Genomic DNA, 176,814 nt, shown 5'->3' on the forward strand with positions numbered 1-176,814 from the left:
CGACAAGCAGACCCGCTCGGCCGATTACCGCGCCGGTGGCCAGTTGCGCCAGCAGCTCAGTGATCGCGTGTGGCGCATGATCGAAGCCATCGACCTGGACACCGAACTGCGCAAGGACCTGTTCGAAATGGCCAGCTCACCCACCACATGCGCCGATGCGGGAGCCCAGGTGTTCAACCATATGGGCATCAAGGTGCTCGCCACCGAAGCCTATGCCCAGTCGACCTCCAACGCCGTCCTGGAAAGCAAACTGGTGAGCCTGGCCAAAGGCGCCGCGCGCCTGGGGCGGGTGGATGATATAGCCCGTGCGGATTTCGCCAGCCGTGAGGGTAATCCGGATGAGGTGGAAGTCTACCTCGCTTACGAAACCGGCCTGGCCCGGCGCCTCGAGCTCCCCTGGCAGTCGGAGTCGATGATACATCGCGAGATCGCCGGTGTGAGTACGCAGACTCTCGATACCGCCTTCGACACGGTGACCTCGATGGAGGCCGGCGATGGCTTGATTAATGACATGCTCGAGCAGCCGTTCTGGCAGAAGTACCTGCGCGACACCCATCCGGACGAGTTCCTGCGCAATACCCGCCTGCTCGAAGCCAAAAGCGACTTGCTGGATGAGTTGCGCGAAGCTCAACACGTTTGGGCCACCTCCAAAAGTCAGCCAGTGGCGCAACGACAGGCACTGAAACAGCGCCTGCAGGACATCGCCCGGCGCCTGGAGGTAGATGACAGTGTGGTACTCACCGAGGAGGACATGACCGATGAGGTCTACAACCGCCTGTTTCTCGACATGGGCTACGAAGAGAAAGAGCTGAGTAGAAAACTGACCCGCACGGCATTGCAAAGAGACACCGAGCAGTAACTGGTAATCCCTGATGCATCGGGCGATGCATCAGGCCCCCGGCAGCAAGGCATTAAAAATCAGATTGACGCTGCCAAAGTAACTGCCCGGTTTATAGACGCCGTCAGCCGGTGGTATTGGCAGCACTTCCAGTAATACCCGCTTGCCTTGCGCGGCTTCGCTCAGTGAAACCACCTCGGTGTTTTCCCGCTCACTCAGGGATTGGCCGTTGAACAGCACACGTAAACCTATGTCGTCGACATCCTTGCCATTGGACAGGTAAGGCCGACCTTCGAGCCTGGCTTCGATGGAGCCGGCCTCATTCTTCACATCGAAGTATTTGCGCAAACCGCCCAGGGTCGAGGTCACCAGATTCCACGGCAACTGCTGCTCGCGGTGAATCCAGTCGGGGTCGGCGGGAATGACGTAGAACGCCTGGCTCGGAATCGTCACGAACACGTCGAACTGATGCACCTCTCGGGCAGCAAAAGCTGAATGGCATGCCATTGCAGACACCATCAGAACCGTCAGTTTTCTGAACATAGTCATCAACCCTTCACATCGAGCTTCTTGCTGCTCTCGCCTTCAACCAATGTGAAGCGATACTCGCGACCCGCCTGCTTTTCAAACTCGAAACTGCGACCCGCCAGAATGTGATGCTTGGTGGTCGGCATACAGTCCTGCTCGTTCTTGACCGAGCAATCCTTGAACTCATCGATTACCACCACGGTGTTGCCGTTGTTGCGAATGCGATAGGTGGCCTTGTCGTTTTCGATCACGCTGGCGAAACGCGCGTCCTTGGGCCGCACGAAAAATACCGCGCCGTAACCGGCCAGTACCGTGACCCCGGCGGACAGGGTTTTCCTGTATTCCTCACGCTCTTCACCGGAGACCGCGAACTCGTCTTCCTTCTCGGGCACCACCGGGACAAAGCGCACGCGAAAATAACGCTCGCGGTCACGTTCGCCCATGTACAGCAGGCGCGTGCCCTGCATGCCGTTGGCGGGCACGATCAAACGCGCCGGGCTGGCCATCAGGCCATCCCGGGCGGCGCCGTCGGTGCTGGCTTTGAGCGGCACCTCCGTGGATTTCCCATCGGCGTCGTAGAGGATCTCCAGGATGTTGACCTTGACGAAGGCGGTGCTGTCGCCGCCATTGAAGACCCGTTTCAGGTAGGTGCTTTTATCGCCGTCCATGTAGTCGTAAACGGTGCCGATATTGATGCTCGGGCCGGCATGAGTGATTTGGGTCATCAAACAAAAACCAAATAATGCCAACAGGCGTTTCATATTCCAGTACCTCGTTGATTGTATGCAGCAGTGCTGCGAAGACCTGTTTCAAGAACTGGCTAAATTGCCGAATCCCAGATAACCGTCACATTGCCGGAGTATTGCCGGGACGCGCCTGGACGGATCATTTCGGCCACTTCGCCCGAAGGAATTTCGAAGTGCAGCGTTCCCGGTTTACTTTCCACATAAAAACCCGGCTGGAACAATTCGGTACCACTGCCATCACGCAGTAACTGCCGACGATTGACTGATTGCCCGCCAGCGTCGGTCAAGCCATGGGGAAGACTCACACTGACTTTCAGCGGCACCACATGACCGGAAACCGGCTCTCGTAAAGAGCAGGTATTACCATCCTGGGTGTACTCACACTCCATGCGCATCTTGAATTGGGTGGAGGTCGAGATATTGAAGGTTTGATCGCGAAATAACCGTGTTGGTCTTCGACCTTGATTCAGCCAGGCCTGCCAACCACCTTGTGGCTCAAGCTGCACCCGGTTACCGCCCGGCGGTACATCGACTTTAAGAAGGTGTTCTACCCTCAAGCTGAAATTCAATTCGATAGTGTTGTCGTCCGGTACCATGATATCGCCCATATCAATATCTGCGCCGGGCCCCAAGGACACTATCAGGCTGCCGGTGTAAGTCCCGGTCGCCATTTCCAGCGGGTTCGGAGTGCGCAGTTCGTAGGCAAAATCGAAGGCGTAGTATTGAAATTCGGGAATATCGAAGTTGGCGTTTTTCGCGCACAGCCCATCAACAGGGATCAACCAGAAAAACAAAAACTGACTGGGCCAGGGAACAGCCTGGGCCCCCGTTGTTAAACAAGGTCGTGGGGCCGCATCCCAGTTGCCTTGATTGCCTCCGGTCCAGAGCAGACGATGTGCCTTGGGAGTATCGTTGGGAGCTACACCCACCAACTCGGTAACCGGTGTGGTGGTCTTATAGGTACTGGAAATCCCGGATATCCGAAAGCTCAACCTTTCCGATTTCCCGCCCCCGACCGGGACTACCTCCAGATCCCGCCATCCTGACCTGGCCTGTATCATCGCCCCCATGCGCGGGTTGGTATGCTTGGCACTAATAGGCCCTGTCGAGTTAAACAAGATGGGTGTATTGATGCTGAACAAGTTTCTTGATCGACAAAAAGCACTGTATTGACTGTGAGCGCAAATTCCCGTTATCGACGTTGTGTTCTTAAAATAATTAGCGCTGGGGTTGGTGCGATCTGGTTTGAACTCGGCGGTAATGGGCACCGTTACAGCGAAAGCAGGCACTGTGAAAAACAACGCCATGGCGGTAGCCAGGAGTTTCTCGGCCATGCGCTCAGCCAATTCTTTTGGGATAGTCATATCAAATCCAAATATCAAATGTATTGCTCAACCGGTCGTTTCAGCGGCATAAGTCGCTTCCGCCAGAGAGTCCGGCGTGCACCGCAAGTCACCGATCATCAGTACTTCGCTCTCGCGGCTGGCCTGACTTGGGTCGAGGCGGAACTGGCACAGCAACTGATCGCCGTAACGTACTTCCAGGGTCGGTGAGCCGGCCTTCATTTCCATCGAGAAGAACCCGTCCACTTCACTGACCCCACGGCTGGCGTGGTTGATGATGTGATGCCCCTTGAGCGGTTTGCCCTGAGGGTCGATCAAACGGCCGAGCACGGTCAGGGTTTTGCTGATGGTGATCTTGCGGTAATCCACACCGCCCTTGTTCAGGTGATAGCTCGACCGCGCCGGCTGGATGGTCGCTGCGGGTACGTGATTACCTTCGAAATCGAAGCTGATCGAGCTGCTTCTGTAAGCAGTGATCGGCACAAAATTGCGCCCGGGCTTGAGCAGCACGCTGCCGCCGCTCAAGTCGTCGGCACGCAGGGCGATGCCGTCGATGTCCGACTCCACATCGATGATCATGCCGGCACCGTTGCGGTGGTACTGGCTGGTCATGATCATTTTTTTGTCACCGACGGCCACGGTACTGTCCAGATTGAGGCCACCGGTGAGGTCATTGTTGTAAGACGAACGCTGGATGAAACCATCGCCGTGGACCAGGTCCGTTTGCATGGTTGCCATTGCGTTCAAGCCGACGCCGTAGGTGTCGGTGATGGCCGTGGCCGAGACGCTTTGCAGCAGGTGATCCTGCAGGTCTTTGCGGTAGGTGACCGAGGCGTTGTTATCCCGACCGCCGTCTCGGGCAGTGCGAGTGCCAATGCTGCCGGAGATCTGCTCACCCGGGCCGCCCAAGGCAATGTTCACGCTCAAGTCGACGCCACGATTGCGGTCGTCACCCGAACTGAAGCTGCCGGGTCGGTCGAACAATGACAGCCGCCAGTTGGCGTCACTGCCAAACAGTCGGGTGCGCTGGGTCCAGCCCAGATCCACGCCCGTGCCTTCGGTGTTGCCTTCGCTGTGGGAGACCCTGGCATTGACCGAGCTTTTGCTGGTGATTCGATGATTCACCGAGAGCGACGAGTTACTGGTCTGACCGACAAACACATTGCGCTGGCGCACCCGCGTGCCGTCGGGCAGGGTGTCGTAGAGCCGGGTGGTGTCGAGCCAGCTGCGGTTATGGCTGGCGACGATGCTGCCGCTGCCGTAGGAATACAGCCCCTGCACATCCAGGCCAGTGCCGTAGTCTTCAGTCTGGTAGACGTTGGCAAAGAGACTGGCATTGTTGACGATCGCCCAATCGACCGAAGTGCCGTACTGCAACGCATCGCGCACCTGTCGCCCGCTCAACCCCAGAATGACCCGTGGGTGCAGCAGGAAGTTGAACGCCGCGCCCGCGGTCATGTCGCCATCGTCCTGCTCGTCCCAGTTGCTGAGCACTTTGGACTCACGACCGGCAAACAGGTTGTAGCGCCAGCGTTCTTCGTGATTGCGCCAGTTACTCGGCTTGTAGACCAGCTCCTGGGTGCTGGAGGTGATCTGACCGTCCTCGATCAGGCGTACTTCCACTTCATAGATGCCACCCGGTAGCGGGCGGGTATCGAGGGTTTGCAACCCGGCGGGCATCGCCTGGGTATTGATCAACAAACCGTCGCGGTAGATTTCCACCGAGCCCTGGCGATTGGCGGTGACGTAGATCGGATAGACCGCCGGTTTCGGGTTATTGATGGCCAGGCTGTCGGAACTGCCATACATCACGCCCAGCGCAGTGTCGGGGCTGGTGCCAAAAGTACGCGGTTGTCGGGTCAGCCCTTCGGACGAGGGCGTGAACAAACCCAAACGTAGAAAACTACCCTCCAGTTCGCGTTGGGTGTAGAGCTCGTTCACCGAGTGATAAAGCTGGTTATCCAGGCCACCCAGTCGTGACAGTTGAATGTTGACCGCCTGAGTCCAGTTGCCCAGGCTGCTGCTGGCCTCAAGGCCATAGCGCCCACCCAGGTCCTGATTCTGACCGCCGTTGAGGTTCAGCTGGTTGCGCACGATCAAGCCGGTACTGCCGCCTTCGGGCAGGCTGTAGTAACGCTGCTGCTGGTCGTCGCGCTCAGCGTTTTGCGTGAGGATCGACACCAGTGAGTTTTCCAGGCTGTAGTGCACCGCCATCAGTTGCTCCGGGCAGTTGGCCTGGCAGCCGCCCAGCGCTACACCTTGCTTCAAATAGCCCGACCAGGTGTCGCGCTCACCGGGTTTGATCGTACTGTCGCTGACATCAGCGAAGTCAACGAGGGTGAGGCGATCGTCGCGTGATAACACCACCATCGCCTCACCGAGAAATTGTTGGTCAAGCTCCACGCGCACTGCCAAGGGCACATCAAAAAAATGCTCTTCGAACTCGCTGGGCAGACCCTTGGCCTGCGCCAGCAAACTTCGAGGCGTATTAGCGTTATCCGCTGGCGCGGCCAAGGCCGTTGCGCAGAAAAAAAGGGCAAGCGCCGTCGCGATGGAAGTCATCGGGAACATGAACGAAATACTCTGAGGATAAGTGCGTTAAAACCCGATCGACAGGCAGTGACTACCCATCGACCGGTAAGTGTTAACGAATAAGGCCGAGCCTTAAGTCAGGGCTTGTCTTAAATGCGCGGGATGGCATCGAAGATTACGACTGGAGTGGCCGTGAACTGTCCCGTTTGTGTGGCAGTGGGTTTGGCCGCGGCAATCACCAGATCAGCCCGCATACCCCCGTTGGACTCGGTATCGCCAACCACTTCCTGAGAAGCACCGGTCAAGGTGACACCGTTGAAGGTATAGGTCAGATCGATGTTGCTGCTGCCGTTGTACAGGGGTTGCGGCCCGCCTTCCACATAAGCACCGACCGAACCGTTGGTGTGTCGAATATCGTAAGCAGCACGCAGCGGGCTCAGGGTGCCGGCCGCCAGGTTGTAGGCCATCACTTCATCCCTGCCGAATTCAGGATTGACCGGTTGGGCATGGAAGACCTGGGTAGGAATGGTGGCGCTGATGTTGATGGACGTGCGCGCTTCTTCCGCAGCGAACGCCATCGAAGAGCTGAGGGCCAGGATGGTCATCGGGACGGCGATTGCAAACTTCTTGAACATGGTCGAGTACCTGTTTTTTTTCAAAGGATTGGTCTGTGGAAAGTTTCAATGGTACGTGCCAACACGCTGAATGATGGCATTTCGCTTCAACTTTCGACGGGAAGAATGATCGACCAAATTCCTAAGAAAGTAAGTACGAAACCTCTACAAAACATGTAGTAAAAGAGACCCACACACCTGTAGAAAAAGTAAGTAATTCAGCAAACTACGACATTTATCCATCAGCTGTATCCTACACACAGTTTTATCTGAAAAAGCATACAGACAAAAACACAAACAACTTCTGTAAGAACCATACTACTTATCCAACAACCAACTTCCAACAACAAGTATCAGCCTGATAATTAGTTTAATTACTCTAAAAAAGCCAGCTCTCCCTTTACCTATCGGACCGGTGGGAAGCTGACATCCCGACCGTCGGTCAATAAAGCTTGCATACGCCATAAGATATATCTTACGTTGTATCTAGACACGACAGGAGAAGGAAAAAATGAGAGACCATCATTCCCCGCACCGCGAACACGGCGACGGTCGCGACGGCTTCGAAAAACGCCCAGGCCGCGAACGTGGCGGTCGCGGACCACGGGTATTCGCCCCCGGTGACCTGAAATTGCTGCTGCTGGCGCTGATCGCCGAACAGCCCTGCCACGGCTACGACCTGATCCGCCAGATCGAAGGCATGTTCGACGGCGCCTACAGCCCCAGCCCCGGCGTGATCTACCCCACCCTGACCTTTCTGGAAGAAAGCGAAATGATCCAGGGTGATGCCGAAGGCGGGAAGAAACGCTACAGCGTGACCGACGCCGGCCGCCTGTCCCTGAGCGAACAAGCCATTGCCCTGGAAGGCGTGCGGGTACGCATCGATGTCAGCAAACGCTCGCTGCGCGGTCATGATCGCCCGCCGGAAATCCACGAGGCGGTGCATAACCTGCGCCATGCCTTGCAACTGCACCACGGCCGCTGGAGTCCGGAAGAAATCCAGCGCGTCGCCACCCTGCTCAACAACACCGCCAAAGCCGTTGTCGACGGCCCTGCCGTTCAATCTGCCCAGGAGCCAGCTGAATGACTGACGTTATTGCGCCTTCCCAAACCATTCACCGCGTCATGCATGAAATAAAACGTCGTCGCCTAGAGGTGCTGCGAGTGGTCGACCTGACCCCGCGCATGCGCCGCATTACCCTGGGTGGCCCGGAGCTGGCCGGCTTCATCAGTCTCGGCACAGACGACCACGTCAAACTGCTGTTCCCGCAGAACGCGGCGGAACAGGCGGCGCTGGAAACCCTGGTGCTCGGCGCCGGCAAAGACAACGGCCCGATGCCGGCCATGCGCGACTACACCCCGCGCCGCTACGACCTGGAAACCCTGGAGCTGGATATCGATTTCGTGCTGCACGGCGACGGCCCTGCCTCGACCTGGGCCGAACAAGCCCAACCCGGGCAGTTCCTGCACATCGGCGGGCCTCGGGGATCGATGATCGTGCCGGATATCTTCGACAGCTACCTGCTGATCGGCGACGAGACCGCCCTGCCCGCCATCGCCCGACGCCTCGAGGGCTTGGCCGCCAATCGCAAGGCGCTGGTGGTGATCGAGGTCGAAAACGGCGCCGAACAACAGGTGCTGGAAAGCGCCGCGCAGGTCAACGTGATCTGGGTGTTACGAGAGGGCGGCAAGGCCAACCTGTTGACCACCGTTAAACAACTGCAGGTGCCCAAGGGCAATCTGTACGCATGGGTGGCCACGGAGAGCAAAGTATCGCGACAGATTCGCCGGGTCTTGCTCGACGAACATGGCTTGAACGAGCAGTTGGTCAAAGCCGTTGGCTACTGGCGGCTGGACGATAGCGACGAGGAATAAACGCTGTTGGCGGTGCTACACGCGCCGCCCTTGCCAGCGGTCCAGGCCGATCAGCGCCAATGCAACCAGCACGAACCCCGCCAGAATCCCTCCTGCATTGACCAACACCCGGGGATAACCCAGCGTGGCCACATCAATGAACGGATAGGCGTATGCGCCTAGTGAATGCCCGCGCAACAACGCGTAAGCGAAGTACAGCAAGGGATAGCCCAGCCACAATGGCAGGTGCCGGACACGCAAGGTGCCCTTGGGCACGCAGCACCACCAATAAACCAGAAACAGCATCGGCATCACGTCATGCAGCAGCTCATCGGCAATAAACTGCCAGCCTTCGGGGTGCCATAGATGTCGCAGCAACAGATTGTAGGCGAGGCCGACCACGACAATGCTCACGGCGATTGCGCTGCTCACCCAGGGTTGTAAAAACCAACGGCGCGCGGCCGATTCGCGACGGGTCACGGCACAAGTCAGTACCACCGCCACCAACGTGTTGGTCACTACCGTGAAATAGCTGAAGAAACTCACCAGGCCGCCCAGCAGACTGGCGCCGATACTCCAGCGCGCGAAAAAAATCAGATACAGCTGAATACTCAGTCCGGCCCATCCAAGCAAGGCCGCCAGCGTAATCAAGCGTCGCTGCATACCCTCCTCGGGCGGCATGTCAAACCGGACGCTTGGTGCGCATCAGTTTCACGTACAGGCGCTCGACTTTCTCCCGCGCCCATGGGGTCTTGCGCAGGAACGTCAGGCTCGACTTGATGCTCGGATCGCTCTTGAAGCAACGGATATCGATGCGCTCTGCCAACCCCGACCATTGGTAATGGGTCACCAGCGCATTGAGGATCTGTTCCAGGGTCACGCCGTGCAGCGGATCGGGGGTTTGTTCGTTCATGCCAGGCCTTTGGGCGAAGTGAAAATGCAGAAGGCGCGCACCTTAGCCGAGGGCTTCGCCGGGGGGAAGCGATCTGTGTGCTCTGGATTAAATGTAGGTGAAACCCAAAAGATCGTCCGAACGCGGCCTGGACCTTCGGCAGCTCCTCAGGGGAAGCTGCATACTGTTACCAAATCCGAAAGGATGCATGTCAGTAAAAGCCCTTTCTCTATTTGTAACAGAACATTATCCTTACGCCCGCCCTGGCTGAAACGCTTCCGCCATCCGCTTTGCGTCTGCTGTTCACGTTCATTCCCCAGAAAAAGATCAAGAATTTCTTCCCTATGCCTGATTTACAATTCTCGAAAGACAGCGCTGTCTTTACGCCTGTTGCTCGTCTAAAAGCCCTGAGCCTGTTCGCAGGGCTTAGCGCTTTCAGCCTCGTCACTTGCACCCAGGCGGCGCCGGCCTTCGATAGCGACTCCCCGTGGATGCTCGGTGACTGGAACGGCAATCGCAGTGATCTGTCGGCGAAGGGCTACGATTTCAAAATCGACTACACCGGCGAAATGGGCAGCAATCTGCATGGCGGCTACGACCACGATCGCACCGCTCGCTACAGCGATCAGTTCGGTTTCGGCACTCACCTGGACCTGCAGAAAATCCTCGGCTGGAACGACGCCGAGTTTCAGCTCACCATCACCGAACGCAGCGGCAACAACATCAGCAACGACCGGATCAACGATCCACGCGTCGGCGGTTTCACCTCGGCCCAGGAAGTCTGGGGCCGCGGGCAAACCTGGCGCCTGACGCAGATGTGGTACCAGCAGAAATTCTTCGACCAGGAACTCGACATCAAGGTCGGCCGCTTCGGTGAAGGCGAAGATTTCAACAGTTTTCCTTGCGACTTCCAGAACCTGGCGTTCTGCGGCTCCCAGGTCGGCAACTGGGTGGGCGACATCTGGTACAACTGGCCAGTCAGCCAGTGGGCGATGCGGGTCAAGTATCACCTGACACCCGAGTTGTACGCGCAGGTCGGTGCGTATGAGCAAAACCCCTCGAACCTCGATCGCGACAACGGTTTCAAGCTCAGCGGCAGCGGCACGCAAGGGGCAATCCTGCCGGTGGAACTGGTGTGGACGCCAAAACTCAACGGTCTGCCGGGTGAATACCGGGCTGGCTATTACTACAGCAACGCCGACGCCACCGATGTCTACAAGGACAGCAACGGCCAGCCTGCCGCCCTGAGTGGCGAGGCCTACCGCAGCGCATCGAGCAAGCACGGCGTGTGGCTCGGTATTCAGCAGCAAGTCACCAGCATTGCCAGCGACCATTCCCGCGGCCTGAGCCTGTTCGCCAACGGCACGATGCACGACAAGAAAACCAACGCCATCGACAATTACGTCCAGGCCGGCATCGTCTACAAAGGCCTGTTCGATGCCCGCGCGAGGGATGACATCGGCTTTGCCATGGCCCGCGTGCACGTCAACCCGGCGTATCGCAAGAATGCCGAGGCGAGCAATCAGGCCAAGGCTGTCTTTGACTACGACAACCCGGCCTTCCTGCCGCCGCAGGACACCGAATACAGCGCCGAGCTCTATTACGGCGTGCACGTCACGAACTGGCTGACCGTGCGCCCGAACCTGCAATACATCCGCCACCCCGGTGGCGTGAACGAAGTCGATGACGCGCTGATTGGCGGCATCAAGATCCAGTCGTCCTTCTAACCAACACCACAAAACCCCTGTGGGAGCGAGCTTACTCGCGATGAGGCCGTCACAGCCAACATTGATGTTGCGTGAACTACCGCTATCGCGAGCAAGCTCGCTCCCACAAGGGATTGCGTGAACCCGATAGATATACCTGAACCCTGCCCACGCGGGATCGTCATCTACAGTGAACCTGCGCGGGACCACTTGAAACGTCACGGAGAACCACACTATGAGCACTGAGGGTGCTTTGAGTCGAAGCCGTCTATTGCCGACCCTGCTCGGCATACTGCTTCTGCTAATGGGCCTGGCCATGCTGGCCGGCGGGATCAAGCTGAGCATGCTCGGCGGCTCGCTGTACTACTTGCTGGCCGGTATCGGCCTGGCGCTGACCGGCATCCTGCTGATCGCCGCGCGCCGTGCCGCGTTGGGCCTGTACGCACTGGTGCTGTTCGCCAGCACCGTTTGGGCACTGTGGGAAGTCGGCCTCGACTGGTGGCAGCTGGTGCCGCGTCTGGCGATGCTGTTCGCGCTGGGCCTGGTCATGTTGCTGCCGTGGTTCCGCCGTCCGTTGTTACGCACAGGCGCGACGCCGATGGGCACTGGCGCACTGAGCGTGGCCGTGGTGATCGCGGGCGCAACGGCCCTGGCCAGCCAGTTCACCAACCCGGGTGAAATCAAGGGTCAACTGGACCGCGACAGCGTGCCGGGCATGACCAACACCGCACCGGCCATGCCCGACGGTGACTGGAACTCCTACGGCCGCAGCGCCCATGGTGACCGTTACTCGCCGCTGGCGCAGATCACCCCGCAGAACGTCAACAAACTGGTACCGGCCTGGACCTACCGCACCGGTGACCTGCCAGGGCCGAACGACCCAGGCGAAACCACCGCCGAAAACACCCCGCTGAAAGTCAACGGCATGCTCTACGTGTGCACGCCGCACAGCCAGGTGATCGCGCTGGACCCGGACACCGGCAAGGAAATCTGGCGTTTCGATCCGAAGCTGTCGACGCAGAATGCGGCGAACTTCAAGGGTTGGGCGCACATGACCTGCCGTGGCGTGACCTATCACGATGACGCCGTCTATGCCTCCGAACAGAGCCCGACCGGTTCGGCCAGCCCGGCCCCGGCAAGCGCTTGCCCGCGCAAGATCTTCCTGCCCACCGCCGACACGCGCCTGATCGCGCTGAACGCCGACACCGGCAAGATGTGCGAAGACTTCGGCGACAAGGGCCAGGTCGACCTGCGCGCCAACATCGGCGGCTTCACAGCCGGCGGCTACTACTCCACCTCGCCACCCGCGGTCACCAAGGACCTGGTGGTGATTGGCGGCCATGTCACCGACAACGTCTCCACCGACGAGCCAAGCGGCGTGATCCGCGCGTTCGACGTGCACACCGGCAAACTGGTGTGGAACTGGGACAGCGGCAACCCGGACGATACGACGCCGATTGCCGAGGGCAAGACCTACACCCGCAACTCGCCGAACATGTGGTCCATGTTCGCGGTCGATGAAAAACTCGGCATGCTGTACCTGCCGATGGGCAACCAGACCCCGGACCAGTTCGGCGGCGCGCGTACCCCCGAGTCGGAACTGCACGCGGCCGGCCTGACCGCTCTGGACATCGCTACCGGCAAAGTGCGCTGGCACTTCCAGTTCACTCACCATGACCTGTGGGACATGGACGTTGGCGGCCAACCAACCCTGATCGACCTGAAAACCGCCGGCGGCGTGAAACAGGCCGTCCTGGCGTCGACCAAGCAAGGTAGCATCTACGTGCTCGACCGCAGCACCGGCCAGGCCATCGTGCCGATCAACGAAGTGCCGGTGCCGCAAGGCGCGGTGGAAGGCGACCACACCTCGCCGACGCAACCGAAATCCGACCTGAACCTGATGCCGCCGCCGCTGCAAGAGCGCGATATGTGGGGCGTCACGCCGTTCGACCAGCTGATCTGCCGGATCGACTTCAAATCCATGCGCTACGACGGCCCGTTCACCCCGCCATCGCTGCAGGGTTCGATCGTTTATCCAGGCAACTTCGGTGTGTTCGACTGGGGCGGTATCGCGGTTGATCCGGTGCGTCAGATCGCGTTCGTGAACCCGAGCTACATGGCGTTCAAATCGAAAATGATCCCGGCCGCCGAAATCGCCGCCCAGGGCCCGCGCAAAAGCGAAACCGAAGGCGTGCAGCCAAACAAGGGCGCGCCGTACGGCGTGGTGCTCGAAGCCTTGCTGTCGCCAATGGGCCTGCCGTGCCAGGCACCAGCGTGGGGATACGTGGCCGCAATCGACCTGACCACCCATGAAACAATCTGGATGCACAAGAACGGTACCGTGCGCGACAGCTCGCCGGTTCCGATCCCGCTGAGCATGGGCGTCCCGAGCCTGGGCGGCACCTTCACCACCGCCGGTGGCGTCGGTTTCCTCAGCGGCACCCTCGACCAGTACCTGCGTGCCTACGACGTGAAAAACGGCAAGCAACTGTGGGAAGGTCGCCTGCCGGCAGGCGCGCAAACCACGCCGATGACCTACACCGGCAAGGATGGCAAGCAATACGTGCTGGTCGTGGCTGGTGGTCACGGTTCGCTGGGCACCAAACAGGGTGACTATGTGATTGCCTACAAACTGTCGGAATAAGCGGCAACTGTAGTTAAAGCCAAGGCGACTCTCGCAAGGGGGTCGCCTTTTTTGTGGGCGAACGACCCATCCGGCACCTTGCCTCAACGCCACAGCCGTCTAACATCAAACAAAAGGAAATTTTGTCCCAATCCCCCTCAAGTTGAAGGACTCGACTACCGACACAGTACTGATCGGGCAATTGCCCCAGACACAGCAAATCGGCCAAGCTGCAGGCAAAATTCCGCAGGATGGATTGTCCCTTTGACTGCCATCACGGGATTGCCAATACTCATGGCAACTTGATGCTACCCGCACGGAACAAGGAATTACCCTTTGAAGCTGGAACTCAAGAACAGCTTGTCGGTGAAGTTGCTCCGGGTCGTGCTCCTGTCGGCATTGATCGTCGGCGTAGTCTTGAGCTGCGCGCAGATCGTTTTCGATGCCTATAAAACACGCCAGGCCGTTGCTGGCGATGCCGAACGCATCCTCGACATGTTCCGCGACCCCTCGACCCAGGCCGTCTACAGCCTTGACCGGGAAATGGGCATGCAGGTGATCGAAGGCCTGTTTCAGGATGATGCCGTGCGTCAGGCGTCCATAGGCCATCCCAACGAAGCCATGCTGGCGCAGAAATCTCGTGAGTTGCAGCACTCAAGCAGTCGCTGGCTGACCGACCTGATCCTCGGCAAGGAACGCACCTTCACCACCCAGTTGGTGGGACGTGGCCCTTACAGCGAGTATTACGGCGACCTGAGCATCACCCTCGACACCGCCACCTACGGCAAGGGCTTTATCGTCAGTTCGGTGATCATCTTCATTTCCGGGGTATTGCGTGCCATGGCGATGGGACTGGTGTTGTACCTGGTCTATCACTGGCTGTTGACCAAACCCTTGTCGCGAATCATCGAGCACCTGACCGAAATCAATCCCGACCGCCCCAGCGAGCACAAGATTCCATTGCTCAAGGGCCACGAGAAGAACGAACTGGGGCTCTGGATCAACACCGCCAACCAGTTGCTCGAATCCATCGAGCGCAACACCCACCTGCGCCACGAAGCGGAAAACAGCCTGTTGCGCATGGCCCAGTACGATTTCCTTACCGGCCTGCCGAACCGCCAGCAATTGCAAACGCAGCTGGACAGGATCCTCGTCGATGCCGGCAAGTTGCAACGCCGGGTCGCGGTGCTGTGTGTCGGGCTCGATGACTTCAAGGGCATCAACGAACAGTTCAGCTACCAGACCGGCGACCAGTTGCTGCTGGCCCTGGCCGATCGCCTGCGCGCGCACAGCGGACGCCTTGGCGCCCTCGCCCGCCTGGGTGGCGACCAGTTCGCCCTGGTCCAGGCCGATATCGAACAACCCTACGAAGCCGCCGAGCTGGCCCAAAGCATTCTCGATGACCTGGAAGCGGCGTTTGCCCTGGATCATCAGCAGATCCGCCTGCGCGCCACCATCGGCATTACCCTGTTCCCCGAGGATGGCAACAGTACCGAGAAGCTGCTGCAAAAAGCCGAGCAGACCATGACCCTGGCCAAGACCCGCTCGCGCAACCGCTATCAGTTCTATATCGCCAGCGTCGACACCGAAATGCGTCGCCGTCGCGAGCTGGAAAAAGACCTGCGCGATGCCCTGACCCGCGACCAGTTCTACCTGGTCTACCAGCCGCAGATCAGCTATCGCGATCACCGGGTAGTCGGCGTCGAAGCGTTGATCCGCTGGCAGCATCCCGAACACGGCCTGGTGCCGCCGGACCTGTTCATTCCCCTGGCCGAGAAGAACGGCACCATCATCGCCATCGGTGAATGGGTGCTGGACCAGGCCTGCAAACAGTTGCGCGACTGGCACGACCAGGGCTTCAGCGACCTGCGCATGGCAGTGAATCTTTCCACCGTGCAGTTGCACCACGCCGAGTTGCCACGGGTGGTCAACAACCTGTTGCAGATGTATCGCCTGCCCCCGCGCAGCCTGGAGCTGGAAGTCACCGAAACCGGCCTGATGGAAGACATCAGTACCGCCGCCCAGCATTTGCTCAGCCTGCGCCGCTCCGGTGCGCTGATCGCCATCGACGACTTCGGTACGGGTTATTCGTCACTGAGTTATCTGAAAAGCCTGCCGCTGGACAAGATCAAGATCGACAAGAGTTTCGTACAGGACCTGCTCGATGACGATGACGACGCAACCATCGTTCGCGCCATCATTCAATTGGGCAAGAGCCTGGGCATGCAGGTGATTGCCGAAGGCGTGGAAACCTTGGAGCAGGAGGCCTATATCATCTCCGAAGGCTGCCACGAGGGTCAGGGCTACTTCTACAGCAAACCCTTGCCGGCGCGGGAATTGGGCGCTTATCTGAAGCAGGCCCAGCGCAGCAACGCGGCTATTTTGTAAACGATCAAACGATCGCAGCCTGCGGCAGCTCCTACAGGGATCAATGCGTCCGTAGGAGCTGTGTAGGAGCTGTCGAGTGAAACGAGGCTGCGATCTTTTGTTCAGTCCCCCCCGCGAATAAGAAATATTTCCAACCACAACCCTTTACACATAATGCGAAAGATTTGCATTATGTGGCAGTTTTGCGCGCTGGACGCGTTATACCACCCCCTCTCGAAGCAGGATGTTCGCCATGATTCGTATGCCTCTGGCTACCGCCAGTCTGTTGGCCATCGCAATTTCCCTCGCCGGTTGCGGTGAAGGCAAAGACCAAGGAAAAGCTGCCGCTCCTGCGCCGGCGGCCAGCACTGCCGCAGCCCCGGTCGCTCCAGCCGCTGCACCTGCCGCTGCCAGCAAGGTCGACGAAGCTGCTGCCAAAGCCGTTGTCGCGCATTATGCCGATATGGTTTTCGCTGTTTACAGCGATGCCGAATCTACCGCGAAAAACCTGCAATCCACCGTCGACGCCTTCCTCGCCAAGCCGAACGCCGACACCTTGAAAGCCGCCAAGGCTGCCTGGATCGCCGCCCGCGTTCCTTACCTGCAGAGCGAAGTGTTCCGCTTTGGCAACACCATCATCGACGACTGGGAAGGTCAGGTGAACGCCTGGCCACTGGACGAAGGCCTGATCGACTACGTCGACAAATCCTACGAGCACGCACTGGGTAACCCTGGCGCCACGGCCAACATCATCGCCAATACTGAAATCCAGGTCGGCGAAGACAAGGTCGACGTGAAGGACATCACTCCGGAAAAACTCGCCAGCCTGAACGAGCTGGGCGGTTCCGAGGCCAACGTCGCCACTGGCTACCACGCCATCGAATTCCTGCTCTGGGGCCAAGACCTGAACGGCACCGGCCCTGGCGCCGGCAACCGTCCAGCTACCGACTACCTGGAAGGCAAAGGCGCCACCGGCGGTCACAACGATCGTCGCCGCGCCTACCTGAAATCCGTGACTCAACTGCTGGTCAACGACCTGGAAGAAATGGTCGGTAACTGGAAGCCGAACGTGGCCGACAACTACCGCGCCACCCTGGAAGCGGAACCGGCTGAAAGCGGCCTGCGTAAAATGCTGTTCGGCATGGGCAGCCTGTCCCTGGGCGAACTGGCGGGCGAGCGCATGAAGGTTTCCCTGGAAGCCAACTCCCCGGAAGACGAACACGACTGCTTCAGCGACAACACCCACAACTCGCAGTTCTACGATGCCAAAGGCGTGCGTAACGTGTACCTGGGCGAATACACCCGCGTCGATGGCAGCAAAATGACCGGCGCCAGCCTGTCGTCCCTGGTGGCCAAGGCCGACCCGGCTGCCGACACCGCGCTCAAGGCCGACCTGGCCGCCACCGAAGCCAAGATGCAGATCATCGTTGACCACGCCAACAAGGGTGAGCACTACGACCAGCTGATCGCTGCCGGCAACACCGCCGGCAACCAGATCGTCCGTGACGCCATCGCTTCGCTGGTCAAGCAGACCGGTTCGATCGAAGCCGCCGCTGGCAAACTGGGTATCAGCGACCTGAACCCGGACAACGCTGATCACGAGTTCTGATCAACGCTGGCTGAATGAAAAAGGCGACCTTCGGGTCGCCTTTTTCATGGGGCAGGATGCGGTCCATTGTGGGAGCGAGCCTGCTCGCGAAGAGGCCATTACAGGCAACATCTTCAGTGCGGCCAATACCGCATTCGCGAGCAGGCTCGCTCCCACAGAGGTTTGTAGTGTGTTCATGGCGTGTGCCCACATCAAGCAAACGATAATTCCTCTTATTCAAATTCCCCTGCCCTGTTAGACTTTGCGCCCTTGTTTTGCTCGTCTTGCAGGATGTCTGATGCCCTCGCTGCCTCTTCGCTTGTCCGCACTGTTGCTGGCCCTGGGCCTGAGTGCCTGCGATGACGCCCCGAAGTTCACCCAGGCTGAACCCGGTGAAGCCCGCTCCGGCGGCAGCACGACCGTGCGCAAGACCGATCAGAACGCCTTTTCGCTGCCCTCCGCCAACCTGCCGCCGTCGCGGCGCGTGGACTTCAGCGTCGGCAACAGTTTCTTTCGCAGTCCCTGGGTGATCGCTCCGTCGACCACCACCGCCCGCGACGGCCTCGGCCCACTGTTCAATACCAATGCCTGTCAGGGCTGCCATATCAAGGACGGCCGCGGTCACCCGCCGGCGCCCGATGCGCGCAATGCCGTGTCGATGCTGGTACGCCTGTCGATTCCCGACGCCGCGGCCTACGCCAAAGTCATCGAGCAACAGGGTGTCGTTCCGGAGCCCGTCTATGGTGGGCAGTTCCAGGACATGGCCGTGCCCGGTGCCACGCCGGAAGGCAAGGTGCGGATCGACTACACGCCGGTGTCGATTCGCTTCAAGGACGGCACCGAAGTCGAGCTGCGCAAACCGAGCTTGAACATCACCCAATTGAACTACGGCCCGATGCACCCCGACACGCGATTCTCGGCACGTGTGGCGCCGCCGATGATCGGCCTGGGCTTGCTGGAGGCCATCCCGGAAGAGGCGATCCTGGCCAACGCCCAAGCCCAGGCGAAAGATAACAACGGCATCGCCGGCCGCCCGAACCGGGTCTGGGATGACGTGCAGCAGAAAACCGTGCTCGGGCGATTTGGCTGGAAAGCCGGGCAGCCGAACCTCAATCAACAAAATGTCCACGCGTTTTCCGGTGATATGGGCCTCACGACCCGCCTGAGACCCTTTGACGACTGCAGCGACGCGCAAACGGCCTGCAAGCAGGCGCCGAGTGGCAACGGCCCCGATGGCGAGCCGGAAGTCAGCGACAATATTCTGCGTCTGGTGTTGTTCTACACCCGCAACCTCGCCGTACCGGCGCGCCGCGATGTCGGCGCGCCTGAAGTGCTGGCCGGCAAGAACCTGTTCTACCAGGCCGGCTGCCAATCTTGTCACACACCCAAGTACACCACCGCCGCCAACGCCGCCGAACCTGAACTGGCCAATCAAGTGATTCGCCCATACAGCGATCTGCTGCTGCATGACATGGGCGACGGCCTGGCCGACAACCGCACTGAATTCCAGGCCGGTGGCCGCGACTGGCGTACCCCGCCGTTGTGGGGCATCGGCTTGACGCAGGCGGTCAGTGGCCACACCCAGTTCCTGCATGACGGCCGCGCCCGCAATCTGCTTGAAGCCGTGCTCTGGCATGGCGGCGAGGCAAAATCGGCGCAGCAACAGGTTTTGTCTTTCAATGCCGAGCAGCGCGCTGCGTTGCTGGCGTTTTTGAATTCCCTTTAATACGTATCTTCCCGCGGGAGCCCGACATGTTCCGTCCCAAATTATTGTTCACCAGCCTTGCCGCGCTAGCCCTGGGCGCCTGCTCGCCGCAGGACCCACAAGCCGTCACCTCGGCAGCGATCGCCAAGTCGGTGATTCTGCCGACCTACACCCGCTGGGTTGAAGCTGACCGCCAGTTGGCCGTCAGCGCCCTCGCCTACTGCGAAGGCAAGGAAAACCTCGACACCGCCCGCGCCGATTTCCTGCACGCGCAAAAAGCCTGGGCCCAGCTGCAACCGCTGCTGATTGGTCCACTGGCCGAGGGCAACCGTGCCTGGCAGGTGCAATTCTGGCCCGACAAGAAGAACCTGGTCGGTCGTCAGGTCGAACAACTGGTCACCGCGCAACCGCAAATCGATGCCGCTGCACTGGCCAAATCCAGCGTGGTGGTTCAAGGCCTGTCGGCCTACGAATACATCCTGTTCGACAGCAAGCCTGATGTGGCCAACGCCGAGCAGAAGGCCAAGTACTGCCCGCTGCTGATCGCCATTGGCGAGCGTCAGAAACAGCTGGCCGAAGAGATTCTCAAAAGCTGGAACAACACCGACGGCATGCTCGCGCAGATGAGCAAGTTCCCGAACCAGCGTTACGCCGACTCCCACGAAGCGATCGCCGATCTGCTGCGCGTGCAGGTGACCGCCCTCGATACCTTGAAGAAGAAGCTCGGCACGCCGATGGGCCGCCAGAGCAAAGGCGTGCCGCAGCCGTTCCAGGCCGATGCCTGGCGCAGCCAGTCATCCCTGACCAGTCTCGAAGCCAGCCTCGCCGCCGCCAAAACCGTGTGGGAAGGTGTCGACAACAAAGGCCTTCGAGGCCTGTTGCCGAGCGAGCAGAAGCCATTGGCCGACAAGATCGACGCGGCCTATGCCGCCTCGTTGAAACTGTTCGCCAGCAGCCAGCGCTCGTTGACCGAAATGCTCAACGACGACGCCGGTCGCCAGCAACTCAATGACCTCTACGACAGCCTCAACGTTGTCCACCGCCTGCACGAAGGCGAGCTGGCCAAGGCGCTGGGCATCCAACTGGGCTTCAATGCCAACGACGGTGACTGATGAGGGCGAGTTCCATGCTGCGACGCCAGGCTCTGAAGTTAGGGAGTTTGCTGCTGGGTGCGGTGACACTAAGCGGCTGGACGCTGTTCAGGCACAAGGATAAAAGCCCGCTGCTGCTCTCGGCGCGGGACGATACCGACGGCAAGCACTACGCCGTCGGTTACCGGCTGGACGGCACCCGGGTGTTTGCCACCCAGGTCGGCCAGCGCTGCCACGACATCATCAACCACCCTGCGCTGCCGATCGCGCTGTTCGTTGCCCGGCGTCCGGGCACCGAGAGCTACATGATCGACCTGCGTGACGGCACGCTCCTGCAAACCGTGACGTCGCAGCCGAACCGGCACTTCTACGGTCACGCGGTGATTCACCACAGCGGTGACTGGCTGTACGCCACCGAAAACGACACCACCGATCCGGGTCGCGGCCTGCTCGGCGTGTACAAGTTCGAAGGCGAACGGTTGGTACACAGTGGCGAGATTTCCACCCACGGCATCGGCCCGCATCAAGTGTCGTGGATGCCCGACGGCGAAACCCTGGTGGTGGCTAACGGCGGCATCCGCACTGAAGCCGAAAGCCGGGTCGAGATGAACCTCAATGCCATGGAGCCGAGCCTGGTCCTGATGCAGCGCGACGGCACCCTGCTGAGCAAGGAAACCCTCGGCCAGCAGATGAACAGCGTGCGTCACCTGGGCATTGCCAGTGACGGCACCATCGTCGCCGGCCAGCAATTCATGGGGGCGGCTCATGAACACTCGGAGCTGCTGGCGATCAAGCGTCCTGGCAAGCCGTTCGTGGCGTTCCCGGTACCCGAGCATCAATTGCAGGCCATGGGGCATTACACCGCCAGCGTTGCGGTGCACAGCGACTTGCGCCTGGTCGCGTTGACCGCGCCTCGGGGCAATCGCTTTTTCATCTGGGACCTGGACAGCGGCGAAGTGCGGCTCGACGCGCCACTGCCCGATTGCGCCGGGGTGGGCGCGGTGGCCGACGGATTCGTCGTGACCTCGGGCCAGGGGCGCTGCCGGTACTACGATTGCCGCCTGACGAGTTTGCTCGCCAAACCGCTGGAACTGCCTGCGGGGCTCTGGGACAACCATCTTCACTTGATGGCGTGAGTCAAGCCCAAAAGATCGCAGCCTTCGGCAGCTCCTACAGGTGTACACCCTATCCCTGTAGGAGCTGCCGAAGGCTGCGATCTTTTCCGGATCCAACAAAAATCCCCCATTGGATTCCCCTTCCCACTCGCGGTAATGTGCCCCACTGTCTCACCTGATTTCTCCAAGGAACTGGAAATATGCTGCGTCGCCGCATGCTGATCATGTTGGGTGTAGTTCTGTTGATCGTGCTGGTCCTGGCCGGTTACAAAGCCTTCTCCATCTACACGATGGTTCAAGGCTTCTCCGCGCCCAAACCGCCGATCAGCGTCGCCGTGGCCACGGCCACCGAGCGGCCATGGCAAGCTCGCCTGCCTACCGTAGGCACCCTCAAGGCGCTGCAAGGCGTAGACCTGAGCCTGGAGACCGACGGCACGGTCGTCGATTTGCAGTTCGAGTCCGGGCAGAAAGTCAAAGCCGGTCAACCACTGTTGCGCCTGGACAGCGCCGTGGAAAGCGCCTTGCTCGAAACCGCCCTGGCCGACCTCGGGCTGGCCCAACTCGATTACGGTCGCGGTAGCCAGCTGGTGGGCAGCCAGGCCATCTCCAAAGGCGAGTTCGATCGACTGTCGGCGGTACAGAAAAAGAGCAGGGCCACGGTCAATCAACTCAAGGCTGCGCTCGGCAAAAAAAGCATCGTCGCCCCCTTCAGCGGGACCATCGGCATTCGGCAGGTGGACGTTGGCGACTACCTGGCCAGTGGCACCATGATCGCCACCCTGCAAGACCTCAGCAGCCTCTACGTCGACTTTTTTGTGCCCGAGCAGTCGGTGCCGAAGATTGCACTCGGCCAGCCGGTTGAAATCATCGTCGCGGCCTATCCGACCCAGACCTTCCCCGGCACCATCAGTGCGATCAACCCGAAACTGGAAAACAGCACGCGCAACATGCAGGTCCGCGCGACCCTGGCCAACCCCGATGGCAAGCTGCTGCCAGGCATGTTCGCCAGCCTGCAGGTCATGTTGCCCGACCCTAAGCCGAGCATCGTCGTGCCGGAAAGCGCGATCACCTACACACTCTATGGCAACTCCCTTTATGTAGTCGCAGAGAAAAAGGCCGAAGACGGCAGCCTCGAAAAAGACGACAAGGGCCAACCGATCCTGATCGCTGAACGGCGCTTCATTGAAACCGGTGAACGCCGCGACGGGCAGGTGGTGATCACCAAAGGCGTGCAGAACGGCGTAAAAGTGGTCACGGCCGGCCAGATCAAACTGGACAACGGTGCGCACATCGCCATCAGCGACGACAAGACCCTGGCCGAGAAGAACAGTCCGCCACGCGCGGACTGATCAAGGAACCCCCAATGGCTTTTACCGACCCGTTCATCCGTCGCCCGGTGCTCGCCACCGTGGTCAGCCTGTTGATTGTGCTGCTGGGCTTCCAGGCCTGGAGCAAGTTGCCGCTGCGCCAATACCCGCAAATGGAAAATGCCCTGATCACGGTCACCACGGCGTACCCCGGGGCCAACGCCGAAACCATCCAGGGCTACATCACCCAACCGTTGCAACAGAGCCTGGCCAGCGCCGAGGGTATCGACTACATGACCTCGGTCAGTCGCCAGAATTTCTCGGTGATATCGATCTACGCGCGCATCGGCGCCAACAGCGACCGCTTGTTCACCGAGCTGCTGGCCAAGGCCAACGAGGTCAAGAACCAGCTGCCCCAGGATGCCGAAGACCCGGTGCTGAGCAAGGAAGCCGCCGATGCCTCGGCGCTGATGTACATCAGTTTCTTCAGCAAGGAACTGAGCAACCCGCAGATTACCGACTACCTGTCGCGCGTCATCCAGCCGAAACTGGCGACCCTGCCGGGCATGGCCGAAGCCGAGATTCTCGGTAACCAGGTATTCGCCATGCGCCTGTGGCTGGACCCGGTGAAGCTGGCCGGTTTCGGCCTGAGCGCCAGCGACGTGACCAACGCGGTGCGCCAGTACAACTTCCTTTCCGCCGCTGGCGAAGTGAAAGGCGAGTACGTGGTCACCAGCATCAACGCCAACACCGAGCTCAAATCAGCCGAAGCCTTCGCCTCGATCCCGCTCAAGGTCGACGGTGACAGTCGCGTGCTGCTGCGCGATGTCGCGCGGGTCGAGATGGGGGCGGAGAACTACGACACCATCAGCTCGTTCGGCGGTACGCCCTCGGTGTACATCGGCATCAAGGCCACGCCCGCGGCCAACCCGCTGGACGTGATCAAGGAAGTGCGCAAGATCATGCCGGAGCTGGAGGCCCAGTTGCCGCCCAACCTCGAGGCAGAAATTGCCTACGACGCCACGCTGTTCATCCAGGCCTCGATCAACGAAGTGATCAAGACCCTGTTCGAAGCGGTGCTGATCGTGATCGTGGTGGTGTTCCTGTTCCTCGGTGCGTTGCGCTCGGTGGTGATCCCGGTGGTCACCATTCCGCTGTCGATGATCGGCGTGATGTTCTTCATGCAGATGATGGGTTATTCCTTGAACCTGCTGACCCTGCTGGCGATGGTATTGGCCATCGGCCTGGTGGTGGACGATGCCATCGTGGTGGTGGAAAACATCCACCGCCACATCGAGGAAGGCAAGACACCGCTGGACGCCGCCATCGAGGGCGCCCGGGAGATCGCCATGCCGGTGGTCTCGATGACCATCACCCTGGCGGCGGTGTATGCGCCGATCGGCTTCCTGACGGGTCTTACGGGGGCCTTGTTCAAGGAGTTCGCCCTGACGCTGGCCGGTGCGGTGGTGATCTCCGGCATCGTCGCCCTGACCCTGTCGCCGATGATGTGCGCCCTGCTGCTGCGTCACGATGAAAACCCCACGGGCCTGGCCCATCGCCTGGACATGATTTTCGAAAGCCTCAAGCGCCGTTACCAGACAATGCTCCACGGCACCCTCAACACCCGGCCGGTGGTGCTGGTGTTCGCGGTGATCGTGCTGTGCCTGATTCCTGTGCTGCTCAAGTTCACCAAGTCGGAACTGGCACCGGATGAGGACCAGGGCATCATTTTTATGCTGGCCAACGCTCCGCAACCGACCAACCTCAACTACTTGAACACCTACACCGACGAGTTCATCACGATCTTCAAGGCGTTTCCCGAGTACTACTCGTCGTTCCAGATCAACGGCTTCAACGGTGTGCAATCGGGTATCGGCGGTTTCCTGCTCAAGCCCTGGGACGACCGCAGCCGGACGCAGATGGCGATCCTGCCCGAGGTCCAGGCCAAGCTGGAGAGCATTTCCGGGTTGCAGGTTTTCGGCTTCAACCTGCCTTCCCTGCCGGGCACCGGCGAGGGTCTGCCGTTCCAGTTCGTCATCAACACCGCCAACGATTACGAGTTGCTGCTGCAAGTGGTCGACCGGGTGAAAAAACGCGCGATGGAGTCGGGCAAATTCGCCTTCGTCGACGTCGACCTCGCCTTCGACAAGCCTGAAGTGGTGGTGGATATCGATCGCGCCAAGGCGGCTCAGATGGGTGTGTCGATGCAGGATCTGGGCGGGACACTGGCGACGTTGCTGGGTGAAGCGGAAATCAACCGTTTCACCGTCGAGGGACGCAGCTACAAAGTCATTGCCCAGGTCGAACGGCCCTTCCGGGATAACCCTGACTGGCTGAACAATTACTACGTCAAGAACACCCAGGGCGAACTGCTCGCCCTCTCGACCCTGATTACCGTGACCGACCGGGCGCGCCCGCGGCAACTGAACCAGTTCCAGCAACTCAACTCGGCGATCCTGTCCGGGGTGCCGCTGGTCAGCATGGGTGAAGCCATCGACGCCGTGCGTCAGATCGCCCGGGAAGAAGCGCCGGCAGGCTTTGCCTTCGATTATGCCGGCGCATCGCGGCAATACGTTCAGGAAGGCAGTGCGCTATGGGTGACCTTCGCCCTGGCATTGGCGATCATCTTCCTGGTGCTGGCTGCCCAGTTCGAAAGCTTCCGCGACCCGCTGGTGATCCTGGTGACCGTACCGCTGTCGATCTGCGGCGCATTGCTGCCACTGTTCCTCGGCTGGTCGAGCATGAACATCTATACCCAGGTCGGGCTGGTGACGTTGATCGGCCTGATCAGCAAGCACGGGATCCTGATCGTCGAATTCGCCAACCAGCTGCGCAAGGACAAGGGCCTGACGCCCCGCGAGGCGGTGGAGGAAGCCGCGGCCATTCGTCTGCGTCCGGTGTTGATGACAACGGCGGCAATGGTGTTCGGTATGGTGCCATTGATCATCGCCACGGGGGCGGGGGCGGTGAGCCGGTTTGACATCGGTATGGTGATCGCGACGGGGATGTCGATTGGTACGTTGTTTACCCTGTTCGTGCTGCCGTGCGTTTACACCTTGCTGGCAAAACCCGACAAGCCAAAAGAACAACCATAACCCTGTGGGAGCGAGCCTGCTCGCGAAGGCGGTGTGACATTTACATCAATGCTGACTGACACACCGCATTCGCGAGCAGGCTCGCTCCCACAACGATTCGTGCAAGGCTTGAAATTCGGGCACAAAAAAGGCCTCGCATCAGCGAGGCCTTTTATTTGGGCTTCAATCTGTTCAACTTTGCGGCCTCAGTCCTTGAGAAAGTCCGAACATGAACAGCAACAAATCATGATCGGGTTGAGTTGCGACGGATGCCTTGGCAACCCGTGGCAACGGACAGTGCGCGTCACTGTGTACTGAACTGAGGACTTGCGTGCGGGGCTGCTCCCATGCCGCCACCGCGAGTGAAGCAACTGCCAAGGCTCCTACCAGAAACAAACCTCGCGCAACTTCAAGTTTCATTGCTATAAACCTTTGATAGCGCTGCCAAACGCCGTCTCATAAAAATAGACGAGTTTCTTCCAGTCCGTCGTGCTGAATGACGAGTGGCGGCGCAGCTGCTTCATGTCATGGGCAGCAGCCTGCCGAGCGCTCAATCGCTGCCGGCACTTCTCCAGATCGATCAAGGCAACCTCGACTTTGGCAGCCTCGCCCTCACCGGTGACGCGAACGAATACGTGCTTGATATAGATGCAGCTGTGTTGCCAGCGACCCTTGTGCATCCGCGCCAGATTCTCGGCCAAGTCCTTGAGCACGCGATCGTGCACAGCCTCACCATGGCGCTCGCGTCCGCCACCGGCGTACCAATGTTCGATTTCCTCGAAGCCGTCCAAGGACTTGGTCACCAGCAATGCGCGCCATTTGTGCACCGGATCGCGTTGCGCAGCGCAGAAAACGATTTCCGGAACTCGCACACCGAGCAGGTGCAGGCCGGTGAGTGCATCACGCTCGCGCAACACCGTCGGCCGTCCAAAAGGGTGCAAAAGATCACGATGGATATGGCCGGTCTGGCGTTTTACGTAGAGCAGTTGTCCATCACTGCCCATGAGGCGCTGCACGCCACTCTCACCACCGCGCCGGACGTTAGGCTCTTCCACCCATTCTCCGCGCTGATTCCAGAAATAATCGAATCGGTCCTGGGAACCTGCTGCGTACTGCTCTGCCATCTGTTACCTCTTGCGTAATACATAAACTCGCCACATGGCATAGAGCGGTAAAAAGTCGAGTCGTTCCTGAATTCGGAAACCTGCCTGCTCAAATTCTTTTTCTACCATCGCTGCCGGTAACACAAATCGGTTTTGGTAACCTTCCTGCCCACGGGTTCGCTCGGCGCGCTTGCGTTTCCAGGCTTTGAAGTTGCCGTCGACCCACAGTGAGAGGATGACGCTGTCTCGGCTGACACGCTCGAATTCGCGCAAGATCGCCAGTCGATGCTCGGCTTCACCGATGTGGTGGAGCAAACGCATGCAGAAAATACTGTCGACGGCGTTATCCGGCAAGGCGATGTCGAACGCGGACGTCTGCAAGGGTTGTACCCGTTTCACCACTTCAGCCGGTTGCGACTGTGTAGCGATCTTGATCATGGACTCGGAGTTGTCGGCGCCGATGATCACGCGGTTGGGTTTTTCCGCCAGCATCGGCCAGAAACGCCCCGCGCCACAGGGCAGATCGAGGACCAGGCCCGGCTCGCCGACCAACGCCAGCGCCTTGCGCGCCATTTGTACGTCACGCCAGTGGGACAGGCGGCGGCCCACGCCATCCTTATGTTTTTGCAGGTAACGTTGGGCGTGTTGATCGTCGTACTTGTTGGAAAAATCCAGTTTGATCGGGCCATCCACCATCTTCAATGTCTCCTGAGCTTCTGATACCGACCACCTTAGGTAGCGATGTGTCAGTGTCAGGTCATGTGATTGTGAAAAATTTGTAATGGGAAACCTCGAATCGTTTCGAGATTTTACAAGGCGACGACCTCGATCAACCCTCTTCCGGCCGATCACCTCACATTCGAGGAATTGAACTGAACCTGAAAGCGACAGCCATTGGGATCCATGGTCGTCAGGCTGACGCTCCAGCCCTGGTTTTCACAGATCCGTTGTACTAACGATAGCCCAAGCCCGAGGCCCTCTCCGCGTTTCTCGTTACCGCGCACGAAAGGTTCGAACATCGCTTCGCGTTTTTCTTCGGGAATGCCCACGCCACTGTCCTCGACCATGAACCCCAAAGGCGTCAGGCTCAGTCGGATAAACCCCTGCTCGGTGTAATGCAGCGCGTTACGCAACAGGTTGCCCATGACCGCATGCAGAAGCGTCGCGTTGTAACGAGTATTCTGTGGGTTTCCCCAGTCGACAATCAGCTTGAGGCCTTTGGCCTCGATCGGCCCGCGCCACAGGCTGATCAAGCCATCGGCCACTTCGCCCAGCGTCTGCTGCGCAGACATGCAGGTGTCTTCGCGCTGAGCGCGGGCCAGCATCAGGAAGGTTTGTACCAGCTCGCGCATCTCTTCACTGGCACGGGCAATTCGCTCGACCTGAGCGCGGCCGCGCTGATCGATGCCTGGGTTTTCCAACAGCAACTCGCAGGAACTGGCCAGCACCATCAAGGGTGTACGCAGTTCATGGCTGACGTCACTGGTGAACATGCGCTCGCGGGTCAGCGCCTGACGCAAACGGCCGAGGGTAGCGTCGAAGGCCACGGCCAGCTCGCCCACTTCATCGGCCGCATAATCCGGCGCCAGAGGCGGTGCCAGCCCCAGCAACTGATCGCGATGACGTACCTGGCGCGCCAGCCTTACCACCGGTGCCATCACCTTGCGTGCCAGCACCCAGCCGAGGAACACCGCCAGCGCCAGACTCAGCACGAAACCCACCAGCACCACGGCAAACAGCACCCGCTCGCGTTCTTCGAAGTCACTCTGGTCCTGCAACAGCACATATCGCCGGCCATCGACGATCTCGACCATCGCGTGGTACGACAGCTGCTCGCGAAAGACCTCGTGAAACCCCGAATCCAGGTGCCGCAAATCCTTGGGCAACTCGAAATCGCCCGGCCCGCCGCTGAAATAGAACAACTGGTCCGGTTCCGGGCGATGGCTCCAGTCCGAGACTTTGTCCATCAGCAACAGGCGCTGCAAATCGCCGCCCAGGCCCGCCGAGATCAGTTTTTCTTCCACCAGGTGCACAGTGGCGACGATGCCCATGGCAAAGGCGCCCGCCACCAGTGCGCTCATCAGCGCAAAGGCAATGATGATCCGTTGAGCAAGGCTCTGTCTAAACTCCATCACGCCCCTCGGCCAAGCGGTAACCCACACCGTGCACGGTTTGCAGCAGCGGTTTGGCGAACGGCTTGTCGATCACCTGGCGCAATTGATGGACGTGGCTGCGCAGGCTGTCGCTGTCCGGGCAGTCATCGCCCCACAGGGCCTCTTCGAGAATTTCACGGCGCAGCACATGCGGGCTTTTCTGCATCAGGACCGCCAGCAACTTCAGGCCTACCGGGTTGAGTTTGAGCAATCGGCCTTCGCGGGTGACTTCCAGCGTGTCGAGGTCATAACTCAGGTCGCCGACTTGCAAGGTTCGGCGACCGCCCCCCTGGGTGCGACGCATCACTGCTTCGACCCGCGCCGCCAGTTCAGACAAGGCGAAGGGTTTGATCAGATAATCGTCGGCACCGGACTTGAAGCCCTGCAGCCGGTCGTCCAGTTGATCGCGCGCGGTGAGCATGATCACCGGCGTGTCGCGCCGGGCATCTTCGCGCAGGCGTTTGCACAGGGTGTAACCGTCGATGCCGGGCAGCATGATATCGAGCACGATCAAGTCGTAATGCTCGGTGGCCGCCAGATGCAGGCCCGACAAACCGTCCTGTGCGCAATCCACGGTATAGCCTTTGAGTCCCAGATAATCGGCCAGATTGGCCAGGATATCGCGGTTGTCTTCAACCAATAAAATTCGCATGGGCACCTCCTCCGTACACAGTAACGGCCGTCTTGGCCCGCGCAGCTTAAGGCCAAGTGTGACTCAGGGCCAGGGTTGTGTGCAGTCGTCAGTTTGGCGAAATGGCCGGCTCAGGCCGCAACGTTTTTTTCACTGTCGGTTCACAGGTTGACGACAGGATAGAGCGCAGACTCCATGCGGCTGCGTATCCAAGAACATTTCACTGACCAAGGATTTGCCATGGTTTCGATCTTTGCACGCCCCGCTTCCCGGCCGCTCAACTTCTGGGTGTGCCTGGGAGTTCCCGCCGTTGCAGCAATCATTCTGGTATTGCTCGAACTGACGACCCTGGACATGGACCTGGCCAGGCTGTTCTACGACCCGGTCGCCGGGGAATTCATCGGGCGGCACAGTTATTTCCTGGAAACCGTCCTGCATGACCGCGCCAAGCAAGTGGTCATCGCCTTCTCGGTGCTGGCTATCCTCGGTTTTGTCGGTTCGTTCTTCATGACCTGGCTCAAGCCGTTCAAGCGGGAATTGGGCTGCCTGGTGCTGTCCTTGGGTCTGGCGACTTCCTTCGTTACCCCGATGAAAGCGGTAACGGCGGTGCAATGCCCGTGGAGCCTTGAGCAATTCGGCGGTCACGAGACCTACAGCGAATTGTTAAGCCCGCGTCCGGCCACGGAAAAACCGGGTCGTTGCTGGCCTGGCGGTCACGCCGCGACCGGTTTCACCCTGTTTGCGCTGTTCTTCGTATTGCGTGATCGCCGTCCACGCATGGCTCGGGGGGCGTTTGTTTTCGCCTTCGCCCTGGGCACGGTGTTTTCCATCGGACGGATGCTGCAGGGGGCGCATTTTTTCTCGCACAACGTGTGGACGGCGGTGTTCTGCTGGCTGATTTGCCTGGGGGCGTATTACTGGATTCTTTATCGGCCAGCATTGAAAGCTGAGCGGGTAGTCGAGAGGGAACCTGTAAGCGTCTGAACTGACGCCATCGCGGGCAAGCCTTGCTCCTACAGGAACTGAGTCGGACACAATGCCTGCGTAACACCACATACCTGTAGGAGCAAGGCTTGCCCGCGATGGCCGCGCTGCGGTCTGGCGTCAAAGCCATGCCGAAGGTAATAAAAAACCCCGCCTGCTTACGCGGGCGGGGTTTTTAGTACAGGGGGTAAGGCTGGCTTACATCATGCCGCCCATGCCGCCCATACCGCCCATGTCTGGCATGCCGCCGCCAGCACCGCTGTCTTTCTTCGGTGCATCAGCTACCGCAGCTTCGGTGGTCAGGATCAGACCGCCGATCGACGATGCAGCTTGCAGCGCGGAACGGGTGACCTTGGTCGGATCCAGGATGCCCATTTCGATCATGTCGCCGTATTCGCCAGTCGCAGCGTTGTAACCGAAGTTACCTTTGCCGTTCTTGACTTCGTTGACCACAACGCTTGGCTCGTCACCGCTGTTGGCAGCGATTTGACGCAGCGGTGCTTCAACGGCACGGCGCAGAACAGCGATACCTACGTCCTGATCAGCGTTGTCGCCTTTCAGATCGTTCAGGGTTTGCAGAGCGCGGATCAGCGCAACGCCACCGCCAGGTACCACGCCTTCTTCAACGGCTGCACGGGTAGCGTGCAGGGCGTCTTCAACGCGGGCTTTCTTCTCTTTCATTTCGACTTCGGAGCCAGCGCCAACCTTGATCACTGCAACGCCGCCGGACAGCTTGGCCAGACGCTCTTGCAGTTTTTCACGGTCGTAGTCCGAGGAAGTCTCGGCAACCTGGGCACGGATCTGAGCAATGCGGGACTCGATGTCGCCTGCTACGCCAGCACCGTCAACGATGATGGTGTTTTCCTTGGAGATGGTCACGCGCTTGGCGCTGCCCAGGTTTTCCAGGGTGGCTGCTTCCAGGCTCAGGCCGATCTCTTCGGAGATAACGGTACCGCCGGTCAGAACGGCGATGTCCTGCAGCATGGCCTTGCGACGGTCGCCGAAGCCTGGCGCCTTGACGGCTGCGACTTTAACGATGCCACGCATGTTGTTCACGACCAGAGTCGCCAGGGCTTCGCCTTCAACGTCTTCGGAAACGATCAGCAGTGGACGGCCGGCTTTGGCAACGGCTTCCAGCACTGGCAGCATTTCGCGGATGTTCGAGATCTTTTTGTCGACCAGCAGAACCAGCGGGTTGTCCAGCTCGGCAACCATGGTTTCCGGCTTGTTGACGAAGTACGGGGACAGGTAGCCACGGTCGAACTGCATGCCTTCTACAACCGACAGTTCGTTTTCCAGGCCAGTGCCTTCTTCAACGGTGATCACGCCTTCTTTACCGACTTTTTCCATGGCTTCGGCAATGATGTCGCCGATGGAGTTGTCGGAGTTGGCCGAGATGGTGCCAACCTGAGCGATTGCCTTGGTGTCAGCGCATGGCTTGGACAGGTTTTTCAGCTCTTTGACAATGGCGATGGTCGCCTTGTCGATGCCGCGCTTCAGATCCATCGGGTTCATGCCGGCAGCGACGGCTTTCAGGCCTTCGTTGACGATCGACTGAGCCAGAACGGTAGCAGTGGTGGTGCCGTCGCCTGCGTCATCGTTGGCACGGGAGGCAACGTCTTTGACCAGCTGCGCGCCCATGTTTTCGAAACGGTCTTCCAGTTCGATTTCTTTGGCTACGGAAACGCCGTCCTTGGTGATGGTCGGAGCGCCGAAGCTCTTCTCGATGATCACGTTACGGCCTTTCGGGCCCAGGGTCGCTTTTACCGCGTCAGCCAGGACGTTGACGCCTTTGAGCATTTTCTTGCGGGCGGAATCGCCAAACAGAACTTCTTTAGCAGCCATGATCGATATTCCTTAAATACTTTGTAGTAACGGGAAAATGAGCGGGTAATCAGCCTTCGACAACAGCGAGGATTTCGTTCTCGCTCATTACCAGCAGGTCTTCGCCGTCGACTTTCACTGTGTTGCTGCCGGAGTAAGGACCGAACACAACCTTGTCGCCCACTTTCACGGACAGTGCACGCACTTCACCGTTTTCCAGTACGCGGCCGGTGCCGACAGCGAGGATTTCGCCGCTGTTGGCTTTTTCAGCAGCCGAACCTGGCAGGACGATACCGCCAGCGGTTTTCTTTTCTTCTTCGCTGCGACGGATGACGACGCGGTCATGCAGAGGACGAAGCTTCATTGTCGATCTCTCCTAATTGTGGTTTTCATCGGCCGGTGTAGTCCCGGCGGGTTTAACAAAGTCCGGCGGTGCCGGGTGCGGTTCGTCGAGCGAACCGCGGAAGTCTGTCTGGCGTGATCACCAGAAACCTTGCGGTGACCGTTACATAAGGGCGCATAAGCTTATTACAAGGGCGGGGATCGAAAAATTTTTACGGCGATCTCCCGAAAACGAACACGGCACCCGAAGGTGCCGTGTCGATAGGGGCGTTACTTGGTATCGCGATGTTCGAACTCGCCTTCGATCACGTTCGGCTCGCGGCCCAGTGGCTCGCGTGGCACAGGGCCGCCACGGGACTGGAGGTCATCGGCGAACGCACGCTGGCGGATCGCTTGCTCCTCGGCACGCTGGCGCATTTTATTGGCCAGCAGGCGACGGCTGATCGGTAGCAGCATGATCAGGCCGATCACGTCGCTGATGAACCCCGGAAGGATCAACAGGCCACCGGCCAATGCCAGCATCAGGCCTTCAAGCATGGTCTGGGCCGGCAGCTCGCCACGGTTCAGGCTTTCACGGGCACGCAGCGCTGTGGCCAGCCCGGCGACGCGCAACACAAATACCCCGAACATCGAGCCGAGAATGATCAGCAGCAGGGCCGGGAAAAACCCGATAGCCCCTGCCACCTTGACGAATACGAACAGCTCCAACACCGGGAACAGCAGAAAGAGCAACAAAAAAGGGCGCATCAAATGGTTCCTCAACGCAAGAATGCCTTGCCAGTAATCCTTAGATGACGTCGCCGTTTCGTGAATTCAAGCGTCAGCCACTGCATTTTTCGGCCAATGCTCGGCGTGAGCCAGGAAAACCAAGGCTTCGCGCACTTGTGTCGGCGTATTACAAGGTGCTTGAAACGGCAACCAGTGCAGCCCTTGGCCAATGAGCAGGTGCATGCCTTCGCTGTCGATGCCCACCATTGTCGCTGGCGAGGTTTTCGGCAGGCCGGCCAGCTCGACGTAATGTGCAATGGCCTTGGCGTGATCGGCGTTCATGTGCTCGATCATGCTCACCTCGGCATTGCCGGCAAACGGATTGGCCAGGGTCAGCTCGTTGACCCAGTGGATCGCGCCAAACCCGCCAATGTAGCGATGGCGCACCGGCTTGAGCACCCAGAAATCGAAATCATGGGCCTGGTGATAGCTCTGCGAATCCGGGAAGTAGCGGTAGTAACGTTCGGCAGCCGCCTCGATGGCAGCTTCGTCTTCGATCTGTTGCGCCTCGGCCAGGTAGGTCAGGCGACCAACGGCTTGCACGTCTTCAGCCCCACGCTCGCCGACAAAAAGTGAGCATTTCGCGTCTTTTTGCAGATTATGGGTGTGTTGGGCGATGCGGCTGATCAAAATCAGCGGTCGACCCTCGTCGTCCAGGCAATAAGGCACCACAGAACCAAACGGGAAACCTGGCATAGACTTGGAATGCGTCGAGAGCACTCCACGGTATTCCTTGAGAAGCAATTCTCGGGCATTCTTGGCCGCTTCAACGCTCAATTTATGACTCCTTATAGAGATTCCGTCGAAAAAACGGACGGGCGAACCGGGAAAGTCCCGGTACGCGATGGGGCAGTTCTCATGTGCAGCCAGGCCATATCAGGCGCAGATCGAGAGACTCTCTAAAAGGAAATCACTCAGATCTGCTACCGGGGGCATACGAATGCAACTCACTGACAAAGTAATCATTATCACGGGCGGTTGCCAAGGTTTAGGCCGCTCGATGGCCGAGTATTTCGCCGACAAAGGCGCAAAGCTGGCGCTGGTGGACCTGAACCAGGAAAAGCTCGACGACGCCGTTGCCGCCTGCACGGCCAAGGGTGTCGAGGCCCGCGCCTACCTGTGCAACGTCGCCAATGAAGAGCAAGTGACACACATGGTCGCGCAGGTCGCTGAGGACTTCGGAGCGATCCATGGCCTGATCAACAACGCCGGGATCCTGCGTGACGGCCTGCTACTCAAGGTCAAGGATGGCGAAATGACCAAGATGAGCCTGGCCCAGTGGCAGGCGGTCATCGACGTCAACCTGACCGGTGTATTCCTGTGCACCCGTGAAGTCGCGGCGAAAATGGTCGAGCTCGAGAACAGCGGCGCGATCATCAATATCTCGTCGATATCCCGCGCCGGCAACGTCGGCCAGACCAACTACTCCGCCGCCAAGGCCGGTGTCGCGGCGGCGACCGTGACCTGGGCCAAGGAGCTGGCGCGCTACGGCATTCGCGTGGCCGCCATTGCACCGGGCTTCATCGAAACCGAAATGACGCTGAGCATGAAACCTGAAGCGCTGGAGAAGATAACGTCGGGGATTCCGCTCAAGTGTATGGGCAAACCGGAAGAGATCGCCCACTCGGCGGCTTACATTTTCGAAAATGACTACTACACCGGTCGGATTCTGGAATTGGATGGCGGGTTGCGTATCTAGAGCCACCAAAAAAAACAAATGTGGGAGCGAGCCTGCTCGCGAAAGCGTTAGATCAGTCAACTTATCTGTTGAATGACACTCCGCATTCGCGAGCAGGCTCGCTCCCACAGGGGACAGCATTTCAGATCATCAATCGTCGCTGATGGTGATATTCGGCATCGCTGGCGTAGCGGCTTCCTGCAACACAATCCGCGCGCCGACATGGCGAGCCAGTTCCTGGTAAACCAGTGCAATCGGGCTGTCCGGCTCGGCGATCACTGTCGGCTTGCCGCCATCGGCCTGTTCGCGGATAGCCATCGCCAGCGGCAACGAAGCCAACAGTTCGACGCCATACTGATTGGCCAGTTTCACACCGCCACCCTCACCGAACAGATGCTCGGCATGCCCACAGTTCGAGCAGATGTGCACGGCCATGTTTTCCACCACGCCCAGCACCGGGATGTTGACCTTGCGGAACATCTCCACGCCCTTGCGTGCGTCCAGCAATGCCAGGTCCTGTGGCGTGGTCACGATCACCGCGCCGGCCACCGGGACTTTCTGCGCCAGGGTCAGCTGGATATCACCGGTGCCTGGCGGCATGTCGATGACCAGGTAATCCAGGTCGCCCCACGCGGTTTGCGTCACCAGTTGCAGCAATGCGCCGGAGACCATCGGCCCGCGCCAGACCATCGGCGTGTTGTCGTCGGTGAGGAACGCCATGGACATCACTTCGACGCCATGGGACTGGATCGGTACGAACCATTTCTGATCCTTGATCTGCGGGCGGGTACCTTCGGCGATGCCAAACATGATGCCCTGGCTCGGACCGTAGATGTCCGCATCGAGAATCCCGACCTTGGCACCTTCGCGGGCCAACGCCAGCGCGAGGTTGGCGGCGGTGGTGGACTTGCCCACGCCGCCCTTGCCGGATGCCACGGCCACGACGTTCTTGACGTTGGCCAGGCCCGGGATCTGTGCCTGGGCCTTGTGCGCGGCGATCACACTGGTGATGTCGACGCGGGCAGCGCTGACACCGTCAAGGCCTTCAATGGCCATTTGCAGCATCTGCGCCCAACCACTCTTGAACAAACCGGCGGCATAACCCAGTTCCAGCTGCACGCTGACGCGCTCGCCCTGGATCTCGATGTTGCGCACGCAACCGGCGCTGACCGGATCCTGGTTCAGATAGGGGTCGGTGTATTGGCGAAGGACGGCTTCCACCGCTGCGCGATTGACGGCGCTCATGGGCAACTCCGAAACAAGACTGGGAAAAGATGGCGGTATCCTACCCCTTCTGTCTTCCGGACGGCATGCCCGGCAACGATTTGCAGGGGTGAAATATCTTTGCCGGCGCTTTATAGTGGCCGACCTCCGTTTCATCAAGTAGCCGAGCCCCATGTCCGAGCCACGCAAGATCCTCGTCACCAGCGCCCTGCCCTATGCCAATGGTTCGATCCATCTTGGCCACATGCTGGAATACATCCAGACCGATATGTGGGTGCGATTCCAGAAGCACCGCGGCAACCAATGCATTTATGTCTGCGCCGACGACGCCCACGGTTCGGCGATCATGCTGCGCGCGGAAAAGGAAGGCATCACCCCGGAACAACTGATCGCCAACGTCCAGGCTGAACACAGCGCCGACTTTGCCGAGTTCCTGGTGGACTTCGACAATTTCCACTCCACTCACGCCGAAGAAAACCGTGAGCTGTCGAGCCAGATCTACCTCAAGCTGCGTGACGCCGGGCACATCGCCACGCGTTCGATCACGCAGTACTTCGACCCGGAAAAGAAAATGTTCCTGGCCGACCGCTTCATCAAGGGCACCTGCCCGAAATGCGGCACCGAAGACCAGTACGGCGACAACTGCGAAAAATGCGGCGCGACCTACGCACCGACCGACCTGAAGGATCCAAAGTCGGCGATTTCCGGCGCCACCCCGGTGCTCAAGGATTCCCAGCACTTCTTCTTCAAGCTGCCGGACTTCCAGGAAATGCTGCAAGCCTGGACCCGCAGCGGCACCCTGCAAGACGCCGTCGCCAACAAAATCGCCGAGTGGCTGGATGCCGGCCTGCAACAGTGGGACATCTCCCGCGATGCGCCGTACTTCGGCTTCGAGATTCCCGACGAGCCGGGCAAATACTTCTACGTGTGGCTGGACGCGCCGATCGGCTACATGGCGAGCTTCAAGAACCTCTGCGACCGCACGCCGGAGCTGGACTTCGACGCGTTCTGGGGCAAGGATTCCACCGCCGAGCTGTACCATTTCATTGGCAAGGACATCGTCAACTTCCACGCCCTGTTCTGGCCAGCAATGCTTGAAGGCGCGGGCTACCGCAAACCGACCGGCATCAACGTGCACGGCTACCTGACCGTCAACGGTCAGAAAATGTCCAAGTCCCGTGGCACCTTCATCAAGGCCCGGACCTACCTGGACCACCTGTCGCCGGAATACCTGCGCTACTACTACGCGGCCAAACTGGGCCGTGGCGTCGACGACCTGGACCTGAACCTCGAAGACTTCGTGCAGAAGGTCAACTCCGACCTGGTCGGCAAAGTCGTCAACATCGCCAGCCGTTGCGCCGGGTTCATCAACAAGGGCAATGCCGGCGTGATGGTCGAGACCAACGCCGCGCCGGAGCTGACCGAAGCGTTCCTCGCCGCCGCGCCAAGCATCGCCGACGCCTATGAAGCCCGCGACTTTGCCCGCGCCATGCGCGAGATCATGGGCCTGGCCGACCGTGCCAACGCCTGGATCGCCGACAAGGCGCCGTGGTCGCTGAACAAACAGGAAGGCAAGCAGGATGAAGTCCAGGCCATCTGCGCCACCGGCGTCAACCTGTTCCGTCAACTGGTGATCTTCCTCAAACCGGTGTTGCCGCTGCTGGCCGCCGATGCCGAGGCGTTCCTCAACGTCGCGCCGCTGACCTGGAACGACCACGCGACCTTGCTCGCCAACCATCAGCTGAACGAGTTCAAGCCGCTGATGACCCGTATCGACCCGGTAAAAGTGCAGGCCATGACCGACGCCTCGAAAGAAGACCTGACCGCCAGCCAGACCGACACCGGCGAAGCTGCACCAGCGGGTAATGGCGAGCTGGCCAAGGATCCGCTGTCGCCGGAAATCGAGTTCGACACCTTTGCCGCGGTTGACCTGCGCGTCGCCCTGATCGTCAAGGCCGAGCACGTGGAGGGCGCCGACAAGCTGTTGCGCCTGACCCTGGATATCGGTGACGAGCAACGCAACGTGTTCTCGGGTATCAAGAGTGCTTACCCGGACCCGTCCAAGCTCGATGGTCGCCTGACGATGATGATCGCCAACCTCAAGCCGCGCAAAATGAAATTCGGGATTTCCGAAGGCATGGTGATGGCGGCCGGCCCTGGCGGTGAAGAAATCTACCTGCTCAGCCCTGACAGCGGCGCCAAGCCTGGTCAGCGGATCAAGTAAGGCACTGCGGTAAACCGATCCCACAGTCGTGCCTGGCGCGACTGTGGGATTTTCATGTCTGGCCCATACTGTCTCACAGGTCTGGCTTCATCTTGTAGGAGCTGCCGCAGGCTGCGATCTTTTGATCTTGGCTTCAAGATCAAAAGATCGCAGCCTGCGGCAGCTCCTACAGGGTTATCCAGCAGCGGATACGGACGATCATGACCGAAACCCTGCTTACGCTTATCAGCACTGCCCTGCTCAACAACCTCGTGTTGCACTGGCCGCTGGGTGTCGATCCGCTGTTGGCCAGCGAACGTCGCCAGGTCCATGCCCTGGGCATCGCGACGACCTGCCTGATGCTGATCACGGGGGTGCTCGGCTATGCGTTCTATCAATGGCTGCTGGTACCGCTGGAGTTGACGGCGCTGCACCTGTTCGTGTTTCTACCATTGAGTGCGCTGCTGATCGGCCCGTTATTGAAGCTGCTTGCACGGGTGTTTTCGACGCTGTCCTTCGAAGGCCTCTGGCCGTTGCTGCTGTGCAATGCCGGGGTGCTTGGCGTGGCATTGCTCAACGCTCGGGAGGACAACGGCTTTTTCCACGCCACAGCTTTGAGCCTCGGTGCCGGGCTGGGCTTCTGGCTGGTACTGAGTCTGTTCCAGGACCTGCGCCAGCGCACACTCGACAACGATGTGCCCCTGCCCTTTCGCGGCCTGCCGATCGACCTGATCGGCGCCGGTTTGATTGCAGTGGCCTTTCTCGGATTCAGCGGACTGATCAAAACATGAGTCTGATTCAACGCATCGACGCTCTCTTGCCGCAGACCCAATGCGGCAAATGTGGCCATCCCGGATGCAAGCCGTACGCCGCCGGTATCGCCAGCGGCGAGCCGATCAACAAGTGCCCGCCTGGCGGCAGTGAAACCATCAACGCCCTGGCCGAACTGTTGCACGTGCCGGTGCTGGAACTGGACGTCAGTCGCGGCTCCGCCCCGGCGCAGATCGCCTATATTCGTGAAGCGGAGTGCATTGGTTGCACGAAATGCATTCAGGCCTGCCCGGTGGATGCGATCGTCGGCGCGGCCAAGTTGATGCACACGGTCATCATCGACGAATGCACCGGTTGCGACCTTTGCGTGGCGCCATGCCCGGTGGACTGCATCGAAATGCATCCGCTGCCCTTGAGCAGCGTGCTGCCGATTGTCGGTGGCCTGGCCTTCAGCCTGGAAGAGCAACGGGCCCGCGCCGCCAAACGCAATCATGCACGGCACCGTTTCGAGCAACGCAACGCCCGTTTGCAGCGTGAAGAACAACAAAAAACTGCCGAGCGAGAGGCCCGTGCGCAACGGGTTGCCCAACCCAGCGAAGTGAGACTCGACCCGGTACAGGCAGCCCTTGAACGCGTCCGCGCGCAGAAGGCCGCGAATGCCGATGCGGCCCTGAAAAAAGCCAAGGTCGACCTGGCGATGAGCCGGGCGCAATTGAACAAGTCGCTCAAGGCCTTCGGTCACCCGCCGACCTTCGAACAGCAATCGCAGTTGATTGTCCTGCAACAGCAGTTCGAAGCCGCCGAGCAAGCCTTGTCCCAACTGGAACGCGCTGCGCCGCCGGCTCCCGTGGCACCCGTCGCGGCTGTGGCGAAAGACGCCGAGCTGAAACGGGCGAAAATCCAGCTGGCCATGCGTCGCGCCGAACTGAAGAAGGCCCAGGCCAGCGCAGCACCCGCCGAGCAGATCGAAGCCCTGGAGCGAGCCTTGGGCGAAGCCGAACGCCAGGTGGATGCCCATGCCGCCCCTTGAATCAGTCGATTTACGCCTGCAGCAGGCGATGAAACTGGTTCTGCTGGCGACGCTGCCAGGGATGTTGGCGTTGTTCTGGTTCTACGGCTGGGGGGTAGTGATCAACCTGATGCTGGCAAGCGCCAGTGCGTTGGCCGCTGAAGCAGCGGTGCTGCGATTGCGCAAGCGCGCGCTCATGCCGACCTTGAGCGACGGCAGCGCCCTGGTCAGTGCCACGCTCCTGGCCCTGGCCTTGCCGCCCTATTGTCCCTGGTGGCTGACGGTCAGTGCCGCCGCGCTTGCCATGTTGTTCGGCAAGCACCTGTATGGCGGGGTCGGCAGCAACCCGTTCAACCCGGCGATGCTCGGTTTCGCCCTGGTGATGGTGACCTTTCCACAGCAGATGACCCATTGGCCCGCCTCCCAAGGCATGGACCTGTGGGGTGGTGTGCAGCAAGTGTTCGGCTTCGGCCATAGCCCGGACGCCTGGGTCCGGGCCACGGCACTGGACAGCCTGCGGATCAACAAAAGCCTGACCATGGACGAACTGTTCTCGGCGAACCTGGCCTTTGGTCAGTTCGGCGGCCGCGGCGTGGAATGGGTCAACCTGGCCTTTCTCGCCGGTGGCGCGTTTTTGCTGCAACGCCGCGTGTTCAGCTGGCATGCGCCGGTCGGCATGCTCGCCAGCCTGTTCGTCATCAGCCTGGTGTGCTGGAACGGTTCGGGCTCAGACTCCCATGGGTCGCCGCTGTTTCATCTGCTCACCGGCGCCAGCATGCTGGGAGCATTCTTCATCGTCACTGAACCGGTGTCCGGCGCCAAAAGCCCCGGTGCGCGATTGCTGTTTGGTGCCGGCGTGGGGTTGCTGACCTATCTTATTCGCACTTGGGGAGGCTACCCGGACGGCGTGGCCTTTGCCGTGCTGTTGATGAACCTCTGTGTACCGGTGCTGGAGCGGTTGGTCGCGACCAGGCAGGAGCGGAGCGCACCATGAGCCGAGTGTGGAGCGCCGCCATCCTTGCATTACTGGCCACCTTCGGGGCTGGCCTGACCTATCTCGCGCAGCACGGCAGCGCGCCACGGATTGCGGCTGAGCAGCGCCTGATCGACAGTCGCAACCTGCTGGACCTGCTACCGCCCGACAGCTACGACAACCAACCGCTGGAACAACCGCTCACGCTCGAAAACACCGCGCTGGGCAACAGCACGCTGCTGGCGGGTTACCGCGCGACCAAGGCCGGCCGAACCTGTGCCGTGCTGCTGCGCAGCCAGGCCCTGGGCTACGCGGGCGCGATCGATTTGCTGATCGCCATCGATCCCGACGGCAGACTGCTGGGGGTCAAAACCCTCAAGCAAACGGAAACCCCGGGGCTAGGCGCACGCATCGCCGACTGGCCCAATGCCTGGCTAGCAGCATTTTCCGGCAGGTCGCGAACCGATCCGGGTGACAACGGTTGGGCCTTGAAAAAGGACCAGGGACAGTTCGACCAGATTGCGGGAGCGACCATCACCTCAAGAGCGGTGATCCACGCCACCCATGACGCATTGCGCTACTTCGATGAGCACCGGCACTCACTGCTCGGGAGCCCTCCAGATGAATAATTCGTTGCGGTTGCAGAACACCTTGATGCTCGCGCCGCTGATTGGCGCCACCGGCTCACTGGTGAATGCCTTGGGCCTGTGGTTGATGTTCATGGTGGTAACCAGTGCGTTCGGCCTCTGCATGAACGCCTTGCGCTCGCGCCTGCTCCCGGCGACCCATTTGCCGGCCAGCGTGCTGCTTGCCGCAACGTTGACCAGTTGCGCAGAACTCGGCACGCAGGTCTGGTCGCTGCAATGGCATCAGCATGCCGGGATCTATGCCGGCTTGATCGCCTTGCAATGCGTCATGCTGGACCGCAGTGATTTCTTCCAGAGCCCCTGGCGGGAGCGCTGGCGCCTCTGTGGCCTGTTCGGCGCATTGATGGTGGCCTTGGCCCTGCTGCGCGAACTCATTGGCTACGGGACACTCGGCAATCATCTACCGTGGCTGGCGGCTGCGACACACGCCGACTGGCAGGGCTGGGTGCTGACAGCTGACGGTGGCTTGCGCCTGGCCACGCTGGCCCCTGGCGGTTTCATATTGCTGGGATTGCTGATCGCCGCCTGGCAAGCCTGGCACCGCACGCCACCCTCACACTGACCGCCTTCGAGGAAACGCATCGCACATGAATGCCGCAAAACGTCTGGAAATTTTCCGCAGGCTGCATGAAGACAATCCGGAGCCGAAGACCGAACTGACCTATTCCTCACCCTTTGAATTGCTGATTGCGGTGATTCTTTCGGCGCAATCGACCGATGTCGGCGTCAACAAGGCAACGGCAAAACTGTTTCCGGTTGCCAACACCCCGGCGGCGATTCATGCCTTGGGCGTCGAGGGATTGTCGGAATACATCAAGACCATCGGCCTGTACAACAGCAAGGCAAAAAACGTGATCGAGACCTGCCGACTGCTGGTTGAGCGTCATGCCGGTGAAGTGCCGCAGACCCGTGAGGAACTGGAGGCCTTGCCCGGCGTAGGCCGCAAGACCGCCAACGTGGTGCTCAATACTGCATTTCGCCAATTGACGATGGCCGTGGACACCCACATTTTTCGGGTCAGCAACCGCACCGGCATCGCGCCCGGCAAAAATGTGGTCGAAGTCGAGAATAAATTGATGAAGTTCGTGCCCAGGCAGTACCTGCTCGACTCCCATCACTGGCTGATCCTTCACGGACGTTATGTTTGCCTGGCCCGCAAGCCTCGCTGCGGCAGTTGCCGGATCGAAGACTTGTGCGAATACAAGCACAAGACCTCGGACGATTGAGCCGCTATTGGGTTTTTCGATTTATCGATTGAAAAAATCTTTTTTACCCGTCGCGAGATTGTCGATATAAGGAGCCCCAAAGGCCTTCTTCGCCTGGAGTACTAAATGAGCACTGCCAAAGAGCAATTGGACGTAGATGACGACTTCACCCCCGTAGAGGCTGATGATGCCGAGCCGGTGGCTGAAGTGGCGAAAACCAACCTGAGCAAACGCCGGACCATCGACAACCTGCTGGAGGAGCGCCGACTGCAAAAGCAATTGGCCGATTACGATTTTGACTTGTAAAACCTAAAAGCCTCCTGAAACGGAGGCTTTTTACTAAGTGCCAAGTCGGTAAATACTCGCCTGTCGCACTTCGTCAAACCCAGGTCCATCATGCCAGGCCGTTACGCTGGGCCAGTTCGATCAGATCGACCAGGGACCGCGCATTGAGTTTCAACAGCAGTCGGGTCTTGTAGGTACTGACGGTCTTGTTGCTGAGAAACATCCCATCGGCAATCTCTTTATTGGTCTTGCCCCGGGCCAACTGCTGCAACACCATCATTTCCCGCCCTGACAGACGATCCACCATATCGGCTTCACTGGCGTTGCCAAGACTGGCTCGCACAGTATGCAAGGCCTGATTGGGAAAGTAACTGTAGCCTGACAAGACAGCCTTTATTGCACTGAGCAACTCCGTGAGGTCCTGTTGTTTGCACACATATCCGGCGGCTCCCGACTGCATGCAGCGCATGGAAAAATGCCCAGGGGACTGAGAAGTCAATATCAGCACTTTCATCGGCATCGCAGCCGATGTCAGTCGCGCAATAACTTCCAGCCCATCAAGTTTCGGTATTCCAATATCCAGAATGACAATGTCCGGCATGTATTCTCGGGCTAGTTGTAATGCATCCACACCATTATCTGTTTCTGCAATGACTTCGTAGCCATGACGCTCCATCAGCATTCGTACCGCAAGACGAATGACGGGGTGATCATCCACAATCAGCACTTTATTCATGGGCAAGTCCAATTTCACTATTCGAATTTTTAGAGCCCGCACAATAGCCTAGTCGTTTCGTCCCTGGCATGTCGCCCCCCCCGGCCACTCGCACCAAGAGACATTCCCTACAAACATCAAAGATTTTTCTTACAAAAAATCCAAGAAATCCCCGGGCAGAAAACTTTTGTTGAGGACTTGACTTTCCAATTGTAATTATTTTTTTGTATCGACCTGCAACAAAAAAATCAGGGGAAATTGATTTTTAGACAGCAGCCAGACATGTATCTATCCCACCCAAAAACTAGAGGCAACCGGGGTTACCCAATATCAACCCTCACTCCAGAAATATCACACACAACTTATCCACTCGTTCTTACAGCAAAAAACAACACGTCAACCATCATAAGAAAATCACAATCAGGAAAAGCGCCCGCCAGACATTAAATCAATTGATAAATAGAAACCCGAGGATGCCCAAGATCAGTTAGATGCATTAAATTCAAAACAAACAAGCATTACCCAACCAACACTCACAACGAGAATGAAAATGGATAAGCTCAAAAAAAGAATAAGCAACCCCATGACAGTGATTGCAATATTCGCCACACTGTCTGAAACATCGGCAGCCGTTTCATTACCCTTCCTCGATGACGATGATAGAGACGTCTACATCTGGTTTCTGATCAGCTTTCCCTTTTATCTGCTGTTACTATTCTTCGCCACGCTCAACTTCAACTATCGATCGCTTTACGCCCCCTCCGACTTTGAAAAGGGAAAACATTTCATAAAAGTCATGGACGGTGCAGAGCAACCCGAGAACAAGAAGAATAGAAAGTCTGCTGGCAGGACGTCAGACAGTGGCGGCCGATCCACTCGCCGTCCCTCCAAAGCACAAGACCCACCTTCAGAATCGGTCCCTGGCGTCGCTCTTTCGGCGCTACATCGCGTACGTCTGCCTGAACGGCTGAGAAACCTGTATGTCGTTGATGCACGCGCGATGACAGGAAACGCCGAGTTCAGCCACGTGATGGAGAGCATTCACAACGAACCGGGAAAAGCTGCACGTGCAGTGGTATTCCTCACTTGTACCGAGTCAGATTCGATACTGAAGGAAAGCGCAGCCACCCCTTCAAAACACGTGAAGAAACACTGCCGCACAACGTTCTGTGCTGCCTACAATTTGAATTCACAGGGTTTGACGGTCATTGATCAACACTTGCCAATCGACGCACGGCAGCCCGTAGCGTTTGACGATCAATCAGAAGGGAAGGATGAGAGAGACAGTAGCAAAAACCAGGAAGAATGCTGAATCAGGCAGGATCCCCCTTTTCAAATGTGTGGCCCCGTCGATGACCGGGCCACACATTCCATTACATCAAAGGTCTCAGAAAAGCTTGCGACCTTTGTTCGCCGCGATGCGCATGCGCAAGGCGTTGAGCTTGATGAAGCCCGCTGCGTCGGCCTGGTTGTACGCGCCGCCATCTTCTTCGAAAGTGGCAATGTTGGCGTCGAACAGCGACTCGTCGGACTTACGACCGGTGACGATCACGTTGCCCTTGTACAGCTTCAGGCGAACAACGCCGTTCACGTGGGCCTGGGAGGCATCGATCATCTGTTGCAGCATCAGACGCTCAGGGCTCCACCAGTAACCGGTGTAGATCAGGCTGGCATACTTGGGCATCAGCTCGTCTTTGAGGTGAGCCACTTCGCGGTCCAGGGTGATCGATTCGATCGCACGGTGGGCGCGCAGCATGATGGTGCCGCCAGGGGTTTCGTAGCAGCCACGGGACTTCATGCCCACGTAACGGTTCTCGACGATATCCAGGCGGCCGATACCGTGTTCGCCACCGATGCGGTTCAGGGTCGCCAGCACTGTGGCCGGGGTCATTTCGACGCCGTCCAGCGCAACGATGTCGCCGTTGCGGTAGGTCAGTTCCAGGTATTGCGCTTTATCTGGAGCCTTCTCCGGGGAGACGGTCCATTTCCACATGTCTTCTTCGTGCTCGGTCCAGGTGTCTTCCAGCACGCCGCCTTCATAGGAGATGTGCAGCAGGTTGGCATCCATCGAGTACGGGGATTTTTTCTTGCCGTGACGCTCGATCGGGATCGCGTGCTTTTCGGCGTAATCCATCAGCTTCTCACGGGACAGCAGGTCCCATTCGCGCCACGGAGCGATCACTTTCACACCTGGTTTCAAGGCGTAGGCGCCCAGTTCGAAACGAACCTGGTCGTTACCCTTGCCGGTGGCGCCGTGAGAAATGGCGTCAGCGCCGGTTTCGTTGGCGATTTCGATCAGGCGTTTGGCGATCAACGGACGAGCGATGGAAGTACCCAGCAGGTACTCGCCTTCGTAAACGGTGTTGGCGCGGAACATCGGGAAAACGAAATCGCGCACGAACTCTTCGCGCAAGTCGTCGATGTAGATCTCTTTCACGCCCATGGCTTGAGCCTTGGCACGTGCAGGTTCGACCTCTTCGCCCTGACCCAGGTCAGCGGTGAAGGTCACCACTTCACAGTTATAAGTATCCTGCAGCCACTTGAGGATCACCGAAGTGTCCAGGCCGCCGGAATACGCCAGAACGACCTTGTTTACGTCCGCCATGCCATCACTCCACGGGGTTCTACGGAAAGCCGTCAAGTCTACCGCCCATGCAAGATAATTTACAGTGGCGCGACAGCTTATGACGACGAAGCGACAGATTATGTCGAGAGCGCGACGATGACCAAAGGGTCAGGAAGTTGCCGAAGTGCCGGGCTTCGTCGCTTGAGGGGCCACCTGCTCCGCGGGGGCTCCGCGCTCAAGGCGTATCGCTACCCGACGGTTTTTCGCGCGATTGACGTTGCTGGTATTGGGTGCCAGGGGATACCGCTCGCCATGGAAACGCAGGGTGATTTGCGATTCCTGGATGCCGTTGGCCTTGAAGAATTCCATCACCGCCAGCGCCCGTCGCCGCGACAGGTCACGGTTGGTCAGGCGATTGCCGCTGTTATCGGAGTGGCCATCCAGTTCGATGTGATTGACCGTCGGATCGGCTTTCATGTACTCCAGCATGACTTGCAGCCTGGCCTTGGCGGCCGCATCCAGATCAATACCGCCACCGGGGAAGCCGACCTGGGATTGCTTGACCTGATCGAAGTTCTGCGGCAGCAACTTGGCCACACAACCCTGATAGTCGGCAAATGCCTTGTTGAACCTGACCGGCAACAAACGCACCTCCGATACCCGGCCATCGCCCGAGGAGTGCCGGACCACGGGACTGCGTCCGTCCATCAGGCCGCTGATCAAGCGTCCGGCCTGGGCCTGCGAGCTGTTGAACAGGACATTGCCGCTGCCGATCCTCACCGTGCCCAGATTGATATCACCGCGCCCCGGTTGCCAAGGCGCGGCGGCGGCCAGCAAGGTGGCAGAACCGCCGCCCATCATTGCGTTGTAGGCATTCAAACGAAACGTCGCCTGTTCGCCAGCGCGCCGCACGAATTCGCCCGAGCCGAAATCGGTGATCGGCTGAGTCAGCCGGCACTCGAATTTGTCGCCTTCGACCGTCCACTCAATGCTCTCCAGGCGAGTCTGGAAAGTCAGCGCCATTGCGGGAAGGCTGGCAAACACACTGAGCAAGGCTAAATAACGCTGGCGCACGGGAGGCTCCACTGGCTTCTACGACAAAAAGACCGACACACAGATGTTTACGGCATACCTGTTGGATATCGGAAGCTTCCCGTAAAACTTGATAGCGAGTGCCTGCAAGAGTCTTTTCCGGTAGCATTCCCTTCAGTTTGACCCGCCTGGAATCCCCTCATGTCCGACCGCCTGACCCTGCTGCGTCCCGACGACTGGCATATTCATCTTCGCGATGGTGCCGTGTTGACCAATACCGTCGCGGATGTCGCGCGCACCTTTGGCCGCGCCATCATCATGCCCAACCTGGTACCACCGGTGCGCAATGCGGCTGAAGCCGATGGCTATCGCCAGCGGATTCTCGCTGCCCGCCCGGCCGGCAGCCAGTTCGAACCGCTGATGGTCCTGTACCTGACCGACCGCACCCAGCCTGAAGAAATTCGCGAGGCCAAGGCCAGCGGTTTCGTTCACGCCGCCAAGCTGTATCCGGCCGGCGCGACCACCAACTCGGACTCTGGCGTCACCAGCATCGATAAGATCTTCCCTGCACTCGAGGCCATGGCCGAAGTGGGGATGCCTTTGTTGATCCACGGTGAAGTCACCCGCGGCGATGTCGACGTGTTCGACCGCGAAAAAATCTTCATCGATGAGCACATGCGTCGTGTGGTCGAGCGTTTCCCGACCCTCAAGGTGGTGTTCGAACACATCACCACCGCTGACGCCGTGCAATTCGTCAACTCGGCTTCGGCCAACGTTGGCGCGACCATCACCGCGCATCACCTGCTGTACAACCGCAACCACATGCTGGTGGGCGGGATTCGGCCGCACTTCTACTGTTTGCCGATCCTCAAGCGCAATACGCACCAGGAAGCCCTGCTCGACGCCGCCACCAGCGGCAGCGAAAAGTTCTTCCTCGGCACCGACTCGGCACCCCACGCCCAGCACGCCAAGGAAGCCGCCTGCGGCTGCGCCGGTTGCTACACCGCTTATGCTGCGATCGAGATGTACGCCGAAGCCTTCGAGCAGCGCAACGCGCTGGACAAGCTCGAAGCCTTCGCCAGCCTAAACGGCCCGCGTTTCTATGGCCTGCCGGCCAACACCGATCGCATTACCCTGGTCCGCGAAGAATGGACCGCCCCGACCAGCCTGCCGTTTGGCGAGCTGACCGTTATCCCGCTGCGCGCCGGTGAAAAACTGCGCTGGCGCCTGCTGGAGGAACACGCGTGAGTGAAGACCATTTCGACGACGAACAGGAAGGTCAAGGCGGTGGCGGCGGTTCCCGTCATCCAATGGCCGCCAGGTTTCGTGGCTACCTGCCAGTTGTCGTCGACGTAGAAACCGGTGGTTTCAACTCGGCCACCGACGCCCTGCTGGAAATCGCTGCAACTACCATCGCCATGGATGAAAAGGGTTTTGTATACCCCGATCACACCTACTTCTTCCGGGTCGAGCCTTTTGAAGGTGCGAACGTCGAAGCGGCAGCCCTGGAGTTTACCGGGATCAAGCTCGATCACCCGCTGCGCATGGCAGTGAGCGAAGAAGCGGCGCTGAACGATATCTTCCGCGGCGTGCGCAAGGCGCTCAAGGCCAACGGTTGCAAACGGGCGATTCTGGTTGGGCACAACAGCAGCTTCGACCTGGGCTTCCTCAATGCCGCGGTCGCGCGCCTGGACATGAAGCGCAACCCGTTCCATCCATTCTCCAGTTTCGATACCGCAACGCTCGCGGGCCTGGCTTATGGTCAGACCGTGCTGGCCAAGGCCTGTCAGGCTGCGGACATCGACTTCGACGGTCGCGAGGCGCACTCGGCGCGTTACGACACCGAGAAGACTGCCGAGTTGTTCTGCGGCATCGTCAATCGCTGGAAACAAATGGGTGGTTGGGAAGATTTCGGCGATTGATATGTTCGCGGATTAATCCCGCCCATAAAAAAACCGGCCTCAAGGGCCGGTTTTTTTGTACCTGGAGCGTGCCTTACAGCGCAGCAGCGTGCTCGGTCAGGTAAGCCGCAACGCCTTCTGGCGAAGCGTTCATGCCTTTGTCGCCTTTTTTCCAGTTGGCAGGGCAAACTTCACCGTGCTCTTCGTGGAATTGCAGAGCGTCGACCAGACGCAGCAGCTCTTCCATGTTACGGCCCAACGGCAGGTCGTTGATGATCTGCGAGCGGACAACGCCTTTGTCGTCGATCAGGAATGCGCCACGGAACGCCACGCCGTCAGCGGACTGAACGTCGTAGGCCTTCATGATTTCCTGCTTGATGTCGGCAGCCATGGTGTAACGAACCGCGCCGATACCGCCATCGTTTACCGGGGTGTTACGCCATGCGTTGTGGGTGAAGTGCGAGTCGATCGACACAGCGACCACTTCAACGTTGCGCGCCTTGAACTCGGACATGCGGTTGTCCAGAGCGATCAGCTCCGACGGGCAAACGAAGGTGAAGTCCAGCGGGTAGAAGAACACCAGGCCGTATTTGCCTTTGATGGCCGACGACAGGGTGAAGCTGTCTACGATTTCGCCATTGCCGAGTACGGCCGGTACGGTGAAGTCTGGGGCTTGTTTGCCTACGAGTACGCTCATTGGATATCTCCTGGTGTAGAAGCGTTAAGAACAAGGTTTGCATCAGCCTGCCACCCTCAGGCGACAGCCCTGTGACACGAACCCGTTTCGAAAAGACCGGCCATCATACACTGCGTTTTTGGCCTGTCCGTAACGGTTTCTCCCCTGGGCGTAAAAAAGGACGAAGGGTATTTCAGTTTACAGCGCAGGGTTGGCCAACCGTTCGTCAGACCTGTCAAAAAGCCTCCCCAAAGCACTTTGACAATCATTCTCGTTAACATTAAGATCCATCGCATTCGAGACATAAACAGCGACGGTTTTCACTTATGTATGTTTGCCTCTGCACTGGCGTCACCGACGGCCAAATCCGCGATGCGATCTATGAAGGATGCTGCAGCTACAAGGAAGTGCGCCAGGCCACCGGCGTTGCCAGTCAATGCGGCAAATGTGCCTGCCTCGCCAAGGAAGTGGTCCGCGAGACCCTGACCAAATTGCAAACGGCCCAGGCTGCGATCCCTTTTCCAGTTGAATTTACTGCTGCATAAATACCGTATTCCAAAGAACCGGACTCATGTCCGGTTTTTTTATGCCTGAAAATCAATTGCTTAGGCTCTAGACGCGGAACACAAACATTCTTATTCCGATTAATTTTCATATATTATTCAATAACTTAGGTTTGACACTCTTAGTTGTGCGGCTCAAACTCTGCCTTATAGACAGCTAATACAGGGCAGGACCCCATCATGAAAGGCGACGTTACAGTCATCCAGCATCTCAACAAGATCCTTGCCAATGAGCTGGTCGCGATCAATCAATATTTCCTGCATGCACGCATGTACGAAGATTGGGGTCTGAACAAGCTCGGCAAGCACGAGTACCACGAATCCATCGACGAGATGAAGCACGCGGACAAGCTGATCAAGCGCATCCTGTTCCTTGAAGGCCTGCCGAACGTCCAGGATCTGGGCAAGCTGCAGATCGGCGAGCACACCAAGGAAATGATCGAGTGTGACCTGCGCATCGAGAAGACCGGCCATGCCGATCTGAAAGTGGCGATCGCGCATTGCGAAACAGTGGGCGACTTCGGCAGCCGTGAACTGCTTGAAGATATCCTTGAGTCCGAAGAAGAACATATCGACTGGCTGGAAACCCAACTGGGCCTTATCGACAAGATCGGGATCGAGAACTACCTGCAATCGCAGATGGGCGACGACGAGTAAGTTCTACTCCGCCCGCCTCGATGTAACACTAGAGCCCCGCTCTCTTTTGAAGAGGCGGGGCTTTTTTGTTTCAATTTGCATGTGTCTGGACCGGCTCAGGGGTTTTTTCCTAAAGCCTGCCCCCTACAAGTCGATAACCTGGCATCGATAGCTGTGGGCGATCCACTGATCGCCTGACCACCTTTTTTCCACAGAAGGTTTTTATGTCCTCCACCAAAGCCCGCGCAGATTCACTTTCGCTTCTGCTGTTTACCTTGCGCAGTGGCAAGCTGATGGCGATCAACCTGCTCAAAGTCAGTGAAATCATCCCTTGCCCGCCACTGACCAAACTTCCCGAATCGCATCCCCACGTCAAAGGTATCGCCACCCTGCGCGGCGCCTCGTTGTCGGTGATCGACCTCAGCCGCGCCATCGGTGAGCGCCCGCTGGCAGACCCGGACGGTGGGTGCCTGATCGTCACTGACGTCAGCCGCTCCAAACAAGGCCTGCATGTCCAGGCGGTGAGCAAGATCGTGCACTGCCTGACCACCGACATCCGTCCGCCACCCTTCGGCTCTGGCGGTTCGCGCTCGTACATCACCGGCGTCACCTCCGTCGACGGCACCCTGGTGCAGGTGCTGGACATCGAGAAGGTCATCCATGGCATCGCCCCAGTACCCATCGACATGGCGCCGACCGAGCTCAGCATGGAAGATGCCGAAATACTGGGTAGCGCTCGTATCCTGGTGGTCGATGACAGTCAAGTCGCGCTGCAGCAATCGGTGCACACCTTGCGCAACCTGGGCCTGCAATGCCACACGGCCCGCAGCGCCAAGGAAGCCATCGACTGCCTGCTAGATCTGCAAGGCACCGCCCAACAGATCAACCTGATCGTCTCCGATATCGAGATGTCCGAGATGGACGGCTACGCCTTCACCCGTACCCTGCGTGAAACCCCTGATTTCGCCCACCTCTACGTGCTGCTGCATACGTCCCTGGACAGTGCGATGAACAGCGAAAAGGCACGGCTTGCGGGTGCGAATGCGGTGCTGACCAAGTTCTCCTCGCCGGAGCTGACCAAGTGCCTGATCGACGCGGCCAAGGCTGTGGCCGAACAAGGTCATTGAGTCTTGAACGAGCAATTCTGCTTTCTCATGCGGCGCAGTCTCGCTGAAGCTGTGCCCGCCATCACCTGGCCCCAGGGGATCATCCTGACCGGGTATCGTCCCGAACAGGCAGGAGAGGTTCATCGCTTGCTGCAACTGGGTCACTCGCAAGGCGGTGGCCGCGTCCCGGCTCTGGACGTATGGCAACAACGATTTGAAACCGATCCTGAATATGATCCGACACTGTGTTTCATCGCTCTGGATGCCCAGGGTATCGTGGGTGTATGTCAGTGCTGGACCAGCGCCTACGTCAAGAATCTGGTGGTGCATCCGCGAGCTCAAGGCCGTGGCTTGGGGCGAGCGTTGCTGCTCAATGCCTTCAAGGTGTTTCAACTGCGGCGCGAAGGGTATGTCGATTTGAAAGTGCTGGAAGGCAATTTTCGCGCACAGCGGTTGTATGAAAGCGCCGATATGTATGTGGTCCGCCGGGAACCGGTTCCGACCTGATCCAGACCTTCAGGCATACTCAGGCCTTGGCCAACACCCGCCCAAGGACCCCTGAACCATGAAAGCTGTCACCCTGACCTTCGTTTGCCTCACGACCCTCGCTACCCAGGTACACGCCTCCAGCCCCGAGGCCTGGGCCGCCTTCGACAAAGCCGTACTCGCCAGTTGCACCAAGGCCAGCGGTCTTGCGAATGCCAAACCGGTCGGCAATGCCGCGCAGTTCGATGATCGGGTCGGCTATACCGCCCTGCTGCTGCAAGGCAAGTACCCGCAAAAGCACATGAAAGGCCAGCAAGGTACCGAACTGTGCCTCTACAACAAGAAAAGCAAAACAGCCTACGTGACCGAGTGGGACTCCATACGACCAAACTGACACGGCTGTCAGTTAACAGTCACCTTCCTGACCGGGTCACAGGGATATAACGTAGGTAGACAAAGCTGCGCACACTTCCATTTTCCGACCCGGCGCCACTCTCGCATGCGAACTCAGAAAAAAACCGTTGTTCTTGCAGCCGTTCTGATCGTGCTGGTCGCGCTGGGTGCGTGGTACCTGGTCAAACCCTCCGCGGCCAAAGTGGCTGCACCGACCGCCATCCCGGTGCGCGTGGTCAACGTGGTCGAACAAGACGTGCCCCGCTACGTCAGCGGCATCGGCTCGGTGTTATCGCTGCATAGCGTGGTGGTCCGACCGCAAATCGACGGCATCCTCACCAAAATACTGGTCAAGGAAGGCCAACTGGTAAACAAAGGCGACCTGCTGGCCACTATCGACGACCGGTCGATCCGCGCCAGCCTGGATCAGGCCAGGGCGCAACTGGGCGAAAGCCAGGCGCAACTGCAAGTGGCCCAGGTCAACCTCAAACGCTACAAACTGTTGAGCGTCGACGACGGTGTTTCCAAACAGACCTACGACCAGCAACAAGCATTGGTCAACCAGCTCAAGGCCACTGCCCAGGGCAATCAGGCCTCGATTGACGCGGCCCAGGTGCAGTTGTCGTACACGCAGATTCGCTCCCCGGTCAGTGGCCGCGTCGGAATTCGTACGGTGGATGAAGGTAACTTCCTGCGCATGACTGACGCCCAAGGACTGTTCACGGTGACCCAGATCGACCCGATCGCCGTGGAGTTCTCCCTGCCGCAGCAAATGCTGCCGACCCTGCAAGGCCTGATCAGCGATCCACAACACGCCAAGGTCAAGGCCTACATCGGTGCCGACACCGATGGCGAAACCGGCAACCTGCTGGGCGAAGGTCACCTGACCCTGATCGACAACCAGATCAACGCCAACACCGGTACCATCCGCGCCAAGGCCGAATTCAATAATCCCGGGCAAAAACTCTGGCCCGGCCTGCTGGTGACGGTAAAGATTCAGACAGCGCTGGATAAAGATGCGCTGGTCGTACCGCCCACCGTCGTACAGCGTGGCCTCGATCAGCACTTCGTCTATCGGGTAAACGGCAACAAGGTTGAAACCGTGCCGGTGCAGATGGTTCACCAAGGCAGCGGCCAGAGCATCATAAAGGGTGTGAATCCCGGTGACGTGCTGGTCAGCGACGGTCAGTCGCGGCTCAAGCCCGGCGCCACCGTGCAGGTGCTCACCGAACCGCCGCAGGTCGTACAATCGGAGTCGACGCCATGAAAGGCCACGGTTCGATATCCGCCTGGTGCATCGACCACCCTGTGGCAACGATTCTGCTGACGTTCGCCTTGGTGCTGCTGGGGGCGATCGCCTTCCCGCGCCTGCCCATCGCGCCGCTCCCGGAGGCAGAATTTCCGACGATACAGGTGGCCGCCCAACTGCCGGGTGCCAGCCCGGAAACCATGGCGTCATCGGTGGCCACACCCCTTGAAGTGCAATTCAGCGCCATTCCCGGCGTGACGCAAATGACCTCGAGCAGCGCCCTTGGCTCAACCAACCTGACCCTGCAATTCACCCTCGACAAAAGCATCGATACCGCCGCCCAGGAAGTCCAGGCCGCCATCAACACCGCCGCAGGCAAACTGCCCAAGGACATGCCGAACCTGCCCACCTGGCGCAAGGTCAATCCGGCCGACAGCCCGGTGCTGATCCTCAGCGTCAACTCGTCCTTGATGCCAGGTCCCGAACTCAGCGATCTGGTGGAAACCCTGTTGTCCCGCCAGATCAGTCAGATCGACGGTGTAGGCCAGGTCGCGATTACCGGCCAGCAACGTCCGGCGATTCGTGTCCAGGTCTCGGCGGACAAACTCGCCGCCATCGGCCTGACCCTGGCCGATATTCGCCTGGCGATCCAGCAGACCAGCCTCAACCTGGCCAAAGGTGCGCTGTATGGGGAATCGAGCATCTCGACCCTGTCCACCAACGACCAGTTGTTCCATCCCGAGGAATACAACCAACTGATCGTTTCCTACAAGGACGGCGCACCGGTTCATCTAAGGGATGTCGCCAAAGTCGTCAACGGCTCGGAAGATGCCTACGTCCAGGCTTGGGCGGGCACACAACCGGGCGTCAACCTGGTGATTTTCCGCCAGCCGGGAGCCAACATCGTCGAGACCGTTGACCGGATTCAGGCGGCGCTACCGGGCCTGAAAGCGATGCTGCCGGCTTCGGTGCAGGTCAAGACGCTGATCGACCGCACGCAGACTATCCGCGCATCGCTGCATGAAGTGGAAATCACCCTGCTGATCGCGATCATGCTGGTGGTGGCGGTGATGGCGTTGTTCCTGCGCCAGCTGTCGGCAACCCTGATCGTGTCGGCAGTACTGGGGGTTTCACTGATCGCCAGTTTTGCATTGATGTATGTGATGGGCTTCAGCCTGAACAACCTGACGCTGGTGGCGATCGTGGTGGCCGTGGGGTTTGTGGTCGACGATGCGATTGTGGTGGTGGAGAACATTCACCGCCACCTGGAGGCGGGCGACGGCATGCGCGAGGCCGCGATCAAGGGCGCCGGAGAAATCGGCTTCACGGTGGTATCGATCAGTTTCTCGCTGGTCGCGGCGTTCATTCCGTTGCTGTTCATGGGGGGCGTGGTCGGACGCCTGTTCAAGGAGTTCGCCCTGACCGCTACTTCCACCATCATGATTTCGGTGGTGGTGTCGCTGACGTTGGCGCCAACCCTGGCAGCGCTGTTCATGCGCGCGCCAGTGCATCACGCCCACGATAAGCCGGGCTTCGGCGAACGCCTGCTGGCGCTGTACGAAAAAGGCCTGCGCCGCGCGCTCGCGCACCAGAAGTTGATGATCGGCGTATTCGGTCTGTCGCTGGCCCTGGCCGTTGCCGGTTACATTTTTATTCCCAAGGGTTTCTTCCCGATTCAGGACACCGGGTTCGTCCTCGGTACAACTGAAGCTGCTGCCGATATTTCCTACGGCGACATGGTGAAAAAACACCTGGCAATGGCTGAAATCGTCGCCGCCGATCCCGCCGTCGAGACCTTCTCGCACTCGGTCGGGGTATCGGGCAGCAACCAGACCATCGCCAACGGCCGCTTCTGGATCGCCCTGAAAAAACGCGGCGACCGCGATGTTTCAGCCAGCGAGTTCATCGACCGTATTCGCCCGCAATTGATGAAAGTACCGGGCATCGTCCTGTACCTGCGCGCCGGGCAGGACATCAACCTCAGCTCCGGGCCGAGCCGGGCCCAGTACCAATACGTGCTCAAGAGCAACGACGGTGCAGTCCTGAGCACCTGGACCCAGCGCCTGACGGAAAAACTGCGCGGCAACCCGGCCTTCCGCGACATTTCCAACGACCTGCAACTGGGCGGCAGCATCACCCATATCAGCATCGACCGCAGTGCCGCGGCACGCTTTGGCCTGACTGCCAGCGATGTCGACGAAGCGCTGTACGACGCCTTCGGCCAGCGCCAGATCAACGAATTCCAGACCCAGATCAACCAGTACAACGTGATCCTGGAACTGGACACCCGGCAACGCGGCAAGGCCGAAAGCCTCAACTACTTCTACCTGCGCTCGCCCCTGAGCGGAGAAATGGTGCCGCTGTCGGCCCTGGCGAAATTCGATGCGCCAACGGTGGGGCCGCTGTCCATCGCCCATGACGGCATGTTCCCGGCCGCCAACCTGTCGTTCAACCTGGCACCCGGTGTGGCGCTGGGCGATGCGGTGATCATGCTCAACCAGGCCAAGGTCGACATCGGCATGCCAACGGCCATCAGCGGTAATTTCCAGGGCGCGGCCCAGGCGTTCCAGAGTTCGCTGGCCAGCCAGCCATGGTTGATCCTGGCGGCGCTGGTGGCGGTGTACATCATTCTCGGCGTGCTCTACGAGAGCTTCGTCCACCCGCTGACGATCATCTCGACACTGCCCTCGGCCGGGCTGGGCGCGGTGATCATGCTGTGGATCTGCGGCCAGGACTTTTCGATCATGGCGCTGATCGGGCTGGTGCTGCTGATCGGCATCGTCAAGAAAAACGGCATCCTGATGATCGACTTCGCCCTCGACGCACAGCGCAAGGGTGGCATGGCGCCGGAAGAAGCGATCTACCAGGCGTGTCTCACGCGGTTCCGGCCGATCATCATGACCACCCTCGCCGCCCTGCTCGGCGCCCTGCCGCTGATGCTCGGGTACGGCACCGGTGCCGAGCTGCGCCAACCCCTGGGGATTGCCGTAGTCGGCGGTTTGCTGGTGAGCCAGGCACTGACGCTGTTCACCACGCCGGTCATATACTTGTGGTTGGAGCGGCTATTCCATCGACACTCTCTCCCACCAGCAGCCGCGCCCGTACCGGCGCTGGCGAACACAGACTGAGGCGGGGTCATGCGCGTTCTGATTATCGAAGACGAAGAAAAAACCGCGGACTATCTGCACCGCGGCCTGACGGAACAGGGTTACACCGTGGACCTGGCCCGCGATGGCGTGGAAGGCCTGCACCTGGCGCTGGAAAGCGACTACGCAGTGATCGTCCTCGACGTCATGCTGCCGGGCCTGGACGGCTTCGGCGTATTGCGCGCCTTGCGTGCGCGCAAGCAAACCCCGGTGATCATGCTCACTGCCCGCGAACGGGTCGAAGACCGCATCAAGGGCCTGCGCGACGGTGCCGATGATTACCTGGGCAAACCGTTTTCCTTCCTCGAACTGGTGGCACGCCTGCAGGCGCTGACCCGGCGCAGCGGTGGCCACGAACCGGTGCAAGTGAGCATCGCCGACCTGTGGATAGATTTGATCAGCCGCAAGGCCACCCGCGCAGGCTTACGCCTGGACCTGACAGCCAAGGAGTTCTCGCTGCTCAGCGTGCTGGCCCGGCGCCAGGGTGAAATCCTCTCGAAAACGGCGATTGCCGAGATGGTCTGGGACATCAATTTCGACAGCGACGCCAACGTGGTCGAAGTCGCGATCAAACGCCTGCGGGCCAAGCTCGACGGGCCGTTCGAAGAAAAGTTGCTGCACACCATCCGCGGCATGGGTTATGTGCTGGAGAGCCGTGGTGTCCAGTAACTCTATCGCCCTGCGCCTGAGCGGCATGTTCACGCTGGTGGCGCTGTTGGTGTTCCTGTTGATCGGCTGGGCGCTGTACCAGCAGGTCGACAAAGGCCTGGGCCTGCTGCCCGAAGCGGAACTCGATGCACGTTACAGCGTGCTCGAATCCACCGTCGGCCGCTACGGCACGCCCGAGCACTGGGTGAAGATCAATAACAAGCTCAAGCTGCTTGGCGAAGAAGACAAGCGCATCAGTTTCTGGATCGTCAGCGGCGATCCGCGCTACGAATACGGCAACCCGACACCAAGTATCCGTGCCTTCGCCGAAGGACCGTTGGGCATGCGCGACATGCAACTGGCGGATCACCCCTATCCGCTGAAAGTGCTGGTCAGCCAATTCCCGGCCAAGGATCAGCGCCCGCCCCTGCGCTTCATGATCGGTATCGATACCGAAACGTTTTTCCATACCCAGCACCAGTTGCTGATCGCCCTGATCAGCCTCGCGGTTATCGGCGTGCTGATGGCCTCGGCGCTGGGCTACTGGGTGGCGCGGATCGGGCTCAAGCCGTTGATCAAGCTGTCTCAGGAAGCCCAGCGCCTGGCCCCTCCGTTGCGTTCAGGCCGCTTGCGGCTGTCATCGCTGCCCCCCGAGCTAAATCAGTTCGTCGACTCGTTCAACTCGACACTGGAGCGGGTCGAACAGGCCTACTCACGCCTGGAATCGTTCAACGCCGATGTCGCCCATGAACTGCGCTCGCCGCTGACCAACCTGATCGGCCAGACCCAGGTCGCCCTGACACGCGGGCGTTCGGCAGAGCATTATTTCGAGGTGCTGCAATCGAACCTTGAAGAGCTTGAGCGACTGCGCTCGATCATCAATGACATGCTGTTCCTGGCCAGTGCCGACCAAGGCAGCAAGGCCACCAAACTGACGTCCACCTCGCTGGCGGAGGAAGTGGCCACGACCCTGGAATACCTGGATTTCATTCTCGAGGATGCCCAGGTACAGGTTCAGGTCAGCGGCGATGCCCTGGTACGAATCGAAATCGCCCACCTGCGCCGGGCCTTGATCAACCTGCTGAACAACGCCGTGCAGCACACCGGCCCCGGACAAGTCATCGAAGTGCGCATCGAAGCAGGCGAGCACCAGGTCAGCATCGGCGTCGCAAACCCGGGCGTACCGATTCCCAGCGAGCATTTGTCGCGTCTGTTCGAGCGCTTCTACCGGGTCGATGCCTCGCGCAGCAACAGTGGTAACAACCACGGGTTGGGACTGGCCATCGTCAAGGCGATTGCACTGATGCATGGCGGAGATGTGTTCGTACGCAGCGACCATGGCATGAACACCTTCGGCATGCATTTGCCCGTCTGAGGCCCCACGCCCCCCCCGAAAACAGGCCGGTACATATCCATTGCTGCGGTAACGGCCACTTATGGTTTCGCCCTTACGGCGACTCACTTTTCCAAACGCCGAAAAGTAAGCAAAAGGCTCTGCCCCACCACTCGGTGCCTCGCTTAGGCTCGGCATGCCCTCACTCCGGCATTACTCCGTGGGTCGCCGCGATGGGCCATCCATGGCCCAGCGCGGCTAAACCGGCGTCCTGCCGGTTTACCCACTACGCAATGCCTGCGTTCGGCCATCGTGGTTTAACGGGGCGCCAAAATCTAAAGCCAAAGCGAGGCGGCCTGACAGCCGACCTGGCTTTACGGCTGTACCTGATCCCCTGTGGGAGCGAGCCTGCTCGCGATGGACGTCCAGACCACGCGTTCATCCAGACAGGGCGCGTTATCGTTGACGTCCATCGCGAGCAGGCTCGCTCCCACAATGGGATCGCTGACAAGCCTGCAATCAGGTCGGCTTTAAGGCCGCCTCGCCCTGCTTTGGCTCTTGATCTTCTTGTCCCATCGAGAGGCCGAGTGAAGGTTCTGCGCTGTGGGCAAAGGATGGCCCATCGCGGCGGGCTCTGTAGGAGCGAGCATGCTCGCGATGGTCGTCAACGATGACGCTGGGCACCTGACTCCCCTCGGTGCTCTGAGGTTCATCGCGAGCATGCACGCTCCTACAGGCCGGGCGGCGTTCCGTGCTTCCAAGTGACCCGCTGTAAGAGCGGAACCATAAGTGGCCGTTACCACAGGAATGGATATGTACACCTGAAAGATTAGCTTCAGCTGTCAGAACGTCTTCGCCGGCAAGCCTGGCTCCTACAGGGCAAAGCGTTCACGCGCGTTGTGTCGGGCACCCGATCTTTGCTCTTTACGTAACAGTCCTTTCATGAATCCGCTCTTTTTCCTTTCCCCCAAGCCCCTTATCTTTGCCCGCACCAAACAGCACTTGCCAAGCAAGAAGGTTTAAAAGATGTCCAACAGTATGGGTATTGCCAGCGCTTTCGTTCTGTCTTCTCTGTTCCTGTCTCCGTTCGCCATGGCCGAAGAGTCGCAGGCTTTCGTCGCGCAAAATGCCGCCCGGGCCGCCGCGTACGAAGAGCCTCAGATCGAGATGACCGCCAAAGCCCAGGAGGCCACCCAAGCCCCACAAGCGTCGAGCGCTCAGGCCAAGCAGGCCGAGAAAGACAGCTGATCTACACGCATTGCTCCAGTTTCCCTCGACACTTTTCATCGGCTCTTCCCATTGAAAAGCTGTCTTCAAAGCCGCTGCCATCAGCGGCTTTTTTTTGTTGTGGTTTTACCATCCGCTGCGCCCGACAAAAAACCGCTGCGACTGCAAGAAAGTGATGTATCCAGCTGACCCAGGAGCTTTACCCCCCGTGCGTTTCCCACTCAGTTCACCTGCGCTGTTCGTTGCATTAGTTGCAACGATGGCCGCCAATGCTCACGCCGCCGACGACTCACCTGCCCAAGGTTTCACCGAAGACGCCAGCCTCACGCTCAACGCACGCAACTACTACATGAACCGCAATCGCCAGCAACACGCAGACGACAATATTGAATGGGGTCAAGGTTTCCTGGGCATCTTCGAGTCGGGTTTCACCGAAGGCAGCGTCGGGTTCGGCTTCGATGCCCATGCCATGCTCGGGCTCAAGCTCGACGGTGGCGGCGGCACGGACAATTCGAGCATCCTGCCGGTCAGCGATGGCAACGGCAAAGCACCGGGCTCGTTCTCCACGGCTGGCGGCACCCTGAAAATGCGCGCCTTCGATACCGAATTGAAGGCTGGCGACCTGTTTCTCGCCAACCCGGTAATTGCTGGCGGTGAAACCCGCATGCTGCCCCAGACCTTTCGCGGTGTCAGCCTGACCAACCACAGTTTCGACGGCTGGCTGATCGAAGGGGGTCAAGCGAGCTTCACCAAACCCTATAACCAGAGCGGCCATACCCGCATCGGTACGTCCTACGGCACCCTGGCCGAGGGTGACGAGAGCCAGCATCTCAACTGGGCCGGCGTGGCCTGGAGCGGTCTGCCAGGCTTGACCAGCAGCCTGTATGCCGCCGAGCTCAAGGACATCTGGAACCAGTACTACTACGACCTGGATTACACCTATGCGCTCAACGAGGTGGTCAGCCTCAACCCGGGCCTGCACTTCTATCACACGCAAGACACGGGTGATGCGCTGCTCGGCCACATCGACAACAACACCTACAGCCTGCATTTCACTGTCGGCATCGGCAATCACAGCGTCACCACCGCTTACCAGCGGGTCAACGGCAACACCCCGTTCGACTACATCAGCCAGGGCGACAGCGTCTTCCTCGACAACTCCCAGCAATATTCGGACTTCAACGGCCCGAACGAACGCTCGTGGAAACTCAAGTACGCCTATGACTTTGTCGGGCTCGGCCTGCCGGGACTGACCTCGTCGCTGTCCTACTCCCGAGGCAAACTGGACCTGACCAAGGTCGATCCAGACAGCCCCGGGTATAGCGCGTGGTACAGCGCCGACGGCAAAAACGCCAGGCACTGGGAGCGCGACATCGAACTCAAGTACGTGGTCCAGGCCGGCCAGGCCAAAAACCTGGCCCTGCGCCTGCAATGGGCAACCAACCGAGGCGGCGACGGCTATGATGCACTGGATCAGGACACCGACGAGTACCGGGTGATTTTCGACTACCCGCTCAATGTCTTCTAAGCTTGAATAAACAAAAGGCCGGCACATTTTGCTGGCTTTTTTTTATCTGGAGTGAGAATGGATGCTGTGGATATAGCGGGTGTCCGGGACGCTGCCCGATTCTTGTAAAAGAATGTTCCCGACGCCTAGACAGCAGAAGCCAGAACCATGAGCGAGCGCAGCGCGACATCTCACCCAACCACCCATTTCACGCGATCCGAACGACTGGTGATTCTCGGCAGCGTATTACTGGTGATTGCCATCCTCAGCATCGTGGCGTTTCTGCTGGTGCGTGAACGCGCCAATGCCGAACTGTCAGCCAGCCGCTCCGCCGCCAACATCGTGCAATTGATCGAAGCCGACGTCCTGCGTAACGTCGAGCTCTACGACGTGTCCTTGTTGGGCTTGATCGCGGCCTCACGACGTGAAGACCTCATGCACGTTTCTCCGCAGATCCGTCATCTGGCCTTGTTCGATCGCGCCACCGCGGCACCGTACAAGGGTGACATCCTGTTGCTGGACCAGCACGGCAACGCGCTCGCCGACTCGGCTTCGCGAGAACCCAGGACAGGCAACTTTGCCGACCGCGAATACTTCCTGCCCCACGTGAACAATAGCGACCCGAGCATGTTCATCAGCCGTCCTTTTCGCTCCCGGCTGGCAAACAACGAATGGCGCATCAGCTTCAGTCGCCGGATCAGTGGCGTCCAAGGCGAGTTCCTTGGGGTCGCCGAAGCGGCCATGCGCCTGAGTTACTTCGAACAGCTGTTCAACAGCCTGAACATCGGTCCCGACAGCTCGGTCAGCCTGATCAACAAGGATGGAATCCTGCTGGCCCAGGTCCCTCGCCAGGGTGAAGACCTGACCGGTTCGGACTTCAGCAACCGCCCCAATTTCCAGCGCATCGTCAAGGAAGGCAACGGCAGCTTCAGCAGTGTCTCGGCTCGCTACCAGGATCAGCGGCTCTACACCTTTTCCCAGGTTGGCAATCTGCCGCTGATTGTCATCGTGGCGCTGTCGGGCGCTGAAGTGTTTGCTTCGTGGCAACGCACGGCGGTGGTGGTCAGCGTGGCCACGATTGCCCTGTGTGCGTGCCTGCTGTGGCTGACCTGGTTGCTCTGCCGCGAACTGCGCCTGCGTCACCATGCCGAACTGGAACTGGCGCAATTGGCCGCCACCGACGCGTTGACCGGCCTGGCAAACCGCCGCACGCTCGACCAGACGCTGCGTCATGAATGGTTTCGCGCCCAGCGTTCCGGCAAGCCATTGTCGTTACTGATGATTGACGCCGATCACTTCAAGGCCTTCAACGACCGCCATGGCCATCAAGCCGGTGATGAGGCCTTGCGTGCGGTGGCCGAGGTGTTGCGCAACCACGTACGGCGGCCTGCCGACCTGGTCGCGCGCTACGGTGGCGAGGAGTTTTCGGTGATCCTGGCGGAAACCGACATGGCGGGCGCACAACAGATCGCCGAGAACATTCGGCAGGCTGTCGAGCAGCTACCGTTGATCGACGGCGCCGACTCGCCGATTACCGTGAGCATTGGCATCAGTACCTGGAACGCCTGCACCGACATCAATCTGGAGGTGCTGATGTTTGCCGCGGACAAGGCGTTGTATCAAGCCAAGGAAACTGGACGTAATCGGGTGGTGGCGCTGTAGCGACTGGCGAAGAACCGCCATAAAAGGGTTCTTCACGCAATCCCCGGGAAACACAGAAACAAGAACGCCCCACCTTTGTAGGAGCCGGCTTGCTGGCGATAGCAGTCGGATATTCAACATTAGCGCCGACTGTTACACCGTTATCGCCAGCAAGCCGGCTCCTACAGGGATTGGTGGTGAGCCATGAATTCGGGGCATAAAAAAAGGCCGCCCGAAGGCAGCCTTTAAAAAACTAGAGAGGTTTTTTACTTACACGGCCGCGACAGGGCGCATGTAAGAGATCGGTGCAGTGCTGGCGTCTTCGAAGGTCACGACTTCCCAGGCATCTGTCTGCTCAATCAACTTGCGCAGCAGCTGGTTGTTCAGCGCGTGGCCGGACTTGAAGCCCTTGAACTCACCAATCAGGCTGTTGCCCAGCAGGTAGAGGTCACCAATTGCATCGAGGATCTTGTGCTTCACGAATTCGTCTTCGTAGCGAAGGCCGTCTTCGTTCAGTACACCATCGGCGTCGACCACAATGGCGTTTTCAACGCTGCCGCCGAGTGCGAGGTTGTGCTTGCGCAGGTACTCGATGTCACTCATGAAACCAAAGGTACGGGCGCGGCTGACTTCTTTTACGAACGAAGTGCTGGAAAAATCCACGCTTGCACTTTGTGTGCGGTCACGGAAAACCGGGTGATCGAAGTCGATCTCGAAGCTCACCTTGAAACCTTCGAAAGGGACGAAAGTGGCGCGTTTGTCGCCGTCTTCCACAGTCACTTCCCGCAGGATGCGGATGAACTTCTTGGCGGCGTCCTGTTCTTCCAGGCCAGCCGACTGAATCAGGAATACGAAAGGTCCAGCGCTGCCATCCATGATCGGCACTTCGGACGCGGAGAGCTCGACGTAGGCGTTATCGATGCCCAGGCCAGCCATGGCCGAGAGCAAGTGCTCCACCGTGTCCACTTTGACGTCACCGTTGACCAGAGTGGTCGACATGGTGGTTTCGCCAACGTTTTCCGCGCGTGCAGGGATCTGCACCACAGGATCGAGGTCGGCACGACAAAACACAATGCCGGTGTCGATCGGCGCAGGCTTGAGGGTCAGGTATACCTTCTCCCCGGAGTGCAGACCTACACCTGTGGCACGGATAATATTTTTCAGTGTGCGTTGTTTAATCATGGCTTGGGCCGCTTCAGCGCAAATTGCGAACTGGTATCAACAAAGGCTGGCGATGATAGCAGACCACGCCTTTGCTGAACACCAATCAACTTCATAGCCCTGATACATTTCATCAATCGGCCTGACGACGCAGGAAGGCCGGGATGTCCAGGTAGTCCAGATCATCTTGCGGATTCATCTTCGCGGCAGCCGCAGCACCGGCCTGAGCCTGGTTGCGCATGACGGTCGGACGGTCCAGGTCACGGTAGTTCACCGCTGGAGCTTCCTGACGAACAGGGGCCTGTTGTTGCGGCTGGGAAGCCATCGACGTGTGAACGGTATTGTCGATGATCTTCACCGGCTTCTCGATTTTAGCGCCTAAACCGGTAGCAACGACAGTCACGTGCAGCTCGTCGCGCATGTCCGGATCGATAACGGTACCAACCTTGACCATGGCGTGCTCGGAAGCGAAGGCTTCGATGATGCTACCCACGTCGGAGTACTCACCCAGGGACAGGTCAGGACCGGCGGTGATGTTCACCAGGATGCCGCGTGCACCTTGCAGGTTCACGTCTTCGAGCAACGGGTTGCGAATGGCCGCTTCGGTGGCCTCGCGTGCACGGTTCGGACCGCTGGCGCAGCCAGTGCCCATCATCGCCATGCCCATTTCGCTCATCACGGTACGTACGTCGGCAAAGTCGACGTTGATCATGCCCGGGCGCTTGATGATGTCGGAGATACCGCGAACGGCACCGGCCAGTACATCGTCAGCCTTGGCAAAAGCCGACAGCAGGCTGGCGTCTTTACCGAGGATGGTCAGCAGCTTCTCGTTGGGAATGGTGATCAGCGAGTCGACGCTTTCCGACAGCAGGCGGATGCCTTCATCGGCGATCTGCATGCGCTTGCGGCCTTCGAACGGGAACGGACGGGTCACCACCGCAACGGTGAGAATCCCCATTTCCTTGGCCACTTCGGCAATGATCGGCGCAGCACCGGTACCGGTACCACCGCCCATGCCTGTGGTGATGAACACCATGTTGGTGCCCTGCAGGACTTCGGCAATGCGCTCACGATCTTCGAGAGCGGCCTGACGACCTACTTCAGGGTTGGCGCCGGCGCCCAGACCTTTGGTCACGCCGGTACCCAGTTGCAGGATGGTCCGCGCGCCAATGCTCTTGAGCGCCTGGGCATCAGTGTTGGCGCAGATGAATTCAACGCCTTCAATGTTGCTCTTGACCATGTGATTCACGGCGTTGCCGCCGCCACCGCCTACACCGATAACTTTAATTACCGGGCTTGCGGGGATGTTGTCTACGAGTTCGAACATTTTCCCTCTCCTTTACGTTCTCTAGTTTTTTCGCCTACTGCCTGTATCTACAACGGTGTTGCGGTGTTGCGGTAAATCTTAGAAATTTCCCTGGACCCAGCTCTTGATACGATCGAGCAAGGCGCCTTTGGGTTCTTCGTTGCTGTAGCTGTCGCGGCTGCCGATACCCGAGAACGAGATGCCGTCGGATTGCTTCTGCAGGCCGTACATCAACAGGCCAACGCCAGTGGAATAAATCGGGTTGCGCACCACGTCATCCAGACCTTTCACGCCGTGAGGCACGCCCAGGCGCACTGGCATGTGGAAGATTTCCTCGGCCAGTTCGGTAGCGCCTTCCATCTTCGCCGTACCGCCGGTCAGCACGATGCCGGCCGGGATCAGGTCTTCGTAGCCACTGCGACGCAGCTCGGCCTGGATCAGCGTGAACAGCTCGTCGTAACGCGGCTCGACCACTTCGGCCAGGGCCTGACGGGACAGCTCGCGCGGCGGACGGTCGCCGACGCTCGGGACCTTGATGGTTTCACCGGCGCCCGCCAGTTTGGCCAGGGCACAGGCGTAGCGGATCTTGATTTCTTCGGCGTACTGGGTCGGGGTGCGCAACGCCATGGCGATGTCGTTGGTCACCTGGTCGCCCGCGATCGGGATCACCGCGGTGTGGCGGATCGCGCCTTCGGTGAAGATCGCGATGTCGGTGGTACCGCCACCGATGTCCACCAGGCACACACCCAGTTCTTTCTCGTCGTCGGTCAGGACCGAATAAGCCGAAGCCAGTTGCTCGAGAATGATGTCATCGATTTCCAGGCCGCAGCGACGCACGCATTTTTCAATGTTCTGTGCGGCGTTGACGGCGCAGGTGACCACATGGACCTTGGCTTCCAGGCGCACACCGGACATGCCCAGGGGCTCGCGGACGCCTTCCTGGTTATCGATCACGTAATCCTGCGGCAAGGTGTGCAGCACCCGCTGGTCAGCCGGGATCGCCACGGCCTGGGCAGCGTCGAGCACTCGCTCAAGGTCGGCGGAGCTGACTTCGCGATCACGAATCGCCACGATGCCGTGGGAGTTCAGGCTGCGGATATGATTGCCAGCCACACCGACAAACGCCGAGTGGATGCGGCAACCGGCCATCAGCTGCGCTTCTTCGATGGCGCGCTGGATCGACTGCACGGTGGACTCGATGTTCACCACCACGCCCTTCTTCAGGCCGCGGGATGGATGGGTGCCGATCCCGACGATTTCCAGCGTGCCGTCGTCCGCGACCTCGCCGACCAGCGCGACCACCTTGGAGGTGCCGATATCGAGACCGACGATCATTTTGCCGCTTTGCACGTTTGCCATGGGGTCCTGCCTCTCTTAATTCTTCGCGACAGCCGGTTGGGCTATCGTCGGCGCTACTGGTTCCCGCCAGCCAACAGCGAGGCCGTTGGCGTAGCGCAGATCGATGCGCGCAATGTTCGTAATCTGCTCTTTGAGCGTCTTGTCATAGATGGCAATGAAACGGCGCATCTTTTCCACCAGGTTGCCGCGTCCCAGCAGCAGCTCGATCCCGGGCCCGGCACTGCCAGGTCCGGTCGTCAGGAACCAGCTGCCTCGCTCACGCAACTCCAGGCGCGCAATCGAGAAGCCCAAAGGCCTGAGCAACTGGCTCAGTACCTGGTATTGCTGCATCACTTGCTGTTGGGCCCGCTGTGGACCGAACAACTGCGGCAAGTGTTCGTAATTGGCCAGCTCGCGCGGGGTAAAGGCCTGCCCCTGGTTGTTCAGCAGCGATTCTTCGCCCCAACGGGCCACCGGCAGTTGTTCCTCCAGGCGAATCACCACCTGATCCGGCCACACCCTGCGCACTTCGGCATGAGCAATCCATGGCATCGTTTCAAGCTCGGTGCGCATGCTCGCCAGGTCGATGGTGAAGAAGCTCGACGCCACGTATGGGGCGATTCGCTGCTGCACTGCCTGCTGGCTGATGTAGCTCAGGTCGCCCTGCACGTTGATCTTGGTGATCGGCCGGTCCGCATACGGCAGCAGCCGCTGCGCACCTTCGTAAGTACCGAACCCCAACGCGACCAGCAGCACTGGCCAGAACAGGGCTTTGAGAAAACCGAAGTTGGCTTTCGGCAGGCGCGCGGACATCGGCTCTTTGGCCACCATTCGGCTGGCACCCCGCGGCACCGGCTTGCGGCCGGTCGGTGCGGTAGGCTGATGACGAAGCTGTGCGCCTTGCATGGTCTTAACCTCGCGGCTCTTGCTTGCCGAAGCTCTCGGCCAGAATGGCCAGAACCAATTGCTGGAAATCCAGACCGGCAGCACGGGCCGCCATCGGCACCAGGCTGTGATCGGTCATGCCCGGTGTTGTGTTGACTTCCAGGAACCAGAACTGCCCTTCGGCGTCCTGCATCACGTCCGCCCTGCCCCAACCGGCGATACCCAACGCTTCACAGGCTTTCGCCGTGAGGTCCATGAGTTCCTTTTCCTTGGCGCTGTCCAGGCCGCACGGAATGCGGTACTGGGTATCGTTGGCGATGTACTTGGCGTCGTAGTCGTAGAAACTGTGCGTCGTGCCCAGGGCGATTGGAGGCAACACCTGGTCACGCAGGGTGGCGATGGTGAACTCCGGACCTTGAATCCATTGCTCGACCAACACTTGCGAATCGTAGGTACTGGCCGCTTTCCAGGCGTCGATCAATTCAGACGCGGAACTCACTTTGGCCATCCCGATACTTGAACCTTCATGGGCCGGTTTGACGATCAAAGGGAAGCCCAGTTCCGTCGCCGCCGAAATACAATCGGCTTCGCTGCTCAGCACCGCATGACGTGGCGTAGGAATGCCCAGGCTGTGCCAGACCTGCTTGGTGCGCAGCTTGTCCATGGCCAGCGCCGAGGCGAGGATGCCGCTGCCGGTGTAGGGAATCCCCAGGCACTCGAGCAGGCCCTGCATGCTGCCGTCTTCACCGCCACGACCGTGGAGGATGATGAAGGCGCGGTCGATCTTTTCGTCCAGCAGACGCTGCAGCAGGTCATCGCCGACGTCGAGGCCGAACGCGTCCACGCCTGCGCTTTGCAGCGCATCGAGAACGGCGTTGCCGGACTTCAGGGACACTTCGCGCTCGGCACTCTTGCCGCCGAACAGCACGGCGACGCGGCCGAAGTCTTTCGGCGCGACGGTGCTGACGAGGTTGGCGTACGCAGCAGTCATTTCAACTTCCCCTTGACCGGTGCGACAACGGCACCGGCGAACAACTCACTCTTCAACAGTTTCGGTGCGAGACCGCCGATATCACCGGCGCCCTGGCACAGCAGGATGTCGCCGGCACGCAACAGCGGCTTGACCAGCGGCGCGAGGTCGACACCGCGCTCGATGTAGATCGGGTCGAGCTGGCCGCGCTGGCGGATGCTGTTGCACAGCTTGCGGCTGTCGGCGCCGGGGATCGGTTCTTCACCGGCCGGATAGACTTCCATCAGCAGCAGGACGTTGGCGTCGGCCAGTACATTGACGAAGTCGTCGTACAGGTCGCGGGTACGGCTGTAACGGTGCGGCTGGTAGACCATCACCAGGCGACGCTCCGGCCAGCCACCGCGCACGGCCTTGATCACCGCGGCGACTTCGGTCGGGTGGTGACCGTAGTCGTCCACCAGCATCACCTGGCCACCGTCCACCGGCAGTTCGCCGTAGACCTGGAAGCGTCGGCCCACACCCTGGAACCCGGACAGGCCCTGGACGATGGCCTCATCGCTGACGCCCTCGTCGGTGGCAATGCAGATAGTTGCCAGGGCGTTCAATACGTTGTGGTTGCCCGGCATGTTCACCGACACGTCCAGTGGCTCGCGGTCGGGGCGCAGCACGGTAAAGAACGTCTGCATGCCTTGCTGGCGCACATTGATGGCACGCACGTCGCAGTCTTCGCCGAAGCCGTAGGTGACGGTCGGACGCTTGACCTGCGGGAGGATTTCACGCACCACCGGATCGTCCAGGCACACCACCGCCAGGCCATAGAACGGCAGGTTGTGGAGGAACTCGACGAAGGTTTTCTTCAGTTTGTTGAAGTCACCGCCGTAGGTCGCCATGTGGTCGGCGTCGATGTTGGTGACCACGGCCACCAGCGGCTGCAAGTGCAGGAAGCTGGCGTCGCTTTCGTCGGCTTCGGCGATCAGGTAGCGGCTGGTGCCGAGCTGGGCATTGGTGCCCGCGGCATTCAGGCGGCCACCGATGACGAACGTCGGGTCCAGGCCACCGGCGGCGAACACCGAGGCGATCAGGCTGGTGGTGGTGGTTTTGCCGTGGGTACCGGCAACGGCGATGCCGTGGCGATAACGCATCAGCTCAGCCAACATTTCTGCCCGTGGCACGACCGGAATACGACGTTCCAGCGCGGTGGCGACTTCCGGGTTGGAAGTGTTCACGGCACTGGACACCACCAGCACGTCGGCAGCGGCAGCGTTCTCGGCGCGGTGACCGATGAAAATCTGCGCGCCGAAAGATTCCAGGCGCTCGGTGACCGGAGAAGCCTTGAGGTCGGAACCGGACACTTCGTAGCCCAGGTTCAACAGCACCTCGGCAATCCCGCACATGCCCACGCCGCCGATACCGACGAAGTGGATGCGACGGATGCGGCGCATTTCCGGTTGCGGCATGGCTTTCTGATTCTCAACCATGGGCCACCTCCAGGCAGGTATCGACCACGTTACGGGTGGCATCGGGTTTGGCCAGGCGGCGGGCCGCAGTGGCCATCTCGTTGAGTCGTTGTGGTTGCATCAGGACCTCTGTCAGGCGCGCGGCAAGATCCGCTGCACCGGTCGTTCTTTGCGGCATCAGGAAGGCTGCGCCTTCACGGGCCAAATAATCGGCGTTGCGGGTCTGGTGATCGTCGATCGCGTGGGGCAACGGCACCAGCATCGAGGGCAGACCGGCGGCAGCCAGTTCACTGATGGTCAGCGCACCTGCGCGACATACCACCAGGTCGGCCCAGCCATAGGCTTGGGCCATGTCTTTGATGAAAGGCTGCACCTGCGCCTCTACGCCAGCCGCGCGATAGCGCTCTGCAGTCACTTCATCGTGGTTTTTGCCGGCCTGATGGAACACTTCCGGACGCAAGTCGACGGCGACTTGCGACAGGGCTTCAGGCAGCAACTTGTTCAACGGCTCTGCGCCCAGGCTACCGCCCAGGATCAGCAAACGCGCCTTGCGACCCGCCAGGGCGGTCCGCGGTGTTTCGAGGAACAGCTCGGTGCGCACCGGGTTACCGGTGGTCCGTCGGCTGCTCGACAGGGTAAAGGTGTCGGGGAACGCTTCACAGACTCGGGCGGCCAACGGCACCAGCAACCGATTGGCGGTACCGGCCACGGCGTTCTGTTCGTGAACGATCACCGGCACTCCGGCCAGTTTGGCTGCGACACCGCCTGGACCGGTCACATAACCACCAAAGCCCACCACGCAAGCCGGCTGCAAACGACGAATGATCGCCCGCGCCTGCCAGACCGATTTGAGCAACATGAACGGCGCCTTGAGCAGGGACAACTTGCCCTTGCCACGCAAACCGCTGGCGTTGATCCGATGCAGTTCGATACCGGCCGCCGGAACCAGCTCGTTCTCGATACCCCGCGGCGTGCCGAGCCAGTGCACGGTGTAACCGCGGGACTGGAATTCGCGGGCACAGGCCAGCGCCGGGAACACATGCCCCCCCGTGCCGCCAGCCATGATCAACACATTAGCGCCCATGGTTCGGCTCCTCGGCGAAGTCGCTCTCATGGAACTCCATCTCTTCGCTGCCCAGGTGGGTTCGACTCTCCCACTCGATGCGCAGCAACAAGCCGAGACAGGCACAGCAGATCACCAACGAACTGCCGCCATAGCTGAGGAACGGAAGCGTCAGGCCCTTGGTCGGCAGCAGGCCGACGTTCACGCCGATGTTGATCAGGAACTGACCGATCCACAGGAATGACAAACCGTAGGCGACATAGGCGGCGAAGAACTGCTTGGCTTTCTCGGCCCACAAGCCGATGTACATGCCGCGAATACAGACGAAGACGAACAGCGCCACCGTACACAGCGAACCCACGGCACCCAGCTCTTCGGCCAGGACCGAGAACACGAAGTCCGTGTGGGCTTCCGGCAGGTAGAACTGTTTCTGCACACTGTTACCCAGGCCAACGCCCAGCCATTCGCCGCGACCGAAAGCGATCAATGCCTGAGACAATTGATAGCCGGCGCCGAACTGGTCAGCCCACGGGTCGGCAAAGTTGGTCAGACGCGCCATTCGATAGGGCTGCATCTGGATCAACAACACCACCGCGCCGACAGCCAGCACAACCATCAAGGAAAAGCGGAACAGCCCGACCCCGCCGAGGAACAGCATCGCCGCCGCAGCACCCATCATCACGACGGTGGCACCGAAGTCCGGCTCCATCAGCAACAGGCCCGCCATCGGCAGCAGCACGATGAATGGCTTGAAGAAACCCATCCAGCTTTCACGCACTTCTTTCTGGCGACGCACCAGATAACCGGCGAGGTAGATCACCACGAACACCTTGGCGATCTCGGAAGGCTGGACGTTGAAAAAACTGAAGCCGATCCAGCGCATCGAACCGTTCACCTCGCGGCCGATCCCCGGAATGATCACCATCACCAGCAAACCGAAGGCACCCAGCAGCATCAACCAGCCCAGGCGTTGCCAGGTGGCGATCGGAATCATCATGGTGACGATGCAGGCACCCAGGCCCAACACCGCGTAGATAAGGTGGCGAATCATGTAATACAGGGCGCTGCCCGACTGGACCGCCGCCACTTCGGTGGAGGCCGATGCAATCATGACCAGCCCCAGGCCGAGCAGCGTCAGGCAACCGGCGAGCATCGGGAAGTCGAGGTCGATACCGCGCCCGGTGATGAGCGGCGATGGGTACGGCTTGATGATGCCTCGAAGACTCATGCCAGTTCCTCCACTGCTTGGACGAACTGGTGACCACGGTCTTCGTAGTTCTTGAACATGTCGAAACTGGCGCACGCCGGCGACAGCAGCACCACGTCGCCTGGCTGCGCAGCGGCGCGGCATTGCTCGACAGCCTCGACCAGGGAGCCTGCACGAATCAGTGGAACGGCATCGCCAATGGCCTGGCCGATCTTGTCGGAGTCGCGACCCATGAGGATCACGGCGCGGCAGTTGGCCGCCACCGGATCGCGCAGGTCCTTGAATTCGGCGCCCTTGCCGTCGCCGCCGGCGATCAGCACGACCTTGCCGTCGATGTCCGCACCCAGGCCTTCGATGGCCGCCAGTGCGGCGCCCACGTTGGTGGCTTTGGAGTCGTTGTAATAACCCACGCCATCCAGCTCACGCACCCATTGGCAACGATGCTCGAGCCCGGCGAAGGTGCGCAGGGCCGACAGCATGGCGTCGAACGGCAAGCCGACGGCGTGACCGAGTGCCAATGCCGCCAAGGCGTTGGATTGGTTATGGGCGCCGCGAACTTTCAGTTCGCGCACTGGCATCAGGTTCTGGAATTCGAAGGCCAGGTACTTCTCACCGTCTTCTTCGCGGATACCGAATGCCTTGAAGTCAGGCTTGTTCAGGCCGAAGGTCCAGCACGGCTGGCCCTCACCCATCAGCGGCCGGCTCAGGGCATCCTGGCGGTTGACCACGAACTGCCGTGCACCACGGAAAATCCGGTGCTTGGCCAGGTGATAGGCCGGCAGGCCGCTGTAGCGGTCCATGTGGTCTTCGCTGATGTTGAGCACGGTCGCCACTTCGGCGTTGAGTTGATCGGTGGTTTCAAGCTGGAAACTCGACAACTCCATCACGTACAGCTCGACGTCGTCGCTGAGCAAGTCCAGTGCTGGCGTACCCAGGTTGCCGCCGACGGCCACTCGCTTGCCCGCCGCAGCCGCCATCTCGCCGACCAGGGTGGTCACGGTGCTTTTCGCGTTGGAACCGCTGATGGCCACGATCGGCGCCTTCGCGTTACGCGCGAACAGCTCGATGTCACCGGACAATTTCACGCCACGGGCAGCGGCGGCCTGCAGGGCCGGGGTCGCCAGTGCCAGGCCGGGGCTCACATAGAGCTCGTCGGCACGGCACAGGAACTCGACGTCCAGCTCGCCACAACGCACTTCCACCTGCGGGTAGTCACGCTTGAGCGTGGCCAGTTCCGGTGGGTTTTCCCGCGTATCGGCCACCGCAAACGCCACGCCCCGGTTCGCCAGGAAGCGAACCAGGGACATGCCGCTCTTGCCGAGGCCGACAATGATGCGGAAGTGGTCAGACGCGATCAGGGACACGAGTTATTACCTCAGTTTCAGGGTGGCAAGACCGATCAGCACGAGAATCACGGTGATGATCCAGAAGCGGACAATCACGCGTGGCTCGGGCCAGCCCTTGAGTTCAAAGTGGTGGTGAATCGGTGCCATGCGGAACACACGGCGACCGGTCAGCTTAAAGGAAGCAACCTGAATGACGACTGACAGGGTTTCCATCACGAACACGCCGCCCATGATGAACAGGACGATTTCCTGACGGACGATCACCGCGATGGTGCCCAGGGCCGCGCCCAGCGCCAGCGCGCCGACGTCACCCATGAAAACCTGCGCAGGGTAAGTGTTGAACCACAGGAACCCGAGGCCCGCACCAATCAATGCGCCGCAGAACACGATCAGCTCGCCCGCGCCCGGCACGTAAGGGATGAGCAGGTATTCGGCGAATTTCACGTTACCCGACAGGTAGCAGAAGATCCCCAGGCCACCACCAACCATCACGGTCGGCATGATCGCCAGGCCGTCGAGGCCATCGGTCAGGTTGACCGCGTTGCTCGAACCGACAATCACGAAATAGGTCAGGACGACGAAACCTGCACCCAGGGCAATGCTGTGATCCTTGAGCATCGGCAGGATCAGCGTGGTTTCAACCGGCGTCGCCGCGGTCATGTAAAGAAAGATCGCCGCGCCCAGGCCGAACACCGACTGCCAGAAATATTTCCAGCGACTCGGCAAGCCACGGGAGTTTTTCTCGATCACTTTGCGGTAGTCGTCGACCCAGCCAATGGCCCCGAACAACAGGGTCACCAACAGAACGACCCAGACATAACGGTTGGTCAGGTCAGCCCACAGCAGGGTGCTGACACCGATCGACGACAGAATCAGCGCGCCGCCCATGGTCGGGGTGCCGGACTTGGACAGGTGCGATTGTGGACCGTCGTTGCGAACGGACTGGCCGATCTGACGGTTCTGCAGGGTGCGGATCATCCACGGGCCATAACACAGCGACAAGACCAGCGCGGTCAGTACACCGAGAATCCCGCGCAGGGTCAGGTACTGGAAGACCGCGAAGCCTTTGTAGAACTGTTGCAGATACTCCGCTAGCAGCAGCAGCATTAATGTTTCTCCGGACTGGTCCCACACAAAGCGGCAACGATGTTTTCCATCGCAGCGCTGCGCGAGCCCTTGATCAAAATGGTGGTGTTTGTGTCTTGCTCGGCCCCAAGGGCCTTGATCAGTTCAGCCTGCGTGCTGAAGTGAAAGGCTTGTGGTCCGAAGGCGTTGACGGCGTGAACCATCATCGGCCCGACGGCGTACAGCGCAGAAACCTTGCCACGGGCGTACTCGCCCACGTCGCGGTGCCCCTGCTGTGCCCAGTCGCCCAACTCGCCGATATCCCCGAGCACCAGAACGGTGCGACCGGAAAAGCCGGCCAGTATATCAACGGCAGCGCACATGGAGGTGGGGTTCGCGTTATAAGTGTCATCGATCACGCGCATGCCATTGCTGGCCAATTGCGCGACAGTGCGACCCTTGACCGGTTGCACCGCACCGAGGCCGGTGGCGATGCCGAACAGCGACACACCCAGGGCATGGGCGGCAGCCGCAGCGGCCATGGCGTTGGCGACGTTATGGGTGCCGAGCAGGTTCAGTTGAACGCGCTCCACACCTTCCGGCGTGTGCAGGTTGAACGCCGGGCAACCGCGAGCGTCGCGGTCCAGATCGCTGGCATAAAAATCAGCGCTGACATTGCTCAGGGCGAATGTCAGAACCTTGCGCTCGCCGGCACGGGTCTTCCAGATGTCAAAAGCCTTGTCGTCCAGGTTGAGAACGGCGACACCATCGGCGCCCAGCCCTTCAATGATCTCGCCCTTGGCTTCGACGATTTTTTCCGGCCCGCCAAACTCGCCAACGTGGGCGGTCCCGGCATTGTTGAGAATGGCCACATGGGGTTTGGTCATGCCCACGGTGTAGGCAATTTCACCCAGGCGCGAAGCGCCGAGTTCGATCACGGCGGCGGTGTGTTCCGGCGCCAGTTCGAGCAGGGTCAGCGGCACGCCGAGGTCGTTGTTCAGGTTGCCACGGGTGGCCAGCACCGGACCGCGGGTACGCAGGATGCTCGCGAGCATTTCCTTGACCGTGGTCTTGCCGCTGGAGCCGGTGATGGCGGCGACCGGATGGGTGAACGCCGCACGATTCAGCGCGCCCAGTTGCCCCAAGGCCTGGCGGGTATCGGCCACCAGCAATTGCGGCAGCGTGCTGTCGGCCACTTCGCGCTCGACCAGGGCTGCCACGGCACCTTTGGCCGCGACTTCATTGAGGTAGTCATGGCCATCGAAGCGTGGACCGGCCAAGGCAATGAACAGCTGGCCCGGCTTGATCGCGCGACTGTCGATGCTGACACCGTCGAAGCTCGCATCAGCGGCGATCAACCGTGCATTCAGCGCGCCGGTCAGTTCGCTCAGTTTCAAGGCTTTAAGCATGGGCCACCTCCCACGCAGTCAAGGCATGATCGGCCTCGACCAGATCGGAAAAGGCATGGCGCTCGCCGTTGATTTCCTGATAGTCCTCATGACCTTTACCGGCCAGGACAATCACGTCATCCGCCGACGCACCGGCGATCAACTGGGCAATCGCCTGGCCACGGCCGGCAACGAAAGTCACTTTATCCACAGCGGTGAAGCCGGCACGGATGTCGTCGAAAATCACTGACGGGTCTTCAGTGCGCGGGTTGTCGTCGGTGACCAGCACGCCATCGGCCAGACGCTCGACCACTTCGGCCATCAGCGGACGCTTGCCCCGATCGCGGTCGCCGCCACAGCCGAACAGGCACAGCAGCCGACCTTTGACGTGAGGGCGCAGGGCTGTCAGGACTTTTTCCAGTGCATCCGGGGTGTGGGCGTAATCGACCACCACCAACGGTTGGGTGCCTCCACCCAGGCGCTGCATGCGCCCGGCCGGGCCTTCGAGTTTCGGCAGCACCTTGAGAATTTCATCCAGTGCGTAATCCAGACCGAGCAAGGCGCCAACCGCCGCCAACACGTTGCTCAGGTTGAAACGACCTAGCAACGTGCTGCGCAGATGGTGTTCGCCCTGGGGCGTGACCAGCGTGGCACGCACGCCTTCGTCGTCGAACTGCGCCTGGCGGCAATAGAGGTAAGCGCTGCTGTCGAGCAGGCTATATGTGATCAGCCGAGATTCGCGTTTGTCAGCGGCCAGTTGCCGGCCGAACTCGTCGTCGAGGTTGACCACCCGGCATTTCAGATCGTCCCAGGCAAACAGCCGCGCCTTGGTTTCGCCATAGGCCTGCATGGTGCCGTGGTAATCCAGGTGGTCGCGGGACAGGTTGGTCATCACGGCCACATCGAATGCCAGCGCGGTGACCCGGCCCTGATCCAGACCATGGGACGAGACTTCCATGGCAACCGCCTTGGCCCCGGCCTTTTTCAGGTCGCCCAAGGTCGCTTGCACCGCAATCGGGTTCGGCGTGGTGTGCAGGCCGCTTTCCAGCGCGCCATGGAAACCGCAGCCGAGGGTGCCGACAATGCCGCAGTGCTGGCCAAGCAGATCCAGCGCCTGGGCCACCAGTTGGGTCACGCTGGTCTTGCCGTTGGTGCCGGTCACGCCCACCAGTTTCAGGTGATGGCTCGGCTCGCCATAAAAGCGCCCGGCGATGTCCGACAATTGCGCTGCCAGCCCCTTGACCGGAATCAGCGGCACTTCAGTGATCGGCAGCACTGTGGCGCCTTCTACTTCATAAGCCACGGCCGCAGCGCCGCGCGCAAGCGCATCGGCAATGTGCGCACGGCCATCGAATTTGCCGCCCGGCACCGCGAGGAACAAGTCACCCGCGCGTACGTTGCGACTGTCCAGCGCCAATTCACGGATCAACAGATCGTGACCGGCGTGGGGGAAAATCTTGTTCAGGCTCAAAGACATCAGCCGCGCCCTCCATTGGCTTTCAGTGGAACGACCGGCGTTGCGTTCGCTTGTTGGGTAGGTGGCAGGTTGTCCGGGGTGACGTTCATCAGACGCAGGGTGCCGGACATCACGCGGCTGAACACCGGCGCAGACACCAGGCCCCCGAAGTAACCGGCCTTGGTCGGTTCGTCGATAACCACCACGATGGCGTAACGCGGATCGCTCATCGGGCCGAAACCGGCGAACAGCGAGCGGTAGGAATTCTCGGCATAACCTTTGGTGCCGACCGACGTTTTACGCGCAGTACCCGACTTGCCGCCCACGTGATAGGCCGGCACCTGCGCACGGAATACACCGCGCGGCGCTTCGATCACTTGCTGCAGCATGCCTTGCATGGTTTTCGCGACTGCTTCCGGCAGCACCTGGGTGGTCTGCGGCGCCTTGTCGGTTTTGATCAGCGTCAGTGGCGCGAGGCGACCGTTGTTGGCCAGCGCCGAGAACGCGTGGACCAACTGGATCGCCGTCACCGAAACACCGTAGCCGTAAGACAGGGTGGCGGTTTCAGCCTTGCGCCATTCGCGGTAGTTCGGCAGGTTGCCGACACGCTCGCCCGGGAAGCCGAGGCCGGTATCCTGGCCGAGACCGACTTTCTGTGCGAGACGGTAAATCGTCTCGCCACCGATATCGAACGCGATCTTGCTCATGCCGACGTTACTGGAGTTGATCAGGATGCCGGCCAGGTCGAGCACCGGACCTTCGGACTTGGATACGTCCTTGATGGTGTATTTACCAATCTGCAAGGAGCCCGGATACACCTCGACAGTGTCGCTCGGTTTCCAGCGCCCGGTTTCGATGGCGGCGCTCATGGAGATCGCCTTCATGGTCGAGCCCGGTTCGAACACGTCGATCATCGCGCGGTTACGCATCATCGCCGGTTGCAGGTTGCGGCGGTTGTTCGGGTTGTAGGTCGGCTGGTTGACCATGGCGAGGATTTCGCCGGTCTTCACGTCCATGATCACCAGGCTGCCGGCCTTGGCGCCGTTCTCGATGATCGCGTTGCGCAACTCGCGGTTGGCCAGATATTGCAGGCGCAGGTCAATGGACAACGCCAAGGGCTTTCCGGCCTTGGCGTTTTTGGTGACTTGGACATCCTTGATCAACCGGCCGCGCCGGTCCTTGATCACCTGCCGTTTGCCGGGGACCCCGGCCAGCCATTCATCGTAGGCAAGCTCGACGCCTTCGCGTCCGTGGTCATCGATGTCGGTAAAGCCGACCATATGGGCGGTGACCTCACCAGCCGGGTAGAAACGGCGGAACTCTTCGATCCCGTAGACACCCGGCACTTTCAGGTCGAGTACGGCCTGGCCTTGCTCAGGCGTCAGCCCACGCACCAGATAAATGAATTCCTTGCTGGCTTGCGCCTCAAGGCGCTCGGCCAGGGCTTTGGGGTCTTGCCCCAGCGCAGCAGCCAGTGCTGGCCACTTTTCCTTGGCCAGTTGCATTTCCTTGGCATTGGCCCACAGGGTGGTGACCGGGGTACTGACGGCCAAAGGTTCGCCATTACGGTCGGTGATCAGGCCACGGTGAGCCGGAATCGGAATATGCCGAACGCTGCGCGCATCGCCCTGGCCTTTGAGGAAGGCACGGTCGACCACTTGCAGGTCAATGATGCGCCAGGCGATCGCCGCCACCATGACACCGAGCAGACCCAGCACCAGGCGGAAGCGCCATGGAAAAAGAGCGCCTTCGAGTTTCATCATGGCGCCACCATCTGCACTTCGGCGGCGCCGGGAATGCGCATTTTCAGCTGTTCGGTGGCCAGCACTTCGATACGGCTATGGGCGGTCCAGGTGCTTTGTTCAAGAATCAAGCGACCCCATTCGGCCTGCGCCTTGTCGCGCACGCTCAACTCGCCGTACAGCGCGTTCAGCAACTGGCGGTTCCAGTGTGCGCTGTAGGACACGCCAATAGCCGACACGAGCACGCCAACGAACAACAGCAGCATGAAAAAGCTTCCGCCGGGCAGTGGCTTGGCGAAAAGCTTGCTCACCGCAGCTTCTCCGCCACACGCATGACAGCACTACGGGAACGTGGGTTGGCCTTCAGCTCGGCGTCGGAGGCCGTCTGTGCTTTGCCATGGATTTTGATTTTCGGTTCGAATGCGACGTGTCGAACCGGCAGGTTGCGTGGCAGGTTGTCGGCTTCGCCTTTGACCAGCTTGCGCATGAACAGCTTGACGATGCGATCTTCCAGCGAATGGAAGCTGATGACCACCAGGCGACCGCCCACTTCCAGGCTCTCCAGCGCCGCTTCGAGGCCGGCTTCCAAATCGCCCAGTTCGTTGTTGACGTGAATGCGCAGGCCCTGGAAGGCACGGGTTGCCGGGTTCTTGCCCTTTTCCCAGGCCGGATTCGCAACTTTCAGGACTTCAGCCAGATCGGCGGTGCGTTCGAACGGTTTGATATCGCGACGTTCGGCCACGGCACGGGCCATGCGCCCGGAAAAACGCTCTTCGCCGTATTCCTTGAACACCCGGGCGATTTCTTCCACGGGCGCGGTATTGACGAATTCGGCAGCGCTGATCCCGCGGGATGGATCCATGCGCATGTCCAGCGGACCATCGTTGAGGAAGCTGAAACCGCGCTCAGGATCATCCAGCTGTGGCGAAGAAACGCCAAGGTCCAGCAACACACCGCTGACCTTGCCGTTCATGTCGCGCGCGGCAACTTCCGCACCCAGCTCGGCAAAGCTACGCTGTACAACGACAAAGCGGCCGTCTTCGGCCGCTAGCGTCTGCCCGGTGGCAATCGCTTGAGGGTCTTTGTCGAACCCGAGCAACCGACCATCGGGACCGAGCTGGCTGAGGATCAACCTGCTGTGTCCGCCGCGTCCGAACGTGCCGTCCAGATAGCAGCCATCAGGACGTACGGCGAGAGCCTCCACGGCTTCGTCAAGCAGTACGGTGATGTGGTTAAAGCCGCTATCTATAGTCACAGGATCAATTCACGCAGTTCGTCAGGCATCGCGCCCGGTTCTTGAATAGCAGCCAGGTCAGCGGCAGCAACCGCATCCCAGGCATCCTCGTCCCACAATTGGAACTTGTTGAGTTGGCCTACCAACATCGCGCGCTTATCCAACTTGGCATATTCACGAAGACGCGGTGGAACCAGAAAACGACCACTGCCATCGAGCTCGAGGTCGACGGCATTACCAATCAGTAAACGTTGCAGACGGCGGTTCGCTTCGTGAAGCGAAGGCAGTGCGCGCAGTTTGGTTTCAATAATTTCCCACTCATCGAGGGGGTAAACACACAAACACGGATCAACGGCATCGATTGTGACGATTAACTGCCCGGAACTACGCGAAACCAGCTCGTCGCGGTACCGGCTCGGCATGGCGAGACGGCCCTTTGCATCAAGACTGATAGCGTTGGCTCCGCGAAACACGTCAGCGTTTCTCCAAATTCTAGCGTTTTTAGCTCAAAAAACCCACTTCATGCCACTTTCCGCCACTTGCGCACACTATAGGAATGCGCCCACCGCACCGTCAAGGCGCGGATTACAGGAAAACCCTTACAGAACTGAGATTTACGAGCATATAGAGGGGAGCAAGCAGGATCAGGCGGCTGAAACCGCCCAATAACTTGAATCAGCACAAGGGGCTGCGTTCAGAAGTTAAAGTGATTTATTAAGAGTAAGATTTTTTTGATATTACGAAAGTGATAATGAGGACGATTGAGAAAGGAGGGAAATTGCCATCATCGAAACCCCTGCTCAATGATTTAAGCAGAGGGGAGAAAAAAGGTGGAGAGTCGATCTGTAAGCCGGGTTCTGTCTTGAACAGTCATTCGTCTACGATGGCCATCACTGGACATCTTTAGCAACCTACCCGGTCCCAGCGCGGGCCACGCCTTGGGACCCTATTTGGTCTTGCTCCAAGTGGGGTTTACCTAGCCACGAACTGTTGCCAGACGTGCGGTGCGCTCTTACCGCACCTTTTCACCCTTACCGGCGCCGAAGCGCTTAGGCGGTTATTTTCTGTGGCACTTTCCGTAGGCTCACGCCTCCCAGGCATTACCTGGCACTTCGCCCTATGGAGCCCGGACTTTCCTCCCCCCCCTAATTTTCATAGAGGGCAGCGACTGTCCGATCGACTCTCCGCCGCGAAGGTTAACGGCAGAGCGGCCGAAGAACAAGTGATAAACGCCTCCAGCCACGCCAGCGCGTCGGGTTTTTACTCGGCTTTCTGTTTATCCAGCGCAACCTGATAGAGAACATTCTTGCGTTCGCCGGTAATTTGCGCGGCCAACGCTGCGGCACGCTTGAGCGGCATCTCTTCGAGCAACAGGTCGAGGATCCGCATCGCTTCACTGCTGACAGTGCCTTCCTCCTCGGGAGCCGTCCATCCCGCCACCAACACCACACACTCGCCACGCTGCTGGTTACTGTCCGACTCGACGAACTCGCGCAACTCGGCGAGCGGCAAGCCCTTGAGCGTTTCGAACGTCTTGGTCAGTTCCCGCGCCAGCAATGCAGGGCGCTCGGCGCCGAACACCTGCTCCATGTCCTGCAGGCATTCGAGGATACGGTGCGGCGCCTCGTAGAAAATCAGCGTGCGCGGTTCCTCTTTGATGAGCTCCAGACGCGCACGCCGCCCCACCGCCTTGGCCGGCAGGAAGCCTTCGAAGATGAAACGGTCCGACGGCAAACCCGCCGCCGACAGGGCCGCAATCAACGCACAAGCCCCCGGCACCGGCACCACATTGATGCCCGCCGCACGCGCCTGACGGACCAGGTGATAGCCCGGATCAGAAATCAGCGGCGTGCCGGCATCGGAAATCAACGCGACATCGTCACCCGCAAGCAAGCGGGTAATAAAGCGGCTACCTTCATCGCGCTCGTTGTGTTCATGACAGGCAGCCAGGGGCGTAGGAATGCCGAAATGCTGCATCAGGCGCTGGGAATGACGGGTGTCCTCGGCGGCAATCAAGGCGACCTCACGCAGAATCTTCAGCGCCCGGGCACTGATATCGTCCAGGTTGCCGATGGGCGTCGCCACCACATATAGCGAGCCAGCAGCGGAATTCAAAGCACCTGGAGCAGTCAAAGCGCACACCTCATGATCGATAAAACGGCCATTGTAGCGCGTAGCGACGCTCGCGATACGGGCAAGCAGCACACGCTTTTGCAGCCTTTTGTGCCGCACAGCAACATTTACACCAGCTAAATTGGCTGATTCACACCAGCAACATCGCGCCCCGGCCAGTGCTTGGGTACAATTCCACGCTAATTTGATCGAGTATCAGGAACACTACATGATCGCTTGCCTGCGGCTGTTCTCTGCCCTATGCCTCGCTGCCTTGCTGGCGGCTTGCGCCAGCTCGCCCTCCTCCAGCCTTGGCGAACTTCCACGGACCCCGGATGCCAGCATCGAGCAACTGCTCGAAAAGGCCGCCCAAAGCAAAACGCCTGAAGACGCGGCGCTGCTGCGCCTGAGCGCAGCCGACCTGGCCTATCGCCAGGGCAATGCCGGCCAGTCCGCGCAGATCCTGCAACAGGTTCCCGTGGAAACACTCAAGCCGGGCCAGCAGATCTTCGCCAACACCCTGGCGGCCGAGCTGGCCATGACACGCAATCAACCGAAAGCCGCGCTGACTGCCTTGAGCCATCCAAGCCTGCAGCGCCTCGGTGAAATGCCGGAAGAGCAACAAGTCCGCACCGGCACCGTTCACGCCCGCGCCCTTGAAGCCGATGGCCAGACCCTCGCCGCTGCGCGGGAACGCATCTTCATCGCCCCCATGCTCAGCGGTGAAGCGGCCAGCAAGAACCACGAGGCGATCTGGGTCCTGATCGCTTCGCTGCCGACCGATCAATTGCAGCCGACCACCACCGACGATCTTGGCGGCTGGATGGCCCTGGCGCTGGCGGTGAAATCTGCCGGCACCCTCGAACAGCAGCAGGCGGCGATCGACAACTGGCGCGCCCAGAACCCGAAACACCCGGCCGCCATCCAGCTGCCGCTGCCACTGACCAACCTCAAGGACCTGGCCAGCCAGCCCCTGAGCAAAATTGCCCTGCTCCTGCCGCAGGACGGCCCGCTGGCGTCGGTCGGCAAGGCATTGCGCGAAGGCTTCATGGCCGCCCACTACCAGGCGCAACAAGCCGGGCAGAAACCTCCAGCCATCGAGTTCTACGACAGCTCGCGCCTGACCTCGCTCGACGAGTTCTATAGCAAGGCCCAGGCCGATGGCGTGCAACTGGTCGTAGGCCCGCTGGAAAAACCACTGGTCAAACAGCTCAGCGCCCGCCCACAACTGCCGATCACCACACTGGCACTGAACTACAGCGAAGGCGCACAAGGTCCAGCCCAGCTGTTCCAGTTCGGCCTGGCCGCTGAAGACGAAGCTCGCGAAGTCTCCCGCCGCGCTCGCGCCGACGGCCTGCATCGCGCCGCCATCATGGTGCCCAAAGGCGAATGGGGCGACCGCGTACTCAAGGCGTTCAGCCAGGACTGGCAAGCCAATGGCGGCAGCATCGTCGCCACCGAGCGTGTTGACCAGCCGGTACAACTGGCCCAGCAGATTGCCGACATGTTCCAGCTACGCCAAAGTGAAGGTCGCGCCAAGAGCCTGCAAACCACAGTTGGCTCGCAGGTAGCCGCCCAGCCGTCGCGCCGCCAGGACATCGAGTTCATTTTCCTCGCCGCAACGCCACAACAGGCGCAGCAGATCAAGCCGACCCTGAACTTCCAGTACGCCGGTGACGTTCCGGTCTACGCCACGTCCCACGTCTTCAGCGCCAGCGGCGACGTCAACCAGTACAACGACATGAATGGCGTGCGCTTCTGTGAAACCCCATGGTTGCTGGACGCCAATGACCCGCTGCGTCGCCAGGTAACCGCGCAATGGCCGCAAGCGGCCGGCAGCCTGGGTCGCCTGTACGCCATGGGCGTGGATGCCTATCGCCTGGCACCACGCCTGGGCCAGCTCAAGGCCCTGCCGGATAGCCGTATCGAAGGCCAATCGGGCAGCCTGAGCATGACCCAGAACCAGCGAGTGGTGCGTGAGTTGCCATGGGCGGAGTTCGTCAATGGCCAGGTTCAACGCCTGCCGAACACCCCACGCTAATGCCTGAAAGGTCACGCCAGCAATGCGGTAAAGATGCCGAGCGCCATGCGCTCGAGCATCTTCAGCAACACGGCCTGCAGCTACTGGCGCAGAACTGGTTGTGCAAACGCGGCGAGCTTGATCTGGTCATGCTAGATAGCGATACAGTAGTATTCGTTGAAGTTCGCTACAGAAAAAACACTCAATGGGGTGGCGCGCTCGATAGCATCGATGAGCGCAAACGGCAAAAACTGATTTTTGCCGCACAGTATTTTCTTCAGCGAGAGTCGCGCTGGGCCAATTCCCCTTGCCGCTTCGACGTAGTCGCGATCGACAGCGACCTCGATCAGTTGAACTGGTTGCAAAATGCCTTCGACAGCTGATTGCCTGCGCCCCGAACCGGGCACTACCACTCAACACTTTTGCTCTTTGCTTTGCGGGCTGCACATTCACGTGCCGGACAGCCGCGCTCATTAAGGTCACACAGATGGACATGCAATCCCGAATTCGCCAGCTTTTCCAGGCCAGTATCGACACCAAGCAACAGGCGATGGAAGTACTTGCACCGCACATCGAGCAAGCCAGCCAGGTGATGGTCAACGCCTTGCTCAACGAAGGAAAGATGCTTTCCTGCGGCAACGGTGGTTCTGCTGGCGACGCTCAGCACTTTTCGTCCGAACTGCTCAACCGCTTCGAGCGCGAACGCCCGAGCCTGCCCGCCATTGCGCTGACCACGGACAGCTCGACGATCACCTCGATCGCCAACGACTACAGCTACAACGAAATCTTCTCCAAACAGATCCGCGCACTCGGCCAGCCGGGCGATGTACTGCTGGCAATTTCCACCAGCGGCAACTCGGCAAACATAATTCAAGCGATCCAGGCCGCACATGATCGCGAAATGATTGTCGTAGCATTGACCGGTCGCGATGGCGGCGGCATGGCGTCGCTGCTTTTGCCCGAGGACGTCGAGATTCGCGTACCGGCCAACGTCACCGCACGTATCCAGGAAGTCCACCTGCTGGCGATCCACTGCCTTTGCGACTTGATCGACAGCCAACTGTTCGGGAGTGAAGAATGACCCCTAATCGCCTCGGCCTACTGGCCCTGACCCTGTGCCTCGGCATCAGCGGCTGCACCTCGGTGGTTAATGCCAGCCGTGAAGCACCGATTGAAGATGACCGCGGCACCCGCACTTTCGGCAGCAAGATCGACGATTCATTGATCGACACCAAGGTCGGAGTCAACATCGCCAAGGCCGATCCGGCCCTGGACAACGACTCGCACATTGTCGTCACCAGCTTCAACGGCGTCGTGCTGCTCGCCGGGCAAACCCCGCGCGCCGACCTCAAGGCCAAGGCCGAACAAGCCGCTGCTGCCGTTCAGCGGGTGAAGACGGTCCACAACGAACTTCAGGTCCTGCCACCCTCCGGTTTCCTTGCCCGCCAGAACGACACCTGGCTGACCTCCAAGATCAAGACCCAGATGCTCACCGACCCGAACATCCCCGGCTCGCGCATCAAGGTTGTCACCGAGAATGGCATCGTTTACCTGCTGGGCTTGCTGACCAAGCAGGAAGCCGCTCAGGCGACGAGCCTGGTGCAAGGGGTTTCCGGGGTGCAGAAGATTGTGAAGCTGTTTGAGTACATCGACTGATCCTCCTCGGCGATCGCGATTCTGAAATCGCCACCGCCTTGTAGGAGCCAGGCTTGCCGGCGAAGGCGCCCTTAAGATCGCCATCGCTCTGTAGGAGCCAGGCTTGCCGGCGAAGGTGGCCGAAAGACTGGCGCAATGTTCAAAGACGCCTTCGCCGGCAAGCCTGGCTCCTACAGAAATAAAAAAGGGCGATCCTTGCGGATCGCCCTTTTTTATTTCACCACCTTCAAGCTCGGCCGGCCGCTTGGCCGCGGTGGCTCGCTGTCCGGAGGCGGAATATCATCATCCGGCTCGATCTCTTCCTCGTCCTCCATGGGCGACTCCAGATCGAACACCATGCCCTGGCCATTCTCCCGGGCGTAGATGCCCAGGATCGATGCGATAGGCACGTACAGGGTATGCGGCACCCCACCAAAGCGGCCTTCGAAGCTCACTGCCTCGTTGTCCATGTGCAAATGACGCACGGCCTGTGGCGATACGTTCAGGACGATTTGGCCATCACTGGCAAAACCTTGCGGCACCTGCACCGAGGGATACTCGGAATTGACCAGCATGTGCGGGGTGCAATCGTTATCAACAATCCACTCGTAGAGCGCACGGACCAGATAAGGTCGACTGGAGTTCATAGCGGCTCCTTAAGCCTTAGCGCATGTCGCGTTCGACACCAGACAGACTCGCCTGGAAAGCCTCACGCGCAAACTGGCGCTCCATGTAATCAAGCAGCGGCTTGGCTGGCCGCGGCAGTTCTATACCCAGAATCGGCAATCGCCAGAGTATTGGCAATAGGCAGCAATCCACCAGGCTTTGTTCCTCACTGAGGAAAAACGGCTTGTCGGCAAACAGCGGCGACACGCCTGTCAGGCTCTCGCGCAGCTCTTTACGCGCCACGGCACGCGCCGCTTCCTTGGTCCGCGAATCCAGGATCAGATCCACCAGACCACACCAGTCACGCTGAATACGATGAATCAGCAAACGACTGTTGGCACGCGCCACCGGATAGACCGGCAACAGCGGCGGATGTGGGTAACGCTCATCCAGATATTCCATCACCACCGTAGACTCCCACAACGCCAGGTCACGATCGACCAGCGTCGGCAAGCTGCCGTAAGGGTTCACTTCGATCAGTTTAGGCGGCTGGCGACCAGCCTCCACGTAAATGATCTCGGCGCTGACACCCTTCTCTGCCAGTACGATTCGCACTCGGTGGGAATAGTGGTCGGCGGGGTCGGAGTAACAGGCCAACCGATTGGTCACGCCCATGGCGATCCTCCTCGCTTGTTGAAATTATCGGAAGCGGAAAAACGAGCGCGCCCAGAGGGCGCCTCCCGTAACGCCTGGCTCACCAGGCTCGTTACCCCTTCAGAGGCGCCCTTGGGCGCGCGCGATTAACAGCAATTGCTTGAAGCTTTATCAGTGCACATCTTTCCAGTATTCGCGCTTGAGCAAGTAAGCGAATACGAAGAAGAACGCCAGGTACAGCAATACGTACGTACCGATGCGCTGATGTTGCAGCTTAACCGGGTTAGCCGAGTAAGCCAGGAAGGTTACCAGATTCTTGACCTTCTCATCGAACTGCTCTTCGGTCAGGGCACCACTCTTCGGCACGATGGTCAGCTGATCGCACGCTTCATGAGTCAGCGCCGTACCGGTCAGCGGATCATATTGCTTCTTGCCGTCCTCGACGATTTGAACCTGCTTGCAACCGACGACCTGACGACCTTGCAGGCCGACCAGCACGTTGGGCATGCCCACGTTCGGGAAGACCTTGTTGTTCACACCCCATGGGCGCGACGGATCTTCATAGAACGACTTCAGGTAACCGTAGAGCCAATCGGTGCCACGTACACGAGCGACCAAGGTCAGGTCAGGCGGCGCCGCACCGAACCAGGTCTTGGCGTCAGCTGGCTGCATGCCGATGTTCATGTGATCGCCGATCTTGGCACCGGTGAACACCAGCTTGTCGAGCATCAACTCATGTGGAATACCGAGGTCATCGGCAACACGCTCATAACGCTGGAACTTGGCGCTGTGGCAGCCCATGCAATAGTTGGCGAACGTACGCGCGCCATCCTGCATCGCAGCCTTGTCGGAAACGTCGATGTCGACTTTTTCCAGCTCGGGACCACCGTGTTCAGCCGCAAAGGACAACACCGGCAGGGCAGCAAGAATCAGTACCGCAAATAGTTTTTTCATCAGCCAGTCACCCTTTCCGGAACCGGTTTGGTCTTCTCGAGCCTGGTGTAGAACGGCATCAGAATGAAGTAGGCGAAGTACAGGAAGGTACATACCTGCGACAGCAACGTACGGCCTGGAGTCGGAGCCAGAACACCCAACACGCCCAGGATCACGAACGAAATGCAGAACACCCAGAGCCAGATCTTGCTCATCCAACCCTTGTAGCGCATCGACTTGACCGGGCTACGGTCCAGCCATGGCAGGACGAACAGCACGGCAATGGCCGCACCCATGGCGATCACACCCAGGAGCTTGTCCGGAACCGCGCGCAAGATCGCGTAGAAAGGCGTGAAGTACCAGACCGGAGCGATGTGCTCTGGGGTCTTGAAGGCGTTCGCCACTTCAAAGTTCGGCTTCTCGAGGAAGTAGCCACCCATTTCCGGGAAGAAGAACACGATCGAACAGAAGATGAACAGGAACACCACCACGCCGACGATATCTTTCACGGTGTAGTACGGGTGGAAGGCAATGCCGTCCAGCGGTACGCCGTTTTCGTCTTTGTATTTCTTGATGTCCACACCGTCCGGGTTGTTCGAACCGACTTCGTGCAGCGCCAGGACGTGCAGCACCACCAGGCCGAGAATCACGATGGGCAGCGCCACCACATGCAAGGCAAAGAAGCGGTTCAGGGTGATGCCGGAGATCAGGTAGTCACCACGAATCCACTGGGTCAGGTCGTTTCCGATGACCGGGATCGCACCGAACAACGAGATGATCACCTGGGCGCCCCAGTAGGACATCTGACCCCACGGCAGCAGGTAACCCATGAAGGCTTCAGCCATCAGCGCCAGATAGATCAGCATGCCGAAGACCCACACCAGCTCACGCGGCTTCTGGTACGAACCGTAGAGCAAACCACGGAACATGTGCAGATAGACCACGACGAAGAACGCCGAAGCGCCGGTGGAGTGCAGCAGGCGCAGGATCGAGCCGTACTCGACGTCGCGCATGATGTACTCGACGGAAGCGAAGGCTTCTTCCGCCGACGGGGTGTAGCTCATGGTCAGCCAGACACCGGTGACGATCTGGTTGACCAGAACGAGCAGCGCCAGGGAGCCAAAGAAATAGAAGAAGTTGAAGTTCTTCGGGGCGTAGTACTTGCTGAGATGGTCTTCCCACATTTTGGTCGCGGGAAAGCGCGCATCAACCCAATCCATGAACTTGCTCATCACGCTTTCTCCGTATCGACGCCAACGACGATGATGTCATCGGTCTCATAGGAATGCGGGGGAACTGGCAGGTTCAAAGGCGCAGGTTGCGACTTGTAGACGCGGCCAGCCAGGTCGTAGTGGGAGCCGTGGCAAGGGCAGAAATAGCCACCTACCCAGTCCTTGCCCAAGTCTGCGGGCGCGACTTCGGGACGGAAGGTCGGCGAGCAACCCAGGTGCGTGCAGATGCCGATCAGCAGCAAAACTTCAGGCTTGATCGACCGCGTTTCGGGGTCGACATAGGTCGGTTGTGTCGAGTTCTTGGAGGTCGGGTCAGAGAGCTGGCCCTCGATCTTTTTCAGATTCCCCAGGATTTCCTCGGTACGGCGGACGATGAACACCGGCTGGCCGCGCCACTCAGCAATCATCTGCTGGCCTGGCTCGATCTTGCTGACATTCACTTTCACCGGTGCACCTGCGGCTTTCGCCTTGGCACTGGGAAACCATGACCCCACGAACGGGACCGCAGCCCCCACCGCTCCTGCAGCACCCACCACGGATGTGGCTGCTACCAAGAAGCGACGCCGGCCTGCATTCACGCCGTCATTGCTCATTCAGTCCTCTCCCATCAGCTTTGTGGCCTGTTAAATCAGGCATCTACTAAGTAAAACTCTGTACTTATAAAAATTTTGCCGAATGGTAATGAAAAGCCCCAATTCTGACAAGGTAATTACCCCAGGGCACCATTGCCAAGCCTTGTAGTATAGGGGCTCTGCTGATGTGGCAAGTTGTCACAGCGCAATTCTTTGAGAAATCGCACGCACAAAAAAACGCCCAGATCCGTGAGGAAACTGGGCGTTCTTTTTTGAACGTGGAAGCGAATTAACGCTTCGAGTACTGCGGACGCTTACGCGCTTTACGCAGACCAACTTTCTTACGTTCAACTTCACGTGCATCGCGGGTTACGAAGCCGGCTTTACGCAGAGCGCTGCGCAGAGTTTCGTCGTAGTCCATCAGAGCGCGGGTGATGCCGTGGCGGATTGCGCCAGCTTGACCACTCACACCACCGCCGATCACGGTGACGTAGATGTCGAACTTCTCGACAGTCTCAGTCAATTCCAGCGGCTGACGAACTACCATGCGGGCAGTTTCGCGGCCGAAGAAATTATCCAGCGAACGGTTGTTGATGGAGATGTTACCAGTACCCGGACGCAGGAAAACGCGTGCGGTTGCGGTCTTGCGACGGCCAGTGCCGTAATTTTGAGTCGCCGACATAATGTACTATTCCGTTAAAACTTCAGTTCTTGGGGCTGCTGAGCAGTATGTGGGTGTGCAGCGCCCGCATAGACTTTCAGCTTACGGTACATGTCGCGACCCAGCGGGTTCTTAGGCAGCATGCCTTTGACCGCGGTCTCGATCACGCGCTCAGGGGCCTTGGCGATCAGCTTTTCAAAGTTGATCGACTTGATGCCGCCCGGGAAACCGGAGTGGGAGTAGTACATTTTGTCAGTGGTTTTAGCACCGGTAACACGGATCTGCTCGGCGTTGATTACGACGATGTAGTCGCCGGTGTCAACGTGAGGAGTGTACTCAGGCTTGTGCTTGCCACGCAGACGGCTCGCGATTTCGGTGGCCAGACGACCCAGGGTCTGACCAGCAGCGTCGACGACAAACCAGTCGCGCTTTACTGTTTCCGGTTTAGCAGTAAAAGTTTTCATTCTTTATAGCCTCAGGGGCCGCCCTGTAAATTAGACGGCGGATCTTACTGAATAGTGCGTACTTTGACAAGTCAAAGGCAGCCGGATACAGACGCTTTCGGGGGCTCGGGTCGGCGCGTCCGTTCAACGGCAAGATTCTTCGGCGGCGGCGCATCACTTCCACTGCAGAAAGAGGTGCGCAATTATGCAGATTGCGAAAAATAATTCAACCTGCTTTTATGATTGTTTTGCCCAGGGAGCACCCGATGGACTATCGCCAGCTAGGCCGAACCAACCTGAACGTCAGTGCAATCTGCCTCGGAACCATGACCTGGGGCGAGCAAAATAGCGAGGCAGACGCCTTCGCCCAGATCGAGCGAGCCAAGGGCGCCGGGATCAACTTCATCGACACCGCTGAAATGTACCCGGTACCGCCCAAGGCCGAAACCTACGCCACCACCGAACGCTACATCGGCAATTACTTCAAAAGCCGCGGCGACCGCAGCGACTGGATCCTCGCCAGCAAGATCGCCGGCCCCGGCAACACCATCGACTACATCCGCGACAAAAACCTGCGGCACAATCGCCAGCACATCACTGAGGCCGTGGATGCCAGCCTCCAGCGCCTACAGACCGACTACATCGACCTGTACCAGTTGCACTGGCCGGAGCGCAGCACCAATTTCTTCGGCCAACTGGGCTACAAGCACCAGACCGAAGCCAACCTGACGCCACTGGAGGACACCCTCGAAGCGCTGGACGAACAGGTCAGGGCCGGCAAGATCCGCCACATCGGCCTGTCCAACGAAACGCCTTGGGGCACCATGCGCTTCCTGGCCCTGGCTGAGGCCCGCGGCTGGCCGCGCGCGGCGTCGATCCAGAACCCGTACAACCTGCTCAACCGCAGCTTCGAGGTCGGCCTGGCGGAAATCGCCATTCGCGAACAGTGCGGCCTGCTCGCCTATTCGCCGCTGGCGTTCGGTTTCCTGTCAGGCAAGTACGAAGGTGGGGCGCGTCCGCCAAAAGGTCGCCTGAGCCTCTACAGCCGCTTCAGCCGCTATTTCAACCCGCAGTCGGAAGCGGCATGCAGCCGTTACGTCGCACTGGCCCGCGAGCACGGCCTGGACCCGGCGCAAATGGCCCTGGCATTCGTCACGCAACAGCCGTTCGTGACCAGCAACATCATTGGCGCCACGACCCTGGAGCAACTGGATAGCAACATTGCCAGTTTTGATCTGAAACTCTCGGATGAAGTCCTGGAAGGGATCGAGGCGATTCACAAGGATCATCCGAATCCTGCCCCGTAGTTTGTGCCGATCGTTCCCACGCTCTGCGTGGGAATGCAGCCCGGGACGCTCCGCGTCCCTTTCTGAAGCTGGAACGCGGAGCGTCCCTTGAGGCATTCCCACGCAGAGCGTGGGAACGATCAACACTGCATTACAGTGACCGTGCAATGATCTCCTTCATGATCTCGTTCGTCCCCGCATAGATCCGCTGCACCCGCGCATCCGCCCACGCCCGGGCAATCGGGTATTCCCACATGAAACCGTAGCCGCCATGCAACTGCACGCACTCGTCGAGCACCTTGCATTGCAGGTCCGTGCCCCAATACTTCGACATCGCCGCCGTCGGCACGTCGAGCTTGCCTTGCAGGTGCAACTCCAGGCAGCGGTCGACAAAGACCCGGCCAATCTGGATCTCGGTCGCCATCTCGGCGAGTTTGAAACGGGTGTTCTGGAAGTCAGCAATCGCCTTGCCGAAGGCCTTGCGCTCGCGGGTGTATTCCAGGGTCCATTGCAACGCCGCTTCGGCTGAAGCCAGACCGCCGATGGCCACCGTGAGGCGCTCCTGCGGCAATTCTTGCATCAGATACGCGAACCCCATCCCTGCCTGGCCCAGCAGGTTTTCCTTGGGTACTCGAACGTCCTGAAAGAACAGCTCCGAAGTGTCTTGGGCTTTCATACCGACCTTTTCCAGACGCTTGCCCTTGTCGAAGCCCGGCGTATTGGCCTCGACCAAAAACAGACTGGTGCCCTTCGCGCCCGCCTTCGGATCGGTCTTGGCGACGACGATCACCAGGTCTGCGAGAAAACCGTTGGTGATGAAGGTCTTCGAGCCGTTGATCACATACTCGTCGCCATCGAGCACTGCGGTGGTCTTCACCCCTTGCAGGTCGGAACCGGCACCGGGCTCGGTCATGGCAATGGCACTGACCATCTCGCCAGACACCAGTTTCGGCAGGTATTTGTGTTTCAGCATTTCACTGCCGTAATGCAGGATGTAGGGCGCAACGATGTCCGAATGCAGGGAAAAACCAATACCGGTCAGCCCCAGGCGTCCCACCTCTTCGATGACCACCGCGCTGTACAGAAAGTCCGCCCCCAACCCGCCGTACTGTTCCGGCAGATGCGAGCACAACATCCCCGCCTCCCCTGCCTTGTTCCAGAGCTGTCGATCGATATAGCCCTGTTTTTCCCATTGCCCATGGAACGGCACCGCCTCTTTTTCGAGGAACGTTCGCACGCTGTCGCGAAAAAGTTCGTGCTCGGAACTGAACAAGGTTCTGGGAATCATGCGGCACCTTATCTTTGTTTTTAGAAGGAATAGACCTTCAGAGACTATGCCTCGCGTCCGATACAGGACACTGGACACATCCGACAAAAAATAAGACGATCCAGCCGTCTGGTGACCACTTTCCCCTATAAGAATAAAGTTGAATTATGTCTAACCAAGCCTCCACGCCCTTGCGGCGCGTCAGCATCCTGGCCATTGACCGGGTTTTCGCTTCCACCCTCATGCAGGCCAAGGATTTCTTCCACCTCGCCAGCCTGCGCTACGGAAAACAACTGGGCCAAGGCCTGACTCCAGCGTTCGAAACCCGACTGGTCAGTCCCGACGGCAAGCCGGTGAACACCTTCAGCGACGTGATGATCCCGGTGGATGGCGGCCTGGAAAATGCCGACATCATCGTCATTCCCGCGTTCTGGGACGATTTCGAAACTTTGAGCAAACGTTATCCACAGGTCCTGACCTGGCTGCGCCAGCAACATGCGCGCGGCGCCGTACTTTGTGGAGAGGCCACCGGCGTGTTCTGGCTCGCCGAAGCCGGCCTGCTCGATGGCAAGGAGGCGACCACCTACTGGCGCTTCTTCAATGCCTTTGCGGAACGCTTCCCCAAGGTCCAACTCAATCAGGACAAGCACCTGACCGACGCCGACAACCTGTATTGCGCGGGCGGCACCACTTCGGCATGCGATCTGTACATCTACCTGATCGAGCGCTTCTGCGGCGCCAACATCTCCCAGGCCGTGGCGCGAGACATCCTCTATGAAGTGCAACGCAGCTATTCGCCAGGAAGAATCGGCTTCGGCGGACAAAAGCTGCACCAGGACGTGATCATCCTGCAGATCCAGCACTGGCTCGAAGAACACTTCGCCGACAAATTCCGCTTCGAAGACGTCGCCCGCGGACACGGCATGAGCATCCGCAACTTCATGCGCCGCTTCCAGACCGCTACCGGTGACAAGCCACTGCACTACCTGCAGAGACTGCGCATCGAAACCGCCAAAGGCCTGCTTTCCGGCAGCCGCAAGAGCATCAAGACCATCAGTTACGAAGTCGGCTACGACGATGCGAGCTTCTTTGCACGATTGTTCCGCCAGCATACGGAGTTGTCGCCGAACCAGTATCGGCAGCAGTTTCAGCAGGCTGCGTAATTTCTGAAAACACCCCACTCCAAGGTGGGAGCGAGCCTGCTCGCGAATTTGGTTTTACATTCAACAATACTGTTGGCTGATACACCGCTTTCGCGAGCAGGCTCGCTCCCACAGGGGATTGTGGTGAATTCTGGACATAAAAAAGGGCCAGCAATTGCAGGCCCTTTTTTGTATGCCGAATCTGTTAAGGCTTGTGCGCCCGGGACAAGAATTCGTGTGACTGCATTTCCAGCAGGCGGCTGAGGGTTCGCTGGAACTCGAAGTTCAGGCGACCGCCGGTGTAGAGATCCTTGAGTTCGACTTCGGCAGAAATGATCAGTTTTACGTTGCGATCGTAGAACTCGTCGACCATGTTGATGAAGCGTCGGGCGATGTCGTCGGTGGTGACGCTCATCTGCTCGACACCGCTGAGCAACACGGCGTGGAAGATCTTGCCCAGTTCGATGTAGTCGTTCTGGCTGCGCGGGCCGTCGCAGAGTTCGCGGAAGTCAAACCAGGCCACGTCGTCGCACGTACGCACGGAACGAATTTCGCGGTTCTCGATCATCAGCACGTCGTTCTCGATCGCTGCTGTGCATTCCGGCGTCAGCGCGCGGAAGCTTTTGCGCAGGCTTTCGTGGGAAGCTTCGTCGAGCGGGAAGTGGAACAGTTCCGCTTGTTCGAGGTGACGCAGGCGATAGTCGACGCCGCTGTCGACGTTGACGATCTCGGTGTTCTGCTTGATCAGCGCGATGGCCGGCAGGAAGCGCGCGCGTTGCAGGCCGTCCTTGTACAGGCCGTCCGGCACGATGTTCGACGTTGCAACCAGGGTCACTCCGTTCTTGAACAGCTCTTCCATCAAGGTGCCGAGGATCATGGCGTCGGTGATGTCGGAGACGAAGAATTCATCGAAGCAGATCACCCGGGCTTCGGTGGCGAAGCGCTTGGCGATGATGGTCAGCGGGTTTTTCTCGCCGCCCAGGGTCTTCATCTCTTCGTGCACGCGCTTCATGAAGCGGTGGAAGTGAGTACGGGTCTTTTCCTTGAACGGCAGCGCTTCGAAGAAGGTGTCGACCAGGTAAGTCTTGCCGCGACCCACGCCGCCCCAGAAGTACAGGCCCTTGACCGGTGCCTGTTCCTTCTTGCCAAACAGTTTGCCCAGCAGGCCCGGCTTGTTCTGCTCGGCCGCGACCAGATCGTCGTACAGGCGTTGCAGATGACGCACGGCAGTTTCCTGCGCGGCATCATGGAAGAATTCAGGGCGCTTCAGATCAGCTTGATATCGTTCTAGGGGCGTCATAATTCGTTAGCAAGGCAACAAAAACGGGCCGTCACTGTAGCGATGGCCCGTGGGAATGGCAATCAGCCCTTGGTCGGGCCGAGCCGTTTATTCCTGAACTGGCGTCAGGGCGATCCGCAATGCTTTGATCGCAGCATCGCGCGCAGCACTGTCAGCGAACGCCGGGCTGTCGCCCACGCACTGTCCTTCAAGCCAGACGCTGAAGCTCAGGTCTTCGTTGCGCACGTCCAATGGCTGGCCCGATTGCAGTTGCTTGGTCACCTGACCTGCGGTTTTACCGTCGGCGAAGTTGCGCGACAGGAGCAATTGCTCGCCATCGGCCGCCAGCAAACGGAAGCGGAAACTGCCGTCGTCTTCACGAAAGCTGACAAAACGCGCAGCCTTCGCGGCTTTCTTCTTGGTGGTCGCTGCCACTTGAGTCTGGGCAACGAACGAACGCAAACCTACCGCTTCGCGCAACTCGTTGAGGAAAGGGGTCGCGACTGTCCGCGCCTTTTTCGCACCGTGCTGCAGAATGTCTTCAAGATCCGCCGGGCGCTCGATCAGTTGGTTGTAACGCTCGCGGGACTCGCCCAATTCGCTGTCCAGCAGCTGGAACAGGCGGTTCTTCGCCTCGCCCCAACCCAGGCCCTGCAGCAGATCGCTGCGGAATTCGTCAGCTTGCGCCGGGGTGGCGAACGCCTGGAACAGGGTGAACAGGTGCGAATTGTCCGGATCTTTTGCCTCACCCGGTGCACGGGAGTCGGTGACGATTCGAGAAATCGCGTCCTTCATTTCTTTGGCGCTGCTGAACAACGGAATGGTGTTGTCGTAGCTCTTCGACATCTTCCGACCGTCGAGGCCTGGCAGCGTGGCCACGCTTTCCTCGATCAACGCCTCGGGCATGGTGAAGAATTCCTTGCCCTGGCCGAACAGGTGGTTGAAGCGCTGGCCGATGTCCCGGGCCATTTCCACGTGCTGGATCTGGTCGCGGCCGACCGGCACCTTGTGCGCGTTGAACATCAGGATGTCCGCGGCCATCAGCACCGGGTAGCTGTACAGGCCCATGGTGATGCCGGCGTCCGGGTCTTCACCGGTCTCGACGTTCTTGTCCACCGAGGCCTTGTAGGCATGGGCGCGATTGAGCAGGCCCTTGGCGGCGACGCAGGTCAGCAGCCAGGTCAGCTCGGGGATTTCCGGGATGTCGGACTGACGGTAGAAGGTCACGCGGTCCACATCCAGGCCACCGGCCAGCCAGGTCGCGGCGATTTCCAGGCGCGAGCGCTGGATGCGCAGCGGGTCATCGCACTTGATCAGGGCGTGGTAGTCGGCCAGGAAATAGAACGAATCGGCATTGCTGTCACGGCTGGCAAGGATCGCCGGGCGGATGGCGCCGGCGTAGTTGCCCAGGTGCGGCGTGCCGGTGGTGGTGATGCCGGTGAGGATACGGGTACGAGTCGTCATGGGTAATCGCTTGTCAGACTGCAATCAATTCGAGAGACGCGGCAGAATCAGATCCTTGAGATCGGTCAGCTTGCCATGAAAAAAGTGTCCGCATTCTGCCACTTTCAGCAGCTCATGGGGACGTTCGAGCTTGTCGGACCATTGGTAAACCAGCTGCGGATCGATCACTTCGTCGGTTTCCGGCTGGATCAGGGTCAATTCGCCATGTTGTGGCAGTTGATCCTGAGCACCCAGGCGCATGACCGCCGGTGCGACCATGAACAGATGCTTGATCTGTTCACCCTGCGCTTCCAGGCGTCCGCCGAGACTTGCTGCAACAAAACCGCCGAAGGAAAAACCGAACAGGGTCAGCGGCAATTCCGGGTGTTTGGCGCGAAACCATTCGGCCACGGCTTGGGCATCGTCGACTTCGCCGGTGCCCATGTCGTGGGTGCCTTCGCTGGCACCGACGCCCCGGTAATTGAAGCGCAGGGTGATCAAACCGGCATCGCGCGCGGTGCGCTGCAAGGTCGAGACCACTTTGTTGAGCATGGTGCCGCCCTGTACAGGATTCGGATGACAGATCAGCGCCAGACCGCGCGGCTGCTCGTTGTCCAGGCTCTTGTTTTCCAGAAGCAGGGCTTCCAATTGGCCGACCGGGCCATCAATGACTACAGGGGTTTCACGCATAAGCAAGGAAGGAACTCCGTGACCTCGAATCGGGTCGACTCGTCTAGCAAATTGTCTGTAGCTGTCTATTGCGAGTGAATCGCGGTATACAGCGCAGGTTCGAGCCGTTAACGTAAAGCAAAGCCGTTTATAGAGGAAGGACTCGTGGAACACTCGCTCTTAGTTTGGTTGTTGCCGACTCTTGCCCTGGTTGTGGGTGTCGCCATTGGATTCCTGATCGCTCGCCTTGCGCCGAATGCCGCGCCTAGCAGCACGCAACGTCAGCTGGACGATATTCAGGAACGTTTCGACAGTTATCAGAACGAGGTGGTGACCCACTTCAACAGCACTGCGACACTGGTCAAGAAACTGACTGCGAGCTATCAGGAAGTGCAGGATCATCTCGCCGAGGGTGCCAACCGCCTGGCCCTGGACGAGCAGACCCGCCAACGCCTGCTGGCCTCCCTGCACGCCGATGCGACGCAGACCCCACGGGAACGCCTGACGCCGCCGCGCAATCAGGAACCGCCGCGCGACTACGCACCAAAAGCCCCGAACGCACCGGGCATGCTCGATGAGCATTACGGCCTGAAGAAGTAATCAGGTTTCAGGTGTGAAAAAGCCCTCGGACACGTGAATGTTCGGGGGCTTTTTTGTTTCTGAATGCCTCTTTGCCTGTGCCGGCCCCTTCGCGAGCAGGCTCGCTCCCACAGGGGAATGCGTTTCAAAGGTGGGAGGAACCGCCGCGCGACTACGCACCGAAAGCCCCGAACGCGCCGGGCATGCTCGATGAGCATTACGGCCTGAAGAAGTAATCAGGTTTCAGGTGTAAAAAAGCCCTCGGACACGTGAATGTTCGAGGGCTTTTTTGTTTCTGAATGCCTCGCTGCCTGTAATGACCCCTACGCGAGCAGGCTCGCTCCCACAGGGGAATGCGTTTCAAAGGTGGGAGCGAGCCTGCTCGCGAAGGGGCCGGAACTGGCAACACAAAAAAACCGCCCGGTCTGTTGAGGATCGGGCGGTTTTTTTATGCCTGGGGTTCAGTCAGGCGATCAAGGGTACTGCTGAACGTTGCCTTATTGCTGACCACCATACTGCTGGCCTGGAATCGCTTTCAGGTTCACCTCTACCCGGCGGTTCTGCGCGCGACCATTGGTGTCGGCGTTGCTGGCGACCGGGTTATCCGGGCCGGCGCCACGGGCGCTCAGGTTGGTACCGCTTACGCCTTGCGAGGTCAGGTAAGTCGCCACGCTCTGGGCGCGACGCTGGGACAGGTCCATGTTGTGCTGGCGGGCGCCGGTGCTGTCGGTGTAGCCGACGATTTCGATCTGGTTCTGGTTGAACTCTTTCAGCGAGCCAGCCAGGTTGTTCAGCGGCTGGTAGAAGCTCGAAGCGATGTTCGCCGAATCGGTAGCGAACGTGATGTTGCCCGGCATGATCAGCTTGATCTGATCGCCTTCACGCTGCACTTCGACACCGGTGTTGGCCATGCTGGCACGCAGCTTTTTCTCCTGCTGGTCGGCGTAGTAGCCGTAACCGGCGGCGGAAGCACCCACTACGGCAGCACCGATCAGCGCGCCCTTGCCACGGTTGTCATGGTTGATGGCAGCACCGGCTACTGCTCCGGCCAGAGCCCCGAGACCACCGTATTTCGCGGTCTTGCTCATGCCCGTGGAGCCGCTATCGGCCTGGCCCTGGTTGTCGTAAGCGTTGGGCGATGCGCAACCGGCCAACAATGCCACGGCAGTAGCGACAATAATCAAACGAGGCGTGGTGAACATGAAGAGCTCCTACTTTTTTGCATTCTGAGGTGCAACGGACTTAAGCATCGGACCTTTGCGGGCGTTGGATCATTTCCGGCGGTAAAAATTCCGCGCGTTACAATTCACGCGCGAACAAAAGGGTTCTCGCGCATTTCATCACCCAAGCGGGTGTCCGGACCATGCCCGGCCACGACCGTCGCCTCTTCGTCGAGGGTATACAAACGCTGCTTGATCGAACGCACGATGGTCGCCTGGTCGCCGCCCCACAAATCCGTGCGCCCTACCCCGCGCCGGAACAAGGTGTCCCCGGCAATCAACAGCTTCGCCTCGGAAAACCAGAAGCTCATGGAGCCTGGTGTATGACCCGGTGTGTGCAACGCCACGCCACAGCCACACGCCAGCTCTTCATCGTCGGCCAACCAGCGGTCCGGCGACGGTACCGGCGTGTAGGGCACACCGAACATCTGGCATTGCATCTCGAGGTTGTCCCAAAGAAATTGATCTTCCTTGTGCAAATGCAGGGTGGCGCCGGTTTTTTCCTTCAACTGGCCGGAGGCCAGGAAGTGATCGAGGTGCGCGTGGGTGTGAATGATGCTGACCACCTTCAGGCCCAGGGCATCGAGCCGCGCGAGGATCAGTTCGTGATTGCCGCCCGGGTCGACCACGATGGCTTTTTTCGTGATCGGATCGCCGATGATCGTGCAGTTGCATTGCAAAGGGCCGACGGGGAAGGTTTCGCGGATCAGCGCAGGTTTGGCAGCGTCCATGGATGTTCCTGGAAAAAAATGGATGGCCTATTCTGGCACAGGCGTGCCCGATTGCGGGACGTGAGGGGCGCCTGACGCTACACCAACACCCCCAACTCCTTCGCCCGCGCCACCGCCTGTGTACGCCGCTCTACCCCCAGCTTGCTGTTGATATGGCTGGCGTGGGTCTTGACCGTGTGCAGGGAAATGAACAGCTGGTCGCTGATTTCCTGATTCGAGCAGCCTTGGGCAATCAGCCGCAGGACGGCCATTTCCCGGGTGCTGAGTTGTTCCGACGCGGGGATGGGCTCCAGCACCGGGCGAGAGGTCACGGCTGGAAGTTTTTCTGCAAGGTCCTGGGACACCGGGGTCGGCGTACAGAGTTGAAGTTGTCCACGCAGCCAGTCCGGATGCTCGGCCAACAGCCCGTCGAACGGTTGCAACACGCCCCCGGCTGCGGCGTCCAATGCCTGAACCAGCGCCTTGCGGGCCTCGGGTTCGCGTCCGCTGCCCAGCAACAGCGAAACCTTTTGCGTCAGCGCCATTGCACTGAGCATCTGTCGACCGGTTTGCTGACCATGTTCGAGCAGCGTATTCAAACGCCCTTCGGCCAGCATTGGCTGGTTCTGAATGACCTCCAGCAGCGCTTGCTGCAGTTCGATATGCAGCGGCAGTTGCGGATGGAATTCCGGTGGTGCGGCCGGCTGCTCGCCGTTGTAGGTCTGCCCCAATCGCGTCAACCAGGCTTGCGCCAGATCGGTGCGCCCCTGGGCCAGCCAGAGCTCGCATTTGACCAGGGTAATCATTGCCAGGTAGTAGATCGGCGGCACGTCCCAGATGTGCATCAGCCGTTCGGCTTCGGCGAGTTCGGCAAAGGCCTTGGCGAATTCACCGCTGCTGCCTTCAAGCCGGGCGATCACGCAATGGCCGATCAGGACGCTGATGTCGCGACAGGCGCGGGCCTCGCTCAAGCCGGCCTGCAAGCGCAGCCGCGCCGCTTGTGGTTGCAGGCGTACGGCCAACAGAAAGCCCTCGTACAACGTCAGTCGGGCGCGTACGGCATAGAGCCGCTGCGCCGACAGCCCCTGCAAGCGTTGCAGCCCTTGTCGGACTTCATCCAGCGAGCGCAGAACTTCGCCCCGTGCCTGCAATACTCGAGCGCGGTCGTAGTGGGCCAATGCCTCGAACAGCGGGTTGCCAACCCGTTGCGCCAGCTCCAGGGAGTCGCGATTCAATTCCCTGGCGCGCCACATGTCGCCATCGGCAATCGCCAGGTTGGACAGGGTCGAGAGGCACATCAATCGCTGGCCATAGCGCTTGCATGGAAGGCTCTCCAGCGCTTCGGTGCAATAACGTATCGTCAGTTCGCGGTTACCGCGCCCGCGCGCGATGATCCCGCTCAGTGCCAGCCATTGCGCCAGCATCGACTTTTGCGCGGTGGCCGACGGCGCCGGCAGAAAGCGGCTCAGGTGGCTGGCCAGTTCCTCGGCGGCGTCCAGCTGGCAGGCCAGCCCCAACGCCCAGCTATAGAGCACAATCAGGCGAGGCGTGCTGATCAGCAGGCTATCGGGCAAGTCCATTTTCCAGCGCAGCAACATGCCGACGTTCTGTTCGGCCAGCAGTTGTTCTTCGGAAAGGTTTTGTACCAGGTTTGCCGCAACGTCCAGGTGCCCGGCCCGCAACGCCTGCTCTACCGCCTCATCGAGCAGGCCCTGGGCATTGAACCAGCGACAGGCGCGCAGGTGCAGGCTGGCGGCCGGCACCATCGATTGCGCGCCAGGCCGGGTGCGCAGCAGATCGGAAAACAGATGGTGATAGCGATACCAGTGGCCGTGCTCGTCCAGCGGCACCAGGAACACCTGATGGGCAGCCAGAAAGCGCAGGATTTCGGCGCTGTCATGGGCGTCGCGAACGGCGTCGCAAAGTTCGCTGCAAAAGCGTTCCTGGTGGGCGGTGTCATAGAGAAAGGCTTGTACCTCGGCGGGCAGGCAATCAATCACCTCTTCGAGCAGGTAATCGCGGATCAGCCCTTCCCCGCCGTGAAGCGCCTGGGGCAATGCCCCCTGGGTGCCTGCCTCGGAGGCGGCCAGCAACCAGAAGCGCAACCCGGCAACCCAGCCTTCGCTGCGCTGGATCAGATTTTCCAGCGCCTCGCCACGCAAGGAACTGCTGTGCCGATCGAGCAGGCTCAAGGCTTCATCGTGGGTCAGGCGCAAATCCTGCTCATGCAACTCCAGCAGCTGGCGCGACAGGCGCAACCGCGCCAGGTGCCAGTCTGGACGCTGTCGACTGGTGACCATCACCAGCAAGCCATCGGGAAGGTGATTGAGGAAAAACTGCAGGCAGCGATCGAGCACCGGCCCCTGGGCCAGATGATAGTCATCGAGCACCAGCAATAGGGGGGTCGCTGTCGACAGGTGCACGGCCAGTTCGTCGAGTAGCCCGTCCAGCCATTCTTCGAAGGCAAACGGCTGATGCCGCTGGCGCATCTTCAACAACCCGAGGGACTGCCTGCCCAGTTGCGGAAAAAAATCCTGCAGGCCTTCGAGCAATCGCTCGAGGAATCGACCAGGGTCACTGTCTCGCGGGCTCAACCCCAGCCAGAGACTGCGCCAGTGGGCCGGCAGTGCCTGACAGAACTCCACCGCCAACGAACTCTTGCCGAACCCGGCCGGTGCGCTGACCAGCAACAGCCTGCCACCGAGACCGGCGCTCAAGCGCTCGCACAGGCGTGGGCGCAACACATGGCCGTCGGGCAATGGCGGTCGGAAAAAGCGCCCGTCCAGCGCGGCGACAGCGACGCTTGCAGGACCGGGTGGTGGGGACAGATCAGTCATGGCCGGCTCTTGTTTGTGTTGCGGGTGGCGGCGTTGCAGATGTCCGCAGACTAGCGGTAAACGAGGAGGGAATGAAGGTTATTGCTACAAATGGCTACAAAAAGTCTATGAATCAAGGTAGCAGCAGAAATGGATCGTGGAAGATTGCGTTCTATTGTAGGAGCGAGCCTGCTCGCGAAAAACCCGAGAGCGCCGCGGGGTGCCTGGTTTCACGCGTTATCGTTGACGACCATCGCGAGCATGCTCGCTCCTACAGTAAAAAAACGCCCCGAACCAGTCGGGGCGTTTGCAGAGGTTGCGGCCTCTATTGAGTGCCGGTCAGCGAACACCCTCCTGGCGCAGTGCCGCCGGGGTGAAGTCACTGGTGGTGGCGGTGAAGCCGAAGTCATACGCCGACTTTTCTTCGTTCTTCATGCCCAGCGCCAGGTAACGGCCCGATTGCAGGTCGTACAGGGTTTCCAGGGCGTACCACGGTACTTGCTTGTCGTAGTAGTTCTCGGCATGCGCCTCTGCAACGCGCCACAGTTGGTTGCGACCGTCGTAATGGTCGATCACTGCCGCCTGCCAGGTGTCTTCGTCGATGTAGAAGTCACGCTTGGCGTAGATGTGACGCTGGCCTTCCTTCAGGGTCGCCACCACATGCCAGACCCGGCGCAGCTCGTAGCGAGCCAGGTCCTGGTTGATGTGGCCGGCCTTGATGATGTCGGTGTACTTGAGCTTCGGATCGTCAAGCTTGTAGGCGTCGGAGGCGATGTACATCTCTTTCTTGCCTTCGAGCTTCCAGTCGTAACGATCCGGCGCACCGTTGTACATGTCCAGGTTGTCGGAGGTACGCAGGCCGTCGGCAGCGGTACCCGGACCGTCATAGGACACTTGTGGCGCACGGCGTACGCGGCGCTGACCGGCGTTGTAGACCCACGCCGAACGCGGCTCCTTGACCTGGTCGAGGGTTTCGTGGACCAGCAGTACACCACCGGCCAGACGCGCAGGCGCGGTCACTTTCTGCTTGAAGTAAAACAGGATGTTGCCCGGGTTCGCCGGATCGTAGTCTTTCATCTTGTCGCGGAACACGAACTGATCCTGGAAGTACACCAGGCTGAACGAGCCGTTCGGCTGTGGCGTGGCCTGCGTCACCAGACGGGTCACGCTGCCGCCACGATAGCGGGTGATGTGGTTCCAGATCACTTCAACACCGCTTTTCGGAATCGGGAACGGAATGGCGGTTTCAAAGTTCTCCAGGCCGTTGCCACCGGACACCAGCTTGGTGTTGGTGGCGTTCTTCTTGATGGCGGCGAACACGTCATCCGGCACGGTGGCACCGCGGTGTGACGGGTACACCGGCATCTTGAAGGTTTCCGGGTAGCGCTTGAACATCGCGTACTGACCCGGGGCGAGCTTTTCCTTGTACTGGTCGACGTTCTGCGCCGTGATGGTGAACAGCGGTTTTTCACCTGGATACGGATCGGACAAGAAGCCCTTGCTGTCGACGCTGCCGGCATTTTTCGGCAGAGGTTTCCAGGCCGGAATCGAACCGTCGGCATTGCCCGCCATTTCGGCGCCCATCGGGGTCAGGCTCTTGCCCAGCTTGTCCGCTTCGGCCGCCGGGACCGCTGCCATTACGCCGGTCGCCAGCAGCGAAAGCCCTAGGACACCGACGTGGAACAGACTCTTGGTTATTTTCATATGTGTGCTCGTCCTGAAAATACAGTGCTTAGAAGTTCACGCCGAAGCTGAGCGCAACGAAGTCGCGGTCATCCACGGTGGTGTACTTGCCGTCGAAGAAGTTGGTGTACGCCAGGCTTGCGGTGTAGGTGTTCTGGTACTCGGCATCGACACCCAGGCTGACCGCTTTGCGACCTTCCTCGAAGTTGCCGCCAGGGCCAGGGGAGTAACCTTCCACGTCGTGGGACCAGGCCACGTTCGGCTTGAGGTTCACACCGGCGAATACGTCGTTGTATTCCCAGATGGCGCGACCGCGATAGCCCCAGGAGTTGGCAGTGGTGAAGCCGTCGTTTTCGCAGTAGCGACTGACGTTATTTTGCGGCCCGCCTGCCAGCGTTCCGCTGTTCAATGCTACGCACTGGTTGTTTGGCAATGGACCAGGGCCATAGCTCGGGTCACGGCCGTAACGCGCCTCGGAATTGCTTTCCAGGCCGCCGACGTGGGTCCAGCCGACCTCACCCACCAGGGTCAGGCGCTCGGCGCCCATCACCTGGTCGAAGAAGTGGGTCAAGGTCGTTTGCAGCTGGGTCACTTCCTTGCGGCGATAACCTTGCTGGTCCTGCCCTGGCGAGCCCTGGAGCACGGAAACGTTAGGGTTCAGCGGCGTCAGGCCGGAGAACAGGATGTCGGTGGTGTTGAGCTGGACTGGCGCATTCGGCCGGTAGCTCAGTTCACCACTCCACGCGGTGCCTGTCGGCAAGGTGGTGGAGAAGCTCAAGCCATACAGGCGGATATCTTCAGGGTACTCGACGTAGTAGTTGGAATTACCCGCCACTACCAACGGCAACAAGGTCGGTGCCAGGCCTGCCGCAACACCCAGTGGCACACCGGCGCCCACCAGCCCGCCCACCAGACCTGCTCCACTGTAGGCGCTCGCCGGTGCCCCTTGACCACTGAAAATCGGCGCACGGCTGTGGTAGTTCATGAAGTAGGCACCGAATTCGGTATCCAGCGGATCGAACATGTACTTGAAGGACACACCGAACTGGCCGCTGTCACGGGCGTCGCGATCCGGGCCACGACGAACGATCACGCCTTCGTCCGGGTTACCCCAGGTCACGCCCCTGGCGCCGAGGGTGTTGATCGCGGCATTACGCAGTCCGGCCGGCAGCCCCGCCGCCGCCAATGCATTGTTGAGCCCGTTCTGGGTGCGCAATACAGCCAGGTTTTGGTCGCAACCATCGGCGATCACGTCCGGTTGCGAGAAGAAGGTGCCGCAGTTGTCGGCAACCGTCTGGTCCCATTCGATCTGGTAGAAGGCTTCGGTCGAGAGATTCTCGGTCAGGCTTTGGGACACGTAGAACATGTTGACCGGGATCAGGCCTTCCTTGATCTCGGCACCGGGACGACGGAATGCGGACACATCGATCGGGTTGATCGAGTTGATACCGCCGCCGATGAAGGTACTTTCACCCCAGCTCACCACTTGCTTGCCCAGACGTACGGAACCCGGCTGATCGGCAATGGCGTAGTTGTGATAGACGAAGGCGTCGAGGATCTGACCGCCAGAAGACTTGGCGCCTTCCTTGCGATTGTCGTCGCTGATGTCCTTGAACGGACGGCTCTCGTCCTTGAGCTCAAAGTCGTACCAGTATTTGCCACGGACGAAAATGCCGGTGTCGCCATACTTCAACTCAAGGTCATGGATACCCTTGAAGATTTTCGAGAAGGTTTCACCGCTTTTGAAGTTCAGGTGACCGTCATCGGAAGTCTGGGACAGGCCGCGACCGCCGTTGTTGACGCCGATGAGGTTTTTGTTGGCGCTTTCAGTAGACCAACTCGCACCGACCGACAGGGAAGAGTCGAATTGACCTTCGATTTCCCCGATGTTGAAACTGACGCCGAATGCAGGCCCGGCGAGCGTAGAGGCAAGGCTGACGGCCAGAGGCAGTTTAGCCCGGCGCCAGAACTGGTTTACTGATGTCATCGACGCTACTCCATGTGCATTTTATTGTTATGGCAAATAGCACTTCTAAAAACGCTTGGATAACAGGGAGCCATGGCTTCCCAAAGTCATTCCAAAGTTGCATCGCCCCGGTTTGTGCGTTTGCTCCGTTCTTAAAAATCCTTGAGCGGACTATAGCCAGCAGGTAGTAGTGCTTGATCCCTCTAAAGTGTGATTTGCGCCTGCCAGCCACTCTGGAACAGTCCTTTGCCATGCCGACACCCGTCGGCACGGCAAGAATGGCTGAAAATTCGGATTTGACAAGCCAAGCGCTTGCTTGGTGGGGCTGGCGTGCCCTTTTGAGCACGCCGAGAGACGCTTAAAGCGTCGAGAGGAAGGCGCTGTTGTTGGCCTGCCATTCGGTGATGTCGACGCGAATTCGCTTCTTGTCGAGCTTACCGACACTGGTCTTGGGAATTTCAGTAACAATGGCGATCTGGCTCGGAATGGCCCACTTGCTCAGGTGCCCCAGTTCCACGAACGGCTTGAGATGCTCCTTGAGTTCCCGGGCTTCGATGGCCTGGCCCTCGCGCAGCACCAGCAAGGCAAACGGCCGCTCTCCCCACTGCGGATCGGCAATCCCCACCACTGCTACTTCGCGTACCGCCACGTGGCGACTGATCAGGTCTTCGAGGTCCAGGGAGGAGATCCACTCGCCCCCGGTCTTGATCACGTCCTTGATCCGGTCGCGAATGTCGATCACACCCATGCTGTCCAGGGTTGCCACGTCCCCGGTGTGCAGCCAGCCACCGGCCCAGAGCTCGGCGCCCTTCTGCGGTTCGTTGAAATAGCCCTCGGTAAGCCACGGCGCGCGCAACACCAGTTCGCCCTGGGTTTCGCCATCGGCGGGCAGGAAGTTGCCTTCGGTGTCGACGATCGCCGCTTCCACCAACGGCCCTGGCACACCGGCCTTGATCCGGTAGGTGGTGCGTTCGTCCTCAGTTCCGGCCATCAGTTCATCATTGAGGTGCGCGCAGGACACCAACGGCCCGGTCTCCGACATGCCGTAGGCGGCGGTCAGCTGAATGCCCTTGGCCTTCGCGGCTTCGTACAGCGCACGGTTGAGCGCGCTGCCACCGATGACGATTTTCCAGCCACCGAAGTCGGTGTCCTGGGCAGCCTTGGCGTTGAGGACCATTTGCAGGATGGTCGGCACGCAGTGCGAGAAGGAGACCTTTTCCTTGCGCCACAACTCCACCAGGTACTCCGGATCGTAGCGTCCCGGATACACCTGCTTGAGCCCGAGCATGGTCGCCACATAGGGCAGGCCCCAGGCATGCACGTGGAACATCGGCGTGATGGGCATGTACACGTCGTTGGTGCCCAACAGACGCACGCTGTCGATCGCCCCCATGATCGTCGACACCCCCATGGTGTGCAGCACCAACTGCCGATGGGTGAAGTACACGCCCTTGGGGTTGCCGGTGGTGCCCGTGGTGTAGAACGTGGTCGCCACCGAGTTTTCGTCGAAGTCCTGGAAGTCGTACTGCGGGCTTGCCGCTGCCAGCAATTGCTCGTACTCACCGACGAGGTTTGGCAGGTCGGCGGTCTTCTCCGGCAGGTCGGTCAGGAGCAGGGTTTTCTCGACCGAGGTCAGGTTCCCGGCAATCGCGTTGTACAGTCCGACGAATTCGCTGTTGACCAGGACATAGCGGTCCACGGCGTGATTCATGGTGTAGAGGATCTGCTCCGGCGACAGGCGCACGTTGATGGTGTGGATCACCGCGCCGATCATCGGAATGGCGAACATGCATTCCAGGTATCGGTGGCTGTCCCAATCCATCACCGCCACGGTATCCCCGGGCTTGACCCCGGCAGCCGTCAGCACATTGGCCAGCCGTGCGACCCGTTCGATCAGGGTCGGATAGCTATAGCGCAACTGGTCGCGGTAAACGATCTCGCGGGTTTTCTCATAACGCGCGCCGGACATCAGCAGCCGTTTGATCAGCAGCGGATACTGGTAAGCGCCTTCGGCTGGGGGGATAACGCGAGTCTGCAACATAAGAATCCCTTTTCTGACTGCTCGGTCGTGACTGTAGAGTAAGCACTGTAGTGCCCCTTATCGCCAGCCAAATCAGCCAAAGGGATGATTTGCAGAACCGCGCGAATGCCGGCATTGCGCCAGCATTCGCGAGTAATCGTGGACCGTTACGCTCAGTGCATCTCGGTAAACGCGAGTTTCACACCAATGGCGATCAACACCGCGCCCATGGTCCGGTCGAACCAATGACCCATGCGGGCGAAACCGGCGCGCACGCGCTGCTGGCTGAACAGCATGGCCACCAGGCAGAACCAGATCGCTGTCGCCACCGCCAGGTAAACCCCGTAACCGGCCTGCACCGCCAGCGGCGTATGCGGATTGATCACCACGGTGAACAGCGACAGGAAAAACAGCGTGGCTTTCGGGTTCAGACCGTTGGTCACGAACCCCGAAGTGAAGGCGCCCCGCGCGGTGCGCTCGCCGGCTTCCTTGTGCAGATCGTCGGTCACGGCCTTGGCCGGTTGCGCCCGCAGCGCCTTGAAGCCGATGTACAGCAGATAAGCGGCGGCGGCCCACTTCAACGCGTTGAACAGAACGATCGACTGGGACACGATCAGGCCGATGCCCAGCAGCGAGTAGCCAACGTGGAGGAAAATCGCCGTACCGACGCCCAGCGCCGTCCAGGTACCGGCGCGACGACCGTGGGTCACGCTTTCACGAACCACCACGGCAAAGTCGGGCCCGGGGCTGGCCACGGCCAGCAGGTGAATCAGCGCAACGGTCAAGAACTCGGTCCAGTACATGGGGGCTCCTTTAGGCCAAGCGTAACTATTTATTTCATCTGGTAGGCTCGGCAGATTACGCCTTCAGTTCATTGCACAAAAGGTACAGTTGATGACGAACATTCACCGCGCTGTTTTCCTCGACCACCCGTCCCTGGACTTGGGCGATCTCGACCTCAGCCCTCTGCGCGAAGCTTTCAGCGAACTGCAGTTGTTCGCCCAGACCCTACCCGATCAGGTGATCGATCATCTCAAGGGCGCCAGCGTCGCCATCACCAACAAAATCCGGATCGACGCGGCCGCCATCGCTGCCAGTCCCGATCTGAAACTGATCCTGATCACCGCCACCGGCACCAACAACGTCGACCTCGCGGCCGCCCGTGCCCATGGAATAACCGTGTGCAACTGCCAGGGTTACGGCACGCCATCCGTGGCGCAACACACGATCATGCTGCTGCTCAACCTGGCAACGCGCCTGGCCGACTATCAGAAAGCCGTCGGTGAAGGGCGCTGGCAACAGGCCAAACAGTTCTGCCTGCTGGATTACCCGATCGTCGAGCTGCAAGGCAAGACCCTCGGCCTGCTCGGTCATGGCGAATTGGGCGGCGCGGTCGCGCGACTGGCCGAAGCCTTTGGCATGCGCGTGCTGCTGGGCCAGATTCCGGGGCGCCCCGCCCGGCCAGACCGCTTGCCGCTGGAACAACTGCTGCCGCAAATCGACGCGCTGACCCTGCACTGCCCGCTCAACGAACACACCTGCCACTTCATCGGGGCCCCTGAATTGGCGTCGATGAAACCCGGCGCGTTCGTGGTCAACACCGCCCGTGGCGGCTTGATCGACGAGCAGGCGCTGGCCGATGCCTTGCGCAACGGTCACCTGGGCGGTGCCGCCACCGACGTGCTGAGCGTGGAGCCGCCGATCAATGGCAATCCACTGCTGACCCAGGACATTCCACGTCTGATCGTCACCCCGCACAACGCCTGGGGCAGTCGCGAAGCGCGGCAACGAATCGTTGGCCAATTGACCGAAAACGCCCAGGGATACTTCAACGGTAAGGCGCTGCGGGTCGTCAGTTGATAAACTGCGGCACTTTTTTTCACAGGAGCAGTTATGGATCCGCGCAGTGAAGTACTGCTTCGTCAGGCTGAGTTATTCCAGGGCCCGGTGCTGTTGGCCGGTCTGCCCGCCGACGACTTGTTGGGCCGCCTGCCCGACGCCCATGGCTGGAGCTGGCACGCCGGCGATCAGGCCGCGCTGGATGCGCGCTTCGCCGAGCGCAGCCATTTCGGTGTTAACGCGCCTGAGCGCGCATTCGATAGCGCCGTGGTGTTTCTGCCCAAGTCCAAGGACCTGACCGATTACATCCTCAACGCTCTCGCATCTCGGCTGGCCGGCCGCGAGTTGTACCTGGTCGGAGAGAAAAAAAGCGGCATCGAAGGTGCAGCCAAACAGCTGAACCCGTTTGGTAAACCACGCAAGCTCGACAGTGCGCGGCATTGCCAGCTCTGGCTGGTCACCGTGGCCAACGCACCAGACGCCAAACCGCTGGAAAGCCTGGCCCAGACCTATGAATTGCCGCTGGCCGAAGGCCCGTTGAAAGTCATCAGCCTGCCAGGCGTGTTCAGCCACGGTCGACTGGATCGCGGCAGTGCGCTGTTGCTGGAACATCTGGATAAACTGCCAAGCGGCCACTTGCTGGACTTCGGTTGCGGCGCAGGGGTGTTGGGCGCAGCGGTGAAACGCCGTTATCCCCACAACCAGGTCACGCTGCTGGACGTCGATGCCTTTGCCGCTGCCAGCAGTCGCCTGACCCTGGCGGCCAACGGTCTGGAAGCAGATGTCATTACCGGTGACGGCATCGACGCGGCACCGATGGGATTGAGCGCCATCCTGAGCAACCCGCCCTTCCATGTCGGCGTGCACACCGATTACTACGCAACAGAAAATCTGCTGCGAAAAGCAGCCAAACATCTAAAAAATGGCGGCGAACTTCGGCTTGTCGCCAATAGCTTCCTGAAGTATCAACCGCTGATCGAAGAGCATCTCGGGGTGTGCGCCATTAAGGCCGAGGGCCAGGGCTTTCGCATCTACCGTGCAAAACGCGGATAGAAATTTGTACTTGCCGAATGGGTTTTGCAAGGGCAGAATCCGCTCCGTCCTAGGGGAGTAGTCTCCCACGAGCACCATGCTCGTCCGGCATGCGTCAACATACTTGGTCAACAGACCATGGCGCATGCGACCCAAGCGTCCGCATCAGACGGATCGCAGGGTTTGACAAGACCTATGACACGAACACCTTACCCGGGGCGGGAAGGCTGTACGTGTCATAGCCGTGTCGACCCGCCCCTTAGGAAAACCCCTGATGCTGGATTCACTCCTGGTACCCACCGCAATCGTTGCCTTGGCCGAAATCGGCGACAAGACGCAATTGCTCGCGCTCATTCTCGCCGCCCGTTTTCGCAAACCCTGGCCGATCATCGCCGGCATCGTCGCCGCGACCCTGGCCAACCATGCGGCAGCCGGCGCTGTGGGCGCTTGGGTTGGCAGTTTCTTCTCCGACACGATGCTGCACTGGATTCTCGCCGCGAGCTTTGCCGCGACGGCGCTGTGGACCCTGGTGCCGGACAAAATGGACGATGACGAAGCCAGTACCGCCCGCAAGTTCGGACCGTTCCTGACCACGTTGATTGCGTTTTTCCTCGCGGAGATCGGCGACAAGACCCAGATCGCGACCGTGATGCTCGCCGCGCAATATCCTGAACTGTGGCTGGTGATCATCGGCACCACCCTGGGCATGTTGATTGCCAACGTGCCGGTGGTTCTGGCGGGTAATTTTGCAGCGGACAAACTGCCATTAACGTTGATCCGTCGACTGGCGGCGTCGGCGTTTTTCATCCTGGCGATTGTTGCGGTGTACAAGGCGATGCAGAGCAGCGGGTGGGTTTGACGGTGTAGGTCGGTAGACCGCGTTATCGTTCTTCGCGAGCAGGCTCGCTCCCACAGGGATCACTGTCGATCACAAAACCAATGTGGGAGCGAGCCTGCTCGCGAAGGCGCCAGCGGCCTCACCGCATCTTTATCAGTGCTTCCTGGTCTGCTCGTAAAGCGGCATGACCTTCGGGATCGCCGCCTGCAACGCAGCAATACGACTCGACGACGCCGGGTGAGTACTCATGAACTCCGGCGGCGAACCTTCCGACGCCTTGGCCATCTTGTTCCACAAGGTGATCGCGGCGTTCGGGTCGTAGCCGGCGCGGGCAGCCAGTTCCAGACCAATCAGGTCCGCCTCGTTCTCATTGGACCGGCTGTTGGGCAAGGTCATGCCGTAGTTGGCCACGGCATCGGCGAGAGCCAGGCTGCCCTGGCCCAGGCCGAACAAGGCACCGGCGCCCTGCTTGGCCATTTCCATGCCATAGGCCTTGGACATCGCCTCACGACCGTGCTCGCGCAGGGCGTGGGCGATTTCGTGGCCGAGAATGGCGGCGATTTCATCATCGGTCAGCTTCAGGCTGTCCATCAGGCCGGTATAGAAAATGATCTTGCCACCAGGCCCGCAGTTGGCGTTGAGCTCATCACTCTTGATCAGATTGACTTCCCACTTCCACTGGGCCGAATCCGGACGAAAAATCGGAGCCTGGGCAATCAGCCGATCGGAAATCACCTGGATGCGCTTGGCATCGCTGCTGGTCTTGTCCAGCACTCCCTGGCTGCTCGCCTCGCCCACCGTCTTTTGATAAGACTGGGCGTACATCTGATTGACCTCATCAGTGGACAGCATGCTGAACATGTATTGCTTGCGTTCAACACCCACGGCGCCACCGCTGGTGGTGTTGACCGACTGGCAGCCGGCGAGCAGCAGCGCTGCGCCCAGTGCACCTACAACCAGAATCTTGTTCATCGAAAACTCCATGAAAACTACCGCCTATCCTAGGCGTGGAAATGTATCGACGCCAGATACACTGAAGATAAGACGCCTGTTTCGAGCAAAGCACTCATCAACGCAGGAAAAAATTCACGCCCTGTAGGAGCGAGGCTTGCCCGCGAAGATTTTGGTCCAAACACCGCACCTTAACCGGGCGTCAAACACTCCGGCCCATTGAGCTTCGGATCATTGACCATGTTGGCCAGCACCCGCTCACGCAACGCAGCGGGTTCGCTGGCGAGCAAGGCTTGCAAGGCATGCAGAGGCGTCTCGGGATCGAGCCAGATTTCCTGCCCCACCTCATCGAGAATCAACGGTCGACGCTGACTCGCCGCCGCTTGCGTGATCACCGCCGTGCTCAGCCACACCTGCTCCTGGACAGGGTAGGCCTCCCAGATGGCGGCAAAAAACAGCGACGAGCCCTCACCCGGTGTCAGCCAGTAAGGCCGCTTGCGAGTGGTGCCGCGCCATTCGTAGAAACCGTTGGCCGGCAGCAGGCAACGACGCTCGCGCAGGGCCTGGCGGAACATCGGCTGTTCGGCAACGGTTTCGGCCCGGGCATGGGCCGGGGTGCGGGACAAGTCGGTCAGCCACGGCGGTGTCAGGCCCCAGCGGGCACGGGCCAGTTCACGTTGACCGTCCTGGCCTGCGCGCAGCATCAGCACCGAATCATTGGGGGAAATGTTCCACTGGGCCTGTTGATCGGCCGGAAAACCTGGAAGGGTCGCAAAGTCGCGATTCCAGCGAAACAGGGCATAACGTCCACACATGGGGCAGCACGACTCTTGATCAAACGAACGCCAGCCTAACAGACCAGCGTGCCGGGAAAGCTGTCCGGTTCATCGCCGGACAGCGGCAGTGCAGCATTGTACGCGGCGATCAGCTCGCGGGCGTATTCAGCCTGGTCATTATCCACCGCCAGCCCCAGCAGACCGAAGATCGGCAATTCACCAGAGCCGCCGACCAGATCTCGCCCCACCAGATGCGCTTCGATGCCTTCGCTGGCGAGCATGCCCTGCAGCAACTCGCCTTCCATCAGGTTTTCCGGTTCGTAGACTCGCTGCATACACACCCCTCATTCGTTTTCACTGAAAACTTCGAGATGCCATTCATCACCGTGAACTTGCAGAACAAAGGTTATCGGCCGGCAACAGACCTGACAGTCCTCGATATAGGTTTGATCACCTCCGGATAAATCCAGCGAAGTCTCAACCGCCTCACCACAATACGGACATTCATACTTCGCAGTTTCCAGCATCGCGGTCTCCCAGGTGACTTGTGCGTATAATCGCCGGTCTATTTGCAGGGCTATTTTTGTCTGACTACTTTTTCAGACCGTGCCCCGCTGGTTTTCTATCAAAACCTTTACTTACCCTAGCCGTTTCTAACAAGAGAGCATGATGGGCGAATTCGATGCCATCCGACCTTACGACGATAGCGAAGTCCCAGCGGTGCTGGCACGACTGCTCGGCGACAAGGCGTTTCTAGATATCCTCACCCACTTCCGCTTCCCGCGTTTTGCCGGCGCCTTGGGCTGGGCGCTCAAACCTCTTATAGCTCATCGGCTGCGCCGCGAGTTCGCTGGCATCACCTCGGTGGCCACCTTGCAGGACAAAGTCGAGTACTACGTCGACCACACCATCGAGCGCGCCACGGACGGTGTGACGTACACCGGTGTGGAACAGTTCAAGTCCGGCAGTGCCTATCTGTTTATCGCCAACCACCGTGACATCGTGATGGACCCCGCCTTTGTCAATTACGCCGTGTACCACGCCGGCCTGCCGACCCCGCGCATCGCCATCGGTGACAATCTGCTGCAAAAGCCCTTTGTCAGCGACCTCATGCGCCTGAACAAAAGCTTCATCGTGCACCGCTCGATCACCGGTCGCCGCGAGAAAATGGCGGCGTACCAACTGCTGTCGGCGTACATCAACCATTCGATCCGCAACGATTGCGCCTCGATCTGGATCGCCCAGGCCGAAGGCCGGGCCAAGGACGGCGACGACCGCACCGAGTCGGCGATCCTCAAGATGTTCCACATGAGCCGCAAGGACGAGCCGTTCGGTGAGGTCATCCGCTCGCTGAACCTGACCCCCGTGTCGATCAGCTACGAGTACGATCCGTGCGACCAGGCCAAGGCCCGCGAACTCTACATCCGCGCCACCACCGGCACCTACACCAAGGCCCCGGGCGAGGATGACGTGAGCATCGCCAAGGGCATCACCGGCTACAAGGGCCGGGTGCACGTGAACTTTGCGGCGCCCATCACCGAGCTGTTCGAAGACACCAAGCAATTGGCGGTCGAGATGGACAGGCAGATCCTCGGCGGCTACCGCTTGTTCCCGGTGCACTACCTGGCCTACGCCCAATGGCAGGATGCCGATCCGCAACTGCAGGTGCCAAGCGCCAGCAAGATGTTCCCGGCCGACGAACTGGCCAAGGCTCAGGAACAATGGCAGCAACGCCTGGATGCCTGTCCCGAGGAACATCGCCCGTTCCTGGTGCTGCAATATGCGACCCCGGTGCGCAATCAGTATCGGGTGAAGGCTGGGTTGCCGCTTTAACCGCTTGTGGTGAGGGGATTTAGCGAATCGTCGCACCGCCCCGTTCGGCTGCGAAGCAGCCGCAAATCTTGAAAATACGGTGCATCTAAAACACCGTCGTCAGGTTTTGGGACTGCTACGCAGTCCAACGGGGATAAATCCCCTCGCCACAAAATCCCCTCACCACAAAAATCCCCTCCCCACTGAAGCCCCTCACCACAGTGTTCAGACGCGCGTGCTGATCCAGGATACGAGCAGCGCCAAGCCGAGGCAGGCAAAACCGAAGCGGTAGAAAAACCGGTTCATGCGCAGGGTTGCCCAATCCAGCGTTGGCTCCTGAGTAGGACTGCTCTGGCGCTGCGCCTGCAGACTGGCCATCGCGCGCTGTTCACGGCGACGCGTGGCGTGCAGCAGCCAGCTGCCCGGAAAGGCAAGGAGCAAGGCAAGTAGATTGATCAATTTGGCGGGATGGGCGGTTAACAGCGTCATCAAATGCAGCGACATCACAAACCTCAAACAAAACCGTGGGCTGCAGGCACCTCACCTGCGACAGCGGGCGAATTCTACCGAAAGCCTGCGCACCTGCCCCTGCTTTTGCGACAATTAACGAATCAAATGATCAATGGCCATGAAAAAAGCCCGAGGCCATTGCTGGCATCGGGCTTTGGGCATCTGGCGAACAGTTTATTCGCCGAGAACCTGACCCACGGTTGGATCCTTGAACAAGCGGGTCAACGCATCGCTTAACACGTCGCTGACCAGCTTGGTGTTGGTTTCCTGGTTCGGCGCCATGCCGAAACGCTGGTCCAGGGACGCGCCATAACGACCGCTGTAACGACGGTTGGCATTCTGCACATCGGAACGGAAGGTCGCACCAATGGTTGCCTCGGTCACGTACATGCCTTCTTTAGGCGACTGGTACTTCAATTCGGCCAGGGTCACGGTGATCTGTGGCGCGTTCAGCGCATTGGTCGTCGGGGTGAAGCCCAGCAACCGCACGGCCGCTTCGGCCTGCGCCTGCAGTTTCGGCAGGATCTGCGCGCCCTGCACGGTAATCGCGCTGGTTTCAGGGTACAGACCACCACGGGTGCCCAGGGTTGGCGACGGACGCCCGTCGACCACTCGCACCACCACCGGCTGGCCGTGGCCGACCGGCGCCAGTTGAGCCGTCAGCTTGGGTTCCGGGTTCAGTTGTTGCGGGCTGTGGGCGCAGCCGACCAACGTCAAACTGGTCACAGTGATCAAACCGAACAACAGGCGTTGCAACATACTCTTCTCTCCAGAATCAGGCACAAACAGGTCCGCAGTATAGCGGTGCGCCACTGCAGCGAACCAGCGCAACAATTGCAGAAAATTCTGACAAATCTTTCAGAAACGGCCTCCTGTCACACATCTGTCACCCCCCATACACTTGCACGTAACGGCTCGCTGCCATTCTCCCCAGCAGTCACCCACAAGGTACTTCGCCATGCGCTTTCTCGTTTCGCTGTTCGCCCCACGCCCACGGCACCGCAGCTTTGCCCTGCTCGACAGCAGCGGCAATTGCCAGGCATTCAAGCAGTGCTGCCTCCAGCCCATGGGCGATGGCTGGGTCGAAATCGAAGAAATTCGCCTCAACTGGCTGCAGCAACCCCTGCCTGCCAGCGCCCGCGTCAGCCAGCATCCACCGCGCTCACGGGCACAGCACCTGATGGCGACCTGACCAGACGCCTAATAAAAGTCATTAAACACGACCAATTCCCTGCGTTTCTTCGCTACAATCTCCCCCCGATTATAAGGACGTCTCCTGATCGGGCCTCGCAGCATCGTCAATGCTTCGGTTTTGGCACCCCGCACCGCCCACAGAGAGCCGCCCACACAGATCGAGTGAAGCTGGCGCGCTTGCTGTTCCTTTGGCAAAACCTCCACTTTTCGCGAATCTGCAGAGCTGTCATAACGCTCGGTCACTGAGCTGTTTGCCCGTTTTGCCTGTCATGTATTTCATGGCGGCAATTCATTCGGGCACGGTGCCAGGCTGGGACAGCCCTTTTTTGAGGTTCACGTCTCCAAAAGAGCGTGAAAAAAACGGGTTTTCACAACTTCACAAGAGTGTGGCGAGCAAATGAATAGTTTTGCGTCTGAATATGCACCATTAGCGTCCAGTACAGCCCAACGACACAGGACCGAGTACACCTCGAATACCGGAGCCTGAAGCCTGTCCGCTACGGATTTGGTTGCACAAGCGGATGTATCGACCATAAGTCGAATTGCCAGTCGCACGTTGAAATGAGTTCATATGACTCTTATTAGACCCGGCAGGTAGCGTCCGTCGAAGTTGCGAAAAATTGCGAAGATTCGGACATGGCGATACTGCCATGAGTTCGAGGGGCATCACTGACTCGCCCCGGAACGCCTGGCAGCCATGCCGACAATTTGGTGCTGCAGATTTTGGAGACGCGTTAAATGGCGCATAACGAAGCAGTCGACGTAGTACTGGTTGGGGCCGGCATCATGAGTGCCACCCTCGCGGTACTGCTCAAAGAGCTCGACCCCGCGATCAAGCTGGAAGTCGTCGAGCTGATGGATTCCGGTGCCGCGGAGAGTTCCAACCCGTGGAACAACGCCGGTACCGGTCACGCCGGCCTGTGCGAGCTGAACTACACGCCGCAGGCAGCCGATGGCACCGTCGACATCAAGAAAGCCGTGCACATCAACACCCAGTTCGAGGTGTCGAAGCAGTTCTGGTCGTACCTGACCAAGAAAGGCACGTTCGGCTCGTGCAAATCGTTTATCAGCCCGGTGCCACACCTGAGTTTCGTTCAGGGCGAGAGCGGCGTGTCCTTCCTCAAGGAACGCTTCAACGTGCTGAGCAAGCACCACGCCTTCGACGACATGGAATACACCGAAGACAAGGCCAAGATGGCCGAGTGGATGCCGCTGATGATGCCGGGGCGCGATCCTGGCGAAACGCTCGCGGCCACTCGCGTGATCAACGGTACCGACGTCAACTTCGGCGCCCTGACCAACCAGTTGCTCAAGCACCTGACCAGCGCCCCCGATGCCCAGGTCAAGTACTGCAAGCGCGTGACCGGCCTCAAGCGCAACAACGGCGGCTGGACTGTCAGCATCAAGGACGTCAACAGCGGCAACAGCCGTGAAGTCGACGCCAAGTTCGTCTTCCTCGGTGCCGGTGGCGCGGCATTGCCGCTGTTGCAGGCTTCGGGCATCGAAGAGAGTAAAGGCTTCGGCGGTTTCCCGATCAGTGGCCAATGGCTGCGTTGCGACAACCCGGAAGTGGTCAAGCACCACCAGGCCAAGGTCTACAGCCAGGCTGCCGTGGGCTCGCCACCGATGTCCGTGCCGCACCTGGACACCCGTGTCGTCGACGGCAAGAAATCCCTGCTGTTCGGACCTTACGCCGGTTTCACCACCAAGTTCCTCAAGCACGGCTCCTTCATGGACCTGCCGATGTCGGTTCGCGCCGGCAACATCGGCCCGATGCTGGCGGTGGCGAAAAACAACATGGACCTGACCAAGTACCTGGTCAGCGAAGTGATGCAGTCGATGGAGCAGCGCCTGGAGTCCCTGCGTCGCTTCTACCCTGAAGCGAAAGCCGAAGACTGGCGCCTGGAAGTGGCCGGCCAACGGGTGCAGATCATCAAGAAAGACCCGAAAAAAGGCGGCGTCCTGCAATTCGGTACCGAACTGGTCGCGGCCAAGGACGGCTCCCTTGCTGCCCTGCTCGGCGCCTCGCCAGGTGCCTCTGTGACCGTTTCGATCATGCTGGAACTGATCGAAAAATGCTTCCCGGGCAAAGCCAAGGGTGAATGGGCTGCCAAACTGGCAGAGATCTTCCCGGCCCGGGAGAAAGTCCTGGAAACCGACGCGGCGCTGTATCGCAAGATCAACACGCAGAACAACATCGCCCTGGAACTGGTTGAAGCCAGCAGCGAGACTGAAAGCTACGCTTGATCCGGCTCCATGAAAAACGCCCCGTCCATCATTGATGGCGGGGCGTTTTTTTATGCATTTAAAAGATCGCAGCCTCGCTTCGCGAGACAGCTCCTACAGGTGCAGGCGATCCATGTGTAGGAGCTGTCGAGTGAAACGAGGCTGCGATCTCTTGATTTTTAACCGCGAGCCTTTCTGATCAGCTCGATGTAATCCGGCGCATTGCGCTGATCCTGGATCAGGGCAACGAAGTCTTTGCCGTGCTCATCCTTGCCGTCCAAATCCAGGCCTGCCTCGACGAAGAATGTCAGGAAACGCTCGAAATCGTCGATCCGCAGACCACGGTAAGCCTTGATCAGCTTGTGCAGGGACGGAGAAGTCGCGTCGACCGGTTCGAAATCGAGGAACAACTTGATCTGCTCATCGCCGATCTCGTCACCAATCACTTGTTTCTTATCTTTACGCATTGCCGACTCCAGCTCGCAGACATTTCACGGGGCGGGCAGTTTACCCCTGCGCGGGCGCCGGGCTCAACGCGGACGAACAGCCCCGGTGTGCAGATCGGCCCAGATGTGGCCGTTGGCGTAGCTGAGAAACTGGCAATAGACCGTATCGTTACGCAACAAGTCGATGACCACCCGGTATTGAGCCAGCGGGTAATAAAGCGTCAGCGTTTTGCTCTTGTCGTCGTAGAGCGGTTTTTTCAGGCTTTTGCTTTCGCCATCGAAATTGACAAGTACCTGACTGATGGTCGCGCCCTTGTTCAAGGATTTGCCCTTGAGGCGAATCATCAGCGGCGAGGTGACGGGGATCGGCTGCTGGCTGGACTGGCGCTGACTGCCGACCACCACCGAATACTCGGTGACTTGCAGCAGTTGTTGCTGCTCCGGTTCCGCGTCACGCAGGGTCAGGTCATCCGGCGGCAGGAACTGCCCGTGCATAGGTGTCGGAGCGGCCGCCAGGGGTAGGCTGAGGGTCAGCAACAGGGCGGCACAGCAGCGGATAAACAGACTCATGACAGGCTCCAAGGATGAACGCGTCCCTGTAGGAGCGAGCATGCTCCGGGCGGCGTTCCGACGATGGTCGTCAACGATAACGCGGGAAACCAGATGCCCCGCGGTGACCTTGGGTTCATCGCGAGCATGCTCGCTCCTACGGGGGGGGTAGTGATCAATCGAACTGCGCGCGCATCCAGGCCTGATACTCGGCAACACCGGGTTCGCCTTCACGTGGCGCCCAATGCGCCAGCTCACCTTCGCCGACCGGACGATAGGGACCCGCCTTGCACTCGAACATCAGGCTATCGGCTTCGAGCACCACCAGGCCGTGGAACACTCCCGTAGGCAAGTCCACGCCGACACAGTCGCCACCGGCCTGCAGGACCGTCTTGCTCAGGACAGCGCCGGACTCATCGAAGATCAAAACGCCCAGCCGCCCCTTGAGCACCAACAAGGTTTCGGCCTTGTTGTCGCCCAGGTGACGATGAGGCGGGATATACGTCGAAGGTTGCAGCCCCACGGCCATGCGATGGCAGGCGTCTTCCATCTGGTGGAAGTTGTGATGCTGGCGCCCGCGAGGGTTGGCCGCGGCTTTCTCGGCCAACTCGGCGAACAGGGTCTGATCAAGAAAGCGAGGCGTGGTCATGTCTTACATTCCTTTAACGGCAAAAATCCCGTTGGCGTTACGCCAGTAGCCTTTGTAGTCCATGCCGTAGCCAAAGATGTAACGGTCGATGCACGGCAACCCGACGAAATCGGCCTTCAGGTCCGGGCGAGCCTTGCGGTCGTGGTCCTTGTCGATCAGCACGGCAGTGTGCACTTTACGTGCGCCGGCGTGTTTGCAGAAGTCGATGATCGCGCCGAGGGTGTGACCTTCGTCGAGGATGTCGTCGATGATCAGCACGTCACGGTCGATGAACGACACTTCCGGCTTGGCTTTCCAGAACAGCTCGCCGCCGCTGGTTTCGTTGCGATAGCGGGTGGCGTGCAGGTAGGACGCTTCCAGCGGGAATTGCAGGTGCGTGAGCAGCTTGCCGGCGAAAATCAGGCCGCCGTTCATCACGCAGAACACCACCGGGTTGCTGTCCGCCAATTGTTCGTTGATGTGTGCACCGACGCGGGCGATGGCCGCCTCGACTTCAGCTTCGGTGTACAGGCAGTCAGCCTCTCGCATGATTTGACGGATATGCTCGAGATCAGCGGACATGGCGCTCTCCAAGGGGGTGACGGATTCAGGAAAAGCGGGCAAAGGTACGCATCCAGCGAGGCCAGATCAAGCATTTGTGGACTAACGTACTCTATGTCTATAGGACAACACCCTCGGATAGATTAATCTAGGCCGGTTTTTTTGCCCGCCGCCGGAGCCTTTCCCATGCCCATCCTCGAGATCCGCCACCCGCTGATCCGTCACAAACTTGGCCTAATGCGCCGCGCAGACATCAGCACGAAGAATTTCCGCGAGCTCGCTCAGGAAGTCGGTGCACTGCTGACCTATGAAGCCACCAAAGACCTGCCGCTGGAATCCTACGACATCGAAGGCTGGTGCGGCACCGTGTCGGTCGAGAAAATCGCCGGCAAGAAAATCACCGTGGTGCCGATCCTGCGCGCCGGTATCGGCATGCTCGAAGGCGTGCTCAGCCTGATCCCGGGTGCCAAAGTCAGCGCCGTGGGCGTAGCCCGCAACGAAGAAACGCTGCAGGCCCACACCTACCTGGAAAAACTGGTTCCGGAAATCAACGAACGCCTGGCGATGATCATCGACCCGATGCTCGCCACCGGCAGTTCGATGGTCGCTACCATCGACCTGCTGAAAAAAGCCGGTTGCCGTGACATCCGCGCCATGGTGCTGGTCGCCGCGCCGGAAGGCATCGCCGCTGTGGAGAAGGCTCACCCGGACGTGACCATCTACACCGCTTCCATTGACGAGAAACTGAACGAGCACGGTTATATCATCCCAGGCCTGGGCGATGCCGGTGACAAGATCTTCGGCACCAAGCAGAAGGACGCGTGAGCATGCAGCAAGAGTTCAACGATCCGCTCTGGCGCACGGTGCTGTCCGGCGCCCAGATGCTGTTCGTGGCCTTCGGCGCCCTGGTGTTGATGCCGCTGATTACCGGCCTCGACCCGAACGTGGCGCTGTTCACGGCGGGCCTGGGGACGATTCTGTTCCAGATCGTCACCGGGCGTCAGGTGCCGGTGTTCCTGGCGTCGAGCTTTGCCTTCATCACCCCGATCATTCTCGCCAAGGGTCAGTTCGGCCTCGCCGCGACCATGGGCGGCGTGATGGCGGCCGGTTTTGTCTATACGTTCCTCGGCCTGGCAGTGAAGATCAAAGGCACCGGCTTCATCGACCGCCTGCTGCCGCCGGTGGTGATTGGCCCGGTGATCATCTCCATCGGCCTGGCCATGGCGCCGATCGCCGCCAACATGGCGATGGGCAAGGCTGGCGACGGTAGCGAACTGATTCATTACCAGACGGCGATGCTGATCTCGATGCCGGCATTGCTGACCACCCTGATCGTCGCAGTGTTCGGCAAAGGCATTTTCCGCCTGGTGCCAATCATCTCCGGTGTATTGGTGGGTTTCGCCATGGCGTTCTACTTTGGCGTGGTCGATACGGCAAAAATTGCTGCCGCTCCATGGTTCGCGATCCCGCATTTCACTGCCCCGGAATTCAACTGGCAGGCGATTCTGTTCATCGTTCCGGTGGCCCTGGCCCCGGCCATCGAGCACATCGGTGGCGTGATCGCCGTGGGTAGCGTGACCGGTCGCGATTACCTGAAGAAGCCTGGCCTGCATCGCACCCTGCTGGGCGATGGCATTGCCACCACCGCCGCCGGCCTGTTCGGTGGCCCACCCAACACCACGTACGCTGAAGTCACTGGCGCGGTGATGCTGACCAAGAACTACAACCCGAAAATCATGACCTGGGCGGCGATCTTCGCCATCAGCCTGGCATTCATCGGCAAATTCGGTGCGCTGCTGCAAAGTATTCCGGTGCCGGTGATGGGCGGAATTCTCTGCCTGTTGTTCGGCTCGATTGCGGCCGTGGGGATGAACACGCTGATTCGCCACAAGATCGACCTGGGCGAAGCGCGCAACCTGGTGATCGTTTCGGTGACCCTGGTGTTCGGCATTGGCGGCGTGCTGGTCGGTACCGGCACCGGCCCGGACGACTTCGGCCTCAAAGGCATCGCGCTGTGCGCGGTGGTGGCGATTGCGCTGAACCTGATCCTGCCGGGCAATGACAGCTGGAAGCACAAGAAGGCAGAAGAGCCGCTGATTTAACAGCTTGATTCCATCGGTGCCTGAGCGATAGTTATCGCGAGCAAGCTCGCTCCCACAATTTGGAATGCATTTCCCTGTGGGAGCGAGCTTGCTCGCGATGCTTTTAAAGCACCAACGGTGCCCTTTCGCACAACGCATTCAACGCCTTCGCCCAATGCGGGTCGTCGTTGAGGCACGGCACCAGCACCAACTCCTCCCCCCCCGCTTCGCGGAATTGCTCCAGCCCGCGATCGCCGATTTCTTCCAGCGTCTCGATGCAATCGGCCACGAAGGCCGGGCACATCACCAGCACTTTCTTGACCCCGCTTTTGCCTAGTTCATCAAGGCGAGCCTCGGTATAGGGCTCGATCCACTTGGCTCGCCCCAGGCGCGACTGGAACGACACCGACCATTTGCCGTCCGGCAATCCCATGCGCCTGGCGAACGCTGCGGCGGTGCGCAGGCATTGACCGCGATAACAGGTCGCGACCACTTGCGGTGGTGCACCGGCGCAGCAATCGCCCCCGCCTTCGAAGCTGTGGCCCGGGTTGAGCTTCGTCAGGTGCCGCTCCGGTAAACCGTGGAAGCTCAACAGCAGGTGATCGAAGTCCTGTTCCAGATAAGGCCGGGTCGTGGCCACCAGCGCATCGAGGTATTCCGGCTGATCGTAAAATGGCTGGAGCACCGATAGCTGCACATCGAGCTTCTTCTCGCGCAGTACACGCTTGGCTTCTTCGATCACCGTCGTGGTGGTGCTGTCGGCAAACTGTGGATAAAGCGGCGCCAGCGTGATCCGTTTGTGACCCTGAGCTACCAGGCGCACCAGTGCCGACTCGATCGACGGCTCACCGTAACGCATCGCCAGCTCCACCGGGCCGTGATGCCACTGCGCAGTCACGGCCTGTTGCAGGCGCCGGCTGAGCACCACCAGCGGCGAACCCTCATCCCACCAGATCGACGCGTAGGCATGCGCCGACTGCTCGGGGCGCTTGATCAGGATCAGCGACACCAGCAAGCGCCGCAGCGGCCAAGGCAGGTCGATCACATACGGGTCCATCAGAAATTGATTGAGGTAACTGCGCACATCCGCCACCGAGGTGGAGGCCGGTGAGCCCAGATTGACCAGAAGCAATGCGTGATCGGTCATGCAACGTCCTATTTCATAGGCGGCTGGACAAGTCGTCCAGAGCCGCGCGCAAATCAGTGAACTGGAAAGTGAAACCCGCTTCCAGCAAGCGAGCCGGTACTGCCTTCTGGCCGCCCAGCAACAGCAATGACAACTCGCCCAGGCACACCTTTAAAGCCAGGGCTGGCATGGGCATGAACGTCGGACGGTGCAGCACGCTGCCCAACGTCTGGGCGAACTCTCGGTTGCGCACCGGTTTGGGCGCGCAGGCATTATAAGGACCACTGGCGCCTTCCTGATGCAGAAGAAAATCAATCAAGGCGATTTGATCGTTGATGTGAATCCACGGCATCCACTGCCGGCCACTGCCGACAGGCCCGCCCAGCCCCAGTTTGAATGGCAGCAACAGGCGCGACAAAAAGCCGCCCTCTGCCGACAACACCAGTCCGGTGCGAATGAAGATCACGCGAATACCCAAACCTTCGGCGCGCTGGGCAGTTTCCTCCCAGGCTATGCATAACTGACTGGCGAAATCATCGATGACCGGTGGGGAATCCTCGGTCAGTTCCCGCTCACCACCATCGCCGTACCAACCGACCGCGGACCCCGAGATCAGCACCTGCGGTTTCTGTTCACGGCTTTCGAGCCAAGCCAGCAGGGTTTCCGTCAGGGTGATACGGCTACTCCACAACAGAGCTTTGCGCTTGTGGGTCCATGGACGATCGGCAATCGGCGCACCGGCCAGATTGACGATGGCGTCCACCGGGTCTTGCCCGACCTCTTCAAGTCGTGCAATACCACGGACCTGGGCACCGCAGGTTTTGGCGACTTTTGCCGGCGTCCGGCTCCAGACTGTAAGGCGATGCCCTTGACTCAACCAGTGTCGGCAGAGCTGACTTCCTATCAAACCAGTACCGCCGGTCAGCAATATGTGCATGACTACTTCCTCGCGTGGCGTTTTACCCTGATCACTAGTCTATTTTTATAAGTAAGGGATCTTTTGGTATCGGGCAGGCTCTGTGTTTAACAATAGGCCAAGCTGTCAGAACGAGAACGCTGAAAGTTATACCAAAAAACAATATTGTACAGGTTTCAACCCCGGCGTAGTCTGTACAGACAGGTAAACGAGGCCCTTATGACTGTACCTATCGCAATCATCGGCACCGGCATTGCCGGACTCTCAGCCGCACAAGCCCTGACCGACCTGGGGCATGTCGTGCAACTTTTCGATAAAAGCCGCGGCAGTGGCGGACGCATGTCGAGCAAGCGCAGCGATGCGGGTGCCCTGGACATGGGCGCGCAGTATTTCACCGCCCGCGACCGTCGCTTTGTCACCGAAGTCCAGCGTTGGCAGGCCCATGGCTGGGTCGCCGAATGGACACCGCAGCTGTATACCTTCCATGGCGGCCGGCTTGATTTATCGCCGGACGAACAGACGCGCTGGGTCGGCACCCCGCGCATGAGCGCCATCACCCGTGCCCTGCTGGGCGACCTGGAAGTTCATTTCGCCTGCCGGATCACCGAGGTGTATCGCGGCGAAGAACACTGGCATCTGCAGGATGCCGAAGGCTTCACCCACGGTCCGTTCAGTCATGTGATCATCGCCACCCCGGCACCTCAGGCAACTGCGCTACTGGCCTCCGCGCCGAAGCTCGCTGGCGCCGCCGCCGGGGTAAAAATGGACCCCACCTGGGCCGTTGCACTGGCCTTCGAGACGCCCCTGGAAACGCCGATGGAGGGCTGCTTCGTGCAAGACAGTCCGCTCGACTGGCTGGCTCGCAATCGCAGCAAACCGGGACGCGACAACACCCTCGACACCTGGGTGCTGCACGCCACCAGTGCCTGGAGTCGCCAGCATATCGACTTGCCGAAAGAAGCAGTGATCGAGCAATTGCACGGAGCGTTCGCCGAGCTGTTGCACGATGCCATGCCCGCGCCCAGCTTCAGCCTGGCCCACCGCTGGCTTTACGCCCGCCCCGCCAGCAGCCATGAATGGGGCACCCTGGCCGACGCGGACCTGGGCCTGTATGCGTGCGGCGACTGGTGCCTGTCCGGACGCGTCGAAGGTGCGTGGCTCAGCGGCCAGGAAGCTGCGCGCCGGCTGCACGCACACTTGCAGTGAACGCAACCCCGACACGGGCTTGCCAGCGATGAATGACAACGCGGTGCAGCTGAACACTGCAGCACCTGAATCGCTGGCAAAATAGCTACGGCCAGGCCCCCTTTGCTCAAAAATACTTATACAAAAAATTTGACTTGTACATCTTCGAATCTATGATGAACCTATGTTGTACAAACTTTCAGTTCTGTATAGGTTTAGATTTCGAGGTGCTCGATGCCCCTAATCCCCGCCAAACCGAAAATAGGCATCAGCGCCTGCCTGATGGGTTTTGACGTGCGCTATAACGGCGGGCACAAAGCATCGCGGCTGTGTAGCCAGGTCCTCGGCGACTACTTCGATTTCGTCCCGGTCTGCCCGGAAGTCGCCATTGGCCTGGGCATTCCGCGCCAGCCAATCCGGCTGGTGGGGGATGCGGATGCACCGCAGGCCGTCGGCACGGTCGACCGCGAGATCAATGTCACCCAGCCGCTGGCCAACTATGGTCGGCAGATGGCGGCGGAACTTGGCGATATCTGCGGTTACATCTTCATGCAGCAATCCCCGTCCTGCGGCCTGGAGCGGGTCAAGGTCTACCACGTCAATGGCACACCGGTGAATGGTGGTGGCCGGGGCATCTACGCTCGGGCGTTCTGTGCTCAGCAAGCGGACATACCGGTGGAGGAAGACGGCCGGCTCAACGACCCGGTGCTGCGAGAAAACTTTCTCACCCGCGTATTCGCCTACAGCGCCTGGCAACAGTTGTTGCACGAAGGCCTGAACCGCCGCGGCCTGACAACATTTCACTCGCGCTACAAATACCTGCTGATGGCCCACAACCCGGTGCAATATAAAATACTCGGCAATTTGCTGGGCACTATGGGCCAGACCGACCCGAAAGAACTCGGACCACGCTACTTCAGCCTGTTGATGGCCGCCCTGAAGAAATGCGCAACCCGCCGCACTCACACCAATGTATTGCAGCACCTCTGCGGCTACCTGAAAAAGGCCATCAGCGCCGAGGACAAGCAGGAAGTGCAACACCTCATCGGTCAATACCGCCAAGGCATCGTGCCGCTGGTGGTGCCGCTGACGTTGCTCAAGCATCACTTTCGTCAACATCCGGACCCGTACATCGATCAGCAGGTGTACCTGCAACCCCATCCGGAAAATCTCAGCCTGCGAAACGCAATCTAATGAAACCCCTACTCGACAGCAGCGCCCGCGAAGACCTCGGTGCCGACTTCAAGAAAGCCCTGGACGAAGGTTGGCTGCCAATCCGCGAAGTCGCCCGGCAGACCGGGGTGAATGCCGTGACCCTGCGAGCCTGGGAACGTCGCTACGGCCTGATCGTGCCGCAACGCACCCCCAAGGGACACCGGCTGTTCTCGGCTGAACATGTACAACGCATTTTGGCGATCCTCACCTGGATCAACCGCGGCGTGGCTGTCAGCCAGGTCAAGCAATTGCTCGACACCCCGCAGGCCTTCAGCGAGTTCGTTGAAAACGATTGGCAGGTGTTGCGCCATACATTGCTGCACGCCGTCACGCAGCTGAGCGAACGTACCCTGGACGACACCGTCAACCAGGCGATGGCGTTATACCCGCCGCGCACCCTGTGCGAGCAGTTGCTCATGCCCCTGCTGGCGGAGCTGGAACAACGCTGGCAAGGCCAGTTTGGCACGCAGCTGGAACAGGTATTTTTTTACTCTTGGCTACGAAGCAAGTTCGGCGCACGCATCTACCATAACAACCGTCAGTTACACTCTGCGCCACTGCTGTTGATCAATCACTCGGACCTGCCACTTGAACCTCACTTGTGGCTCACTGCCTGGTTGATCAGCAGCGCCGATTGCCCGGTGCAAGTGTTTGACTGGCCATTACCCGCCGGTGAACTTGCGCTGGCTGTCGATCTTCTGCAAGCACGCGGCGTACTGCTGTATTCCAGCAAAGCCATAAAACTTTCAAAATTGCCGAAACTTTTGGACAGCGTCAGTTGCCCAAAAATGATCGTCGGACCAACGGTGTGTATCCACCACGCCGAGTTGTCCGATAAAACTTCAGAAATCAGTGATTTGTACCTGGCCGAAACCCCATTGGCGGCGCACCAGGCACTCGTTCAACGCGGGCTCATTTAATGGCGCTTGTTCAATGAATCGGGCGAACACAAAAATGCAATTGATCTGGCTGCGCAGCGACCTGCGCCGACATGACAACACCGCCCTCTCGGCCGCGGCAGCGCGTGGCCCGACGGTGGCGGTGTATCTGCTGAGCCCGGAGCAATGGCGCGAACATGACGACGCCCCCTGCAAAGTGGACTTCTGGCTGCGCAACCTGCAGGTGCTGAGTCGTGCGTTGGGCCAATTGAACATTCCCCTGCTGATCCGCCATGCCCCACGCTGGGATGACGCACCGGCCGTGCTGCTCGAATTGTGCCAACAATTGCAGATCGACGCGGTGCATCTCAACGAAGAATACGGCATCCACGAAACCCGTCGCGATGCAGCGGTGGCCCAGACCCTGAAGGCCGAAGGCATTGAGGTAAACCGCTACCTCGATCAACTGCTGTTCAAGCCCGGCAGCGTGCTGACCAAAACCGGTAGTTACTTTCAGGTCTTCAGTCAGTTCCGCAAAGTCTGTCATGAACGGCTGCATCATTCGCTGCCCGGCCTGGTGCGCACACCGGTGGCGCAAGCTGCACTGAATATTGCCAGCGATGCCATCGCGACGCAGGTCGAAGGCTTCGACGTGCCCTCTGACAGCCTGCGTGACCTGTGGCCGGCCGGTGAAGACGAAGCCCGGCGCCGCCTCGACAGCTTTACCGAGATACAGATCGACTACTACCAGAGCGAGCGCGACTTCCCGGCAAAACCCGGCACCAGCCAACTTTCGGCCTATCTGGCCGCCGGGGTGATTTCTCCCCGCCAGTGCCTGCATGCCGCGCTGCAAAGCAATCAGGGCGAGTTCGAAAGCGGCAAGGTCGGCGCCGTCACCTGGATCAATGAACTGTTGTGGCGCGAGTTCTACAAACACATTCTGGTGGGCTACCCGCGGGTTTCCCGTCACCGTGCCTTTCGCCCGGAAACCGAAGCCCTGGCGTGGCGCAACGCCCCCGAAGAACTCGCCGCCTGGCAGCAGGGTCGTACCGGCTTGCCGATCATCGACGCGGCCATGCGCCAACTGCTGGAAACCGGCTGGATGCACAATCGCCTGCGCATGGTAGTGGCGATGTTCCTGACCAAGAACCTGTTGATCGACTGGCGCGAGGGCGAACGTTTTTTCATGCGCCACCTGATCGATGGTGACCTGGCAGCGAACAACGGCGGTTGGCAATGGAGTTCGTCCACCGGCACCGACTCGGCGCCTTACTTCCGCATCTTCAACCCGCTGAGCCAGTCGGAAAAATTCGATGCCGAAGGCCTGTTCATCAAGCACTGGCTTCCACAACTGTCGGGGCTCGATAAAAAGGCTGTGCATAACCCGGCGCATCTTGGCGGTTTGTTCGGTGTGGCAGGTTACCCGGCACCGATCGTCGACTTGACCACCTCCCGCGCCCGCGCCTTGGCCGCGTTCAAGAACCTGCCGTCGCGACAAACTGCCGGGAGCCTGCATGAATAGCCTCCCGCCGTGCCATTATGAACATTTACCGATATTGGGCCGGGTGAACGCCCTGCTGCAAAGGAGAATGGGATGAGCCTTGTGCCTCCACGACGATATTGGTTGACCGGTGCAAGCAGCGGCATTGGCGCCGCGCTGGCCGAAGAAATACTGAAGACCGGTGCCCACCTGGCCGTTAGCGCCCGCTCGCTGGCCCCACTGAAAGTCTTGTCCCGGCGCTATCCCGGGCAAGTATTGGTGGCGGCTGGCGACTTGACCAACAGCCAGACGGTACGTGAAATCGGCGAACAGCTTGCCCGGGACTGGGGCTCTCTGGACACCGTGATCCTCAACGCCGGTACCTGCGAATACGTGGATGCCAAGCAGTTCGACGCTTCGATCATCGAGCATGTGGTGCGCACCAACCTGCTCGCCAGCAGCTACTGCATCGAAGCGGCGTTGCCACTGCTGCGCTTTGGCACCGCGCCGCACCTGGTGGGCCTGGCCAGCTCGGTGACCTACTTGCCACTGCCCCGCGCCGAAGCCTATGGCGGCTCGAAAGCCGGGATGCGTTACCTGTTCGAATCCCTGCGCATTGACCTGGCACCGGAGGGGATCGAAGTCACAGTGGTCAGCCCTGGGCACGTCGAGACGCCACTGAACGCGAAAAACGATTTCCCCATGCCACTCACCTGGTCAGCGGGTAAAGCTGCGCAGCACATCTTCCACGAACTCAGGAACCGGCCACTGGAAATCCCGTTGCCGGGGACGTTCATGGCCACCCTGTGGCCGCTGTCGAAAACGCCCAACCGGACGAAGTTGGCGATCGGCAAGCGTATGGTTCGCAGCAGCCCGCCGATCATGGATCAGTTTGTGATCGATAGACTTGTATCGGATGCCCTCGAGTGAGCGTCCGTCAGAGCTTTCACACTGTACCGGCTGACTGCCTTACACTGCGCGCCATGAAAACCATCCCTCACACGCAAATCGCCACGCCGGCGGTGACCTGCTCGACCTGTGCAGCCTGCTGCTGTCAACTCGAAGTCATGCTGATCACCGATACAGGCGTGCCCGAGCGATTCATCGACACCGATGACTGGGGTGGGGAGGTCATGCTGCGCCTGGATGACGGCTGGTGCGCCGCGCTGGATCGCAACACGATGATGTGCACCATCTACGAAAAACGCCCGCTGATCTGCCGGGAATTCGAGATGGGGGCACCGGAATGCATTGAGGAGCGTCAGGGAATTTCGACGGTGTATCGCTGAGACTCAAATCACCGGAGTACAAATGTGGGAGCAAGCCCCCACATTGACCGAGCCTTACAACGGCATCGTGTAATGCAATGCGTAACTTTCTACGCCTTGGTTGGGACTGGTGATCCCGGCATTGGAATAGTGCGTCGCGCGAATTCCGACTTCGTGCCCGCCGGCAAAACGAAGGCCGACACCGAGGCGGTCTTCGAACTGAAACGCGGTGCCCAAGTCGTTGTTCTCGACTTCGGTACTGGCGAACACCGCCACGCCAACCCCGAGTTCGACGTAGGGTTTAACACTCTGACCGGCGAATTCATAAACAAACACTGGCGAGAACGAAAGACTGTGATTGCTGGATTTCTCGTCGCCATCCCAATAGGTGTAGGCGCCGCTCCAGTAACCGGTCAAACGACCCACGTCGCTCTGCCACCAGCTCTTGTCCCAATCGAATTGCATGCCCAGGCGATAGGTCATGGTCGACTCGGGGGTTTGGCCGACCCCGAACTCCACGCCTGCCGCCTGTGCAGTGAAACTGTGCCCCATCAGTGCAGCCGCAATCGCGGCCAAGCAAAATAGTCGCTTCATAGAAACATCCTTTTCCGCACGATTACGTTTGGTTTTTTTGTTGCTCTACGTACACAGCTATAGAAGTCGACAGTTATTCAGAAGTTCACCCCAAATTCTCCCCTGCCCCAGAATTTAGTTACCCTTCAAAGCTTCGCACAACGCCAGCGTTATTCCACAGGATCGGCAATATATTTGTGAAATGAACAGGATCGGCGCTCGTCCAGAATTGCGCAGCTCGAGCAGGCCCGGTGGCGAGCAATTCGCGCTCGGCCAGCAGGCGCTGAAGCTGGCGCGCGACCGCCGCACCGGTGTCGATCAGGCTGATGTCGTCGGGGATCATCTGCTTGAGTAGCGGCTTGAGGAACGGGTAATGGGTGCAGCCCAGAATGATGGTGTCGGCGCCCTCGCCAAGCAGCGGCTGGACGTAACCCTCCAGCAACTGACGCAGGGCGGGACTGTGCAGATCGCCTTTTTCGATCAGCTCAACCAACCCTGGGCAGGGTTGGGTGATCACCCGAACGTCGGTGGCGAAACGGTCGAGCAACGCGGCGAACTTGGCGCTTTGCAGGGTGCCCGTGGTAGCCAGTACGCCGACCACGCCACTGCGGGTAGCGGCGGCGGCCGGCTTGACGGCGGGCTCCATGCCGACGATGGGCCACTGCGGGTAATCGCGACGCAAGTCGGCAACACCGGCGACAGTGGCGGTGTTGCAGGCCAGGACCAGAGCCTTGGCGCCCTGGCGTTGAAAAAACCCGGCCATGACGCTGCAACGCTGTTTGATAAATTCCGGGGTTTTCTCGCCGTAGGGAATATTCCCGCAATCGGCGACATACAACAGAGATTCGCCAGGCAACAACCGCTGGATCTCGGCCAGCACCGAAAGTCCACCGACACCGGAGTCGAACACGCCAATTGGCGCTTCACGCATGCTTGGGCCCACAGACGTTGCAACCCGGATCACGCTTGACCCGCAACTCACGGAAACGCGTACCCAAGGCGTCGATCAGCAACAGGCGCCCCACCAGCGGCTCGCCGAAACCCGCCAGCAACTTCAGCGCTTCGAGGGCTTGCAGACTGCCGACCAGCCCCACCAGGGGGCCGACCACACCGGCCTCGCTGCAGGTCAATTCGGCTTCGCTGCCGTGCCCATACAAACAGTGGTAGCACGGACTTTCTGCTCGACGCGGGTCGAACACCGACAATTGCCCTTCAAGGCGAATCGCCGCGCCGCTGACCAGCGGTTTGCTGGCACTCACGCAAGCCGCGTTGACCGCTTCACGGGTGGAGAAATTGTCGGAGCAGTCGAGGACCAGATCGACCCCGGCCACGACAGCAGCCAGTGAGTCTTCATCGAGCGCCTTGCGATGGGCGATCAGCCCGATCTCTGGGTTGATTGCCGTCAGGCGCTTGATGGCCGAGTCGACCTTGCTCATGCCGACGCTGTCGGTGTCGTGAATGATCTGGCGTTGCAGGTTGGTCAGGTCGACAGTATCGAAGTCCGCCAGATGCAACTCACCCACGCCGGCTGCAGCCAGGTACAGCGCCACCGGCGCGCCAAGCCCGCCGAGGCCGACAATCAGCACGCGGCTTTCTTTGAGCCGCAACTGACCGTCGATATCAATGTGCTGTAACAAAATCTGCCGGCTGTAACGCAGCAATTCCTGATCATTCAGCATGGCAGGCACCCCAGGCTGATGCGTTGATGACCGCCCAGGTCGATGCGGCTGTGGACCTGTTCAAAACCACTACTCAACAGCAAGTCACGCACCGCCTCGGCCTGATCGTAACCGTGCTCGAGCATCAGCCAGCCGCCCGCGTCCAGATGGTCCGGGGCCTGGGCAATAATCAAGCGCAAATCGTCGAGCCCGTCGACACCGGCTACCAGGGCGCTGGCCGGCTCGAAGCGCACGTCGCCTTCCACCAGGTGCGGGTCGGCGGACGCTATATAGGGCGGATTGCTGATGATCAGTTGAAAACGCTGCCCTTCGAGGGCGCCAAACCAATGACTGAGCAGCACCGTGGCGTTGTCTAGGTGCAGACGCTGGCGATTGCGTTCGGCCAGGGCCACGGCTTCCAGCACACGATCCACGGCAGTAACTTTCCATGCCGGACGTTCGCTGGCCAGGGCCAGGGCAATCGCACCACTGCCAGTGCCCAGGTCGAGTACTTTGGCGGGAGTGGCCGGCAACAGTTCCAGCGCGGCCTCCACCAGCAACTCGGTGTCCGGGCGCGGGATCAGCGTGTGCGGCGCGACTTCCAGGTCGAGCTTCCAGAAACCTTGCTGGCCAAGAATGTACGCCACCGGTTCACCGCTGCGGCGGCGCTGCAAATATTCGGCGAAGGTCAGCGCCGCTTCGCTCGGCACGATGCGTTCCGGCCAGGTGTGCAAGAAGCTGCGGGACTTGCCTAACGCGGCCGCCAGCAACAATTCGGCATCCAGGCGCGCCGTGGGCGAGTCGGGCAGATCGGCCGCGCGCAACAGACTGGCAATGATCGTCATTTACTCACCTATCGCTGCCAGTTGATCGGCCTGGTACTCGGCCAGCAACGGCTCGATCACTGCGTCGACGCCCCCGGCGAGGATTTCGTCGAGCGAATACAGCGTCAGGTTGACCCGGTGGTCGGTCACCCGGCCCTGGGCAAAGTTGTAGGTGCGGATACGTTCGGAGCGATCCCCCGAACCCACCAGCAATTTACGCTCACTGGCAATGGCATTGGCGGCGGCACTGGTTTGCTGGTCGTTGAGCTTGGCCGACAGCCAGGACATCGCCCGGGCACGGTTCTTGTGTTGCGAACGCTCTTCCTGGCATTCCACTACGATACCGGACGGCAAGTGGGTGATGCGGATCGCCGAATCGGTCTTGTTCACGTGCTGACCACCCGCACCGGAGGAACGATAGGTGTCGATGCGCAAGTCTGCCGGGTTGATCTCGATCGCTTCCTGTTCGTCCGGCTCGGGCAATACCGCCACGGTGCAGGCCGACGTGTGGATGCGCCCCTGGGACTCGGTCGCCGGCACGCGTTGCACGCGGTGGGCGCCGGACTCGAACTTCAACTTGCCATAGACGTTGTCGCCTTCGACCCGCGCGATGACTTCCTTATAGCCGCCGTGCTCACCCTCGTTTTCCGAGAGGATCTCCACCCGCCAGCCGCGACGCTCGGCGTAACGCGAATACATGCGGAACAGATCGCCGGAAAAAATCGCCGCTTCGTCACCGCCGGTACCGGCGCGGATTTCGAGGAACACGTTGCGCCCGTCGTTCGGGTCCTTGGGCAGCAACATGCGTTGCAGATCGGCTTCGAGCTCGACCAGGCGTTCCTTGGCTTCGCGGACTTCTTCCACGGCCATTTCGCGCATGTCCGGGTCGCTGTCCTTGAGCAGGGCCTGGGCGCCTTCGAGGTCGCCCTGCACTTTTAGCAGCTGTTTATAGGTTTCGACGATCGGCTCGACTTCCGCGTATTCCTTGGAATAGGCGCGGAACTTGTTCTGATCGGAAATGACCTCGCCATCGCCAAGCAAGGCGGTCAATTCCTCGAAACGGTCCTGGAGGATGTCCAGCTTATTGAGCAGTGACGCTTTCATTGCGGTTTCTTATCCGAAAAGCTATCCGATGAGCCCTCACCGAGGGCAAAGAGTTCCTGGGCCATCGCCAGCGCATCGAGGCGACCTTCGGCAGAGAGCTTTTTCAACTGCACGCTCGGTGCATGCAAGAGTTTATTGGTCAGGCCGCGTGCCAGTTGCACCAGCACCTCTTCGGCACTGCTGCCGTTGGCCAGCAGGCGCTGGGCCTTGTGCAGTTCTTCGTCGCGCAAGCGTTCACTCTGTTGACGATAGGCCTTGAGCACATCCACCGCCGCCAGTTCGCGCAGGCGCACCATGAAATCTTCAGCGCCGACCGAGACCATCTCTTCCGCGGCCTGGGCTGCACCCTGGCGACTCTTGAGGTTCTCGGCAACCACTTCGTGTAGATCGTCGACGCTGTACAGGTAGACGTCGTCCAACTCGCCGACTTCTGGCTCGATATCACGCGGAACGGCGATATCGACCATGAAGATCGGTTTGTGCTTGCGCAACTTCAGGGCGCTTTCAACAGCGCCCTTGCCAAGGATCGGCAACTGGCTGGCCGTGGAGCTGATGACGATGTCGCTGCGCACCAGCTCCGCCGGAATGTCCGACAGCAGCACCGCATGGGCGCCGAACTGCTCGGCCAGCGTGCTCGCGCGCTCCAGTGTACGGTTGGCGACCACGATACGCTTCACGCCCAGGTCGTGCAGATGGCGGGCGACCAGGGTGATGGTCTCGCCGGCGCCGATCAGCAAGGCCTGGCTGCGTTGCAGGTCACTGAAAATCTGTTTTGCCAGGCTGACCGCGGCAAACGCCACGGACACCGGGTTCTCACCAATGGCGGTGTCGGTGCGCACTTGCTTGGCCGCATTGAACGTGGCCTGGAACAAGCGCCCGAGCAACGGCCCGATGGTGCCGGCCTCCCGAGCCACGGCGTAGGCCGATTTCATCTGGCCGAGGATCTGCGGTTCGCCCAGCACCAGCGAATCGAGCCCGGAGGCGACCCGCATCATGTGACGAACTGCCGCATCGTCTTCGTGCACATAAGCACTCGCGCGCAGCTCATCAAGGCTCAAATGATGATATTCGGCCAGCCAGCGCAGCACGGTATCCGCCGACAGGTGATCCTGTTCTATATAGAGTTCACTGCGATTGCAGGTGGAGAGGATCGCAGCTTCGCGGCTGTCGGTGAGTCGGCAGAGCTGCTGCAAGGCCTCAACCAGCTGCTCAGGGGTAAAGGCCACGCGCTCGCGGACGTCTACTGAAGCAGTCTTGTGGTTAATACCGAGTGCAAGGAAGGCCATTCAAGGTCGCTGGTGGTGACGTGAAGCCGGCAATTGTCCTACTTCGACAGATTCAGAACAACTACTCGATATCTATTGCCCTGGTAGACGACGCCCGTGCTTGAGAGTCGTTATCGTTTACGTGTGCGTGCGCAACTTCTGTAGGAGCTGGCTTGCCAGCGATGCGCGTTAACGATGACGCGTTCCTGCAGGTTGAACGCGGCGCCTTCGAATCCATCGCTGGCAAGCCAGCTCCTACAGGGGGCGGTGTAAACCGGAAAATGGCCGGCCGGTTATGTTTGACCGAAGGCTTGTGTCATGATGATCCGACCGCAGGTTAGTCGTCCTTTTCCTATATGAATAGATCTTCCGCGTTGCTCCTCGCCCTTGTCTTTCTCAGCGGCTGCCAGGCCTTGGCCCCCGTGTCGACGGACGACCCGTCGCCGGTCGAAGACACCACTGCCGCCCCTGAAAAGCCCAAGGTCTACAGCTCATTCAGCGAAGACACCGTCTTCAGCCTGCTGAGCGCGGAACTGGCTGGCCAGCGTAATCGTTTCGACATCGCCCTGGACAACTACGTGACCCAGGCCATCAACACTCAGGATCCGGGCATCTCCGAGCGGGCATTCCGCATTGCCGAGTATCTGGGCGCCGACCAGGCCGCCCTGGACACGGCACTGATCTGGGCCAAGAACGCTCCGGACGACCTTGAGGCCCAGCGGGCCGCCGCCGTGCAACTGGCGCGCGCCGGGCGCTATGACGACTCCATGGTCTATATGGAAAAAGTCCTGCAAGGCAAGGGCGATACCCATTTCGACTTCCTCGCGCTGTCCGCGGCCGATACCGACCAGGATACGCGCAATGGCCTGATGAAAAGTTTCGACCGTTTGTTGCAGCGCCACCCGAACAACGGCCAGCTTATTTTTGGCAAGGCCTTGCTGCTGCAACAGGATGGCGACACCAAAGGTGCGCTGACCCTGCTTGAAGACAATTCGCCGGACGACGGCGAAATTGCCCCGATCCTGCTGCGCGCGCGCCTGCTGCAAGGCCTCGATCGCGGTGACGAAGCCTTGCCGCTGCTGCAAAAAAGCATCAAGAAGTATCCGGATGACAAGCGTCTGCGCCTGACTTACGCACGCATGTTGGTCGAACAGGACCGCATGGACGATGCCAAAGCCGAGTTCTCGAGCCTGGTCCAGCAATACCCCGAAGACGACGACCTGCGTTACTCGCTGGCACTCGTCTGCCTCGAAGCCAAGGCCTGGGACGAGGCCAAGGGTTACCTGGAAGACCTGATCGCCCGTGACAGCCACGTCGACTCGGCGCACCTGAACCTGGGGCGCATCGCCGAAGAGCGTAACGACCCACAAGGTGCGCTGATCGAGTACGCCAAGGTCGGCCCGGGCAACGACTACCTGCCGGCGCAGCTGCGCCAGGCCGATATCCTGATGAGCAACGGCAGGACCGCCGAAGCCCAAACCCGGCTCGCGGCGGAACGCGACGAGCAACCGGACTACGCGATCCAGTTGTATCTGATCGAAGCCGAAACCCTGTCCGCCAATAAACAAGGCGACAAGGCCTGGAAAGTTTTGGAACAAGCCCTGCAAAAATACCCGGACGACCTGAACCTGCTCTATACCCGGGCCATGCAGGCGGAAAAACGCAATGACCTGGCGCAAATGGAAAAAGACCTGCGCCTGATCATCAAGCGCGACCCGGACAATGCCATGGCATTGAACGCCCTCGGCTATACCCTGTCTGACCGGACGACGCGATACGCCGAAGCCAAGGCACTGATCGAACAAGCGCACCAGATCAGTCCGGAAGACCCGGCGGTTCTCGACAGCCTCGGCTGGGTGAATTATCGCCTGGGCAATCTCGACGAAGCCGAGCGCCTGCTGCGCCAGGCCCTGGAGCGCTTCCCCGACCAGGAAGTCGCCGCCCACCTGGGCGAAGTCCTGTGGGCCAATGGCAAACAACGCGAAGCTCGGCAAATCTGGGGCAAGTTCCTCAAGGAACAACCCGACAGCCCTACCCTGCGCGGCACCATCAAGCGCCTGACCGGATCAGAGACTCTTTAAGATTATGTTTTTGCGCCACCTCATCGTTTTCAGTTTCATCGCCCTGCTCGCCGGCTGTGCGGGTTTCACTGCCCGCGAATCGGTCGAAGGCCACGGTAACCCTGCGCAATGGCGCGAGCACAAACAGCAGCTTGCGAGCCTTGACGGCTGGCAGATCGACGGCAAGATCGGCATCCGTGCGCCAAAAGATTCCGGCAGCGGCACCCTGTTCTGGCTGCAACGCCAGGATTACTACGACATCCGCCTCTCGGGCCCATTGGGTCGTGGTGCGGCGCGCCTGACCGGGCGTCCGGGCAAGGTTTCCCTGGAAGTCGCCAACCAGGGGCGCTACGAAGCGTCGTCCCCGGATGCCCTGCTTGAAGAGCAGCTGGGCTGGAAGCTGCCGGTTGCCAACCTGGCCTGGTGGGTCCGCGGGCTACCGGCGCCGGACAGCAAAAGCCGTTTGACGCTCGATGGCGACAGCCGCCTGGCCAATCTCGAGCAGGACGGCTGGCAGGTCGAATACACCGCCTACACCGAGCAAAACGGCTACTGGCTGCCCGAGCGGATCAAATTGCACGGCACCGACCTGGATGTCACGCTGGTGATCAAGGCCTGGCAACCGCGCAAATTGGGGCAGTGACATGCCGACCAATCGCCTGACTCTGCCCTCTCCAGCCAAACTCAATTTGATGCTGCACATTCTCGGTCGCCGTGAAGATGGCTACCACGAGCTGCAGACGCTGTTTCAATTTCTCGACTACGGCGACGAAATCACCTTCGCCGTGCGCGACGACGGTGTCATTCGCCTGCACACCGAGTTCGAAGGCGTCCCCCACGACAGCAACCTGATCGTCAAGGCCGCAAGACAACTTCAGGCGCAATCGGGCTGTTCACTCGGCATGGATATCTGGATCGACAAGATCCTGCCCATGGGCGGCGGCATTGGCGGCGGCAGTTCGAATGCCGCCACCACCCTGCTCGGCCTCAATCACCTCTGGCAACTGGGTTGGGATGAGGATCGACTGGCCGCGCTGGGTCTGACGCTGGGCGCCGATGTCCCGGTTTTCGTGCGCGGCCATGCGGCTTTCGCCGAGGGCGTGGGGGAGAAACTGACCCCTGTCGACCCGGAAGAACCCTGGTATCTCGTGCTGGTGCCGCAAGTCTCTGTAAGTACGGCAGAAATTTTTTCAGATCCGTTGTTGACACGTAACACTCCTCCCATTAAAGTGCGCCCCGTTCCCAAGGGAAACAGTCGAAATGACTGCTTGCCGGTGGTAGCAAGGCGTTATCCAGAGGTACGTAACGCATTGAATTTGTTAGGTAATTTTACCGAAGCAAAACTCACCGGAACTGGAAGTTGTGTGTTTGGGGGCTTCCCAAGCAAAGCTGAAGCTGATAAAGTCTCGGCCCTTCTTACAGAGACCCTTACAGGGTTTGTAGCAAAAGGAAGCAACATTTCGATGTTGCATCGCAAGCTGCAAAGTCTGCTCTAAAGGAACCGATTACTGGGTAATCGTTGCAACAGATACAGGGGCGTCGCCAAGCGGTAAGGCAGCAGGTTTTGATCCTGCCATGCGTTGGTTCGAATCCAGCCGCCCCTGCCATTTTCTATACTCATCCAGGTTACCCTCAGCCTCTAGGTACTGCGCGTGTCCAAGATGATGGTCTTTACGGGGAATGCTAACCCCGATCTGGCTCGGCGTGTCGTACGTCAGCTGCATATCCCTCTCGGTGACATTTCTGTCGGTAAATTTTCCGACGGCGAAATTACAGCCGAGATCAATGAAAACGTCCGCGGTAAAGATGTCTTCATTATTCAGCCGACTTGCGCTCCGACCAACGATAACCTGATGGAACTGGTAGTGATGGCTGATGCCTTCCGCCGCTCCTCGGCTACTCGTATCACTGCTGTTATTCCTTACTTTGGTTATGCCCGTCAGGATCGCCGTCCGCGTTCCGCACGTGTGGCTATCAGCGCGAAAGTCGTGGCTGACATGCTTACCGTAGTCGGCATCGACCGTGTTCTCACGGTTGATCTGCATGCTGACCAAATCCAGGGTTTCTTCGATATTCCGGTAGATAACATCTACGGCTCCCCGGTTCTGGTGGATGACATTGAAGATCAGCGCTTCGAAAACCTGATGATCGTGTCCCCGGACATTGGTGGCGTCGTGCGTGCACGTGCTGTTGCCAAGTCGCTGGGCGTGGATCTCGGGATCATCGACAAACGCCGTGAGAAAGCCAATCACTCTGAAGTGATGCATATCATCGGTGATGTCGAAGGGCGTACCTGTATTCTGGTCGATGACATGGTCGATACCGCCGGCACTCTGTGCCACGCGGCCAAGGCCCTGAAAGAGCATGGCGCTGCCAAGGTTTTCGCCTACTGCACACACCCTGTGCTGTCCGGTCGGGCGATCGAAAACATTGAAAATTCCATGCTGGACGAACTGGTGGTGACCAACACCATCCCGTTGTCCGCTGCTGCTCAAGCCTGCTCGCGTATCCGTCAACTGGATATCGCGCCGGTTGTTGCCGAAGCGGTCCGCCGCATCAGCAATGAAGAATCGATCAGCGCGATGTTCCGCTAAGGGCCCTGCCCTTCTCGAAATGTCTCGTTGACGAAAAGCGCCCCGCCCCGGCATTCCTGTCGGGGCGGGGCTTTTTTGCCCATATCGCCTTTAGCGCTGGTCGCAAACGCTGGGGCGAATGTGGTTATTTTGGAGATACAACATGAACGATTTTACTCTGAATGCTGAAGTGCGTTCCGACCTGGGGAAAGGTGCGAGCCGCCGCCTGCGTCGTCTCGCAAGCCTGGTTCCAGCTGTAGTTTACGGTGGCGAAAAAGCCCCTGAATCCATCAGCATGCTGGCTAAAGAAGTTGCCAAACTGCTCGAAAACGAAGCGGCTTACAGCCACATCATCGAGCTGAACGTTGGCGGCACCAAGCAAAACGTAATCATCAAGGCTCTGCAGCGTCACCCGGCCAAAGGCCACGTGTTGCACGCTGACTTCGTACGCGTTGTAGCTGGCCAGAAACTGACCGCTACCGTGCCTGTACACTTCGTTGGCGAAGAAGCTCCGACCAAGAAAGGCGGCGAAATCTCGCACGTTGTTTCGGAAATCGAAGTGACCTGCCTGCCGAAAGACCTGCCTGAATTCATCGAAGTCGACCTGGCTAACGCCGAAATCGGCTCGATCATTCACCTGTCGGACCTCAAGGCTCCTAAAGGCGTTGAGTTCGTGGCCCTGGCACACGGCGATGACAAGGCTGTTGCCAACGTTCACGCTCCACGTGTTGCTCCAGAAGCTACCGAAGAAGGCGCAGCAGAGTAATTTTACTCTGTTCGCCGGAGTGACCGGAAACATCGCGGACTAGAGCGTAGCGAGAAAGCGGGCGAGAACGCGGAGTTTACATCTATGGTAAATGAGCAATTTTCGTCCACTTTTGCCGCACGCACCGATTGCGGCGATGTTATCCACCACTCCAAGGAAGGGCCCCTATCGTGACTGCCATCAAACTGATCGTTGGCCTGGGTAATCCAGGCGCTGAATACGAACAGACCCGGCATAACGCAGGGGCCCTTTTTGTTGAGCGCATCGCGAACGCACAAGGCGTAAACCTTGTGGCGGACCGCAAATATTTCGGCCTGACCGGGCGCTATTCGCATCAGGGTCAGGATGTTCGTCTGCTGATTCCCACCACGTACATGAACCGCAGCGGCCAGGCCGTGGCGGCCCTTGCAGGTTTCTTCCGCATCAAGCCTGAAGAAATCCTCGTGGCACACGACGAACTCGATCTGCCTCCGGGCGTCGCCAAACTCAAAGTGGGCGGCGGCCATGGCGGTCACAACGGGCTGCGCGACATCATTGCGCAACTGGGCAATCAGAATACCTTTCACCGCTTGCGGCTTGGCATTGGCCACCCGGGCGTTGCCAGTATGGTTTCAAACTTCGTCCTGGGTCGTGCGCCACGCGCCGAACAGGAAAAACTCGATGCCAGCATCGACTTTGCCCTCGGCGTGCTGCCGGATATCCTCGCCGGTGAATGGAACCGCGCGATGAAAAACCTGCACAGCCAGAAGGCCTGACTTTTACCCGAGGGGAAACACCATGGGATTCAATTGCGGCATCGTCGGCCTGCCTAACGTCGGCAAGTCCACCCTGTTCAACGCCCTGACCAAATCCGGGATCGCGGCCGAGAACTTCCCCTTCTGCACCATCGAACCGAACACCGGTATTGTGCCGATGCCGGACAGCCGTCTGGAAGCCCTGGCGGCCATCGTCAATCCGAAGCGCATCCTGCCGACCACCATGGAATTCGTCGACATCGCGGGCCTGGTTGCCGGCGCCTCGAAAGGTGAAGGCCTGGGCAACAAGTTCCTCGCCAACATCCGTGAGACCGATGCCATCGCTCACGTTGTCCGCTGCTTCGAAGACGAGAACGTGATTCACGTCTCCAACAGCGTCGACCCAAAACGCGACATCGAAATCATCGACCTGGAACTGATCTTCGCCGACCTCGACAGCTGCGAGAAGCAACTGCAGAAAGTCGCCCGCAACGCCAAGGGTGGTGACAAGGACGCCGTAGTCCAAAAAGGCCTGCTGGAGCAATTGATCGCTCACTTCACCCTCGGCAAGCCTGCGCGCACCCTGATGAAGACGATGGGTGCCGACGATAAAGCGGTGATTCGTGGCTTCCACCTGCTGACCACCAAGCCGGTCATGTACATCGCCAACGTCGCTGAAGACGGTTTCGAGAACAACCCGCTGCTGGACATCGTCAAGGCCATTGCCGAAGAAGAAGGCGCCATGGTGGTTCCGGTCTGCAACAAGATCGAAGCCGAAATCGCCGAGCTGGATGACGGCGAAGAGAAAGACATGTTCCTCGAAGCCCTGGGCCTCGAAGAACCTGGCCTGAACCGCGTGATCCGCGCTGGCTACGAGATGCTGCACCTGCAGACCTACTTCACCGCCGGTGTCGAAGAAGTCCGTGCATGGACCGTCCGCGTCGGTGCCACCGCACCACAAGCCGCTGGCGTGATCCACACCGACTTCGAAAAAGGCTTCATCCGCGCCGAAGTGATCGCCTACGACGACTTCATCCAGTACAAGGGTGAAGCCGGTACCAAGGAAGCGGGTAAATGGCGTCTGGAAGGCAAGGATTACATCGTCAAGGACGGCGACGTGATGCACTTCCGCTTTAACGTCTGACGTTCGCGGCCATCAACAAAAAAAGCACCCTGGGGTGCTTTTTTTGTGGGCGCTATCTAGCTGAATTAATTCGCCACCCTGGCGCGGGCCGAGTGCAGTTTCTTGTAGCTGTCGATCAGACGCAGGTGCCTGTCGAGACCCTCCAGCTTCATGCTGGTAGGCGTCAAGCCGAAGAAGCGCACGCTGCCGTCTACGGAACCGATCGCGGCGTCCATGCGCTCGTTGCCAAACATCCGGCGGAAGTTGGCCTCGTAATCGCCCAGCTCCAGGTCCTCGTCCAGCTGCATTTCCAGCACCACGTTCACGGCTTGGTAGAACAAGCCGCGCTCGACCGTGTTGTCGTTGTACTGGAGGAACATTTCCACCAGTTCCTTGGCCTCTTCAAATTTCTGCAAGACGAGATAGATCAGCAACTTCAACTCCAGGATCGTCAACTGACCCCAGGCGGTATTGTCGTCGAATTCGATGCCGATCAAGGTGGTGATATCGGTGTAGTCATCCAGCTCGCTGTCTTCCAGACGCTTGACCAGTGCCTTCAGGCCGGCCTTGTCGAGGCTGTGCAGATTCAGGATGTCCTCGCGGAAAAACAGCGCCTTGTTGGTGTTATCCCAGATCAGATCGTCCACCGGATAAATTTCCGAATAGTCCGGCACCAGGATGCGACAGGCCGTTGCGCCGATGTGGTCATACACCGCCATGTACACTTCTTTGCCCATGCCTTCGAGAATGCCGAACAAGGTCGCGGCTTCCTCGGCATTGGAGTTTTCACCCTGGCCCGAGAAGTCCCACTCCACGAATTCGTAATCCGACTGGGCACTGAAGAAGCGCCACGACACCACGCCGCTGGAATCGATAAAGTGCTCGACGAAGTTATTTGGCTCGGTCACCGCATGACCTTCAAAGGTCGGCAGGGGCAAGTCATTAAGGCCTTCGAAGCTGCGGCCCTGCAACAGTTCCGTCAGGCTGCGTTCCAGCGCCACTTCCAGGCTCGGGTGCGCGCCGAACGAGGCGAATACACCACCGGTACGCGGGTTCATCAAGGTGACGCACATCACCGGGAATTCGCCCCCCAGGGACGCATCCTTCACCAGCACAGGGAATCCCTGCTCTTCCAGCGCCTGGATACCGGCCAGTATCCCGGGGTACTTCGCCAGCACGTCGGCCGGCACATCCGGCAGGGCAAATTCACCTTCGATGATTTCGCGTTTTACCGCGCGCTCGAAGATTTCCGACAGGCACTGCACCTGCGCTTCGGCCAGCGTATTACCGGCACTCATGCCATTGCTGAGGTACAGGTTTTCGATCAGGTTGGACGGGAAATACACGACCTCGCCGTCCGACTGGCGCACATACGGCAGCGAACAGATGCCGCGCTCTTCGTTGCCCGAGTTGGTGTCGAACAGATGCGAGCCACGCAACTCGCCATCGCGGTTGAAAATCCGCAGGCAATACTCGTCAAGAATCTCGGCCGGCAGCGCATCTTTAGGGCCAGGCTGGAACCAGCGTTCGTTCGGGTAGTGCACAAACGCCGCGTTGGCGATGTCTTCTCCCCAGAACTGATCGTTGTAGAAGAAGTTACAGTTCAGTCGCTCGATGAACTCGCCCAACGCCGACGCCAGCGCGCCTTCTTTGGTCGCGCCCTTGCCATTGGTAAAACACATCGGCGAGTGCGCATCGCGGATATGCAGCGACCACACATTGGGCACGATATTGCGCCACGAAGCGATTTCGATCTTCATGCCCAAGTCGGCCAGGATGCCCGACATGTTGGCGATGGTCTGTTCCAGCGGCAGGTCCTTGCCCACAATGTAGGTGCCCGCTTCTGAACCTGAATTGGCAGCAGGCATCAGCAACGCCTGGGCATCGGCATCGAGGTTCTCCACCTCTTCAATCACAAACTCAGGCCCGGCTTGCACCACCTTTTTCACGGTGCAACGGTCGATGGAGCGCAAGATGCCCTGGCGATCCTTGTCGGAGATGTCTGCCGGCAACTCGACCTGAATCTTGAAAATCTGGTTGTAGCGGTTTTCCGGGTCGACGATGTTGTTCTGCGACAGACGGATGTTTTCGGTGGGAATATTGCGAGTGCTGCAGTACAACTTCACAAAGTAAGCCGCACACAACGCCGACGAAGCCAGGAAGTAATCGAACGGACCCGGTGCCGAACCATCACCCTTATAGCGGATAGGCTGATCGGCCACCACGGTGAAGTCATCGAACTTGGCTTCAAGTCGAAGGTTGTCGAGAAAGTTGACCTTGATTTCCATGCGGGATACCAGAATAACGAGCAAACGAATGGCCGCCATTATCCGGTTTTTCAACCGGAAGTCTTGTGCAAGCTCGCGCTTACGGCTCAGTGGTGCGTGATCAGGCCTTTTTGGTACGCGGCAGGAAAATCGCCAATACGCCCAACAACGGCAGGAACGAACACAGGAAGTACACGTATTCGATGCCGTGGATGTCCGCCAGGTGACCCAGCAGTGCCGCGCCAATCCCGCCGAAGCCGAACATCAGGCCGAAGAACACCCCGGCAATCATCCCGACATTGCCCGGCACCAGTTCCTGGGCGTACACCACGATGGCCGAGAATGCCGAGGCGAGGATGAAGCCGATGACCACACTGAGGACACTGGTCCAGAACAGGTCCACATGCGGCAGTAGCAATGTAAACGGTGCAACGCCAAGGATCGAGAACCAGATCACTGCCTTACGCCCGATCTTGTCGCCGATGGGCCCGCCGAAGAATGTCCCCGCGGCCACCGCACCGAGAAACAGGAACAGGTGCAGTTGCGAACTGGCCACCGACAGGTCGAACTTTTCGATCAGGTAGAACGTGAAGTAACTGGTGAGGCTGGACATGTAGAAGTACTTGGAGAACACCAGCAGCCCGAGCACCACCAACGCGCTGGTCACCCGGCCCTTGGACAGGCCATGAGTCGCTGCCTGGCCTTGCTTGAGCTTGAACAGGTTCAAGTGGTTGGCGTACCAGCGACTGATCCGGTAAAGCACGAACAGTGCAAACACCGCGAACAAGCCGAACCAGGCCACATGCCCTTGCCCATAAGGGATGATGATCGCCGCCGCCAGTAACGGACCGAAAGCCGAGCCCGCGTTGCCGCCGACCTGAAAGGTCGATTGCGCCAGGCCAAATCGCCCACCCGAGGCCAGTCGTGCCACGCGAGAAGCTTCCGGGTGAAAGGTCGAGGAGCCAATGCCGATCAAGCCCGCCGCCAGCAGAATCAGCGGGAAGCTGCCGACCACCGACATCATCACGATGCCGATCAAGGTGCAGACCGTACCGGCTGGCAACAGCCAGGGCTTGGGGTGGCGGTCAGTGTGGTAGCCGACCCAGGGTTGCAGTAGCGAAGCGGTCAGCTGGAAGGTCAGGGTGATCAGACCGACCTGGGTGAAGGTCAGGCCATAGTTGGCCTTGAGCATCGGGTAGATCGACGGCAGTACCGATTGAATCAGGTCGTTGATCAGGTGCGCCAGAGCCACTGCGCCGATGATGCGCATGACCAGAGGACTGCTTTGTGAAGTCGCGGGCGCCGCCGCTGTGGCGGACTGAACGTTGCTGATAGCCATGAAATTTCCGAAAAACAGAGGGGTGCACACGGGCAGGTACGTCAATGTGCCATTTTTCGCTGCAGCTGCGCCATCCCCTTAGCCTGCTAACGACCTCGCTATTCGGCAGATTTCAGCTCGATTGATGCCCTCCTCTGAGCTGTTTTTACTGCTCCGGAGGATAAGCGGTTGAAAGTGTAGAGAAATATTTTAGATTTACGCTTGACGCATCTCCATTACCGGTGAATAATGCGCGCCATCTTGGCTACATAGCTCAGTTGGTTAGAGCATAGCATTCATAATGCTGGGGTCCGGGGTTCAAGTCCCTGTGTAGCCACCAAGTGCTAAAAACGGCTTACCGAAAGGTAGGCCGTTTTTTTATGCCTCAAGAAAAGTGCTGCTCCATTGTAGGAGCGAGCATGCTCGCGATGGTCGTCAACGATGACGTGTGCTAACTGACTAAGCGCGGTGCCCTTGAGTCCATCGCGAGCATGCTCGCTCCTACATCATCAGCATCAGCAACGAACCATCGGTAGCGCCGACAACGCCCGCTCCCAGATCTGCCAGGTCCGCAGCCAGACCATGGCCTGCCAATCGCTATCCGCCGGATAGAATTGCTCAAGCAGATTCAGTTTGATCTCACGCCCTACGCCATCACTCGGATTGCCATGCAAATGCAGCCAGTGATCATCGCGCAGATAACGATGCACCTGTGGCCCCGGATAAGTCCCGCACTCGATGACGAATGGCATCAACCGCACGTGTGGTAACGCATCGATCAAGGCTTGCGAGGTGTAGCCGGTGGCCGTCGCCGCCACACCGGTTGCGCTCAGCGTGTCGGCACCGGTGTGCAGGGTGTAGAGCCACGGGCCGTAAATCGCCTGGGCATCGGCTAGCGCCGGATAAGCCGCCTCGGTGATCGTCAACAACATCGGATGCCCATACTCACCGGCGCCTGTGTGCAGGTCGAAACACAGGGCGACGTCAGCATGGGCCACGTGCTTTTGCATGATCTGCTGCAACGTGCGGTTCGACCAACTGGGAGCTACCCCGCCGTAGAACAATCCATCCGGATGCGCATGCTGGCCACCTTCGACCACCGACATGACCGCAGGCCATCCCTGCAGGCGGATCTGCTCGTCGAGCAAGGCATCGGCCCGGTCACGCTCGGGCCCGCGCAACTGCGTGCAGGCATAAATGTCATGCAGCGCGTCATAAGCCTGGTTGTCCGGCAGCGCACGTTCGAAGTCCAGGTGATTGCGGTTCAGGTCGATATTGTCTTCGTTGACCCGACGCAGCCACGCCATGCCCCAGGGATTGATCGCATGAATCATCACCACGGCGACATCCGTCGGCAATGAGCGCTTGCCGAGTTCCTGCAGCCACTTGATCTGGCAACCCGAGCCATAGAAGCCCTCGACCCCGTGGGTGCCGCTCAGCGCGATCAGCAGGCGTTCGGCGCCAGGATCTCCGAGCACCGCCACATCGGCGAACAGGGCCTCGCCTGATGGCCCTCTGAGTGGATGGGGATACTCGCTCAGCGTCGCACCGGCTGCGGTTGCCGCCGCCAGGAATTGTTCGCGCTGGGAACGGTAGCTTGGCTGGGTGGGAAACTCGCTCTGCATGTCTGCCCCTTGTGGGTCTTCTGGCCTGATCGCTGGCAATGACCCTACCGAAAATCCGCCCATTGATGAAGCGCAACCGCATCATCACCTCGCGGCCTGGTTTGCGTCACTGCGAGGTCGCCGATACAGTCCCCGGTACATTTATCCAACGGACGGAGTGCCTCCCGTGTTCTCAGCCTCCCATTCGAGTCGCGCTCGCCTGCCAGCCCTCGCGCTGATCCTCACCGCGCTGACGCTTGGCGCCTGCCACAACGCGTCGGCCCCGACGCTGCCAACTGCACCGGAAAGCGCTACCGGTTATCGCACTGACCTGCAGACCCGACACGCTTCAAGCCACATGGCGGCAGCCGCCAACCCATTGGCGGCCGAAGCCGGACGGGAGATGCTGCGTCGGGGTGGCTCGGCCATCGATGCCGCCATTGCCATGCAAGCGGTACTGACGCTGGTCGAACCGCAGTCCTCGGGCATCGGTGGCGGCGCCTTGATCGTCCTCTGGGATGGCCAATCCGTGCGCACCTACGACGGGCGCGAAACCGCACCGGCCCGCGCCACCGAGAAACTGTTCCTGCAGGCCGATGGTCAACCGATGCCCTTCACCCAGGCACAGATTGGCGGGCGCTCGGTGGGGACGCCGGGGGTGTTGCGAGCCCTTGAACTGGCCCATCAGAAACACGGCCGCCTGTCATGGGCGCAGCTATTCGAGCCCGCCATCGAACTGGCGGAGCAAGGCTTTGTCATCTCGCCCCGCCTGCATCGGCTGATCGCTGCGGATTCGTCCTTAAGGCGTTCAGCAGAGATGACCGCCTATTTCCTGAATGCCGATGGCAGCCCGAAAGCCAGCGGCACGCTGTTGAAAAATCCGCCCTTGGCCGCCGCGTTGCAACGCATCGCCAAGGAAGGACCGGATGCCTTGTACAAAGGGCCCATTGCGCAAGAGATCGTGGCCAAGGTCCAGGGTCACACCAACCCGGGTAGCCTGTCGCTGAGCGACCTGGCCAACTACAGCGCCAAGGAGCGCGCGCCCTTGTGTACCGACTACAAGCGCTGGCAGGTCTGTGGCATGCCGCCACCGTCGTCGGGCGGGATCGCCATGGCGCAGATCCTCGGCACGCTGCAAGCCCTGGAGACACGCGATAAGCGCTGGGCCCTGGCGCCGATGCGACCGGTGAAAACCAGCAGCGCCGCTGGCTTCGAACCGCCCGCCGAGGCCGTGCACCTGATCAGCGAAGCCGAGCGCCTGGCCTATGCCGATCGCGCCCAGTACGTGGCCGACTCGGACTTCGTGCCGGTGCCCGTCAAGGGCCTGGTTGACCCGGCTTACCTGGCCAGCCGGGCGGCGCTGGTCGGCGAGCGCAGCATGGGCACGGCTAAACCCGGCACGCCGCCGGGCATCCAGGTCGCCTACGCGCCAGACCGCTCACCCCTGCGAATCTCCACCTCGCAAGTGGTGGCGGTCGATGACCAAGGCGGCGCGGTGTCCATGACCACCACCATCGAATCCGCTTTCGGCTCGCATGTGATGGTCCAGGGCTTCCTGCTCAACAACGAGCTGACCGACTTCTCGTTCATTCCCGAGGAGAACGGACAGAAAGTCGCCAACCGCGTCGAACCCGGCAAGCGTCCGCGCTCCTCCATGGCCCCGACCTTGATCTTCGACCGCCGCAGCGGCGACTTCCTCGCCAGCATCGGGTCGCCCGGTGGTTCGCAGATCATCGAGTACGTAGCCAAATCCACCATCGGCCTGCTCGACTGGCAGCTCGATCCGCAAGCAGCCATCAACCTGCCCAACTTCGGCAGCCGAAATGGCCCGACCGAACTGGAGAACGGCCAGTTCAGCGCGACGCTGATTCAGGCACTCAAGGACAAGGGCCACACCGTCAACGAAATCGACATGACCAGCGGCACCCAGGCGATTGTTCGGGTCAAGGATGCACAGGGAAAGGCGTCGCTGGCCGGTGGGGCCGATCCTCGACGTGAAGGGGAAGCATTGGGGGATTGAGTCGTACAAAGGCGTGGGAAAGGGCCTACCGGAAGGCAGGCTCTTGGTTATTGATTACAGCTCCTGATCGCCTTCAAACCCAGCCCCTTCCTACCCGCAAAAGTTGGCCACTTCAGTAGAGTTCACTGCGGGCGAACTCAAAATAGCCCATCACATACAGGTCGCTCACACCGTTGTCGGGAGCGTCCGAGCATCCATATCGAACCCACTCCGTACGTCGACTACACTTCCCCAGACTTGCACAAGTCCCACCTTGGGACTAGGATCATGCCATGAGAATCATCGCCATCAGTCAGCTAAAGAGGTTCTGGAAGAAATACCCCGACTCGGAACAATCCTTCCTGGCCTGGATTGATGAGGCAAGGAACTCAGACTGGAGAACGCCTGCGGACATAAAGACACACTTTGCTACCGCCAGTATTCTCAAGAGCCGCCGAGTCGTGTTTAACATCAAGGGCAACGACTTTCGGCTGGTCGTCGCGGTGGCTTATCGCTTCGGTGCCGTGTACATAAAATTTGTTGGCACTCACAAACAATACGACGCAATCGACGCTGACACCGTCGAGATGGAGTAACCCATGAACATTCACCCAATTCGCACCGACGAGGATTACCGTGAAGCCCTCAAGAAGGTGTCAGCGCTGTTCGACAACGAACCAGAGCCTGGCACCCCTGAAGGTGACTACTTCGAGATAATGATCACGCTTATCGAAGCTTATGAATCGAAACAGTTTCCAGTTGACCTGCCCAATCCGATCGACGCGATTAAATTTCGAATGGAGCAATCCGGCCTATCGGCTTCTGATCTTGCGCCAGCCATTGGTCGAACAAATCGAGTCTACGAAGTACTCAATGGTAAACGCGCATTGACACTGCCTATGATTTGGAAACTTCATGAACTCTTTGGCATACCAGCCCAGAGCCTGATCAAGCCGATAAAACAGGCTTGATCAGGTGCCCGCCAACTTTGGAAATCAAACCGGCACACTCGCTTAACGACTGATTTTCAGCGCCCGTCGAGCCCGGTGTTTTTCCAGTGCCAAGTCGATCAGCCGCGTGACCAGCTCACTGTAGGTCATGCCGGCAGCCTGCCACAGTTTCGGGTACATGCTGATGCGGGTGAAGCCTGGCAGGGAGTTGATTTCGTTGATCAACACTTCGCCGCTCTCAGTCAGAAACACGTCGACCCGCGCTAACCCGGAACAACCCAGCACCTGAAACGCCTCGACCGCCATGGCACGGATGCGTTCGCTGGACTCGACGCTGATATTGGCCGGCACTACCACTTCAGCGGCTTTGTCGTCGATGTACTTGCTGTCGTAGGAATAGAAGCCACTGTGCACCACGATCTCGCCACAACCGCTGGCGATGGCATCTTCGTTGCCGAGCACCGCGCACTCGATCTCGCGCCCCTTGACCGCCGACTCGATCAACACCTTTTCATCGAAGCTCAATGCCAGCTCGACCGCCGCCACATATTCGGCTTCGTCGGCCACTTTGCTTACACCGACAGAAGAACCCTGGTTGGCCGGTTTGACGAACAGCGGCAGGCCGAGCTTGCCGCGGACCTCGGCGAAGCCTGTGCGCGCGGCGCTGGCGCGGGTCAGAGTGACGAACGGCGTGACGGCCAGACCGGCATCACGCAACAGGCGCTTGCTGATGTCCTTGTCCATGCAGACCGCCGAACCCAGCACATCGGAACCGACAAACGGCAAATCGGCCATGCGTAGCAAGCCCTGCAGGCAACCGTCTTCGCCAAGGGTGCCGTGGACGATCGGAAAGATCACGTCGACGTGGCCCAACAGCTCGGGACCCGCAGTTTCCACCAGTTGCTGGCGGGCCTTGCCCGGAACCACGGCCAATTCGCGATTGGATTGATTGAGCGCGATCAGGGCCGGGTTTTCCTGGTTCAGCAGGAAGTTCGAGGGGTCGTTGAGGTGCCAGTGGCCTTGCTTGTCGATGCCGATCAGTACCGGCTCGAAGCGCGAACGATCCAGTGCATCGACAATGTTTTTTGCCGACTGCAGCGACACCTCATGCTCGGCCGAGCGGCCCCCAAAAATAACGCCCACACGCAGTTTACTCATTGCCTGACCTCATTGTGGATGGCTTGCAGCTTGGGTAGCCGCCACGTTACGACTGCAAGGTCTTGCCGTCCAGCGGCTCGCCGATGGTCACTGTAGGAGCGAGCTTGCTCGCGATGGTCGCTAACGATAACGAGTGCTTTCTGGTTTAACGCGTCGCCGAGGCGTTTTTCGCGAGCAGGCTCGCTCCTACAGTGGGTCACGCATTCCTCAAAAGCGCAGAAGTCAGGTCGCCAACTGATTGGCAAACTGCCCCACCGCATTGACCACTTTCTGCGCCCCGTCCTGAATCTCGACGATCACCGTGCCCGCTTCCGCCGCCAGCGCCAGGCCCTGTTCCGCCTGGAGCTTGCCGTCGGCCATCAGGGCCACGGCGTTACGCGCCATGTCCTGGTTTTGCCGCACCACGAGGACAATTTCATCGGTGGCCTGGCTGGTGCGCGAAGCCAGTTGCCGAACCTCGTCCGCCACCACCGCGAAACCTCGCCCCTGCTCACCGGCACGGGCCGCTTCGATGGCTGCGTTGAGCGCCAGCAGGTTGGTTTGTTCGGCAATCCCGCTGATGGTCTTGACGATGGTGCCGATCACCAGCGATTGCTCATTCAAGGCTTCGATGCCATCGCCAGCGGTTTGCATGTGTCTGGCCAGGTCACGCATCACATCCACCGCCTGCGTCACCACGGTGTTGCCGCGCTGGGCGCTTTGATCGGTTTGCTGCGAGGTGCTGTAGGCAATGTTGGCCGCTTCGGCCACCGCCTGCTCCTGGTGGACCTGATCGGTGATCACCGTGGCGAATTTCACCACTTTGTAGAGCTTGTTGTTGGCGTCGGTCACCGGGTTGTAGGAAGCCTCCAGCCAGACTGTACGACCGTGGCTGTCGACGCGCTTGAAACGGCCGGCCACGAACTCGCCGGCGTTCAGGCGGCGCCAGAAAGCCTGGTATTCGGCGCTGTTGTAGTCCTCGGGAAAGCAAAAAGTGCGGTGATGTTTGCCTTTGATCTGGGCCAGGCTGTAGCCCATGCCGCTGAGAAAGCGGTCGTTGGCGGTCAGTACGTTGCCGTTGAGGTCGAACTCGATGACCGCCGTCGAGCGCACCAGCGCACCGATCAGGTTTTCATGCTCGCGGGAGGCCTCGATGGTGCGGGTCAGGTCGCTCGAGAAAATCGAAAAATGCTTGATCCGGCCGTCTGCCGAGCGCACGGGCTGCACGATCGAACGCAACCAGGCTTCCTGGCCGGTGCCGCGCAACAGGCGCACGGCACCGGCAAAGTGCTCGCCACGACTCAGTGCGATCTTGAAACGCAGCTGGAATTCGTCGTCTTTTACATGATCCGGAACCATCTCTTCGATGTGCCGGCCGATCAGCTCATTGCTCTTGTAGTGCATCTCGCTGAGGAAGTTCTGATTGACCGACTGCACCCGCCCATCAATATCGAGGGTCAGCACGAGCATCTCGCTTTCCAGGCTTTCCTTGACTTGCTGAAGGCTGGAGAGTTCTTCGCGAAGAGCCGACAGCTCCTGCTTCAAGCGTTTATTGAACATGGGGACGCACCGATGGGCTGGGATAGAAAGCGGCTTACAGCCTAGCCATCGGCCTTGCGGGGGGTTTCTGAAGAGCGCTTGAGGATTGTCCTACAAATATAATGACACCGCGCCAATCGCCCCCTGTCTATCACGCCGTACCGGCGGCCGGGCAACTGGCGATTCTCGGCATCCGCGTGCCGAAATATTCCGCGCTGCCCACGCCCACCGCGCCCATCACCGCGCAGAAGATCACGCAGATCCACGGGCTCCACGGCATCAAACCGATCAACAGCAAGGGCGTGATGCTCGCCCAGGCGGCGTAGGCAATGTTGTAGGTGAAGGAAATACCCGAGACGCGAATCCGCGCCGGGAACAGGCTGACCATCACCGACGGCACCGCGCCCACTACTCCGCAACTCAGTCCGGCCACCGCATAAGCCAGGCCGATCCAGCTGCCACCGCTGATCAGGCAGGCGTAGAGCACGCCGATGCCCAGTGGCAGCAGCAGGCTATAGAGCATGACGGTGCGCCAGGCGCCGATGCGGTCGACCAGCAAACCGGCGAGCACGCAGCCAATGTTCAGGAAAACGATGCCCAGTGCGCTCAGGGCGAAGGTGTGGCTTGCCGTCATGCCGAAGGTTTTCTGCATCATGGTCGGGGTGATCACCACGAACACCACCACCGCTGACGTCAGCACGCAGGTAAGGATCATCGCTGGCAGCAGGGCCAGGCGATGTTCGCGCAGGACCGCCCGCAGCGGTAACTCAACGGCCGCCTCGCGCCGAGCCTGCATGGCCATGAACACCGGAGTTTCACTGAGCCAGCGCCGCAGCCAGACGCCAATCACGCCGAACACCCCACCCAGCAGGAAGGGATAACGCCAGGCGTAATCGAGGATTTCAGCCGGGGTGAAGGCCTGCGCCAGGAACGTTGCCGTCAGCGCGCCAAGCAAATAACCGAAGGTCAGCCCCGCCTGCAAGAAGCCCAGGGCGTAGCCGCGATGGCCGACCGGCGCGTGCTCGGCCACGAACACCCAGGCGCTCGGCACCTCGCCACCCACCGCCGCGCCCTGGAGGACGCGCAGGACCAACAGCAGCAGTGGCGCGAAATAACCGATCTGCGCGTAGGTCGGCATGATCCCGATCAGCAGGCACGGCAGCGCCATCATCAGGATGCTCAGACTGAACACCTTCTTGCGGCCCAGGCTGTCGGCGAAATGCGCCATCAGGATCCCGCCCAGAGGCCGCGCCAGGTACCCGGTGACGAAGATGCCGAAGCTTTGCAGCAGCCGCAGCCACTCGGGCATCTCCGGCGGGAAAAACAGCTGGCTCAAGGTCAGGGCGAAAAATACGAAGATGATGAAGTCGTAGATTTCCAGCGCACCGCCGAGGGCCGCTAGCCCCAGGGTCTTGTAGTCCGAGCGGCTGAACGGCAGCGGACGTGGATCGGTATTGGCAGTCATGAAAAGAACTCTGGCACAGGCAAAAACCAAGGCGCTCATGGTCTACGCAAACGCGTCCGCGGACAACCCGTTAGACCAAAGTCCCATAGCCGCAAAACAGCACCGCAAAAAACATGCGCTTGAATTAAGGTTGGCGTCTGTCCGGAGGGGCCTCTGCAGCCCCGAAGACCACTACAAACATAAAAATTCGAGGTAGTCCCGTGGCCGCTGATATCGAAGATACCCGCTCCGCCCGCTTTGCCCTGCGCTGTTCAAGTTTTGCCGAACGCTGGTTCCCCGACTCATGGGTGTTTGCCGCCCTGGCGGTGATCATCGTCGCCGTGGCCACCATGGCCATGGGCGCTAAGCCGACTGACGCGGCCATGGCCTTTGGTGACGGCTTCTGGAGCCTGATCCCGTTCACCATGCAAATGGCCTTCGTGGTGATCGGCGGTTATGTGGTCGCCAGCTCGCCACCGGCGGTGAAGCTGATTGACCGTCTGGCGAAGCTGCCGAAAAACGGGCGCTCCGCAGTGGCTTGGGTGGCGCTGATTTCCATGGTCGCGTCGCTGCTCAATTGGGGTCTGTCGCTGGTGTTCGGCGGTCTGCTGGTGCGTGCTCTTGCCCGCCGTACGGACCTGAAGATGGACTACCGTGCCGCGGGTGCGGCGGCGTACCTGGGGTTGGGCGCGGTGTGGGCCCTGGGCCTGTCTTCGTCTGCTGCGCAGTTGCAGGCCAACCCGGCCAGCCTGCCGCCGTCGATTCTGTCGATTACCGGGGTGATTCCTTTCACTCAAACGATCTTTCTCTGGCAATCGGGCGTCATGTTGCTGGCCTTGATCGTCATCTCGCTGATCATCGCCTATGCCACCGCCCCCGGCCCGAATACGGCGCGAGACGCCGAGGCCTGTGGCGTCGACCCGAGTTTCAACCTGCCACCGCTGCAGCCACGTACCCGCCCCGGCGAATGGCTGGAACACAGCCCGCTGCTGATCATCCTGCTGGTGCTGCTGGCGGCTGGATGGCTGTTCCATGAGTTTTCCACCAAACCGGCGATCAGCGCGATTTCCGGCCTGAACACCTACAACTTCCTGTTCATCATGCTCGGTGCCCTCCTGCACTGGCGCCCGCGCAGCTTCCTCGACGCGGTGGCCCGTGCGGTGCCAACTACCACCGGCGTGCTGATCCAGTTCCCGCTGTACGGTTCGATCGCCGCGCTGATGACCACGGTCAAGGGCGCCGATGCGCAGACCCTGGCCCACCACATCTCGACCTTCTTCGTCAGCATTGCCTCCCACGACACCTATGCCCTGCTGATGGGCGTGTACTCGGCGATCCTCGGTTTCTTCATTCCGTCCGGCGGCGGCAAGTGGATCATCGAAGCGCCATACGTGATGCAAGTGGCGAACGACCTGAACTATCACCTGGGCTGGGCGGTGCAGATCTACAACGCCGCCGAAGCCCTGCCCAACCTGATCAACCCGTTCTACATGCTGCCGCTGCTGGGTGTGCTGGGATTGAAGGCGCGGGACCTGATCGGCTTCTCGTTCGTGCAATTGCTAGTGCATACACCGCTGGTGCTGGTGTTGCTGTGGGCACTGGGGACGACGCTGGCGTATACGCCGCCGGTGATGCCGTAAGGAAACGGCCACAGCGCGCGTTTTTCTTTCTGGTCCCCCCGCATCAGCGGGTCGGACCAGGGAGAGGAAGCTTCGACTAGTGAAATCGAACGAAACCGACAGACTGAAAGATCCCTTCTTACAAAACGCGCAGCGTTGTCCCACTCAATCCGAAGGCAAGTCCTGACTCTTGCAGCCAGCCTCCTTGAATTAACCTGTCCCGGAGTATCAATCACCAAAAACCCAAGGAAGATCCGATGACACCGATATCCAAGACACTGGAAGAGTTGATCAATGAAATTTACCAGGACGGTAACGTCTCGGTGGTTGAGTACAGGGCCCTGCGAGACGATGCCGATCGCCGCATGGACGCCGTTGTCCGCGAATTTGGCCAGCACAACAATGTGACGGCCTTTCAGAAAGCGATGGATGTTGCCATGCAGTTATTGCAGAGCGCCGTTCTCGATGCCAAAAAAGCCAAGCTGAGCGATACCGGTGAAGCGATCGTCAAGGATGCGGTCACCGCACAAGTTGAATACTTGCGCGCCGGCAGCCAATTGGCCCTGCGTCTCTTGTGATCGCCCGACCTCACGCTGCCCGCAAACACTGATCGCGGGCTGCATCGCACGCTGCAAAAAAAATGCGTGAGGCCTACTTTTCTGCATCATTGCGTTGATCCAGTATGAAGTGCATCTTCGTATCGCGACCACGCTGAAAAGGATCTGAGCATGTTAAGACTCGCAGGCCTCACCCTCGCGGCCCTCACCCTCGCGACCCTCAACCTGAGCACCGCTGCCCACGCCGATGTCGCCCTGAAGCTGGGCAGCACAGAACGCGTCAGCCGTTTGTTCGCCTACCCCAACAACTGTAACGTGATCTGCTTTCGCAATTGGACGCTGGAGCAGACCGTCGAGCACTACCTGACGCAAAGCGTTCAGCGCGATGGCTACAGTGAGGCCAAGGTTCTGGTCAAAACCGATAACAATCAACTCCATGCCGAAATCACGGGTGTGCCCAGGAGCTATGAAAAGCCCCTGGCAGCACTGCTTGACGCTGGCGACCTGGCCTACAGCGGTGCCAGCAAACTGAATGCCGACGGCAAGTGGGCCTATAGCTGGTATTTTTTCCTGCCACTGGGCATGGCCCTGGAAAACCGCAGAAGCGTTGAACTGCTGCACTTCCCCCCGGACTATTCGCTGACCCAGGCCCAGGATTACCTGAAGTCGGCCACCACGGATCGCTGGGCCACGCTGCTGACCGTCAATGGCATCCCGGCCGAGCAGACACCGGGCTACCAGACCATCATCGATATCGCCCCGATTGCCGCGCCGTCGAACGCCGGCAAGGACCTCGCAGGCGTCTACGACTACTTCAAGGACTACCAGACCAGCATGGTCAAGCAGGTCACCCTGCATTCCAGCGGAGTGGCATTGCCAACGGTTGCCTTCGGTGTACCGGTGCGTAACTGGATCAAGCAGCAATACGGGCCAACCGTGAACGTGTTGAGCCTGGTGACGATCAGCCCGGTCGACGGGGTAAAAGTACCGGTATTGGGCGCCAACCATCCAAGCTACATCTGGTACGCCGCCGATCCGGCCAGCTACACCGGTAAAGATGCCCAGGCCCAGGCCGATACTGCAGGCCTGAAAGTCATGGGCCAGGATTTGAGTGCCGCGTGCTGGCAGGCCGCCATGGGCCGTGAAACGGACAGCAACGCTGATGTCGAGCTGAAAACCTGCACCCAGACCTGGCAAGTGGCCCAGGCCGATAAAACCTGTGCGCTGTTCTACACCTCGATCCGCAAGCTGACGTCCGCACAGGCCGCAGGCAAATGTGCGACGGCAACGATCAAGGCCCAGCTCAAACTGCTAAAGGCGCCAGCGCCAGCCCCGGCGATACCCGCTCCTGCGCTATAACCGTCGGCTGGATGGTCAGCTAACGGAAGGTGCCGACGACCAGATGTTTTTGCAACACTGTCGTCGGCAAAGCCTCTGCTGCTGACGCTTACAACTTCTCGACAGGACGCAGTCGGTACTGCGGCGGCAATTGCTCGAACCCGCTGATGGTGGTGTTCAGGCTCTTCCAGCGACCGTCCTTGATGCCGTAGATGCAACCGTGAATCGACAGGTTCTGCCCGCGGTGCCAGGCATTTTGCACAATGCTGGTATGGGCAACGTTGGCCACTTGCTGAATCACGTTGAGCTCGCAGAGGCGGTCGACCTGTTCCTCTTCGGTAGCCAGTTTGGCGAGTTCTTCGCGCTTCTCGTAGTAGAGATCGCGGATCGAACGCAGCCAACCGTCGATCAGGCCGAACTGGCGATCCTGCATCGAGGCGCGTACGCCGCCACAGCCATAGTGGCCGGTCACGAGGATGTGTTTGACCTTGAGCACGTCGACCGCGTACTGGATCACCGACAGGCAGTTGAGGTCAGTGTGCAGCACCACGTTGGCCACGTTGCGGTGCACGAACAGATCGCCCGGCAACATGCCGACGATCTCGTTGGCCGGCACCCGCGCATCGGAACAACCGATCCATAGGTACTCCGGCGTTTGTTGACGAGCCAGCTTGGCGAAGAAGTCAGGATCTTCTTTGGTGATCGCGTCGGCCCAGCGCTCGTTGTTATCAATCAGATCTTGTAATTCGTTCATGCAATGAAGCCTCGATAATGGTGCGCTGCTTTGACAGACATCCGTCCGTCGGGGTCACGCGCGTTATGCAAATGCCCGCTGCTGCCTGATGGCGCTCCATGCCGGTGGAATTCTCTGCAACCCAGTGGGTCCACCCTATAAGGCTAACAGTATGAGGAAATGCCATGAATGATTCACGACGTCCGTACGATGCGGTGCAACCGGAACCCATCGATGATAACGAAGATCGCATGGGCTCGATGCATGAGCTGGATTTCGACGAGGAAGAACCCAGCGCAAAAATCGGCGACGAATTGCCGGAAAGGGAACGCAAACAACTGATGCCCGAAGAACGCGTGCGTGAAGCCGGCATGACGGGAGCATCGACCGATGACCATGAGTCTACCGATGATGACATGAGCCCCGAAACGTTGATTCGTGAAGACGGTGCGCGGGATGCCCAGGAAGTGGGTGAAGGTGATCAGGCCGATTGGGACTTGAGCATTGTCGATGAAGACGATATTGGTGGGGGCAATGGGTTGGACGAGGCGGAGATGGCGCAGAGCGATCCTCTCGATAGAAAGCGGTAATCATCCGGGCTTGAACGGACGCCTTCGCGAGCAAGCTTGCTCCCACAGGTTTTATGTACGACACAAATCCATTGTGGGAGCGAGCTTGCTCGCGATGCTTCTGATGTTCAATCCACCAAGGTGCAGGCCATGACCACGGCATCTTCGCGCCCACCGACCGCCGGGTAGTAATCGCGCCGCCGGCCGATCTCGTTGAAACCGTAGCGCTCATACAACTTGAACGCCGCAGTATTGCTGTCCCGCACTTCCAGGAAGCATTCCCGGGCGTCGGCCTTGTAGGCGATTGACATCAAATGTTCCAGCAAGGTCAAACCCAGGCCTCGGCCCTGGTTTTCCGGCTTGACGGTGATGTTGAGCAGATGCGCCTCATCAAGAATGATCTGCACCACCCCATGGCCCACCTGCTGCTGGCCTTCGTACATCAGCCAGATCTGATACTTGCCCAGGCCATCGAGAAAAATTCCGCGGGTCCAGGGATGGCTGTAGGCCGCGTATTCGATCTTCAGAACAGTTTCCAGGTCCGCCTCGGTCATCGGGCGGAACGATACAGCGTCACTCATTCGATTCTTTCCAGCGCGCCATCAGCCGACGCATGGCTTGCCACACGGCGGCCTTGCGCTGTGGCTCTTCCATTAATAATTCCAGGCCCGGTACCGCCCACGCCGAGCCCAGACCTTCGATCTGCAGTTCGCGGTTCAACGCATCGACGTCCGCCTCACCGGCAAACCGCACCGCGGGCAGGCCGATCAGCCAGAGGCAAGCGCATGGTGCTTCCTCCATGCGCACCGAGAGGAAACCTTGCACAAAGTCACGGGCCGCATCCGGGCCCTGGTCCATCGTCCCACGCACCAGCAGCGGCCAGCGAACCGGCTCGCCGACGATTTGCGGGCTGTCCGGGAGACCGGCGGCACGCAGCATGTCCTTGAGCAGCAGATAAGCGGGGTCGCGCGCCTGGAACGATTCGCCTGTGGGTAACTCCACCAGCAGCAGGCAGCGGCCGGCGCGCAGCAGTTGCAGGGCAAAACGCGGCGGCGGCACCGGCGCGACCCTGGCGACAACCGGCGCCTCCTCGGCCGCAGGTTTGGCGGCGGTGCGCGTGCTCGCCTGCGATGGCCTCGGCACCTCGATTTTCACCCGTTCGGCCGGTTTTACCGCAGGCTTGACGGGCGCATCGACCACGGGCACCGGCGCCACGGGAGCAACGACCGGCGCCTCGGGCGGCTCCAGCAGCTCGGGACGCGACGGGGCGGCAAAGGGCAATTCGGTGCGCGGCAGCCAGTTGACCACCTGCATGGCGTTCAAATAAGCGCGACGACGGGACTCGATAAGCAAAGGTCGGCCACTTGTGGATAACTAAAGTGCGGAGATTCTACCGCCCTTCGCTCAAGATCGCCCGCTGTTGATCGATTGACTTCACCGATAGTCTTTCCACCTATGAAAAATGCGACAGCCCGTCCCGAGAGTGAATCGCATCGCGCCTGATGCAGTACAATCGCGGCTTTTAATCGCCAACAGCCGGCCATTCCGATGATCGAACCCAAGCGCGTCTTGCGCGCCCTCGCTGAACACTGGGCACTTCTGGAGCCACTGTGTGAGCATTTCGACCAAGGCACCCTGAGCCTCAACGAACTGCGCACGCAACTGGCCGCCCAGCAACTCGACAGTACGCCGCAGGACATCACCAGCCTGCTGGACGTGTGGATTCGCCTCGATATTCTGGTTCCGGTGGCGAAAAGCCCGAACCGTTTCGAGCTCAACGCGCAAATTCACGACTTTCTCGCTTACCTGCGCCGTGAACACCGTTTGGGCCTGTGCCTGGAAATCGAAGCCTATCTGCGCCATCTCGAGCGTCTGGCCGGCTACATCCAGGACGCCTTCGACATCCGCGACGGCAACGACCTGGCCCGCCAGCTGCGCCTGCTCGACATGCGGGTGCGCGATGTACTGAAAAAACTCGATAACGACGAACAGGCACTGGTGGCCGTCGCCGAAAGGGCGAAAACCAGCGACCGCCAGATTCCGTTGCGCCAGCGTTACGCTGAAGTGCTGGCGACCTGGGACGAATACGTCGAGCCGATGATTGATCTGGTAAACGCCGACGGCGCCTTCGAACAAGGCGTGCGCAAGGTCGAAACCGTCCTGTTGAAGATGCTCAGCGAACAGCAGCGCCTCGGCCACCTGGTCGACGACGACATGCTGCTGCGCACCCACGCGCGCATCCTCGAAATGCAGACCAGTGCCCAGTTGACCCTGCGTCACGCGCGCGAACTGTTGCTGCCGCTGCGTGAAGAGGCCCGTCGCCACAACGCCGTCACCCGAGGCGCGGCACTGGCCCTGGCCGCCATTCGCCGAAAAGGCATCGATGCCGTGCCGCAGGCGGCCATGCCCTTGTTCACACGACCGCAAAGCACCTTCCTCGGCAGCGCCAGCCAGGTCGAAGCCTACGTTTACGCCCTGGCCCGTTTCGAACCGAAACCGGCGCGCTTCCCCAAGGCCCACAAGACCCAGAAAGGCGAAGCCCCGCGTGCGCCACGCACGGTTCGGGAAATGCTCGAACGCTGCGAAGACGCCCTGCCGATGCCGGACCTGATGACCTGGCTACTGGAGCAGGAACCGGACGGCGCCACCGACGAACTGCTGTACTGGTTCTCCCGCCTATCCCGGGAAAAAAGCTTCAAGCGCGAGCGCCTGGAACGTCGCGACTACTTCACACACGAGCACCAGGTCAGCCTGCGCTCCTTCGCCCTGCTCTCGGTCGGCGACGCCACCGAGAATTCTGCGAGCACCCTCTATGCAAGTACTTCGCATGCAACTTGATCTATCCGAACTATCCCAGCTGGCACCGATCTTTCGCGAGTTATTCAAGGGCTACCACGTCAGCCGCCGCGATCCAGAGTTGTATGCGCAGCTGTCGAACTTCCAGGACCAGTACCGCACGCTGTTCAAGGCCCTGGGTTTTGAACTGGTCTGCGACACCCGTGGTTTCTACTACTTCGTGCCGGATCTGGCGGCCGCGGCGGTGAACAAGACCGCACAGCGTCTGGCGCTGTTCACGTTCATCCTCGTCGAGCACCTGGCCGACCAGGGTCGCGACCCGATCGCCGTGCTCGACGGTGGCAGCCTCGGTCGCGATGAACTGCCATCGCTGCTGGAAAAGTACCGCGACCTGTTCATTCAGGCCGAAGTGCAGACCCAGGATGAGCTGGAAGAAAAAATCATGCGGCGCATGACCCAGCTCGGCTTCGCCGGCGAAGAAAACGGCGTGTACCGCTTCCTGCCGCCGATGCACCGTTTCCTCGATGTGTGCCTCTCGGTGCAACAGGACCGTGACCTGGCAGCCAGCCTGCACAGCGTATTGCCGTTGCCGGTACCGGTGCTGATCGACGATGACAGCGATGAAAAACTGCTGCAGACCGACGACCCGCTCGACTTGGCGGGCTTTGAAGAAGGCAGCGAAGACGAAAGCGAAGAAGACGCTCTCGCTCTCGCCCGCGCCATTGCCGAAGAACAGGAGCTCGACGCATGAGCAAGGAACGCTACGGCATCCGCCGCTTTGCCCTTTTGAACACCGCCGGCTACAGCCTCGGCCTGTTCCCGCTGGAAGAGCCACTGTCGGTCTACGGCGCGAACAACCTTGGTAAATCCGCTTCGATCAATGCGCTGCAGTTCCCGATCCTGGCGCGCATGTCGGACATGAGTTTCGGCAAGTACAGCCTGGAACAATCCCGGCGCTTCTACTTCGCCTCCGACACCAGCTACATCCTGGCGGAGGTGAACCTGCCCCATGGGCCTCACGTGATCGGCGTGGTCGGACGCGGTCCGGGCGGCGGCTTCGGTCACCAGTTCTTTGCCTATGCCGGCCAGTTGGACCTGGCCCACTACCAGAAAAACGACACCTGCCTGCGCCAGAAAGAACTGTTCAGCAACCTTGAGCGCGAAGGCCTGAAAGCCTACGAGCTCAAGCCCGATGAACTACGGCGCTTGCTGGTAGGTGGACACACTTCGATCCCGCTGGACCTGACACTGATCCCGCTGCGCTCCACCAGCGAACAGAGCCTGAAGACCTTCCGCGCACTGTTCATCAACCTGCTGCACATGCGTGAAATCACCGCGGCCAAGCTCAAGCAACTGTTCCTCGATGCCTTCGAGCACAGCTTGCGTTCCGGCAGTGTCGATTACATCGCCGCCTGCGAAGAGGCCTTCCGTGACGTACGCCGCATGGAACAGGACTACAACTCGCTGGTGGCCGCCGGCCCGCTGGTTGAAGCCCTGGCCAACGGCGTGAAACAGCGCGACATCCTGCGCGGCAAGCTGCACCGGATCTCGCCGCTGCTCGACTCCTTGCTCGGCACCTGGTCGGACTACGCCAGCGCCCGCAAGGAAGAGCTGACCCTCCAGGCCGAGCACTATCGCCACGAGCAGGACGCCCTGCAGAACGATCAGCGTGGCGGCACCCAGGAGCTGATGCGTCTTGAGCGGGAAATCACCGGCATCCAGCGCTGGCTCGGCGAGCTGTCGGTGCTCAAGCATCGCTTTGCCCTGGTCGAAGACGTCAAGGTGCTCGAGCAACAACTGCTCGCGGCCAAGGACGCCCACGACGAGCTGGCAGGTGCCCTGGCGCAGTCGCGACAGTTCAGCGCCGAGGATCTGGAAGAACGCCTGCGTGACCTGGAAAAACGCCTGAAGTCGGTCAAGCAGCAACTCGACCACGCCGACAACAACAGCTACGCCCGCCTGCGCGAGGAATTCTCGCAGCAGGACGTCGAGCGCCTGATGCGCCTGTTCAACAGCGCCCTGTTCAGCCTGCCGCTGGGCGAACACGGAATCACCCTCGACGAGAACGGCGAGTGGGTGAAATCCATGGAGCTGATTCTCGACGCTTTCAAAGGCGAGCGCTTCGAAGTGCCGGGCCTGTCGATCGACCTCTCGCACATCGAGCCACCGGCTCTGCAAGCCCTGGCTGACCGCGCTGCGCTGCGCGACCAGAAAGAGCGCCTGGACAAAGAACTCAAGCAACTGAAAACCCAGCAAGCCGTGGCGGCCGACCGCGCCGCGAGCAAGACCCAGACCGAAGCGCTGTACCAGCAAGTGCTGGATGCCCAGAAAGCCTTGGAAGACTTCCGTCGCGCGCAAACCCTGAGCGCCGAAGAAAGCGACAAGCTGGAGCAGCTGGCGCAGATCGAGGCCGCCCAGGACGAATTGAAGCGTTCCAGCGATGCCTTTACCGAACGCGTCCAGCAACTGTCGGCCAAGCTGCAACTGGTCGGCCGGCAGATCGGTGACATGGAAGCCAAGCAACGCACCCTCGACGACGCCCTGCGCCGCCGTCAGTTGTTACCGGCGGATCTGCCGTTCGGCACGCCGTTCATGGATCCGGTCGACGATTCGATGGACAACCTGCTGCCGCTGCTCAACGACTATCAGGACAGCTGGCAAGGCCTGCTGCGCGCCGATGGCCAGATCGAGGCGCTGTACGCCCAGGTGCGCCTCAAGGGCGTGGCCAAGTTCGACAGCGAAGACGATATGGAACGTCGCCTGCAACTGCTGATCAACGCTTACGCACACCGCACCGATGAAGCCCTGACCCTGGGCAAGGCCCGGCGTGCGGCCGTTACCGACATCGCCCGGACCCTGCGCAACATCCGCAGCGACTACGACAGCCTCGAGCACCAGCTGGCGTTGTTCAACCGCGAAATCAACAAGCGCCAGGTGTCCAACCTGCAAAGCTTCCGCATCGTGCTGGCGCCGAACAAGGAAGCACTCAAGCACATCGACCAGATCATCCACAGCGCCGGTCAGTACGAAGAAGGCGAGACCCTGTCCGTCTTCGACCTCAGCCAGAGCGCCGAGCAAGACAACAAGAACGAAGAGGCCAAGGAATACCTGGCGCGGCTGGTGGCGGCGAACCACAACCAGCTAGGCCTCAAGGACTTGTTTGAACTGGCGTTCGAAATCACCAAGGTCAACGGATCGCCGGTGATCCACACCGACATCGACGGCGCCGCGTCCAACGGCACCACCATGACCATCAAGGCGCTGACCAACATGTACTTGTTGCTGCACTTGATGGACCGCGACCTGGCCGGGCGCGTGCGCTTGCCGTACTACCTCGACGAGGCCGCGGACATCGACGAGAAAAACCAGGCGGCGCTGCTGGAAACCAGTCTGCAACTGGGCTTCGTGCCAATCCTGGCCAGTGTGAAGCCGCAGGTTTGCGCCAGTGTCGCCATCGACCTGGAAGGTGGCAGCGGCCCGGCTGGCATCTACATCGATGAGGAGGACTGGAAGTACATTCGTCGTCACGATGAGGTGAAGGCGACTGTGCATGTTGAAGCGGATGAGCCGGAGCTGGATGCGGTCTGAGTTGAACCGTTAGATACGAAAAAGGCCGCGTTCCAATGGACCGCGGCCTTTTTTGTGGTTCTTACAGTGCTCTTATGGGCCTCTTCGCGAGCAGGCTCGCTCCCACAGTGGACCGGTGTACATAAATCCCCTGTGGGAGCGAGCCTGCTCGCGAAGGCGTCATTCCTGACGCCTTATTAGCTCAGGGTTATTTACCCAGCGAAATCTTCGGCGCCCAGGTCAGCCATTCCTCTTCAAACTTGTCGAACAGCGGGAATGTCTGCTCCGGCCGCACCGGGTTTCCCATACGCTCACCGTCTGGCGTAGCGAAGGCAACACCGCCCTGAATCATCGTCTCCAGCGATTCAGTACGCACCGTCGCCCCTCTGAACAGGCCAACATCAAAGTCAAAACCGCTGGTGTTCCAGAAGCGCGTGCCGCTGCGGACCAATGGCGCGTACTTTGGCTCGATCAGGATGCGGATCAGCACACGATCAGCCGTCTGGCCCAACTCATAACCCGTGACCTTGCCCACGGTGATTTCGCGATAAGTCACCGGCACACCAGGCTTCAGCGAACCACGGCGAGGAGCGCTCAACACCAGGCTCAAACCGGCTTCCTGTCGGGCAGTTTCCGGCGGACTGGCCAGCGCCACGAAGTTCTTCTGCGGCCCCAGATTCTTCGGTGCCGGTTGCACCTCGATGTATTGCCCGGTGACCAATGTTTCCAGGTTCGACGTCTTGATCAGACCCAGCTCGGGCTTGACCACCCAGAATTGACTGCCGACGCGAGCGATGCGCTCCGGGACTTCATCGATCCGCGCAGTCAGTAGCACCGACTGCAGATCGTCACTCAGGTCAACGTCTTCAATCTTGCCGACATCCAGCCCCTTGAAGCGAATCGGTGTGCCGGTATGCAGGCCATCGGCACGGTCGACCTTGAGCGTGATCATCGTGCCTTTCTGGTTGGCTTGCTCATGACTGGCGAACAGGCGGAAACGTGGGATGCGCTTCTGCAATGGCGCCTTGGCCTCCGGTGTTTCAAAGGCGATGCCGCCGGCCATCAGGCTTTGCAACGATTCGCTCTTGACCTGGATCCCGCCGGTCAGCCCGCCCGTCAAGGTGATGCCGCTGGCATTCCAGAACCGCGTAGAGGCGTTGACCAGGTCTTCGTATTCCTTCTCGATATGGACCCCAATCACCAGCTGTTTCTTTTTCCGCGAAAACTGATAACTCTGTACCGAGCCCACCTTGACCTGCTTGTAGAGCACCGGGCTGCCCACTTCCAGCGAGCCGAGGTTATCGGTGAACAACACCAGGTGCAGCCCCGGTGAACGCAAATCCAGCGGCGGCGCCTTGGGCCGTGCGACAAACTCACGTTGCGGCGCGGCGCCTTTGTCCCCGGGACGCACGGCGATGTAGTTACCCTTGACCAATGCTTCAAGGCCGGTAATGCCCGCCAGGGAAATCGACGGTTTGACCACCCAGAACTGGGTGCCATCGACCAGGTAATCCTCGGCCAGCGGGTCCAGCGTCAACTCGGCGCTGGCACCGGACAAATCGGGATCGACCTTGAGCGCCTTGAGGGTGCCGACCTGAATGCCTTTGTACATCACCGGCGTGCGGCCAGCCTGCAAACCTTCGAAGTCACTTAGCTTGACCTTGACCTTGATCCCGGCGGCGGCCGCGTCGAAGTCTTCATAAAGACGGAACGGCAGGCTCGGATCGGTCGGCGGGCTGTCCTTGCGGTTTTCAGGCGTGGCAAACGCAATACCGCCAGCAACGATACTGGCCAGGGACTCACTGCGTACTTTTACACCGGACAGATTGGCATCGATGCTGATGCCGCTGGCGTTCCAGAAGCGCGTGTGTTTACGCACGAGCTTGGCGTAGGTCGGCTCGATGAATACCTTGAGTTCGACAGTACTCTGGTCCTCGGAGAGCACGTAGCTTTTGATCTGCCCGACCTTGATCTGCTTGTAGAATACCGGGCTGCCACGGTTCAGCGAGCCCAGGCGGTCAGCCTTGATCGTCAGGTGCAGGCCGGGCTGAGCGTCCGATAGCGGCGGCTCCTGAGCCAGGGCCTTGAACTTGCGGGCAGGCTCGCCCTCACCCGGGCTGATCGCGACATAGTTACCCGAGACCAGCGTCTCCAGCCCGGTGATACCGGCCAGCGTCACGCTCGGCTTGACCAGCCAGAAGCGCGTGCTGGTGCGCAGGTATTGCTCCACGTCCTTGTTCATCTCGACGGTCGCGATCACCCCTTTGGAGCTGCCTTCATCATCAAGTTTGAGGGTTTTCACCTTGCCGACCGACATGCCTTTGTAGACGACTTCGGTCTTGTTGGCCTGGATGCCTTCACCGCTTTCGAAGCGTACCTGGATCTCGATACCGGTCTCGGTGTAGGCGCGCCAGCCTAGCCAGCCACCAATGATCAAGGCAATCAGGGGCAACACCCAGATGGCCGACCAGTTCGAAGCAGGTCGGGTTTTAGCTGTAGGCAAATCAGTCATGGTCGTCGTCCGACTCCGTGTTATCCCAAATCAGTCGGGGATCGAAAGTTACTGCGGCAAGCATCGTCAGAATCACCACGCTGGCGAACGCAATGGCGCCCAGATCAGCTTCGATGGTGGCAAGCCGACCAAAATTCACGACCGCCACCAGGATGGCGATCACAAAGATATCGAGCATCGACCAGCGGCCGATGAACTCGATAAAGCGGTACATCCATATGCGCTGACGGGCCGAGAGTGGCTGGCGGCGCTGTACGGAAAACAGCAGCAAGGCGATACCCACCAGTTTGAACGTGGGCACCACAATGCTGGCGATGAACACCACCGCGGCGATGGGAATCATGCCGTGCTGAACCAGTTGGATCACGCCGGACATGATGGTGCTGGGGTCTCCCTTGCCCAGGGAGCTAACGGTCATGATCGGCAGCACATTGGCCGGGATGTAAAGAATCGCGGCGGTGATCAGCAACGCCCAGGTCCGCGCCACACTGTTCGGGCTGCGGGCATGCACCAGCGCGCCGCAGCGAGTGCAGACCTGTTCGTCGGTATCAGCTTCCTGCTTGTTCAATTCATGGCATTCGGCGCAAATCAGAATGCCTGCATCAATCGCCCGCATGGGCATCCTCTCCTGATAAAGCCTGCCAGATCTGGTGAGGAGACATAACGACCTCCAGCCAGACCTGAACCAACAACAAACCAATGAAGCACGCCAGGCCCAGGCCGATGGTCATTGCTGCCATATCTGCCAGCTTGACGATCGCGACCAGTACGCCCATGAGGTAAACCTCAAGCATCCCCCAGTCCCGCAAATGGTGATAAATACGGTAAAGCAGCAAACCATAGCTGCGTCCGACGTCAAAACGGATACTCAGCAATACGACCAGTTGGCAGAGCAGCTTGAGCAGAGGAATCGCCATGCTGCTCAGAAACACAATGACTGAAACGCTTTGCATGCCTGTATCGAAAAGCGCGACAACCCCGCTCCAGACAGTGTCTTGCGACGACTGCCCGAGCAGATTGAGTTGCATGATGGGTAAAAAGTTCGCCGGGATATACAACAGCAGTGCCGCAATAACCAGGGCGAGACTACGCTGCACGACGTTGTATCGATGGGCATAAAGCTCGTAACCACATCGCGGGCACAGGGCTTTCTCGCCATGCTCGAGCTCGGGCTTGCGCATAAGCAAGTCGCACTCGTGGCATGCCACCAAATCGTTCAGCGGTAATTCTGACAGCCTTGGGGCGTCAACCGGATCTGGCATATAACGCTCTGACTCCGAAAAGGTTGGGCCTATTCTAGTGCCCTGAATCGAAAATAACTGTGCCAATTTGTGCACGAGTCTTCGTGATTTTCTTTCGGGAAAAGACAAAACCCCTACCTGCATACGCAGATAGGGGTTTTGGAATTTAATCTTGACGATGACCTACTCTCACATGGGGAAACCCCACACTACCATCGGCGATGCATCGTTTCACTGCTGAGTTCGGGATGGGATCAGGTGGTTCCAATGCTCTATGGTCGTCAAGAAATTCGGGTACTGAGTCGTGACCAGTTGGCCTCGCTTCAGCAAATTGGGTATGTGATAGCTTCGGTGCTTTGTGAGTATCTCGAACTTTCGGTTCGTTTCGTCTTCACACACCGCAATCTGGCCTCTTTCGTCTTTTCAACTAAGAGCAGCAAATTGCTTGGGTGTTATATGGTCAAGCCTCACGGGCAATTAGTATTGGTTAGCTCAACGCCTCACAGCGCTTACACACCCAACCTATCAACGTCGTAGTCTTCGACGGCCCTTCAGGGGACTCAAGGTCCCAGTGAGATCTCATCTTGAGGCTAGTTTCCCGCTTAGATGCTTTCAGCGGTTATCTATTCCGAACATAGCTACCCGGCAATGCCACTGGCGTGACAACCGGAACACCAGAGGTTCGTCCACTCCGGTCCTCTCGTACTAGGAGCAGCCCCTCTCAAATCTCAAACGTCCACGGCAGATAGGGACCGAACTGTCTCACGACGTTCTAAACCCAGCTCGCGTACCACTTTAAATGGCGAACAGCCATACCCTTGGGACCGGCTTCAGCCCCAGGATGTGATGAGCCGACATCGAGGTGCCAAACACCGCCGTCGATATGAACTCTTGGGCGGTATCAGCCTGTTATCCCCGGAGTACCTTTTATCCGTTGAGCGATGGCCCTTCCATACAGAACCACCGGATCACTAAGACCTACTTTCGTACCTGCTCGACGTGTCTGTCTCGCAGTCAAGCGCGCTTTTGCCTTTATACTCTACGACCGATTTCCGACCGGTCTGAGCGCACCTTCGTACTCCTCCGTTACTCTTTAGGAGGAGACCGCCCCAGTCAAACTACCCACCATACACTGTCCTCGATCCGGATAACGGACCTGAGTTAGAACCTCAAAGTTGCCAGGGTGGTATTTCAAGGTTGGCTCCACGCGAACTGGCGTCCACGCTTCAAAGCCTCCCACCTATCCTACACAAGCAAATTCAAAGTCCAGTGCAAAGCTATAGTAAAGGTTCACGGGGTCTTTCCGTCTAGCCGCGGATACACTGCATCTTCACAGCGATTTCAATTTCACTGAGTCTCGGGTGGAGACAGCGCCGCCATCGTTACGCCATTCGTGCAGGTCGGAACTTACCCGACAAGGAATTTCGCTACCTTAGGACCGTTATAGTTACGGCCGCCGTTTACCGGGGCTTCGATCAAGAGCTTCGCGTTAGCTAACCCCATCAATTAACCTTCCGGCACCGGGCAGGCGTCACACCCTATACGTCCACTTTCGTGTTTGCAGAGTGCTGTGTTTTTAATAAACAGTCGCAGCGGCCTGGTATCTTCGACCGGCGTGGGCTTACGCAGTAAATGCTTCACCCTCACCGGCGCACCTTCTCCCGAAGTTACGGTGCCATTTTGCCTAGTTCCTTCACCCGAGTTCTCTCAAGCGCCTTGGTATTCTCTACCCAACCACCTGTGTCGGTTTGGGGTACGGTTCCTGGTTACCTGAAGCTTAGAAGCTTTTCTTGGAAGCATGGCATCAACCACTTCGTGTTCTAAAAGAACACTCGTCATCAGCTCTCGGCCTTAGAATCCCGGATTTACCTAAGATTCCAGCCTACCACCTTAAACTTGGACAACCAACGCCAAGCTGGCCTAGCCTTCTCCGTCCCTCCATCGCAATAACCAGAAGTACAGGAATATTAACCTGTTTTCCATCGACTACGCTTTTCAGCCTCGCCTTAGGGACCGACTAACCCTGCGTCGATTAACGTTGCGCAGGAAACCTTGGTCTTTCGGCGTGGGTGTTTTTCACACCCATTGTCGTTACTCATGTCAGCATTCGCACTTCTGATACCTCCAGCAAGCTTCTCAACTCACCTTCACAGGCTTACAGAACGCTCCTCTACCGCATCACCTAAGTGATACCCGTAGCTTCGGTGTATGGTTTGAGCCCCGTTACATCTTCCGCGCAGGCCGACTCGACTAGTGAGCTATTACGCTTTCTTTAAAGGGTGGCTGCTTCTAAGCCAACCTCCTAGCTGTCTAAGCCTT

The 176,814-nt window shown here is 59.7% G+C and carries 161 protein-coding genes, 2 tRNA genes, 2 rRNA genes, 1 other RNA gene, 1 pseudogene and 1 riboswitch (2 of these 168 only partly in view); of the genes and pseudogenes, 77 read left to right on the forward strand and 90 right to left on the reverse strand.

The window, feature by feature from the left end; genetic code table 11:
• Positions 1-859, forward strand: the final stretch of a protein-coding gene (locus ACA054_RS26690; RefSeq protein ID WP_497686901.1) for an NEL-type E3 ubiquitin ligase domain-containing protein. 4,205 nt of this gene lie to the left of the window's left edge; the window shows 859 of its 5,064 coding nt (coding positions 4,206-5,064); its start codon lies off the left edge, out of view; it ends in the stop codon at positions 857-859.
• 30 nt (positions 860-889) lie between these two features.
• On the opposite strand, the gene ACA054_RS26695 is transcribed toward ACA054_RS26690, so the two are convergent.
• The 5 genes from ACA054_RS26695 to ACA054_RS26715 all read right to left on the reverse strand — a co-directional run bounded on the left by ACA054_RS26695 (position 890) and on the right by ACA054_RS26715 (position 6,622).
• The gene (locus ACA054_RS26695; protein ID WP_497690377.1) at positions 890-1,381 is read right to left on the reverse strand and encodes a CS1 type fimbrial major subunit; all 492 of its coding nucleotides are present in this window, start codon (positions 1,379-1,381) and stop codon (positions 890-892) included.
• 5 nt (positions 1,382-1,386) lie between these two features.
• Positions 1,387-2,127: a molecular chaperone gene (locus ACA054_RS26700; RefSeq protein ID WP_497686902.1), complete on the reverse strand. Its 741-nt coding sequence runs from the start codon at positions 2,125-2,127 to the stop codon at positions 1,387-1,389.
• 59 nt (positions 2,128-2,186) lie between these two features.
• Positions 2,187-3,476, reverse strand: coding sequence for a hypothetical protein (locus ACA054_RS26705; RefSeq protein WP_497686903.1), 1,290 nt, complete (start codon positions 3,474-3,476; stop codon positions 2,187-2,189).
• Between the two features lie 27 nt (positions 3,477-3,503).
• Positions 3,504-6,026, reverse strand: a complete 2,523-nt coding sequence (locus tag ACA054_RS26710) for a TcfC E-set like domain-containing protein (protein WP_497686904.1) — start codon at positions 6,024-6,026, stop codon at positions 3,504-3,506.
• Between the two features lie 110 nt (positions 6,027-6,136).
• Complete coding sequence (locus tag ACA054_RS26715) at positions 6,137-6,622, reverse strand: CS1 type fimbrial major subunit (RefSeq protein WP_497686905.1); 486 nt, start codon at positions 6,620-6,622, stop codon at positions 6,137-6,139.
• Between the two features lie 490 nt (positions 6,623-7,112).
• On the opposite strand from ACA054_RS26715, the gene ACA054_RS26720 reads away from it, so the two are divergent.
• Both ACA054_RS26720 and ACA054_RS26725 read left to right on the forward strand, forming a co-directional pair.
• Positions 7,113-7,688 carry a PadR family transcriptional regulator gene (locus ACA054_RS26720; RefSeq protein ID WP_497686906.1) on the forward strand — a complete coding sequence of 192 codons (576 nt, stop codon included), beginning with the start codon at positions 7,113-7,115 and terminating at the stop codon, positions 7,686-7,688.
• Positions 7,685-8,476 (forward strand): siderophore-interacting protein, encoded by a 792-nt coding sequence (locus ACA054_RS26725; RefSeq protein WP_497686907.1) that lies wholly within the window; start codon positions 7,685-7,687, stop codon positions 8,474-8,476. The genes ACA054_RS26720 and ACA054_RS26725 overlap by 4 nt, the downstream gene beginning before the upstream one ends.
• Positions 8,477-8,491: 15 nt before the next feature.
• Here the strand turns inward: ACA054_RS26725 and ACA054_RS26730 are convergent, their stop codons facing one another.
• Both ACA054_RS26730 and ACA054_RS26735 read right to left on the reverse strand, forming a co-directional pair.
• Positions 8,492-9,118, reverse strand: a complete 627-nt coding sequence (locus ACA054_RS26730) for a Pr6Pr family membrane protein (protein ID WP_497686908.1) — start codon at positions 9,116-9,118, stop codon at positions 8,492-8,494.
• A 19-nt stretch (positions 9,119-9,137) separates the two neighbouring features.
• Positions 9,138-9,368, reverse strand: coding sequence for a VF530 family protein (locus ACA054_RS26735; RefSeq protein WP_497686909.1), 231 nt, complete (start codon positions 9,366-9,368; stop codon positions 9,138-9,140).
• Positions 9,369-9,691: 323 nt separating this feature from the next.
• On the opposite strand from ACA054_RS26735, the gene ACA054_RS26740 reads away from it, so the two are divergent.
• From ACA054_RS26740 to ACA054_RS26780, 9 genes are all read left to right on the forward strand, one after another.
• Complete coding sequence (locus ACA054_RS26740; RefSeq protein WP_497686910.1) at positions 9,692-11,074, forward strand: carbohydrate porin; 1,383 nt, start codon at positions 9,692-9,694, stop codon at positions 11,072-11,074.
• Between the two features lie 214 nt (positions 11,075-11,288).
• The gene (locus tag ACA054_RS26745) at positions 11,289-13,697 is read left to right on the forward strand and encodes a glucose/quinate/shikimate family membrane-bound PQQ-dependent dehydrogenase (protein ID WP_497686911.1); all 2,409 of its coding nucleotides are present in this window, start codon (positions 11,289-11,291) and stop codon (positions 13,695-13,697) included.
• A gap of 315 nt (positions 13,698-14,012) precedes the next feature.
• Positions 14,013-16,064, forward strand: a complete 2,052-nt coding sequence (locus ACA054_RS26750; RefSeq protein ID WP_497686912.1) for a putative bifunctional diguanylate cyclase/phosphodiesterase — start codon at positions 14,013-14,015, stop codon at positions 16,062-16,064.
• A gap of 232 nt (positions 16,065-16,296) precedes the next feature.
• Entirely contained in the window at positions 16,297-17,652 is a 1,356-nt protein-coding gene (locus ACA054_RS26755; protein ID WP_497686913.1) for an imelysin family protein, read from the forward strand.
• A 277-nt stretch (positions 17,653-17,929) separates the two neighbouring features.
• On the forward strand, positions 17,930-19,357 hold the full coding sequence (locus ACA054_RS26760; protein ID WP_497686914.1) for a di-heme oxidoreductase family protein: 1,428 nt from the start codon (positions 17,930-17,932) through the stop codon (positions 19,355-19,357).
• Between the two features lie 26 nt (positions 19,358-19,383).
• Entirely contained in the window at positions 19,384-20,448 is a 1,065-nt protein-coding gene (locus ACA054_RS26765; RefSeq protein WP_497686915.1) for an imelysin family protein, read from the forward strand.
• Between the two features lie 14 nt (positions 20,449-20,462).
• Positions 20,463-21,563 carry a DUF1513 domain-containing protein gene (locus tag ACA054_RS26770; RefSeq protein ID WP_497686916.1) on the forward strand — a complete coding sequence of 367 codons (1,101 nt, stop codon included), beginning with the start codon at positions 20,463-20,465 and terminating at the stop codon, positions 21,561-21,563.
• Positions 21,564-21,742: 179 nt separating this feature from the next.
• Positions 21,743-22,891 (forward strand): efflux RND transporter periplasmic adaptor subunit, encoded by a 1,149-nt coding sequence (locus ACA054_RS26775; protein WP_497686917.1) that lies wholly within the window; start codon positions 21,743-21,745, stop codon positions 22,889-22,891.
• Positions 22,892-22,905: 14 nt separating this feature from the next.
• On the forward strand, positions 22,906-25,944 hold the full coding sequence (locus tag ACA054_RS26780; RefSeq protein WP_497686918.1) for a multidrug efflux RND transporter permease subunit: 3,039 nt from the start codon (positions 22,906-22,908) through the stop codon (positions 25,942-25,944).
• Positions 25,945-26,115: 171 nt separating this feature from the next.
• Here the strand turns inward: ACA054_RS26780 and ACA054_RS26785 are convergent, their stop codons facing one another.
• The 5 genes from ACA054_RS26785 to colR form a co-directional block, all read right to left on the reverse strand.
• A complete protein-coding gene (locus ACA054_RS26785; protein WP_081504798.1) occupies positions 26,116-26,343 on the reverse strand; it encodes a hypothetical protein in 228 nt (75 codons plus the stop codon).
• A gap of 2 nt (positions 26,344-26,345) precedes the next feature.
• Complete coding sequence (locus tag ACA054_RS26790) at positions 26,346-27,047, reverse strand: lipopolysaccharide kinase InaA family protein (protein WP_497686919.1); 702 nt, start codon at positions 27,045-27,047, stop codon at positions 26,346-26,348.
• A gap of 3 nt (positions 27,048-27,050) precedes the next feature.
• A complete protein-coding gene (locus ACA054_RS26795; protein WP_497690378.1) occupies positions 27,051-27,719 on the reverse strand; it encodes a class I SAM-dependent methyltransferase in 669 nt (222 codons plus the stop codon).
• A 155-nt stretch (positions 27,720-27,874) separates the two neighbouring features.
• Positions 27,875-29,158 (reverse strand): sensor histidine kinase, encoded by a 1,284-nt coding sequence (locus ACA054_RS26800; RefSeq protein ID WP_497686920.1) that lies wholly within the window; start codon positions 29,156-29,158, stop codon positions 27,875-27,877.
• Positions 29,148-29,831, reverse strand: coding sequence for a two-component system response regulator ColR (colR, locus tag ACA054_RS26805; protein ID WP_053155177.1), 684 nt, complete (start codon positions 29,829-29,831; stop codon positions 29,148-29,150). Before colR ends, ACA054_RS26800 begins: the two co-directional genes overlap by 11 nt.
• A 219-nt stretch (positions 29,832-30,050) precedes the next feature.
• Here colR and ACA054_RS26810 point away from each other — a divergent pair, with 219 nt between their 5' ends.
• Positions 30,051-30,794: a phosphatase PAP2 family protein gene (locus tag ACA054_RS26810; protein WP_497686921.1), complete on the forward strand. Its 744-nt coding sequence runs from the start codon at positions 30,051-30,053 to the stop codon at positions 30,792-30,794.
• 198 nt (positions 30,795-30,992) lie between these two features.
• Here ACA054_RS26810 and groL read toward each other — a convergent pair whose 3' ends face one another.
• The 4 genes from groL to ACA054_RS26830 all read right to left on the reverse strand — a co-directional run bounded on the left by groL (position 30,993) and on the right by ACA054_RS26830 (position 34,505).
• Complete coding sequence (groL, locus tag ACA054_RS26815; RefSeq protein WP_497636471.1) at positions 30,993-32,639, reverse strand: chaperonin GroEL; 1,647 nt, start codon at positions 32,637-32,639, stop codon at positions 30,993-30,995.
• Between the two features lie 49 nt (positions 32,640-32,688).
• Positions 32,689-32,982, reverse strand: coding sequence for a co-chaperone GroES (locus tag ACA054_RS26820; protein WP_020799908.1), 294 nt, complete (start codon positions 32,980-32,982; stop codon positions 32,689-32,691).
• 248 nt (positions 32,983-33,230) lie between these two features.
• Positions 33,231-33,707 carry an FxsA family protein gene (locus ACA054_RS26825; protein WP_497686922.1) on the reverse strand — a complete coding sequence of 159 codons (477 nt, stop codon included), beginning with the start codon at positions 33,705-33,707 and terminating at the stop codon, positions 33,231-33,233.
• A 66-nt stretch (positions 33,708-33,773) separates the two neighbouring features.
• Entirely contained in the window at positions 33,774-34,505 is a 732-nt protein-coding gene (locus tag ACA054_RS26830) for a HugZ family pyridoxamine 5'-phosphate oxidase (protein WP_497686923.1), read from the reverse strand.
• 163 nt (positions 34,506-34,668) lie between these two features.
• Here ACA054_RS26830 and ACA054_RS26835 point away from each other — a divergent pair, with 163 nt between their 5' ends.
• Positions 34,669-35,427 (forward strand): SDR family oxidoreductase, encoded by a 759-nt coding sequence (locus ACA054_RS26835; protein ID WP_497686924.1) that lies wholly within the window; start codon positions 34,669-34,671, stop codon positions 35,425-35,427.
• Positions 35,428-35,556: 129 nt separating this feature from the next.
• Here ACA054_RS26835 and apbC read toward each other — a convergent pair whose 3' ends face one another.
• On the reverse strand, positions 35,557-36,651 hold the full coding sequence (gene apbC, locus ACA054_RS26840) for an iron-sulfur cluster carrier protein ApbC (protein WP_008057550.1): 1,095 nt from the start codon (positions 36,649-36,651) through the stop codon (positions 35,557-35,559).
• A gap of 151 nt (positions 36,652-36,802) precedes the next feature.
• Between apbC and metG the strand changes: the two genes are divergently transcribed.
• The 8 genes from metG to ACA054_RS26880 all read left to right on the forward strand — a co-directional run bounded on the left by metG (position 36,803) and on the right by ACA054_RS26880 (position 43,744).
• On the forward strand, positions 36,803-38,854 hold the full coding sequence (metG, locus tag ACA054_RS26845) for a methionine--tRNA ligase (RefSeq protein ID WP_497686925.1): 2,052 nt from the start codon (positions 36,803-36,805) through the stop codon (positions 38,852-38,854).
• Positions 38,855-39,054: 200 nt separating this feature from the next.
• Positions 39,055-39,624, forward strand: coding sequence for an Rnf-Nqr domain containing protein (locus ACA054_RS26850; protein ID WP_497686926.1), 570 nt, complete (start codon positions 39,055-39,057; stop codon positions 39,622-39,624).
• Entirely contained in the window at positions 39,621-40,634 is a 1,014-nt protein-coding gene (rsxB, locus tag ACA054_RS26855; RefSeq protein WP_497686927.1) for an electron transport complex subunit RsxB, read from the forward strand. The genes ACA054_RS26850 and rsxB overlap by 4 nt, the downstream gene beginning before the upstream one ends.
• Positions 40,621-41,607, forward strand: coding sequence for an RnfABCDGE type electron transport complex subunit D (locus tag ACA054_RS26860; RefSeq protein ID WP_497686928.1), 987 nt, complete (start codon positions 40,621-40,623; stop codon positions 41,605-41,607). The genes rsxB and ACA054_RS26860 overlap by 14 nt, the downstream gene beginning before the upstream one ends.
• Positions 41,604-42,215 carry an RnfABCDGE type electron transport complex subunit G gene (locus ACA054_RS26865; RefSeq protein ID WP_497686929.1) on the forward strand — a complete coding sequence of 204 codons (612 nt, stop codon included), beginning with the start codon at positions 41,604-41,606 and terminating at the stop codon, positions 42,213-42,215. The genes ACA054_RS26860 and ACA054_RS26865 overlap by 4 nt, the downstream gene beginning before the upstream one ends.
• Positions 42,208-42,795 carry an Rnf-Nqr domain containing protein gene (locus tag ACA054_RS26870; RefSeq protein WP_497686930.1) on the forward strand — a complete coding sequence of 196 codons (588 nt, stop codon included), beginning with the start codon at positions 42,208-42,210 and terminating at the stop codon, positions 42,793-42,795. The genes ACA054_RS26865 and ACA054_RS26870 overlap by 8 nt, the downstream gene beginning before the upstream one ends.
• Positions 42,796-42,820: 25 nt before the next feature.
• A complete protein-coding gene (gene nth / locus ACA054_RS26875; RefSeq protein WP_497686931.1) occupies positions 42,821-43,459 on the forward strand; it encodes an endonuclease III in 639 nt (212 codons plus the stop codon).
• A 105-nt stretch (positions 43,460-43,564) separates the two neighbouring features.
• Complete coding sequence (locus ACA054_RS26880; RefSeq protein ID WP_497686932.1) at positions 43,565-43,744, forward strand: PA3496 family putative envelope integrity protein; 180 nt, start codon at positions 43,565-43,567, stop codon at positions 43,742-43,744.
• Between the two features lie 88 nt (positions 43,745-43,832).
• Here the strand turns inward: ACA054_RS26880 and ACA054_RS26885 are convergent, their stop codons facing one another.
• Entirely contained in the window at positions 43,833-44,459 is a 627-nt protein-coding gene (locus tag ACA054_RS26885; RefSeq protein WP_008057539.1) for a response regulator transcription factor, read from the reverse strand.
• Positions 44,460-44,988: 529 nt separating this feature from the next.
• Between ACA054_RS26885 and ACA054_RS26890 the strand changes: the two genes are divergently transcribed.
• The gene (locus tag ACA054_RS26890) at positions 44,989-45,750 is read left to right on the forward strand and encodes a hypothetical protein (protein ID WP_497686933.1); all 762 of its coding nucleotides are present in this window, start codon (positions 44,989-44,991) and stop codon (positions 45,748-45,750) included.
• Positions 45,751-45,825: 75 nt separating this feature from the next.
• Here ACA054_RS26890 and ACA054_RS26895 read toward each other — a convergent pair whose 3' ends face one another.
• Entirely contained in the window at positions 45,826-47,043 is a 1,218-nt protein-coding gene (locus tag ACA054_RS26895; protein WP_008032151.1) for an argininosuccinate synthase, read from the reverse strand.
• Positions 47,044-47,172: 129 nt separating this feature from the next.
• A complete protein-coding gene (locus ACA054_RS26900) occupies positions 47,173-48,078 on the reverse strand; it encodes a flagellar protein MotY (protein ID WP_497686934.1) in 906 nt (301 codons plus the stop codon).
• Between the two features lie 159 nt (positions 48,079-48,237).
• On the opposite strand from ACA054_RS26900, the gene pyrC reads away from it, so the two are divergent.
• On the forward strand, positions 48,238-49,284 hold the full coding sequence (gene pyrC / locus ACA054_RS26905; protein ID WP_180205314.1) for a dihydroorotase: 1,047 nt from the start codon (positions 48,238-48,240) through the stop codon (positions 49,282-49,284).
• A complete protein-coding gene (rnt, locus tag ACA054_RS26910) occupies positions 49,281-49,958 on the forward strand; it encodes a ribonuclease T (RefSeq protein ID WP_497636486.1) in 678 nt (225 codons plus the stop codon). Before pyrC ends, rnt begins: the two co-directional genes overlap by 4 nt.
• A 73-nt stretch (positions 49,959-50,031) precedes the next feature.
• Here rnt and ACA054_RS26915 read toward each other — a convergent pair whose 3' ends face one another.
• A complete protein-coding gene (locus ACA054_RS26915) occupies positions 50,032-50,634 on the reverse strand; it encodes a peroxiredoxin (RefSeq protein ID WP_008057532.1) in 603 nt (200 codons plus the stop codon).
• Between the two features lie 305 nt (positions 50,635-50,939).
• Here ACA054_RS26915 and ACA054_RS26920 point away from each other — a divergent pair, with 305 nt between their 5' ends.
• The 12 genes from ACA054_RS26920 to ACA054_RS26975 all read left to right on the forward strand — a co-directional run bounded on the left by ACA054_RS26920 (position 50,940) and on the right by ACA054_RS26975 (position 64,569).
• Positions 50,940-51,158, forward strand: a complete 219-nt coding sequence (locus tag ACA054_RS26920; protein WP_008057530.1) for a bacterioferritin-associated ferredoxin — start codon at positions 50,940-50,942, stop codon at positions 51,156-51,158.
• A 198-nt stretch (positions 51,159-51,356) separates the two neighbouring features.
• A complete protein-coding gene (gene bfr, locus ACA054_RS26925; protein WP_034149019.1) occupies positions 51,357-51,833 on the forward strand; it encodes a bacterioferritin in 477 nt (158 codons plus the stop codon).
• Between the two features lie 203 nt (positions 51,834-52,036).
• Positions 52,037-52,939: a chemotaxis protein CheV gene (locus ACA054_RS26930; RefSeq protein ID WP_497686935.1), complete on the forward strand. Its 903-nt coding sequence runs from the start codon at positions 52,037-52,039 to the stop codon at positions 52,937-52,939.
• A gap of 27 nt (positions 52,940-52,966) precedes the next feature.
• A complete protein-coding gene (locus ACA054_RS26935; RefSeq protein WP_497690379.1) occupies positions 52,967-53,425 on the forward strand; it encodes a GNAT family N-acetyltransferase in 459 nt (152 codons plus the stop codon).
• Between the two features lie 58 nt (positions 53,426-53,483).
• Entirely contained in the window at positions 53,484-53,798 is a 315-nt protein-coding gene (locus ACA054_RS26940; RefSeq protein ID WP_497686936.1) for a hypothetical protein, read from the forward strand.
• Positions 53,799-53,903: 105 nt separating this feature from the next.
• The gene (locus ACA054_RS26945; protein ID WP_497686937.1) at positions 53,904-55,064 is read left to right on the forward strand and encodes an efflux RND transporter periplasmic adaptor subunit; all 1,161 of its coding nucleotides are present in this window, start codon (positions 53,904-53,906) and stop codon (positions 55,062-55,064) included.
• Positions 55,061-58,174, forward strand: a complete 3,114-nt coding sequence (locus tag ACA054_RS26950) for a multidrug efflux RND transporter permease subunit (protein ID WP_497686938.1) — start codon at positions 55,061-55,063, stop codon at positions 58,172-58,174. The genes ACA054_RS26945 and ACA054_RS26950 overlap by 4 nt, the downstream gene beginning before the upstream one ends.
• 9 nt (positions 58,175-58,183) lie before the next feature.
• Positions 58,184-58,861 (forward strand): heavy metal response regulator transcription factor, encoded by a 678-nt coding sequence (locus tag ACA054_RS26955; protein WP_497636491.1) that lies wholly within the window; start codon positions 58,184-58,186, stop codon positions 58,859-58,861.
• A complete protein-coding gene (locus tag ACA054_RS26960) occupies positions 58,851-60,215 on the forward strand; it encodes a heavy metal sensor histidine kinase (protein ID WP_497686939.1) in 1,365 nt (454 codons plus the stop codon). Before ACA054_RS26955 ends, ACA054_RS26960 begins: the two co-directional genes overlap by 11 nt.
• Positions 60,216-61,199: 984 nt before the next feature.
• Entirely contained in the window at positions 61,200-61,421 is a 222-nt protein-coding gene (locus tag ACA054_RS26965; protein WP_497686940.1) for a hypothetical protein, read from the forward strand.
• Between the two features lie 154 nt (positions 61,422-61,575).
• Positions 61,576-62,928, forward strand: a complete 1,353-nt coding sequence (locus tag ACA054_RS26970; RefSeq protein WP_497686941.1) for an OprD family porin — start codon at positions 61,576-61,578, stop codon at positions 62,926-62,928.
• 147 nt (positions 62,929-63,075) lie between these two features.
• Positions 63,076-64,569 (forward strand): GGDEF domain-containing protein, encoded by a 1,494-nt coding sequence (locus tag ACA054_RS26975; protein ID WP_497686942.1) that lies wholly within the window; start codon positions 63,076-63,078, stop codon positions 64,567-64,569.
• A 249-nt stretch (positions 64,570-64,818) separates the two neighbouring features.
• Here the strand turns inward: ACA054_RS26975 and lpxC are convergent, their stop codons facing one another.
• From lpxC to rsmI, 18 genes are all read right to left on the reverse strand, one after another.
• Complete coding sequence (gene lpxC / locus ACA054_RS26980) at positions 64,819-65,730, reverse strand: UDP-3-O-acyl-N-acetylglucosamine deacetylase (RefSeq protein WP_008060300.1); 912 nt, start codon at positions 65,728-65,730, stop codon at positions 64,819-64,821.
• Between the two features lie 112 nt (positions 65,731-65,842).
• The gene (gene ftsZ, locus ACA054_RS26985; protein WP_110751612.1) at positions 65,843-67,036 is read right to left on the reverse strand and encodes a cell division protein FtsZ; all 1,194 of its coding nucleotides are present in this window, start codon (positions 67,034-67,036) and stop codon (positions 65,843-65,845) included.
• A 78-nt stretch (positions 67,037-67,114) separates the two neighbouring features.
• A complete protein-coding gene (ftsA, locus tag ACA054_RS26990) occupies positions 67,115-68,374 on the reverse strand; it encodes a cell division protein FtsA (RefSeq protein WP_034149519.1) in 1,260 nt (419 codons plus the stop codon).
• Positions 68,375-68,389: 15 nt separating this feature from the next.
• Entirely contained in the window at positions 68,390-69,259 is an 870-nt protein-coding gene (locus ACA054_RS26995) for a cell division protein FtsQ/DivIB (protein WP_497686943.1), read from the reverse strand.
• A 4-nt stretch (positions 69,260-69,263) separates the two neighbouring features.
• Positions 69,264-70,229, reverse strand: coding sequence for a D-alanine--D-alanine ligase (locus ACA054_RS27000; protein WP_497686944.1), 966 nt, complete (start codon positions 70,227-70,229; stop codon positions 69,264-69,266).
• On the reverse strand, positions 70,226-71,686 hold the full coding sequence (gene murC / locus ACA054_RS27005; RefSeq protein ID WP_497686945.1) for a UDP-N-acetylmuramate--L-alanine ligase: 1,461 nt from the start codon (positions 71,684-71,686) through the stop codon (positions 70,226-70,228). The genes ACA054_RS27000 and murC overlap by 4 nt, the downstream gene beginning before the upstream one ends.
• On the reverse strand, positions 71,679-72,749 hold the full coding sequence (gene murG, locus ACA054_RS27010; protein ID WP_497686946.1) for an undecaprenyldiphospho-muramoylpentapeptide beta-N-acetylglucosaminyltransferase: 1,071 nt from the start codon (positions 72,747-72,749) through the stop codon (positions 71,679-71,681). Before murG ends, murC begins: the two co-directional genes overlap by 8 nt.
• Entirely contained in the window at positions 72,739-73,956 is a 1,218-nt protein-coding gene (ftsW, locus tag ACA054_RS27015) for a putative lipid II flippase FtsW (RefSeq protein ID WP_497686947.1), read from the reverse strand. The genes murG and ftsW overlap by 11 nt, the downstream gene beginning before the upstream one ends.
• On the reverse strand, positions 73,953-75,299 hold the full coding sequence (gene murD, locus ACA054_RS27020) for a UDP-N-acetylmuramoyl-L-alanine--D-glutamate ligase (protein WP_497686948.1): 1,347 nt from the start codon (positions 75,297-75,299) through the stop codon (positions 73,953-73,955). The genes ftsW and murD overlap by 4 nt, the downstream gene beginning before the upstream one ends.
• 6 nt (positions 75,300-75,305) lie before the next feature.
• Positions 75,306-76,388: a phospho-N-acetylmuramoyl-pentapeptide-transferase gene (gene mraY, locus ACA054_RS27025; RefSeq protein WP_497686949.1), complete on the reverse strand. Its 1,083-nt coding sequence runs from the start codon at positions 76,386-76,388 to the stop codon at positions 75,306-75,308.
• Positions 76,388-77,755 carry a UDP-N-acetylmuramoyl-tripeptide--D-alanyl-D-alanine ligase gene (locus ACA054_RS27030; protein WP_497686950.1) on the reverse strand — a complete coding sequence of 456 codons (1,368 nt, stop codon included), beginning with the start codon at positions 77,753-77,755 and terminating at the stop codon, positions 76,388-76,390. Before ACA054_RS27030 ends, mraY begins: the two co-directional genes overlap by 1 nt.
• The gene (locus tag ACA054_RS27035; RefSeq protein WP_497686951.1) at positions 77,748-79,211 is read right to left on the reverse strand and encodes a UDP-N-acetylmuramoyl-L-alanyl-D-glutamate--2,6-diaminopimelate ligase; all 1,464 of its coding nucleotides are present in this window, start codon (positions 79,209-79,211) and stop codon (positions 77,748-77,750) included. Before ACA054_RS27035 ends, ACA054_RS27030 begins: the two co-directional genes overlap by 8 nt.
• Entirely contained in the window at positions 79,211-80,950 is a 1,740-nt protein-coding gene (locus ACA054_RS27040) for a peptidoglycan D,D-transpeptidase FtsI family protein (RefSeq protein ID WP_497690380.1), read from the reverse strand. Before ACA054_RS27040 ends, ACA054_RS27035 begins: the two co-directional genes overlap by 1 nt.
• On the reverse strand, positions 80,950-81,243 hold the full coding sequence (ftsL, locus tag ACA054_RS27045) for a cell division protein FtsL (protein ID WP_497636504.1): 294 nt from the start codon (positions 81,241-81,243) through the stop codon (positions 80,950-80,952). Before ftsL ends, ACA054_RS27040 begins: the two co-directional genes overlap by 1 nt.
• Positions 81,240-82,187: a 16S rRNA (cytosine(1402)-N(4))-methyltransferase RsmH gene (gene rsmH, locus ACA054_RS27050; RefSeq protein WP_497686952.1), complete on the reverse strand. Its 948-nt coding sequence runs from the start codon at positions 82,185-82,187 to the stop codon at positions 81,240-81,242. The genes ftsL and rsmH overlap by 4 nt, the downstream gene beginning before the upstream one ends.
• Positions 82,184-82,639, reverse strand: a complete 456-nt coding sequence (gene mraZ, locus ACA054_RS27055) for a division/cell wall cluster transcriptional repressor MraZ (protein ID WP_033040298.1) — start codon at positions 82,637-82,639, stop codon at positions 82,184-82,186. The genes rsmH and mraZ overlap by 4 nt, the downstream gene beginning before the upstream one ends.
• A gap of 357 nt (positions 82,640-82,996) precedes the next feature.
• Positions 82,997-83,350: RNase P RNA component class A (gene rnpB, locus ACA054_RS27060), an RNA gene on the reverse strand.
• A 76-nt stretch (positions 83,351-83,426) separates the two neighbouring features.
• Positions 83,427-84,299, reverse strand: a complete 873-nt coding sequence (gene rsmI / locus ACA054_RS27065; protein ID WP_497686953.1) for a 16S rRNA (cytidine(1402)-2'-O)-methyltransferase — start codon at positions 84,297-84,299, stop codon at positions 83,427-83,429.
• Positions 84,300-84,507: 208 nt separating this feature from the next.
• On the opposite strand from rsmI, the gene ACA054_RS27070 reads away from it, so the two are divergent.
• The 4 genes from ACA054_RS27070 (at position 84,508) to ACA054_RS27085 (ending at position 87,954) form a co-directional block, all read left to right on the forward strand.
• Positions 84,508-86,319: a penicillin-binding protein activator gene (locus tag ACA054_RS27070; protein ID WP_497686954.1), complete on the forward strand. Its 1,812-nt coding sequence runs from the start codon at positions 84,508-84,510 to the stop codon at positions 86,317-86,319.
• On the forward strand, positions 86,319-86,681 hold the full coding sequence (locus ACA054_RS27075) for a YraN family protein (protein WP_497690381.1): 363 nt from the start codon (positions 86,319-86,321) through the stop codon (positions 86,679-86,681). Before ACA054_RS27070 ends, ACA054_RS27075 begins: the two co-directional genes overlap by 1 nt.
• A 104-nt stretch (positions 86,682-86,785) precedes the next feature.
• Complete coding sequence (locus tag ACA054_RS27080; RefSeq protein WP_007972584.1) at positions 86,786-87,379, forward strand: phosphoheptose isomerase; 594 nt, start codon at positions 86,786-86,788, stop codon at positions 87,377-87,379.
• A complete protein-coding gene (locus tag ACA054_RS27085) occupies positions 87,376-87,954 on the forward strand; it encodes a BON domain-containing protein (RefSeq protein WP_150702954.1) in 579 nt (192 codons plus the stop codon). Before ACA054_RS27080 ends, ACA054_RS27085 begins: the two co-directional genes overlap by 4 nt.
• A gap of 212 nt (positions 87,955-88,166) precedes the next feature.
• On the opposite strand, the gene ACA054_RS27090 is transcribed toward ACA054_RS27085, so the two are convergent.
• The 7 genes from ACA054_RS27090 to rplM all read right to left on the reverse strand — a co-directional run bounded on the left by ACA054_RS27090 (position 88,167) and on the right by rplM (position 93,055).
• Positions 88,167-88,580 carry a ClpXP protease specificity-enhancing factor gene (locus ACA054_RS27090; RefSeq protein WP_007943725.1) on the reverse strand — a complete coding sequence of 138 codons (414 nt, stop codon included), beginning with the start codon at positions 88,578-88,580 and terminating at the stop codon, positions 88,167-88,169.
• Positions 88,581-88,596: 16 nt separating this feature from the next.
• Complete coding sequence (locus ACA054_RS27095; RefSeq protein ID WP_007972581.1) at positions 88,597-89,214, reverse strand: glutathione S-transferase N-terminal domain-containing protein; 618 nt, start codon at positions 89,212-89,214, stop codon at positions 88,597-88,599.
• Between the two features lie 150 nt (positions 89,215-89,364).
• The gene (locus ACA054_RS27100) at positions 89,365-90,147 is read right to left on the reverse strand and encodes a cytochrome c1 (RefSeq protein WP_497686955.1); all 783 of its coding nucleotides are present in this window, start codon (positions 90,145-90,147) and stop codon (positions 89,365-89,367) included.
• Positions 90,147-91,358: a cytochrome b gene (locus ACA054_RS27105; protein WP_497636509.1), complete on the reverse strand. Its 1,212-nt coding sequence runs from the start codon at positions 91,356-91,358 to the stop codon at positions 90,147-90,149. Before ACA054_RS27105 ends, ACA054_RS27100 begins: the two co-directional genes overlap by 1 nt.
• Entirely contained in the window at positions 91,358-91,951 is a 594-nt protein-coding gene (petA, locus tag ACA054_RS27110) for a ubiquinol-cytochrome c reductase iron-sulfur subunit (protein WP_008060255.1), read from the reverse strand. The genes ACA054_RS27105 and petA overlap by 1 nt, the downstream gene beginning before the upstream one ends.
• A 268-nt stretch (positions 91,952-92,219) precedes the next feature.
• Positions 92,220-92,612, reverse strand: a complete 393-nt coding sequence (rpsI, locus tag ACA054_RS27115; protein WP_003228056.1) for a 30S ribosomal protein S9 — start codon at positions 92,610-92,612, stop codon at positions 92,220-92,222.
• A gap of 14 nt (positions 92,613-92,626) precedes the next feature.
• Positions 92,627-93,055: a 50S ribosomal protein L13 gene (gene rplM, locus ACA054_RS27120; RefSeq protein WP_007917032.1), complete on the reverse strand. Its 429-nt coding sequence runs from the start codon at positions 93,053-93,055 to the stop codon at positions 92,627-92,629.
• A 245-nt stretch (positions 93,056-93,300) separates the two neighbouring features.
• Between rplM and ACA054_RS27125 the strand changes: the two genes are divergently transcribed.
• Complete coding sequence (locus tag ACA054_RS27125) at positions 93,301-94,341, forward strand: NADP(H)-dependent aldo-keto reductase (protein WP_497686956.1); 1,041 nt, start codon at positions 93,301-93,303, stop codon at positions 94,339-94,341.
• A gap of 130 nt (positions 94,342-94,471) precedes the next feature.
• Here ACA054_RS27125 and ACA054_RS27130 read toward each other — a convergent pair whose 3' ends face one another.
• Complete coding sequence (locus ACA054_RS27130) at positions 94,472-95,608, reverse strand: acyl-CoA dehydrogenase family protein (protein WP_497686957.1); 1,137 nt, start codon at positions 95,606-95,608, stop codon at positions 94,472-94,474.
• 221 nt (positions 95,609-95,829) lie between these two features.
• Here ACA054_RS27130 and ACA054_RS27135 point away from each other — a divergent pair, with 221 nt between their 5' ends.
• Complete coding sequence (locus ACA054_RS27135; RefSeq protein ID WP_497690382.1) at positions 95,830-96,750, forward strand: GlxA family transcriptional regulator; 921 nt, start codon at positions 95,830-95,832, stop codon at positions 96,748-96,750.
• Between the two features lie 184 nt (positions 96,751-96,934).
• Here the strand turns inward: ACA054_RS27135 and zapE are convergent, their stop codons facing one another.
• The 3 genes from zapE to ACA054_RS27150 all read right to left on the reverse strand — a co-directional run bounded on the left by zapE (position 96,935) and on the right by ACA054_RS27150 (position 100,141).
• A complete protein-coding gene (zapE, locus tag ACA054_RS27140; RefSeq protein ID WP_497686958.1) occupies positions 96,935-98,029 on the reverse strand; it encodes a cell division protein ZapE in 1,095 nt (364 codons plus the stop codon).
• 87 nt (positions 98,030-98,116) lie between these two features.
• The gene (locus ACA054_RS27145) at positions 98,117-99,472 is read right to left on the reverse strand and encodes a tryptophan--tRNA ligase (RefSeq protein ID WP_497686959.1); all 1,356 of its coding nucleotides are present in this window, start codon (positions 99,470-99,472) and stop codon (positions 98,117-98,119) included.
• Positions 99,473-99,496: 24 nt separating this feature from the next.
• A complete protein-coding gene (locus ACA054_RS27150; protein WP_497686960.1) occupies positions 99,497-100,141 on the reverse strand; it encodes an alpha/beta hydrolase in 645 nt (214 codons plus the stop codon).
• Positions 100,142-100,285: 144 nt separating this feature from the next.
• Between ACA054_RS27150 and ACA054_RS27155 the strand changes: the two genes are divergently transcribed.
• Complete coding sequence (locus tag ACA054_RS27155) at positions 100,286-100,720, forward strand: Z-ring associated ZapG family protein (protein ID WP_497686961.1); 435 nt, start codon at positions 100,286-100,288, stop codon at positions 100,718-100,720.
• A gap of 476 nt (positions 100,721-101,196) precedes the next feature.
• On the opposite strand, the gene ACA054_RS27160 is transcribed toward ACA054_RS27155, so the two are convergent.
• The 7 genes from ACA054_RS27160 to ACA054_RS27190 all read right to left on the reverse strand — a co-directional run bounded on the left by ACA054_RS27160 (position 101,197) and on the right by ACA054_RS27190 (position 111,917).
• On the reverse strand, positions 101,197-101,901 hold the full coding sequence (locus ACA054_RS27160; protein WP_497686962.1) for a YiaD family glycine zipper/OmpA-like lipoprotein: 705 nt from the start codon (positions 101,899-101,901) through the stop codon (positions 101,197-101,199).
• 104 nt (positions 101,902-102,005) lie between these two features.
• The gene (locus tag ACA054_RS27165) at positions 102,006-102,650 is read right to left on the reverse strand and encodes an MBL fold metallo-hydrolase (protein WP_008060243.1); all 645 of its coding nucleotides are present in this window, start codon (positions 102,648-102,650) and stop codon (positions 102,006-102,008) included.
• A 77-nt stretch (positions 102,651-102,727) separates the two neighbouring features.
• Positions 102,728-105,466: a winged helix-turn-helix domain-containing protein gene (locus tag ACA054_RS27170; RefSeq protein ID WP_497686963.1), complete on the reverse strand. Its 2,739-nt coding sequence runs from the start codon at positions 105,464-105,466 to the stop codon at positions 102,728-102,730.
• Positions 105,467-105,784: 318 nt separating this feature from the next.
• Positions 105,785-107,149 carry a DUF1329 domain-containing protein gene (locus ACA054_RS27175; RefSeq protein WP_497686964.1) on the reverse strand — a complete coding sequence of 455 codons (1,365 nt, stop codon included), beginning with the start codon at positions 107,147-107,149 and terminating at the stop codon, positions 105,785-105,787.
• Between the two features lie 28 nt (positions 107,150-107,177).
• Positions 107,178-109,115 (reverse strand): DUF1302 domain-containing protein, encoded by a 1,938-nt coding sequence (locus ACA054_RS27180; RefSeq protein WP_497686965.1) that lies wholly within the window; start codon positions 109,113-109,115, stop codon positions 107,178-107,180.
• Between the two features lie 337 nt (positions 109,116-109,452).
• Positions 109,453-111,135, reverse strand: a complete 1,683-nt coding sequence (locus tag ACA054_RS27185) for a fatty acid--CoA ligase (protein ID WP_497686966.1) — start codon at positions 111,133-111,135, stop codon at positions 109,453-109,455.
• A gap of 152 nt (positions 111,136-111,287) precedes the next feature.
• Positions 111,288-111,917, reverse strand: a complete 630-nt coding sequence (locus tag ACA054_RS27190; RefSeq protein WP_008060238.1) for a LysE family translocator — start codon at positions 111,915-111,917, stop codon at positions 111,288-111,290.
• 91 nt (positions 111,918-112,008) lie between these two features.
• On the opposite strand from ACA054_RS27190, the gene ACA054_RS27195 reads away from it, so the two are divergent.
• The 3 genes from ACA054_RS27195 to ACA054_RS27205 all read left to right on the forward strand — a co-directional run bounded on the left by ACA054_RS27195 (position 112,009) and on the right by ACA054_RS27205 (position 114,844).
• Entirely contained in the window at positions 112,009-112,974 is a 966-nt protein-coding gene (locus tag ACA054_RS27195; protein WP_497686967.1) for a 2-hydroxyacid dehydrogenase, read from the forward strand.
• Positions 112,975-113,007: 33 nt separating this feature from the next.
• Complete coding sequence (locus tag ACA054_RS27200) at positions 113,008-114,006, forward strand: methyltransferase (RefSeq protein WP_497686968.1); 999 nt, start codon at positions 113,008-113,010, stop codon at positions 114,004-114,006.
• A gap of 39 nt (positions 114,007-114,045) precedes the next feature.
• Positions 114,046-114,170: riboswitch (yybP-ykoY riboswitch) on the forward strand.
• 89 nt (positions 114,171-114,259) lie between these two features.
• A complete protein-coding gene (locus tag ACA054_RS27205) occupies positions 114,260-114,844 on the forward strand; it encodes a TMEM165/GDT1 family protein (RefSeq protein WP_008016665.1) in 585 nt (194 codons plus the stop codon).
• Between the two features lie 132 nt (positions 114,845-114,976).
• Here ACA054_RS27205 and ACA054_RS27210 read toward each other — a convergent pair whose 3' ends face one another.
• The 4 genes from ACA054_RS27210 to ACA054_RS27225 form a co-directional block, all read right to left on the reverse strand.
• Positions 114,977-115,795 carry a M48 family metallopeptidase gene (locus ACA054_RS27210; RefSeq protein ID WP_497686969.1) on the reverse strand — a complete coding sequence of 273 codons (819 nt, stop codon included), beginning with the start codon at positions 115,793-115,795 and terminating at the stop codon, positions 114,977-114,979.
• A gap of 170 nt (positions 115,796-115,965) precedes the next feature.
• Complete coding sequence (locus ACA054_RS27215) at positions 115,966-116,589, reverse strand: SOS response-associated peptidase (protein ID WP_497686970.1); 624 nt, start codon at positions 116,587-116,589, stop codon at positions 115,966-115,968.
• 35 nt (positions 116,590-116,624) lie between these two features.
• Positions 116,625-116,885 carry a putative signal transducing protein gene (locus tag ACA054_RS27220; RefSeq protein ID WP_497686971.1) on the reverse strand — a complete coding sequence of 87 codons (261 nt, stop codon included), beginning with the start codon at positions 116,883-116,885 and terminating at the stop codon, positions 116,625-116,627.
• 9 nt (positions 116,886-116,894) lie between these two features.
• On the reverse strand, positions 116,895-117,077 hold the full coding sequence (locus ACA054_RS27225) for a CPXCG motif-containing cysteine-rich protein (RefSeq protein ID WP_497686972.1): 183 nt from the start codon (positions 117,075-117,077) through the stop codon (positions 116,895-116,897).
• 139 nt (positions 117,078-117,216) lie between these two features.
• Between ACA054_RS27225 and ACA054_RS27230 the strand changes: the two genes are divergently transcribed.
• On the forward strand, positions 117,217-118,383 hold the full coding sequence (locus tag ACA054_RS27230; RefSeq protein WP_497686973.1) for a 1-acyl-sn-glycerol-3-phosphate acyltransferase: 1,167 nt from the start codon (positions 117,217-117,219) through the stop codon (positions 118,381-118,383).
• Positions 118,384-118,587: 204 nt separating this feature from the next.
• On the opposite strand, the gene ACA054_RS27235 is transcribed toward ACA054_RS27230, so the two are convergent.
• Together ACA054_RS27235 and ACA054_RS27240 are read right to left on the reverse strand one after the other, a co-directional pair.
• A complete protein-coding gene (locus tag ACA054_RS27235; protein ID WP_497686974.1) occupies positions 118,588-118,866 on the reverse strand; it encodes a hypothetical protein in 279 nt (92 codons plus the stop codon).
• Between the two features lie 180 nt (positions 118,867-119,046).
• Positions 119,047-119,631, reverse strand: coding sequence for a YajG family lipoprotein (locus ACA054_RS27240; RefSeq protein WP_497686975.1), 585 nt, complete (start codon positions 119,629-119,631; stop codon positions 119,047-119,049).
• Positions 119,632-119,830: 199 nt separating this feature from the next.
• Between ACA054_RS27240 and ACA054_RS27245 the strand changes: the two genes are divergently transcribed.
• Positions 119,831-120,064 (forward strand): hypothetical protein, encoded by a 234-nt coding sequence (locus ACA054_RS27245; RefSeq protein WP_497686976.1) that lies wholly within the window; start codon positions 119,831-119,833, stop codon positions 120,062-120,064.
• 740 nt (positions 120,065-120,804) lie between these two features.
• The gene (gene mqo, locus ACA054_RS27250; protein WP_497686977.1) at positions 120,805-122,313 is read left to right on the forward strand and encodes a malate dehydrogenase (quinone); all 1,509 of its coding nucleotides are present in this window, start codon (positions 120,805-120,807) and stop codon (positions 122,311-122,313) included.
• A 158-nt stretch (positions 122,314-122,471) separates the two neighbouring features.
• On the opposite strand, the gene ACA054_RS27255 is transcribed toward mqo, so the two are convergent.
• From ACA054_RS27255 to ACA054_RS27270, 4 genes are all read right to left on the reverse strand, one after another.
• Positions 122,472-122,759 (reverse strand): PA4642 family protein, encoded by a 288-nt coding sequence (locus ACA054_RS27255; protein ID WP_497686978.1) that lies wholly within the window; start codon positions 122,757-122,759, stop codon positions 122,472-122,474.
• A gap of 63 nt (positions 122,760-122,822) precedes the next feature.
• Positions 122,823-123,308, reverse strand: coding sequence for a hypothetical protein (locus tag ACA054_RS27260; protein ID WP_497686979.1), 486 nt, complete (start codon positions 123,306-123,308; stop codon positions 122,823-122,825).
• Between the two features lie 154 nt (positions 123,309-123,462).
• The gene (locus tag ACA054_RS27265; protein WP_497686980.1) at positions 123,463-123,936 is read right to left on the reverse strand and encodes a WbuC family cupin fold metalloprotein; all 474 of its coding nucleotides are present in this window, start codon (positions 123,934-123,936) and stop codon (positions 123,463-123,465) included.
• Positions 123,937-123,939: 3 nt separating this feature from the next.
• The gene (locus ACA054_RS27270) at positions 123,940-124,497 is read right to left on the reverse strand and encodes a hypoxanthine-guanine phosphoribosyltransferase (protein ID WP_201194381.1); all 558 of its coding nucleotides are present in this window, start codon (positions 124,495-124,497) and stop codon (positions 123,940-123,942) included.
• A gap of 165 nt (positions 124,498-124,662) precedes the next feature.
• On the opposite strand from ACA054_RS27270, the gene upp reads away from it, so the two are divergent.
• Together upp and ACA054_RS27280 are read left to right on the forward strand one after the other, a co-directional pair.
• Positions 124,663-125,301 carry a uracil phosphoribosyltransferase gene (gene upp / locus ACA054_RS27275; protein WP_017340734.1) on the forward strand — a complete coding sequence of 213 codons (639 nt, stop codon included), beginning with the start codon at positions 124,663-124,665 and terminating at the stop codon, positions 125,299-125,301.
• Positions 125,302-125,303: 2 nt separating this feature from the next.
• Positions 125,304-126,578 (forward strand): uracil-xanthine permease family protein, encoded by a 1,275-nt coding sequence (locus ACA054_RS27280; RefSeq protein WP_497686981.1) that lies wholly within the window; start codon positions 125,304-125,306, stop codon positions 126,576-126,578.
• Between the two features lie 103 nt (positions 126,579-126,681).
• Here ACA054_RS27280 and hemH read toward each other — a convergent pair whose 3' ends face one another.
• Together hemH and ACA054_RS27290 are read right to left on the reverse strand one after the other, a co-directional pair.
• Positions 126,682-127,704, reverse strand: a complete 1,023-nt coding sequence (gene hemH, locus ACA054_RS27285; RefSeq protein ID WP_497686982.1) for a ferrochelatase — start codon at positions 127,702-127,704, stop codon at positions 126,682-126,684.
• Positions 127,705-127,717: 13 nt separating this feature from the next.
• Positions 127,718-128,620, reverse strand: coding sequence for a TIGR01777 family oxidoreductase (locus tag ACA054_RS27290; RefSeq protein WP_497686983.1), 903 nt, complete (start codon positions 128,618-128,620; stop codon positions 127,718-127,720).
• A 198-nt stretch (positions 128,621-128,818) separates the two neighbouring features.
• On the opposite strand from ACA054_RS27290, the gene ACA054_RS27295 reads away from it, so the two are divergent.
• The 6 genes from ACA054_RS27295 (at position 128,819) to ACA054_RS27320 (ending at position 134,646) form a co-directional block, all read left to right on the forward strand.
• Positions 128,819-129,805: an NAD(P)/FAD-dependent oxidoreductase gene (locus ACA054_RS27295; protein WP_497686984.1), complete on the forward strand. Its 987-nt coding sequence runs from the start codon at positions 128,819-128,821 to the stop codon at positions 129,803-129,805.
• Between the two features lie 213 nt (positions 129,806-130,018).
• Complete coding sequence (locus tag ACA054_RS27300; RefSeq protein WP_497686985.1) at positions 130,019-130,978, forward strand: YbgA family protein; 960 nt, start codon at positions 130,019-130,021, stop codon at positions 130,976-130,978.
• On the forward strand, positions 130,978-131,919 hold the full coding sequence (locus ACA054_RS27305; protein ID WP_497686986.1) for a MerR family transcriptional regulator: 942 nt from the start codon (positions 130,978-130,980) through the stop codon (positions 131,917-131,919). The genes ACA054_RS27300 and ACA054_RS27305 overlap by 1 nt, the downstream gene beginning before the upstream one ends.
• Before the next feature lie 34 nt (positions 131,920-131,953).
• Complete coding sequence (gene phrB, locus ACA054_RS27310) at positions 131,954-133,399, forward strand: deoxyribodipyrimidine photo-lyase (RefSeq protein WP_497686987.1); 1,446 nt, start codon at positions 131,954-131,956, stop codon at positions 133,397-133,399.
• Between the two features lie 72 nt (positions 133,400-133,471).
• Positions 133,472-134,287, forward strand: a complete 816-nt coding sequence (locus ACA054_RS27315; protein ID WP_497686988.1) for an SDR family NAD(P)-dependent oxidoreductase — start codon at positions 133,472-133,474, stop codon at positions 134,285-134,287.
• A 53-nt stretch (positions 134,288-134,340) separates the two neighbouring features.
• Positions 134,341-134,646, forward strand: coding sequence for a YkgJ family cysteine cluster protein (locus ACA054_RS27320; protein WP_497686989.1), 306 nt, complete (start codon positions 134,341-134,343; stop codon positions 134,644-134,646).
• A 54-nt stretch (positions 134,647-134,700) separates the two neighbouring features.
• Here ACA054_RS27320 and ACA054_RS27325 read toward each other — a convergent pair whose 3' ends face one another.
• The 6 genes from ACA054_RS27325 to hemA all read right to left on the reverse strand — a co-directional run bounded on the left by ACA054_RS27325 (position 134,701) and on the right by hemA (position 140,070).
• Complete coding sequence (locus ACA054_RS27325) at positions 134,701-135,219, reverse strand: acyloxyacyl hydrolase (RefSeq protein ID WP_497686990.1); 519 nt, start codon at positions 135,217-135,219, stop codon at positions 134,701-134,703.
• 118 nt (positions 135,220-135,337) lie between these two features.
• Positions 135,338-136,129 (reverse strand): glutamate racemase, encoded by a 792-nt coding sequence (gene murI / locus ACA054_RS27330; protein ID WP_497686991.1) that lies wholly within the window; start codon positions 136,127-136,129, stop codon positions 135,338-135,340.
• Positions 136,122-136,877, reverse strand: coding sequence for a molybdopterin-synthase adenylyltransferase MoeB (locus tag ACA054_RS27335; protein WP_497686992.1), 756 nt, complete (start codon positions 136,875-136,877; stop codon positions 136,122-136,124). The genes murI and ACA054_RS27335 overlap by 8 nt, the downstream gene beginning before the upstream one ends.
• Positions 136,871-137,701 (reverse strand): peptide chain release factor N(5)-glutamine methyltransferase, encoded by an 831-nt coding sequence (gene prmC / locus ACA054_RS27340; RefSeq protein WP_497686993.1) that lies wholly within the window; start codon positions 137,699-137,701, stop codon positions 136,871-136,873. Before prmC ends, ACA054_RS27335 begins: the two co-directional genes overlap by 7 nt.
• On the reverse strand, positions 137,702-138,784 hold the full coding sequence (gene prfA / locus ACA054_RS27345) for a peptide chain release factor 1 (protein WP_497686994.1): 1,083 nt from the start codon (positions 138,782-138,784) through the stop codon (positions 137,702-137,704). It abuts the gene before it with no gap.
• Complete coding sequence (hemA, locus tag ACA054_RS27350) at positions 138,781-140,070, reverse strand: glutamyl-tRNA reductase (RefSeq protein WP_497686995.1); 1,290 nt, start codon at positions 140,068-140,070, stop codon at positions 138,781-138,783. The genes prfA and hemA overlap by 4 nt, the downstream gene beginning before the upstream one ends.
• 335 nt (positions 140,071-140,405) lie before the next feature.
• Here hemA and ACA054_RS27355 point away from each other — a divergent pair, with 335 nt between their 5' ends.
• The 8 genes from ACA054_RS27355 to ychF all read left to right on the forward strand — a co-directional run bounded on the left by ACA054_RS27355 (position 140,406) and on the right by ychF (position 147,326).
• Complete coding sequence (locus tag ACA054_RS27355; protein ID WP_497686996.1) at positions 140,406-142,130, forward strand: tetratricopeptide repeat protein; 1,725 nt, start codon at positions 140,406-140,408, stop codon at positions 142,128-142,130.
• A 4-nt stretch (positions 142,131-142,134) separates the two neighbouring features.
• A complete protein-coding gene (gene lolB / locus ACA054_RS27360; RefSeq protein WP_497636561.1) occupies positions 142,135-142,752 on the forward strand; it encodes a lipoprotein insertase outer membrane protein LolB in 618 nt (205 codons plus the stop codon).
• A gap of 1 nt (position 142,753) precedes the next feature.
• Positions 142,754-143,605: a 4-(cytidine 5'-diphospho)-2-C-methyl-D-erythritol kinase gene (gene ispE / locus ACA054_RS27365; RefSeq protein ID WP_497686997.1), complete on the forward strand. Its 852-nt coding sequence runs from the start codon at positions 142,754-142,756 to the stop codon at positions 143,603-143,605.
• A gap of 36 nt (positions 143,606-143,641) precedes the next feature.
• Positions 143,642-143,716 (forward strand) — tRNA-Gln (locus tag ACA054_RS27370).
• A 45-nt stretch (positions 143,717-143,761) separates the two neighbouring features.
• Positions 143,762-144,703 (forward strand): ribose-phosphate pyrophosphokinase, encoded by a 942-nt coding sequence (locus tag ACA054_RS27375; protein ID WP_003208392.1) that lies wholly within the window; start codon positions 143,762-143,764, stop codon positions 144,701-144,703.
• A 142-nt stretch (positions 144,704-144,845) separates the two neighbouring features.
• Entirely contained in the window at positions 144,846-145,448 is a 603-nt protein-coding gene (locus ACA054_RS27380) for a 50S ribosomal protein L25/general stress protein Ctc (RefSeq protein WP_497636564.1), read from the forward strand.
• A gap of 170 nt (positions 145,449-145,618) precedes the next feature.
• The gene (gene pth, locus ACA054_RS27385) at positions 145,619-146,203 is read left to right on the forward strand and encodes an aminoacyl-tRNA hydrolase (RefSeq protein WP_007973893.1); all 585 of its coding nucleotides are present in this window, start codon (positions 145,619-145,621) and stop codon (positions 146,201-146,203) included.
• Between the two features lie 22 nt (positions 146,204-146,225).
• Positions 146,226-147,326, forward strand: coding sequence for a redox-regulated ATPase YchF (gene ychF / locus ACA054_RS27390; protein WP_134419017.1), 1,101 nt, complete (start codon positions 146,226-146,228; stop codon positions 147,324-147,326).
• A gap of 65 nt (positions 147,327-147,391) precedes the next feature.
• On the opposite strand, the gene ACA054_RS27395 is transcribed toward ychF, so the two are convergent.
• Both ACA054_RS27395 and ACA054_RS27400 read right to left on the reverse strand, forming a co-directional pair.
• On the reverse strand, positions 147,392-149,593 hold the full coding sequence (locus ACA054_RS27395) for an OsmC domain/YcaO domain-containing protein (RefSeq protein ID WP_497686998.1): 2,202 nt from the start codon (positions 149,591-149,593) through the stop codon (positions 147,392-147,394).
• A 100-nt stretch (positions 149,594-149,693) separates the two neighbouring features.
• Positions 149,694-150,911 carry an MFS transporter gene (locus tag ACA054_RS27400; protein WP_497686999.1) on the reverse strand — a complete coding sequence of 406 codons (1,218 nt, stop codon included), beginning with the start codon at positions 150,909-150,911 and terminating at the stop codon, positions 149,694-149,696.
• A gap of 242 nt (positions 150,912-151,153) precedes the next feature.
• On the opposite strand from ACA054_RS27400, the gene ACA054_RS27405 reads away from it, so the two are divergent.
• Positions 151,154-151,230: transfer RNA gene (locus ACA054_RS27405), tRNA-Met, on the forward strand.
• A gap of 175 nt (positions 151,231-151,405) precedes the next feature.
• Here the strand turns inward: ACA054_RS27405 and ACA054_RS27410 are convergent.
• Entirely contained in the window at positions 151,406-152,515 is a 1,110-nt protein-coding gene (locus tag ACA054_RS27410) for a DUF2817 domain-containing protein (RefSeq protein WP_497687000.1), read from the reverse strand.
• A 166-nt stretch (positions 152,516-152,681) separates the two neighbouring features.
• Between ACA054_RS27410 and ggt the strand changes: the two genes are divergently transcribed.
• From ggt to ACA054_RS27425, 3 genes are all read left to right on the forward strand, one after another.
• Positions 152,682-154,514, forward strand: coding sequence for a gamma-glutamyltransferase (ggt, locus tag ACA054_RS27415; protein ID WP_497687001.1), 1,833 nt, complete (start codon positions 152,682-152,684; stop codon positions 154,512-154,514).
• 272 nt (positions 154,515-154,786) lie between these two features.
• Entirely contained in the window at positions 154,787-155,089 is a 303-nt protein-coding gene (locus ACA054_RS27420) for a type II toxin-antitoxin system HigB family toxin (RefSeq protein WP_497687002.1), read from the forward strand.
• A 3-nt stretch (positions 155,090-155,092) separates the two neighbouring features.
• Positions 155,093-155,464, forward strand: coding sequence for a helix-turn-helix domain-containing protein (locus ACA054_RS27425; RefSeq protein WP_497687003.1), 372 nt, complete (start codon positions 155,093-155,095; stop codon positions 155,462-155,464).
• A 42-nt stretch (positions 155,465-155,506) separates the two neighbouring features.
• On the opposite strand, the gene ddlA is transcribed toward ACA054_RS27425, so the two are convergent.
• The 4 genes and pseudogenes from ddlA to ACA054_RS27445 form a co-directional block, all read right to left on the reverse strand.
• Positions 155,507-156,601 carry a D-alanine--D-alanine ligase gene (ddlA, locus tag ACA054_RS27430; protein ID WP_497687004.1) on the reverse strand — a complete coding sequence of 365 codons (1,095 nt, stop codon included), beginning with the start codon at positions 156,599-156,601 and terminating at the stop codon, positions 155,507-155,509.
• 222 nt (positions 156,602-156,823) lie between these two features.
• On the reverse strand, positions 156,824-157,432 hold the full coding sequence (locus ACA054_RS27435; protein WP_497690383.1) for a methyl-accepting chemotaxis protein: 609 nt from the start codon (positions 157,430-157,432) through the stop codon (positions 156,824-156,826).
• Positions 157,412-158,140: pseudogene (locus ACA054_RS27440) on the reverse strand (PAS domain-containing protein); the annotation flags it as partial. The pseudogene ACA054_RS27440 and the gene ACA054_RS27435, both read right to left, overlap by 21 nt.
• A 130-nt stretch (positions 158,141-158,270) precedes the next feature.
• The gene (locus ACA054_RS27445; protein ID WP_497687005.1) at positions 158,271-159,584 is read right to left on the reverse strand and encodes an MFS transporter; all 1,314 of its coding nucleotides are present in this window, start codon (positions 159,582-159,584) and stop codon (positions 158,271-158,273) included.
• A gap of 200 nt (positions 159,585-159,784) precedes the next feature.
• On the opposite strand from ACA054_RS27445, the gene ACA054_RS27450 reads away from it, so the two are divergent.
• From ACA054_RS27450 to ACA054_RS27460, 3 genes are all read left to right on the forward strand, one after another.
• A complete protein-coding gene (locus ACA054_RS27450; RefSeq protein WP_497687006.1) occupies positions 159,785-161,203 on the forward strand; it encodes a short-chain fatty acid transporter in 1,419 nt (472 codons plus the stop codon).
• 236 nt (positions 161,204-161,439) lie between these two features.
• A complete protein-coding gene (locus ACA054_RS27455; protein ID WP_033039036.1) occupies positions 161,440-161,760 on the forward strand; it encodes a hypothetical protein in 321 nt (106 codons plus the stop codon).
• A 150-nt stretch (positions 161,761-161,910) separates the two neighbouring features.
• Positions 161,911-163,098 carry a hypothetical protein gene (locus tag ACA054_RS27460; protein WP_497687007.1) on the forward strand — a complete coding sequence of 396 codons (1,188 nt, stop codon included), beginning with the start codon at positions 161,911-161,913 and terminating at the stop codon, positions 163,096-163,098.
• Between the two features lie 88 nt (positions 163,099-163,186).
• On the opposite strand, the gene can is transcribed toward ACA054_RS27460, so the two are convergent.
• Positions 163,187-163,831, reverse strand: coding sequence for a carbonate dehydratase (gene can / locus ACA054_RS27465; RefSeq protein WP_008055619.1), 645 nt, complete (start codon positions 163,829-163,831; stop codon positions 163,187-163,189).
• A gap of 164 nt (positions 163,832-163,995) precedes the next feature.
• Between can and ACA054_RS27470 the strand changes: the two genes are divergently transcribed.
• Positions 163,996-164,400, forward strand: a complete 405-nt coding sequence (locus ACA054_RS27470) for a serine kinase/phosphatase (RefSeq protein ID WP_497687008.1) — start codon at positions 163,996-163,998, stop codon at positions 164,398-164,400.
• Positions 164,401-164,507: 107 nt separating this feature from the next.
• On the opposite strand, the gene rimI is transcribed toward ACA054_RS27470, so the two are convergent.
• Both rimI and ACA054_RS27480 read right to left on the reverse strand, forming a co-directional pair.
• Complete coding sequence (gene rimI, locus ACA054_RS27475) at positions 164,508-164,960, reverse strand: ribosomal protein S18-alanine N-acetyltransferase (RefSeq protein WP_497636576.1); 453 nt, start codon at positions 164,958-164,960, stop codon at positions 164,508-164,510.
• A complete protein-coding gene (locus ACA054_RS27480; RefSeq protein WP_497690384.1) occupies positions 164,953-165,693 on the reverse strand; it encodes an energy transducer TonB in 741 nt (246 codons plus the stop codon). Before ACA054_RS27480 ends, rimI begins: the two co-directional genes overlap by 8 nt.
• 234 nt (positions 165,694-165,927) lie before the next feature.
• On the opposite strand from ACA054_RS27480, the gene mksB reads away from it, so the two are divergent.
• Genes mksB through mksF form a run of 3 tightly spaced genes read left to right on the forward strand, consistent with a single transcriptional unit; the run spans position 165,928 to position 170,763 of the window.
• The gene (gene mksB / locus ACA054_RS27485; RefSeq protein ID WP_497687009.1) at positions 165,928-167,217 is read left to right on the forward strand and encodes an Mks condensin complex protein MksB; all 1,290 of its coding nucleotides are present in this window, start codon (positions 165,928-165,930) and stop codon (positions 167,215-167,217) included.
• Positions 167,207-167,926, forward strand: a complete 720-nt coding sequence (gene mksE, locus ACA054_RS27490; protein WP_497687010.1) for an Mks condensin complex protein MksE — start codon at positions 167,207-167,209, stop codon at positions 167,924-167,926. Before mksB ends, mksE begins: the two co-directional genes overlap by 11 nt.
• On the forward strand, positions 167,923-170,763 hold the full coding sequence (mksF, locus tag ACA054_RS27495; protein ID WP_497687011.1) for an Mks condensin complex protein MksF: 2,841 nt from the start codon (positions 167,923-167,925) through the stop codon (positions 170,761-170,763). The genes mksE and mksF overlap by 4 nt, the downstream gene beginning before the upstream one ends.
• Positions 170,764-170,950: 187 nt before the next feature.
• On the opposite strand, the gene ACA054_RS27500 is transcribed toward mksF, so the two are convergent.
• From ACA054_RS27500 to ACA054_RS27520, 5 genes are all read right to left on the reverse strand, one after another.
• Positions 170,951-173,254, reverse strand: a complete 2,304-nt coding sequence (locus ACA054_RS27500) for a PqiB family protein (RefSeq protein ID WP_497687012.1) — start codon at positions 173,252-173,254, stop codon at positions 170,951-170,953.
• Positions 173,247-173,870, reverse strand: coding sequence for a paraquat-inducible protein A (locus ACA054_RS27505; RefSeq protein ID WP_497687013.1), 624 nt, complete (start codon positions 173,868-173,870; stop codon positions 173,247-173,249). Before ACA054_RS27505 ends, ACA054_RS27500 begins: the two co-directional genes overlap by 8 nt.
• Positions 173,857-174,516 (reverse strand): paraquat-inducible protein A, encoded by a 660-nt coding sequence (locus tag ACA054_RS27510; RefSeq protein ID WP_497687014.1) that lies wholly within the window; start codon positions 174,514-174,516, stop codon positions 173,857-173,859. The genes ACA054_RS27505 and ACA054_RS27510 overlap by 14 nt, the downstream gene beginning before the upstream one ends.
• Positions 174,517-174,665: 149 nt before the next feature.
• Positions 174,666-174,781: ribosomal RNA gene (gene rrf, locus ACA054_RS27515) — 5S ribosomal RNA — on the reverse strand.
• 170 nt (positions 174,782-174,951) lie between these two features.
• Positions 174,952-176,814, reverse strand: a 23S ribosomal RNA gene (locus ACA054_RS27520) (it continues 1,029 nt past the right edge of the window).

The organism is Pseudomonas sp. LBUM1653 (assembly GCF_059716115.1).

Coding starts and splice junctions, on each gene's coding strand:
- ACA054_RS26725 (WP_497686907.1), top strand. CDS start 7,685: ATGACTGACGTTATTGCGCCTTCCCAAACCATTCACCGCGTCATGCAT.
- ftsA (WP_034149519.1), bottom strand. CDS start 68,374: ATGGCAAACGTGCAAAGCGGCAAAATGATCGTCGGTCTCGATATCGGC.
- ACA054_RS27305 (WP_497686986.1), top strand. CDS start 130,978: ATGAAACCCCTACTCGACAGCAGCGCCCGCGAAGACCTCGGTGCCGAC.
- ACA054_RS27245 (WP_497686976.1), top strand. CDS start 119,831: ATGCGCTTTCTCGTTTCGCTGTTCGCCCCACGCCCACGGCACCGCAGC.
- ACA054_RS27290 (WP_497686983.1), bottom strand. CDS start 128,620: ATGCACATATTGCTGACCGGCGGTACTGGTTTGATAGGAAGTCAGCTC.
- ACA054_RS26865 (WP_497686929.1), top strand. CDS start 41,604: ATGAGCCGAGTGTGGAGCGCCGCCATCCTTGCATTACTGGCCACCTTC.
- ACA054_RS26790 (WP_497686919.1), bottom strand. CDS start 27,047: ATGGCAGAGCAGTACGCAGCAGGTTCCCAGGACCGATTCGATTATTTC.
- ACA054_RS27000 (WP_497686944.1), bottom strand. CDS start 70,229: ATGACTGCTGCGTACGCCAACCTCGTCAGCACCGTCGCGCCGAAAGAC.
- ACA054_RS27215 (WP_497686970.1), bottom strand. CDS start 116,589: ATGTGTGGACGTTATGCCCTGTTTCGCTGGAATCGCGACTTTGCGACC.
- ACA054_RS27195 (WP_497686967.1), top strand. CDS start 112,009: ATGACGAACATTCACCGCGCTGTTTTCCTCGACCACCCGTCCCTGGAC.
- ACA054_RS27145 (WP_497686959.1), bottom strand. CDS start 99,472: ATGACGACTCGTACCCGTATCCTCACCGGCATCACCACCACCGGCACG.
- apbC (WP_008057550.1), bottom strand. CDS start 36,651: ATGAGCGCCGTCAATCGCGCAGCGGTGGAAGCCGTCCTTCGCCAATAC.
- hemH (WP_497686982.1), bottom strand. CDS start 127,704: ATGACCGATCACGCATTGCTTCTGGTCAATCTGGGCTCACCGGCCTCC.
- ACA054_RS27240 (WP_497686975.1), bottom strand. CDS start 119,631: ATGTTGCAACGCCTGTTGTTCGGTTTGATCACTGTGACCAGTTTGACG.
- ACA054_RS27315 (WP_497686988.1), top strand. CDS start 133,472: ATGAGCCTTGTGCCTCCACGACGATATTGGTTGACCGGTGCAAGCAGC.
- ACA054_RS26955 (WP_497636491.1), top strand. CDS start 58,184: ATGCGCGTTCTGATTATCGAAGACGAAGAAAAAACCGCGGACTATCTG.
- ddlA (WP_497687004.1), bottom strand. CDS start 156,601: ATGAGTAAACTGCGTGTGGGCGTTATTTTTGGGGGCCGCTCGGCCGAG.
- ACA054_RS27135 (WP_497690382.1), top strand. CDS start 95,830: ATGCAGGCCAAGGATTTCTTCCACCTCGCCAGCCTGCGCTACGGAAAA.
- ACA054_RS26935 (WP_497690379.1), top strand. CDS start 52,967: ATGCGGCGCAGTCTCGCTGAAGCTGTGCCCGCCATCACCTGGCCCCAG.
- mqo (WP_497686977.1), top strand. CDS start 120,805: ATGGCGCATAACGAAGCAGTCGACGTAGTACTGGTTGGGGCCGGCATC.
- ACA054_RS26950 (WP_497686938.1), top strand. CDS start 55,061: ATGAAAGGCCACGGTTCGATATCCGCCTGGTGCATCGACCACCCTGTG.
- ACA054_RS27225 (WP_497686972.1), bottom strand. CDS start 117,077: ATGCTGGAAACTGCGAAGTATGAATGTCCGTATTGTGGTGAGGCGGTT.
- ACA054_RS26885 (WP_008057539.1), bottom strand. CDS start 44,459: ATGAATAAAGTGCTGATTGTGGATGATCACCCCGTCATTCGTCTTGCG.
- ACA054_RS27380 (WP_497636564.1), top strand. CDS start 144,846: ATGAACGATTTTACTCTGAATGCTGAAGTGCGTTCCGACCTGGGGAAA.
- ACA054_RS26770 (WP_497686916.1), top strand. CDS start 20,463: ATGCTGCGACGCCAGGCTCTGAAGTTAGGGAGTTTGCTGCTGGGTGCG.
- ACA054_RS26715 (WP_497686905.1), bottom strand. CDS start 6,622: ATGTTCAAGAAGTTTGCAATCGCCGTCCCGATGACCATCCTGGCCCTC.
- ACA054_RS27210 (WP_497686969.1), bottom strand. CDS start 115,795: ATGAACAAGATTCTGGTTGTAGGTGCACTGGGCGCAGCGCTGCTGCTC.
- ACA054_RS27455 (WP_033039036.1), top strand. CDS start 161,440: ATGACACCGATATCCAAGACACTGGAAGAGTTGATCAATGAAATTTAC.
- ACA054_RS26940 (WP_497686936.1), top strand. CDS start 53,484: ATGAAAGCTGTCACCCTGACCTTCGTTTGCCTCACGACCCTCGCTACC.
- ACA054_RS27130 (WP_497686957.1), bottom strand. CDS start 95,608: ATGATTCCCAGAACCTTGTTCAGTTCCGAGCACGAACTTTTTCGCGAC.
- ACA054_RS26965 (WP_497686940.1), top strand. CDS start 61,200: ATGTCCAACAGTATGGGTATTGCCAGCGCTTTCGTTCTGTCTTCTCTG.
- ACA054_RS27100 (WP_497686955.1), bottom strand. CDS start 90,147: ATGAAAAAACTATTTGCGGTACTGATTCTTGCTGCCCTGCCGGTGTTG.
- ftsW (WP_497686947.1), bottom strand. CDS start 73,956: ATGAGTCTTCGAGGCATCATCAAGCCGTACCCATCGCCGCTCATCACC.
- ACA054_RS27230 (WP_497686973.1), top strand. CDS start 117,217: ATGATGGGCGAATTCGATGCCATCCGACCTTACGACGATAGCGAAGTC.
- ACA054_RS26705 (WP_497686903.1), bottom strand. CDS start 3,476: ATGACTATCCCAAAAGAATTGGCTGAGCGCATGGCCGAGAAACTCCTG.
- ACA054_RS27480 (WP_497690384.1), bottom strand. CDS start 165,693: ATGCAGGTGGTCAACTGGCTGCCGCGCACCGAATTGCCCTTTGCCGCC.
- murC (WP_497686945.1), bottom strand. CDS start 71,686: ATGGTTGAGAATCAGAAAGCCATGCCGCAACCGGAAATGCGCCGCATC.
- ACA054_RS27425 (WP_497687003.1), top strand. CDS start 155,093: ATGAACATTCACCCAATTCGCACCGACGAGGATTACCGTGAAGCCCTC.
- ACA054_RS27410 (WP_497687000.1), bottom strand. CDS start 152,515: ATGCAGAGCGAGTTTCCCACCCAGCCAAGCTACCGTTCCCAGCGCGAA.
- upp (WP_017340734.1), top strand. CDS start 124,663: ATGCCCATCCTCGAGATCCGCCACCCGCTGATCCGTCACAAACTTGGC.
- phrB (WP_497686987.1), top strand. CDS start 131,954: ATGCAATTGATCTGGCTGCGCAGCGACCTGCGCCGACATGACAACACC.
- ACA054_RS27500 (WP_497687012.1), bottom strand. CDS start 173,254: ATGACTGATTTGCCTACAGCTAAAACCCGACCTGCTTCGAACTGGTCG.
- ACA054_RS26755 (WP_497686913.1), top strand. CDS start 16,297: ATGATTCGTATGCCTCTGGCTACCGCCAGTCTGTTGGCCATCGCAATT.
- ACA054_RS27325 (WP_497686990.1), bottom strand. CDS start 135,219: ATGAAGCGACTATTTTGCTTGGCCGCGATTGCGGCTGCACTGATGGGG.
- ACA054_RS26945 (WP_497686937.1), top strand. CDS start 53,904: ATGCGAACTCAGAAAAAAACCGTTGTTCTTGCAGCCGTTCTGATCGTG.
- prfA (WP_497686994.1), bottom strand. CDS start 138,784: ATGAAAGCGTCACTGCTCAATAAGCTGGACATCCTCCAGGACCGTTTC.
- ACA054_RS26780 (WP_497686918.1), top strand. CDS start 22,906: ATGGCTTTTACCGACCCGTTCATCCGTCGCCCGGTGCTCGCCACCGTG.
- mksB (WP_497687009.1), top strand. CDS start 165,928: ATGATCGAACCCAAGCGCGTCTTGCGCGCCCTCGCTGAACACTGGGCA.
- ACA054_RS27185 (WP_497686966.1), bottom strand. CDS start 111,135: ATGTTGCAGACTCGCGTTATCCCCCCAGCCGAAGGCGCTTACCAGTAT.
- ACA054_RS27205 (WP_008016665.1), top strand. CDS start 114,260: ATGCTGGATTCACTCCTGGTACCCACCGCAATCGTTGCCTTGGCCGAA.
- ACA054_RS27320 (WP_497686989.1), top strand. CDS start 134,341: ATGAAAACCATCCCTCACACGCAAATCGCCACGCCGGCGGTGACCTGC.
- ACA054_RS27170 (WP_497686963.1), bottom strand. CDS start 105,466: ATGACTGATCTGTCCCCACCACCCGGTCCTGCAAGCGTCGCTGTCGCC.
- lolB (WP_497636561.1), top strand. CDS start 142,135: ATGTTTTTGCGCCACCTCATCGTTTTCAGTTTCATCGCCCTGCTCGCC.
- colR (WP_053155177.1), bottom strand. CDS start 29,831: ATGCGAATTTTATTGGTTGAAGACAACCGCGATATCCTGGCCAATCTG.
- can (WP_008055619.1), bottom strand. CDS start 163,831: ATGAACGAATTACAAGATCTGATTGATAACAACGAGCGCTGGGCCGAC.
- ACA054_RS27075 (WP_497690381.1), top strand. CDS start 86,319: ATGCCTGAAAGGTCACGCCAGCAATGCGGTAAAGATGCCGAGCGCCAT.
- ACA054_RS27150 (WP_497686960.1), bottom strand. CDS start 100,141: ATGCGTGAAACCCCTGTAGTCATTGATGGCCCGGTCGGCCAATTGGAA.
- ACA054_RS26740 (WP_497686910.1), top strand. CDS start 9,692: ATGCCTGATTTACAATTCTCGAAAGACAGCGCTGTCTTTACGCCTGTT.
- ACA054_RS27200 (WP_497686968.1), top strand. CDS start 113,008: ATGGATCCGCGCAGTGAAGTACTGCTTCGTCAGGCTGAGTTATTCCAG.
- ACA054_RS27030 (WP_497686950.1), bottom strand. CDS start 77,755: ATGCTTAAAGCCTTGAAACTGAGCGAACTGACCGGCGCGCTGAATGCA.
- ACA054_RS27395 (WP_497686998.1), bottom strand. CDS start 149,593: ATGGAAATCAAGGTCAACTTTCTCGACAACCTTCGACTTGAAGCCAAG.
- mksF (WP_497687011.1), top strand. CDS start 167,923: ATGAGCAAGGAACGCTACGGCATCCGCCGCTTTGCCCTTTTGAACACC.
- ACA054_RS26730 (WP_497686908.1), bottom strand. CDS start 9,118: ATGCAGCGACGCTTGATTACGCTGGCGGCCTTGCTTGGATGGGCCGGA.
- ACA054_RS27400 (WP_497686999.1), bottom strand. CDS start 150,911: ATGGCTATCAGCAACGTTCAGTCCGCCACAGCGGCGGCGCCCGCGACT.
- ACA054_RS26880 (WP_497686932.1), top strand. CDS start 43,565: ATGAGCACTGCCAAAGAGCAATTGGACGTAGATGACGACTTCACCCCC.
- ACA054_RS27420 (WP_497687002.1), top strand. CDS start 154,787: ATGAGAATCATCGCCATCAGTCAGCTAAAGAGGTTCTGGAAGAAATAC.
- ACA054_RS26700 (WP_497686902.1), bottom strand. CDS start 2,127: ATGAAACGCCTGTTGGCATTATTTGGTTTTTGTTTGATGACCCAAATC.
- ACA054_RS26800 (WP_497686920.1), bottom strand. CDS start 29,158: ATGGAGTTTAGACAGAGCCTTGCTCAACGGATCATCATTGCCTTTGCG.
- ispE (WP_497686997.1), top strand. CDS start 142,754: ATGCCGACCAATCGCCTGACTCTGCCCTCTCCAGCCAAACTCAATTTG.
- metG (WP_497686925.1), top strand. CDS start 36,803: ATGTCCGAGCCACGCAAGATCCTCGTCACCAGCGCCCTGCCCTATGCC.
- ACA054_RS27260 (WP_497686979.1), bottom strand. CDS start 123,308: ATGAGTCTGTTTATCCGCTGCTGTGCCGCCCTGTTGCTGACCCTCAGC.
- ftsZ (WP_110751612.1), bottom strand. CDS start 67,036: ATGTTCGAACTCGTAGACAACATCCCCGCAAGCCCGGTAATTAAAGTT.
- ACA054_RS26890 (WP_497686933.1), top strand. CDS start 44,989: ATGGATAAGCTCAAAAAAAGAATAAGCAACCCCATGACAGTGATTGCA.
- ACA054_RS26970 (WP_497686941.1), top strand. CDS start 61,576: ATGTATCCAGCTGACCCAGGAGCTTTACCCCCCGTGCGTTTCCCACTC.
- ACA054_RS27080 (WP_007972584.1), top strand. CDS start 86,786: ATGGACATGCAATCCCGAATTCGCCAGCTTTTCCAGGCCAGTATCGAC.
- ACA054_RS27505 (WP_497687013.1), bottom strand. CDS start 173,870: ATGCGGGCGATTGATGCAGGCATTCTGATTTGCGCCGAATGCCATGAA.
- ACA054_RS26745 (WP_497686911.1), top strand. CDS start 11,289: ATGAGCACTGAGGGTGCTTTGAGTCGAAGCCGTCTATTGCCGACCCTG.
- pyrC (WP_180205314.1), top strand. CDS start 48,238: ATGTCCGACCGCCTGACCCTGCTGCGTCCCGACGACTGGCATATTCAT.
- ACA054_RS27070 (WP_497686954.1), top strand. CDS start 84,508: ATGATCGCTTGCCTGCGGCTGTTCTCTGCCCTATGCCTCGCTGCCTTG.
- hemA (WP_497686995.1), bottom strand. CDS start 140,070: ATGGCCTTCCTTGCACTCGGTATTAACCACAAGACTGCTTCAGTAGAC.
- zapE (WP_497686958.1), bottom strand. CDS start 98,029: ATGACGCCCCTAGAACGATATCAAGCTGATCTGAAGCGCCCTGAATTC.
- ACA054_RS27105 (WP_497636509.1), bottom strand. CDS start 91,358: ATGAGCAAGTTCATGGATTGGGTTGATGCGCGCTTTCCCGCGACCAAA.
- ACA054_RS26775 (WP_497686917.1), top strand. CDS start 21,743: ATGCTGCGTCGCCGCATGCTGATCATGTTGGGTGTAGTTCTGTTGATC.
- ACA054_RS26825 (WP_497686922.1), bottom strand. CDS start 33,707: ATGCGCCCTTTTTTGTTGCTCTTTCTGCTGTTCCCGGTGTTGGAGCTG.
- ACA054_RS26760 (WP_497686914.1), top strand. CDS start 17,930: ATGCCCTCGCTGCCTCTTCGCTTGTCCGCACTGTTGCTGGCCCTGGGC.
- ACA054_RS27190 (WP_008060238.1), bottom strand. CDS start 111,917: ATGTACTGGACCGAGTTCTTGACCGTTGCGCTGATTCACCTGCTGGCC.
- ACA054_RS27125 (WP_497686956.1), top strand. CDS start 93,301: ATGGACTATCGCCAGCTAGGCCGAACCAACCTGAACGTCAGTGCAATC.
- ACA054_RS27295 (WP_497686984.1), top strand. CDS start 128,819: ATGACTGTACCTATCGCAATCATCGGCACCGGCATTGCCGGACTCTCA.
- ychF (WP_134419017.1), top strand. CDS start 146,226: ATGGGATTCAATTGCGGCATCGTCGGCCTGCCTAACGTCGGCAAGTCC.
- nth (WP_497686931.1), top strand. CDS start 42,821: ATGAATGCCGCAAAACGTCTGGAAATTTTCCGCAGGCTGCATGAAGAC.
- murG (WP_497686946.1), bottom strand. CDS start 72,749: ATGGGCGCTAATGTGTTGATCATGGCTGGCGGCACGGGGGGGCATGTG.
- ACA054_RS27235 (WP_497686974.1), bottom strand. CDS start 118,866: ATGTCGCTGCATTTGATGACGCTGTTAACCGCCCATCCCGCCAAATTG.
- ACA054_RS27040 (WP_497690380.1), bottom strand. CDS start 80,950: ATGAAACTCGAAGGCGCTCTTTTTCCATGGCGCTTCCGCCTGGTGCTG.
- ACA054_RS27180 (WP_497686965.1), bottom strand. CDS start 109,115: ATGACATCAGTAAACCAGTTCTGGCGCCGGGCTAAACTGCCTCTGGCC.
- prmC (WP_497686993.1), bottom strand. CDS start 137,701: ATGACGATCATTGCCAGTCTGTTGCGCGCGGCCGATCTGCCCGACTCG.
- ACA054_RS26695 (WP_497690377.1), bottom strand. CDS start 1,381: ATGTTCAGAAAACTGACGGTTCTGATGGTGTCTGCAATGGCATGCCAT.
- ACA054_RS27175 (WP_497686964.1), bottom strand. CDS start 107,149: ATGAAAATAACCAAGAGTCTGTTCCACGTCGGTGTCCTAGGGCTTTCG.
- ACA054_RS27090 (WP_007943725.1), bottom strand. CDS start 88,580: ATGAACTCCAGTCGACCTTATCTGGTCCGTGCGCTCTACGAGTGGATT.
- ACA054_RS27445 (WP_497687005.1), bottom strand. CDS start 159,584: ATGACTGCCAATACCGATCCACGTCCGCTGCCGTTCAGCCGCTCGGAC.
- ACA054_RS26975 (WP_497686942.1), top strand. CDS start 63,076: ATGAGCGAGCGCAGCGCGACATCTCACCCAACCACCCATTTCACGCGA.
- ACA054_RS26995 (WP_497686943.1), bottom strand. CDS start 69,259: ATGCAAGGCGCACAGCTTCGTCATCAGCCTACCGCACCGACCGGCCGC.
- ACA054_RS26735 (WP_497686909.1), bottom strand. CDS start 9,368: ATGAACGAACAAACCCCCGATCCGCTGCACGGCGTGACCCTGGAACAG.
- rimI (WP_497636576.1), bottom strand. CDS start 164,960: ATGAGTGACGCTGTATCGTTCCGCCCGATGACCGAGGCGGACCTGGAA.
- mraY (WP_497686949.1), bottom strand. CDS start 76,388: ATGCTGCTGCTGCTAGCGGAGTATCTGCAACAGTTCTACAAAGGCTTC.
- groL (WP_497636471.1), bottom strand. CDS start 32,639: ATGGCTGCTAAAGAAGTTCTGTTTGGCGATTCCGCCCGCAAGAAAATG.
- ACA054_RS27265 (WP_497686980.1), bottom strand. CDS start 123,936: ATGACCACGCCTCGCTTTCTTGATCAGACCCTGTTCGCCGAGTTGGCC.
- ACA054_RS27085 (WP_150702954.1), top strand. CDS start 87,376: ATGACCCCTAATCGCCTCGGCCTACTGGCCCTGACCCTGTGCCTCGGC.
- ACA054_RS27165 (WP_008060243.1), bottom strand. CDS start 102,650: ATGGACGCTGCCAAACCTGCGCTGATCCGCGAAACCTTCCCCGTCGGC.
- ACA054_RS26920 (WP_008057530.1), top strand. CDS start 50,940: ATGTATGTTTGCCTCTGCACTGGCGTCACCGACGGCCAAATCCGCGAT.
- ACA054_RS27300 (WP_497686985.1), top strand. CDS start 130,019: ATGCCCCTAATCCCCGCCAAACCGAAAATAGGCATCAGCGCCTGCCTG.
- ACA054_RS27095 (WP_007972581.1), bottom strand. CDS start 89,214: ATGGGCGTGACCAATCGGTTGGCCTGTTACTCCGACCCCGCCGACCAC.
- ACA054_RS26835 (WP_497686924.1), top strand. CDS start 34,669: ATGCAACTCACTGACAAAGTAATCATTATCACGGGCGGTTGCCAAGGT.
- ACA054_RS27355 (WP_497686996.1), top strand. CDS start 140,406: ATGAATAGATCTTCCGCGTTGCTCCTCGCCCTTGTCTTTCTCAGCGGC.
- mksE (WP_497687010.1), top strand. CDS start 167,207: ATGCAACTTGATCTATCCGAACTATCCCAGCTGGCACCGATCTTTCGC.
- ACA054_RS27470 (WP_497687008.1), top strand. CDS start 163,996: ATGAATGATTCACGACGTCCGTACGATGCGGTGCAACCGGAACCCATC.
- ACA054_RS27220 (WP_497686971.1), bottom strand. CDS start 116,885: ATGCAGCGAGTCTACGAACCGGAAAACCTGATGGAAGGCGAGTTGCTG.
- rplM (WP_007917032.1), bottom strand. CDS start 93,055: ATGAAAACTTTTACTGCTAAACCGGAAACAGTAAAGCGCGACTGGTTT.
- ACA054_RS26720 (WP_497686906.1), top strand. CDS start 7,113: ATGAGAGACCATCATTCCCCGCACCGCGAACACGGCGACGGTCGCGAC.
- ACA054_RS26765 (WP_497686915.1), top strand. CDS start 19,384: ATGTTCCGTCCCAAATTATTGTTCACCAGCCTTGCCGCGCTAGCCCTG.
- ACA054_RS26860 (WP_497686928.1), top strand. CDS start 40,621: ATGCCGCCCCTTGAATCAGTCGATTTACGCCTGCAGCAGGCGATGAAA.
- lpxC (WP_008060300.1), bottom strand. CDS start 65,730: ATGATTAAACAACGCACACTGAAAAATATTATCCGTGCCACAGGTGTA.
- ACA054_RS26785 (WP_081504798.1), bottom strand. CDS start 26,343: ATGAAACTTGAAGTTGCGCGAGGTTTGTTTCTGGTAGGAGCCTTGGCA.
- ACA054_RS27335 (WP_497686992.1), bottom strand. CDS start 136,877: ATGCTGAATGATCAGGAATTGCTGCGTTACAGCCGGCAGATTTTGTTA.
- ACA054_RS27035 (WP_497686951.1), bottom strand. CDS start 79,211: ATGTCTTTGAGCCTGAACAAGATTTTCCCCCACGCCGGTCACGATCTG.
- ACA054_RS27270 (WP_201194381.1), bottom strand. CDS start 124,497: ATGTCCGCTGATCTCGAGCATATCCGTCAAATCATGCGAGAGGCTGAC.
- rsxB (WP_497686927.1), top strand. CDS start 39,621: ATGAGTCTGATTCAACGCATCGACGCTCTCTTGCCGCAGACCCAATGC.
- ACA054_RS26915 (WP_008057532.1), bottom strand. CDS start 50,634: ATGAGCGTACTCGTAGGCAAACAAGCCCCAGACTTCACCGTACCGGCC.
- ACA054_RS26930 (WP_497686935.1), top strand. CDS start 52,037: ATGTCCTCCACCAAAGCCCGCGCAGATTCACTTTCGCTTCTGCTGTTT.
- ACA054_RS27460 (WP_497687007.1), top strand. CDS start 161,911: ATGTTAAGACTCGCAGGCCTCACCCTCGCGGCCCTCACCCTCGCGACC.
- ACA054_RS26820 (WP_020799908.1), bottom strand. CDS start 32,982: ATGAAGCTTCGTCCTCTGCATGACCGCGTCGTCATCCGTCGCAGCGAA.
- ACA054_RS27160 (WP_497686962.1), bottom strand. CDS start 101,901: ATGTTCACCACGCCTCGTTTGATTATTGTCGCTACTGCCGTGGCATTG.
- ACA054_RS27510 (WP_497687014.1), bottom strand. CDS start 174,516: ATGCCAGATCCGGTTGACGCCCCAAGGCTGTCAGAATTACCGCTGAAC.
- ACA054_RS26895 (WP_008032151.1), bottom strand. CDS start 47,043: ATGGCGGACGTAAACAAGGTCGTTCTGGCGTATTCCGGCGGCCTGGAC.
- rpsI (WP_003228056.1), bottom strand. CDS start 92,612: ATGTCGGCGACTCAAAATTACGGCACTGGCCGTCGCAAGACCGCAACC.
- bfr (WP_034149019.1), top strand. CDS start 51,357: ATGAAAGGCGACGTTACAGTCATCCAGCATCTCAACAAGATCCTTGCC.
- ACA054_RS27255 (WP_497686978.1), bottom strand. CDS start 122,759: ATGCGTAAAGATAAGAAACAAGTGATTGGTGACGAGATCGGCGATGAG.
- ACA054_RS27280 (WP_497686981.1), top strand. CDS start 125,304: ATGCAGCAAGAGTTCAACGATCCGCTCTGGCGCACGGTGCTGTCCGGC.
- ACA054_RS26710 (WP_497686904.1), bottom strand. CDS start 6,026: ATGTTCCCGATGACTTCCATCGCGACGGCGCTTGCCCTTTTTTTCTGC.
- petA (WP_008060255.1), bottom strand. CDS start 91,951: ATGAGCAATGACGGCGTGAATGCAGGCCGGCGTCGCTTCTTGGTAGCA.
- murI (WP_497686991.1), bottom strand. CDS start 136,129: ATGCGTGAAGCGCCAATTGGCGTGTTCGACTCCGGTGTCGGTGGACTT.
- ACA054_RS26810 (WP_497686921.1), top strand. CDS start 30,051: ATGGTTTCGATCTTTGCACGCCCCGCTTCCCGGCCGCTCAACTTCTGG.
- ACA054_RS26870 (WP_497686930.1), top strand. CDS start 42,208: ATGAATAATTCGTTGCGGTTGCAGAACACCTTGATGCTCGCGCCGCTG.
- ACA054_RS26850 (WP_497686926.1), top strand. CDS start 39,055: ATGACCGAAACCCTGCTTACGCTTATCAGCACTGCCCTGCTCAACAAC.